Consider the following 230686-nt stretch of genomic DNA (forward strand, 5'->3'; position numbering starts at 1 on the left):
TACATGGCATTTGTAGTAGCGATGATAATTATTACCATTGGGGAAATGTTTGTTTGGCCAGCAGTACCTACTGTCGCGAACCAGCTTGCACCAAAAGGCCGGGAAGGTTTCTATCAAGGGATCGTCAACTCGACAGCAACGGGTGGAAGAATGCTTGGCCCACTGATGGGAGGAGTTTTGGTAGATTTATCGGGCATGGAAATGCTTTTTGGCGTATTAATGTCCTTCATGTTGGTGGCCATTTTTACGACATCCATCTACGATAAGAAATTAAAGGTAAGTACAACAAGTGTTCAAGAGCTTTCAAAAAGTGCTTCCTAGCTAAGAGTGAACTACGGATTACTCACTACGATAAACCGTGTTGATAAAAGACAGAAATTACTTCATTTTCTCAAAAGAGGATGTCCCAAAAGTATAGCTTTTGGGACATCCTCTTCTTTTTGATACGCTATTTTCGTGTGATAAAAGGATCTATCATAAAAGAGGGATTTAAAGGGTCTGTAAAGAATTTAAAGGACATGATGATTACATCTTTAATGTGACCAATCAAAATTTTACCGCTTAACTTCAAAATTTTTGTGGAGGTTTTTTTATGTTTACTATTGATAATTATATTGGTTCTATTAAAACCAACCTTGAAAAACAATCTGATATGTTAGTGAGTAATCTCAAAAATATCGTTGCATACAACTTCTCAAATGATATAGATTTATTGGATTTTTCAGCTTTCATTGAACCTACGAGGTTCGAGTTATCAATAACTATGTTCTCAATGGATAAAGAAGCTAACGAAGTCTTCAATGAAGGAGCTGACACAACAGTTTTTGCTGGTAGCGAAGAGATATTACCAGAAGTCGAATATCATCAGTTAAACGAAAGTCAGTTAGATGAATTTTTTGAGTTTTATGAGCAAAATGAAGAGACATTAGTTCCACAAGAGCAAAATGTTTTTACAGAATGGTTTAGCCAATGTTGGGCAAAAGCAGGTGGAGCTTCACTGCATTTACCATCGTATTTTGTTTTTCATGATGATTATAGGTCATTTGATCTAAAGAACAATCAATGGATGGATGATGAAGAAAAATGGTCTTAAACATGTAAGAAGGCCTATATTTTTGAAGTCACTGAAAAAGTCATTAATTTTTGAATTTTTTTAAACATCACTGTTGATTTCCGTTCCATGCGCTTCGCTTGCCTGCGGGCGGTCCGTGAGCCTCCTTCGGTTACGCCGAAGCCACTGAAAAAGTTTTGATTTTAGTATTTTTATAACAACCGCTGTTGATTTCCGCAAATGGCTTCGCTTTCCTAGGGAAGGTGCTTGAGCCTCCTCGCTTCGCTGCGGGGTCTCAAGCTACCTTTATCTCCCTCAGGAGTCTTCGCCTTTTGCTCCAATCAACAGCTAGGAATAAACTTTATTTTATCAGTTTTTCAGTGGCCTCATATTTATAAGCATTCTTTTTTCCCTAACTATTTTCTTTCCTGTGTTTCTTCCACAAGTAACAAGGGAATAAATGGAAGGCAAGGAGGAATAAAAATGATTTTACACCATGGTCATCTTTATTGGCCTGAAACCTATACAGATATTATCCAATATCCAAAACTGGAAGAAAATATTTCATGTGACGTATTGATTGTGGGCGGTGGTATATCTGGCGCTCTGTGTGCGCATGTATTGAGCAAAGAAACAGAATTGAATGTTGTAGTAATTGATAGGAGGCATCCCGGGTCAGGGAGTTCTTTAGCAAATACAGGTCTGTTGCAATTCTCGAGTGACCAAATGCTTCACGAAATGATGGAACAGAAAGGAGAACAGGACGCCGTTTATTTTTATCAGCTGTGTCAGGATGCTTTGAAAGATTTAAGCAAGGTCGCAGCCGAACTATCGGAAGATACAGACTTCCGGCCAAAAAAAAGCCTATACTTTGCAAGCTCAAAGGACGATGTTTCAAAGCTTGTCCTTGAATATGAAACTTTGAAGAACTATAACTTTCCTGTTGAATATCTAAAACCATCTGACATCTCTTCAAGATTTCCTTTTTCAAAACCCGCCGCTCTCGTAACAAGTGGAGATGCAGATGTGAATCCATTTAAATGTGTTCACATCCTGCTAAAGGACGCAGCGGCAGCAGGGGTTAGAATTTATGCAAAAACGCCGCTTCTTACTAAAGCCAAGACTGTAGAGGGGTTTACATGTGAAACAGAAAATGGCACCGTATCAGCGCGTTATATCATTTTAGCGACCGGTTATGAAAATGACTTTATTGTTCAAAAAATGGGTGCAGATCTGAACCGTACGTATGCTATCGTAACTGAACCGGTGCAAACCTTAAAGTCTTGGTATAAAGAGTGGATGATATGGGAAACGAAACGTCCCTATCTTTATATGAGGACGACAAAGGACGGAAGAATCATCGCTGGTGGATTGGATGAAGATAAAGCAGAAGCAACATTAAATGATGAAATAATCAAGGAACGGGGTGAGCGCATCCTTCGAAAAGTCAAAAAACACTTTCCCGATCTCTCGCTAAAATTTTCGCATGCCTGGTGCGCGACATTCGGTGAATCACACGATGGGTTGCCGTATATTGGGGAACATCCAAACCGTCTTGGAGAATATTATTGTCTCGGCTTTGGTGGAAACGGAACCGTCTATAGCATGATGGGTGCAACCATCATCAAGGACTTGATCACAAAAGGTACGCACCCCGCTTCTCATTTATTCAAAATCGCACGATAATGAGACAAGTCCTGATTCTCAGAAGATGCCCGAAAAGTAAGGCTAACAAATAGCTGACTCAAAAGATTGTACACCAACAATCTTTTGAGTCAGCCTCTTTTCTTTTGAAAATCTATTGACATAAAATATCCAAATGTGATAATTATTTTATTGAGTATTAGCACTCGTGATCTGAGAGTGCTAAAATATAATCATACATAACTGGAAGGAGAAATCAGAACATGACAAACATGACAAAGAAAGAATTCCAAGCTGAATCAAAAAGACTGCTAGAAATGATGATAAACTCCATCTATTCCCAACGTGAAGTGTTCTTGCGAGAGCTCATTTCCAATGCAAGTGATGCGATGGACAAAATCTATTACCGCGCATTAACGGATGAATCCCTTGTTTTTGACAAGGACAACTATTTTGTAAAAGTTATCCCAAATAAAGAAAATAGAACGTTAACTATTTTTGATACAGGTATTGGGATGACAAAAGAGGAACTAGAAGCAAACCTTGGTGTTATTGCAAAAAGTGGTTCCTTGGCATTTAAGAAAGAAAATGAAATCAAAGACGGCCATGACATCATTGGGCAATTTGGTGTTGGCTTCTATGCGGCTTTCATGGTAGCAGATGTAGTGACGGTGACTAGTAAAGCACTTGGCAGCGATGAGGCATACAGATGGGAATCGGAAGGTGCAGATGGATACACAATCGAGCTAGCTGAAAAAGACTCTGTGGGCACGGAAATCGTTCTGAAAATAAAAGAAAACACGGAAGATGAAAGCTATGATGAGTTCTTAGAAGAGTTCAGACTGAAGTCCATTATTAAGAAATATTCCGATTTTATTCGCTACCCAATTAAGATGGATGTAACGACTTCCAAACCGAAAGCGGACAATGAAGAAGAACTAGAAGAAGTGACAGAAGAGCAGACCATTAACAGCATGGTGCCAATCTGGCGTAAAAACAAGTCAGAATTGACTGACGAGGATTACGAGAAATTTTATCATGAAAAGCACTATGGTTTTGACAAGCCGTTAAAGCATCTTCATATAAGCGTTGATGGTACAATCCGCTATAACTCTATTCTGTATATTCCAGAGAGCATCCCGTTCGATTACTATTCTAAAGAATTCGAAAAAGGGTTGGAGCTATATTCAAGTGGTGTTCTAATTATGAACAAGTGCGCAGACTTACTGCCTGACCATTTCAGTTTTGTGAAAGGGTTGGTGGATTCTGAGGATCTGTCCCTTAACATCTCCCGTGAAATGCTGCAGCAAGATCGTCAGTTGAAATTCATCGCGAAGAACTTGGCAAAGAAAATCAAGAGTGCCTTGCTTGGCATGATGAAGGACGAGCGCGAGAAATACGAGAAATTCTTTGAGGCATTTGGCCGTCAATTAAAGTATGGCGTTTATGCCGAATATGGCGCTAACAAAGAGCAGTTACAAGACTTGCTAATGTTCTATTCTTCTACAGAGAAAAAGCTTGTGACGTTGGATGAGTATATTTCCCGCATGAAAGAGGATCAAAAGTATATCTATTATGCGACAGGGGAATCCAAAGAAAGAATGGAAAAATTGCCGCAAACAGAGCTTGTATCGGATAAAGGATACGAAATTCTCTATTTCACAGAGGACATTGATGAGTTCGCTATCAAAATGCTGATGAATTACAAAGAGAAAGAGTTCAAAAACGTATCAAGCGGAGATCTTGGCATTGACTCTGAAGAAGATGACAAGCAAACAGAAACCGAGCAAGAAGCAAACAAAGAAATGTTTGAAGCGATGAAGGAGATCCTTGCTGATAAAGTTTCAGCAGTTAAAGTATCTAAACGTTTAAAAACGCATCCGGTATGTTTGTCAACTGAAGGAGAAGTAACCATTGAGATGGAAAAAATCCTAAGTGCTATGCCGGATAACCAAAATATTAAGGCTAATAAGGTTCTGGAAATAAACACGAACCATGAAGTGTTTACTGCATTAAAAAGTGCACACGAGGGTGATCATGAAAAACTTGCTTTATACACAAACCTATTGTATAGCCAAGCATTGTTGATTGAAGGCTTACCGCTTGAAGATCCTGTTGAGTTTACGAATGACATCTGCAAAGTGATGGTGTAAAAAAATTTTGAGGCCAATCCTGCTCTTTGATGAGTGGGATTGGCTTTTTTGATTCCTGGTTTTTCAAAGGACTTTTCCTTAAAATACCGAATAGTAAACAAGTGAACATAAAAAGGAGGGAGAAAAAACATGCAAAAAACATTGCCAATAAAAAATCAAATGAATGGTGTTTTTATTCATGTATCTAATCTGAAACAATCCGCTAAGTGGTACTCTGATTTACTGGGGTTGGACCTCAACCCAGATTCTGTACAATCTCCTGTATACAATATCCCATTAGTAGGAAGCAGTTCGTTGACACTAGATAATCACACCTTTGATCCAGGATTTAAGCATGTGCCTAGCAATGCACCTCTGTTCAATTTTTATGCGCCAGACATCAATGAAGCTTATCAATATATTCAATCAAAAAGTATTGTAGTAACTCGCGAGATAGAGTGGGTGGGAGATACAGCATGGTTTAACATTAAAGATCCTGACGGAAATGTGGTCATGGTATGTAATTGCTGATCAGAACCAATATGAAGAAAGCCGATGATGTACTTTTGCCTCATCGGCTTTGTTGTATGTATGAAACCGCTCTCAATATTATCTGATTTTTATGATATATTTATATCAGATAAGCAGGAGGGGTATAGATGGGAGTAAAAGAAAGCTTACTTACAGATGAAATGATGGATACCATTATTGCGAACGCTTTTGAATGGATCGTGGTGGTCGATCATGAGGGTAATATTATTTACATGAATGATAGTTATTGCGATTTTATCGGGGTAGACAACAAAGGAGTAATAGGCAAACACGTAACAGAAATCATTGAAAACACCCGGATGCATGAAGTGGTCAAGACCGGAAAAGAAGAGATTGCCGACCTTCAATATATAAAAGGAAACTACATGATAGCCAATCGTGTGCCTATTTTTAATAAGGACGGAGAAGTAGTCGGTGCATATGGAACAGTAATCTTCCGTGACACTAGTGAATGGGACAAGATGAACAGTCATGTGAAAAGCATGTTGGGGAGAATTCGAAACTACCTACATGAGTACGAGCAACAAACAGGTGTTAAGTACACGCTGGAGGATATTATCGGAAACTCCAAGCTTATCAAACTGTTAAAAGAAAAGGTAAAGCAAATTGCCGCAAGTGACGTATCCATCCTCATTAGGGGAGAAAGCGGAACTGGAAAGGAATTGTTTGCGCATAGCATCCATCAGCTGAGCAACCGAAGTCAAATGCCCTTTATCAAACTGAATTGTGCGGCCATCCCAGAGCATCTTCTCGAATCTGAATTGTTTGGGTACGAAGAAGGAGCCTTTACAGGTGCAAAAAAAGGCGGGAAAAAGGGGAAATTCATGCTTGCAGATGGTGGTACACTGTTTCTAGATGAGATTGGGGATATGTCCCTTCCTATGCAAATTAAGCTTTTACGTGCCTTGCAAGAAGGAGAAGTAGAGCCGGTGGGTGCTGTAAAGCCAATACAAGTGAATGTACGTGTGATTGCTGCAACTAACCGGCCGCTAGAAAAGATGATGGAAGAAAAGCGGTTCCGTGAAGATCTTTATTATCGGATTCATGTGATACCTTTTCAGATCCCCTCACTTAGTGAGAGAACGGAAGATATTCCGTTGCTTGTTGAGCATTTTATACAGAAAATTTGTAAACGGACAGGTAGAAGAGTGACATCTGTTACATCGGAAGCACTTGATGCATTATTGCGTTATCGGTGGCCGGGGAATATAAGAGAACTTGAAAATGTCATTCAAGCTGCTGTACATTTATCCACAGGTGAAAAACTGACATCAGAAGCACTTCCAGATTACTTAAGAGACTCATATTCCATACCAATTGGCTCTAAACCGTTAAAAGAAACGTTAGAAGATGCAGAGAAACAGGCTATTCTTCAAACGTTAGAAAAATTTCAACAAGACAAGTTGATAACAGCGAAACAACTTGGTATTAGTAAATCAAGCCTCTATGAAAAATTAAAGAAATACGGGATAAAATAGCCATATAGAAATTAATGTAGGAGTCCAGATATTCGGAAAGTATTCCAGATATCTGGACTCCTTTGTTTTATGGCTGTTCATCTGTTTTTGTCCAGATTTCCGGAAAAAACTTTTGTTCAAAATATTGAAACAATTAAGTTGTTTAGTTGGCACGCTTCTTGCATTGTTAAATACGGAAAGAAAAATAATAGGTAAAAAGTTTACGCTATTTTGTAAGCGTTTACCAAAAAGGAAGAAAAGGGGGAAAGAAAAATGTGGAGCATGATCGGTCTTATCGGTGGTTTGGCATTATTAATTTTTTTAACGATGAGAGGGATGAACCTTCTTGTAGTAGGTCCTCTGTCAGCATTATTTGTCGCTCTTTTAAGTGGAATGCCGTTATTTCCACAATTGGTTGCTGAAGGGGAAGTAAACTTTGTCAGTAGTTATATGGGCGGCTTCTCGTCCTTTGTGACTTCCTGGTACCTAATGTTCTTGCTTGGTGCCATTTTCGGGAAAGTAATGGAGGATAGCGGGGCGGCAGATTCCGTTTCGAGATTGGTTGTGGATAAACTTGGCATGAAATTTGCTGTTCTAGCAATCGTTGCAGCTTGTGCCATTTTAACTTACGGAGGCGTCAGCTTGTTCGTTGTTGCTTTCTCCGTTTATCCAATGGCAATCAGCTTGTTCAAACAGGCTAACTTGCCACGTCGGTTCATTCCTGCAGCACTTGCGTTTGGATCTGTAACATTTACGATGACTTCTGCAGGTTCCCCCGAAATCCAGAACTGGATTCCAATTGAGTATTTAGGAACAAGTCCATATGCCGGAGCGGAAGTAAGTGCCATTGTTGCGGTGTTTATGATGATATTTGGTTATTGGTGGTTGAAGCGAATGATTTCAAAGGCAGTGGGACGCGGAGAAACATTTGTTTCACGAGATAGCGATCCGACAATGGATACAGAGAGGCCATTGCCGAACCCATTTTTGAGTTTTATTCCATTAGTTGTTGTCTTAGTGATATCGTTCATCTACCATGAAGATTTAAAACAATCTGCTTTAATCATCGCTTTACTAGGCGGTATCATCACGACTTATATACTTGGTCGAAAATACTTTAAGAATTTCTGGAATGCAATCTCAGAAGGGACAATGGGTGCTTTAATTGCTATTGGTAACACGGCTGCAGTAGTAGGTTTTGGTGGCGTCGCCAAAGCGGTACCTGCATTTGGCACAGTCGTTGAGGCAATGACCAACATCCCTGGCAGTCCGTTGATAGGTGCAGCCATTGCAGTCAGCGTGATTGCAGGTATGACGGGATCGGCTTCTGGTGGCCAGGTAATTGCCTTGCCATTAATTGCCCCACATTATATGGACATGGGCGTCAATCCAGAAGCACTTCATCGTACAGTTGCGATTTCTTCTGGTGCCCTCGATTCCTTGCCGCATAACGGTTATGTTGTAACAACCGTCCGAGCAATCTGCGGGGAGACGCATCAAGCAGCATATGGACCTGTCGCAGCTTTGACTGTCATCGTCCCATTGATTGGATTGGCTATTGCAATCGCCTTGTTCTCTATGGGCCTAGGAATATAATATTTTTTTTGAAGGGAGTTTGGATCAGTGGTTAAAGATAAAGTTGTTCTCATCACGGGAGCAGCCCAAGGTATAGGATATGAAATAGGAAAACAATTTGCAGAAGCTGGTGCAAAGGTCGTGCTGACGGATTTGCACGAAGAGAATGTTGTGGAAGCGGGAGAAGAATTAACCCGCCTTGGATTGACAGCTAAAGGATTACGTTGCGATGTAACGTCTGAAGAAGATCTAAAGTCCGCAATTGATGCAACGGTTTCTGAGTTTGGTCGATTGGATGTATTGATTAATAATGCGGGACTGCAATATGTTTCTATGCTGGAAGACTTCCCTACTGAAAAGTTTGAGCTTCTTACTCGGGTGATGCTAGTCGCACCATTTGTAGCGACGAAGCATGCTTTTCCAGTGATGAAAGCCCAAGGTTTTGGAAGGATATTGAATATGGCTTCCATTAATGGCTTGGTTGGATTTGCAGGGAAAGCAGCATATAACAGTGCGAAACACGGAGTAATTGGTCTGACAAAGGTTTCTGCCCTAGAGGGAGCAGCCGATGGAATCACTGTCAATGCACTGTGTCCTGGCTATGTCGATACACCGCTTGTCCGAGGCCAGTTGAAGGATCTTGCAGAAACCAGAAAGGTCCCTTTGGAAAAAGTGCTCGAAGAAGTCATTTACCCATTGGTTCCACAGCGGAGATTGTTAGATGTAAAAGAAATAGCAGATTATGCAATGTTCTTAAGCAGTGACGCTGCTAGGGGCGTTACCGGTCAGGCAGTCGTGATAGACGGCGGCTATACGGTGCAATAAAAGCAGGCTGCAGTATACAATTTAGAAAAACGTCCATAATGAATATTAGTAAAAATACCCCTTGCAGTTTTTTACTAAATTCATTACAATACAAACTAACAACAAAAACTTTTACGTTGAAAAGGATTAGTAGTGGACGAAACGAGCATAGAGAGTTGACGGTTGGTGGAAGTCAACAAACGATCGGACATGAACTCGCCTTGGAGTAGCAAGTGTGAACCCTTCTAGTTGAAGGCAGTAGTATTTCGCCGTATCATCCGCGTTAAGGATTCGAGTGATTATCATGTTTTCGTGATAATAATCTGGGTGGTACCGCGGTAGGTTATGTATATTCAAACCTCTCGTCCCTTTATTGGGATGAGGGGTTTTTTGTATTTATTTGAGTTAACAGGAGGAAGAAAAGATGTCATTTCAACATCAGTCCATGGAACAAAAATGGCAAAAGTATTGGGAAGAAAACAAAACATTTAAAACACAAGAAGAAAAAGGGAAAGAAAAATTCTACGCACTAGACATGTTCCCTTATCCATCTGGAGCAGGCCTACACGTAGGTCACCCAGAAGGTTACACAGCAACAGATATCCTGTCCCGCATGAAGCGAATGCAGGGACAAAACGTCCTTCATCCAATGGGGTGGGATGCATTCGGTTTACCTGCAGAGCAATATGCTTTAGATACAGGAAACGACCCGGCAGAATTTACAGAACAAAATATCAACACATTCCGCAGACAAATCAAGTCCCTAGGCTTTTCTTATGACTGGGATCGCGAAGTAAATACAACAGATCCCGAGTACTATAAATGGACACAATGGATTTTCTTGAAGCTTTACGAAAAAGGCTTGGCATATGTGGATGAAGTACCTGTAAACTGGTGCCCTGCACTAGGTACAGTGTTAGCTAACGAGGAAGTAATTGACGGGAAATCCGAGCGTGGCGGACACCCGGTAGAACGCCGCCCAATGAGGCAGTGGATCCTAAGAATTACAGAGTACGCGGATCGTCTATTGGAAGACTTAAACGAATTAGATTGGCCAGAAAGCTTAAAAGATATGCAACGCAACTGGATCGGTCGTTCAGAAGGTGCGAATGTACAGTTTAGCATCGATGGTACGGGTGAGAACTTCACCGTTTTCACAACACGTCCAGACACACTTTTCGGTGCAACTTACGCAGTGCTTGCTCCGGAGCATCCTTTAGTGAAAAAAATCACAACGGATGACCAACGTGACGCGGTAGAAGCATATATTGCAAAAGTCCAAAGCAAGAGTGACCTTGAACGTACGGAGCTCTCCAAAGAGAAATCTGGTGAGTTCACAGGTGCATTTGCAGTGAATCCAGCTAATGGTGAAAAATTACCAATCTGGATTGCCGACTACGTATTAATGAGTTACGGGACTGGAGCCATCATGGCAGTACCTGCTCATGACGAGCGAGACTGGGAATTCGCGACAAAGTTTGACCTTCCAATAGTAGAAGTAGTGGCAGGAGGCGATGTTACCAAAGAAGCTTACACAGGCGACGGGGAACATGTTAACTCCGATTTCTTAAACGGTCTTGGAAAAGAAGAAGCTATCTCCAACATGATCGAATGGTTAGCTACTAATGAAAAAGGCGAAAAGAAAGTCTCTTACCGCCTTCGTGACTGGTTGTTCAGCCGTCAGCGTTACTGGGGCGAACCGATTCCAATTATCCATTGGGAAGATGGAACAACCACTGCGGTACCGGAAGATCAGCTTCCACTTGTATTACCAAAAACATCAGAAATCCGTCCATCCGGTACAGGCGAATCTCCGTTAGCTGCCATTGAGGACTGGGTGAATGTTGTAGATCCTGAAACAGGCAAAAAAGGCCGTCGTGAAACAAACACCATGCCGCAATGGGGCGGAAGCTGCTGGTACTACCTGCGCTATATCGACCCGAAAAACAACGAGAAATTAGCTGACCCGGAAAAATTGAAAGAATGGTTGCCAGTTGATATCTACATTGGTGGAGCAGAGCACGCAGTACTTCACTTACTATACGCTCGCTTCTGGCATAAGTTCTTATACGATATCGGTGTAGTTCCAACAAAAGAGCCATTCCAAAAGCTTTTCAACCAGGGAATGATCCTTGGCGAAAATAACGAAAAGATGAGTAAATCTAAAGGGAATGTCGTAAATCCTGATCACATCGTAGAATCCCACGGTGCTGACACCCTTCGTCTATACGAAATGTTCATGGGACCACTTGAAGCATCCATCGCATGGTCCACCAACGGACTAGACGGATCCCGCCGCTTCCTTGACCGTGTGTGGAGATTGTTTGTTGAAGAAAACGGCAAATTAAGCGCCAAAGTTGTCGAAGTGACAGAAGAGGACACATTAGAGAAAACGTATCATGCTACTGTGAAAAAAGTAACAGAAGACTACGAAGGCCTACGATTCAACACGGCTATCTCGCAAATGATGGTCTTCATCAATGAAGCGTACAAAGCAGACACTATTGCGAAAGATTACGTCGAAGGCTTTGTAAAAATGCTTTCCCCAGTCTGCCCACATATTGCAGAAGAACTATGGGAAAAGCTTGGCAACGAAGGCACTATCACTTATGAGGCATGGCCGACATTTGATGAGTCCAAACTAGTAGAAGATGAAATCGAAATCGTCGTCCAAGTAAACGGGAAACTTAAAGCGAAACTTTACGTTCCATCCGACGCTACCCGCGAAAAAATGGAAGAAATAGCTATTGCCGATGAAACAGTAAAAGAAAGCATCGAAGGCAAGACAGTACGCAAAGTCATTGCAGTCCCAGGAAAACTTGTAAATATCGTTGCGAACTAAGTGTAGAACAAAAAATAGCATGCGAATGCAAGGCTGCCATCGTCCGAATTGGCAGTCTTGTTTTCTTTTTGTTAAAATAGAGGTAATCAAGCAATACACTACATAGAATCGAGGTTTTCACACATGTCTGAAATCCAAACAATTACCACTGATGAGCTAAAGAAGAAACTTGACGCAGGCGAGGAACTTCACCTAGTCGACGTCCGTGAAGACGAAGAGATTGAAACGGGAAAAATCAAACAAGCAGAACACATCCGTATGGGCGATATCCCAGAAAACTTGGACAAGCTCGACAAAAACAAAGAATACATCGTGATTTGCCGCTCCGGACGCCGCAGCGAAAACGTCTGTCACTACCTGCAAGACCAAGGCTACAAAGTTACCAACATGGTCGGCGGCATGCTAGAGTGGGAAGGCGAAACAGAATAAAATAAATCATGTGAGACCACTGACCAGTGGGCGAGATAGGGGCCGCTGGTTGGTGGTTTTTGTTTTTTCTTTGAAAGTAGTAGGTAACTGGGGTTTGGTTTGGATCTTGGAACTTTTCAGAAGTAGGTAACTAGGTCAAGTAATAGAGCCTAAAATACGAAATAGTCAAAAAACGAGCTGAAATAGTCAAAAAACTCCTCCAATTATACGAAAAATCCTTCCAATTAGTCAAAAAACTCTTCAAATTATTAAGAATCCATATTCTGTAAAAGGGAATTCCTCTTCATTTTATAAAAAGAGGAAATTTCCTAAAAGATTATTTCCAGAAAAGAAGGAAATATGTAGAAAGATGTCAAAATATACTCTTATCCTTTAAAAGAGGTGATTATTTGATAAAAAAACCAAGATGCGTCCCCATGAGAGTGCATATTTTAAGAGCAATGAAGAGGCGAGTTCGCCCCAATCATGAAAATTTTCAAGATATCCTCAACGAATTAGGAAGAAAAGAAGCAGGAATCTACGGTGAACAATCTTTAGACTACTACTTAAAACTTCTCCCAGAAACAGAGCATCCCTACTACATTTTCCACGGACTAAGACTTCCATTTAGAGATACGTTCTTTCAAATGGACACCCTCATTTTATTTTCAAATTCCTTTTTAGTATTAGAAGTGAAATATTTTAAAGGAACTCTCTACTTTGATCCGAAAAATTATCAACTTTTACAAGAAGTAGAGGGGAGTCTTAAAGTGTACCAAGACCCTATACTGCAAGCTTCAAATCAATGCTCCAAATTACAGTCTTGGCTAAGAACCAAACAGTTTCCTGAACTTCCCTGTGAAAAGCTTGTAGTACTAACTAATCCTAAAGTTATTACGAAAGTCCTTTCTTCTCCTAGCGAGGTGGATAAATATGTAATAAAAAGCCCTGCACTCGCTGCTAAAGTTAGTGCGCTATTAAAACGTTATTCCTCACAGCCTCTGGAAAAAAAATTAATAAAAAAGCTAATAAAACAATTACTTAAAGATCATACACCAGAAAATTCATCCCCCATTACTCAATATGGGATATTGCCTTCAGATATTATTAATGGTGTATTGTGTACCAGTTGTAATCCCAATAAAATTATGAAAAGAATCTACGGTACATGGGAGTGCCCCTATTGTCTAGAAAGATCAGATAGTGAATATATAGTAGCATTAAAGGATTATGCCCTTTTAATAAGTCCGTTCATCACTATGAAAGAGTTAAAGATTTATTTAGGATTAGAAAATAGATTGACCATTATCAGTTTGCTAAAAAACCTCAACATTGAATTTATTGGAGGAACAAAATCCCGCACCTACAACCTCACCCCACTCCTAACAAAAACTTGAAACCATTCCCAATCTCAGTCGTATAGTTATCTATAAGACTCTCATAGAGAAAAAACAGAAAGGAGGCCACATCAACCATGGACTTCATCGACCAAAATATTTTCCCACTTTTTCTTCTTATGATAGGTGCATTACTAATCATGAGCGCAATTACAATTTCCAACAAAAAGGAGTTTCAAAAATCTCCACTTTTAATAGAGTACAAGGAATTCTGATAACAGTAATCATAACACTTGGCCTCTTGGTGTACACGACTTCTAATAACTATTGGGATATTAACTCTCTTTATATCGCCCTGAGTCCCATCCTTGTGCCTTTTATCATGATGATCATGCAAAGAAAAAAAGACGAGATACATATAAAGAAATATGAACCCAAAACTGTTATGCATATCCTAGAGAGAAACCTGGATGACAAAAGATATCTTTATAAAAAAGATGTCAAAACAAATGAAGATTATATGAGCAGCAACTATATCACGATGTATTATTTAAATGATTCTAATCAAACCATTAAAATTAAGTGGAAGGATCTTGAAACAAGCGGTTTAGAGGTGGAGTTCCAAAACTTCGCTGATAAGGATTTCATTAAGGAAGTGGTGGGGGACCTTCGTTTGGAAAGACCACCTATCTCATTTTTTAAATTCAACAAAATTTCACTGATTATCGCAGCGATTGTCATATACATTGGAAGCATGCAGTTGCTTGGGTATTAAACACAAAAGGAGCCTCGCTCATTAACGGCGAAGCTCCTATTATTTTTCAATCACACGATCATTTATTTGGGTTACTGCATATCCTTTTGGAAGCATGGAAATCACTTGTTCTATTTTTTGAAGAGTGGACAGGTTCGAATAGAAGTAGAATCCTTGTCCATCATGGCTCACCTTCAACGCGGCAATATCTTTGTTTTTACTTAGCTTAGGAATAGAGTATCCATTTCGAGATATAAGTTGAACGCTATTTATAAAAGAGATGCCGTAATATTGATTTTGAGTGGCTAAATGGTAGGTTTTTGTCATGATTAATTGCAACTCATCAAGGGAAAAGACTTCGATTTGAAAAAATGGGGGATGGTAGGTAAAGGTGTTACCTCCTGTGGAATACATACGAGTATCAATAAAATATTCAACTGTATAGGAAAACCGTAAGTTGTCTAACATCTGCCTCATTTCTTCTTCCTCATCATACCCTTCAATCAATACTTTCAAAGGAAAAATATTAAGCTTCCCTAGAAAGTCTAATAGCAACTGTTTATTCTCTTCCTGATAATCCACTTCTTCAAACCTGTAAAGATAAAAATGATAAAACCCATCATCCTCTACCTCACTAAAATCTCCATCTTCTGAAATCCAAACCTCTTTCACGCACATTACCCCTTCAAACCAATAAAATTATGTAACTCTATTATATTCGACGTGAAAAGCAAAAACCCTTTGGGGGTCTGACCCCCAAAGGGTTTTTTTCTCAATTTTTCTCCATTTACCCCAAACAAAAGTATAAAACCCAAAATTACCTCCTATACATAATAATAGGTTACAAGCTGTATAAAACATACGTGAAGGAGGGTGTGAGGGGTTGGTGCAGATCAGGGTGTTTGATGAGGAGCATGAGCGGGATTTAGAGGATGCGGTTAATGATTTTCTTAAAGGGTTGTCTGACAGGGATGTGATTGACATCAAGTATCAAGTCGGATGTATCAACGACGAGGATGAACAGATCTATTGCTTTTCAGCAATGGTAATATTTAGAACCTGAAAACTTCCCGAAAGGTGTTTATCAGGTTCTTTTTTGTGGGTATTGATAAATATCTAAAATAATTTATAAAAATTGAAACATTTTTGTAACACTATTCGTCTAATTAGTAACAGGTCATATAATCAACAACTAAATCATAAAAAGAAAGGATGTACACATTATGAACCACCACACACAAAACGAGGTACTTCAAGAAGAAAGTAAGTCATTTATCAATGAATTTGGCATGTATGGAGTAGGACTAGCATTTGTTATGTCTTTTGTATTACTAGTAACGACGTAGGCTTGCCGCCTTTTTCCCGGCGTTCAGGCCTGCAAGTCTTCCTGTCACCAAGGCCGAGGTGATATTGTAACCACCAGTATATCCATGGATATCAAGCACTTCCCCACAAAAATATAATCCGTCTTTCATTTTGGAAGACATCTCTTTCGGGTGAACTTCTTTCACCGAAACTCCGCCACCGGTTACAAATGCCTTTTCGATAGAAAGGGTGCCGGAAACGTCAAAACGGAACTGTTTGCACATTTTCGCAAGTTCCCTTATTTTTTCGTGAGCCAAAGTCGCGCCAATCTCCTGTTCATCTATTCCACAAACTTCTAACAAAAACAATAAATACCGCTCAGGTACAAGTCCTTTAAGCACATTTTTAATGGCTTTTTTTGGTTCGTCCTTCAACGCGTTGTTAAGCTGTTGAAATACTTGTTCTTCATTCAGTGATGGCATAACATCCAAATTCATCGTTACTCGATCCACACCGAATTTCTTCATCGTCTTCACAACATATTGGCTGCAGCGCAATACAGCTGGCCCGGACACTCCAAAATGAGTGAAGATCATATCCATTTGATGTGTCTTAACCAATTTCCCTTTAGGATTTAATACACTCAAAGCAACATCACGCAAAGACAACCCTTGCAGTCTTTTCTCGCGGATAAATTTTTCTTGTGAATTCAACGGAACTTCCGTCGGGAATAAATCGGTAATGGTATGCCCGGCTTTGCGTGCCCAAGGGTACCCATCCCCTGTGGATCCTGTATGTGGGACGGATTTTCCACCCACTGCAATTACCACACAACTGCACTCCAAAAATTCACCGGTCTTTAACATCACGCCACGCGTACGGTCCTCATCATAATCTACTGTTTCCACAGAAGTATTGGTCCGAATGTCCACGCGTAGTTCCTTCATTCTGTTCAACAACGCGTCTACCACACTTTGCGCTTTATCAGAAACAGGGAACATCCGCCCGTGATCTTCTTCTTTCAGTTGTATGCCAAGCTTTTCAAAAAACTTGATGATGTCTTCATTATTAAACTCCGAGAATGCGCTATATAGGAATCTCCCGTTACCAGGGATATGTTTGATGATTTCATCCACAGGAAGCCTGTTCGTCACATTACAGCGACCGCCTCCTGATATGGCAAGCTTCCGCCCAAGTTTATTTCCTTTATCAATCAGTAATACTCTTGCTTTTTGTTCTGCTGCAGCGATGGAGGCCATAAGCCCTGATGGACCGCCGCCTATGATAATCACATCGTATTTCATTTTTTTCACCAACCAACCAACTATATTTTGCTTACATGTTGCCTATTATACCTTCTATTCTCCTGTTGGACAAAAAGAGCAACATTCCGTATGATTTTTAAATAGATTAAAAATCAAAGAAAAGGGGTATCCCATGACATATTCACCAAATCTTTCAGAAGCTCATATTCCATATGACGGTGGTTGGACAGAGGAAAATGAAATCCCGGTCCTGCTGCTTTCTGTCCCGACGCTTCCATTAAAATTGAACACAAAAATACATAAATTTTCCTATACATGGCTCTTTGAAAAAGAAATGAATGCCTATGTCCTTTGCATCCGACTAAATAATCAAGAAGAATTCGGGCTTATTTTTAGTCAAAAAGAAGCGGGAGTTCTCTTACTAGATAAGGATGGGTATGACGAATTCACTGTAGTTGTGACAAAAGAGGACCTTGAGAACTTGAAAGACGATACGCCATTTCTATCTTTTCCAAAGATTTCACTAACTAGAAGTTTACTGGCGGGATGGTAAAATAGTGATTCTGCAATATGAAGTGTGCTAAAATACAAAGGTTAGACAAAAAGTTACAAATAGTAGGTAGGGATTTTATGTCAACATCTAATATATTGAGAGGTACCTTAATTTTGACAGTGGGAACGATGCTGTCACGGGTGCTTGGTCTAGTTTATATTTTTCCATTCCATGCCATGGTTGGTAATGAGGGTGGAGCTCTATACTCATATGCTTATGTGTTATATTCTGTCTTCTTAAGTATTGCTACACTTGGGGTCCCATTGGCAGTCTCCAAGTTTGTTGCAAAGTATAATGCTTTGGGTGAATATAGTGTTGGGAGAAAGCTTTTCCGATCGGGTATTATGGTTATGAGTATTACAGGAGTGGTTTCATTTTTGGCATTGTTTCTATTGGCACCATATCTTTCTCCTATGATCATAAAAGAAGGTAAACATACTTATGAAGATATTACATTTGTCGTCAGAATGGTTAGTGTGGCTTTGTTGGTAGTTCCTATCATGAGTTTGATTCGTGGGTTTTTTCAAGGGTATGAATCCATGGGCCCAACGGCAATTTCTCAAGTCGTGGAACAGCTAGTAAGAATAGTCTTCCTATTGGGAAGTCTATATTTCATACTAGAAGTTTTAAATGGGGATATGACTGTTGCGATTGGCTTTGCAACATTTGCTGCCTTTATCGGAGCCATTGGCGGACTTGTCGTATTAGTTTGGTACTGGTTTAGTAGGAAGAAGAATTTGGATTCTATGCTTGAAAAAGACCCAGAGACAGTGGAACTTTCCTATCAAGATATGTATAAGGAATTAATTTCTTATGCTATGCCATTCGTTTTCGTCGGATTGGCCATGCCCCTGTATCAATTAATAGATACATTTTCTTTTAATGATGCAATGGCGTTAGCAGGATTCACCTCAATCTACGCTGATACCGCTTTTGGTATCATCAACAACTATGGTCAAAAATTAATTATGATTCCAATTACACTAGCGACTGCTTTTGCACTGAGTCTCCTTCCTGCCATAACAAAATCGTTTATTAATGGTCAGCATCAAAGTTTGCAAAAACAGCTTAGTGTAACATTGCAGATATTGCTTTTCTTGACTGTCCCTGCTTGTTTAGGACTTTCTCTTCTTGGAGGTCCAGCTTATGCTGCATTCTTCTCTTATGATCCATTAGGTGGGCAGCTTTTGACTTGGTATGCGCCGACAGCCATACCATTGGCAATTTTCACCGTTACTGCCTCGGTTTTGCAAGGCATCAACAGACAGAAGTATACCGTTGTTGGACTTGCGATTGGATTGCTATTGAAACTGGTTCTTAATTATCCGCTTATCCTATTAATCGGAGCTGAAGGTTCAATCGTTGCAACAGCAATTGGCTATACAGCCAGTGTTGTGATAAATCTATGGGCTATTAAGAAGTTTACTGAATTTGATTACTCCATGGTGCTCAGACGTGGGTTTCTCATGACCATCTTCAACATCATCATGATTGCTGCAGTCCTAGTTGTCCTGCAACTTTTAGAAGGCTTTGTCCCTTACAGTGAAGGCCGGCTTCAAGCCATCATCGTAGTGGCTGTCAGTGGATTAGTGGGAGCAGGAATCTACTTCTTACTCAGCTATCGAAGTAATCTATTAATGTATCTGTTCGGAAATCGTTTTTCATTTTTAAATAGACAAGAAAGAGGGTAGAGGTCTCGAGTCAAAGGGGCCTCTTTCCCTATGAAAGGAGCGCAAAAAAATGAGATTGGATAAAATGCTTGCTAACAGTGGTTTTGGAACGCGAAAAGAAGTGAAGAAGCTGTTGAAAACTGGTGTGGTAAAAGTGGATGGAAATGTGGTAAAGGATGCGAAGGTACATGTGGATCCGGAAGTGCAGGAGGTAACGGTCCATGATGATATCGTGGAATATCGTGAGTTCATTTACTTGATGATGCACAAGCCACCAGGACTGTTATCGGCAACGGAAGATTACCGTCAGGAAACGGTAGTGGATATCTTGCAGGAAGAGGATAAGATGTTTGAACCGTTTCCGGTTGGACGCCTTGATAAAGATACAGAAGGCCTGCTAATTCTGACAAATGACGGGCAGCTTGCACACCAGTTGTTGTCTCCGAAAAAACATGTACCGAAAACTTATTTTGCGAAAATTGATGGAGAGGTGACAGTAGAGGATATCGAAGCGTTTAAACAAGGTGTCACCTTAGATGATGGTTATGAAACTTTGCCTGCTGAATTGAAAATACTGGAGGCTGGATCGGAATCACAAATCGAGATCACCATCGTTGAAGGAAAATTCCATCAAGTGAAAAGGATGTTCCAAGCAGTTGGAAAAACGGTTATCTACCTGAAGCGTTTGAGCATGGGAGAATTGAAGCTAGATGAAGACCTTGAACTTGGTGAGTACCGTGAACTGACAGATGAAGAACTGGAACTATTGCAGCGAAGATAAATAACGAAGAGCCCCATTCCATATAAAAAAGGAATGGGGCTTTATTATGGTGTCATATATGGTATATGTAGTCTTATGAAGTCAACCTAACTTTTTTCTGCGTAGTAGTCCACTTACCTTTCGTAGGACTTTGAACCAGGTCATTAAATGCCAGCACATTTAAATCACGCTGGACGGTTCGGGGGGTAATCCCAAATTCATCGACCAACTGCTGTGTGGAGACAGTTCCCTTTTCATGAATAAACATGTAGACGGCTTTAATACGGGTTAGCATACGGTTAGTTGAAGGCTTCAAAAAACCACTCCTTATCCGGTATTTAACATGGTACTACTCGCTAAATTCTTGATGATAGGTGTTAGGTATTAAGTTAGTTTATATTGTACACGATTTACTGGAAAAAATTCTAGAATAATGATGCAATTTACACAATATTAACATTTAGTCTTGGTTGTGTTAAGCGTAAATGAAAAGATTATGAGTCTATATACATTATTTTACACCACTCGACATTATTCTGGCTAGTAATTATTTGAAAAATATGAAACTTTCGACCTAAAACAGCGTATTAGACAGAAGAGAGGAGGGACTATAAATTGAAATTACTAACCTTACAATTAGAAAAAGCAGGATATGATGATGAAATGTCTGTCGTTCAGAATATTGATTTTACCGTCTCAAAAGGGGAGATGGTGGGACTGATTGGTCCAAACGGTGCTGGTAAGAGTACGACTATCAAAACCTTGCTTGGCTTAAATCCTTTTTTTGAAGGAGAGATATCACTTCCTTCCGATAAATCATATGCCTATATTCCTGAGAAACCTGTATTTTATTATGATATGACATTATGGGAGCATATTGATTTGATGGCATCTTTGCTGGAGATGGAAGAAAAGGTTTGGAAAGAGCGAGTGGAAGAACTATTGAAGTTGTTTAGGTTGGAAAAAGTCATCCATGAGTCTCCGGCTACCTTCTCAAAAGGGATGCAGCAAAAAGCAATGTTGATCTTTGCCATCATGTCTAAGCCTTCTTTATATATTGTGGATGAACCGTTTATTGGGCTTGATCCAATTGCAACGAAGAAGCTTCTACAGCTTTTTCATCAGGAACAGGCTAGGGGTGTAGGCATCTTGTTGTGTACCCATGTTCTGGATACAGCGGAAAAGATTTGTGACAGGTTTATTCTTTTGGCTGACGGACGCAAGAAAGCGGAAGGAACCTTACAAGACATACAAACAAACTGCCAACTTCCCGGAGCTTCATTGCTAGATTGTTTCTACACCTTATCAGAAAGGGAACAGCAGAGATCACGGCTATCCGCTTATACAAGGAGCGCTTAAAACAAGAGCGTCTGTATCAATGGAAGAATACAAAAGCTATTATTGATTGGACAATCCTATTCTATATTGTCCTTACATTATTATTCATTGTAGCCATGATTTATGATATGTTTCCGAGTTTCATTGCTTTATTTCAGAAAATTCCATATCATTTAACCCTTTTTGCTATTTATTATCTCGCTTGGACGGGGACGATTCGTATTTATTATCAGCAAGCGGATACGTACTTTTTTGTTCACCGAAGAGATTTATTGCAAGGGTTGAAAAAATGGGGGGTGGTAGCGAGTACGGGATTAAATGTGATAAAAGCTCTGCTAATTGCTATTTTTACCTATTTGCTAATAAAGACAATCAGCCCCTCTACTCTCCCTTTGCTTGAGTGGATAACATTTTATCTTGCATTGTTCCTATTCGCTACCATTTTAGGTAAAGTGATAGATTTACATTGGTCTGGATGGAAGCGAAAACTGATTACATTTGCTGTTTTTCTATTTCTTGGACTTATTACTTATCTAACAGTGGATCAATCTATGTGGATTGTGTCAGCTGTTCTCCTTATGCTAAGTTTTATAATCTTTTTTATTATTTACTTGCGAACGGAGAGTTTCATAGTCGATATGGCTCATAACGAAAAGGTGCGTCAGAAATATATAGGTATGATTTTCTATGCTTCAGAATATGTGCATGTTCCTCGTTCTTCTGAGCGAAACAAGCCATTATTTTTCAGGCGGTCTCAAAGGATATTGGAAGACAGGACCCCCCATAGTGCCTTGACGGAATTGTTCTTTAAATACCTGTTGCGAAACTCCCGTCATATATTTTCTTACTTGCAAATAACCGGTATTACCATTGTTGTCATAGGATATCTCCCATTATGGATGACATTTGGCTTGTTTATGGCGTTTTTCTTTTTTCTAAAAGAGTGGTTAAATATAGTATATGATGAATTGGTGGGACATCCCTTTTTGCATATGCATAAGGGGAAGAAGCTGATTCAAGAACACTATCAAGATCTTGTTACAAGGTGGCTATACTATCCGGCTGTAGGGTTGGTCGGTTTTGTACTTTTGATGAATACGCTTTTTCATTTTCTAATGAGGTGATGATTAAATGGGAAATATTAATTGGTTGGAAGAAGTAGAGAAAAGAAAAGATTCCTTAATAAAAGATACACAGGAATTCTTACAAATTAACAGTGTGCTGAATGAAGAAGAAGCGAGCCCTGAGACCCCTTTTGGCAAAGGAATAGAAGAGGCGCTTCAATATTTATTACATAAAGGGGAAGCGGATGGCTTTCTTTCAAAAAATGTTGACCATTATGCCGGTCATATCGAACACGGCCAAGGAGAAGAGCTTGTAGGAATCCTATGTCATGTGGATGTAGTACCAGAGGGAGACGGCTGGACAGATGAACCATTTAGTGCCACCATCCGTGACGGAAAAATTTTCGCACGCGGTGCAATGGATGACAAAGGCCCGACAATGGCGGCTTATTATGCATTGAAAATAGTAAAAGAACTAGACCTCCCACTAACTAAACGTGTGCGCATCATAATTGGTACAGACGAGGAAAGCAACTGGCAGTGTGTAGAGCACTATTTCAAACAGGAAGAAATGCCTACAATGGGATTTGCTCCTGACGCGGACTTCCCAATCATCTATGCGGAAAAAGGAATAGGGGATATTCAGTTAGGGCTCAGTTTCAAAAATGAGACGCCATCTTCCACTGTCACCTTGTTAACGTTTGAGTCAGGTCGCCGATTGAATATGGTGCCAGATCATGCGAAAGCCTCACTTGAAGTGACAGAAGAGATGGATGAAATCACTCACGCCTTTAATGCATACATTTCAGAAAAAGGTATCGAGGGTGGCTATTCGAAAGAAGGCAATTCTTTGTTCCTTAACATCAAAGGAGTGTCTGCTCATGCAATGGAGCCTGATAATGGTACGAATGCAGGTTACCATTTGGCGTCCTTTCTTCATTCTGTAGGATTAGATGCAAGTGGCGCATCTTATGTCAGCTTCATAAGCGAAAAGCTTGCTTTTGATTCTCGTGGTAAGAATCTTACCATCAATTTCCACGACGAGATTACCGACGACCTAACCATCAACACAGGTGTTTTCCGATATGACCGCGAAGCATCTGTCGGCACTTTAGGGGTTAACATTCGTTTTCCTGTAACTTGCGATACAAAGAATGTAGAAGAACAGTTGCGTAAAGAGGCAGCCTCGTGTGGCTTTGAGTTGAATAAATTTAATGTTTCCCCTGCACACCATGTGCCTCAGGATCATGAGCTTATCCAGACTCTTCAAAAGGTTTATGAAGAACAGACTGGAGAGAAAGCAGAATTATTGTCCATTGGTGGTGGAACCTATGCAAGATCGCTTGAAGCAGGCGTGGCCTTTGGTCCGCTTTTCCCTGGCAGGGAAGACGTGGCGCATCAAAAAGATGAGCATATTTTCATTGAAGATCTCATCAAGGCGACTGCCATCTATGCACAAGCTATCTATGAATTAGCAAAATAACATATTTATCCTAAATATAATTGTGGTAGAATGTAAAGGTTACTTCCCTATGGGGCAGTAGCCTTTTACTTTTTCCTTTATTTGACGAGAAGAAAGAAGGATATATGATGAGTACTGCCTCAATGACAGACAAAACAACTCGCTATTTTTATAGTTTTTACTTTTTAACATTTTTCAGCTTTGGGGCTCTATTCCCATTGCTGACCGTATATTTGAAAGAAGATGTGGGGTTGAGTGGATCTCAGATTGGGATGATCATGTCAATTAGTCCTGTCGTGATGATATTTGTACAGCCATTGTGGGGAGTCTTTAGCGACTATACCCAAAAACCGAAACAAATCCTGCTCTGGACGCTTTTTTTTACAGCAGTAACAGGTATTGCCTTTTCATTTATGGAGAGCTATGGAGCCTTGCTCGCTGTGGCGTTTCTGCTGGCTGTTACGCAAAGCGCCCTTGTTCCCATTTCAGACAGCATCACCCTTAATTATGTTCAAAGGACAAAAGGCAATTATGGTTCCATCAGGTTGTGGGGGGCGATAGGTTTTGCTGTGGCAGTTCTTTTTGCAGGGTGGCTTTCTGATTTCTTCTCCTTAAAAGTGATATTCTTTACCTTTGCGATAGCTTTATTGCTTGGCACTTTCGTATCGAGTTTCTTACCGAAAGAAAGTCAAACAATCAGTGTCAATGTCCGGGATGGCATCGGAACGCTTATGAAGTTGCCTAAATTTGTGATGTTCCTTGTGACAACGTTTCTTGTATTCGGTCCTGTATTTGCCAACAACTTTTATTTTGGGTTGTTTATTACTGATATTGGAGGCACCGTTACGGGAGTAGGAATTGCCTTCTTGCTTGCTGCGGGTAGTGAGGCCCCTTTTATGAGAGTTGCAGGCAAGTGGATTGCACGCTTTGGCCTTCATACAATCATGATAAGTGCTGCATCTATTGCGATGATTCGTTGGGTGCTTTATTTTTTTGAGCCACCGCTGTATGTGGTGTATGCAACTACGATTGCCCAAGGTTTTTCTGTTGGACTTTTCATACCTGCAGCGTTGCAGTTTGTACGGGATATCGCCCCAACCTCTGCTCGTGCAACGGCGGTTTCTCTATACACTGCCATCGGTAATGGGTTAGGCAGTTGGTTCTGTACATTCTTTGGCGGCTTTATTGCAGAATACTATTCCGTTGCACATGTGTATTTGTTCTTCGGCCTTTTAACAATGTGCGGATTAGTCTTCATCCTGATGATTAACCAAGCCGATAAAAAACAACTCGCAAAAGCTTCATAAGTTCATAAAAATGAGTGGATTGGAGCGGAAGGCACTCGACTCCGCGGGAAATAGCAGCAGACTTGAGTCCCCATAGGCAAAGCGAAGCCACTGAAAAACTGATATGATATAGTACTTAGTAATTTTGAGCTGTGGATTGGAGCAAAAGGCGAAGACTCCTTAGGGAGATAGCGCTAGGTGGAGACCCCACAGGCGAAGCCGAGGAGGCTCCAGCAGCGCCCTTAGGAAAGCGAAGCCATTTGCGGAAATCCACAGCGGTGTCTAAAACAATATATAAATTCAAAGACTTTTTCAGTGGTTTTGGCAAAACCTAGAAGGCTCCAGCACCGCCCTGCAGCGCAAAGGAACGGTTAAAATGACAAAGACCCTTAGCTACTTCAGCAAAGGGTCTTTTCGGTTATTCATTCTCAAAATCAAAAAGGTCGGTAGACAAATACCTTTCTCCCGTATCGCATGCGATACAAACTACCACATCATCAGGAGTCAACCTTTTTGCCACCTCAATTGCTGAATAACAAGCAGCACCTGAAGACGGTCCAACCAATATCCCTTCATGACGAGCAAGCTTTCGAGTGATTTCATATGCATCCCGATCTTCAATTTTAAAAATCTCATCATATACTTCCTGGTTTAAAATATCTGGAATGAATCCTGGACTAGTTCCCACAAGCTTATGTTTGCCGGGCTTCCCGCCGGAAAGAACAGGTGATCCTGCAGGCTCCACGACATGGACAGTCAACCCTTCATAATGCTTTTTCAACTCTTCTCCTGTCCCAGTGATGGTGCCGCCAGTACCGGCAGTTGCTACGAAAGCGGATAGTGGCTTGCCGATTTGTTCCATGCCATCAATAATCTCGAGTGCCGTAGACTTTCTATGTGCATCGGAGTTGGCATGGTTTTCAAACTGCATTGGCATAAAGCTGTTAGGTATTTCTTTAACAAGCTCCTGGGCCTTTTTAATAGCACCTGGCATTTTTTCATCGCCTGGTGTTAATACTACTTCTGCACCATATGCTTTCAAAAGGTTAATCCGTTCTTTAGACATCGTATCCGGCATAATCAATATCGCTTTATATCCCCTTGCTGCTGCATTCATCGCCAAACCAATCCCGGTATTTCCGCTAGTTGGTTCAATGATGGTTGCACCAGGTATGATGTGGCCATCCTTTTCTGCCTGGATGATCATATTAAACGCAGCTCTATCTTTGACACTGCCGCTAGGGTTTTGAAATTCTAATTTTAAATAAACCGTCGCCGCTCCTTCAGGCACTATGCGGTTCAATTTAACAAGTGGAGTATCTCCAATTAAATCAGCCATATTTGAAACAACCTTCACTACTACGCACAACCTTTCTCTATCATGACTCAATAATCCGTATTGTATCATAAATTATAAATACAGACTAAGCACATGGCTTATAATGGGATTAAGATTAGACTAACTATATCGTCTGTTTGGTGCTAAGATAATATGCAAGACTATAAAAGATATCTGGTAAAATAAGAAGGGTGAGAATATGACGACTCAAACTCATTATTTTGTTGCTGTACCTCTTCCACAACCGTTAAAGGAAGCGTTTCATTTATATATGAAAGAATTAAAATACCATTTTCCATTTACAAGATGGGTGCATCCGGAAGACCTTCATATCACGCTAGCATTTTTAGGTGATTTGGAAGAAGGCCAAAAAGAAAAGTTAATAACCCTTCTTTCCGTAATTGCCTCAAATCATCAACATTTTCCGCTCACTTTAAATGATCTTGGCACATTTGGGAACCCTCAGTCACCACGAATTTTTTGGTACGGCATTGAAAAGTCAATGGAACTTAAACTGCTGAGAAAATCTGTATATGATGCTTGTGAGGTGGTTGGACTCCAGCTCGACTCACGGCCGTTTCATCCTCATATCACCATTGCAAGGAAGTGGAAGGGGCCAGGATCCATTAATCATGATCTCCTTCCAGTCCACAGTTCGCAAAAAGAGACGTTTCATGTAAACAGTATCATTTTATATGAAACACATCTAAACAGATTGCCCAAATATGAAGAAAAGGAAATTTTTTCTTTGGTATAGGAGTAGGATTAGAAAATGAGGGGAATGAAACTATTAACTCAAATAGCTGTATTATATTTGTTTTACAAAATTGGTGTGGTACTACAAAGTGCATTTGACATCCCGGTTCCAGGTAGTATTATAGGAATGGTTTTTCTGCTAATTCTGCTTTTGACAGGTGTAGCGAAGGAGAGATATCTACAAAACGGAGCGAATGTACTGCTTTTGTATCTCCCTTTGTTTTTTGTTCCCGCCACTGTAGGAGTTATGGACTACTTTAGCATTCTATCAGGAACAGAAGGAATGGTTATGTTGATTGCTCTTTTAGTAGGAACCATTATCGTCCTCGTATGTTCTGGATGGGTTGCTCAAAAAACGGCAGTTTCTGTCGATAAAAAGACAGACGCAACACGAGTGATGGATGATGAATAGTTGGATTAGCGTCTTGTTCATCCTTACTACCTACCTAGTTTTTTTGGTAATGAGACATACGTATAATCGATTTCGTCTGCCGATTTTCAACCCTGTCGCCACTACGACTCTAGTAATCATTATTGGCTTGCTGTTGACTAATATATCTTATCATACATATATGCTAGGGGGTTGGTGGATTCAGGAGTTGCTCGGCCCGGCAGTTGTCGCCCTTGCTTATCCCCTCTACCATCAACGTTCAAAAATTATACGTTATCGGATTCCTTTGCTTGCAGGGTTATTATCAGGAATAGTTGTAGGCATAGTTACTGGATTTTTGTATGTAAAGGTAGCTAACCTTCCCTCTATATACTCCGCGTCGTTCCTTCCTAAATCCGTGACTTCCCCTATCGCCATGGAAATTGCCGACCTTACAGGGGGGATACCAAGCTTAGCAGCAGCGCTCGTTATACTAAGTGGCATCTTTGGTGCATTGTTTGGGCCAGTCTTAATGAGATTACTCGGGATAACCCACTATTTAGGGGTTGGAGTGGGGCTTGGATGCGCTGCACACGGGATTGGGACTGCAAAAGCAATGGAATATGGGGAAGAGGAAGCGGCATTCAGTTCCATCAGCATGACACTTTCTGCATTACTATACGCCATAATATTACCTGTAGCCGTTCATTATTTATTATAGAAAAGAGTGACCACCATTGGCACAATTAATAAAATTACAAGATTATATTACCCGTTATGAAGCCGATATATATCGCTATCCAAACCAATTTATCAGGTTAAAAAAACAACAATGGAAGACCTATCAAGAGATGTTAAAAAACCCGGTTGATATCAAGAGTTCTTCTCCTATTGCTCAAACGGAGGAGATAACATCCTCAAAAGATGGCAGATTAATCAGCCTTATGAAGTCCTTCAGGAAAAAGCAACAAGAACAGGAGCTGTTCACTGTTAACAACCTAAATGTTAATGACGAACAGGAGGAAGAGTGGGAACTTCCTCGAGTCACAGGCAGTAAGTCGCCTGAGGAGAGAAAACAGCAATTTCTTGATTCCATCCTCCCTCTCCAGCTAAAATGGGCAAGTTCGACCATCAGAGAAATGTCTTATCTGCAGAAGAATTATAAACGTGAATGGTTACTGAAATATTTTTTGCAGAGGTTTCCAGATACATTTTTTGTGATGTATAAACCAATTTTCTTAGTTAAGCATGCACCTGTGGAACTTGAAGTTATTATTATTACCCCTAACGAAATTATGGCCCTGTATTACATGGAGGAGCAAGAAGAGAGCGTGATTTTAGGAAACAATGATCGCTTTTGGTCGATTCGGGAAAGAGAAAAGGAAAGAAAAATAGTAAACCCAACAATAGGCCTCAACAGGATGGGGTCCATCATAAAAAATATCCTTCAGATTTATGATGTGAGCTTGCCAGTTACCAAGCTGTTGTTGCATCCAAAAGGGTATATTGACATAACGGATGGACCAGCAGATGTACAAGTTGTAGATAAACGATCATATACTAAATGGTTTGAGAAGATGCGGGCTAACAAGCTTCCCTTAAAACATAGTCAGCTAAAGGCGGCTGGAGCTTTGCTTTCTCATTGCCAGTCCACTTATATAGATAGACCAGAATGGCAATAATGAAGAATTGTATGAATATATGTCAAGGTCGTGACTATGCTTGAATAATATAGAAAATGGTCCGTTCTAGAAGAATCGCACTTTAGGAGACAGGGAGGGAAATGCATGATTTTCATCAAAAGAGAATTCGAAGCCTATTTAGATGAAATGGATCAGATCACTATTCTTTTGCCTAACGGAAGTTTTAATGGAGAATCAGCTTCCTTTACCCTATCACATGAAAATTCTATTTATTCCCTTGAAATAATAGATAGAAAAACGTTACAGAGCTCGCTTAAATATATATGTAAAACAAATACGCCAATCTCCATCGGTTCTAGATATATGATTATAGATGAACATGGTAGGAAAACAGATTTACAAATTGGGGCAGTTATTCGCTCACAAGCATTTGATGAAGCATTCTATTATGAAAAGGATGACCTTGGGGCGCAATATCAAAAAGGAGAAACCACCTTTACCCTTTGGGCGCCGACGGCATCTGCAGTAAAAATTAAACTTGTCGCGCCAAAAAGTAAGGAAAACATTTTCTATAGCCTCATTCGTGAAGAAAAGGGAATATGGCGAATTACGGTACAAGGAGATTTAGAAGGTTTTCATTACACATATTTAGTATGCGTGAATCTTGTATGGAGGGAAGCGGTCGATCCGTATGCGATTGCATCTAGTATAAATAGTGAGTCTGCTGTAATTATTGATAAAGAAAGAGTAAACGTTCCAAAAGTGGCAATGCTTCCTTTTAACGATGCAACAGATGCCATTATTTACGAGCTGCACGTTCGAGACTTTTCCTCCCATGCAAAAAGCGGCATGGTTCATAAGGGGAAGTATGCGGCTTTTACAGAAGATCCTTTAGAGATGTCCGACATTGGAATTACAGGAGTTCCTTATCTCCAAAGTCTTGGAATAACTCATATTGAATTATTACCATTAAATGACTTTGGCGGAGTGGACGAAGCAGAACCTGGTAAGGACTACAACTGGGGGTATAACCCTCTCCTCTTTAATGTACCGGAAGGAAGCTATGCGCTAGATCCATATGACCCTTACTCTAGAATATTGGAACTGAAAAATCTAATAAATACGTTACACCATAAAGACTTAAGAATAATTATGGATGTTGTATATAATCACGTGTATATCCGCGAGGACTCCTCTTTTGAAAAAATAGTGCCTGGTTATTACTTTCGACACGATGAGCATGGCATGCCATCAAACGGAACGGGAGTAGGGAATGACATAGCATCTGAACGGAAAATGGTCCGTAAATTTATACTGGATTCCATTCGATACTGGTTGCAGGAATATGATGTGGATGGTTTCCGATTTGATTTAATGGGAATCTTAGATGTCCAGACAATTAATGAAGTAAAAGAGGCGGTATCTGTCATCAAACCAGGTGCCATCATTCTTGGAGAAGGATGGGAACTGAACACTCCGTTAGCAGCTGATCGTAAAGCAATGATTCTCAATGCCAAGAAGATGCCGGGAATCGCATTCTTTAATGACATGGTTCGCGATTCGGTAAAAGGTAGTACGTTCAACTTGTTTGACAGGGGATTTGCGCTTGGAAATACCCACAAAACTGCTCTGTTGAAACAATCCCTGGCAGGTAGTGTACAAATTGATCCAAACCATAAAGGGCTTTTCCTTGAGCCTGCGCAATCAATCAATTATATTGAATCCCATGATAATCATACAATGTGGGATAAAATAGCCGTCTGCAATAGTCATGAAGATGAAGAAACAAGACTAAAGCGTCATCGCCTTGCCGCTTCGGTCACACTCTTATCTCAAGGCATCCCATTTTTACATGCAGGGCAAGAGTTTTTCCGGACAAAAGGCGGAGAAGAGAACAGCTATAAATCTCCAGATACTATCAATAGCTTGGATTGGGAAAGGAAACACCGTTACTCTGAGAATGTGGCTTATATGAAGGGGCTAATTTTGCTTCGAAAAGCACATAAAGCTTTAAGGTTATCGACAGTTACGGAAATAAAAAGACATGTGCGCTTTCCTCTCGATAAAGGAAATATGCTCATGTATCACCTCAGTGAAGTGAAACAGTATGGAAAGTACAACCATTTACTCATTATTTTCCATAACGGGACGAATACGGAGAACGTTACTCTTCCATTCTCAGGAGAGTGGGAAGTTCTTGTAGAAGGCAGTACAGCAGGCGATGCACCAATCCGCAAGACAAATAATGAAGTACAAGTGCCACCTATCAGCACGGTAGTATTGGCACAATATTAATTGTTACACAAGGGCTTGATTTAATTGGGAAATAACGATAAAATTTAAAAGATAGCTATTGCGAAATTGTTCAATAGCTGTTTTTTTGCTTAAAAAAGTTGTTAATATGAAAATTCTTATCTAGCGCTTGCGCTTTTCTAATATTTAATAATGAAAAGTTGTGTTGAAATTGAAGGTGAAATGGTTGGAACATTTATTAGGTGATGAGTGGAAAATCAGTCCTGCGGGTGGTTTGACGGGAGATGCGTACTTCGCTCAAAATGAAGGGAAAAAGCTCTTTCTCAAAAGGAATTCATCGCCATTTTTGGCTGTTCTTTCAGCAGAGGGGATTGTCCCGAAATTAGTCTGGACGAAACGCCTGGAAAATGGAGATGTCATTACGGCTCAGCACTGGATAAGTGCAAGAGAACTTAAACCAAACGACATGAATATGGAAACAGTGGCTCAGCTTCTTCACAAGATTCACCACTCCAAAGAGTTGCTGGATATGCTTACTCGATTGGGAAAAGAACCTGTAGAGCCATCCACTATACTGGAAGATATTAAGAATGGGATGGCTTTAGATCTCTTCTCTTTGGACGTGATTCAGAAATCACTTGATTTTCTTACAAAGGAAATTAAAAATGTTCAATTCAGAGATAAGGTAGTTTGCCATTGTGATCTTAACCATAATAATTGGTTGCTTTCCGATAACCAAGAGCTCTTCTTAATTGATTGGGATGGGGCTGTTATTGCGGATCCAGCCATCGACTTATGCATGTTATTATATTGGTATATTCCGGAACAGGAGTGGAATGACTGGCTTTCCACTTATGGGATACCACTGACTGACGATTTGCGCCACCGTATGCACTGGTATGTGATAGCTCAAACTATATTATCCGTACAATGGTATCACCATAAAGATATTGAAAAAGAAAAACAGAACTGGTTGAACTATTTGGAAAGACTTTTACCGGTTGAACTATGAGTATTGATCGATGCTGTCGATCCAGTTGGTGAATTTTGACTGATGCATTTGATTGTGATCATGGTCATTGCTTGAATTGATGCCAGCTTGGCTATAGGTATAGATATCTTGCAAGATATTCTTTACATTATGATCAATTTCATTATTGACCATTAATGATTTGATCACGCGCTCCAACTGCTCATATTCAGCTACAGAACCGCAGCAATCAATTTGATGATCCGCCAAAATATCCTTTAGAAGATGTATTTGATCATGATAATTTAACGGCATGTGTCAGCACTCCTTTATTTTATATATGTACTAGCCTTTGTTTATTTATCATTCTTATACACGACAAAAGAATCGGTCCATCGCGATCGGTTTTTTTCTGTCATCGACTTTAAACGAATAAAAACACCGAGGTGACCAAACGACATGAGATTTAGAAACAAACCATGGGCAGCAGATTTTATTGCCGAAAATTCCTATTACTGCATTCCAAATCCTGAAAGCAACAGAGGGAAATGGAGTGAAATTTTCGGAAATAACAACCCTATCCACATTGAAGTGGGAACGGGAAAAGGAACATTTGTTACAGAAATGGCAAAAGCTAATCCGAACATAAATTATATTGGTATAGAATTATTTGAAAGTGTAATTGTAAAAGCATTGGAAAAAGCAGTAGCAGCTAATATCCCAAACGTCAAACTGTTAAATGTCCATGCGCAAAAGCTATCTGAATACTTTGAGGCCGGTGAAATCGACAGAGTTTATTTGAACTTCTCTGATCCATGGCCAAAAACCCGACACGAAAAGAGAAGGTTAACCTATAAAGAATTTTTGGATTTGTATAAAGAAGTGTTGGTGCCACAAGGTGAGATTCACTTTAAAACTGATAACCGTGGACTTTTTGAGTATTCATTGATGAGCTTTTCTGAATATGGGCTATTATTGAAATATGTAAGTCTAGACCTTCATAATAGTGAGTTTGAAGGCAACATCATGACGGAATATGAAGAGAAGTTTTCTAGCAAGGGATTCCCTATCTATCGTTGTGAGGTAAAATATCCAGAATAAATGTTGAAGCGTCCTTTTCCATTAATGGAAGGCGCTTTTTTGTTGTTAAGCGGTTTAGATTTCTTGATAAGAACCATCTCCTGTGAAGGCCTGTGTTACCCTGAAAACCAATCTGTATAGCTTTAGGAACTCAACAGTCTCATTAAACAAGGAAGAAGATTAATGAAGACAATCTCGGATTGATTTTCGGGACGGGATTGTCTTCATAAAGTGGATGAAGACAATCTCAGGCAGGACATTGATATAGAATTGTCTTCATAGAGTAGATGAAGACAATGTCAGCTTAGATTTGGTTCCGGAATGGTCTTCATAACGTGGATAAAGCTTATCTTAAACTTGATTTTCTTGAAATAGATCTGCCAGAAAATTCGCGAAAAGTTCACTTTTTTTGATACAATAAAGGCACACATACAATATGTACAAAGAGGGAGATGGCTGATATGGAAACGCTAACATTTGGTAATTGGAAGCTGACTTGGTTGAACGGTGGAGTAACGCATCTTGATGGTGGTGCAATGTTCGGAGTAGTCCCGAAGGCCTTGTGGTCAAAAAAATATCCTGTAAATGACAAAAACCAAATAGAGCTTAGAACGGATCCTATCCTTATTCAAACAGGGGAACGCAATATTCTAATTGAGGCAGGTCTAGGGAAAGGAAAGCTCTCCGATAAACAAAGACGGAACTATGGTGCAACGGAGGAGTCGTCTGTAGAGGAAGATTTACAAAAACTTGGGTTGACACCAGAAGACATAGACATCATCATCATGACTCATCTTCATTTTGACCACGTCTGCGGACTGACCAAATGGGATGCGGAGAAAAATAAGTACATATCTGTTTTTCCTAATGCGACTATATATGCATCAGAGGTTGAATGGAATGAAATGAGGAACCCTAATATACGTTCAAAAAATACGTATTGGGAGATGAATTGGCAAGGAATTGGAGAACAGGTAACTACATTCCAAGATGAAACAACCATCATTAATGGCATAAAGATGATACATACTGGTGGACATAGTGATGGACACGCCATAATTGAAATGACACAAGGGGAGGAAAGTCTTATTCATATGGCAGATTTGATGCCTACCCATGCTCATTCTCCTTCTTTATGGGTTCTTGCCTATGATGATTATCCGATGACATCAATTGAAGCAAAAGAGAAATGGATCAAAGAGGGAATAAGACGGAACGCATGGTTTACTTTTTATCATGACGCATTTTACCGGGGAGTAAAATGGAATGAATCTTATGAGATTCAAGAAAAAATAGAACGGAAAAGATAAAACCATGCCTGGCAGTTTTTATCTGCCAGGCATGGTTTTATTTTAATTGATTAACATCCAATATGACTCCTGTATTCTTGTCGACAATAAATTCATATTGCTCCAAGACATCCTCTATTCTACGTGAAATTCCGCCTCTGTAGATGGAGTAGGACATATCATTTCGAATAATCGTTTCAGGGACCATTTGTATCCAGGAGCCATCAACAGGGCCTCGCTTTTTAAAGGCTTCCTTGGCAATTTTTAACGCTTTTTCAGGTTTTATGGCTTGCTGCTTTGATGCTTCAGTAAAAAGATATGCGGCTGCTGCACCAATCCCAGCACCGATTAGAAGTGCTTTCCATTTCATTTCGTATCATCCTTCCATAAATCATACTCGTTTTCTAAGTAAGCCTTTTCAAATGGGAGTAACTGATGAGTTGAATTGATTCTGCCTATCTTACTAATAGTATAACTTGTAAAACAAATAAATGTCATGCTAAAGCTGGAAACAATAGAGAAAGTTCGATACAATATAGTTAAAATATTTCGATAATCTAACGAAGTATAGAGAGTTATTCTACATATAGGTTTTGAAAAAAGGAGCTGACTTAGTTGAATCAGGAGACATTAACTTTATTTAAAACATTAACAGAGCTGCAAGGGGCACCTGGTTTTGAACATGATGTTCGCCGCTTTATGCGAAGTGAATTGGAAAAGTACTCAGATGAAGTAGTACAAGATCGACTTGGTGGTATATTCGGAGTGAAGAAAGGCGACGAAACTGGCCCAACAGTAATGGTCGCTGGCCACATGGATGAAGTCGGCTTTATGGTTACTTCCATAACAGAAAACGGAATGTTAAGATTCCAAACGCTTGGCGGCTGGTGGAGTCAGGTCTTGCTTGCTCAACGTGTGCAAGTAATGACAGACAATGGTCCAGTTATTGGTGTTATTGGATCGATTCCTCCACATCTTTTGGATGAAGCGAAACGTGCCAAGCCAATGGACATAAAAAATATGCTAATTGATATTGGAGCAGACAATAAAGAGGACGCAATTAACATCGGCATTAAACAAGGTCAACAGATTGTTCCTATCTGTCCATTTACACCCATGGCTAATGAAAAGAAGATTCTGGCTAAAGCCTGGGATAATCGTTATGGCTGCGGACTTGCCGTGGAATTATTGAAAGATCTTCAAGGTGAAACATTACCAAATATCCTTTATTCAGGAGCTACGGTTCAGGAAGAAGTCGGTTTACGTGGAGCACAGACAGCTGCAAACATGATCAAGCCTGATATTTTCTTTGCGCTTGACGCTTCACCTGCAAACGATATGACTGGAGATAAGAAGGAATTTGGCCACTTAGGCAAAGGTGCATTATTGCGTATTTATGATCGTTCTATGGTAACGCACACAGGTATGAGAGATTTTGTACTAGATACGGCTGAATCTAACAGCATTCCTTATCAGTATTTCATTTCGCAAGGTGGAACTGATGCCGGGCGTGTCCACACATCCAATGAGGGAGTTCCTTCAGCGGTAGTGGGAATTTGTTCACGTTATATCCACACACATGCTTCCATGGTTCATGTGGATGATTATGCAGCGGCAAGAGAGCTCATTGTCAAACTTGTAAAGTCGGCGAATCATTCCACAGTAGAATCCATTAGAAGCAGATAATAATATAAAGTTGGGAAGCGATGGGGAATCCCCATCGTTTTTCTTTTAATGGGAAGGTGAGATAAAGATGAAAGTGGTAGTAGGTTCAAGAAACCCTGCAAAATACGAGGCGGTTCAGGGTGCAATAAGAGAGCTTGAGATGGAAGTTGAAACAATTTCACTTGAAGTAGAATCTGGTGTAAGTAAACAACCCATGACAGATCAAGAAACGATTGAAGGGGCATTGCACCGTGCAAGAGGGGCTCTAAAAGAAATAGAAGATGCAGACTTTGCTATCGGACTTGAAGGTGGCGTGGTTCTTGGTTCCACACCATCCTTAGAAGTAATGGTCTGTAATTGGGGAGCGCTAGTTGCTAAAGACGGCAAGGAATACATAGCTGGTGGTGCTAGAATACCTTTACCTGATACTTTTAAAGAGGAGATTTTAGCAGGAAAAGAGCTAGGGGACATAATGGATGAGTACTGTCAGCGGAAAGACATTAGGAAACATGAAGGAGCGTTGGGGATCTTTACCGATGGTGTAGTTTCAAGAAAGGAAATGTTTCAGCATGTTAGCAAGCTATTGATTGGACAGTGGAGATATAATGAGAAAAAGCAGGCTTAAATTGCCTGCTTCTAGTCCAATACGTAGGTAAGTACTTTTAGAGCTTGGTTGACTGTTTCTACGGTTACATTTGCTTTATTAGATAACTCTTTTAATGGATGATGAAGGTTTTCCGGACGAATTAAAATAAGCGGTTTTTGTAAACTAATGGCGGCACTTGCGTCCATCGCAGTGTTCCATTGTTTATATTTTTCTCCAAATAGGGCGATAACAAGGTCAGATTTTTTCATTAAGAGTTCCGTACGAAGATTATTGATTTGAGATGCTGCTTCGTCTTTTGCAATAGAGCTAGGTTGTGTACCCATAACTGCTTCTCCTATGTTGTCTGAGCGCTCGTGGTCTGTCATTGGTCCTACAAACTCTAATGGAAGATCCAGTGCTTGTGCTTTTTCTATTAATTCTTCTCTCCAATTAGTATGGATTTCACCAGCAAGGTAAACAGTAAATTTCATTACAATCCCTCCAAATAGTACCTCTTGTTATTTACCTATTTTCTAGTCTATCATAAAATAGGGGAATTAAGTGATAATTCCAACTTATCCTTGTCAAGGGTGAAGATTTATAGGTATGATAAGTTTGGTGTGTATTTTCTAGTCTTATTGTACTAAAAGGAGTGGAGAGTTTGACTTTTGGAAGAGCCATTATTTCTATTTTATTTTTATCATTACTATTTTTAACAGGTTGCTCTGTGTCTATTGAAGACGCAACACAAAAATCTGTTGATACTTTTGAAGAAACATTTAAAGCGCAATCACTAGATACTTCTGAGGATACAGATATATTTGCTTATCATTTACCCACTGGGTTTACCATTGATTCGGAATCGGAGAACAATATTGTTCTTACAGAGGACGAGCAAACTTACCTTTTGTTTGTAAACCCTTTTGAACCAAAAGATTCAGAGGTATTATATGATTCTACAAAAGTGAATTTCTCTGATCTATTGGTAGATCATACAATAACTGATGAAGGTCGTTTAGGTTACTTGCTGGTTTCTCCTGTTGATGGGGAAGAGGAAGAGCTTTACGAAGTGACAGTGGGGTTGGGCGGAGTAAAAATGACAACGGTAACAGAAACGGGCAATATGGAAGCTAGTACAAAGAGCATGATGGAGATTATTTCTTCTGTGAAAATTAAATAAGTGTGAGTAAAGAATGAAAAGGGGAATCCTGGAGTAATCTACTTTTAAAAGATAAGAAAGCAGTTAATCCAGTTGATTTCCGTTCCAGGCGCTTCGCTTGCCTGCGGGCGGTCCGTGACCCTCCTCACTCCGTTGCGGTGTCTCACCTGTCCCTTCCTCCCGCGGGTGTCTTCGCCCCTTCCACTTCAATCAAAGGTTTCTTCATTAAACATAAGGTTTATAATTAGGTATTTGAGTTAACTGAAAGAATCAACTCTATTGTTCTTGTTATTTCTAGCTGTGGATTGGAGCAAAAGGCGAAGACTCCTCGAAAATGCTACGCATTTTCTTCGTGCGATGTTTCGCTGCCGAAGCCTTCCTTGTCCTGAGGGAGATAGCGCTAGGTGGAGACCCCACAGGCGTAGCCGAGGAGGCTCCAGCAGGGCCCCTAGGAAAGCGAAGCCATTTGCGGAAAGGAACAGCGGGTTTTAACTGAGCCTCTAATAAATGAAAAAGGATTGCCTCCGTGAAGAAGGCAATCCTTTTTTTACATTTATTTATTTTCTTTTTCTTCAATTTGTTCAATAGAGGCAGCTGCTTCTTCGTGTATCCAGTTTTCTTTTTGTGTTTCTTCGTCATCGGAATGGTAAGAGACGGTGTCTTCTTCTAATTCCTCGTACTGTAGGTTTTCATCTGTATGGTCAAATTCTTCTACTGCAGGTTCTTTCTCATCTATCACAGTAAACTGACTGACTTCTTCTTGTAATTCATTGGCAATATCCGATAGGGAAATAGCTGCTTCGTTCACTTGTTCAATAGCGATTATTTGGTGTTCGCTTGAAGCACTTACCTGTTCTGAAGTTGCGGCTGCTTCTTCGGAAATATAATGGACTTCTGATAGTTTTTCTTCTAGCTGCTTGTTTGATTCTGTTACATGTACGATTGCTTCCTGTACATCATCTACCTTCCTGTTAATGTCCATAACATTTCCGGCAATTTTTTCAAAAGATGTTTTTGTTTGATTGACTGACTCCTGTTGAAGATCCCTGTACTCGTTGAATTGTAGGGCATCATCTGAAAGCTTGCCCATTTGCTTGCCCATTTCTGTTACGAGCTTTTTAATAGACAATGCTTCATGTTTGGAGCGTTCAGCCAATTTTCTAACTTCTTGTGCAACCACGGCAAAACCTCTACCAGCGTCCCCAGCACGGGCAGATTCAATAGCAGCATTAAGTGCAAGTAGGTCCGTATTTTCGGCGATTTCCTGAATGGTAGCGACAATAGAATTAATTTGTTGAGACTGTTTGGTAGCTTGTTGGACACGTTCCGTCAGGTGATTTGCCAGTTTAAGAAATTGTTCAGAAGAGTTATATAGATCCTTTACTACTGTTAGACCGTCTTCTCCCATGGATCTTGCATGATCAGCCTTGGTTTTAATGTCAATACTTAACTGATTCGCAAGTTGTACTGCGGCTTTTACTCGCTTCAGAATTTCTGTACTTTCATCAAGATGAAGTGCCTGTTCACTCGATCCTATGGCTACTTGTTTGATGGCTTCGTTTACTTCTGTAGATTGAGCGGTCGTCTCTTCAGATATGGCAGCAAGGTTTTGAGAAGAGGACTGAAGCTTATCGGTCGCTTCCATAACTTTTAGAAGAGAAACCTGTACTTTTTCTGCCATGCCATTAAATGTTCCAGCTAAGTCAGCCATTTCATCTTTGGTAGTGATAGGTACTCTGTAAGCAAAATTACCTTCTCCGATCTTGGATGCACCTTCTTTTAATGAACGAATAGAAGAAGCTATTTTTTTATTTAGGAAATAGCCTGTAGAACTTAAAAACACCAATAAAAGTCCGCTAATTATTAAGGTTAGCAACATAATGGTCTGAAGTTTGCGATTGGACTCCTCTTGAAGGCTTGATTGCACGTCCATCACCGCAGCTTCCACTTCATTCACGCTTTGTTCCACCCCATTACTGATTTCTTCAAAACTTCTTATAAAACCGTATGAAGAGTTGTAGTTAGTATATAGGTCGGTCATCGCCTGAACATAAGGATTGTAGAGTTCCAACAGACCATTTTTTTGTGTATCTGGCAAATCAGTTGTATCTAATTGCTCTCTGAATGTCTCAGCACTTTTCATGAAATCTCTATATCTTGCTTCTTGTTTTGTCGCCATATATTGTTGTTCAAAAAGGCGAAGGTTCATAAGTGTAGCATTCAATTCCTCACGATTGGCACCTCGAACATTAATAACCAAATTTCGGATAACTCCGTTCATTTCTCCTTGAAGCCCGGTAAACTCTGTATAACCTATCTCTTTATACAGTTCTTCTAAAGGGACAAATACGTTCATATAATCTGAAGCTGCTGTTTCAATTTGCGCAAACCGACTGGAGATTTCTTCATATTCTGCGAATTGCTTTTGCATTTCTGCTGCTTCCTGCTTAATGCTTTCAAGGTTTTCCTTCATTACGCCGGAAGTTTCGTCACTTGGTACCCGTAAGAACTCTTGTTCATTTTTCCTTGTGTCTGAAAAAGCGAATTTTATTTCTTTACTCCCATTCACCGCTTCAAACAGAGCGGCTTCTTGCTCTTTTGCGGTTGATTGCGTAAAGTAGAAAAAGAAATTGCATAACAATACGATGACGAGCCCTGTAATGGCAGTCAATAAAATAAATCTAACCCTACCTCTAATAGTTTTCATGTTACCCCCCTAAAACATAAAAGACTTTCGAATTTTATATGTTTTGTTAAAAGTCTGATATTTTAAAGTAATTATAGACATAATTCTACAAAATCCACAACAACCTTTTAACAAAAGCTAGAATATTCTACTAGTATATATCGACTATGTTTCGGTATTATTAATGTAATAGAGGTAGGAAAAATAAAAACGGAATGAGTGAAAATATGAAATCTTTCTTACATAAAAAAGGAGTGACCCTTTCTCTAAGGGTGTACTTGATAGATGGCCTGAGTTATATGGCTCTTGGACTCTTCTCCTCTCTGATAATCGGCTTGATTATTAAAACAATAGGAGATCAGGCAGGTTGGAGTTTCCTCACAGATATGGGTATATTGGCAATGAGTTTGATGGGTCCGGCAATCGGAGCAGCTGTAGCATATGGATTGAAAGCGCCTCCGTTGGTGTTGTTTTCTGCTCTTATTGCTGGTGCTGCCGGTGCCCAATTAGGAGGACCTGCGGGTAGTTTCGTTGCAGCATTATTGGCTACAGAAATTGGGAAGATGGTTTCAAAAGAAACGAAAGTGGATATTCTAGTGACGCCTTTTGTAACGATACTCACAGGATTTCTTGTTGCAACCTTTATCGGTCCTCCAATAAATGCCGGGATGAATTCATTAGGTTCTGTAATTATGTGGGCCACTGAACAACAGCCGATTGTAATGGGTATCTTAGTAGCCGTTTTGATGGGTTGGGCATTAACGGCCCCTATTTCAAGTGCGGCAATTGCTTTGATGTTGGGGCTGGAAGGAATTGCGGCCGGAGCGGCAACAATTGGTTGTGCGGCTCAAATGGTTGGATTTGCTGTTAGCAGTTACCGGGAAAATAAAATGTCAGGGCTATTAGCATTAGGTATTGGAACTTCCATGCTTCAAGTGCCGAATATTATTAAAAACCCGATGATTATAATACCGCCAACAATTGCTGGAATGATTTTTGCCCCACTAGGCACAACCATTTTTCAAATGACGAATGTAAAAGAAGGGGCCGGTATGGGGACAAGCGGTTTGGTCGGGCAGATTATGACCTTTGCTGCTATGGGTTTCTCTGTGTCAGTATTAGTAAAAGTCTTGTTACTTCACATTTTGGGTCCTGCTGTGGTAAGTTTAGCAGTATCCGAGTGGATGAGAAAGAAATCTCTCATTAAAGAAGGCGACATGAAAATAAATATTGGAGGGTGACATTTTTTATGGAAAAGTTACAATCGATAGAGCAATTCAACCAACTGAAAAGTGAAAAAAATGTTGTGTTTATGTTTTCAGCGGACTGGTGTCCAGACTGTCGTGTCATTGAACCGGTTTTACCTGAGATTATGGAGAAGTTCAATGAATACACGTTTATTTACGTGGACAGAGACGAGTTCATTGATCTCTGCGCAGAGTTGAGCGTATTTGGAATCCCAAGCTTTGTTGGATTTAAAAATGGGGAAGAAGCAGGGCGTTTTGTAAGCAAGGATCGTAAAACACAAGAAGAGATTGAAGCATTCGTTGCTTCTTTATAATTTAAAAAGGAGCAGGCAATCACGGTGTCCCGTGGGTTGCCTGCTCCTTTTCATCTACTTAGTTCTTTTTCTTTTTCTTTTTCTTTTTCTTTTTACCTTTTTTACTGCCATCATTTCCATCATTGATGAACAGCTTACCATCTGCAATGGCACGAGTCACATTACCGAAGTCATCAGATACTTTAACCTCGATTTCTGCCCCGCTAGCTACGACGTTGGAAGTAGCAGTCCAATATCCTACATAATAGCCAGGAGATTGTTCCATTAATGGAAGTTCCACTGCATTGTTTAGATTATTGTTAACATCGTTGCCTTGCATCATCATAGAAGCATTTGTTAATGGCATTCGGATAGAGAATGTTGCACGCAGGCCTTCTGCACTGTTAAATTCAATCTTCACAGATTCACCTGCACTTAAGTGCTTATCTTCTGTTGGCTTCAAGTTTGTAATTTCTGGCGCTTCATAGTTAGCATAAACCGTTACATCTTGTCTTTTACGGTTACCAGCTAAATCCTGAGCAACAACCCGAATGTTATTCTCACCATTTTCAAGCATTACTCTTAGAGAGTATGTGCCATCTTCAACAGAAGCTTTCTTCCCGTTGACTTTTACAAAATCAAGATTTTCATCTGCTACTGTACCTGTTACGGTAACCGTCTCACGGTTCGTTTTGGCACCATCTTCAGGGCTTGTAATGGCAAGCTCTGGTTTTGCCTGATCAAGAACAACTGTTACAGGGACAGATTCTTCTGTTTCGCCTGTTTCAGTGGAAGATTTAGCTGTTAACACGTTTTCACCGTTAGCAAGCTCGATATCCACTGCAAACGTTCCTTCTTCAGACGCTGTAGCGGTTGCAACTTCTTCGCCGTTGTTCATCACATGAACCGTTGTAGTTGGTGAAGCACTACCTTCCACCGTTACAGTCGATTCCTTTGTGAAGGTTCCATCAGCAGGAGAAGTAATGCTAGGCGCTGTTACTTCAAAGTTAACCAATGCACGAATCATGTAATTTCCTTCTTCTTCAGGAGCAGGAGACCATGCGCCGCCAACATACTGCCAGCTGCGACCAGCGTTTTCTCCATCTTCATCTGCTCCAAGTCCAGGAGCATTAGGATTCGGTTGAGACTGAATGTACACCATGTAGAAATCTTGTTCTACGATGATACCATGCTCAGCTAAGTCAACTGTTGTCCACTCGCCTGTACGAAGAGCTGTTCCATCAAATGGTCCAGCAAGTTTGGATCCTGGTGCTCCGTCTGTGCCAGATGCATCCCAGACCTCTACTTTAAAGTCTGTACCACCAGGAGTTGGCCAAGTAGTATCCCAGAATCGGAACAAGCCACCAGTTACAAGTGCACTGTTTTGTCCTTCGGGTAGGGACATTTTCACAGCCCATCCGTTTCCGGCATCATAGAATGCACGGGCATTTTCAGCCGTTCCATCGTCATAACTAAGTTCACCTGGGTATCCGATGAATGGGCGTAATTCGATGTCAAGCTCTGTGGTAGCGTCTCCTTCAATGGATATTTCCACATTTTCACTGTAATAAGAAGGAGCCATAACACGTAGTGTGTAGTCGCCTTCATAAGCAGTAATAGAGAAGTTTCCGTTTTCATCAGTTGTTACAGGTGCAACAGCTGCATCCTCAATAAGCATCAATGTTGCATTGGCAACAGGTTCACCTGTAGCGCTATTTGTTACAGTACCAGTTACGGTTCCTTGTGCAATTTCGTCTAAGACGAAGTTTGCAGTCGCCTCACCGTCTGGAGCGATCTCCACTGTTTGTTGAGCTGGGTGGAAGCCATAAGCTTCAGCTTGCACAGTGAAAGTGCCTGCTGCATGTAAAAGCTCGAAATAGCCGTTCGCAGGATTTGTGTTAACAGAACGGTTTGTTTCCAATACAGTTACTTGTGCATGTAATGGGAGTGCCGTAGGGTTAACATTTTCTTTCCGTTCTTCTTTTAGAGGAGTAGCTGCCGGATGGATTTTATCAGGATTTACTTTCTCCTCTTTTACTTGCACTTTCTCTTCTTTGGTTACTTCAAGCTGAGTGGAAGCAGATTCTGTTGCGTTAGATTCTGCCGATAATGCTACATCGTCAATGTACCAGCCAGGTCGTACAACACTTCCGTCAGTTGTTACATTGAAGCCGATGTAGATTCGTTGCCCTGCATATTCAGATAGGTCTACTTCGCGTGCTTGCCATGCTGTCGTTGTTCCATCGAAGCGTAGTAGCTGTGTCCAGCTCTCCTGGTCTGTCGATACAAATACATGACCAAAATCATAGCGAGTTTCAAGGTTATGCCAGTTCATGAACTGCAAGTAAGCCGTGCTGTTTGAAGGAAGGTCAACAGGAGGCATTACTAGTGTCATGTTTGCACTGTTACCGTAGTTATCTGTTAGATTTGTTGCAAATACTTTTTCGCCTGAGCTAGCGGATTGAGGGCCACTTGTCGGTACACCCCATTCCCAAACGTCATTAGCTCCGAAAGAATACCAGCCCACAGGATCTGATTCAAAATCAGTAGAATAACCAAGTGTGATACCTGGTTGAACGCTTACTTCGTACGTATCGGATGTTACTTCATTGCCGCCAAAATCGACAATGTGAAAGCGGTAAGATACAGAAGGTTCACCAATGTCATCACCAGGAATGGATGTTGTATAAGTAGCGTCATGGTAATACCCAGATGCACGATCTGCCTCAAGATCTACCCATTCTCCAGCAGCGTTTTGATAGTGCAATGTTACAGAAGAAATACTTACATTATCCTGAACATGAATGCTTAATGGAAGACTCATGCCAGAATAAGTTTCAGCAGGTGCTGTATGTTCAAAAGTTGGAGCTTCGCTATCTTCTCCATCCTTTGCAACTTGTCCTTTAATTTTTCCAAGACCGGAAATGATGGAAGATACCGCATCAAAAGCATTGACGATACCATGTCCATATCCGTTGTTTGGAGAGTCAGGGAAGTTAGAGTCGGTTCTTGCCGTTGCAGTAGTCATTAAGATTTCCTCAATGTCTGCTACGGTTAAGTTTGAGTTTACTTGTTTAAGTAACGCTACTACACCTGCCACGTGCGGGCTTGCCATGGAAGTTCCACTTGCCGCACCATATTCACTTCCAGGGAAAGAGGAACGAATTCCAACTCCAGGAGCGGATACTTCAGGCTTGATTTCTTCGTAAGGAGATGGTCCTTGTAAAGAGAAGCTAGCAAGATTCATGTTCACATCTGTCGCACCAGTAGCAAAAGATTCTGGATAGTTACCAGGAGTGGAAACGGATCCAGGACCACCAGGGTTTCCGATTCGTGTATTTCCTGCTGCGAATGCAGGGAAGATATCAGCTGCTACCCATGCTTGCACCATGGGACGATACCACTCATCTAAGCCTGGTCCGCCGCCCCATGAGTTGTTAACAACATCAGGAGCCATAGCAGGATTTGGTACACCGTTCGCATCTTTAGGAGCTAAAATCCACTCACCGGCTGCAAGGAGTGCAACGTCTGTACCACCAGAAGGAGTAAATGCTTTAACGCCAATCCATTTTGCTCCAGGAGCAACCCCGATTTGGTTAGATCCATTCGGCTCAGCACCGACCATTGTACCTGTTACGTGGGTACCGTGACCGTCATCATCGTATGGAGTGGACTGATTTGCAGGAGTAGCATCGAACCAGTTGTACTCATGATTCGAACTAACACCATTGTAACCGCGGTATTTCTCCATTAATGCCGGGTGATCCCACTGGACACCAGTATCAATGCTTGCCACAACAGTCCCTTGTCCGTCAACACCCATATCCCATGCTTGAGGTGCCCCGATTTGAGCAACACCCCACTCGATGTTTTCGAGATTTGCAGCAGGCTTTTCCTCTACTGCGATTTCAGTTGTAGCGGCTGCTTCAGCTGACGGGTCCAACTGACGAACTTCGTTTGGTAAAAGCTTTTCAATTTCTGGGAATCTAGCAAGCTCTTCCATAACTTCTTTTGTAGCAGTAACGGCCATACCGTTTACTACATAGAAGGATTGAATGTCCTTTGCTTTTCCTTCTGCTACCGCTTTTTCAAGATACTCTTTTACATTTGCTTGGGTCTCAATTGATGTTGCTCTTAACTCAGAGACAACAGCATTACGCTTCATCAGTTTTTCTTGTCCAGCAGAAGCCTTTTGAGCCTTGGCTGTTTTCAAAGCTTTAGCAGCAACTGACTGCGTATCTACCTGTTCTTTAAATTTGATAAGGAAGGTAACTTTTTCCTCATCCTTAGAAAACTGTGTAGATAAACGATCTGTTATTTTACTTGCCATCACTTCTTTAGAATCAACCAAAGAGACGGAAGCTTTTTTCCCTTGTGCAGAAGCTGTACCAGGAATAAAGCTTGGGGTGATCAGAAATAAACACATAATGATACTGAATACTCTAGCAAAATTACGCTTGTTCTTCCTACTCATTCAACATCCCCCTTTAAAATGAAATACAAAAAAACCGAAGAAATTCCCCCCTTTTCATTAAGAAATGTCCACCTGCCACTACGGAAGGTAGAGTCTTTCGTTATGTAGGAGTATCTCGGTGACAATTAAAGATTAATAAAGTGTGTAGAAGAATAGTGTCGAAAAAGAAAGAAAAGTATCAGAATATTCCAAAAATAGTCCGTTGGTTTGAGACGTGTTTTTCATAATAGTAAATTGGTAGAGGTTGGATAAAAAGTGACAAAACGAAGAAAAATTGTTAAATAATTCTATAATTTAAGGTTTTCTCTTGGTTATAGCCTTACATACCATCTTAATGGGTAATAGTGGAAATGTCCTAGTAGGTTCAATGAAATACCCTTCAGCAAAAAAACAAGCAAAATCTACTAGACCACCAATTCCTAAAAGAATAAAGGGAGCCAATATGAGTCCTAAGGTTCAGCTAATAATTACGTGATGAAGGTCTTTTGGATGATAAGCGTATGGTTTAAAGGGGTATGAAGTCTACGTATAGAGAAATTGAAGTTGAAACATGATATGTTGGACATTCTTTCTGTAAATCAGACTTCGACAATTACATTCTTCCTTTGATTTGTTGTACAATAAAGGGTAAGCAATAAAGAGAAAGGATTGTTTCTCATGGAAAAAATGACTGTACTAAAAATAAAACGATTAATGGAAGAGAAGTTAAACCATCCTAACTGGGTATTTACATATGATCGAGAAAAAGAATCCTTACGAGTAGAGGATAAAGAAACGCAAAAGGGAATTTCTATCGCACTCCAGGGTGTGCTTTCAAAATATGAACAAACAAATGATGTAAATGCAATTGAAGAATATGTGTACTATGTCAAAGAAGCCCTAACAAGCATGAAAATACCTGTTCAACTAAATGGTGCTGAACGCCATATATACCCTGTTATTCGCTCTACTTCATTCCCAACGACAAGTAATGATATTCCGTTGGTTTATGATGAACATACAGCGGAAACAAGAATTTATTATGCAGTAGATTTAGGGAAATCTTATAAATTAATTGATGAGCAACTTCTTCAAAGAGAAAACTTAACCAAAAATACTATTAAAGAAATGGCCATGTTTAATGTGAGATCGCTACCGACAAATATGAAAGAAGATGTAGTGGCAGGCAATACCTTTTATTTTGTACGTTCCAACGATGGTTACGATGCAAGTAGAATATTAAATGATTCTTTCTTGGATTCGTTTAAAAAGCAAGTGTCTGGAACGATGACAGTATCTGTCCCGCATCAAGATGTATTAATCCTTTCCGATATTCAAAATGAAGTAGGCTATGACATTCTAGCTGAATTGACCATGAGCTTCTTCGTAAATGGCAAAATCCCAATTACCGCCCTGTCCTTCCTATACGAAGAAGGAGAACTAGAGCCAATATTCATCCTGGGAAAAGATAATAAGAAAAGTAAATAAATCTCCCCAGTTGACTGTAGTGCAAGGGGTGAGACTCCAGCGGGGGAGAAACGGTAGCTTAAGATCCCGAAAGCAAAGCGAGGCCACTGAAAAACTGATAAAATAAAGTTTTTATTTATTCCTAGCTGTTGATTGGAGCAAAAGGCGAAGACTCCTGAGGGAGATAGCGCTAGGTGGAGACCCCACAGGCGTAGCCGAGGAGGCTCCAGCAGCGCCCCTAGGAAAGCGAAGCCATTTGCGGAAATCAACAGCGGTGTTTAAGAGAAAAATAAAGTCATGTACTTTTTCCGTGGCCTCGGCGTAGCCGAAGGAGGCTCACGTCAGCACCTAGGAAAGCGAAGCCATTTGCGGAAATCAACAGCGGTAGCTAAAAAAATTTTAAAATCAATAACTTTTTCAGTGGCCTCAGCAAAGCCGAGGAGGCTCAAGCACCGTCCTCTGGATAAGCGAACCCCTGAAACGTAAGGAAACTGGAAGTTAAACCTAACCCTAAAAAAAGAAAGGAAGAAAAACATGACCATAAACGTGTACTATAACCAAGAAGGCATAGGCGACACACTACTAATCTACATAAAAGAAATCAATTTAAACAATCGAATGGTAGAAAAAACCGGCGACATTGCGAAGATTATAGATAAAGAAACAAAAGAAATAGCAGGATACAACATCTTTAACGCATCCCAATACATAGCAGTAGACGACTTCAAAGGCCCAGTCAATCTTACACAAGATCTAATTGCTAAACTTAATCAAGCCTTCGAGCAAAATGGCGTGAGAGAAACCCTTAATCCTGACCTCAGTCCAAAATTCGTTGTTGGACATGTGATAGAAAAAGAAAAACATCCAAACGCAGATAAACTAAGTGTATGTAAAGTAGATGTTGGTACAGAAGAACTTCAGATTGTCTGTGGCGCCCCTAATGTAGATAAAGGACAATATGTTGTTGTGGCAAAGGTTGGAGCAGTCATGCCTAGCGGACTTGTAATTAGAGATGCAGAACTTCGAGGCGTTGCATCCTCTGGGATGATATGTTCTGCGAAAGAACTAGACCTTCCCAATGCACCGGCAGAAAAAGGAATCCTTGTTTTAGAAGCAGAGAAATATGAGGCGGGCCAACCGTTTTCAGGTTAATTTTGAGTTGACTTTTCTTTTTCACCACTAGATGTTCTCTAGTGGTTTTTTGCCTACTGAACCTGATAAGAGAACAGGTTACGAACAACAAAGAAAGAGTGTGATGAATGTGAACTGGTTTAAAAAGCTGTTTGCTCAGCTAAGTGATGAGGAAGAAAGAACCATTGAGCAAGATTACGCTAAGAAACCGGAAAATAAGCAAAAACAACCTACAGCAAAAGTGACTTATCAATATCCAACAGGTAAATTCCGCTTTCCTCTTATTCCGGATGAAGGGAAAGAAGAACAACAACCAAGACAGGAGAGAAGAAAACAAGCTAAGGCTGATCATGCTAAACATCCTAATAAATCTAAATCAGCAGAACAGAACAAGCCAGAATTAGTTAAAGTGAAACAAGAAAAAGCGACAGAAGAGCCAATAAAACCCAAAGAATCAACAGAGAAAAAAAGCACACAAAGAGCATTCGAAAAAGTAACAAACAAAAATAAACAACCATTCCATCCTACAGAAGTGGTTTCTCCTATTTATGGATATAAAACTCGTCCGCTGACGCAAAAGAAAGAGGAGTATATCCCTGAGATTGAGCTGTACAGCAGAGAACCAAAAACAGTATCTAATGAGGCAGCGGAATGGAACCCACTAGAAAGCTATCCTAGTGTAGACTTTGAAGGAATTACAGATAAAGACAAATCAAAGGTACAAGCTTTTAGTGAAGAGTTAATAGAAGAAAAGGGTACCTCAGAGAATAGATGGGAAAGGGAGAATCCAATAACTTCATTGATAGATAGAGCTATCAGCGAAGAACACTTGGAAGCTGATGCAGAGGAACGTATAGAAGTAATAGAAGTAATAGAAGAAATAGAAAAAATGGAAGAAGTAAATGAAGATGTTTCTATTTCTCAGCAGGAATCCGCTGCAACTTTGCAGTATACCGAGCCTAAAGATGAACAGGTAAACATTCCAAAACCAGAAGAAACTCGTAAAAAAGATACTTCTTCTAAACAGAATATCCCATTTAATGTCATTATGCTTAAGCAGGACAAACGTTCTTTAGAGAGAAAACAACAGACGATGGCTAAAGCAGAAATATCACAGCCTTTTTATAGAAAGCCGCCTATAACCATGCTCGCCATCCCGCCACAGCATTCTCAAGGTGACCAGGATTGGGTAGAAGCGCAGAAACAATTACTAGACGAAACCTTACATCATTTCAGAGTGGGTGCCAAAGTTGTAAAAGCAACACAAGGGCCATCTGTTACTCAGTTTGAAGTACAACCAGAACCTGGTGTGAAGGTAAATAAAATCACGAATTTAAGTGACGACATTAAACTAAGCCTGTCAGCGCGTGATATTCGGATGGAAGCGCCAATACCAGGAAAAAACACGATTGGAATTGAAGTGCCTAATCGTGTAAGTAAGCCCGTATTTATCAGAGAGATTATACGACACCCATCTTTTATTCAGAATCATTCTCCATTGACTGTAGCTTTAGGTTTGGATATTTCGGGTCAACCTGTGGTGCTCGATTTACAGAAAATGCCTCACGGATTAATTGCCGGTGCGACAGGATCAGGAAAAAGTGTTTGTGTCAACTCTATCATCATGAGTTTGTTATATAAAAGTACTCCAGACGAAGTGAAACTTTTATTGATAGATCCCAAAATGGTAGAACTTACACCTTACAACCACATTCCTCATCTTGTGAGCCCGGTTATCACAGATGTTAAAGCAGCAACAGCCGCATTGAAATGGGCAGTGGAAGAGATGGAACGCCGTTATGAGTTGTTTGTTCATGCAGGCGTTAGAGATATTGGAAAGTACAATGAAACTGCGAAAAAACATAACCAAGAAACCTTGCCATATATGGTCATCATCATTGATGAATTGGCTGACCTGATGATGGTTGCTCCGAGCGACGTAGAAGATTCAATCTGTAGAATTGCCCAAAAAGCACGTGCTTGCGGAATGCATTTATTGATTGCCACACAACGCCCGTCTGTAGATGTTATTACAGGTCTTATCAAGGCAAATATTCCTACCCGGATTGCCTTCTCTGTTTCATCCCAAGTCGATTCCAGAACCATCATTGATATCGGTGGGGCTGAGCGCCTTCTTGGGCGTGGTGATATGCTGTTACTTGAAAATGGTGCTCCCAAGCCAATCAGGGTTCAAGGAAACTTTGTATCAGATGAGGAGATTGAAAGAGCAGTTGACCATGTTCGTAAAGAACAAAAGCCAATTTATTTGTTTGAGCAAAGTGAATTGCTAAAAGAGAGCACCATACAAGAAGAAGATGAGCTCTTTTTAGAAGCATGTCAATACGTCATTGATCAAAATGGTGCATCCACTTCCAGTTTGCAAAGAAGATTTCGAATCGGCTATAACCGAGCTGCTCGCTTAATGGAAATGATGGAGGACCAAGGTGTGATATCGGGTCCAAAGGGTAGTAAACCAAGAGATGTACTTGTTTCAGAAGAGGAGCTTGTCAGTATGCAAGATTCTGACTTTTAATGCTCCTTAACTGAAGTTGTTGTAAATGGATACAATCTTCTATTATTATTAATACTAGTAAACAATAGGAGTCGGTAAATCCGACAAGACAGTAACCCAAAAACAGGGTCTTAAGGAGCTTTTAAGAGGATGAAAGAAATTGAGTTGAAGCTGCAAGGTAAAATAAAAAGGCTGACCAATCGCACGTTTAAATTTGATGAACGTGTAAAAGAAGGATGGTTTTCAGCTGTATACTTTTTGAAAACAAGAGAAATTGTTAAAGAGTTTAAACCAGATAATATAGTGACAATGCAATTTTTTCAAAAAGATCATGCAGTCTTATGTGGAACAGACGAAGTCATTGCATTGATTAAGACATTCGCTGATGACCCAGAATCACTGGAGATTTATTCCTTAAAAGATGGAGACAAAATTGCTCCGTTTGAAACAGTTCTAACTATTACGGGCCCTTATCAGAATTTTGGATTCTTAGAAGGTGTAATTGATGGTATTCTGGCCAGAAGAACGTCGGTGTCTACGAATGTTTATAATGTTGTAAAAGCTGCAGGACAAAAACCAGTCATCTTCATGGGAGATCGTGATGATCATTATACCCAACAAGCTGGGGACGGGTATGCAGCACATATTGGAGGCTCCACGGCCCAAGCAACCCATGCGATGAATGAATGGTGGGGTAAAAAAGGGATGGGCACGATGCCGCACGCTCTCATCCAACTATTCAATGGGGATGTTGTAGAGGCTTCTAAAGCATACCATGCAAAATTTCCCGAAGATGACCTGTTGGTTCTGGTAGATTACAACAATGATGTCATTACAGATGCATTGCGAGTGGCAAGAGAATTTGGTGACAAGCTTAAGGGAGTCCGGGTCGATACTTCCAGAACCATGATTGATCAGCATTTTATCCGTCACCAGGATGTTCTGGGAACCTTTGACCCACGAGGAGTAAATGCCCCGCTTGTTTTTGCATTGCGTGAAGCACTGGATAAAGAAGGCTTCGAACATGTGAAAATCGTGGTAAGCGGTGGTTTCAGTGAGCAACGCATCAAGGAATTCGAAGAGCAGAATGTGCCGGTCGATATTTATGGTGTGGGAGGAAGCTTGCTGAAAATTCATATTGGTTTTACTGGAGATAATGTTGTGTTAAATGGGGAGCCACAAGCAAAGGCGGGAAGAAAATACCGCTTCAATGAACGATTGGAAAAAGTGGATTAGAGTATACCAGTACGTGGTATATGGAGAAACTGGTAGGAAGAAGGTCTATCAGTTTTTTCCTATGATGTTACAATGGCTAAGGGTACGGTAGAGGATTTATTGAATTAGTGCTATAATAGATTGTTGTTAAGAAAAGTCTTTTCTACATAGTGTTTTAATACTTACTCTTAAGGGAATAAGGGAATTAGCATTTTTAGACGCTAATCATATAATGGATTATCTATGCGGAGAAAACTACGTTTGTACAAAAATAAAAACTATTATTCAGTTCGTTTGCACGAATAAGCGAATTATATATAGATAAATGTTGGAGGTTTTTTCATGACCATTTATCATTTTGTTGGTATTAAAGGATCAGGAATGAGTGCCCTTGCCGGTATATTGGACGATATGCACTTTCAAGTACAAGGGTCAGATATTGAGAAGAGGTTCTTTACGCAAAAAGGTCTCGAAGAAAAAGGGATTACCATCCTCCCTTTTGACAAGGAAAATATTACGGAAGATATGACGGTAATTGCTGGTAATGCATTTCCTGACACACATGAGGAGATAGAAGCTGCAAAAGAGCTAAATATACCAGTCATACGATATCCGCAATTCCTGGGCCAATTTATGGAGAAATACACCAGTATCGCCGTAACGGGAGCGCACGGAAAAACATCTACAACAGGTTTGCTTTCTCATGTCATTCAAGGGGCGAAACCTACATCTTACCTTATTGGAGATGGTACTGGTCGTGGAGTAGAGGGTAGTGAATATTTTGTATTTGAAGCATGTGAGTACAAAAGGCATTTCTTATCCTATTTTCCTGATTACACGATCATGACTAATATCGATTTTGACCATCCGGATTATTTTGGAAGTATTGATGATGTGTTTTCTGCATTCCAGGAGATGGCTATGCAAGTGAAGAAGGGAATCATTGCATGTGGAGATGACGAGCACCTGCAAAAAATCCAGGCAAAAGTTCCAGTAATCTACTATGGTTTTGGAGAAGAGAATGATTTCCAAGCACGTCATGTGGAAAAATCAACAGAAGGTACCACATTTGATGTATATGTTCGTAATAACCATTATGCTACATTCAAAATAAATGGGTATGGTGATCACAACATTATGAACTCCTTGGCTGTCATTGCGTTGTGTCACTACGAGGAAATTCCTGTAGACGTGATTCAAAGTCAGTTGCTAACTTTTGAGGGAGTTAAACGTAGATTTTCAGAAAAAGTAATAGGCTCTCAAGTTTTAATTGATGATTATGCCCATCATCCAACAGAGATCCGTGCGACTATTGACGCAGCCAACCAAAAGTATCCTGATCGCGACGTAATTGCCGTATTCCAACCGCATACTTTTACACGAACTCAAACATTCTTAAATGAATTTGCGGAAAGTCTAAGCGGAGCTGATCATGTGTATTTATGTGATATTTTCGGTTCTGCCCGCGAAAATCAAGGGAAGCTGACGATTAATGATTTGTTGGAGAAAATAGACCGTGCAGAAATTCTGACGGAAGAAGGAACAGAATTGTTGGCAAAGCATGAAAATAGCGTCATTATTTTCATGGGAGCCGGTGATGTAACCAAATTCCAAGAAGCATATGAGAAGTCCCTTCAGCATGAAGTAGAATGATAATATATATATAAACCGGGTTTCCTTCATGTTGAGGGGAAGTCGGTTTTTTTGATTTGCTGAATACCGCTGTTAATTTCCGCAAAAGCCTCCGCTTTCCGCGTTGAGCCTCCCTCACTTCTTTGGAAGCCACTGAAAAAGACCTTGATTTTGAAATTTTATCAAACGCCGCTGTTGATTTCCGCAAAAGGCCTCGCTTTCCTAGGGGCTGACGTGAGCCTCCTTCGGCTACGCCTGTGGGGTCTCCATCTAGCGCTATTTCCCTCAGGACAAGGAAGGCTCCGGCAGCGATTCATCGCACGAAGAAAATGCGTAGCATTTTCGAGGAGTCTTCGCCTTTTGCTCCAATCACCAGCTAATTACCAGTGTCAATTATTTGCATCTTTCAAACTAAAAAACCACCCACATATCTAATGTGAGTGGTTCCAAATTATTTTAAGTTCTCCGGATTTAATCCTTCAAGCTCTGAGATGACAAACTTCCCATCTTTTCTGATTAGAACTTCATCAAAATAGATTTCTCCTCCGCCATATTCAGGACGTTGAATCATGACCATATCCCAATGAATATCAGAGTTATTACCGTTCCAAGCATCTTCATATGCCTGACCAGGTGTGAAATGGAAGCTTCCGTCAATCTTTTCGTCAAATAAAATATCCTGCATCGGATGTTGGATATAAGGGTTTACACCAATAGCAAACTCCCCAATGAAACGAGCCCCTTCGTCCGTATCGAAAATTTTATTAATACGATCAGAATCATTAGCGGTTGCTTCCACGATTTTTCCGTCACGGAAAGTTAATTTCACATTTTCATATGTGAAGCCTTGGTATGGAGATGGTGTATTATAGGTAATTGTACCGTTAACAGAATCCTTAACAGGAGCTGTGTATACCTCACCGTCTGGAATATTCATTTCACCTGCGCATTTAATTGCAGGGATATCTTTAATAGAGAATGTTAGGTCTGTACCTTCTCCGGTAATTCGTACCTTGTCTGTTTTATTCATTAATTCAACAAGAGCATCCATTGCATTGCTCATTTTGCCGTAATCAAGGTTACAAACATCGAAATAGAAGTTTTCAAAACCTTCCGTACTCATTTTTGCAAGTTGCGCCATGCTGGCGTTTGGATAACGAAGAACGACCCATTTCGTTTTAGGAACACGGATATCACGGTGGACTTTCTTTCCTACCGTACTTCCTTGTATTTTTTGTTTGTCATCAGGAACATCGGACAATTCAGCGATGTTGTCGCCAGAACGAAGCCCGATATAAGCATCCATATTTTTCATGACATTTGCTTCGAAATCTGCTTTCATGCTATATTGTTCTTCCTGAGCTCCCATTAATAAGGCGCGGTCTACCTGGACGTCTTTTAATGATACAAATGGATATCCACCAGCTTTATAGGCTTCATCAACAAGTGCTACAACAAGTTCTCTTTGCAGTCCAAAGTTTTCGATTAATACCTTTTCGCCTTTTTGAAGACGAACAGAATAGTTAATTAAGTTTTTTGCAAGTGTTTGAATCCGAGGATCCTTCATTGTATTGCCCCCTAAGAAAATGGTTATGTAACATCACTATTGTAACCGATTACGCGTATTTTGTTGAATTTTTTGTCTAAAAATATTCGTGATTTTTTTAAAATTTTTGAAGGGATTTTCCTTTTGTCCTAGAATAAAACAGAGTATAGAATGTTTAAACTGTAGTAAGTGGGGTAATTAGAAGTATGTATGTCAGCAGCCAGGAGGTGTCACATTGAGTGAATTGCTTTACATTAGCGCAATTATTGTTGCTATTGCTTTTTTAATATTGGTTATCTTTGTATCAAAAACCCTTCTTTCTGTGCAAGGCACTTTAAATCAAGTTGCCGGTACATTGGGTGGAATTGAAAAACAGATGCAAGGGATTACATCCGAGACAGAACAGATATTACATAAAACCAATGTATTAATGGACGACATTCAAGACAAGTCGCAACAACTTAATACCGTTGTAACTGCTGTAAAGGATGTTGGAACTTCCATTCAAGGATTTAATCATTCCGTTTCACGTTTATCTAATAATGTTGCACAACAGCTAGATCAAAACCAGGATAAGGTGTCGCAAGTAGTTCAGTGGTCCAATGTAGCAATGGAGCTTGTTGACAAATGGAATGAGAGAAAACAGAAAAACAAAATTAACAAAATTTGAGGAGGAATCGGAAATGAGCGAAGAGAACAAGAAAGAGATGAACACGAACACTGAAGGTATTAATACGAAGGACCTTTTAATCGGTACACTTATTGGTGGAATTGTGGGAGCTACAACTGCATTGTTCCTGGCTCCTAAATCCGGTAGAGAGCTTCGTGAAGACATCACGGATCAGGCGACTCAATTAAAAGAAAGAACAGATAACTGGAAGGTTCAAGCTACTGAGTATACTGCTGAATTAGCTGAAACTGCGAAAGATAAGAAAAACCAGTTGACTAAGGCCATTACTGATCAAACACAACAAGTGATGGATAAGGTAAAACAATTAAGAGATAAAAATGGCGATGTATCTATGGAGCTGCAAGAGCAGGTACAAGATATCATCTCAGAAGCCGCTACTGCTATCGAAACAGAATCTGATGAAATGACGGATGAAGTAAAGAAGCGACTTGAAGATACAAAAGCTGCGTTAGAAGACGTAGAGAAAAAACTATCTGCAAGCGAAGAGGACAAAGAAGAAAAATAAGCAATCTCATAACTTGAGAATAAAACGGTGAAGTGGTATGATAACTTCGCCGTTTTTAATTTCCTGAGAGATTTATTGCTGTTGATTGGAGCAAATGGCGGACCCCGAATGCGAATCTGAATAGATTCTAGCAGCTGCCCCGGAAAGCGAAGCCATTTGGAGGAATTAACAGCGGTGTCAGCCGCCAATAATTAAAACAAGCAGAAAAGGGAGTAATAGTATGAGTAAAATCATCGTGCAATCGGTAGAAGATTTCAATCAAATCGTCCAAGAAAATGAGACTTTCTTGTTTTTTAAAAACAGTACAACTTGTCCAATTAGTCATGCTGCATTCGAAGAGTTCGAGAATTTTGTGGCAGACCAAGACCAGGTTCCATGTTTCTATTTGAATGTTCAAGAAGCTAGACCACTCTCGAATCACATCGCGGAGACATTTGATATTAAGCATGAATCCCCTCAAGCTTTGTTAATTAAAGATGGAAAAGTTGCTTGGAATGCATCTCATTGGAAGATAACTTATTCTTCTCTTCAAGACAATATAAAATAAAACGAACGTGCGACTATGCACGTTCGTTTTATTTTGGACTAATCTTTTATGTTGGCTTCGAGAACTTTGCTTTTCCACTCTATGTCTAATTCATCACCATGATCGATAAAGTCGTAGAAGGAGGCTTCCGTTCCATTTTTCTTTAAAACAAAGGATCCAGCCCCTTGTGGCTTGGCGATGTCTACGAAGCGGAACATATCTTGAAAAATGAAGGGCTCCTTGCGTCTGACCATAAGTTGTATATGGTCGCCTCTATTTAAGATATCCTCTTCTAAAAGCAACTGCCCATTCCGATAAAATTCAAGCAACACCTTACTCAAAAAAACTTTTTCCCCTTTGAAAGTTACTGCTATTTCTTGTTTTGTTTGATACTGCTGAACAATTGAAAGCATCTTAACGGTAGGTGTGCTTCCCTTTTCCCATACGATATTGTCATCATTAGTTAAATGGTCATTTAAAGACACTTGCTTTCCATTTTTCTTAACTTGAACAGAAAAGGGTGGTAGGTTTGTTTTTTCATCATTTATGAATAGGAAAAAAGGCTCTAGATCTTTCTCCACCGTATCACAGTTTTGCGCCAGTACCTCTCCTATGGTATCTGGAAAAGTGTAAGAAACCTTGTCACGGTCTGCAAGTGGTTGTTCTAAAGCAGCAGGTTGACCATTAAGAAGAATGCTAGGATGGATGGTTTTTGCATTTCCATTTACAGTTACGGATATGGAAGGTAACGAAGAACCAACAACCTCTTTAATAGTTAAAGTTGCTGATTTTCCATCCAAGCCTTTTTCTACCAAAATGACATCGCCGTTTTCAATTGGATCGAAGCTTTGAGCAGGTTGCCCGTTTCTTAATATTTTGGGTGCCTCTCCAAAACTTCCTGGACATGTTATATTTTTACCATTCACTTCTACCATTAATGCTAAGCCGGGTTTTCCGACCAATTTGTTGATGCTGATCCCGGCAGCTAAAAGGCTGTCTCCAATGGTCAATTTTTTTACATCAAATAAACGAACGGGGAGCTCATTAACTGTAACAGAAACATATTCTATTGTTTTCTCCTTTGCAGCAATGGCAATGCCTACAGGAGTGATAAATTCAGGTCCTTGTACAGGAATGTCTGTTTGATCCAATTGTTGAATCGCATCTACTCCACGTATTGCGACCCGATTTTCAGGTAAGCCCAGTTTTTCCGCGATGAGAGAAGGCAAGGAAGGGGTCAGGCTTCCTCCTCCCACAAGCATGACCGCCTTGGGTGCTATTTGGTTATTTTGTCTCATTATTTCCTTTGTGATAGAGGATGCGAGTTTTTCAATGGATGAAAATATCTGATCTACCATTTCCTGTTTGGATAAAGTTTGTTGAAAGCCTAGAATATCGGTAAAGGTAATTTCTTCATGATGGAGCAAGTCTCTTTTTGCCTGTTCCGCCTGTGGAAAGTCCAATAGAAATGCATCACTCAAACCTTCTGTAATTTCATCTCCTGCAACAGGAACCATTCCATATGCAGTGACGGTTCCATCCATTGAGATTGCCACGTCAGATGTACCTGCACCAATGTCTACTAAGGCTACATTCAATCTTCTCATAGAAGGAGGAATGAGAGCATTAATAGCTGCAATTGGTTCAAGTGTCAGGGCTTCAAGATGAAGATCAGAGCGCTGGAGGGCTGAAATCAATGATTCTACTACAATTTTAGGCAAGAAGGTCGAAATGATTTCAACTGATGCTTTTTCCCCTCTTTGATCAAGCAGGCTGCCTATTTCTTCTTCATCCAAGTAATAACGGAGGACCGAATAGCCTACACAGAAATATTGATTTGCCGAATCAATTTCACTTTCTTGGAGTAACTTCCTTTGTGCTTCTTGGACAGCAGAAAGTTCTAATAAGAAAATATCGTCTTCCGTAAACAAGGCCTTTCCTTTAATGTCTTGTATCGTGTAGGCTGTTTGAGTCTTTAATGCCCGTCCTGCTGCAGCGACGCAAACTTTTTTTAATGGTCCATGTTTTTCTTCTAACGTTTCTTTTACATATGTAATTACCTTAGAAACTGCCAAAATATCATGTATTTGACCATCTAACATGGCCCGTTCTTCGTGCTCTTTTACTACTATATCCTTGATGCGGAACTTACCCTGATCCTGATCTAACAGTAGGCCAACTACTGATCTTGTTCCAATATCTAGTGCGAAAATCAAATAAGATTCACCATCCCTATGTAGCATCATATAATACTTTACCGCTTAAAAGCGTTTAATTAATAAAGAAAAAATCCGTGACAATCACAAAATCATCGTTTATAATAACTAATTAATAGAAATGTACCACAATTCGGTACTGTTATAAATATAGAAAGGATGAAATTATATGAGTCATAACGAATTAGACGCCTTGCGAAAACAAGTCGAAGAACTAAACTTACAACTATTAGAGGTTATTAACAAGCGCGGGGAGCTTGTCCAAGAGATTGGAAAGCTTAAAGAGGCGCAAGGTGTGAATCGATATGACCCAGTCCGTGAAAGAAAAATGTTGGACTTGATTACGGAACATAACGATGGACCTTTCGAAACTTCCACTTTACAGCATATATTCAAAGAAATATTTAAAGCAGGACTTGAACTGCAAAAAGATGATCATAGAAAAGCACTACTTGTTTCTCGTAAGAAAAAACCGGAAGATACGGTTGTTGAAGTAAAAGGAGTAAAAATTGGTGATGGATCTCAAAACTTCATCATTGGCCCTTGCGCCGTTGAAAGTTATGAACAAGTTGCCCAAGTGGCTCAAGCGGCAAAAGCACAAGGAATAAAACTTCTTCGTGGTGGAGCATTTAAGCCAAGAACATCTCCATACGACTTCCAAGGTCTTGGATTGGAAGGCTTAAAAATTCTAAAACGTGTTGGTGATGAGTTTGATATGGCAATCATTAGTGAAATCATCAACCCAGCTGATATTGAAGTTGCGTGCGATTACGTAGACGTCATTCAAATCGGTGCGCGTAACATGCAAAACTTTGAGCTACTGAAAGCAGCTGGTGCTGTGAAAAAGCCGGTTCTACTAAAAAGAGGACTTGCAGCTACAATTGATGAATTCATTAATGCAGCTGAGTACATTATTTCTCAAGGTAATGATCAAATCATTTTATGTGAGCGTGGAATCAGAACGTATGAGAAAGCTACACGTAACACATTAGATATTTCTGCTGTACCAATCTTAAAGAAAGAAACTCACTTACCTGTATTCGTGGATGTAACACATTCCACTGGTAGAAAAGATCTTCTATTGCCTACTGCAAAGGCTGCACTTGCAATTGGTGCGGATGGAGTGATGGCGGAAGTTCATCCTGATCCGGCAGTAGCACTTTCCGATGCGGCACAGCAAATGGACATTGATCAATTCAATGAGTTCATCACGGAATTACGCAGCCACTACGCATACAAATCATAATACGATTTCACCAAAGACGAGCGGGGAGAACGCTCGTCTTTGTCTGTTTTCATAAGTTTTCATAAAAAATATACATTTAGCAAAAGATATAAGCAGGAGTATAGTAAATTCGTTGCTTGTCTGCCTAGAATAACGTATGATTATTAGATAAATGCGTTATTTTGTCAAATTTATCTTATTGGCTGTGTTATGGAATTTGTTGATGTATCCTAGCTGTTGATTGGAGCAAAGGGCGAAGACTCCTGAGGGAAAATAGCGGCAATGTTGAGACAAAGCCACATGAAAAACTGATAACATAGAGTTTTTTATTATTCCTAGCTGTTGATTGGAGCAAAAGGCGGAGACTCCTGAGGGAGATAGCGCTAGGTGGAGACCCCGCAGGCGAAGCCGAGGAGGCTCACGTCAGCCCTTAGGAAAGCGAAGCCATTTGCGGAAATCAACAGCGGTGTTTCTAAAAATACTAAAATTAAGACTTTTTCAGTGGCCACTGTGGAGACGAGACCCCGCAGGCGTAGCCGAAGGAGGCTCACGTCAGCCTCTAGGAAAGCAAAGCCATTGGAAAACAACAACGGTGTTTTACAAAACATATTATTAAATATTGCCTTACATAGATGCATGTATATAGAAGGAGAGTGTGTGTGAATGAACGTCACAATTTATGATGTTGCCAGAGAAGCGAACGTTTCCATGGCAACGGTTTCCCGAGTAGTAAACGGAAACCCGAATGTTAAACCTACCACAAGAAAAAAAGTATTGGAAGCAATTGAACGGCTTGGATATCGTCCAAATGCAGTAGCAAGAGGACTGGCAAGCAAAAAAACAACCACAGTAGGAGTTATCATCCCTGATATCTCCAATATCTTCTATGCAGAGTTAGCTCGCGGAATTGAAGATATTGCAACGATGTATAAATACAATATCATTCTAAGCAACTCGGATCAAAATGTGGACAAGGAATTACACCTGTTAAACACCATGCTAGGCAAACAGGTAGATGGAATTGTTTTCATGAGTGGGAATATAACAGAAGAGTTGGCAGCAGAATTTGAAAGATCACCAGTTCCAATTGTATTGGCTGCATCCATTGAAAAAGACAACAAGGTGCCATCCGTAACCATTGATTATGTACAAGCCTCTTTTGATGCTGTAACCGCATTAATTGAAAAAGGGCATAAACGAGTGGGCTACGTGTCAGGTCTTTTTGAAGAACCAATCAACGGGGAGAAAAAATTGACAGGGTATAAACGCGCACTAGAAGATGCTGGTCTTTCTTATGATGAAGAGATTGTTTTAGAAGGTGATTATTCCTACGATTCCGGTATTGAAGCGGTCGAAAAACTAATTGCATTAAAAGACCGCCCAACTGCCATTTTTGTTGGAACGGATGAAATGGCCTTAGGTGTTATTCATGGTGCTCAGGACAACGGATTGAATATCCCAGAAGACATAGAAGTAATTGGATTCGATAACACTAGACTCGCTACAATGGTCCGTCCACAACTCTCTACAGTTGTTCAACCAATGTATGACATTGGGGCAGTGGCCATGAGACTATTGACGAAATTCATGAATAAAGAGAAAGTGGAAGACCAAACTGTCGTACTACCTCATAGAATTGAATTTAGACGCTCAACAAAATAAATAAACTGTCGATATAGATAGTAAAAGAAGAGGACAACCAACCAAATGTTTGTCCTCTTTCTTTATTTGAAATTGAAAATGTCAATTAATTGATTTATCCACTTTCCCCAGTTGACTGTATGTAAGGTGAGAGACTTCAGTGGGAGAGAAGAGGTAGCTTGAGACCACGCAGGCGTAGCCGAGGAGGCTCAAGCACTGTTTCGCGGAAAGCGTTCACCTGGAACGAAAGGAAACTGGGAGTTACGGAGATAAATTAATAAAATTACAAACAAGAGCGTTTAAGGTCAGGGGAGAAAGTATGAAAAAGTTTGATATGTTTACACCAATAGGTCTCGTTCTCGGGTTGGCAATGATAATGTTTGGAATATTAAGCGGAAATGGCCTAGCAGGATTAGCAAGCTTCCTAGATCCTGCATCCTTGTTCATCGTATTAGGGGGAACGGTAGGAGCATTATTAATAAATTATAATATGAAAGAACTGAGACTTGTGCCTGTAGTCATAAAGGCTGCATTCTCTCATAAGGAAATGGAACTGCCGGTTCTGATTAATACATTTGTCCGCCTTGCTGATCGAGCAAGGAGAGAAGGCCTTCTTGCGTTAGAAGCAGAATTGGAGGATGTGGATGATGAGTTTATTAGGAAAGGGATCCTGCTCGCCGTTGACGGAGTAGAGCCAGAAATTATTCACGACATTATGAATGCAGAAATAAGTGCAATGGAAGAAAGACATCTAAAAGGAAAAAATATTTTAGACAAAGCTGGAGAATATGCACCTGCCTGGGGAATGATAGGTACTCTTATTGGGCTAGTGTTAATGCTAAACAATCTGAATGACCCCACAACATTAGGACCAAATATGGCAATTGCGATTCTGACCACATTATATGGATCTTTAATCGCAAATTTAATTTGTATTCCAATGGCAAATAAATTGGGAAATAAGACAGAAAAAGAAGTTTTTCTCAAACAAATTATTATCGAAGGTGTTATTGGAGTCCAGTCAGGGCAAAATCCTAAAATCCTGGAAGAGAAATTATCCGCATTCCTTACTTCTCGTGACCGTGTAAAAGAAGAGGTAATGGAAGTGGAGGCACTGGAGGAAAGTGTTCGATGATGCTAAGAAAGAAAAAGGAGAAAACATCTCCAGGAGCACCAATTTGGATGGTAACATTTTCAGATTTGTTCATGTTGGTATTGGTTTTCTTCATCTTGCTTTTCTCAATGTCTCAAATCGATTTGGTAAAATTCAAAGCAGTAGCGGAATCGTTCAAACAAGTGAACATCTTGGATTATAATCCTTCCGCTGTACCATTTGAACACCCGACAGATTTCTCTGTAAATACAGAATCCACAAATAACCAAGAAGATGTCTCGAAAAATCAGGAAGAAGCACAGCAGAATGATGAGAGTTTGCAAGAATTACTTACGGAAGTTCAAACATTTTTAGAGGAAAATGATCTTGAGGATGTTGTGGTTGCCAACAGGACGGAACGCGGAATAGTACTTGTGTTAGAGGAGAAAGTATTATATGAAACAGCAGAAGCAAGAATTCTTCCAATTGCTCACCCTTTTTTGGATAAAGTAGGTACGCTATTAACAAGAATTCCTAACCTTGTAAAAGTAGAAGGTCATACAGACAACAGGCCAATTTCAACCGAAAAGTTTCCTTCCAATTGGGAATTATCTGCTGCTAGAGCAAGTAGTGTGATTCGTTACCTATTGGAATCCCATGACTTGGACCCTGAGCGTTTCAGTGCTGTAGGCTATGGCGATACAAGGCCGATTGTAGGGAACACATCGGATGCTAACTATCAAAAAAATAGACGAGTAGAAATAGTCATTTCCGATCCTCAAAAAGAAGAAATTGTAAACTAAAAAAACCAGCTCTTCACGTTACTCGTGCAGTGCTGGTTTTCCTTTATCCAATTTGAGAATTTTTATCCGTCTGCAGATGGCTTATAGGATACAATGCTTTCGTAAGAAGCTGTTTATTTTTCTCTGTAATTTCTTGTTTTCTTGGAATCGGCTTATATAGATCAGGGCTGTCTTCCCATGTAGTAGGCAATTCAACAGGGGCCTTTTCCTTCCATTCGTTTATCCAATCTTCTGACAATGATCCTTGTACATGATTCTTCTCCGTCATTTCTAACCAAACATGAGACCATGCTCTAGGAACAACTCTCCATATATCATAGCCTCCCCCACCTACTCCAATCCATCGTCCTTTACAATAGCGATGTGCAATTTTATGTGCAAGCTTTGGAATCTCCCGATACACTTTTATTGAAGTGGATAGGTGGGTGAGCGGGTCGTAGTAATGGGCATCTGCACCATTCTGCGTCAAAATAACATCAGGTTTGAAGAAATCTGCCACTTGAGTAAGGGACTGTTCGTACACATCCAAGAAAGATTCGTCTTCTGTAAATGCGTCGATTGGAATATTGAAAGAATACCCGTATCCATCGCCCTGACCTCGCTCATTCACATTCCCGGTACCAGGAAATAAATATCTACCAGTTTCATGGATGGATAAGGTACATACATCGGGATCTTCGTAAAATGCCCACTGGACTCCGTCGCCATGATGAGCATCCGTATCAACGTAAAGAACGCGTGCACCGTACTTTTCTTGAAGATATTTTATAGCCACGGCAGTATCATTATAGATACAAAATCCAGATGCCTTTCCACGGAAACCGTGATGAAGGCCACCGCCAAGATTTAAGGCATGTTCGGCTTTTCCAGACATCACTTGATCCACAGCTGTTAACGTTCCGCCAACAAGCAGTGCACTAGCCTCATGCATATTTTGGAAAATGGGGGTATCTTCTGTCCCCAGTCCATAGTTACTTGCTTTCTCTTTAGGCAAGAGTCCCTTTCCAGCCAGTTTAACAGCCTCTATATAGCGTGGATCATGAATCAACGCTAACTCCTCATCAGTAGCCATTCTCGGTGGAACAATATCTTGACTTGAGAGCAGGTTGCTCTTTTGTAGTAAGTCAAAAGTGAGTTTAACTCTTAGTTGATTAAAGGGATGGTTTTCACTGAACTTATAGGTCTGAAAATCATCCGAATACACAAAAGCTGCTTTTTTCATGAGGTCACACCCGGTAAATTCGGCCACAACACTTCATAGCCTTCTTCCTGCAGGTCATGAATGACACCTGTAGGATTCATTGTTTGAACCCGGAAGACAAGAATTTTAAATTGCTCATCATGATGAGGGTAGACAAGCACACTGAGGATATTAAGCTTTCGTTTCTTTAACATGGAGGTTACTTCTGCAAGCTTCCCAGCAATATTTTCAACTTTTACTTCGAACTGGGATGCTGGCTGATTTGCTCCTGTTAATTGTACAAATGTATAGAGCAGGTCCGTTTCTGTAACAATTCCTACGAGTTTGGATTCTTGTATAATCGGAAGGCAACCAATTTTATATTCATAAAAAGTTGCGGCAACCTCCTCAACGAAATCCAGAGGGTGACCTGTTAATAGATTTGTTTTCATTACTTTGGAAAGTGGCTGCTGTAGGTCCTCTTGGGCACTATTTTCATATAGAGACGCCTGAAGCCCGTTACGAACATCCCTGTCAGATATTATCCCAACTAATTGCTGATTATTATTTACAATAGGAATATGACGAATATTTTTTTCTTCCATAAGATGAAGAGCTTGCTCCACCGTATCTGAGGGCAGTAATGTATGAACATCTTTCTTCATAATTCTTTCTACAATCATAGTCTTTCCTCCTTGTAAAACAAGTCACGTTTAAGACATTATATGCTAGTACATAAAACGGTTGTGAAAGCGAAGTTGATCAAATCTCTGTACAGATTCCTGATCAATGTTTTTGCCGATTCTAGCCATCAAACAGTTGGCTGGATGGGAACTGATCTCAGGGTCGTCAGTTGCAAAGTATTCCAAACCACCTGCGTTCATCATTTTTTCCATTATTTTTCTATATTCCCAGACATTAAGTCCCGTACCTTTTAAGTCCCAATGCCAATAATATTCAGTTGTTATCACAATATAGTTTTCCATCATGTCATCCATCATCGAAACTTGTAGCAGGGATTTTCCAACAGAACTACCGCGAACTTCGGGCACTACTTCAATGGCGCCAAGTTCAATAAGGTTTTCCATTTTCCCCTCTGACCATCTTTCCATCGGATCAGGATAGAGATAGGTTACATAACCAACAATGGTATCGTGTGTTCTTGCAATGATGATTCGTCCCTCTGGAAGGCCAGCAATTTCAATTAAGGCCTTACGCTGTTGTTCCGGAGGTCTAAATGCAACAAGATCTTTATGAAACTCATAGCTTGCCAGCTTCTCTGGTGTTACTGGTCCTTCAATGATCAAGCGGCTATTTTTGGTTCTAATTTCCTTCGCATTATACGTTTTTCTGTGTTCCATCTAACTCTCCACCTACTTTTACCTACAAGAATATTAGTAATCTTCTAATGATATTTTCTCATTTTACTAGAAAAATTCAAGTGAATTAAAACGCTTTCATCTCACTCTATCTCTAGTCTACTAGAAAACACGAAATTATTCATGCAATACTATTAATTTTTAAAAAATTGAGAAAAAATTTTATCTGTACTATAATAGTATTGAAGAAATATACATAAGGGGTGTTTGTGGATGAAAGTGGAAGCGTTACCAGTGACGAAGGGGAACTACAATCTAGAAGACTATGAACAAACCTACCGAAATTTTGACTGGTCAGAGGTAGAAAAAAACTTCAGTTTTTCTGAAACGGGAAGAGTGAATGTTGCACATGAAGCCATCGACCGTCATGCAGAATCAGCACGAAAAAATAAAGTAGCACTATATTACCGTGATCCAGAACGTGATGAAAAGTATACGTTCAAAGAAATGAAAGATATGTCCAACAAAGCAGGTAACATTTTAAGACAGACTTGCGATGTGGAAAAAGGAGATCGTGTCTTTATCTTCATGCCACGGTCCCCTGAATTATATTTCGCCGCACTCGGCGCGATCAAGCTTGGCGCGATTGTCGGTCCATTGTTTGAGGCATTTATGGAAGGCGCTGTTAAGGACCGTTTAGAGGACAGCCAAGCAAAAGTAATCATCACTACACCAGATCTGCTTAATCGTATTCCACTAGATGATCTGCCTGCACTGAAGCACGTTGTACTCGTAGGGGAAAATGTGAAAGAGGAAGGGCCTTTCATCGACTTTAACTCCCGTATGAAGGAAGCAAGCAGAAAGCTTCAAGTGGAATGGATGGAAAAGACAGACGGCTTGGTGCTTCATTATACAAGCGGATCCACTGGGAAGCCAAAAGGAGTGCTTCACGTTCATAATGCCATGATTCAGCACTATCAAACAGCTAAGTGGGTATTGGACCTGAAAGAAGATGATGTGTACTGGTGCACTGCTGACCCAGGTTGGGTAACAGGAACGGCATATGGTATCTTCGGACCTTGGCTTGCAGGAGCATCCAATGTCATTGTTGGCGGCCGTTTCAGACCGGAAGCATGGTATGAGACAATTGAGGATTATGGCGTATCTGTTTGGTACAGCGCACCAACGGCATTCCGTATGTTGATGGGAGCAGGAGACGAAGTAGTGAAAAAGTATGATCTATCTTCTCTTCGCCATATCTTAAGTGTCGGCGAACCATTAAACCCCGAAGTAATCCGTTGGGGTGTGAAGGTGTTTAATCTCCGCATCCACGATACATGGTGGATGACCGAAACAGGTGCACAATTGATCTGTAACTATCCAGCAATGGAAATCAAGCCTGGATCTATGGGCAAGCCGATTCCGGGAGTAGAAGCGGCAATTGTGGACGATCAAGGAAATGAACTTCCTCCATATCGCATGGGCAATCTTGCCATTAAAAAAGGCTGGCCGTCCATGATGCACACAATCTGGAATAACAAAGAGAAGTACGAATCCTATTTCATGCCAGGTGATTGGTATGTTTCAGGTGATTCAGCTTATATGGATGAAGAAGGCTACTTCTGGTTCCAGGGGCGTATCGATGATGTTATCATGACATCTGGTGAACGTGTTGGACCATTTGAAGTGGAAAGCAAGCTTGTTGAGCATCCTGCTGTTGCTGAAGCCGGAGTTATCGGGAAACCAGATCCGGTTCGCGGTGAAATCATTAAAGCGTTCGTTGCGCTTCGTGACGGTCATACAGCAAGTGACGAACTTAAAGAGGAGATTCGTCAATTTGTGAAACGTGGTCTTGCAGCTCATGCGGCACCACGTGAAATTGAATTCCGCGACAAGCTTCCAAAGACTCGTAGTGGTAAGATCATGCGTCGTGTATTGAAAGCATGGGAGCTGGATCTGCCAACTGGTGATTTGTCTACGATGGAAGATTAATTAGCTTTGCTTGGAGACAACAGCCTGCCGTTTTTGCGGTGGGCTGTTTTTTTTTGATTTGGGGGATTATTCATGGGAGGTTTGGTTGTGTCGAATCTTGTTGAAAGGTAAAAGGTTGGGGGAAGTGGTACAAGGTAATCCGGAAAAGGTAGAAGTTCGCGTGAAAGTGGTAGAAGGTTATCTCGAAAAGGGAGAAGGTCTCAGAAAAGTGGTAGAAGCTCTCTTCTAAAAAGACAGTTCAAAGAAAAATCACACTTTTCAAAATTTCGTATTGCGAAATAAACCCTAACAGGAGTACTATAGATACAGAACATATAGAGAATAGGGGAAACAGCAATGGGAAAACACAAGTTATTTTTATACACAAAGGCATTATCTGACTTCGGCTCATTTATGGATTTGATTGTATTAAATGTAGTCGTATATGCAGCAACTGGGAGTCCTGTGTGGTTGGCTGCAACGATGGCGGCTAGAACAATTGGGGGTGTTCTGGCCAGCTTAGTTAGTGGAGTAGCGGCAGATAAATGGAATAGAAAGACCATCATGCTTGCGACGGACATTTCGAGAGCGGGGCTGATCCTTTTATTAATTCCCTTCCCAGATCCTGTAATGATACTGGTGGTATCGGCTTTAATCGGCTTTATCAATAGCTTCTTTATGGTCAGTTTCAGTGCGGAGGTTCCGCAAATATTCGGTCAAGATAATATTCTAGAAACGAACTCGCTTATTGCCAGATTGACATCCATCAGCCTTGTTACTGGATTTATTGGTGCAGGGGTTATTACAGAAGTTTTAGGATATAAGTATACATTGATGATTGATGCTGGTACATATTTGTTATCTGGTTTTGTGCTTTGGAGAATGAAATGGGATGCTACTGCAACTAAGGAAAATAAGGAGATTGTTAGTGGATTTAGAAATAATCTTTTGTCTGTTTTGAGGAATACAAGGGAAGTGTATCGTTACCTGAAGTTAGCACCAATGCTTTTAATGATAAATGTGGTATTTCTGGTGGGTGCTTTTGCAGGCAGCTCCCATAATCTTGGGATTCCTTTATTGGCCGAACAGATTGATGGAGATCGTCAAAGCTTCTATTACGGCATGATTTGGGGTGTTTGGGGAATAGGTTCTGTTCTTGCAACGTATACCATACCAAAACTAAAAATTATCAGAAGTGAAAAAATCTATACAGTATTTTTCTTATCGGCTATGTTCATGTCACTCGGTTTTATTATTTTCTTATCGAATACAACGGTGAGCATTATATTAATTTTTGCGTTTTTAACAGGAATTTTTGATGCTTGTTTTACTACTTTACATGCAAGCATACTTCAGAAGTCAGATAATTACATAAGGGGAAGAGTTTTTGCCGTAGGGATGCTATTGAAATCGCTAGGCTTTGCACTTGGGTTTGTCGTTGCACCAATTCTGTTAAAAGGTCTTACAATGCCGCAGATGGCACTCATTTTGCACGGAACTCTCATTACGACGTCACTAGTTATTCTTTTTGTTGCTGGTAACTGGAGTAACAAGAAAAGACAAAACGCCGCTATGACATAATGAAAAAGGCACTTACCCATGTGGGTGAGTGCCTTTTAGGTTAATTGCAGAGAATTATTCTTCTCCTTCGTCTCCACTATCATCTGGTGGTGGATCAGTAGAGTTATCGTCGCCGTCACCGCCGTCTTCATTTCCTCCACCATCGTTTCCACCGCCACTTCCATTACCGCCACCACCATTGGAAGGTGGTTTAGGATCCGGCTTTGGCTTAGGTTTTGGTTCTTCTTTTTTATCCGGGTCTCCAAGCTTTGCCGAGCTGGATGGAGCAGATTCTTTACCACTGGCATTAACTGCAGTGACATAGAAAAATCCGGATTTTTGAGAGACCTTGGTGCTCATGTTGTTGTCAGCTTGCACGGAAGCAATTCTACGTGCAGAGCTTGCGCTGTTTTCTTTATAGTAAACATAATACCCAATAACGTCTTTTTGTGAGCTTGCTGCCCAAGTTAAAGTGGAACCGGATACGTTTACACCTCCAACTTGTTTCGGTGCCGAACCGTTAGCTGGTAGAGGGTCCTCAGAAAGTACTGTCAATCCATCAAAGAGAGTTTTATCTTTCATGTATTTAGCGAGTTCTTCCAAGCTATCCAGTTGAAGTTTCTTCAAGAAATCCGGTTTGATCATCGGACCTTCTTTAACAAATTCCGATGGCGTTGAACTTAATGGTGCATAAGCAACGTCCCCAATTTGAACATATTTACCTGTTGTTAAACTATCATCCGTTTTTGTAGGAGCATATTTTGCATTGAAAATATCTTCTCCAACAAGGCCTGCTTTTTGGCAAAGGGTGGATGGCAGCAACCCTGACAATTTACAATAGCTGCGGCGAACTATTCCGCCTGGCATTTGGAACTGTCCGGAAGGGCCGATTAGTTCAGGATTGATGTCGTAGGCACCGTTTAAAAGTTGTGCCCATAGTATTTGGCTTCTCTGGGTAGGGGTTCTACCACTGTTTGATCTTAATACATGTCGCTCGTCATACCCCATCCAAAGACCAAAGGTGATATTTGGATTTGAACCCATCATCCATATATCATGTGTATCCTGCGTGGTACCTGTCTTTCCGGCCCAATCAGAACGGAATTGAATATGGTCTCTTGCTACGTTTGCGGTACCTCTTCTAAAAGTATCACGCATAGTATCTATCATTAAATATGCAGTCTGAGGAGAATAAATTTCTACAGGCTCGACTTTATGCTCATAGATGACTTCCCCATCTTTGGTTTTGATACTTTCAATTAAGTATGGTTCAACGTAATTTCCGCCGTTTGCAAATGTTCCGTAGCCTGCTGTATTTTCTTCTACGCTAACCCCGACAGATGGTGATCCAAGAACTGCAGAAATATTTTCAGAGTCCGCTTGGGTTAGTTTTTTGAAGTTTTGTTTGTACAAGTATTCCATCGGTCTTTGTGGAAGTATTTCCATATATCCTCGTATTGCAGCCAAGTTATGGGATAATGCCACAGATTGACGCACAGTTTGAAGACCGTTGAATTGGTTATTCCAGTTGTTCGGAGACCATGCTTCTTGACCAGGGATTTTTACAGTCAACGGTGTATCTGCAAGTATACTACCAGGTTGCAATGTTCCCATTTCATACGCAGGTGCATATCCAAGTAAAGGTTTCATGGTTGAACCGTTATGACGCCAAGTATTGGTAGCGAAGTTTAAGTCCTTCAGTTTGAAGTCTCTTCCTCCAACAAAACTAATGATTGCGCCAGTTTTGTTGTTCATTAATAAAGCTCCAACTTGTTCTGCGTTTTTGGCAAGCAATTCTCCAGTATCAGGATGTGTTTCCTCTTCATAAGAATAAACTTTCGTTTCATTAAAATAAGGAAACTCCTGTGTTATCTGTCTCATTTTTGAATAGATATCCTTATCTATCGTTGTCTTAATAACATAGCCTTTTTGTCTAAGCGTTGTATCGGCTAACTGTAAATATTCTCTAAGCAATTCTTCGTTGTTATCCAATTCTTCTTGTTCATAGCCATCGTTTATTGCTAACTGCTCTGCAATGATTTCTTGCGCACGTTCTTCAATTTCAAATGCAACATATGGGTATTCTTCAATAGCACTGCTAGTAGGATTTGCTAAATCTTTTGTAATGTCATAAGCAAGTGCTTCTTCATACTGATTATCATCAATATGTCCCATTTGATGCATACGGTGAAGTACATATCGCATTCTATCAAGACCTGGTTCCAGTCCTTCTGGAGTTTTTACTTCCGCTGAACGTGTGAAAGGAGTGTAGGCAAATGGACTTTGTGGAAGTCCTGCAATAAAGGCAGCTTGTGGAATGGACAATTCACTAATGTCTACACCAAAAATCCCCTCTGCTGCTGTCTGAGCTCCGGCAATGTTTCTACCGTTTGAATCTCTACCAAAAGGGGAAACATTTAGGTAGGCTTCAAGTATCTCTTCTTTCGAGAAATAATTCTCCAGGCGAAGGGCGAGGAGTATCTCTTTCGCTTTTCGATCAAAAGAGACATCATTTGTTAAAATTTGATTCTTAATCAACTGTTGTGTTAACGTACTACCACCAGTTTGGTTAGCAGAATTTGTTACTTCCTGAACAAGGGCACGGACGATGGCTTTTGGTACGACCCCTTCATGTTCATAGAAATATTCATCTTCGGTTGAGACAAGTGCGTTAACTAAATGCTCTGATACGTTATCAAGGGACACTTCTTCTCGAAGTAGATCTGCACGATATTTTCCTAAATAAACGTCATTGGCAAAATACATTTCTGTAGATTCTTCGTAGTTGTAAATGTTTTTTCTCAAATCTTCATAAGAACGGATGGGCTCTTCTTTGACGAGTGCTGCAAAATAACCCGCACCTGCACCGCCAGCGAATGACACCCCAATTACTCCGATAACGAGAAAAACAAGAATGAGATTCCACACTACTAAATATGTAATGTTGGCGCCTTTTTTCGTCTTATTATTTATAAAAAATTGAAAAAAGGTCTGTGATTTTTCTTTGAACTTGTCGTAGTTTGACATATTTTATCTACCCCCCGGCAAATCATACTAATTATAGCATATTGCGGTTTTATAGCGACAAATTTTTTGTTTTCTTCCAAAAATTTCTTGATGTTTCTGTTGACATGATACTATTTTTTATGGTAAAAAGACTTTATATAAATTTTTGATTAGTTATAGAATGTGCTAAGACAGGAATAAGTAGTACAAATAGGCATGCTTAAAGAGAGCTGATGGTTGGTGAAAATCAGTACACCTGTTTGGATGAATTACCTCCTCGAGCATCTTTTGGGAACGGCCGCATTTTAGCTTAGTAGCAGGAGACGGTGAGAACCGTTACATTTTTGAGTGGGAAAGCGGCTTTGTCTGCTTTTCAATTAGGGTGGTACCGCGTATAAACTCGTCCCTTCTTTTACAGGAGGGATGGGTTTTTTTGTGTTTAGGCACTTCTTAACACCGCTGAATTATATTAACTAAAGCAACAAAAAAGGAGATATTACGATGAGTTTATTAGAGGATTTGCAGTTTAGAGGGTTAGTGAATCAGATAACGGATGAAGAGGGATTGACGAAACTTTTATCGGAAGAAAAGGTGAAGTTGTACTCTGGTTTTGATCCAACAGGAGACAGCTTGCATATTGGTCACTTGCTTCCAATACTTACGTTGAGAAGATTTCAGCAGGCAGGTCATCATCCAATAGCATTAGTTGGTGGCGGTACTGGATTAATAGGAGATCCAAGTGGAAAGAAAGCGGAACGTACATTGAATACGTCTGATATCGTTGTAGAGTGGTCTAATAGAATTAAAGGACAACTTTCTCAGTTCTTGGATTTTGAAGCAACAGAAAATCCTGCAGTAATTGCAAACAATCATGACTGGATTGGGGAAATGAATGTTATCACTTTTCTTCGTGATGTGGGGAAAAACTTTGGTCTTAATTACATGCTTGCAAAAGATTCCGTACAATCTCGTATTGAATCTGGTATCTCTTACACGGAATTCAGCTACATGATTCTTCAATCATTGGACTTCTTGCATTTATACAGAGGCCAAAATTGTAAACTTCAAATCGGCGGAAGTGACCAATGGGGAAATATCACAGCAGGGATGGAGTTAATCCGTAAATCAGAAGAAAATGCCAAAGCTTTTGGTCTGACGATTCCTCTTGTAACGAAAGCGGACGGGACGAAATTTGGTAAAACAGAAGGCGGCGCAATTTGGTTAGACCGAGAGAAGACGTCTCCATACGAGTTCTACCAATTCTGGATCAATACAGATGACCGTGATATTGTGAAATACTTGAAATTCTTTACGTTCTTGTCGCGCGTTGAGATTTTAGAGCTTGAAAAAGAATTGCAAGAGGCGCCGGAAAAACGTTCAGCACATAAACGTCTAGCAGAAGAAGTTACTAAGTTGGTGCATGGTGAAGCTGCTTTAGAACAAGCAATCCGTATTTCAAAAGCATTGTTCAGCGGATCCATTTCTGAACTTTCTGCTGATGAAATTAAACAAGGTTTTGCAGATGTTCCTTCTTTTAAAGTGGAAAACGAGGAGCAGCAGGCATTGGTGGAATTGTTGGTTGCAAGTAAGATAGCACCTTCTAAGCGTCAAGCGCGTGAAGATATTACAAATGGTGCTATTTCTATTAATGGCGAAAAGGTTCAGGATCTTGCTTATGTGTTAGGTGAAAGCGACCGCATTGAAGGGCAATTTACTGTTGTAAGAAGAGGAAAGAAGAAATACTTCCTTATTAAATACTAATCTTTTACGACGGCTGTCCTTTGGGCAGTCTTTTTTTGACTGGTAGGAAATTAGATCAAACTTTCTTGATGAAGACCTCAGTGAAGGTGGAATGGAGTGAGAGATGTCTTCAAGACCGGTATGAAGACGCCCGTGACGTGAAAATAGAGTGAGAGATGTCTTCATAGACGGTATCAGTAATCGTTACCGTGAAAAAGTAGCTATTTTTTCCACCCTCTACCTTAATAGGTGGTAGACTTAATTGTATGTGGATGAACTATTAGGAGTGATGTGTAGTGTACCGAAAAGAGGTTTATGTTTTTGATCAAGACAAGCCGGTTAAAGCTGTTATCCGAAATTATCGGGAAAAGGACTTTTCGCAATTGATTCGCGTTCAACAGGAATGCTTTCCACCTCCTTTTCCGTCAGAGCTATGGTGGAATGAGGCACAGCTAAAGAATCATGTTGATTTGTTTCCAAAAGGGGCACTGTGTGTAGAAATTGCCGGGAAAATTGCTGGCTCGATGACGGGATTACTTGTGAATTACACTCCCGATGATCCTGACCATAGCTGGGAACACATAACGGATAATGGCTATATACGTAACCACCAGCCTAAAGGGAACACTTTGTATGTGGTAGATATTAGCGTCAGTCCAACTTACAGGAAGCTTGGACTTGGAAAGTGGCTCATGCAATCCATGTACGAAGTGGTCATTCAGCTTGGGATAGAACGTTTACTGGGTGGAGCAAGGATGCCACACTATCATAAGTATAAAGATGAAATGTCAGCGGAAAGATACCTTGAAAGAGTAGTGAGAGGCGACATCAAAGACCCCGTCATTTCTTTCCTCTTACACTGTGGACGTACGCCTGTAAAAGTGGTCAAAAATTATCTCGAAGACGATGAATCACGAAATCATGCCACATTGATGGAGTGGAAAAATCCATTTAAACTTTTAGAATTGACCTGAACGGCCGGAGTTATAGACCTAGGCAAAATGTAGTATGGATCTTTTTAATAGAGCTACAATATCTTATTTTTGTAAATATGAATAAACATAGTAATTGGATAAATACAAAAGTTGGTGTTGGAAAAAGATGCTTGTAAGACCTTATTGCAGTAATGCAAGTAAAATAAAATAGAAGAGTTTAGAGCTTGTAGTTGATTGTCATTATGTTGACAATAACTACAAGCTTTTTATGTTTTGGCTCTGTTAAAGGATACTGTTGATTTTTGCATGAACGCAACTTTTTTGGCATATATATAAATACTTATTTTTTTATCAAGGAGTGGAATATTGGAACAAGCCAGAGTAAGAAATGTAAAAAAGGTTCGTTATATTGTTAAAAGAAGGGTTTTAAGATTTGGTATCACAGTAAGTCCCATAGTCATTGCCTTAATTATTCTCTGTTGGGTTAGATTTTTTGGATAGTAAATTAAATGAACAAAACCCCCCTTAAAAGTTGATTAAGGGGGGTTTTGCTTAGTAATCTAAAAAGATTAACGAGAGTAGAACTCAACGATTAGTGCTTCATTGATTTCAGCAGCTAATTCAGAGCGCTCAGGTAAACGAGTGAACGTACCTTCTAAAGCGTCAGCAGTGAAAGTTAGGTATTCTGGTACGAAGTTATTTACTTCTACAGATTCCTTAACAGAGCTTAGGTTGCGAGACTTTTCGCGAACTGCAATTACTTGACCAGGTTTCACGCGGAAAGATGGGATGTCTACGCGAGATCCATCAACCGTGATGTGACCGTGGTTAACTAATTGACGAGCTCCACGACGAGTGCGAGCAAGACCTAAACGGTAAACCACGTTGTCTAAACGAGATTCTAAAAGAATCATGAAGTTTTCACCGTGCTTACCTTGCATTTTACCAGCAGCATCAAAAATGCTACGGAATTGACGCTCATTTACGCCGTACATGTGACGTAATTTTTGTTTTTCTTGTAATTGTAAGCCGTACTCAGAAAGCTTTTTACGTTGGTTAGGACCGTGTTGTCCTGGTGCGTAAGGACGCTTTTCTAATTCTTTACCTGTACCGCTTAATGAAATGCCTAGACGGCGAGAGAGTTTCCAACTTGGACCTGTATAACGAGCCATGAATGACTCCTCCTTCGTGTTATTATTTGTTGTAAAATAATAACAGATGTGACTCATCTACTTGACCATTTTGTTTTCATGTATCCTCGCTCTGCAGCAAAGAGTTACACGATACACCTCCGAAATAAGTTACGGGGAACAAAATGAATCAACATAGCATACCACATAGGCTGCAATATTTTACACAAAGGCTATTATATCGGAAAAATGGATAAGAAGTCAAGGATAGTTTAGAAAAGGTTGGGGACATAAAAAAATGCGGACTATTAAATAGGATAAAGTAGCAGATGTTTATGATATAATTTTTTCAGAATTATATCAAGGTGGAATGAAGATGTATAAAGAAACAGGTAAGGAAAAATTGATCCGATTCAGCATTATTTCAGCAATTGCTGCGGTAACACTCTATTTATTTGTAAGTAAATATACCTCAACTAACGAAACGGCCGTTGTCCAACCAGCCCCAAAACAAGTGAAACAACTAGTTGTCGTTCTTCAAGAAATGAATCTACAACATGATTCTCCAGTGCTAGCCATGGTGAAAGAACATGAAAATCAACCAATGCTGATTATTTATACAGTGGACATTGGAAATAACTATCGCTTTGAAACTCAGTACGCCGTGAATTTAGAAGAGGCGCCGTCTGATATAAAACGGGATGAAGTCTCTGATGGGGTTTGGTTGAAAACAGACAACACCTGGAACTATTACAATTCACAACTGCAGCAAGTTAATAGGCAAGAACAACATATTAAAAAGGAAGAGTCGACATTTTCAATTGATATCAATGAAGTGGATTCTAAAAGGTATGAACTAAAGATTCATAACGAAGATGGAACAGTACTAAAAAAGGAACTAGATAACGAACCGATTTCAGTTGTTTCACTATCTGAACAGAAGGATCTTTGGTTTGTTTTATTTGAAAAAGACACGATTTTATTAGTTCCGTAAAATAATACTAGGAAATTGTTACCTGTTACCGTTATAATATAGGTAATAAGTAATATAAAAGGTGAAAAAAATGGAATCCAATAACAAATTGCTCGAAATTAAAAGCAGAATATTTGATTTTTTCCTTTCGTCTTCCAATTTTACACAAACTACTTTTCTCACACAGTTACAGCTGCTGTTGAAAGAAGAACTTCAAGCAGAACAGGCTATTGTAACGTTGAGAGGGGACTTCCTTTCACAAAATCAATCTTTTATTTGTGAGCAGGCAGTTTCCTATTCTGTTCATTCAGGTGAAGGTAGTAATGTGGAAAATGTCATTATCCCTCTTTTTAATGAGGATCATGCAATTGGAAAGATTGACCTGCATTTTCATTCTCCTGTACCTCTTCCACTAGATAGCTTCAATCAAATATCAAAAGAACTCTCAATTATTTTTCACCATTATAATCAATACATACATAAAAGAAATGAAGATAAACAATATCAAGAATTGTACACCATCACTTCCAAATTTCATTCAGCCATGAAGGTAGAAGGAATTCTATCTGAAGTGATTAAACTGTTGCAAAGAATGTATGAGGACTTTTCCTACCTTCTTTTACTTACGTCAGATAATGATGACCTCAAGCATCTACCCATTAAGAAATTGGATTTTGAAGATAACAATATTTGTGCCATGAATGCCTATGTGACAGGCGAGGTTCAATATGAAAATTGTATTAAAGATAGAAGAGCGAATATCTATGTCCCTATAAAAGGCGGACAAGGGGTATATGGTGTCCTGCAGATCATCTCTTTAGATGCTGCGACCCTTCCTGAATCAGAGATAAAGTTTATTAAACTTCTGGCAGATGAAACAGGAGCAGCACTGGAGAATACGCAACTTTATGAGCAATCCAAGCAGGTTATATCTGATTTGCAACTAATTAATGAAACTTCTCGTCAATTGAATACGAATTTAAGGCTGACCGAAGTGACCTCCTTCATGGTGAAGAAAATTCTTCAGTCCTTTCACGCAAAAGAAGTAGCATTTGTATTCTATCAAGAAAAAGGCACAGAGATTTTGCCAGGTTCAACAACTTTCTTTCAGCAACATGACATAGAAGAATATCTGCTACACATGAAGGAGTTTTTATATTCTGATGAAGAACCTCTTTTTATTGGAGATCTTCGTCTACATAAACGTTTATCGGATCTTCCCTTCTGTTCCTGCATGGTGATCCCCATGATCATACCAAATGGGGGAAGAGGGGCTTGTGTGGTGACACACCCATTGCCTTATTTTTTCAGCTTTGAACAATTCAAACTTTTGCAGTCACTTATTCATCATTCGACTTTGGCTTTTAATAACTCCATGCTGCGGGAAGAATTGGAGAAATATGTTATAACCGATTATTTGACAAAGCTTTATTCCAGAAAATACTTAGACGATAAAATAGAGAAGTCTATGAAAAAAGATACCTACGGGACATTCATTCTTTTAGATATAGATGACTTCAAAATTGTGAATGACACGTTTGGCCATCAGGTAGGAGATAAAATCCTGATCCAGGTCGCCGATATTATAAAGGGAAATATCAGAGAGACCGATATCGGAGCAAGATGGGGCGGAGAAGAACTAGCCATTTATTTACCGAAAGTAGATTTGAAATTAGGCGAAAGTATAGTCCTTAGGATTATAGAAAAGATTAGGGAACAGACGAATCCGGGAGTTACAGTTTCATGTGGAATTTCATTTTGGAACAAGAATACCCAGGATACACCAAGGGACCTCTTTCACAGAGCGGACTATGCACTTTATAAGGCGAAGGATCAAGGGAAAGACCAATTGGTTATAGAGGATTTTTCTTCTATAAATAAAAAGATTAATAGCTAGAGACAAACCCCTTCATCTGTTACAGATGAAGGGGTTTTACAATCTTGAATTAATTTTAGTGAACACTAAAGAAAACGCTTTCATTTTTCTGTTGTTTGCCATATGCTAGTAATGGATGGGAAATTGGAAGGGAGATATTTTTATGGATAAGCAGAAAAAACAGCAGTTTGAGACGGAAGTTATTCATCATGGATATGATAGTTCCATTTATCAAGGAAGCTTGGCACCGCCAATCTTTCAAACTTCTACTTTTTCCTTTCAAACGGCACAACAAGGGGAAAACAGGTTTGCAGGAGAAGAAGAGGGTTATATTTATTCAAGACTTGGAAATCCAACAGTAAAAATGCTAGAAGAGCGGATAGCAATCCTTGAAAACGGTGAAGCAGGTCTTGCATTCGGATCGGGTATGGCAGCAGTTTCCGCTGTATTGATCGCATTAACAAAAAGTAACGACCATATCCTTTGTTCACAAGGTATCTATGGATGCACGTTTGGTTTATTACAATTATTGAAAGATAAATATAATGTGTCACATAGCTTTTGTACGATGCAGACAGAATCGGAGATCAGAGAAGCCATCCAACCAGAGACGACATGCATCTATGTGGAAACACCAATCAATCCGACTATGGCTTTAATAGACTTGGAACTTATCGTTTCCTTAGCTAAAGAGAAAAATATTAAGGTAGTGGTTGATAACACCTTCTGCTCTCCTTATTTGCAGAAGCCGCTAGATCTAGGTTGTGATATTGTAATTCACAGTGCAACTAAGTATATTGGGGGACACGGGGATGTGATCGCCGGCTTGATTGTCGGTTCTAAAGAGATGATTACAGAAATATCCATGACTACATTAAAAGATATTGGTGGTGTCATGTCACCGTTTGATGCGTGGCTCCTGATTCGCGGACTGAAGACTTTGCATGTCCGTATGGACCGCCATTGTGATAATGCGGAATATATTTTTGAACATTTAGAAGCACATCCTAATGTGAAGAAGGTTTTTTATCCAGGTGATAAAAAGAGTGAATCATATCCAATTTTGCAAAAACAGATGAAAAAGGGCGGGGGACTTATTTCATTTACCATTAAAGGTGGAAAGGAAGAAGCGCAAAGACTGTTAAATGAACTGCAGCTGATTAAGATTGCAGTGAGTCTAGGGGATGCAGAAACCTTAATCCAACATCCGGCTACGATGACCCATGCGGTTGTACCAAAAGAAAACCGAGAGCTGATGGGGATAACAGACAGCCTGCTACGTCTATCTGTAGGTCTAGAAGGCAAAGAAGATATATGGCAAGACCTCAAACAAGCATTAGATAGTTTATAAGAAACATAGAAAAAGCGTCTACTCCTTTGTTTAAGGTTAGACGCTTTTTTTCATGAGATAAGAAATTATTTAATACGATTGATTTCCGTTCCAGGCGCTTCGCTTGCCTGCGGGCGGTCCGTGAGCCTCCTCAGGCTTCGCCTTCCGGGGTCTCACCAGTCCCTTCCTCCCGCGGGCGTCTACGCGCCTTCCACTCCAATCAACAAGGTGGCTTCATGTATTTGAAGGGTTTTTGAAAAGGTATTACATAGGATTACGTTATTTTTAGCTGTGGATTGGAGCAAATGGCGTAGACTCCAGCGGGGGAGTAACGGTAGCTTGAGACCCCGCAACGAAGTGAGGAGGCTCAAGCACCGTCCCGCGGAAAGCGAAGCCATTTGCGGAAAGGAACAGCGGCTATTAACTATTCACTTATCTTCTTTTACTGGATCTTTCTTATGCAGTAGCAAGCAAGATAGAAACAAATTTCTCCAAATAGTCTTTATCCAGCTCATCAAAACGATCCTTGATTGGGCTGTCAATATCAAGAACGCCAATAACTTTCCCATCTACAACCATCGGAACAACAATTTCAGACTGTGATGCTGCATCACAAGCGATATGACCCGGGAAAGCATGCACATCAGCCACAAGTTGTGTTTCCATGGAAGATGCAGCCGTTCCGCATACACCACGGCCAAATGGAATTCTTACACATGCAGGCAAGCCTTGGAACGGTCCCAACACCAACATGTTTTGTTTAGACTCATCTGTTAAGTAAAAGCCGACCCAATTCACTTCCGTTAAGAATACATTTAACAGAGCGGACGCATTGGAAAGGTTGGCAATGAAATTAGGCTCATCGGCAATAAGAGCCTGCAATTGTTTTAGCACAAGTTTGTAGTTTTCTTCTCTTGTACCTTTATAGTTTTCGACTTGAAACATCATAATCCCCTCGCATTTTCATAGCTAATTGTGGAAAAACAACAACATAAGTAGAATACCTACTGAAGTTGTCGACATTTAATAAAAGGATATACGTTCATCTTCACGAAATCAATAATTAAGAATCGAAATCACCAGAAAGGGTGAAGAAGATGGAAAAGACGAGGCAACGAATTATTGATGCAGCAATTATTCTTTTTAATACAAAAGGGTTTGATGGTACCTCTGTACGGGAGCTTGCTAAGAAAGCAAATGTAAACGTGGGGCATATCTCCTATTATTTTGATAATAAAGCAGGACTCCAAGAGCATTTATTATCTAGTTTCTTTGATCAGTATGTTTCTATATTGGAGAAAGTTTATAAAAAAAATTCCTCTCATACAGCAAAGGAATGCCTTTTGGAATGTGTGGAAAAAACCATGCTGTTTCACCGCGAAAATCGTCAATTGGCAAGGTACGTATATCGGGAGCTTACGTTTGATACAACTCTTGTCAGGGAAATCATGTCAACGTATTTAACGAAGGAGAAGTATTACTATAAGGCAATTTTAGAAAAAGGGCATAAAAAGAAAGAGTTTCATGTTCCATCTGTTCTGATGGCTGTGATGCAATTGAAAAGTATGATTAGTACGCCATTTTTGCAGTCTCAGTATTTGGCTGAGGTTTGGCATATTATGCCGTATGAAACGTCTGCAGTAGATCAGTATGAGAAAGTTATTGTTCAATGGTTGGAGCAGTTTATATTTGTGGAGCAAGAGCAGTTAGAGAAAATTGCATTATAATATTCCACTTACTGTTGATATTCGCTTTCAGCAGGCGGTCGGGGAGCATCCTCACTTCGTTGGAGGCCACTGAAAAACTATTTGAATTAAGGTTGCTAGTAATCTTAGCTGTAGATTGGAGCAAAAGGTGAAAATAGCGGTAGCTTGACCCCGCAGCAGAGGAGGCCACTGAATAACTGATAACGTAAAGTTTTTATTGATTCCTAGCTGGTGATTGGAGCAAAAGGCGAAGACTCCTGAGGGAGATAAAGGTAGCTTGAGACCCCTCAAGCGTTGCGAGGAGGCTCAAGCACCTTCCCTAGGAAAGCGAAGCCATTTGCGGAAATCAACAGCGGTGTTTAAAGAAATTCTAAAAACAATGACTTTTTCAGTGGCCTCCAGCAGAGCGAGGAGTCTTCGCGCCCTCCGCTCAGATCAACATGGACATTCTTATAATAACTCTTTATCCATAAATTCATATCCTTGGCCTAATCCCTTTGCTGTGTGTGCGTCAGATCCGTACACAAGAGGGATTTTTCTTTTTTTTGCTTCTTTCGCAATGGACATAGGAGGATAGGAATCTTTACATAGTGGTTTGACAAAACCTGCACCATTATAGTCCAGTTCATAGCGTTTTTGAGCAATTGCATCCAAAATAGGGTCGGTATACTCCTGGATGGCTCTAGTATGTGGAAAGCGCTTTTTGAATTTCTCTACCAGTGTAATGTGGCCGATTCTTTTAGGTTTGTATGGCCCTAAATCAGAGTTGATGGATTTTAAGAGAGTGGAAAAATAAGATTCATAAACTGCTGAAATACCTCCGAAAACCCCGATAATTCTTTCAAACTCATCCTCACTGAAGTCTAAGCAATAATACGAGTCCTCATTCTTTAAAAAATGAACTGATAATATGCTGTCATCTAACAGGGGTCCGAGCTCTCCTAATATGTCACGAGTTTCTTTTTCGTATCCATCAATATAATCCACTTCCAAACCTATGTTAATCTTTATGGCATCTTCATAAAAGGACTTCATTTTCTGCAACTCTTCCAAATAGGTAGGAATGCTGTCCCAATCCATCGCACTATCCTTGTCCGGGGCTGGATCAATAAAAGATTTGGGTAGTGGAGCGTGTTCTGTAAAGGAAATCTCTTTGTAGTTTAGTTGTAAAGCTTGTTTAATATACTTTTCTATCGTATCTGTGCTACCATGCGGACAATAGGGGCTATGGACATGTTTGTCGATAATCAAGAAAAACCCTCCGATACTAGAAGAAATATGTAAAAAAATTAAAAATATTGGTCAAAAAATGTCGTTTACATGGTATCATAAAAACATTGAAATATAAATAAAATGGGCGTGGAATATATATCAACCCATTTAACTCTTTTATACATATATGAATTATTGATTTAGATAAAAAATGAACATAGAAGACAGGAACCACCATCTAGGTAGAAGGGGACTAGGTATGGAGTATATAATTGGGATTTTAGCACTAGTAGTTATTTTTATTAGCATCAGTTTTGTTAGAAGGAAGAAGATTTATCAAGAAGTGGACCGCTTAGAAAACTGGAAAGTATCGATTATGAACAAACCGGTATCAGAGGAACTTTCCAAAGTGAAAGATTTAAACATGACCGGACAGACAGAACAGCTTTTTGAGAACTGGCGTTATCAATGGGATAATATTTTATCAACAGAACTTGTAAATATTGAAGAATACCTTTTTGATGCAGAGGATTTCGTTGATAAATATCGCTTTAAAAAAGCGAAAGATGTATTGTCGTTAGCTGATAATAAACTTCAGGAAATTGAATGGAAAATTAAAGCGATATACGAAGAATTAGATGAACTGATCGGCAGCCAAGCAAAAAGTGCTGAAGAAAATGAAAAATTGGAAGCAAAATACTCTAATTTTAAAAAGCAGTTGCTTAACCAACGTCATCAATATGGAAGCACAACCCCTTTATTGGAGAAAGAACTGGAACAAATTCAACAGCTTTTCTCAGAATTCCACCAATCTATATCCAATGGAGATTATCTAGTTGCAAGAGAGTTAATCGCCAAAATTGAGAAAGATTTAGAAGTTTTTGAGGCCAAACTAGAACACATTCCAGGGCTGTTAATTGAATGCCAGTCTGTCATTCCTAGTCAACTTGCTGAAGTGGAAACAGGCTATAAGGAAATGCTTTCAGAAGGGTATATCTTAGATCATGTAAACCTAGAAAAAAGCATTGCTAGCCTTCAAGATAAACTCAAGCAGTCTACGATGTTGCTTATGGAGACTAAGAGTTTGGAAGCTAAAGAAGGTGTTGAGGTTATTAAAAACGAAATGGATGATCTTTATGATCAGATTGAAAAAGAAGTCTTGGCAAAACACTATGTCGTAAAAGAACTTCCATCTGTTGAAGCTATTCTGATCGCATTGTCATCTGCAAGTGAAAAGACAAAGCAAGAAACATACGTGGTGCAGGAAAGCTATCAGTTGCAGCAGGAAGACATTCAAACACAGCAGAAAATAGAAGAATCCATGCGCACACTTAATGACCGTTATGAAAAACTCAGTGGACACCTTCTTGAACAGACCATTGCCTTCAGCATTTTAAAAGAGGAGTTGGAGGACATCTGTGAACAGATTAATTCTCTTCAGGACATCCATCAACAATACACGGAAAGCTTGATGGCATTGCGGAAAGATGAAATGGCTGCAAGAGAACAGTTAAACTCTTTAAGAAAAATGCTGTTTGAAGTAAAACGTTCTATAGAAAAAAGTAATATTCCTGGATTACCAAAAAGCGTATTTCAAGAGCTATCCCAAGCGAATGATCAGCTAAAGGCTGTAACGGAGAAATTGGAAGAAAAACCGTTAAATATCGTAGAAGTAAATGCTGTGTTATATGAAGCAGTAACAAGTGTTGAGAAATGCCATGAAGAAGCAATGGATATTCTTGATCATGCCTATTTAGCGGAAAGTATTATCCAATATGGCAATAGATACCGCAGCAAACATCCTACCGTACACCAAAGCTTGGTAGAAGCGGAGCAATTATTTAGAAATTATGAATATAAAAGTGCAATGGAAGAAGCGGCTACTTCGCTTGAAAAGGTAGAGCCAGGTGTATTGAAGAAAATAGAAAAAGTACTTGAAAAGGTAGACTAACAAGTGAAGTACGCGCAAACTTTACTTGCAGCCGTCCTACTTATCAGTGGGATCTTTATCTGGTACAGTTTTTATTCAACCTTTCAGGAAAAGAGAGAAGAGAGTGCTTCACCTGCAATTTCGCCTCCTTCACAAGAAGGAATAGAAGAAACAGAAGCGCCTCCTTCACAAGAAGAAGTAGAAGAAACAGAAGGGCCTTCTTCAGTAGATCAAGATAAGGATGAGAAAGTTACTATTTCATACATTCCTCAAAATGGTATTACTCAGCAAATGGTCAATGAGTGGAACATAGAGGATGAACGTATCAGCATCGACCGCCTACTATCTCTACTAGAAAAAAACAAACCATAAAAAAAGGCTTGGATTCTTAAATCCAAGCCTTTTTTTAAAGAGTAAGAAAGTATAAAATCCAGTGATGTCCGTGCCAGGCGCTTTGCTTGCCTGCGGGCGGTCCGTGAGCCTTCTCACAACTCTTCAGGGGTCTCTACCTGTCCCTTCCTCCCGCGGGCGTCTAAGCGCCTTCCAAATCAATCAACTGCTGAGAATAACCAAGCAACTAAAAAAGAACTGGACGATTTTGCCCAGTTCTTTTTATGGTATTACGCAATGCTTTCATTAGACTGCTTTGTAGTTAAAGCACCAACAACCATCCCAACTAACACACCAATCGCTGCTGGAACCAACCAACCTACCCCTTCATTGTAAAAAGGAAGTATGCTGAAAATGTCCTGTAAGAAAGTCACCTCAATCTCAGCCGTAGCCAATCCATCCACAAAACTAACAATACCAGTGAATAGCAGTGCAAATCCATACACAAACGACTCATTTTTCCAACGATAGAACGAAAGAATAATCAATACAATGGCTAATGGGTATACCATAATCAATACAGGCAACGATATCGTAATCAATTGCTCTAAGCCGACATTAGATACAACCAAACTAAAAATGGACAGGATTGCCACAAATACTTTATATGAAACGGAAGGCATAATTTTAGAGAAAAATTTGCTTGTCGCAGAAACAAGTCCGACAGATGTTGTTAAGCATGCAAACGTAATTGCAAGACCTAGAATAACCGCTCCGATAGAACCAAACAGATAATCGGCAGCACCAGATAATATCTGACCGCCATTTCCTGCGGCACCTACTGCATCAAGACTAGTTGCCCCAAGATAGGATAAACCTGCATAGACGACAGTCAAACCAATGGCAGCAATAAATCCTGCCTTTAAACAAAGTGAAGTAATCGTTTTTCTATCTGTTACACCTTTATCTTTTATTGCAGAAATTACAACAATTCCGAAAACTAAAGCTGCAATGGTGTCCATAGTTAGATAGCCTTCAAGGAAGCCCTTAAAGAAAGCTGAACTTTGATATGCTTCTGTTGGAGCACCGATAGCGCCCATAGGAGTGATAATGCTTTTGACAACAAGAATACCAATTACCAGCAACAATATCGGTGTTAAGACTTTCCCAATTCGATCTACAAGTTTTGCTGGATTTAATGCAAGATAATACGTAATAGCAAAGAATACTAAGGTAAATACAAAGAGTGCCAGGCCCTGTGAATTAACTGATTCAGGTAAGAAAGGAGTAGCAGCAATTTCAAAGGCTACAGTACCTGTTCGCGGGATACCAAAAAACGGGCCAATCGCTAAATACATAATGATAGTAAAAACAATTCCGAAAATTGGGTGTACACGATTAGCCAGTGTTTGAAGGTCGCCACCAGTGTAGGCAATAGCCATTACTCCAAGGAGTGGCAGTCCGACTCCTGTAATCAAGAAACCTATAACAGAGATTCCTACGTTATCACCGGCTGCTTGTCCAAGTAATGGTGGGAAAATCATATTCCCGGCACCTAAAAATAAGGCGAACAGCATTAGTCCCAATACCAATATATCTTTATTTGTATATACTTTTTTTTGCATGAAAATCCTCCTGCTGAGAAAATGAAATGAATACGTTTTCATCCTATCATAATCTTGATGAAATTTGTCGAATAACTTAAAAGTTTAACAATTCAATATTTTAGAAAAACAAATACTAGTTTAACATGTCTATACATGTTTAGAAAGGGAAAAGGAACTATTTCTAATAAATACCTCTCTACTGTGTCCTTATAAGGGAAGGCAATTCTTTTCCATAGATATAAAATGTGCTAACATTAATATTCGCTTAGAAGAAAATATTATCTATATTAAATTGATGACTAAAATTCTTCATCATGCTAATGGAGGATGACCATGATCTATTTAGACAATAGCGCTACTACTAAACCATATAAAGAAGTGTTAGATTCTTTTCTAAAGGTGTCCACAGAGTATTTTGGAAATCCATCCTCTCTTCATTCTCTTGGAGGCGATGCAGAAATGCTTCTTCACCGTTCAAGGGAGACAATTGCCTCCTTGCTACATGTTCATCATAAGGAAGTCATTTTCACCTCAGGTGGAACAGAAAGCAACAACTTGGCGATAAAGGGATGTGCCTTAAGCAAACGAAATATCGGGAAACATATCATCACAACTGCTATCGAGCATCCTTCCGTAACAAATGCGATTAAAGATTTAGAAAAGGAAGGCTTTGAAGTAACGATTCTTCCTGTTGATAAAGAAGGAAGAATTACTGTAAAGCAAGTGGAAGACGCGGTAAGGAAAGAAACGGTGTTGGTTTCTATCATACATGTGAATAATGAAACTGGTGTAATACAACCGGTAGAAGAAATTGGAGAATTACTTCAAACCTACTCCAATGTGAGCTTTCATGTTGACCATATACAAGGGATCGGGAAGGTTCCGTTAAGAATGGATGTAATAGATCTTTGCTCACTTTCGGCTCATAAGTTTCACGGGCTAAAAGGAAACGGTGTACTTATTGCCAAAAATGGAGTCAAGCTTCATCCGCTTCTTAGCGGAGGAGATCAGGAATGGACGTTACGTTCTGGAACAGAGAATGTGGCTGGGATAGTTGCAATGACCAAAGCTCTACGAATGACCTTAGAGAATAGGGAAAACTACTTGTCAGATTTACTTGCGTTGAAACAGTATCTTCTTGATGAATTAGTGCTGATAGATGGAGTGTTTATTCATACATCCAACATTCAAAGCGCCCCGCATATTGTCAATTTTTCCGTACCGGGTATAAAGTCGGAAGTACTGGTGCATGCATTAGGCAATAAAGATATTTTTGTATCCACCACTTCTGCCTGTTCTTCCAAGCGAAAAGCACCAAGCAAGACTTTAATGGCGATGGGTGTGACGAGACAGCAGGCGGAAAGTGCTATTAGGATAAGTATGACCTACAGTACAACACAAGAAGAACTACGCTTACTTTTAAAAGAACTTATCCAAGCCATAAAAACAATAAAAGAAGTAACGAGGTAAAAAACATGAACTATGATCACATATTAATACGATTTGGTGAACTGTCTACAAAAGGAAGAAATCGTAAACAGTTTGTGCAGCGACTGAGCTTTAATATACTAGAAAAGATTAAGGACTTTCCAAACGTCACTATTGAAAAAAACAGAGACAGAATGTACATCAAATTAAATGGGGAGCCGCATGATCAGATTCTAAATCGGCTTCAAAGCATCTTTGGAATTCACTCTTTTAGCTTAGCTGTTAAAACGAAAACAGAACTAGAAGAAATGAAAAAAGGAGCATTATTCGCTCTCGAGGCGTTACCTTACAAAGGAAAAACGTTTAAAGTGACTGCTAAGCGCGCTTACAAAAAATTCGAACTTGATACCAATGAATTGAACCATGCAATCGGATCACATTTATTGCGAAATACGGAAGACTTGACAGTGAATGTAAAGCAACCTGATATTAATTTAAGAGTGGAAGTCAGAGAAGAAGCCACCTATATTACGTGTAAGGATATTGCCGGCGCAGGAGGTCTACCAGTCGGAACAAGTGGGACCGGTGTGCTAATGCTGTCTGGAGGGATAGACAGTCCGGTAGCAGGTTATTTGGCAATGAAACGTGGCATTAGACTGGAGGTTGTCCACTTCTTCAGCCCTCCGTATACAAGTGAACGTGCGAAACAGAAAGTAGTGGAACTGACAGAAAGACTGACAGATTTCGGACACTCCATTAATTTGCATATTGTTCCGTTTACAGACATTCAAGTAGCCATACAAAAACAAGTGCCGGAAAACTATACGATGACGTCCACCAGAAGATTTATGTTAAAGATTGCAGACAAAATCTGTGAAAAAGAGCAAGGGCTAGCTATTATTACTGGAGAAAGTTTGGGGCAAGTGGCTAGTCAAACGTTGCAAAGCATGTCGACCATCAATGAGGTAACTTCCACTCCAATCATTCGTCCGCTTATTACAATGGATAAAATAGAGATCATGGATATTGCCAGACAAATTGATACATTGGAAATTTCCAACCGCCCTTATGAAGACTGTTGTACCATTTTCACCCCCTCTGCACCAAAAACGAAGCCCAAAAAAGAAAAAATCAATTTTTACGAAAGTTTCTTTGATATCGATAAAATGGTGAACGATGCAGTGGAACGAACAGAAAAGGTTCTTATCACAGGGAAAAAGGAAGAAGAAAACAGTATTATCCACGAACTATTTTAACAGACTGTTACTGTGAAGAATTACCATATTTAAAATATGAATGATGCCATGTGTTTTTACACATTCTATATTCACAAGGAGGTGAAAACACATGGCAAACAACAGTTCAAACCAACTAGTTGTACCTGGTGTACAACAAGCTCTTGACCAAATGAAATACGAAATCGCTTCTGAATTCGGAGTTCAACTTGGTCCTGATGCAACTGCTCGCGCTAACGGTTCCGTTGGTGGAGAAATCACTAAACGCTTAGTTCAAATGGCTGAACAAAGCTTCAGTGGCGGTTACCAAAAATAATATATAAAATGGCTACGAGGTGGGGGAAACCCCACCTTTCTTCTATTCTAATCTTGGAGGTGCTTTTTTATGAAGGAGCAAAATCAAGTAGAAAAACAGCAGAAGAAACAGGGGAGAAAACGCCGCAACGAACCAAAGCATGCGGTTAAATCGAATGAGCAATAAATAATGTCTGGGCACCTTCTTTTGGGAAGGTGTTTTTTATGTTTTATAAAGTATGTGCCGGGAGAATTTCTTGCGTGGTAGATCAGTTTGAACAGCGGGAGGAGTTGGACTAGATGCTTTTAGAAATACGGTATTTTAGGATATTTCATAGAAAAATGCTCCAATTCTAGGTGTGGAAATTTGGTTCGGTCAATTTTCTATTTGGTTTGGACAATTTTTAATGGAATATACAGGGAGTTCGGACAATTGGATGATAGGTTTGGTCAAATATCCTAGTAGGTTCGGTCATTTAAAAATTTGGTTCGGTCACTTTTCGAAAAACTTCGGTCAATTATGCGAAATCTTCGGTCAATTTCCAAAAATCTTCGGTCAACTTCCCCAAAACTTCGGACATTCTCAAAAGATTCCACATTCCCCTCCAAAAAAATAACGAAAATTTCCACAAAATAATTCAAATTATTTTAAAAATTTTGTAATATAGAGGTAGTACTATTACAAAGGGGATGACTTCATATGAAAAGAGAAGAACTTTTAGCACCGCAAAAGTACAATCTGGTTGAAGAAGTGGAAAAGTACACACAAGAGAGGGAAAGGCTCGCACTCATTTGGGAAAGTGAGCAAGGGGAGAAGGAACAAGTAACATATCAAGAATTAATGAAAGCTGCGAATAAAATTGGAAACGCTTTACTTTCAAAAGGACTGCAAAAAGGGGATGTAGTTCTTGTCATGATGCCACGGCTTATCGAGTCGTATCAAGTATACTTAGGTGCACTTAAAGCAGGTATTGTGGTTATTCCATGCTCTGAAATGTTAAGGGAAAAAGATCTGGCATACCGAATTGAGCACGGAGATGTTAAAGGGATTATTACATATCAACCATTTGTGGAACAGGCAGATAAATTAGAAGAAGTTAGCAACCTGGTAAGATTCAGTGTTGGTGGTTTAGCGGAAAAAGGCTGGACAAACCTGCAAGAAGCGATGGAAAAACAGTCAGATCAACTTGAATTTGCTTCCACATCAAAAGACGACATGGCTTTCCTATCCTATACATCTGGTACAACGGGCAACCCTAAAGGCGTAGTCCATACACATGGCTGGGCTTATGCGCACCTTCGTACCACTTCTAATAACTGGCTTGGTATCGAAGAAAATGATGTAGTATGGGCTACTGCTAGTCCTGGGTGGCAGAAGTGGATTTGGAGTCCATTCTTATCGACCCTTGGTTCAGGGGCAACAGGCTTTGTCTATCATGGAAAATTTGATCCTAACACCTATCTGAAGCTTTTGGAAAAGCATGAAGTGAATGTCCTTTGTTGTACACCGACAGAGTATCGTTTGATGGCGAAAGTGGATAACTTGAACGCTTATCAGCTGCCACATCTCCACAGTGCAGTATCAGCCGGAGAACCATTAAACCGTGAAGTGATTGACACTTTCCGAAAACATTTCCAAATCGATGTCCGAGATGGCTATGGCCAAACGGAAAACACGCTGTTACTTGGTGTTTTAAAAGGAATGGAAATTAAATCTGGTTCCATGGGAAAACCGACACCTGGCAACCGGGTAACCATTATTAATGAGGATGCTGAAGAGTGTGCGGTGGGGGAAGTCGGAGACATCGCAGTACACGTGGAAACACCTGCCCTATTCAAGCACTACTACAAAGATCCTGAACGTACTTCCAGACAATTTAGAGGGGACTATTATATAACTGGAGATAAAGCAAAGAAAGATGAAGAAGGATACTTCTGGTTCGAGGGGAGAAGTGATGATATTATCATCAGTTCTGGCTACACGATTGGACCTTTTGAAGTAGAAGATGCATTGGTAAAGCATCCGTTAGTGCGCGAATGTGCGGTAGTAGCTAGTCCGGATGAAATTAGAGGGAATATAGTCAAGGCGTTTGTAGTACTTCAGGATGGAGTGGACCAACAAGAAGACAAACTAACTAAACTACTTCAAGAGCATGTCAAGGAATTGACAGCCCCATATAAGTACCCAAGGAAAATTGAGTACGTTGGGGAGCTTCCTAAAACTACTTCTGGAAAAATAAGAAGAATAGAATTAAGGCAGCAAGAATTCGCTCAAGCCGCACAATCCTGATAAAGGGCAAACAGGCAGGTTGGTGGGGATCAGATTCCTTTGACCCCAGCAATACTGCCTTTTTTTATGCAATTTTTTTGTGCCAGCCCTTCATAAATGATAATCTAAATGTAATTTTACAAAAAAAAGGAGAAAGATCACCATGGGAGAAATTTGGTACGGCGGAACAATTTACACCATGAAAACAGAATTGGAAACGGTGGAAGCGGTGTACACAGAAGATGGACTTATCAAAGACATCGGTACGCAAGAAGAGCTTTTCTTAACATACCACCATGCACAAAAGCAAGATTTGAAAGGGGCAGTTATGTACCCTGGCTTTACAGACAGTCATATGCATCTGATTGGACACGGGGAGAAATTATTACGACTAGATTTGTCGAACTACACATCCCCCCAAGAGGTAAAAAAAGCATTACTGAAAAAAGTCCAAGAAACCCCTGAAGGAGAATGGATCTTTGGAGAAGGATGGAATGAGAATAATTTTGTTGACCGGAAAATTTTCCACAGAAACGAGCTTGACGAAATCACTTCCAATCACCCCATGATTTTATCAAGAGTTTGCCGTCATGCAGTTTTAGTCAACAGCAAAGCAATGGATATTGCTGGCATTACAAAAGAAACGGAAAATCCTCCGGGTGGAGTGATTGTAAAAGATATCGATGGCGAACCGACTGGGTACTTACTTGACCAAGCGCAGGAATTAGTGAAAAAGAAGATACCAAAAGCGAGTGAAAGTTATTTATACAATGCTCTAAAAACTTCTATTGAAGATTGCTTACGCCTCGGCTTGGTAGGCAGTCACAGTGAAGATTTAAGCTATTATGGCAGTTTTGCTAAAACATTTGGAGCGTTTGAACATGTAATTGAACGGGACAAGTTAAAGTATCGTGCCCATTTGTTGGTTCACCATGAGGTAGTGGATGATATGCATGAAGAAGGTCATACGTTTAAAGAGACAACAGGATTCATTACCCTTGGTGCCATGAAAATTTTTGCAGATGGTGCACTGGGAGGCAGGACTGCGTTGTTAAGCCGTCCTTATAATGATGCTCCGGAAACATCTGGGGTGGCTATCCATACACAAGAACAACTTATGAGTCTAGTAAAAAAAGCAAGAGAATATGGAATGACCGTTGCCGTTCATACCATCGGTGATCTTGCATTTGAGTATATGTTAGATGCGATTGAAAACTATCCTGCTCCAGAGGGGGAGAGAGATAGACTTATTCACGCTCAAATCTTAACGAAGGACCTGATAGATCGTGCAAAAAAACTACCACTCATTTTAGATATTCAACCACGTTTTGTGGCAACAGATTTTCCTTGGATTATCGAACGTTTAGGAGAGGAAAGACTTAATTATTCCTATGCATGGAAGACACTTATAGATGAAGGACTGATTTGTGCAGGTGGTTCTGATGCTCCAATTGAACCAGTTGATCCAATTCTGGGAATTCACGCTGCTGTTACAAGGCAAACACCCGGGGACATAGAAAGAACTGTCTATCAACCAGAACAACGTCTTTCCATGTATGAGGCAATCCGTCTCTTTACAAAAGGTAGCGCACAAGCTATTTCAGAAGAACATAAACAAGGAATCATCAATAGAGGCTATTACGCAGACTTCACAGTACTCGATACCGACCTATTCAAAGCAACAGAGGACGACATATTAAACACAACCGTGACCATGACAATCGTTGACGGCACGGTTGTGTATAAGAAATAGTAAAAAGGACATCGCGTTCATGCGGTGTCCTTTTTACATCAAAGTAAAAGGCTATAAAAATGTCCGTTTGACCTTCTCCCAAAACGAATTATCCTTTAACTTCACCGTCTTAATTTTTTTATCAGTAAGCTGAATATCCAACCTCTCCACATGCTTAATGCTAAGGGCCTCATTATCAATTCCAATCGTAGGATAGTCATTTCCATCCTGAATTACTTTTAGAGTCAATTTTCTGGCACCTGCCAAAATAAACGGCGATCCAAGGGTGCGATAGCTGTTATTGTTAATAGAAGCAAGCTCACTTACCTGAAAACAAGGGAGCATCGGATCTACTACAGCACCATGCACAGATTTATTGTAAGCAGTGCTGCCAGTAGGGGTGGATACAATCATCCCATCACCACGGAACGTTTCAAAGTGCAGCTCATCTATGTAGACATCAATGGCAAAAGTTTTTATGATGGCAGAGCGGATGGAGCATTCATTTAAACAAAGAAAAGAAGATGTACCATCAATTGTTACTTCAATAGTAGGATACTTTCTAACCTCAATTTGTTCAAATGCCATGGCCTCTACCATTTTTTCTGTATCATCGATATGGAAGTCACAATAAAAACTAGAAGTTTCCCCAGTATTGATACCAGCATAAAGGCAATCATCCTTGAAACCTGTTTTCTGAACGGCTTGAAGGAAGGTTCCGTCTCCTCCGACTGCTACGATAATGTTCGCTTTGTTGTAATCGCTTAGTATTTCAAAGTTATTTTGTACCGCTAATTGTTCAAGCTTTTCAACCTTTGCAACTAGCTCTTCTTCCCTTTTATAAAAGAAAAATATTTTACGGCGTTCTGTCATTGTTTTTCCTCCTCTTCATAATAAAAAATGGAACTTAAACAAAAAATATCCAAAAACATTATCCTTTTGGAAAAAATTTTAGTACAATTCTATATTGTGATAAGTTTACCATTTTGATGAAACTTTTTGAAACGATTTAACGTATAGGTACTGTACGAACAACTAGGAGGTTTAAATATGAGTGGAAAGCGCTGGGCCGCATTAGGCATTGCGGCATTATTATTTTTTGTGTCAATTGTCACAAGTTTGGCAACACAACCTATGGAAAGCCCCACATCGGATTCTTTTTCAGATCTTTTCGGAGGGGAAGAAGAGTTTATTGAGGAAGTTATGGAAGACGGTAGTCCTAACCGTAAGATTCTTGTTCTAGAAGTTAATGGTGTTATCCAAGATACAGGAAGCGACGTGACTTCTGTATTCCAATCTCCAGGGTATAACCACCGTCAATTTTTAAGAATGCTTGATCAAGCCAAAGAAGATAATTCTGTTAAAGGAATTATCGTGCGCGTCAATACACCAGGTGGTGGCGTTTCTGAAAGCGCTGAGATACATAAGAGACTGGTGGAGATTAAAGAAGAAACAGAGAAGCCGATTTATATTTCTATGGGAGCAATGGCAGCTTCAGGTGGATACTATATCGCTGCACCTGCCAACAAAATTTTCGCTTCGCCTGAGACCATCACCGGTTCAATTGGTGTTATCATGCAAGGCATAAATTACAAAGAGCTTGCTGAAAAATATGGTGTGAAATTTGATACCATTAAGAGTGGGCCATACAAAGATATTATGTCCCCGACAAAAGATATGTCTGAGGAAGAGCGTCAAATACTTCAATCAATGGTAGACAATATGTACGATCAATTTGTAGAGGTCATTGTCGAAGGAAGAGGAATGAGTGAATCGGAAGTAAGAAGAATTGCGGATGGAAGAATCTATGATGGCCAACAAGCGAAAGATATCAACATAGTCGATGAGCTTGGCTATTTTGAAGATGTTATTGAGGCAATGAAGAAAGACCATGATATGGGGAACGTCCAAGTTGTTCAATACACAGAAAACCTAGGCTTAGGTTCTTTATTCGCCATGAACGCTCAAGCTCTATTAAAACCAGAGTCTGAAATGCAGATGTTAGCAAAGCTTATTAATCAACCAAATTCTCCAAGACTAATGTACTTGTATGCAGAGTAGGAGGGAGAAGAAATGAGAGATGAGCAAAATAATGAGTATACAAATGAGAATGTAGTGCATGAAGACGTGAACATAGCCGGAAATAATGGAATGTTGCCTGCGCAGGAAATAACGGTTACCGAATATCGATATGCAGGGTTTTGGATGAGACTTTGGGCATTTCTGTTAGATCTATTAATCATTTGGAGCATCGGAGCGATTGTGATATTCCCGATTTTTAGACTGCTAGGAGTATCGACTAGTAAAAGCTTCATGTTCTCCCCTGCAACGATTGCCACTACTATCGTGCTATATGGATATTTTATTCTTATGACAAAGTATTTTAAACAGACGTTAGGCAAAATGGTGTTTGGTTTACGGGTGGTCGACCTAAAGGCCAATGACCTTTCTTGGAGAACCATCTTCTTTAGAGAAGGTGTAGGACGTTATATTGCTTTAGTCTATGCACCTATTACCTACATCGTATTTCTTGTGGCAGCTTTTACAAGCAAAAAGCAAGGTGTACACGACCTTATTGCAGACACGACAGTCGTTCATGAAAAATGACCAATAAACCTGAAGTCCATAGTGACTTTAGGTTTATTTTTTTTATGCTAGGAGATAATGGAAGGGGGAGGAAAGGGTGTGATAGTGTGATTTGGGCCATAATAATCTTTGCCGTCATTATTCTTCTTTTAATCATGGTTCTCGTCACTAAAATTACCATTCAATTTTACTACCATCATCAACAAGATAATGATCAGATGACAGTGAAACTAAGTGCATGGTACGGCTTGTTGCGTTACACCATTGATGTACCTTTAATAAGTGTGGATAAAGAAACAGCATCCATTCATGTCGAGGAAAAGACCAAAGTTGGAGGCGGAAATCCGTCTAAAGGAAAACAAAAAGAGAAAGATTTTTCTCCAAAAGAGATATGGCAGAGCTTTGAAGATACATATGAACTGGTGCGCCACGTTGTGGGCATGCATGAGATAGTAAGAAGAATGCTTTCAAGAGTTCAAGTGAATCACTTGGAATGGCATAGTAACGTTGGATTAGGAGATGCAGCCCATACTGGAATGATTGTTGGGGCAGGTTGGACGATTAAAGGTGGGATTGTTGGCTTTTTAAGTAGGTATACAGACTTCCGAGCTCGACCGGTACTCTCCATCACTCCATATTTCCAGTATGTTGTTTCTCAGACAATGTTTAAGTGTATGATTCGGTTTCGAATCGGGCATGCTATGTTGGCAGGAATAAGAATCGTTAAATATTGGAAGGGCGGTAGACCAAAGTTTAAAACCCGTCCTTTATCCGTGTTGTCCAAAGAGGATAATCACAAATCCATGTAATAGCATATAGGAGGATCAAAATGTCTGAACATCCAATTAAGAGTCTTATGACAACAGCGATGGAAAATTTAAAGGATATGATTGATGTTAATACCATCATTGGGGATCCAGTAGAAACGCCTGATGGAAGTGTCATTTTGACTGTTTCCAAAGTAGGATTTGGGTTCGCAGCAGGAGGAAGTGAGTTCCAAGGTGGGAGCTCTTCAGGACCTGAAAAACACGATGGCGGTGGGAATCAACAAAACCAAGGTCACAAACTTCCATTTGGAGGAGGTAGTGGGGGTGGCGTATCCATCACTCCAATCGCTTTCTTGATTGTAAATTCGCAAGGAGTGAAAATGCTTCACCTTGATGAGAGCACAAGTATCTATGAGAGATTACTGGATCTGGCTCCACAGGCAGTTGAGAAAGTTCAACAAATGTTGAATAACAATAAACATAACAATGGAAATCACGCTGACCATTCCTACAACAACCATAAGCAGGATTTAGACTTCTAAAAAGCCAACTGCACAGCAGTTGGCTTTTCGTTTGGTTGAACGGGGAGTCGGGGTATATCAAGAAACCTAGGGCAGTGGATATCAAGGAATTTCGGGATATATCAAGAAAACTAGGGTGGAAATCAAGAAACCTAAAGATATATCAATAAATTTACACATTCCGACAAATTTTGAGCCCTACTAAAAACCAACACTTCCCCCTCCACACAAACAAAGATTGATTAATTGCAAAACTTAAAAAACATAGCTATTATTACAAGTGTACATACAATTTGAGGAGGGAAATTATCATGGCAAACGTAACATTCAAAGGCAACCCAATGACACTAGTCGGAAGTGAAGTGAAAGTGGGCGATCAGGCTCCAAACTTCTCCGTTCTTGCAAACGACCTATCTCCAGTAACATTGGAAAACTACAAAGGATTCAAGAAACTAATCAGCGTAGTCCCTTCCATTGATACAGGAGTATGTGACCAACAAACCCGTAAATTTAACGAAGAGGCAGCAAAGCTTGATAACGTAAAAGTTATTACAGTTAGCATGGATTTGCCTTTCGCTCAAAAACGCTGGTGTGCAGCTAGTGGGCTTGACAATGTTGAGGTAGTATCCGACCACCGTGACGCTTCCTTCGGTGAAGCATACGGCGTACTAATGCAAGAGCTACGTCTACTTGCCCGCTCCACGTTTGTTGTGGACTCCAATGACAAAGTAACATACGTTGAATACGTAGGGGAAGGTACAGACCACCCTAACTATGAAGCGGCAATTGAAGCAGTAAAATCTGCAGAATAATACCTTACTCAAAACCATTGCAACAAGACGAGCAGACTGTGATAATAGCAGTCTGCTTTATTTTTGCCCAATCTCCATGTAAAATAGGAATACTGAAAATTTGATTGGGAGTAGCCCCCCTGTTGATTGGAGTGCAAGGTGTGAGACTCCTCGAAAATGCTAGCGCATTTTCTTCGTGCGATGAATCGCTGCCGAAGCCTTTCTTGTCCTGAGGAAGATAGAGGTAGGTTGAGAACCCGCAGACGAAGCCGAGGAGGCTCAAGCACCGTCCCTAGGAAAGCGAACACCTGGAACGCAAATCAACAGGAGTAAACCCAAGTTACCCATAAAAAGGAGTGGCACGATGTCCATTACAAAACTAGAAAATACATTTTCCTTATTTGATACAACCGCACAAATTCTGCAAGAAGAACTAGACTGTACATACCTAGAAGCACTAGCAGAAACTGCAGAAAACCTCTTTCACGGCGCAGTCATCCAAGAAGAAGTATCAGAAGTGACCAAACGAAGGCTGGAGAAAGAATACAGCAAACAAAATTTTGCGTCCCTTCAAAAAGAAGAAATTAGAAAAGGTTTCCAACTAGCCATCCTTAAAGGAATGAAAGATGCAGTTCAAGCTAACCACCAAATGACGCCAGATGCCATCGCCATGTTTATGGGCTACCTTGTCGGAAAATACACCTCACATCTGCAACAGATGACTATGTTGGACCCTGCCATCGGTACAGGAAACCTTCTTACAGCAGTCCTTAACCACCAGCCCAACAAAAAACTAGAAGCGTTTGGTGTGGATGTGGACGACTTGTTAGTAAAGCTTGCCTATAACAATGCCAACCTCCAAGAGCAGGCAATCAGCTTATTCAACCAAGATGGCTTAAGCAACCTATTTGTAGAGCCAGTTGATGTGGTAGTGAGTGATCTTCCTGTTGGCTACTACCCTGATGATAACAATGCTGCCAACTTCAAGCTTAAAGCAGAAGAAGGCCATTCCTATGCACATTATCTTTTCATCGAACAAGGTTTGCGCTACACCAAACCAGGAGGACATCTGTTATTCTTGGTTCCAAACTCCATGTTTGAAGAAGAGGAAGCCAAAAAAGTCAACACTCTAATCAAAGATGAAGCGTATATTCAAGGAATGCTTCAACTTCCGGAAACTATGTTCCAAAATAAGAATCATGCAAAAAGCATCCTGGTACTGCAGAAAAAAGGAATTGGGATTGAACCTCCTAAAGAAGCTCTATTAGTAAACCTGCCAAGCTTCTCCAATATGCAGGCAATGGAAAAAATAATGAACCAAATCAACCACTGGTTTTCTGAGCAAAAGAACAAAAAATAACTATGCTATTCTTCAGAAAATAACGAATATATAAGGTAAGCGTTACCAAACAGGGAAGCCTCTTGCAAATGCAGTATCACGGTGTTTAAATGAAAAAGGTATATATAATATCGGAACTTTGCACAAGATAGGTAGAGTGTAAATACATTTAATCATCCATCCCAGTGTGACCATATAAAAGGAGTTGTACGTATCGTCATGTCAAAAGTTATTGCAATTAATGCAGGAAGCTCTTCTCTTAAATTCCAATTGTTCGAAATGCCTAGTGAAAATGTTATTACAAAAGGATTAGTGGAACGTATCGGTTTAAACGATGCTGTTTTCACCATCTCTGTGAACGGCGAAAAAGTAACAGAAATTACAGACATTCCAGAACACGGGGTAGCAGTAAAAATCTTATTAAAAAAACTAATCGATCTTAACATCATCAAAAGCTTTGATGAAATCACAGGAATTGGCCATCGCGTTGTACATGGTGGGGAAAAATTCAATGATTCTGTACTCATCACGGATGAAGTGTTAAGTCAATTAGAAGGACTTTCAGAGCTTGCACCACTTCATAACCCGGCAAACATTGTAGGAATTAAAGCATTTAAGGAAATCCTTCCTAATGTACCGGCAGTGGCTGTATTTGATACAGCATTCCATCAATCCATGCCAGAAAAATCGTTCCTTTACAGCTTGCCTTATGAGTACTATGAAGACTATGGAATCCGTAAATATGGTTTCCATGGTACCTCCCATAAATATGTTTCCGAACGTGCTGCAGAATTACTTGGCAGACCGGTTGAGCAACTGCGCCTGATTTCTTGTCACCTTGGGAACGGAGCAAGTATTGCTGCAATCGAAGGCGGAAAATCCATTGATACTTCCATGGGCTTCACACCTCTTGCAGGTGTAGCAATGGGAACTCGCTCTGGTAATATTGATCCTGCTTTAATCCCATTCATTATGGAGAAAACAGGCAAAACAGCTGATGAAGTATTAGAAGTATTAAACAAACGCAGTGGTATCCTTGGGGTTTCTGGATTCTCCAGTGATCTTCGTGATATTGAATCCGCTGCAACAGAAGGTAACGAGCGCGCAGAACTTGCATTAGAAGTATTCGCAGGGCGTATCCATAAATATATTGGTTCTTATGCTGCAAGAATGTACGGAGTAGACGCGATCATCTTTACTGCAGGTATTGGTGAGAACAGTGATGTAATCCGTGCGAGAGTTCTTCAAGGACTAGAATTCATGGGCGTATACTGGGATCCAGCATTGAACAAAGTTCGTGGTAAAGAAGCTTTTATTAACTACCCGCACTCTCCAGTTAAAGTCATCGTTATTCCAACAAATGAAGAAGTAATGATTGCTAGAGATGTAATGAAAATAGCATTATAATTTTCAGTCCCCGATCTGTTTCATCCAATAGATCGGGGACTGTTTTTTGAACAGAATTACTATGGTATAATGGAGAAAACTAGCAGTTGGAAAAGTGAGGGGAAGAACTGTGTCCAATAAAAGCCAGGAAGAACAATGGAAACATAAACTTTCACAATGGGAAGAAAAACTATATACATACGAACCATCCCAATTTTCAGATACACTGGATCAATGGGTGGACAAGGCCTTTGATCTTCTGTCAGATGATAGTAAGCAGTTGTTTTTTGCCCAAATCGATACATGGTTATTTCATTTACACGGCATCATTCAGCAGTCCTCCTTCCAACAGCAAGCAGAAGAACGGATTGTCAATATGGCACGTAGCTATAGCGAAGACATAAAAAGGATTGAAGATATTCGAGAACTTCCCTTATCGCAAAAAGCATTCATTGCTGAGCAGCAGATTGCCAAACAAAAGCTTTATTCGGTGATTCAAGGTGGGATGACAGGAACAGCAAAACTGTCTACCCTTACCATTGACATTCCCGTTTTTGCCGCACTAAATATTCGCACCACTCAACTTGTTGCAATGTCTTACGGCTATAGGGCAAGTACGCCTGTTGAAATGGTAAAGTCATTACAATTATTCTATGGTGCGACCATCCCAAAAAAATATCAACATGAGCGTTGGGAAACATTGAAGAGTGAATTTGGACAAGATGTTGATCATTATTTTGACGTTTTAACCGATAAAGATCATCCGACTGTATGGCTCCAACAACCTTTAATGCACCTAATTAAGTTGTTATTTGTTGCAATACTTGGACGCAAAAAAGTAAACAATATTCCGCTTCTCGGTATGATTACTGCAGCAGGAACAAACTATTACTGGACTAAAGAAGTTTCTGAGTTCTCCCACTACTACTACATGATGAGACACCTTGTAGAAAACGGAGAATTAGACGAATCTGAATGTGAGATGTTTTAATGTAAGTTGGAAAATATAGCAGTTGCTTGGGGCAAAAAACGAAGTCTTTTGCCCCAAGCAACTGCGTCGTCCAACATAAAGACGAATATCCATAGTGGATATTCGTCTTTTATGAGTGTATTTTAGATGATGATACGTGCTGGTTCATTCGATACCACAGCCACAAATCATTGATAACACTGGCATGACCTGCAATTTCTGAATTTAATTCGCAAGACCGTTCAAAATCCGCTTCATCATTTAATTGAGCCTGCTTATCATTGATTTCTTCTTCTAATTCTTTAATCCGGTCCGGTATACTTCCCCGTATCTTTTCCCACTTTAATAAGATTTCCTGCTGTGTTTCTTTGTTATATTGAGTCCATTCTAAATCCAGCTGCGGCAAAGATATCCCAAGCCTTGGATCCTTTATAAAAGAAAACATCGCTACTTCCTTCCTTTTCTTCCCGTTTTTACTCATTGTATAATAACTAACGAGAACATTCTATCCATTCACCCTGTAATTTTTTCCACCTTTAATTGCCTGACACCTGACGCAAACTAGGATGGATACTTAGTTGAAAGGTGGAAACCACTATGAAGAAAAAAGATCCGAAAGAAGTTTTCTCTTATGACGATAATGCAGTAAATGAGGTTCACAATCAAATTACGGATGCCTATTCAAGCGGAGTGGTCGGAGAGCAGTACAGTTCAAACGCATACCAACCGGTAGAAGGAGAAAGTGAACATACTTCCCACGAATAAAACAAAACAGGTGCCGTCAATAAGGCACCTGTCAGACTGTCGACAAACTATAAACTAGTTAGGTTATCAGTTGGAAGAGTTGATCTCCGTTGCAGGAGCTTCGCTTTCCGCGGGCAGTCCGGAAGCCTCCTCGGGCTACGCCCTGCGGGGTCTTCCATGTCCTTTCCTCCCGCAGGAGTCTTCGCTCCTTCCACTGCGATCAACTAGAGAATTTCACTATTTTTAGCTTTGTCTACACACTGACAGGTGCCGTCAATAAGGCACCTGTTTTTGTGATTTTTTTAAAAAGTAGAAATATGTTACTCCTGTGAAAAGGAAAGCTAAGAATCCAGGAGACAAATTTTCAGGCAAAAGTAAATATACGCCTATTCCAATGCCGATACAAATAAAAGCAGTACTGTTATAGGAAGGTAATACTTCAGCAATGTCTATTTTCTTCCTTTTAATAAATAGAAAATCAGTAATAATGACAGCAGATAAAGGGATGACGAATGCCCCAATAAAAGATATATACTTTTCTGCTTCTTCCACCAAAGCCGGTGACAGGGATAAAAGTATTCCGGCTGTGCCAAAAAGCAAACTGCTTTTTACTCTTCCAAGTCGGGGGAAAGAATTTAATAAACTGAACCCACCTGTGTAAGCATTGCTTAAGTTGATGGAAACCATTGATAATATGGCCGCACCTAAAATGATTGCGGTTAATAGTCCGGAGTTGGTCATTTCGCTTGATGCAATAAACGGATTAAGATTTCCTGTGAGACTGGCTGTGTAAGCTCCGAAAAAAGCAGTAAGAATAAAGCCTAGAGCATTTCCAACAAATAACCCCCAAAATCCCTGTCTAGAAGTAACAGCGTACCTCGTCACATCTGATGAAGAAGACACACCAGATACATATTGAACAAAAGCTAGACTTGCAAAAAAGCCCATGATGGGAAGGTCCGACCCAACTTCTACTTTTACGGGAGGATCTACACTCATTCCATTCGTGATCAAAAGATATATCATAACAAGCTGTCCGAGTATCAGCCATGGCATAAAGTACTTGGTGGCCCTTTTTACAGCATCAAATCCCACTAGTGCAAGGCCGCTCATGATTATGGCTAAAAGCATGGCAATTATGTAGAATGGCAATGACAACTTAAAGGTTCTTTCAAGGATAAATTGTATCACCAATGTACCGCCTATAGTCTGAACAGAGAACCAGTAAAGGGACGTTAGGGTGCGAATGGGGGAAGAAATATATCTGGATCCCTTGATTCCAATGATGGACCTAATGGCAAATTGAGAAGGAATTCCCCGCTCGGCACCAGGCAATGATAAATAGGAAACAAATAAAAAGGCAAGTGTTGCACCAAATAAAGTGGAGATAAAGGCTGCAAAAAAGCTGAGGCCGCCTTGAATCACAGCGAGTGCCGGGACAAGAAAATTCCCTGCATTGACCGAAAATGCTACTTGTATAATGGAATATTCATACCAACGTGTTTGCCTTAATTCTTGAGGGACGGCTTCTAAACCGTACCGCTCAATCCGGCTTTGAGGAGGAAGTGCCACAGTTTGTGCTTTAGACATGAGAAGGTCATTCTCCTTTCTTTCGTGTACCTAACAATCATTTTATCGTATCTTAACGGGTTATATGTTGTAAATTTAATGATTTTACAAGAAAATATAGAAGTACGCAATTCTATTAAGGGGGAATCCAGTTTGAGACATGCCGTAATAACAGCTGGTTCCAAAGGACTTGGAAAAAAAGTGACGGAACAGCTATTGAAAAAAGGGTGTTCTGTATCGATAAACTATAGAAATGACACAGAAGCAATCGAAAAGCTTAAAAAGGAATGGAGCCACATTGGTGAAAACAGACTGCATTTTTTTCAAGGGGATGTAACGAAAAAAGAACAGATGCAGCAATTCATAGACGAAGTGTACGAACGTTTCGGTAGAATTGACTACTTAATCAATAACGCAGGACCTTATATTTTTGAACGCAAAAAATTGGCTGATTACTCGGATGATGAATGGTATGAAATGATAGAAGGCAATCTTAGCGCCGTTTTCCATCTTTTCCGTAAAACCATTCCCATCATGAGAGAACAGCGTTTTGGGCGTGTTATCACTTATGGTTTTCAAGGTGCCGAATCTTCTCCTGGTTGGATTTATCGATCTGCTTTTGCAGCAGCGAAGGCTGGGCTTGTATCGTTGACAAAATCCATTGCGATTGAAGAAGCAGAACATGGCATTACGGCCAATATGGTATGCCCAGGTAATATCGTGGGGGAGATGAAAGAAGCAACCATCGAACAGTCCAGAGAGTTAGAGGATTCAAAGGATACCCCTGTCGGCCGTTCTGGTACAGGGGAAGACATTGCCAGGGCAATTGAATTCTTGTGTGAAGAAAATTCTGATATGATTACAGGAGCCGTTTTGGAAGTAACTGGGGGAGTGGAAGTTATAAACCGATTCCGATAATCTAAGTAATTTTTGACATTAAATTTAGATAATATTGATAATTCCGCCTGTTTTAAAGCGCTTACAAAAATGCTTAAAAAACTATTTTACATTTTCTAGTTTAATGTTATATTAGTTACGTCTTAACGCTTTGTGATTATGATGAGGGAGGTATTTGATCCATGAGAATTGGAGTACCTAGAGAGATAAAGAACAACGAAAACCGTGTTGCGATGACACCTGCAGGGGTAGTGAACCTTGTTGGATTCGGACATGAAGTATACATAGAAAAAGAAGCTGGGATCGGTTCTGGCTTTACGGATGAGCAGTATGTACAAGCTGGTGCGAAAATGGTGGAGACAGCAGAAGAAGCATGGTCCATGGACATGGTCATGAAGGTAAAAGAGCCACTTCCTTCTGAGTACAGTTATTTCCGTGAGGGGTTAATCCTTTTCACGTATCTTCACCTTGCTCCGGAACCTGAGTTAACAAAAGCACTTATTGACAACAAAGTAGTGGGGATTGCTTATGAAACAGTTCAACTACCGAACGGCTCCCTGCCATTATTAACACCTATGAGTGAAGTAGCGGGTCGTATGGCTACACAAATTGGTGCTCAATTCCTTGAGAAAATCAAAGGTGGCAAAGGTATCCTATTAGGTGGTGTTCCTGGTGTTCGCCGTGGGAAGGTTACGATCATTGGTGGAGGTGTCGCTGGTACGAATGCTGCGAAAATGGCAATCGGACTTGGTGCGGATGTGACAATCCTTGACTTAAACCCAGATCGTCTTCGTCAGTTGGATGATATTTTCGGAAAAGACATCCAGACGCTTATGAGTAACCCGTTAAACCTTGAAATCGCAGTAAAAGAATCTGATCTTGTTATTGGTGCGGTACTTATCCCAGGTGCTAAAGCGCCGAAGCTTGTATCAGAGGAAATGATTCAATCCATGGGTGCAGGTTCTGTTGTGGTGGATATCGCTATCGACCAGGGTGGAATCTTTGAAACGACAGATCGCATCACCACGCATGATGACCCAACATATGTGAAGCATGAAGTCGTTCACTATGCAGTTGCAAACATGCCAGGTGCAGTACCGCGTACATCCACTATTGCATTAACGAATGTAACGGTACCATATGCGGTGCAAATTGCAAACAAAGGCTACAAACAAGCATGCTTAGATAATGAAGCGCTACTAAAAGGTATCAACACGCTTGACGGATTTGTAACTTATGCAGCAGTGGCAGAGTCTCACGGTTTGGCATATGAGAGTGCGGGTAATCTTTTAGTGAAAAGCTAATACACTTTTATGAAAAAAACAGGTATCCAGTAAAGACACGGATACCTGTTTTTTATTAGGATTTAATAAGTTGTAAATCTTTTGGAAAGCTCGTTAACAATTCGATTCCGCTGTCCGTTACTAAGATATCATCTTCGATCCGTACACCACCGACTCCTGGTTTATAGATTCCAGGCTCAATCGTAAACGCCATCCCTTTTTGCAGTTTCATTGTATTGGTTTCATTCATGGATGGATACTCGTGTACTTCAATTCCAAGTCCGTGACCAATGCGATGGGTAAAAAACTCTCCAAATCCACTTTCCGTTATGATAGAACGAGCTGTTGTATCAATCTGCCCGATCTCCACTCCTGGTTTACAAACATCAACGGCAGCAAGCTGTGCTTTCAATACGGTTTCATAGATTTCCTTCTGCTCTTCGTTCACACTGCCAAAGGCAACAGTTCTTGTAATATCTGAGCAATATCCATGTAAAACTACCCCAAGGTCGAATAGAACAAGGTCGCCTTCTTTCACTTGATCCAAGGCTGGCTTTCCATGAGGAGCAGCGGTCTTTAATCCTGTCAGCGCCATGGTTGAAAAGGACATTTGGCTGATGCCTTTTTTCTTTAATTCAAATTCAATGGTGGCAACAAGCTCCTGCTCGGTAACACCTTTTTTAAGATAATGAACCCCAACTTCCACACCGAAATCAGCAAGTTTAGCCGCTTCTCTCAAGATGGAAACCTCTTCTTCATCTTTTACTAGACGAAGTTGATACATCTTATCTTCTGCTGCGGCAAGGTTGACGCCTGGGAAGATCTCCTCTAGCTTATGTAGACGTGCTACAGTCATATGTTCTTGCTCAACTGCCAGTTTTTCAACTTGAATTCCTTGTAGTTTTACATACTCCTGAACCTTTTGCCACGGATCGTCCGTGTCATTGTAGCCGACAATCCCGTACGCCCAGCCGGTTTTCTTCACTTGCTCGACTTCCATATTCGGACAGACAATCGCAGGCTCGCTGTTTGGAAAAGCAAGTAATCCCAATAGCCTTTCGTGTGGATCTGTGTAAAATCCGCTTATGTAAAATACGTTCGGGGTAGACGTTAAAAAACAACCAGACAAGTCCTCCTGTTTCAACCATTCCACCAATTGTTGCAGACGATGTTCTTTCAAATCAGCCACTCCTTTATTGGGAAAATACTTCTAGTTACGAAGTTTAAAACGTTTATATTAAGAGTATCAGGGAATCATACTTGTGTAAATTTTATTAGAAGGATTTTTGTATAAAAAAGAGAAGATTAACTGGTGTGAAGATTATAAGTTGGAAAAGGAGAGGTTGTTAGAATGAAGGTTTCCTATCATGGACATTCTGTAGTAAAAGTAGAGGCTAACGGAAAGACCATTCTTTTTGATCCGTTTATTACAGGAAATGGCTTGACGGATTTAACAGCTGAAGACATAAAAGTGGATGTAATTCTCTTAACACACGGACACAATGACCATGTGGGGGATACGATTGACCTGGCCTTGAAGAATGATGCGCTGGTGATAGCGCCGTTTGAACTTGCCGAATATTTAGGTTGGCAAGGAGTGAAAGTTCATGAGATGCATATTGGCGGAGCGCATGAATTTGATTTTGGTAAAGTGAAACTAACGCAGTCTTTCCATGGAAGTAGTTATACAGATCATGAAACGAAAACAATTGTTTATACAGGTATGCCTAGTGGGATCCTGCTGACGATTGATGAAAAAACCATTTTCCATGCCGGAGATACAGCGCTATTTTCTGATATGAAACTAATCGGCGAGTTAAATGATATAGAAGTGGCATTCTTACCAATTGGGGATAACTTCACAATGGGACCAGATGATGCTGTTCTGGCTGCAAAGTGGTTGAATGCTTCTACTGTAGTACCAATCCATTTTAATACGTTCCCCGTCATTGAACAGAATCCACATGAGTTTATTTCTAAACTTCCTGAAGGTGTGGGCAGAGTGCTAGAAGTAGGGGAAGCTATAGAATTATAGAGGACATGAAAAAAGGAGCAGATTTGCTTCTTTTTTTTGTTGTGCCGAATATACATGATACAAGCTATTGAGTTTGAAAGGAGTGTCATGTGTTGAAGAATAGACTTTTATTATCGTTATTGTGTATCGGCGCAATGCTATATATTGCGGTTCCGCGTTTGCCGGTAGCGGAAGATGGTCTTGCAGGATGGTTTGGCGTTGTATGGCTGGTGTTTGCTTTAATGGCAGTTGGCGGTAATATTGCAGCAATCATGTACTTGCCTAAGCGAAACCGTGTAGTCCGAAAAGCAAAATTGGCAGAGTTCAAAAAGGTCCGATTACGTCAATATCAGTAAACACATTGAATACAAGCTCTAACATCCGTATAATGAAGGTACAAATAACTATGTGGACGGGTGAAGAGTGTGACAAAGCATGAACAAATTCTCCAATATATTGAAGAGCTGCCTATTGGAGAAAAAATATCAGTACGACAAATAGCCAAAGCGTTGACGGTGAGTGAAGGTACCGCATACAGAGCGATCAAGGATGCTGAAAATAAAGGATATGTTAGTACCATCGAACGAGTTGGTACTATTCGTATTGAGCGGAAAAAGAAAGAGAATATCGAAAAGCTGACATTTGCCGAAGTGGTCAATATTGTGGATGGACAAGTTCTTGGTGGCAGAGAAGGACTTCATAAGACCTTGAACAAATTTGTCATTGGTGCGATGAAACTAGAGGCGATGATGCGCTATACCGAAGCAGGCAACTTGTTGATTGTCGGTAACCGCTACAATGCCCATAAGCTTGCCATTGAAGCTGGTGCTGCCGTGTTGATTACCGGAGGATTTGATACAGATGATGAGGTAAAACGCTTAGCCGATGAAATGAAGCTTCCAATCATATCCAGTAGCTATGACACATTCACTGTTGCCACTTTGATTAACCGTGCCATCTACGATCAGTTGATCAAAAAGGAAATAGTATTGGTCGAGGATATCTTGACACCAATTGAGGCGACGACTTACTTAACCACAGAAGATACCATTGCGGAATGGTATAAGGTGAACGAAGAAATCAAACACAGCCGCTTTCCAATCATCGATAAAAACTTGAAGGTGCAGGGTGTGGTTACTTCAAAGGACGTGCTTGGGAAGGACTCTTCGACGCCTATTGAAAAAGTGATGACCAAAAATCCAATTACCGTTAATGGGAAGACTTCTGTCGCGTCCGCTGCCCATATCATGGTATGGGAAGGGATCGAGATGCTTCCTGTTGTGGACCCAAACCACCGCCTTCTTGGAATCATCAGCCGTCAGGACGTATTGAAGGCATTGCAAATGATCCAAAGGCAACCCCAGGTCGGCGAAACACTTGATGACATTGTGACCAATCAATTTATGGATGTCACAGAATCAAAAGGGGAAGAGACTTACCAAAGTGAAGTGACCCCACAGATGACCAATTCGGTCGGAACGATATCTTATGGAGTGTTTACAACGATCGTGACCGAAGCAGCGAAGCGTGTGATTCGTAATGTGAAAAAGAGCGATATGGTCGTGGAGAACATTACGATTTATTTTATAAAACCAGTCCAAATTGACAGTACAATCGAGATTCGACCGAAAGTACTCGAAGTTGGCCGTAAGTTCGGGAAAGTCGATGTAGAAGTGTACCATGAGGGTAATGTTGTGGGCAAGGCGATGATGATGGTACAGTTGATCCAATAGCGGTTTGTAAAGCAGCGTGGGGTTTTTGCTTGGAACGCTCTCACCTTTTGGGGTGGGGGCGTATTTTTGGGTTGGTGGAGAACTTAGGTAAAGGGCAAGGATTAAAGTGTTGAAGGGCTTTTGGTGGGGGAGGCTGTTGTGAGGGTGCGGATTGGTAATAATGGATAAATCAATTTTACAATGGATATATGAGTTTTAGGATGGATATATTCGATTTACAATGGATATATCTTTTTTACAATGGATAAATTGATTTTACAATGGATATATGAAATCCGAGGGTTCTTTTTGTAGTATTTGAAGGAATTTTAATGCGTGGAGTCGAAAGTATCCAGACAAAGTTAACAAAGGAGTGACTCAATGATAAAAAAACATAGAGAAAAGTCGAATAGGATGATGATACACGAAGCCGGCTTGAGGAGGCTGTTACCATCCCACCCGCAATACCAATTGATTGAACAGGAATATGGCAAAATGAAATACGGTTACAAAGGTGAAGAGGCGTTAGATTACTTTTTAACCTTTCTCCCTCATGATAACTATCACATCCTTCACGGCCTCCGTATTGAAGACCCAAAAGGTAGATATTTTCAAATGGATACTCTTCTTATCACTTCCACTCATTGCTTAATAATAGACTCCAAATACGTTTCTGGGAAATTAGAATTTGATGAGCTGGGGTGTCAACTCATTCGGCATAAGTCCGATGGGGACATTGAAAGAATGGCTGATCCTCTTACTCAAGTAGCTCGTCACCGTTACCAACTTTCATTCTGGTTAGAACACCATGGCTTCCCAAGCTTACCTATCGCAAGTTTAGTAGCTTTAACTCACAATAAGTCCCATTTGGTAAAAACTTCTCCCTCCCTTATGAAAAAGGTAACTTTTCTAACTAATCTCCCAAATAGAGTGAGTGAAATAAATGCACTCCATTCAACTGAGGTCCTGAATAAAAAAGATATTAACAAGCTTACGAAAACATTAATAAAGAAACACACTCCTGATAGCTTTAATTTTCTACAGACCTACAACATTAAACAGGAAGAACTGATAAAAGGTGTAATATGTATGAATTGTGGATCGAACTTGATGAAGAAAAAAAGAAAATACTGGACTTGTAAGAGATGCAATACCCAATCGCTCTCAGTGCACCTTTATGCGATAGATGATTATAAACTATTAATAGCTTCCACCATTCAGAATAAAGATTTGAAGGATTTTCTTCTACTTAGTTCTGCGTCAGAAGCTTATAATATATTGGTATCACTTGATTTGCCTTCTGTAGGCCACAAAAAAGGGAGGACTTATTCGTTAGTACATTTAAAAACTTCCTTAACACCATAAAACCAAACAAAAAAGCCGCCCCAAAAAAAGGAACGACTCTCCACTCTACCTCAATCCGTAACTGTCTTCTCTTTCATTTCTGCTTCCTTAACTGCTTCTGCTTCTTCAATGGCAAAAGGCAGGTAGAAACGGTAGGCTTTGTAGCCCGCCCAGATGCTTCCTAATCCTACAACCAACAAAATTATTCCGACAACGATGGCAACCGTGGATAGTGGATTAATGAGAGAATTAACGCCAAAAAAGAAAACAAAACTTCCCAGAGCGATGCTGGATTTTGCGCTTAGCCATTTTTTTTCGGCTGGCAAATGGGTGCGGAAGTATTTTACTTTATACATGAAGTAGAACATTAATGAAAAGATAATGAGAAAAACAAAAATAGCCAAAGGACACACTCCTTTATATTTCAACCATGATAGTTATCATTCTACCATACGCATACAAGCTATATTGTAACGTGTTCGTGAACAAAATTCTACTTTTCAAACGAAAATGATATTTCTTTGAGAACAAGGGAAACTGTGATTAAATAAAAGAAAAGAAACAGGCGAAAGAGGGTTACATAGGATGAGGCAGCAGATTATCGATGAAATTAAGGCGCATGATACGGTCATCATTCACCGTCATGTTAGGCCGGACCCAGATGCGTATGGGTCGCAATGTGGATTGGCTGAGTTGATCAAGGAAAGTTATCCGGAAAAAAAGGTGTATCGCGTTGGGGAAGCGGAGGAGTCGCTAAATTTCTTGAGCAAGCTTGATGAAATACCGGATTCCAGTTACGATGGAGCCCTTGTGATTGTCTGTGATACGGCCAATACGGATCGTATCTGTGATAAGCGCTACAAGCTGGCAGCTAAGTGGATAAAGATTGATCATCATCCAAATGAGGACCGATACGGGGATTTAATGTGGGTAGATACGGATTCTAGTTCGACGAGTGAAATGATATACGAATTATATCTTACCGGGAAAAACCAAGGATGGGTTATGACAAAGGAAGCTGCAAGACTTATCTTTGCGGGAATAATTGGAGATACGGGCAGATTCCTTTTCCAAAGCACCAATACGAAGACATTCCAATATGCAAGTGAACTATTGAGCTACGGATTCTCTATGACTGAGCTTTATGATGATCTGTACCGTACGAAGTTACACATAGCCAAACTTAGCGGATTTGTGCTTGAGAATTTCTCGATGCACGAGAATGGAATTGCTTCTATGAAAATTACGCCGGATATTTTGCAACGATATAATGCCCTTCCATCTGAGGCGTCGCAATTGGTTGGTATGCTTGGTAACATTGAAGGCGTTAAGGCGTGGGCTTTCTTTATTGAAGAAGCAGATCAAATTAGGGTGAGGCTTCGTTCGAAAGAGACCATCGTCAATGAAATTGCTAAGAAGTACAATGGTGGAGGTCATCCGCTCGCGTCAGGGGCATCTATCTATAAATGGGAAGAGGCGGACCATGTTCTTGCTGACCTGATTGAAGCTTCCCGGGCACAATTGCAAGGGGAGTAGGAATGGCGATGAGGAAGTGGCTACACAGGAAGTCGCTTCCTCCCCTCATTCCATTTTCACAATCAACAAGTCCATTTCAATTGTGGTGTCTATATAAAGAAAATCGACCTCGAAGTAGTATCGTTTGTCATCAAGAGTGTAGCTTTTGTTTTCAATGACTTTTATCAGCAATTGACGATTGTCTTTAATGCTCGCGACATCCTTTGAAACCTGGTCGTTGAGATCCTCTGTAATCCTTGCGATGATGGAGGAACGGCTGAACGAGTTCAGCATGTACTTTTCATGATTGATGATGGTTATTTTAAAATCTTCTATTTTTAATTGGTCTTTTTCCTCTTTTAATTTATCATTGTCCTCTGTCAGAATATGAATTCTGTTTTTGTAGCTTTTCACTTCTTCCTTATACTTAATGAGATCGCCAATATTCTTTTCCAAAGTCACACCGTACATGAGCATGAATATCAGCCAGCCTATGATTGCACCCAACACCACTCCCGAAAAAAAGCGTTGCCACCCGGGATCGCGGTTATACGGAGGAACCCTCATGTTATAAAGTCTCCTGTGTGAGCCAGCTGATAATGAGTGCGCCGGTTTGGGCGCCTCCGGTTGCTGAGATTATTAATAGTAATTGTTTTACTAAGAATTTCGTTTCGCCGTTGAACAGTCCTTTTTCCAGATTATAAAAAGTGTCAAAAGTACCTCCAATGGCCGCAACAATTGCCCATATCTTCAAACTTTTGGCCAAGCTCCACATTCTCGTCAACGGTGGGTCCCCAACTAGAAATGCGGCAATTCCACCGATGATTGCTCCTCCAAGTATTACCCCGACAGCAATGAAAAAACTGAAAATAAGGGTAGCGACGAATGGATCTTTTACGTCCATCTGCATCATCCTTTCTGTCCTTATTCATATATATGGACAGGGGGTTGTAAGTATGTGATGTTAATGGAGAAGTTTCTTCATTGTATTTGGAACAGAATAGACCCTATAATGAATATAAAAAATGGAAGCGTTAAATAAGGTGTGATGATTAATGAGTGTCGTTCATTTACATATAAAAAGCAGTTACAGTCTGTTGAACAGTTCTGTCCGGTTTTCTAAGCTTGTTGCACGTGCCAACGAGCTTGGTTTAAAGTCCCTTGCGCTTACAGACGAAGATGTGATGTATGGGGCTGTGGATTTTTATAAAGCTTGTAAAGCCGCAAACATTAAGCCGATAATCGGTCTGACGCTTTCTGTCTTGTCGGATGAGGGAGAGGAAGATTCCAAGTACCCTGTCATTCTATTAGCGAGAAATAAACTAGGGTTCACAAATCTTATGAAGTTATCAAGCGTAGTTCAGACCAAGTCCCCTCAAGGGGTTCCAAAACGATGGCTGAAGCATTATACAAAGGGGCTGATTGCGATATTGTCTGGCTCCGAATCCGAGCTTGCGCACAAAGAAGCGCAAACAGCGGATGCCTACAAGGAGATGTTCGAGCAAGATTGTGTGTATCTTGGGATTGATCGGAATTCTATAGTAGCACATGAATGTTCAGAAGCTACACGAAAAAGACATAGCGAGTTGCCAGTAGTAGCCTTAAGCAAGGTGCATTATCTTTTCAAAGAGGATGTCTTTGTATATGAGTGTTTACGCAGCATTAAACAAGGCACTAAGCTTGAATCCCTGCCTAAAGAGGCTCCAGATTATTTACGGGCAACTGAGGAAATGACAAAGTTATTTGAAGATATTCCGGATGCATTGGAGAATACATGGAAGATTAGTAATCAATGTCATGTGGAACTGGAGTTTGGCCAAGCAGCTCTCCCAAGTTATCCGGTTCCTGAAGGGGAAAATGCAGACAATTATTTAGAGAAGACGTGCTGGGAAGGACTTCGAAGTAGAATCGGGGAACCGTCTGAAGAGTATAAGAATCGCTTGACCTATGAGCTTCAGGTAATTAGAGGGATGAAGTTCAGTGATTACTTCTTAATTGTTTGGGACTTTATGTTTTTCGCCAGAAATGCAGGAATCTTAACTGGTCCTGGCCGTGGTTCTGCTGCTGGTTCATTGGTCGCTTATTCTCTTTTTATCACTGATGTGGATCCGATCAAACATGATCTTCTTTTTGAAAGGTTTCTTAACCCTGAGCGTATCAACATGCCGGATATTGATATCGATTTTCAGGATAATAAGCGTGATGAGGTCATCCGATATGTGGCGGAAAAGTACGGAGAGCTCCATGTTGCCCAAATCATCACATTTGGTACCTTGGCTGCAAAAGCAGCATGGCGAGATGTTGCCAAGGCATTAAACCTTTCAGGAAAAGAACTGGAGATGGTCTCTAAGATGATCCCATCGAGGCCTGGTATTACGCTTGATGTGGCCTATCAAGAGAATGAAAAATTGCAAAGAGCGATAAACGAGACAAAGGAAAGAAAGCGTGCCTTTCAAACAGCGCAGAAAATAGAAGGACTTCCCCGCCATTCTTCTACACATGCAGCAGGGGTGGTCATTACCCACAAGCCTTTAACAGAATTAATCCCAATACAAGCTGGTCAACAAGACATTTATCTTACGCAATACACGATGGAAACCCTTGAGGAGCTTGGGTTGCTTAAGATGGACTTTCTTGGACTGAGAAACTTAACAATGATTCAAAGCATCCACTATCAAATAAAAAAAGAAACCAATCATCCTATTAAAGAGATCCCGCTAAATGATGCTGCAACATTTCGCCTTTTAAGTGAAGGGGATACGTCCGGAATCTTTCAACTAGAGTCACCAGGGATGAAAAAGGTTCTTACAAAACTTAAGCCTTCAAACCTAGAAGATATCGTGGCGGTTAACGCCCTATACCGGCCAGGTCCAATGGAACAAATTCCTTTGTTTATTGAACGGAAGCACGGATTGAAAAAAGTGGAATATCCACACCCAGATCTGATTCCTATTTTGGAGAAGACATTTGGGGTTATTGTGTATCAAGAGCAAATCATGCAAATCGCAGCCGTAATGGCGGGGTTCTCATTAGGCGAAGCTGATTTATTAAGAAGAGCTGTAGGTAAGAAAAAGAAAGAAGTTCTAGCAAAAGAAAGAACGCATTTTGTGGAGGGATGCCTGAAGAAAGGATATGACGAGAAGGTTGCCAACTCTGTCTATGATCTGATTGTCCGTTTTGCTGATTACGGTTTTAACCGAAGTCACGCGGTTGCCTATAGTATGATCTCTTACGAGCTTGCCTATCTAAAGGCAAACTATCCGAAAATATTCATGGCGACACTTCTTTCTAGTGTGATGGGAAGTGAACAAAAACTCTCCCAATATATCACCGAAACAAAAAGGAAAGGCATAGCAGTCCTTCCACCCTCAATCAATAAAAGTGGAATTGCATTTCAGGTCGAAGAGGCAGGTATCCGCTTCAGTTTGTTGACGATCAAGGGAGTGGGAGTGCAGGCTATTAAAGCTTTAATAGAGGAGCGGAGAAAAAAACCATTTAGTGATTTATTTGACTTCTGTAACAGGGCTTCTTCCAAACTCAATCGTAAGACGATCGAAATGCTGATCTTTGGAGGAAGCATGGACGAATTTGGTGAGGACAGGGCCACGCTTCTTGCAACTTTGGATGTAGCCATGCAGCATGCAGAACTAGTCATGCCTTCAGAGGACGATCAAATTGACTTTTTCTTAGAAGAGGAATTCAATATTAAACCAAAGTATGTAAAGGTGGACCCGTTACAATTGACGGAACAATTGCAATTGGAGAAAGAGGCCTTGGGTTTTTATCTTTCCAAACATCCGACAGAACCGTTCGCAGCATACTTTCAGCTCGGTGGTTCGTCTCTTATTCTTGACCTTTCATCCACTGTATCTAAAAAAGTGAGAGTGGGAAGTTTCATATCCAATGAACGGGTAATTCGAACGAAAAAGGGAGATCTCATGGCATTCCTTACTCTCTCTGATCAATCGGGTGACTTAGAAGCTGTAGCGTTCCCAGAACTTTATAAACGATTTTCTCATCTTTTGAAAACTGGGGAAACGTTACTGGTAGAAGGAAACCTGGAAGAACGGGAAGGGAAAGTACAGCTGATCATAAAAAATATCATCGAAATTGATACATTGATAGAACAATATGCACATTTAATTGGTGATCTTTTTTTACAAATTGACGAAGAAAAACATGAGCAAGAAGTGTTTCAACATCTGCAAAAAGTTCTAAGAACGCATCATGGTCCATCCACAGTCTATGTCTATTATACGCAAGCGAAAAAGACGATAAAGCTGCAACCGGCCTTGAATGTAACACCAACTGAAGAATGTTTGCTCAAGCTGAAAACCATCCTTGGGGATGAGAATGTAGTGTTTAAAAAATCTTTACAATGATTAATATTATGATATAGTTAACAAGGAGGTGGTCAGACCACCTTTTCCTTGTTTTTTTTAGTATAATGAAATGGAAAATATATTAAATGGAAGTCATCACAAAATCCTAATGTAATAAAGGCAAAGAGGATGACAAAAATAGCAGGGGGGACATGTATCATGTCTTTAAAAGAAGAAGCATTACATATGCACAAGATTCACCAGGGGAAATTGGAGTCGAAATCAAAAGTTCCCGTAAGAAATGCTAAGGATTTAAGTCTGGCATATTCTCCTGGAGTGGCTGAGCCGTGTAAAGCAATTTATGATGATAAAAACAAAGTCTATGATTATACGATGAAGGGCAATATGGTAGCGGTTGTTTCAGACGGGACAGCAGTATTGGGACTTGGCAACATTGGTCCTGAAGCAGCTTTACCGGTAATGGAAGGAAAAGCGGTATTGTTCAAAAGCTTCGCTGGAGTGGATGCATTTCCAATTTGCTTGAACACGACGGATGTAGATAAAATTGTGGAAACTGTGAAGCTTCTTGAGCCTACTTTCGGAGGAGTCAATCTTGAGGATATCGCGGCTCCAAACTGTTTTGTTGTGGAAGAGCGCCTGAAGAAGGAAACAAATATCCCCATCTTCCATGATGATCAACACGGTACAGCAATTGTTACGGTTGCAGGACTTGTTAATGCCCTCAAGCTAGTGAAAAAGAATATTGGAGAAATAAAAGTAGTGGCCAATGGTGCAGGTGCTGCAGGCATTGCCATCATCAAGTTATTATATCGATATGGTGTAAGAGATATTACGATGTGTGATTCAAAAGGTGCCATCTATGAAGGCCGCCCTTATGGAATGAATAGTGTAAAAGCGGAAGTGGCTACCTATACAAACCGTAGCAGAGTGGAAGGGACATTAGCTGATGTGATGAAAAATGCTGATGTGTTTATCGGGGTGTCGGTTGAAGGTGCTTTGACACAGGCAATGATTGAAAGCATGAACAAGGATGCCATCATCTTTGCCATGGCTAACCCTAATCCGGAAATCATGCCTGCAGAAGCAAAGCTTGCAGGTGCCAGTGTGGTAGGGACTGGACGTTCCGATTTCCCTAACCAAGTAAATAATGTCTTGGCTTTTCCAGGAATATTCCGCGGTGCCCTTGATGTAAGGGCCACTCATATTAACGAACAAATGAAAATAGCTGCGGTTGAAGCAATTGCAAGCCTGGTTTCAGATGATGAGCTACGTGATGATTATGTCATTCCAGCTCCTTTTGACCCACGTGTAGCTCCTGCTGTGGCAGCAGCTGTCGCAAAAGCTGCAATGGAAACAGGAGTTGCCCGTATTAAAGTGGATCCAGAAGAGGTAGCAGAAAAAACCAGACGGACCGCCATTATTGGAAAAAGTGAATAGTCTATGACTACACCTACAAAAATGTATCTGGAAATCGTCAAAAAAATTCGGGCCATCATTGTAGCAGACGGCTTGAAAGCGGGCGACAAGATTCCTTCCGAGCGTGAACTGTCCGACAGATTAAATGTTGGACGGTCCTCTGTTCGAGAAGCACTACGGGCTTTGGAGCTTTTAGGGCTTATAGAAACAAGACGTGGTGAAGGAACATTCATCAAAGATTTTAAAGAGCACCATTTAGTAGAACTATTGGGAACGTTCATTTTGGAGCAGGACAAGACCAAAAATGATTTGTTAGAAACCAAACTGGAGATAGAAAAATCATGCATCCAGCTATTTATGCAAAAAGCTTCTGTGAAAGACTATGAGAAACTGAGAGAAATGCTTTCAGCTCCCACATCCAGAACAGATCTTTTCAAAGGGATTGTGACGATTGTAGACAACAGTTTGATGCTAAGAATTTGGACGCTTGTCAATAGTTATGCACGTATAATCTCTCAGGATAATATGATAGAGAGTGATGTATTAGAAGCGTTACTAGAGGCGATGAGAGAGAAGAAAACGGAACAAGTGAAAAAGCTATTTGAAAATCATTTTGCGGAAATTGTCGATAAAAAGTAGACAAGAATCTACAACATCCTTCGTAGAGTTTCCGTTACATTAACAGTATGAGTATAGAGGTAAGTAAAGGAATTTGTTTATTGAAATAATGTTAACAGCCTTACTTACCTATATTTTGACCTGTTATTAGTACCAAATACCAAAACTAAGTAATAAGTTTCTGGATTAAAGGGAGGTTCTGTTGTTTTGTTGAAGGATTTGTTCTCAAAGAAGAAAAAGTACGCATCCATTCCATCGGAACAAGCAAATCAAGATGTACCAGAAGGAATTATGACAAAATGTCCAAGCTGTAAAAAAATAATGTACACAAAAGAGTTAATGAAAAATTTGAAGGTCTGTCTACACTGCGGCCATCATCATCCCATGAATGCAAAAGAAAGAATTCAAAGCTTATTAGATAGTGGCAGCTTTACCGCATATGATGTGGACATGGTTTCTGAAAATCCTCTTAATTTCCCAAACTATTTGGAGAAACTAGAAGGAGACCGCAAGAAAACCGGAATCAATGAGGCAGTTGTAACTGGTGAGGGGACGATTAATAGTTTTCCGCTTGTTGTTGCAGTTATGGATTCTACTTTCCGAATGGGAAGCATGGGCTCGGTAGTTGGTGAAAAAATTACCCGTGCCATTGAAAAGGCAAAAGAGAAGAGAGTGCCATTCCTTATATTCACTGCTTCTGGTGGTGCAAGAATGCAGGAAGGTGTTTTAAGTTTGATGCAAATGGCGAAAACTAGTAGTGCCCTGAAACTTCATAGTGACAGTGGCGGGTTAATCATTTCAGTGATGACTCATCCAACTACAGGTGGTGTATCTGCAAGTTTCGCTTCATTAGGAGATTATAATTTTGCAGAACCGAAAGCCTTGATTGGATTTGCCGGTAGACGGATCATCGAGCAGACGATTCGGGAGGATCTTCCGGAAGACTTTCAAACGGCGGAATTTTTATTGAAATGTGGTCAACTGGATGCTGTTATTCCTCGTCTTGAGTTAAAAGAAACCTTAACAAATGTATTAGATATACACCAGGGAGGAGGGGAGACGAGATGGTAGGAGAAATGGAATTCGAAAAACCGGTTGTAGAACTTCGCAAGAAAATAGGTGAATTAAAAGAGTTCACGAAAAACAGCGACATGGATCTAACTAGTGAAATTGAGAAACTCGAAGTAAGATTAGAAAAGCTAGAATCAGATATCTATGGAAACTTGAGTCCGTGGGATCGTGTCCAAATAGCCAGACATCCCGAACGCCCCACCACGTTGGATTATATTGAACGTGTTTTCACAAATTTTTTAGAATTACATGGAGACCGATACTATGGCGACGATGAAGCAATTGTAGGTGGAATAGGAAAATTTGACGGCGTACCTATCACCATTATCGGGCATCAACGTGGGAAAGATACGAAAGAAAATATTCGCAGAAATTTCGGCATGCCGCATCCGGAAGGTTATCGCAAAGCATTAAGATTGATGTATCAGGCAGAGAAATTCAACCGTCCTATCGTGTGCTTCATTGATACGAAGGGTGCTTACCCTGGAAAAGCGGCCGAAGAGCGTGGACAAAGCGAAGCCATTGCCAAAAACCTGTTTGAAATGGCGGGTTTGAAAGTGCCGGTTATTTGTATTGTCATTGGTGAAGGAGGAAGCGGCGGAGCCCTTGCACTTGGTGTCGGGAATCATGTTCACATGCTGGAGAACTCTACTTACTCTGTTATTTCGCCAGAAGGAGCTGCGGCTATTCTTTGGAAAGATGCCGGTCTCGCCAAGAAAGCAGCTGAATCTATGAGAATTACTGCACCTGATCTGCACGATTTAGGAATTATTGATAAGATTATTCCAGAAGCTAAGGGCGGGGCCCACAAAAATGTAGATGTACAAGCAAAAGGAATAAAAGAGATCTTAAAAGAATCCCTTCAAGATCTTATGCCACTGACGGCAGAAGAATTAATCGAACACCGTTATGCAAAATATAAACGAATTGGTGCATTCACGTTTAAAGAGCAGCTTAAGCCGGAAAAGATCAACCAGTAGGTGGTCTCGAAGATATTCCAAAAACAACACAAAAGAAACTTCAGCAGGAGGGAATAGGTTATTTTCCTCCTGTTTTCTTTTGGATAGGAAGGAATAAGCTGGGTATCTTAATGGAAGAGCTAAATGTTTGAATTCCTATTGAATATACAGGTATACATAATAAAATTGACCAAAATGTCAACAATGGAAAATGATAGCGCATCCAAAACATTTCATCGACAATTTTCAGTTGTTTTCGACATACCTTCATGTTAATTTTGAATAAAGAGGCTTTACATGGTACTCATTTTTCTAATAAAATATATGTTTGGGTATACGTTTATAGGTAAATTAGCTCAAGAGGTGAAAATAGAATGAAACGAATAGGCGTTCTAACAAGTGGTGGAGATGCACCAGGTATGAATGCTGCGGTCCGTGCAGTAGTAAGAAAGGCTATTTTTCATGACATCGAGGTATTCGGAATCTATCGTGGTTATGCTGGATTGATTGATGGAGATATCAAAAAACTTGAAATAGGTTCTGTTGGTGATATCATCCATCGAGGTGGAACGATGTTATATTCTGCGAGATGCGAAGAATTTAAAACAATAGAAGGTCAACTTAAGGGAATCGAAAACCTGAAAAAGCATGGCATAGAAGCGTTAGTTGTAATTGGTGGGGACGGTTCTTATCAAGGTGCCAAAAAATTGACGGAACATGGCTACCCATGTATTGGTGTGCCGGGTACGATTGACAACGACATTCCAGGTACTGACTTTACAATTGGTTTTGATACGGCGCTAAATACAGTTATCGATTCCATAGATAAAATTCGTGACACTGCCACATCTCATGAGCGTACATACGTGATTGAAGTGATGGGACGCCATGCGGGAGATATCGCACTATGGGCAGGTCTTGCAGGCGGTGCGGAAACCATACTCATCCCTGAAGCCAAGGATGATATGCAAGAAGTGATTGCAAGACTGAAACGCGGAACAGAACGAGGTAAAAAGCATAGTATCATCGTCGTAGCTGAAGGAGTAGGCAGCGGAGTGGAATTCGGAAAGAAGATCGAAGACGAGACAAATTTCGAAACCCGAGTAAGTGTACTTGGACACATCCAACGCGGTGGATCACCAACGGCTTTTGATAGAGTTTTGGCAAGTCGTTTAGGTGCACGTGCAGTAGAATTACTTATGGATGGTAAAGGCGGCAGATGTGTGGGTATACAAAGTAATGTGTTAGTTGATCACGACATCATTGAAGCACTTTCTAGAACACACACAATTGATGAGAAGATGTACAACCTATCTAAAGAGCTTTCCATTTAGTATGTTAAGCACATTGGAATCGTTTTCATTACCAGGTTATCTGAGGCTATCGATGGTGTAATGCCACTCTATTGCTTTATAATATAAAAGGACGAAATGAAAAGAACGGTATATAACTAGGAGGAAATTTTACATGAAAAAAACCAAGATTGTTTGTACGATTGGACCAGCTAGTGAAAGTGTCGAAACGTTAATTCAGCTAATGGAAGCAGGGATGAATGTTACCCGTCTGAACTTTTCACATGGTGACTATGAAGAGCATGGAGCTCGTATCCGCAATATCCGTGAAGCGGTAGAACGCACAGGGAAAAATGTTGCGATTCTTTTGGATACGAAAGGTCCGGAAATCAGAACACATACAATGCAAGAAGGTGCAATTGAATTAGTACAAGGAAATGAAATTATTATCTCTATGGAAGAAGTAATTGGGACTACTGAAAAGTTCTCCATTACTTACCCAGGACTGATGGAAGACGTACATCCAGGTTCCCGTATACTTTTGGATGACGGTCTGATCGGGTTGGAAGTTCTTGAAGTAGGAAACAACGAAATCAGAACGAAAATTTTAAACTCTGGTACGTTGAAAAACAAAAAAGGCGTGAACGTTCCAGGAGTAAAAGTGAACCTTCCTGGAATTACCGAAAAAGATGCAAACGACATTCGTTTTGGAATTGAGCAAGGTGTTGATTTCATTGCAGCATCTTTCGTACGCCGTGCGTCTGATGTTCTTGAAATTCGTGAGTTACTGGAAGCACATGATGCTACAGATATTCAAATCATTCCTAAAATTGAAAACCAAGAGGGTGTTGACAACATCAACGAAATTCTGGAAGTTTCCGACGGCCTAATGGTGGCTCGTGGGGATCTTGGGGTAGAAATCCCTGCTGAAGAAGTTCCTCTTGTGCAAAAAGAACTAATTAAAAAATGTAATCTTGCTGGAAAGCCTGTCATTACAGCAACTCAAATGCTTGATTCCATGCAACGCAACCCACGTCCAACTCGCGCAGAAGCAAGTGACGTAGCGAACGCAATTTTTGATGGAACAGACGCTATCATGCTTTCTGGTGAAACAGCTGCTGGGTTATACCCGATTGAAGCCGTTCAAACCATGCACAACATCGCTTCTCGTGCAGAACAGGCGTTAGCATACGGAGAAATTCTTACAAAGCATAGCAAGCAAGCTGCACTGACTGTTACAGACTCCATTGGTCAATCTGTTGCTTACACGGCAATCAGCTTGGATGTTTCAGCAATCGTGACACCAACAGAAAGTGGACATACTGCACGCATGATCTCCAAGTATCGTCCAAAAGCACCGATTGTTGCTGTTACTTCTTGTGAGGCGGTTTCCCGTAAACTTGCACTAGTTTGGGGCGTGTATCCACGCATCGGTCGACAAGCAACTTCTACAGACGAAATGCTAGAAGTTGCTGTTGAAGAATCATTAAACACAGGTATCGTTTCCCACGGAGATCTGATTGTGATTACAGCAGGCGTTCCGGTTGGAGAAAAAGGTACAACGAACCTGATGAAAATCCATGTAGTTGGTGATGTTCTTGCAAGTGGACAAGGCATCGGCAGAAAATCTGCATACGGAAAAGTCGTTGTTGCAAAAACAGCAGAAGAAGCTGCTGAAAAAATGACACACGGAGCTATTTTCGTAACTACTGGTACTGATAAAGATATGATGCCATCATTAGAAAAAGCATCTGCACTTATCACAGAAGAAGGCGGTTTGACTAGTCACGCTGCTGTAGTCGGGTTAAGCCTTGGCATTCCTGTCATCGTTGGAGTAGAAGAAGCTACTTCTATTTTAAAAGACGGTCAAGAAATCACGGTTGATTCTTCTCGAGGTACCATTTATACAGGTCACGCAAACGTATTATAAGATAAGACATAAACCCCTCTTTCTGGCATATGCTTGGAGAGGGGTTTGTTTATATTAGAGTAATTTTTTCATATTTGCTATAATGGATTGGTAGGTTGTTTTTACTAGAAATGGGGTTGTCCTATTATGTTCAGAATTTTATTAGCGTTGATAATAGTTGTTCCAGCACTTGAAATATGGCTTCTTATTACGGCAGGAAGATTAATAGGTCCGATACCAACAATCATATTAATTATTCTTACTGGTGTCTTAGGCGCATGGTTAGCGAAATACCAGGGGGTTTCTGCTCTTAGAAGTGCCCAACAGAAAATGAACAGCGGACAGATGCCTGGTGATGTTATTATAGATGGTTTATGTATCTTAGTTGGTGGTGTGGTTCTTTTAACTCCCGGATTTATCACAGATGCGATCGGGTTTGCCTTACTCTTGCCACCAACAAGGAATTTGATTAAACCTTCGATTATACGTGCAATCAGAAACAGAATGGATCGCGGACAATTTATTGTCATTAACAGAAGATAAAAAGAAAGCAATGGATCCTATTAGTTTGGGGGAAATAAAATGAAGCATTGGTTGAAAATCTTGCTAGTATTGACATTGGTTTTGTCTGGCCTTACTTTATCGAATGTTGTACAAGCTGCCGGCGAAGAAGATGAAGAGGAAAGCATCAATGAAAAATTTGGCCTTCCCATTGTCGTTTACGGTGGAACCTTAAATGATGATCAAAAACAGGAAGTGCGCGAACATCTAGATGTGAAAAATCCTGAAATGGTTGAAGAAATTACGGTAACGGGAGAAGACCTTGTTACCTATATTGAAGGAGAAGACAGAAATGCTCGTATGTTTTCTTCTGCTAAAATTACCAGAAAAGAAAAAGGGGAAGGGCTTGTCATTAAAAGAGCCACTCCTGAAAACATCACACAAGTAACAGATGATATGTATGCTAATGCACTATTGACTGCAGGGATTGAGGATGCAGAGGTTATCGTTGCATCTCCAGTGAAAGTTAGTGGTCATTCCGCACTTGTAGGTATATACAAAGCTTATGAAGTAAGCGGAGAATCACTGAATAAAGACCGCATGGAAGTGGCAAACGAAGAATTGTCCATTGCAACTAAACTTGCAGAAGAAGAAGGCATGGATAGTGAAAAAGTCAGTGAATTGCTCACAGAGATCAAAAAGCAGATTGCAGAGCAAAACCCTGCAACGAGAGAAGATGTTGAGAAGATTGTAGAAGAACAATTAGCTAAGTTGAATATAGAATTAAGTGAAGAAGACCGACAGCTGTTAATTGATCTTTTTGAAAAAATGCGTGAGTTGAATATCAACTTTGATAGTGTGAAAACTCAGCTAGAGCAAATTTCTACAGACATTAAAAATAAGATTGATGAAGTGGTAGGAAATGAAGGTTTCTGGCAGGGAGTTCAGGATTTTTTCCGTAACTTGTTTCAGTCTATTGCTGATTTATTTAAATAATACTACATGAAAAAGGCTGCCCTTTGTGGGTGGCCTTTTTTGGGTGATTGGCTAAAACGTGTTGATTTCCGTTCCAGGCGCTTCGCTTTTTATTAGATACCCAGGTGAGGTTTAATTTGCGATCATATATTTAGGTCTATTTCTTTGTAAAAAGCGATAAAATCGAGAAGGGGGGATTTTCATGCTTGAAAAATTTGTAGATCCACTTCCGATTATGAAAACCATTCAACCCATATGTATCCTAAACCAAGTACCTTACTATGAGATAAATATGGTTCAATCGCTGAAAAAGCTTCACAGAGATTTACCTCCTACGAAAATATGGGGGTACAATGGAGAGTTTCCTGGACCAACCTTCAGGGTTTGGAAAAATCGACCGATCCATGTATTGTGGAAAAATGAACTGCCGCTTAAACACTTTCTCCCAATAGATACTACCATTCATGGAGCAGAAAAAAACAAACCGGAAGTCCGGACCGTAGTCCATCTTCACGGTGGTGTGACTCCTGATACAAGTGATGGCTATCCGGAGGCCTGGTTTACTCGAGGATTCAAACAAGTTGGATCGTACTTTACCAATCAGCTATATACCTATCCTAATATCCAGGATGCAACAGCCTTATGGTACCATGACCATGCAATGGGCATTACCCGCTTAAATATCTATGCTGGTCTTGTTGGTTTTTATTTAATTTATGATGAAGAAGAACAACGGCTGAATCTGCCAAAACAACCTTACGAGATTCCTTTGCTTATCCTAGATCGATCTTTTCAAGCAGATGGCGCACTATATTATCCTGCACAACCAGATCCGCCTAACCCTGAAATGAACCCGTCCGTGTTACCGGACTTCTTTGGTGATACCATTTTGGTAAACGGAAAGATATGGCCTTATCTCGACGTGGAGCCTCGTCTCTATCGGTTTCGTATTCTGAACGGCTCTAATTCCCGTTTTTATCGACTGTCTTTTTCAAACGGGATGCCATTCATTCAAATCGGTTCCGATCAGGGACTATTGGCGCATCCTGTAGAAGTTCCTTCATTACTTTTGGCCCCAGCGGAGAGAGGGGATGTCCTAGTGGATTTTTCGTCTTCCAGTGGAGAGTTAATTACAATAAGGAACGATGCCGAGTCGCCTTTTCCTCAAGGTGAAAGACCAAATCCAGAAACGACCGGATCTATCATGCAAATTCGTGTAATTAAAAAGTTGAAAGACCAAGATATTGGTAGCCTACCTTTTCGTTTGAAATATATTCCAAATTTAAAAGAAAGTCCTAATAAGAAAATCAGAAATTTATTACTTTCTACGAGACCGGATCAGTACGGGCGCTCCATTCACTTGTTAGACGATCGCCTTTGGATGGATCCTATTACGGAAACCCCTACTTTATGGAGTACTGAGATTTGGAGTTTCATTAATGTAACTAATGCTACGCACCCGATTCACTTACACTTGGTACGTTTTCAAATTCTCGATCGGCAGCCCTTTGATGGAGAATTGTATGAAAAAGAAAAGAAAATTGTTCCTACTGGTCCCAGACAACCCCCAGATACGAATGAACAAGGATGGAAAGATACAGTACGGGCAAATCCTAAAGAAATAACCCGCATCATTGTCCCGTTTGCTCCATTCAGCGGGTTGTACGTATGGCACTGTCATATTCTGGAGCACGAAGACTATGAAATGATGCGTCCTTATTATGTTCTGCCTAGATAGTAGAAGGTATAAATAAATTACGTAAGAACAGATCCCGTTCCGTATCGTATTATCTGAAGTGTTTTTTGAAATAAACAGGTGTATAAACCTTTGTGTCAAGTTCCTAATTCTCTAAACTCTAACCTCAAACAAAAGAGGATCCTTGATTTTTTCCATATTATCATTCACTATTAAAGTTCTTGAGTGAGTCCCAAGGTATATATAGACGGTTATGGAAGCAAAGATACTAGAATTGCTCAACAAAATATATGCAATAGATTTTAGTGAGATAGAATTAGTAACAAATGAAGTGTATCAGTGTACTACAATACAGGGTAACTTCTTCGCTAGAATAACGAACTATAAAACATATGATGAACAGTTAGAAGAAGTTACTTATACAAATTTTCTATAATTGGAGAATCGCCATCTACAGCAAATACTTTTAAAAAATTACGTTCAAATCTGAGCGTGATTTTTTATATTAAATGAAAATAAAAGATTGAGTTTATCACTTGTTTTTGAAATAATTGGTATAAAACAATCGGTCAGGATTGTGGAATAATTAGCCAACTTTGTACTAAAGAAAATGAAGCATTGGGGTGATTTAGATATATGGATACGAATGCTTTATTCTATAAAATTCAAAAGGAAAGTGTTACCACGGAAGATTATATTAAATGGTCCCATTTCTTATTAGCGAATCAAATTTCAACTCCAACTTTAAATATTATTTCTTCATTATCATTTAATGAAAACATCTTTGAAGTAGAGGACCTTTTTAAGAGGGCTTCAAAAGAAATCGGAATACAAGTACCCAACTTTGACACCAGTGCAAGAGCCTACATAGCTTATTTAGCAAAAAATATCATAAAGGTTACAAATAGCCCTAAGATTTTTGATTTAGCTGATAAGATCTATCGAATTGTTGTAGAATTGCAATATCCTGAAGCATTGATGGAGTGGTATAACATTAGCGAAATGATTGACCAGCTTAAATATGACGATGTAACTTTAGAATTTAATAATGACGATGTAATATTAAAGATTAAAAAAGAGGCTAAATTAATCTCAAAATAAATTTTATTAAGCTAACTAGGAGCTTTTCTGGATGACTTGGAGTTTTTACTTTAATCAAAGATCTTCAGCAATCTAGGAGCAATTATGGAAGTGGTGCACTAGTCTAAGTAGCTATGTTTATTGTTAGTGGGAGGGCTTATTATGATACTGTTTTTTGCTTTTATAGGTTGGATTTTTATTATGTTAATTGAAGTTATTTGGCTAATCAACGATATTTCAGGTGGTGGCAGAAACATAGAGGTGATTTATGTTACTATTATTATTTCTTTAGTTGTGGGGGCGACTGGACTTAATCTATATAGTAAACAAATAAGCAAATGACTAACTAGTACAGTGAAAGGACGCGATCCATCTAAAGGGATTAGCGTCTTTTTTATTTTTGTTGCATGATAATCTGATGCTGTATCGGATATTTATATTTTAACAAAGTTCTAATGAGCTGCTCCATCCTTAAGAAGATGTATAGTTAAAGGTTCAGTTGCACAAATCCAATATCGTGAGTTAGCATATAAGCATTTCTTTGATGAGCATAAACAAGCGGACTTTCATGATGTGTTTATAAGATTATTTACTCTAAGTGTAAGAATATTTCATGGAAATACACAATTATTGTTCTTTGTTATTAAAAAGAATATTAAAATAATTTTAAAATTTCTAATAAATTTGTTGTATAATATTTACTACAAGACAACTTTGTTATACATCAGGAATTAACTGGAGAGGAGGTAGCTTTGCAACCAACAACGATTGAGCGCTCGCTCACAATAAAAAAGCTAGGAGGAATTATATGGGGGCTTATCAAAAAGAAGTATGGTTTACGATCGGAATGACTGCGCTATTTTTACTAGCTGGTAACATGGGACTAATCTTTACTATTTTCCCTGTTGAAGGTAATCTGTTTGGTTTCCCAATAATGTATATTGTTCCTGTTGTTGTAGGATGGTTTGGAGTTGTGCTTTTAACAATTGTTGCAGGTAAAATCGGCAATAAAATTGATGCGGCTATTGAAACAGAGGATAAGCAAAACCTGCAGCATAAAGCTAGTTTGGACAAGGAGGTTGGGTAAATGGACCAAACCTGGCAAATGGAAAATCCAATTATTGGGCTTATAGTTGTAGCACTTACCTTTATATTATTTTATGTAATTAGCTGGATTTCAAACAGGAGAAGTAAATCTGTTGAAGATTTATATGTGGCTGGAGGTGGAGTGGGAGCAATCACGAACGGCCTTGCAATGGCTGCTACATATATGAGTTTGGCAACTTTTCTAGGAGTTACCGGGCTAATTCTAAATTTAAAAATACCATTCATATTTTTATGGATTCAATTGATATTGGCAATCCCATTAATAACAATTATCTATGGTACAAGCCTGAGAAGAATGGGCGCTTTTTCACCTGCACACTTTGTTAAAGAAAGATATGGGAAATCCGCAGCTGTCATAGTTGCTCTATGGATGATTTTAATTTCCATCATGTATGCATTGGGGCAAATGATTGGAATAGCAAAGACATTTGAAATGCTATTTGGCATTCCTTATATGACAGGATTATTTGTCGGCGGGCTATTGATTACAGGCTATGTAACTATCGGAGGAATGAGAGGGGCTACGAACAATGCCGCAGTCCAAATGGTCATTATTGCTCTCATGTTTGTCATACCGCTAGGTGCAATTATGAAGGCAATGGGCTCTTCTGGCTGGTTTTTCCCTCCGCTATTGTATGCAGATATGGTGCCTGCAATGTTGAAAGCGGTTCCAGACTTTTTTGATTATCAATTTGATGCGAAATGGTATTTTGCCCTCATTCCGGCAATGACTCTTGGTTCTTTAGGTTTACCTCATCTAGCCATGCGCATCTACACTGCTTCAAGCCTTAAAAGTGCTCGCCAGGCAATGGTTTGGTTTGCTTTAGTTCTTGGGTTTGTTTTCTCGGCAACTTATACAATGGGGTTTGCTGGTGTGTTCTATAATAGCTCCAACGGCAATTTGATTTCGGCTGCCGACGCTGACAAACTTACCATCATTCTTAATCTTGTTTATAATCCTGAATGGGTGACAGCTTTGGTGATTGCAGGTGCAATATCTGCCGGTGTTTCCACTTTAAGCGGTAACCTGTTAGCAATCGGCGCTCTTTTATCACAAGATATTTTTGCAACTTTATTACCAAATATTACTTCTAAAACGAAGGTGCGTTTGGGATACGCAGCCATTGCTTTAGGAGGAATAATAAGCGTTTTGCTTGCTGTAAAACCTCCTGCCTTTCTTGTAGTGAGTATTCTATGGGCTTTTGGCCTTGCAGCGGTTACGAATGCTCCGATAATTTTGATGGGAGTTTGGTGGAAGGGAGCCAATAAATATGGGGCCATTGCATCTGTAGTCATTTCAGGAGCCATTTATGTTATTGTTTCTCCTTTTGTATTTCCGAGTATTGTTGTGAGCGGCCATGGTCTGACAGACAGTTTAGGTGTATCGGGAGCTATGCTATGTGTGCCAATCGCTTTCATTATTTTAGTGGTAGTTTCCATGATTACAAACAAAATGCCTTCTCTGCAAAATAAATTAACCACACGAGAAGACCACAAATTGATTGAACGTATTCACGGATGGAGCGATGTGAATCCAGCCAGATATAATAGCCTGACTGGTGCTATTATTGTGGTAATCGCTAGTGCATTGACCTTAATTTGGGCCTTGACACCTTGGCAATTCTAACAAAAAGGAGAAGGGTTTTTCATTCCTTCTCCTTTTCTGTCAAAGGAGGGAGATAAATGAATAAGCTGTCATCTATTTTTCAAGCGATTTTTTTAGATAAGGAAGCGGCAGAAAAGCTTGCTTCCAGTGAGGCATATAACAAATGGGCATTTATTTTTACATTTGTCGTTGGCATCTGTTATGGATCGGTAATCTACTTGAGAGTGCCGGAAGAATATCTTACATTTGACTCTTCCATTTTGCAATCAGCTGTCTACCTATTCCTCCTCCTTTCAGGAACAGGGATGGTGTATCTCACCAGACTAGGCCTTACTCTTTTATTGTGGGCAGGAGGAAAAGCATTTGGCGGTCAGGGGTTTATGGGGATCATAAACCGACTTACCGCGTTTGCCCTTGTTCCTTCAATTGTAGGTTTACCATCGATTGTTGCATTAAGCACAGGTGAAGAGTTATCAATTATATTAACAATTCTTCTGGTAATCTCTTTATTATGGATGTACTTTGTTTCTGTGCGTTTTCTTCAAATATCCCAAAAACTGAATGCATGGAGAGCGTATGGCGCTGTTTTGATTGCTTTTTTATTCTTTTCAAGTGTTTATTATTTAATCCTGCCACCTGCTGTCTAATATGAGAATAATGTTTACATGGCCCTCACAAAATGTGGGGGTCTTTAGTATGTAAATAAAAATAACCTGCTTTTACTAAAGGTGCTTACAAATGCAATAGTGAAAGGCGTTTTCAAGTCTTGCCCGACACCTGGAATTAAACAATCTAGGAGTGAGTGCAGCATAGCTTATCGCTATTTACGGCAGAATAAATTGCATGTTACATAGAGGAATAAGGCAGGACTGGGGAATGAATTTTTACAGGGAGGTTAAATGAAGAAAATTTTTCACGAGTATTATTAATGCAATGATGATTAGCGTAAGGATGATTATAAAAAAGCGCTAATGTTCCAGATGATTCCTATGAAATTAGCTGGGAGCTATAATTTACAGTACCTTAACGTAATTTCTAGCTGTGGATTGGAACGCAAATGGCAAAGACACCAGCAGGGGAATAACGGTAGATTGAGACCCCGCAGCATAGCCAAGAGGCTCAAGCACCGTCCTGCGGAAAGAGCAGCTGAATTAACCTTACAACCAAAATCAGACCACCCTATTCTTCCCCATGATGAATAGATAAATATCTTTTATGACACCAGCATTCCAAAGTGTGTTGAAGATAACTACTGTTACTGGCCCGACAATCAGGCCAAGAAAACCTATCAACTGAAAACCGACAAATAAACTTACTAATGTCGCCAAAGGATCAAGGCCAATGCTAGATGATAATATCTTTGGTTCCATCAACTGACGCTGCACGATGACAATTAAATAAAGGACTCCAAGTCCAATAGCTAATGGTAAATTTCCACTAATGGCTAAAAAAATAATCCATGGAACAAAAATGAGCCCTGTTCCAAGATACGGAATCAAATCTACCAATCCAATGATTAAGGCAACGGTAATGGCGTATTCAACCCGTAATATTAATAGTCCAATTAATACAATGATGGTAGTGATAGAAATCAGCGTGGCCTGTGCCCGCATGAAACCAAAAAAGGCCTTTTTTAAGCTTACAAACACTTTTGTTAGACTGCCTTGTGCCTTAATTGGTGTAATTTTTTTTAGTCTTCCTTTAAGTTTGTACCAATCCTTGCTGATGAAAAAAGTTGCCAATAAGGAAAAAATTAAGACAGTCGCAACACTTGGAATCCATGTGATGAGTTTTGGTAGATTAGTTAAAAAGGATTGGATGAATTCACCGACTGTACTGGCAACCGTTGCACCAATATTCTCAATGTTTGTCAAGAGGGACTGTTGTTGATCCTCTTCCAAACTATGAAACATGGTACTGACCTGCTGGAACAAAGGAAGGATTTTAGTTACAACAAATTGTTCGACATACACCACCAAGGTTTCAAAATGTCCAGGCACTACCTTTGCCAAATATTCCGTACCGGAGACAATCTCAACAATTAACAAAGTGACCACGCCAACAACCGTTGCAAACAAGGCCATGATGGAGAGGAAAACGGCTAAACTTCTAGGAAGTCTTCCGTTCTTTTCTAGTAAATTTACGAGCGGGTTGATTAAGAAAGCTAAAACTAATGCGATGATGAAAGGATAGGCAATGGAGAAAAGATAGTAAAATGAAACAAGACCAATCGTGATGATGAGAAGCACAAGAAGGAGACGAAAAACGATATGTACATAATTCCAATTCAATCATAACACCCCTTATGAGTACCGGAATTCCCTTACTCCATATTTTACAACCAGACTTATTGTTTTCATAGTTTTATATTTAAAAATTAGGAAAATTCTGTACGGTCTCATTTCTTTTTCTTTCGTATTTTATTATGGTAGTATGGAAAAAGGGTCTGGTTTTGGAAGGATGAAACAGAATGATAAGTCAAGCTACCGTGTTTTTACTAATACTTCTATTAATCGGCTTTATTGCAAAGAATCCATCGTTGATGTTTGCTGTTGCAGTATTGCTTGTTATAAAAGTTATTGGACTGGATAATAAAGTATTCCCTTATTTGCAGTCTAAAGGAATTAACTGGGGAGTAACAATCATAACCATTGCTGTGTTAGTTCCGATTGCTACAGGAGATATAGGTTTTAAGCAATTACAAGAAGCGTTAAAGTCTTCCTATGCGTGGGTGGCTTTAGGGGCTGGTATAGCTGTTGCGCTGATTGCAAAGAGCGGGTTAACATTGCTTGCCAACGATCCGCATATTACAACGGCCTTGGTTTTTGGTACTATCCTCGCGGTTTCTTTATTTAATGGAGTGGCTGTAGGCCCATTGATTGGCGCAGGGATAGCTTATCTAGCAATGAAGGTAGTGGAGTATTTCACATAGGGGATGTTTCACAAATTATTTTTTCGTAATAATATTTTTTGCAGGACTTTCGTTCTTTTCATTCACAAAAGTCAGATAATTGTTTATAATAGGGACAAGGACACTTCCTTCCTACTTAGCAAGAGAAACATTGTTCGCCGAAAATGCGCGCACACCCATGAACATAGTGGATATGGCGCTTATTTTTTTGAATGGAAATGTAAGCATTTTCTTAGTTTGCTAGATTCTGAATTAATGAATTACTCTTAATTTTTATACAGATCATTAATTTTTTATCATTATGGTGAGCAAGCGTTCGGGTGGACAATGGTAGATAAGGATTTGAAGAAATTTTCACATAAAGGAGAGGTTTGAAATGACAACAACTAAAGGTCTTGAAGGAATTGTAGCAACAACTTCGGCTATCAGTTCCATTATTGACGACACACTAACGTATGTTGGCTACAACATTGATGACTTAGCAGATCATGCTAGCTTCGAAGAGGTAATCTATCTTTTATGGCATCAGAAATTGCCTAACAAGCAAGAATTGACTTTACTGAAGAAAGAATTAGCAGAAAATGCTGCACTTCCTGATGAAGTCATCAATCACTTTAAAACTTATCCAATTGATAAAGTTCACCCTATGGCTGCTTTACGTACGGCAGTATCATTACTAGGTCTTTACGATGCGGAAGCAGATAATATGGATCCGGAAGTAAATTACCATAAGGCTGTTCGTCTGCAAGCTAAAATGCCGACAATTGTGACAGCGTTCTCAAGAATCCGTAAAGGGTTAGACCCAATTGCTCCAAGGACTGATCTTGGCATGGCAGCTAATTTCTTATACATGTTAACTGGTGAAGAGCCGTCTGAAGTTGCGATTGAAGCATTCAATAAAGCATTAGTTCTTCATGCTGATCATGAGTTAAATGCATCAACTTTCACTGCACGTGTATGTGTTGCGACATTATCTGATGTCTATTCTGGTGTTACTGCTGCAATCGGAGCGTTAAAAGGTCCATTGCATGGTGGAGCAAACGAAGCGGTTATGAAGATGCTTTCTGAAATTGGAGAAGTGGAAAACGCGGAAAGCTATATCCGTGAAAAGCTTGCTAATAAAGAAAAAATCATGGGCTTCGGTCACCGTGTATATCGTCAGGGAGATCCTCGTGCAAAGCATTTGCGTGAAATGTCCGAGAAACTTACTCATTTGACAGGACAACCGAAATGGTATGATATGTCCGTAAAAGTGGAAGAAATCGTGACTTCTGAGAAACCGCTTCCACCTAATGTTGATTTCTACAGTGCATCTGTGTACCATTCATTAGGGATTGATCATGACTTATTCACACCAATCTTTGCTGTGAGCCGAGTATCCGGTTGGTTGGCTCATATCCTTGAGCAGTATTCCAACAACCGTCTGATTCGTCCTCGTGCAGACTATACAGGCCCTGGCAAACAGGACTATGTACCACTCGAAAAACGTAGCTAAGGGTACTTTACGCTACAACAAGATACATTGATTGAATTTTTGCTATAATACTAGGGGAGGGGTAATCCCTTTCCCAAACATCTAATGTCATTATATTTCTTAGGAGGTTTTTACTTTGACACAAGGAACAAAAATTACCGTTACAGATGGCGTATTAAACGTACCTAACAACCCGATTATTCCATTTATTGAGGGAGATGGAATTGGTCCTGACATTTGGGCATCTGCATCACGTGTTTTAGAAGCAGCTGTTGAAAAAGCATATAATGGTGAAAAGGAAATTGTTTGGAAAGAAGTATTGGCTGGAGAAAAAGCATTCAACCAAACTGGTGAATGGTTGCCAAGTCAAACACTTGATGATATCCGTGAGTACATAATTGCAATCAAAGGACCTCTGACTACACCGGTCGGTGGCGGAATCCGTTCTCTTAACGTTGCATTACGTCAAGAGCTGGACCTTTTCACGTGCTTACGTCCTGTTCGTTATTTCCAAGGAGTTCCTTCTCCTATTAAACGTCCAGAAGACACTGACATGGTTATTTTCCGTGAAAACACAGAAGATATCTATGCTGGAATTGAGTATGCAAAAGGCTCTGAGGAAGTAGAAAAGCTAATCAACTTCCTTCAAACGGAAATGGGAGTGAACAAAATCCGTTTCCCTGAAACTTCTGGTATCGGAATCAAGCCGGTATCTGAAGAAGGTACTTCCCGTCTTGTTCGTGGTGCAATTAATTATGCAATTGAGCATGGCCGCAAATCTGTAACACTAGTACACAAAGGAAACATCATGAAGTTCACTGAGGGTGCTTTTAAAAACTGGGGTTACGAGCTAGCTGAAAAAGAATTCGGCGATAAAGTATTCACTTGGGCACAATATGACCGTATCGCGGAAGCGGAAGGTAAAGATGCTGCGAATAAAGCTCAAGAAGCTGCAGAAGCAGAAGGCAAGATCCTAGTGAAGGATTCCATTGCTGATATTTTCTTACAACAAATTCTTACTCGTCCAAAAGAGTTCGATGTTGTTGCCACAATGAATCTTAATGGTGACTACATCTCTGATGCACTTGCTGCACAAGTAGGTGGAATCGGAATTGCTCCAGGAGCGAACATTAACTATGAAACTGGTCATGCAATTTTCGAAGCTACACACGGTACTGCTCCTAAATATGCTGGTCTTGATAAAGTAAACCCATCTTCTGTTATCCTTTCTGGTGTATTAATGCTTGAGCACCTTGGCTGGACAGAAGCTGCTAAACTTGTCGTAGATGCAATGGAAAAATCCATCGCTTCTAAAGTAGTAACTTACGACTTTGCACGTCTAATGGACGGCGCAACAGAAGTAAAATGCTCCGAGTTTGGTGACGAACTAATTAAAAACATGTAATTTTAAAAAAAGCAAAAACTCTCGATGGGTTTTTGCTTTTTGAAAATAAGTTACTGTTAAACCATATACTTCAGCTGTTGATTGAAGCACAGGACGAAGACTCCTGAGGGAGATAGCGCTAGGTGGAGACCCCGCAGGCGAAGCCGAAGGAGGCTCTCGTCAGCCCCTAGGAAAGCGGAGTCCAGTGCGTAAATCAACATGCGGAGTAAGAGTTGTCCATTAATAGGTTAGGGAGGAATGAACATGACAATGAGACGTAAAAAGGTATCGGTAATCGGTGGAGGTTTTACAGGAGCAACCACTGCATTCTTACTAGCGCAAAAAGAACTCGCAGACGTTGTACTTGTAGATATCCCGCAAATGGAGAACCCTACTAAAGGGAAAGCTTTAGATATGTTAGAAGCAGGTCCTGTTCAAGGATTTGATGCAAACATTACAGGAACATCCAACTATGAAGATACAGCCAATTCTGATATCGTTGTCATTACAGCTGGAATTGCCCGCAAACCAGGTATGAGCCGTGACGATCTGGTAACGACAAACCAAAACATCATGAAAAGTGTCACAAGAGAAGTGGTTAAACACTCTCCTGATTGCTATATCATCGTCTTGACAAACCCGGTAGATGCCATGACCTACACTGTGTTTAAAGAGTCCGGCTTCCCGAAAAACCGTGTTATCGGTCAATCAGGAGTGTTAGATACAGCTCGTTTCCGCACATTTGTGTCACAGGAATTAAATCTTTCAGTGAAAGATGTTACTGGCTTCGTTCTCGGAGGTCATGGTGATGACATGGTGCCGCTTGTTCGCTACTCGTATGCAGGTGGAATTCCGCTAGAAACATTGCTTCCGAAAGATCGCTTAGACGCAATTGTGGAAAGAACAAGAAAAGGCGGCGGGGAAATCGTTAACCTGCTTGGTAACGGTAGTGCCTATTATGCTCCTGCAGCATCGATGGTTGAAATGGTGGAAGCGATCCTGAAAGATCAACGCCGAATTCTACCTTCCATCGCCTATCTTGAAGGAGAATACGGACACGACGGAATCTACCTTGGTGTACCAACAATCCTTGGTGCTGGCGGTATCGAAAAAATCATCGAACTAGAGCTAACAGAAGATGAAAAAGCAGCACTCTCCAAATCCGTCGAATCCGTCAAAAACGTCATGAACGTCCTATCTTAAAACTTTAAAGAAGATGTAGAAAGTATTAAGGACATCTAGCTGGTGATTGGAGCTTAGGGCGAAGACTCCTAAGGGAGATAGCGCTAGCTGGAGACCCCGCAGACCCCGCAGACTTGCTGAGGAGGCTCCAGCAGCGCCCCTAGGAAAGCGAAGCCCTAGGTGGAAATCACCAGTGGTGTATCACAGAAAAATGTAACTAACTCGGGGAATTCTTTCCCCGAATTTTTATCACACTATTGTAAACGGTTACAATAAACAAGGGGTATTTTCCAACATCATCAGGGGGTGTATGTATGTTACTAGGCAAAAAGAGAAAACTCGGAAGAAAACTCGCAGAAATCCAAGTGGGAGAAAAGCTTGAGCTAACCGAAAAAATAGAAGACAAAGACCTATTATTATATCTTGGGTTAACGAATGATGCCAACCCACTCTATATTCAGCACGACTACGCGTCCCAAACACCATTTAAAAAGCCAATCGTACCTAGCATCATGTTAACAGGGATTATTACATCCGCTGTGTCCAAATATTTACCTGGTCCAGGAAGTCATGTCGTTCACCAAGATATTACTTTTCCAAAACCAGTCTACCATTATGGAAGTGTTCAATTTCTTTTTGAAGTGGTGGAGATCAACGACAAAGACCATTGCATTGTAATGAGTGTTCATGGTACCAATGAAGAAAATCATACTGTTGCGAAAGGCTCCATCACAGTTTGTCCTCCTCACCGTCTTGAACCGATGGAGAGCAGTGCGATGGAAAACTTCTAAAAAGAGCTTAGGCTCTTTTTTATTTTGTTAACAAAATCTTAGGTTGGCCACTTTAACTGAAAGCTTTTCTTTATTGTGATGAATAATGAATACGTGTAAAATGGAAAAGTAATGATAGAGAAAAAATAGAATTGGAAGTTGGATGAACAACAAAATGGGTTTTCCAAAACAGTTTGGTGGAGGAAAAGAATGAATAAAAAGATTCTTATTGTAGATGATGAACAATCAATCGTGACATTATTACAGTATAATTTACAGCAAGCAGGCTACGATGTTTCCGTTGCGATGGACGGAGAAGAAGGTCTGAATAAGGCAATGGAAGAACGATTTGATATGATTGTGCTAGATCTTATGCTTCCAAAAAAAGATGGAATAGAAGTGTGTAAAGAGTTAAGACAGCACAAAATACATACTCCAATTCTAATGCTTACTGCAAAGGATGATGAGTTTGATAAGGTGTTGGGACTAGAGTTAGGTGCGGATGATTATATGACTAAACCTTTCAGTCCAAGAGAAGTCGTAGCGAGGGTAAAGGCTATCCTCCGCAGAATGCAGCAGATGTCAGGTAACACAGAGACGCAGAAAGTAGAAGAGGACACTTCGGAAAAGATTGTTATTGGAGATGTAAAAATACTTCCTGAACACTATGAAGCCTATTTTCGCGATGAACGATTAGAACTTACGCCAAAGGAATTTGAGCTTTTGGTTTACTTATCGAAGAATAAGGGAAGAGTGTTGACTCGCGATCAACTGTTGAGTGCGGTGTGGAATTATGATTTTGCCGGAGACACTCGGATTGTGGATGTTCATATTAGTCACTTAAGGGAAAAAATAGAGACAGATACCAAAAAACCTACATATATAAAGACTATTAGAGGGCTGGGGTACAAGCTAGAGGAACAGAAATTACATGAATAGGTTCCGCTCAAGACTGCTCTTTGCACTCATCACCTTAATCATTGTGGTGCTTGTGTGCCTCGGGCTTTTGCTTGGTCAGCTCTTTAAAAGCTTTTATTTAAATACCTTTAATCAGAGGCTGATTAAAGAAACAGAACTGGTAACGATGCTGGTGGAAGAGGAGACCAGTGTGACACCTATACTGCAAAAACATCTGAATGATGTTAGTAACACTCTTGCGGCAAGGGTCAGCATTACTGATAAGGATGGCACGGTGTTATTTGAGACTACCGGGCCTACTGTTTCTGGGATTGATTCTCAGGAGGAAATTATTAAAGATGCCGTTCAAAAGAACAAGAATCGTGACAGGCTTTTTTATGAACAGAATGATGAAATGTATTATTACGGAAACACCATTACAAGAAATGGATCTAAAGATGGTTATGTAATGCTAAGTACTCCAATAGATTCTCTCCAAAGAGTCAATCAACAGATTTGGGGACTATTAATTGCAAGCCTTGGTGCAGCGTTTGTGGTTATTTTGCTTCTTGGCGTAAAGATTACATCTCAATACACTAGACCGATTGAAGCGGCAACCAAGGTGGCAACGGAACTTGCCAAAGGAAACTATAAAGCTAGGACATTCGAGGAACATGTTGATGAAACAGGAATGTTAAGTCAATCCATCAACATTTTGGCACGTAATCTTCAAGATATGACTAAAGCGCAAGAAATGCAGCAGGATCGTCTCCGTACTCTTATTGAGAGCATGGGGAGTGGGTTGATATTAATTGATGGTAGAGGCTATGTAAATCTCATCAACCGTGCCTTTAAAGACACATTTGATGCAGATCCTGCTGAATATCTATATAGGTTATATTATGAAGCCATAGAGCAGATAGAAATTGTGTCGTTGATTGAAGAGATCTTTATGACCGAAGTGAGTTTAAGAAAGCAAATCTTGCTTCCATTAAAGATCGAACGCAGACACTTTGAAGTGTATGGAGCGCCAATCATTGGCATCAATGATGAGTGGAAAGGAATTGTCCTTGTGTTCCATGACATTACAGAATTGAAGAAGCTTGAGCAAATGAGAAAAGATTTTGTTGCAAATGTATCTCATGAGTTAAAAACGCCAATTACATCTATCAAAGGGTTTTCAGAAACATTGTTGGATGGAGCGATGAATGATAAAGATACATTGCAGTATTTCTTATCCATCATTCTTAAAGAAAGCGATAGACTGCAATCACTTATTGAAGATTTGCTGGATTTATCAAAAATAGAGAAACAAGGTTTTAAACTAAACCCGGAGTATGTAGAAATCAACGACCTGTTGGAAGAAATCTTTGTAATTTTGGAAGGAAAGGCAAGAGAAAAAGAAATAAATCTTGTTTTATCTCAACCTAAAAAAGGGTTGTATTTATTTGCGGATACCTCCAGGATCAAACAGGTTTTCATTAATCTTATTAACAATGCCATCGCTTATACATCAGCAGGTGGAGAAGTTATGGTAAAGGTAGAAGAAGTAGAAAATGAGGTAATCATTGTTGTATCTGATACTGGTATTGGGATGGAGCAGGATGAGATACCAAGAATCTTTGAGCGGTTTTACCGTGTGGACAAGGCAAGAAGTAGGAATTCAGGAGGAACGGGGTTAGGTCTTGCGATTGTGAAGCATATCGTGGAGGCCCATCATGGCAGTATTTCTGTTACGAGTGAATTGAATAAGGGGACTGCCTTTACGGTGAAGTTGTCTAAAGAAAACGAAGATTTACAATAGCTTTACATGTCTTTCATAGGTCCTTTACAAACCTTTGTTAATATATTCTATGAAAACCCCTTCATCCAAGGAGCCAATTTTGGAAAAGGAGAGAGCCCACCCTGCTCTCTCCTTTTTTCTGTTTAAAATTAAGAAAGTATATAATTCGGTTGATTTCCGTTCCACGCGTTTCACTTGCCTGCGCGCGTCTAGGAAAGCTCAGCCATTTGAGGAAATCAGCAGCGGTGCATAACCAAACAACTAAAAAACCATTTAAATAATGAAACCTTCTCCACCTTCATACGTATAAGTTATGGAGAACATAAAAAGGGGAGAATACAACTTTGATGAGTTTAAAGCGAATTTACACGACCGTTTTTCTTGTAATCCTTGCTGCTGTCATAGGGTCAGTTGCTTTAACGTCATGGTATACAGTAGATCAATCAGAACAAGCTGTGATTATGACATTTGGAAAAGTAGAAGAAGGAATCAGTGAACCAGGACTGCACTTTAAGATGCCTTGGCCAATACAAACAGTAGAGACAATGTCCAAGGAGACCTTTAGTTTACAGTTCGGTTATCAAGAAAAAGATGGAGAGTTAGTGGAATACACAAATGATACAAAAATGATAACAGGTGATGAAAATATCGTTATGGCAGATATGGTTGTCATGTGGAAGATTACAGATCCAGGAAAATACTTATTCAATAGCGATAATCCTCAGTCTGTCCTCTACAATGCTACATCTGCTTCTTTAAGAAGTATTATCGGAAGTACAGAAATAGATGAAGCATTAACCTCAGGAAAATCACAAATAGAAGTAGAAGTCTTCGATTTACTTACATCCTTAATGGAGACATATGATATTGGAATTTCGATTTCATCTGTTAATCTTCAAGATGTGGAATTACCTAATAAAGAGGTTCGTAAAGCATTTACAGATGTAACAGATGCGCGTGAAATGGAAAACACAAAGAACAATGAAGCAAAAAGATATCAAAACCAACGTCTAAATGAAGCAGAAGGGGAGAAAGACGCCATCATTTCCAAAGCAGAAGGGGAAAAGGCTGCAAGAATTGAGCGTGCTCGTGGAGATGTAGCTAAATTCAATTCTTTGTATAACGAATATGTGAACGCTCCGGAATTAACGAAAAAGCGTCTTATTTTAGAGACGATGGAAGAAGTCTTACCGTATGCCGAGATTTACATTATGAACGATGATGGCAACACGATGAAATATTTCCCGCTCAGAACCGAAAATGCAGCTCCAAAACCACCAGCGAACCCGGAAGGAAGTGGGAACAATGAGTGATCAAAACATTATCAATTTAGAAAAGAAAAAACCTGACTTGCAATGGAGATCCATTGTCCGCGGTGGGTTATTTGGAGCGGTGATACTTATTGTTTTTGGTGTGTTCCTTGCAAATGTATTTGTCGTAAAAGAAGGCGAATATAAGGTTGTTAGACAGTTTGGAGAAGTAGTGAAGATTGTGGAAGAGCCTGGTTTGAATTTCAAGACTCCGTTCATTCAATCCGTAACGACTGTCCCAAAATATCAAATGCTATATGATGAAGCCGGTGCTGAAATAAATACTCGCGACAAAAAACGAATGCTTATTGATAATTATGTAGTATGGCGAGTGGAAGATCCTCAATTGATGATTAGTAACCTAGCGAGTCTTGAGAATGCAGAAACCAAGATGTCTGAATTTGTTTTCTCTGTTGTCAGAACAGAACTTGGACAACTGAATTATGATGACATAATCAACGATGAAAAGTCTTCAAGAGGAAGCTTGAATGACAGAGTAACGGGTAGAGTAAATGAACTTTTAGAAAGAGATAATTACGGGATTGTCGTGACGGATGTGCGAATGAGAAGAACAGACCTGCCACCTGAAAATGAAGCTGCCGTGTTCACACGAATGATATCAGAGCGTCAATCAACTGCTCAAGAATACCTTTCTCGTGGAGATGCCGATAAAAACAGAATCATGGCAGATACAGACCGCGCAGTGAAAGAAATACTGGCGAAAGCTGAAGCGGATGCAGATACGATCCGCGGTCAAGGAGAAGGAGAAGCGGCTAAAGTCTACAATGAAGCATTCTCTAAGGATGCAGAATTCTATGAGCTTTACCGCACACTCGAGTCCTATAAAAAGACGATTGATGGAGAAACCGTCATCGTCCTTCCTTCCGACTCCCCATACGCCAAACTCCTAATGGGCGGAATGGAATAAGATGAGTGGATTGAAGCGAAAGGCCCTCGACTCCAGCGGGGGAGTAACGGTAGGTTGAGACCCCGCAGGCGTAGCTGAAGGAGGCTCAAGCACCCTCCCGCGGAAAGAGAGTGCCTGCAGCGGAAAGAAACGACCTAACTCAAAAGCGAAATGCTCCACTCTTAAAACAAAGCCACAATTTTTGTTTCTGTTCTTATCCATGATAGAATAGAAGTAGAATTGTGGCTTTTTATAATTGAGATTATACATATGAAATATGAAAAGAAACAAAGGAGGAGTTATGAATATGGCAACAAACAAACTAGTATTGATTGATGGAAACTCCATCGCGTATCGTGCGTTCTTTGCACTTCCGCTACTAAGCAATGAAAAAGGGATACATACCAATGCTATCTATGGATTTACCATGATGCTGATGCGCATTTTAGAAGAAGAAAAACCTACCCATATGCTTGTGGCATTTGATGCAGGCAAAACAACATTCCGCCATAAAACGTTCGGAGAATACAAAGGGGGACGCCAAAAAACGCCACCTGAACTGTCCGAACAATTCTCCTTCCTTCGAGAGCTACTGGACGCATACAACATAAAAAGATACGAACTGCCTGAATATGAAGCAGATGATATTATAGGGACTTTGGCTCAACAAGCTGCCAAAGACGATTATGAAGTGAAAATTATATCAGGCGACAAAGATTTAACACAGCTCGCCACAGATAAAATTACGGTTGATATCACGAAAAAAGGAATTACAGATGTAGATTCCTACACACCAGCATTCATTGAAGAAAAGTACGGACTTAATGTGGACCAGATCATAGATATGAAAGGTCTTATGGGAGATTCTTCGGATAATATCCCTGGTGTACCTGGAGTTGGCGAAAAAACTGCCATCAAGCTGTTAAAGGAGTTTGGTACCATTGAAACACTTCTTGAATCCATTGACCAGGTAAGTGGGAAAAAACTGAAAGAAAAACTAGAAGATAATAAAGAGCAGGCAATTATGAGCAAGAAACTCGCGACTATCATGACCGAAGCACCAGTAGAAGTTACCGTAGAAGAGCTAATCTATGAAGGTTACGACACGAAGAAAGTGGTCGATATTTTTAAAGAACTTAGTTTCAACTCCCTGCTGGACAAGCTTGGAGAAGAAGGAGAAACGGTAACAGAGGATTTAGAGGATATTTCCTTTGAAATACTGGATGAAGTAAAAGAGGAACACTTTGCCAAAGAAAACTTCTTTATGGTAGAAGTGTTAGAAGAAAATTATCACCGTGCAGACATTCAAGGAATCGCACTTGTGAATAAGACCGGGAATTATTTTATCCCTACAGATGTGGCTTTACAGTCAGAAGAATTCGCATCATTTGCTTCAGACCATACAAGAAAAAAGACGGTTTTTGATGCAAAAAGAGCAATTGTAGCATTAAAGTGGAAGGGAATTGAACTAAACGGAATTGACTTTGACTTTATCATTGCATCTTATATCGTGAATCCGTCCGAGACATCCACTGACCTTGCCGAAATCGCCCGTAAAAAAGGTTATTATCAGATCGAAACAGATGAAGCTGTATACGGGAAAGGTGCTAAACGTGCCGTGCCAGATCAACAGAAGGTTGCAGACCACCTGGTTAGAAAGACCTTCGCTATGCAGGAAATGAAAGAGTCCTTCATTCACGAATTAAAGGACAATGAGCAGTTGGAACTATTCGAGGAATTGGAAATGCCATTGACATTGGTACTGGCTGAAATGGAAGCGCTCGGTATTACAGTGGATAAGACGCGATTAGAAGAAATGGGAACAGACCTTGGCGAAAAGCTAGAGAAAATTGAAGAGCAAATTTTTGACCTGGCTGGAGAAAAATTTAATATCAACTCTCCAAAGCAGCTTGGTGTCATTCTTTTTGAAAAGCTTGGACTACCGCCTGTAAAGAAAACAAAAACAGGATACTCGACCTCTGCTGACGTGTTGGAAAAATTAGCAGAAAAGCATGAGATTATTCAGCAAATCTTACACTATCGTCAATTAGGCAAACTCAAATCAACTTATATTGAAGGGTTATTAAAAGTGATCCATGAGGATTCCCATAAAATACACACACGCTTTAATCAAGCTTTAACACAGACTGGACGTCTAAGTTCGATTGATCCAAACCTCCAGAATATACCCGTTCGCTTAGAGGAAGGTAGAAAGATAAGAGAGGCATTTATTCCATCACATGAAGATTGGGTTATCTTTGCTGCTGACTATTCCCAAATCGAACTACGGGTTCTTGCTCATATAGCGAATGACGAAAAATTAATTGAAGCATTTAAAGAAGATGCGGACATTCATACAAAAACTGCAATGGATGTATTCCATGTATCAGAAAATGAAGTCACTTCGAATATGCGTCGTCAGGCTAAAGCCGTAAACTTCGGAATCGTTTATGGCATAAGCGACTACGGTCTTTCACAAAGCTTGGGTATCACAAGAAAAGATGCCAAAACCTTTATCGACCGTTACTTGGAAAGCTTCCCTGGAGTGAAAGAATACATGGAAGATAGCGTACTTGATGCTAAGGATAAGGGATACGTTACAACCCTTCTGCATCGCCGCCGTTATTTGCCAGAGATAACAAGCAGCAACTTTAACTTGAGAAGTTTTGCTGAAAGAACAGCGATGAACACCCCGATTCAAGGTAGTGCCGCTGATATCATAAAAAAAGCAATGATTGATATGGCAAACAGACTAGAAGAAGAAGAAATGGAGTCTAAAGTCCTGCTTCAAGTACATGATGAACTTGTATTTGAGGCACCAAAAGATGAAATTGAAAAGTTAAAGAAAATTGTACCAGAAGTGATGGAGCAAGCAGTGGAATTAAAGGTCCCGCTTAAAGTGGATTATTCATACGGCTCTTCATGGTACGACGCGAAATAATTGTTTTATGAGGATGTGTTACCATGCCAGAACTTCCCGAGGTTGAAACGGTCAGAAAAACACTGGTTCAGCTTGTACAAGGTAAAAAAATTAAACAGGTGAAAGTCCTATGGCCAAAAATGATTAAAGAACCGGACGATGCTGCTCTTTTTGAAGAGATGCTGATTGGACAAGAAATAGTGGAAATCGGCAGAAGGGGTAAATTTCTCCTCTTCTATCTTAACGATTATTGCATGGTCTCTCATTTGCGTATGGAAGGCAAATATGGACTCTATCAAAAAGAAGAACCAGCGAATAAGCATACACATGTGTTTTTCTATTTTGAAGATGGTACCGAACTTCGCTACCAGGACGTTCGCAAGTTCGGCACGCTTCATCTTTATAAAAAAGGGGAGGAACTTGGAGCGAAATCGCTGGCTAGTTTAGGGCCAGAGCCTTTTGAGGACGAGTTCAACCTTGAACTCCTTAAAGAGAGACTCGCTAAAACAAATCGAAACATTAAAGCGGTTCTATTGGATCAAACAGTTGTTGTCGGTCTTGGGAATATTTATGTGGACGAGGCTTTATTTAGAGCGGGAATACATCCAGAAAGAGTCGCAAGCAGCTTGAACGAGGACGAGCTAATTGAACTGCAACGAGAAATAGTCCTAACTCTTCAAGAAGCTGTCGACAAAGGAGGAAGTACAATCCGTTCCTATGTAAACTCACAAGGTCAAATTGGCATGTTTCAGCTCGAGCTTTTCGTCTACGGCCGAAAAGGAGAGCCTTGCAGAAAATGTGGCCAGGAAATCGAAAAAACAGTCGTAGCCGGCCGAGGTACCCACACCTGCCCAAATTGCCAGCCAAAGCCATAAGAATTGAGTGAACCGAAATCCCCCTTTTGCCTGAAGAGCAGGGTGTGCGACTCCGGCGGGAGGTAGCGGTAGGATGAGAACCCGCAACGAAGAAGGCCACTGAAAAACGGATATGATTTAGTATTTGGTAATTTCGAGCTGTGGATTGGAGCAAAAGGCGAAGACTCCTGAGGGAGATAGCGCTAGGTTGAGACCCCGCAGGCAAAGCCGAGGAGGCTCAACCAGCGCCCCTAGGAAAGCGAAGCAATTTGCGGAGATCCACAGCGGTGTCTAAACAATATCTAAACTCATAGACTTTTTAAGTGGCCTTGAATGAACCCCCGGTTCGTAAGGAAAAAGAAAGTAAGAGCAAAAAATAAATAGAACACATCGAATGGGCTCCTGCCATATACTATCGTAGTGATAGTTAGGGAGGAGCTCTTAATGATTCCATACATCTCACTTATCCTACTAGCCTTTGCCGTTAGTCTGGATAGCTTCAGTGTTGGCTTGACATATGGCCTAAGAAAAATGCATATGCCGCTTAAATCAATCACTATCATTGCGTGTTGTTCGGCCGTCTCGCTTTTGCTTGCCATGTTAGTAGGCACCATACTTATGAAATTTCTCTCCCCTGCTTTTGCAGAGACAGTTGGTGGAAGCATTCTCATTCTTTTAGGAATGTGGGTTCTCTACCAGTTTTTCCGTGCCAGTACAGCCGAAGATAGTACTTCTTTTGCAGACGAACGCATACTGTTCAACCTTGAAATCAAATCCCTAGGTGTAGTCATCAATATTTTGAGAAAGCCAACAGAAGCCGATTTTGACCGTTCCGGATCCATCACTGGATTAGAGGCTTTTTTTCTAGGTATAGCTCTTTCTCTTGATGCTTTTGGTGCCGGAATCGGTGCAGCTTTGCTTGGATACTCTCCCGGGGCAATGGCAGTTTCAGTAGCCGTGATGAGTTCGTTATTTGTAATCACCGGAATAAAATTAGGAAGAGTGTTTTCTACCGTTTCGTGGATTAACAAGTTCTCCTTTTTACCTGGCGTATTACTTATCGTTATCGGAATTATTAAAATGTAAAAGAAACACCAGAGGTTGTCTAGCGCAGCCTCTCTTTTAAAAAAGGAGGAGTGGACATGCCGTTGATTATAGGACTCACTGGAGGAATTGCGAGTGGTAAAAGCACAGTCGCCAATATGCTGAGGGAGAAAAACATTCCAATTGTGGATGCTGATGTGGTAGCTCGGGAAGTTGTTGAAATTGGTACGGATACATACATGAAGCTTGTAAATGAATTTGGAAAGGACATACTTAACAATGACAAAACGCTGAACAGACCAAAGCTCGGCAGCATTATTTTTCAAAATGAAACAAAACGGCAAAAGCTGAACAACATCATGCACCCGAGTATCAGGACAAGCATGAAAGAAAAGACAAAACACTACATAGAAGAAGGACATGATGTGGTAGTCATGGATATTCCCTTACTTTTTGAAAGCAATCTGACCCATCTTGTAGATAAAACATTACTCGTCTATGTTACAGAAAAAACACAACTGAAACGCTTGATGGAGAGAAACGACCTAACCGAAAAGGAAGCAACCGACAGGATACACTCCCAAATGCCCCTTACTGAAAAAGTAAAACTCTCCCATGCCGTCATAGACAACAACGGAACTATCGCCAAAACAAAATTACAACTAAACCAAATACTAGAACAGTGGCATATCCAGAAACCCGGTTGATCGAAGCGCCTAGAATGGAGATCTTCTGTACAGGCATGCAAAACTAATAGGTTAATAGTACTAAGGTCATATCTAAAAATAGGGATATGCCCTTTTTTTATTTTTCACATGACATATAGAATTTAATTATGTTATACTAATTGCAGGATAACAGATTAATAAGTATAACATATATATAGAAATGGGGAATTTTCATGAAGGCAAAGGTTGCAATAAACGGGTTTGGACGAATAGGGAGAATGGTATTCAGACGCGCCATCCAAGAAGAAGGCTTAAATATCGTTGCAATCAATGCGAGCTACCCAGCGGAAACGCTAGCTCACCTTATTAAATACGACACAAACCACGGACGTTTCGATGCGGATGTATACGCAGAAGACAATGCCTTAGTCGTAAATGGTAAGCGCATTCAATTAGTGAGTAACCGGAATCCAGAAGAGCTTCCTTGGAAAGAGATGAATATAGATATCGTTATTGAAGCAACAGGGAAATTTAATTCTCGCGATAAAGCCGCACTTCATCTTCAAGCAGGTGCTAAGCGTGTTGTACTGACAGCTCCTGGCAAAAATGAAGATGTAACGATTGTAATGGGCGTAAATGAAGAAGTACTAGATATGAATGAGCATTTTGTCATCTCTAACGCTTCTTGTACGACAAACTGCCTAGCTCCAGTTGTAAAAGTGTTAGATCAACAATTTGGAATTGAAAACGGCCTAATGACAACTGTTCATGCTTACACAAATGACCAAAAAAATATTGACAACCCGCATAAAGATCTTCGAAGAGCAAGAGCTTGCGGTCAGTCTATCATCCCAACTTCTACAGGTGCCGCAAAAGCATTATCTCTAGTTCTTCCACACTTAAAGGGGAAACTTCATGGAATGGCGCTACGTGTTCCAACACCTAACGTATCGCTTGTGGACTTAGTAGTAGACTTAAAGAAACCGGTTACGGTTGAAGACGTGAATGATGCGTTCCAAAGTGCTTCCATCGGTTCTATGGATGGGATACTAGGAGTTACAATGGAGCCGCTTGTATCTGTAGACTTTAACACTAATCCGCATTCTGCAATCGTTGACGGTTTATCAACGATGGTAATGGGCGATACAAAAGTAAAAGTATTGGCTTGGTACGATAATGAGTGGGGTTATTCCTGCCGAGTGGTAGATCTTGTTCAATTCGTGGCTGAAAAAATGGTAGAAGCTAAAGAAGTAATGGCTGGTTAATTTTTACCTGAAACAATATTATACTAAAATAAATGTAAGCGGTTAACGTTATGTGTTAACCGCTTTTTTGCATATGTCGGAAAATGGAATGATTTTTACTAGTAATTTCTAGCTGTTGATTGGAGCAAAAGGCGAAGACTCCTAAGGGAGATAGAGCTAGGTGGAGATCCCACAGGCGAAGCCGAGGAGGCTCACGTCAGCCCCTAGGAAAGCGAAGCCATTTGCGGAAATCAACAGCGGTACATAACCAAGCAACTAGGTTTTTCTAATAAATTCATAGATTTCAAGAAAAAAAGTCTCAAATGCCTGTTGCAAATCTAAAATAAAAGCATTATACTATTTTTCGTGAACTTCTTGAAACGATTATGTGGCTACTTAAAGGGTTAGGACCTCTCTGGACTAACTTTCCCCCGTGGTAGTTATACATCAATCACTCTTCACCTTTGAGGAATTCATGTATTTTAAAAAATGAAAAGGGGGAACGTGAGATGGAAACAGTAGGTCGTCACGTTATTTCAGAATTATGGGGTTGCGATTTTGACAAATTGAATGATATGGATTACATCGAAAAAACTTTTGTCGATGCTGCATTAAAATCTGGTGCAGAAGTAAGAGAGGTAGCTTTTCATAAATTTGCTCCTCAAGGGGTAAGCGGAGTAGTTATTATTTCCGAATCCCACTTAACCATTCATAGCTTCCCAGAGCACGGATATGCAAGTATCGATGTTTATACATGCGGAGAATTAGATCCTAATATTTCAGCTGACTATATTGCAACTGCTTTAAATGCTCAGACGCGTGAAACAATTGAACTTCCACGTGGAATGGGTCCTGTTCAAGTAAACAAAGCAAAAGCTCTTTAAAATTATAACTAAATGCATTAAAATAAAAAGAGGTGTATAGCATGCACCTCTTTTTATTATACTCAAAAATATATTATACATAAAAAACATAAGTTAAGGGGTTGTCAGGCTAAAGTGGGAGCGATACAAAAGCTGAAAGGAATCTTGACCAATCACTCGGAAACGCGGGAAAATCATACGGAAGAATCCCTGCGTAGCCGGTATTATAAAACTACTAATAAGAACGCAATGAAAGCTCTACAAGAATTGTTTAACAAGATGGAAGGGGTAACGGTAAAGTCAGTTTCTGAAGAACACGGGGAAATGGCATTACAGGTGAACAAAGGCAGAAAAGCATTTGTCATTGTAACGGTAATATCAGTCCGACCTTTTGAAACGGCAGTTGATTTTTCCGTTACAACAGAAACCAAGCTACCTTTCGATTTTGGATACAGTCGTCAGCTGATCAAACAGATGTATGAACGGATTGATAAATCGATGATCTATATTGGATCCGGGCTGAATTCGGGGAAAAAGTAGATTGGAAACGGAGTGGAAATCATCATGAAATGTCCTGCCTGTCACCATAATGGGACGAAGGTGTTAGATTCACGCCCTGTAGAAGAGGGGAAATCCATCAGAAGAAGAAGAGAATGCGAGTCATGTTCCTACCGTTTTACCACATTTGAAAAAGTGGAAGAAATGCCGCTTATCGTTGTGAAAAAAGAAGGAATACGAGAAGAGTTCAGCAGGGAAAAAGTGCTGAGAGGCTTAATACGAGCATGCGAAAAAAGACCAGTTGCCCTAAAACAACTCGAAGATATTGTGATGGAAGTAGAAAAAGAATTAAGAAATATAGGGATATCAGAAGTGAAAAGCGATATGGTCGGTGAAATGGTAATGGAACGATTGTCAAAAATAGATGAAGTTGCATACGTACGATTTGCCTCTGTTTATCGTCAATTTAAAGATATTAATGTCTTCTTGGATGAATTAAAGGAAATCATTGATAAAGAACGAAAATAAGCAACCCTAAGTGAGAGAGGAAACATATGCCTCTCTTTTTCGATTATTTTTTTAAAAGAAAGGTTTGGATGTATGATGTCTGATCGCCATTGGAAAGAGCTGGTCCCTGTAGACCGGTATATTGTCCGTTCAAATGGAGTACTTCAGCAGTTTGACCGAAAACTTCTTACCATGCTTTATCAGCCGTTGCTTGGTTTTAGGGGATTTAGTTTATACATGACCCTATGGAGTGAACTGGACCAAGATCGTTTATGGGGTGGAGAGACCACGCATCATGGCATTATGACAACGATGCAATGCAATTTAAAAGATATCCATCAGGAAAGAATAAAATTGGAAGGCATCGGACTTTTAAAGACGTGGGTCAAGGAAGACGATCAGCTTCGCACCTTCATTTATGAACTTCAACCTCCACTTTCCCCGGAAGCATTCTTTTCAGAACCAATGTTAACTATCTATTTATTTAATCGACTTGGAAAAAATAAATACGCAAGTGTTAAGAAATATTTTTCCGATAAGGTACTCCCTGCAGATGAATACCAGGAAGTAACACGAAGTTTCAGTGATGTCTTCCAATCCGTTCAGTCAGAAAATATGGCCTATGCAGCAAACGAGGAAATGATGGAAGAACTACCCTTACCTCAAGGCGAAGAGTGGATGGACCGTAAAAAAGGAAGCGAGCCAAAGGTAGTCCAAGAAACATTTGACTTTGATCTGTTTTTTGCAGGACTTTCTGAGGTGGTCATCCCTAAAAAATCAATTACCGCTAAAGTGAAGGAAGCGATTGTTAAACTATCGTTCATCTATACCATCGATCCAATATCCATGCGCGACCTCATGATGAATGTGATTGATGTAGAGGAAAAAGTAGATCTAGAGAAACTCCGCAAGGCGGCAAGGGATTGGTATCAGCTAGAATACCAAGATACATTGCCAGGACTTGTGGAGAAAACACAGCCGCTGAACTTAAGACAGTTTACAGACAAAAAGCCCGCCACAAAGGATGAACAACTCATTCAACAGTTGGAGAATGTCTCTCCAAAGCAAATGCTAACGGATCTATCCGGAGGATCCGAACCGTCTGCCTCTGACCTTCGTATTGTTGAAGACGTCCTGTTTAAACAACAACTGACACCAGGAGTCGTAAATGTGTTGCTCTATTATGTATTGTTGAAAACAGATATGAAGCTTAACCGGAAATACGTTGAAAAGATTGCAAGTCACTGGGCACGTAAACAGGTGAAAACCGTCAGTGAAGCGATGGAACTTGCGAAAGAAGAGCACCGTCAATACCAGAATTGGGCGGATACAAAGCCAGCTACTAAGGGGACTGGTGGAGGTAGCGTCTCCAAAGCCCAAGCAGGGAAAGTGGTGCGCAATCGTTTTGTTAGTTCGGACGGAGCGGCGACTGAGTCGGAAGCTACAAGTAGTCAGTCTGATAAGTTTAAGCAAGTAGAAGAAGATGAAAAACAGAAGCTGATGGAACGTTTGGCGAAAATGAAAGAGAAAAAAATAAGGTTGGATCCATGATTTAGAGGCTGCATATACCTTCTTGGGATGCAGCCTTCTTTTTTTGGTGCTATATATGAAAAAGATGTTAATACTACAAAAAAAGGGTATCGTCTACTATAAGTCTAAAGAAAAGGGGAAATAACCTTTGAAGAGAGTAGCGGTGATTGTTAATCCAAATGCCGGCAACAAGAAATTAATTAATTCCATCGAACAGATAGAAGAGATGTTATGGAGCACATTTGAGGAAGTCACCATTCATCCAACCGAAAAAGAAGGGGACGGTGCCAAACTCGTCGAGGAGTTGGCTGAGCACGTAGACCTTATTATTGGTGCCGGCGGGGACGGAACCATCTTTGAATTAATTAACGCATTGGCTCCTCTTGAAAAAAGACCGATTTTTGCAATTATACCAGGCGGAACGTGTAACGATTTTTCTCGAACGCTTGGAATCACACAACACCCGTTAAAAGCAGTAGAGCAAATTCTAGAAAAACGTACAGAAAAAGTGGATGTCGGCAAAAGTGACAGTCAGTATTTCTTGAATTTCTGGGGAATCGGTTTAGTCTCCAAGGTTTCAGGCAACATCGACAACGGAACCAAACAGCTGCTCGGAAAACTATCCTACTATATCAGTGCCGGACAAACGGTAATGGAAGAGAAGCCGTTCCAGCTTACAATAGAAAGTGAAACACAATCGTATGAAGGGGATGCTGTCATGCTGCTGATAGGTAACGGTTCTTTTCTAGGCGGTATTCAATCGTTTTTCCCTTCTTCAAGCGTACAGGACGGGGAGTTAGATGTGTTGATTATAAAACAAACCTCCATTGCCCAGCTTTGGACATGGATGCAGACCAGACTCCAAAAAGAATTCCCAGCAGAAGGAAACGACGATCTTGTCTACTTTCGTGCAAAAAAATTGAGAATAGAAGCAACTCCCAATCAAGAAATCGATACGGACGGTGAAAAAACCTACCATACACCTTCTACTGTTTCCATTCTTCCTAATCATTTGGAAGTCATCGTAGGTGATTTTCCATTTTTATAAGAGTTAGGGGATGCGCTAGTCCTTTCTAGAGAAGGATGGCGCATATTTTTTTATATTTATTCATTTTTCCACCCTCCCTCCCATATACATTGAATTAGGTGTACCAAAGGGGGGACAAACTTGTTTGAGATTTCCTTTCGAAATGAATCGGACGCAACTGCGATATATATGCATGTACTAGAGAAAAATCCTGAGAGTGATTCTATCCTTTCTTTACATAAAGAAAAAATCGTCGTGGAATCAAAGGATGTTCATTTTTACAGAAATACCATTGTCCCGGTGCTGAAGTATTACATTCACCGTACCAAAGAAAAAGAATGGATATTGTCGGTATTGGAAAATACGTTTTACTATAAAGAGGAAGAAGAGCAGGAACAGATTCTCTGTATTCTTCAATCCATTTTGCTCGGAGAACGGTCTGATATTCCGAATCTCCCGGCTGTAGAGCATCGTGATGCCCAGTTAGAATCTGTCATGCAGTCCTTTTTTCAAAAACCTATATCGTTTTCATTTGACTCCTTTATTACGTTCCGGTTAAAAGAGTACTTTGAAGGATTGCAAGTATTTGTGGAAGCGGCAATTGATGAGTATAAACTGGAACAGGAGTATCAATCGTTTGTCCATCAACTACGGGAATTACTAACGACCACAGATTCGAAGCTTGACGAATTGCATCTTGTCTATCAATATCAATTCGATTTTTATGATAAGTCTTTCTCGCATATCCCAAAAAATCAGCTCATCAAGTTTATAAACCGCACTCATTTTAACAATTATTCGTATTATATAGACTCGGTCGTACTTGCTCCACTGGTTTCCATTGCGCCTGAAAAACTGTTTCTCTACACAGATAACACCGAGCATCAGCTCGTGGAGACAATACGAAATATATTTGAAGAGCGTGCCGTTGTTTTACCTTTTCACTATTTTGGGCAAAATAAAAGTAAAATTGATTAAAGTGACCACTTGATTTTCCTGTAACAGGAGAATATAATAACCTACATAATCAATTTTAACTTCATAGCTCAAAAAGTATCGATGAGGACATGAGTGTTTTAATAACGGATGTTAGAGAGGGAAGTCACCGGCTGTAAGCTTCCTATCACGATTAAAACCCTAACCACCTCTGAACTTCAACGGTGAACATCTCAGTAGCTGTTGACGGGGAAAACCCTCGTTATCCAATAATGAAGCCGTCTTTTAGTAGTTTAAAAAGATGGGAACTTGGGTGGAAACACGGATATTAAACTCGTCCCTTATTTTATATAAGGGGCGGGTTTTTTTATTTTGGTTCAAATAACCATTAGCAATTGCTTGGAGCAATAGGCGGAGACTCCAGCGGGGGAGTAACGGTAGGTTGAGACCCCGCAACGAAGTGAGGAGGCTCAAGCACCGTCCCGCGGAAAGCGAAGCCGTTTGCGGAGAGCAATTGCGGCGTTATATGAACCAACAAAAATTCTAAAGTAGAGGTGACAGAGATGTCGGAATTAATGAAAATCACATTTCCAGACGGAGCGGTAAAGGAGTTTGAACGTGGTACGACAACAGAAGATATCGCTGCATCCATCAGTCCGGGTCTGAAAAAGAAAGCAATCGCTGGAAAGCTAAACGGAGAACTTATCGACCTGCGTTCCCCTATTCAAATAGACGGAGAAATCAGCATCATCATGCAAGACTCCGACGAAGCGCTTGGAATCATGCGACACAGTACTGCCCACCTGATGGCACAAGCGATCAAACGCCTATACGGTAACGTAAAACTAGGAATCGGTCCCGTAATCGAGAACGGATTCTACTATGATATTGATATGGAAGAATCTTTAACTCCAGAAGACCTTCAAAAAATCGAAAAAGAAATGAAGAAAATCATTAGTGAAAATCTGGATGTTGTTCGTGTAGAAGTAAGCAGAGAAGAAGCATTGCGACGCTACGAAGAACTGAATGATGAGCTGAAGCTGGAATTGATTCGCGAATTACCTGAGGGTGAAACTATTTCCATCTACGAACAAGGCGAATTTTTCGACCTTTGTCGTGGTATTCATGTTCCATCCACTGGGAAAATTAAAGAATTCAAATTATTAAGCATCGCCGGAGCATACTGGAGAGGCGACAGCAAAAATAAAATGCTTCAACGTATTTACGGAACTGCCTTTTTCAAAAAAGCAGAGCTTGACGAACATCTTCGCCTGTTGGAAGAGGCAAAAGAACGTGATCACCGTAAAATAGGAAAAGAGCTTGACCTTTTCTTCAACTCCCAAAAAGTTGGGCAAGGCTTGCCGCTATGGTTACCAAAGGGTGCAACAATTCGCCGCGTAATCGAACGCTATATCGTTGACAAAGAAGTGGAGCTTGGTTATGACCACGTGTACACTCCTGTAATGGGTAGCGTGGAACTATACAAGACTTCCGGTCACTGGGACCACTATCAAGACGGCATGTTCCCTCCAATGGAGATGGATAACGAGCAACTTGTTCTCCGTCCGATGAACTGCCCGCATCACATGATGGTGTACAAAAACAGCATCCACAGTTACCGCCAACTGCCGGTTCGTATTGCCGAGCTGGGCACTATGCACCGCTATGAAATGTCCGGAGCATTGGCAGGACTACAGCGTGTACGTGGAATGACGCTAAACGATGCACACATCTTCGTTCGCCCTGATCAAATCAAGGATGAGTTGAAGCGTGTTGTGAACCTAGTGCTTGAAGTATATAAAGATTTTGGTTTAGACGACTATTCTTTCCGTCTATCCTACCGTGATCCTGAAAATAAAGAAAAGTATTTTGATGACGATGCAATGTGGGAAAAAGCACAAGGCATGTTGAAGGAAGCGATGGATGAGCTTGGTCTTGATTACTTTGAAGCAATCGACGAAGCAGCATTCTACGGTCCTAAGTTAGATGTTCAAGTACGTACTGCCCTTGGGAAAGAAGAAACTCTATCCACTGTACAGCTTGACTTCTTATTGCCAGAAAAATTCGACCTTACTTATGTAGGGGAAGACGGCAAACAGCACCGCCCGGTTGTTATCCACCGTGGCGTAGTATCCACAATGGAACGCTTTGTTGCATTCCTGATTGAAGAATACAAAGGTGCATTCCCAACTTGGTTGGCGCCAGTACAAGTTCAAGTGATCCCAGTATCTCCTGACGCCCATTTCGATTATGCAAAAGAAGTGCAAGACCTTTTGAAATCTAAAGGTATCCGCGTGGAAATGGATGAAAGAAATGAAAAAATAGGCTACAAAATCCGTGAAGCACAAATGCAAAAGATCCCATACATGCTAGTAATAGGGGACAATGAAATTCAAGAACGCGCAGTAAATGTCCGCAAATACGGCGAACAAAAATCCGAAACAATTTCACTTGAGAAATTTGTGGATAACTTGGTGAAAGAAGCGAAGAGATAAGGATTTTGTGAGCTTTTCGTGATACGGGAGGGGAGTGGCTTGGCTGAAGATGCCAAGGCATTCCCTTTCTTTGTTCCAGTGTTTGTCGATAATTAGTGAAGTTTGTCGTTTAGCGTGTATTTCAGGTAGTTTGGACAGTAAATGCCTCACTTTCGCTCGTATTCTTAAATTTTGGACAGTATTTCCCTTCGAACGGACAGTAAATGGGTACTTTCCGACAGTAAGCTAAATTAAAATGTTTATACAAATTCCCCCTCTCAACTGAAGTGCAGGGTGGTCGACTCCTGCGGGGGATAACGGTAGCTTGAGACCCCGCAACGCAGTGAGGAGGCTCAAACACCGTCCCGCGGAAAGCGACCACCCGGAACGAAAGGAGACAGGGGGTTTAACGCAAACGCCGACCTCGAGAAAAAAACTATTGCACAAACGCAATATATCTGATATCATTTAAAACGTTGTTTCATTTGATACGAAATCTTGACAATCAATCATCATTAATGATATATTATACAAGGTCAAATTGAATACTTGTTTGAGGACAAGAAGAAGCACCCGCTTCTCACCTGATTGACGCATCTGATGCAGTTGGCAGGTTTTACGAGAAAGATTTTATCTTTTACTTATGTAATCGTAAAGTGTGGGTGTATGTGTACATCCACACTTTTTTGTTTGTACAAAAGAGTAAATTGTTCGTCAAACGGTGTTCGGAATAAACCTTGGAGGTGGCTAATTATTAGCAAGGACATGATGGTAAACGATGGCATTCGTGCCCGTGAAGTACGTCTAATCGGTCAAAATGGAGACCAGCTAGGAATCAAGTCAAAAGTCGAAGCGCTAGAAATAGCAGCACGTGCTAACCTTGACTTAGTAATGGTTGCGCCTAATGCGAAACCTCCTGTATGCCGAATCATGGACTACGGAAAGTTCCGTTTCGAGCAACAGAAGAAAGAAAAAGAAGCGCGTAAAAACCAAAAAGTAATCAGCTTAAAGGAAGTTCGTTTAAGCCCTACAATTGATGAGCATGACTTCAACACGAAGCTTCGCAATGCAATCAAATTCCTTGAAAAAGGAGACAAAGTAAAAGCATCGATCCGATTCAAAGGACGTGCAATTACACATAAAGAAATCGGTCAGCGTGTGCTAGATCGTTTCTCTGCTGCATGTGCAGAAGTATCAACAGTTGAGTCCCATCCTAAAATGGATGGACGTAGCATGTTCTTAATTTTGGCACCTAAAAACGAAAAGTAATTCATATGAGGAGGAACTCCAATGCCTAAAATGAAAACTCATCGCGGATCAGCGAAAAGATTCAAGAAAACTGGATCTGGTAGCTTAAAGCGTTCTCACGCATACACAAGTCACTTATTCGCTAACAAGTCTCAAAAGCAAAAGCGTAAATTGCGTAAATCAGCTATGGTCAGCAAAGGTGATTTCAAACGCATCCGTCACATGTTAGACAACTTAAGATAATATTTTTTATAGGAGGTATTCATAATGCCAAGAGTTAAAGGCGGTACAGTAACACGCCAACGTCGTAAAAAAGTCATTAAATTAGCCAAAGGTTATTACGGTTCTAAACACACTTTATATAAAGTAGCTAACCAACAAGTAATGAAATCCCTAATGTACGCTTATCGCGATCGTCGCCAGAAGAAGCGCGACTTCCGTAAGCTTTGGATCGCTCGTATCAACGCAGCGGCTCGCATGAACGGTCTTTCTTACAGCCGTCTAATGCACGGTTTGAAAGTAGCTGGAATCGAAGTAAACCGCAAAATGTTAGCTGAGCTAGCAGTTAGCGACGAAAAAGCATTTGCTGAATTGGCAACTGCTGCGAAAGACAGCTTAAATAAATAATTACCTAAACAAAAGAGGCTATCATTTGGTAGCCTCTTTTGTGTTTTGATAGAATATTGTTGAGACTGAGAGTGAAGTCAGTCTACAAAATGTGTGCACACATTCGAACGTCGGAGGATATGATGGAAGTACTAGTCGGTTATTATATCTTTATAAACATTGTAGGCTTCATTATTATGAAAGTAGATAAACAAAGGGCCATAGAGCATCGCTGGAGAGTGCCAGAATTACACCTGTGGGGAATTGCGCTGCTAGGTGGAGCGCTTGGTGCCTGGATGGGGATGCAAACCTACCGTCATAAAACAAAGCGCCTGTTATTTCGGATAGGTCTTCCATTCCTAACGTTTTTACATATCGGGTTTTGGGGGTATTTTCTCACAGGTTGATAAGTTAACATAATTTATTGATAGTTGAATAAGCTTTATTAAAAACTAGGAGGCAAGCCAAAATGGACGAAAAAATGAACGTACTCTTTGTCGTTATTGAAAGTCACTGGTGGCTGGCTTCTCTTGGTTTTATTCTTTTTCATATATTAAGACAAGTTTTATTTATTCCGGTGGTTATCATCTGCATTGCAGGAGGAGCCCTCTTTGGTGGAATAATCGGCAGCATTTATTCTGTCGCAGGCTTAACGTTATCCAGCTTATTTTTCTACTTTTTATATCAACAGCTTCCCGGCATATTTGGGAAGATCTTAAAAATGAAAGAAAGGCTGTTTGGCAACCATGCAAACTTTTCGGTTGGACAGATCACTGTCATGCGTCTTGTTCCCTTCATCCACTTCCACTTACTCTCTCTTTGCTTGATTGAAACGACAAAAACCTTCTCAAACTATGCAAAAGCTTCTCTCCTGACTAATATTCCTCTCGCAATTATCTATACCGTCTTTGGACAATTTATTACGGAATTTTCCCCAACTGCTATGGTTGCAGTGCTTGTGGGGCTCTTGATCCTGATGCTTGTAATGAGACAAAAAGTCGTCGTGATGAAATGGGAACAATTCTTTCATAAAGAAAAGCAATATAAAAGAGGATAACGCATAACAGCGTTATCCTCTTTCATCTTTTAAAAACTCTTTAATGGGACTTTTCCAATCAATCAAAGCATCTGGATATTGCTTTCGAACCTCTTTTTGAATAAATTCAAAGTCATGCTTTTTCAACCCTTGCAACTTTTCAGGATTCTTTGGCCAGATGAAAATGGAGATGACCTCAAACGCTCTGTCTGTAGTCCCCAAATATTTTTCCCCTTCAAACATGACTCCTTTGTAGGTCAGGAGAAAATTCTTCCTTACATTGCTCTTTTGATCAAGAAGATAGAAGTTCTTCTGTTCATGCGCAATCTCAAGCTTCCTTTTAGGATTCAAGAGGTACTTAAAAATGGAATAAATAATAAAAGCAAAAAGTGCAAGTAAAGCAAGACGAATGAGAATCATAAACATATTTGCTACTCCTTCGCAAAAATACAGTTTTATTATAAAATACCTTATATACGTGTTTAGGTATGAAAAGGTTTCATTTTTTATCAAACTTTTAAAAAGAAGGGGATTTTTTTGAATTTACAACGTCTATATGACATGCAACGTGAGTTGGATGCAAAAATTGAATTACAACATGAGTTAAAAAAAGAAGATTTGGTTGATGAGAAGATATTGGCTTTGCTTGTAGAGTTAGGTGAATTGGCCAATGAAACTCGTTGCTTTAAATTTTGGAGCGTGAAGCCTCCTGCTGAACGCGCAGTAATACTAGAAGAATATGTGGACGGAGTGCATTTTATCTTATCCCTTGGGCTTACGTTTGGATATGACGGTTCGGAAACTTCTAGAGGACTTGCGGAAGAAGCAGCCTCGCTAACTGAGCAATTTAACAGAGTTTATCAGCTGGTTTCTACTTTTAAAGACAATCTGTTCGAAGAAAATTACTTTTTATTACTGGATTCCTATACACAATTAGGTGAAATGCTTGGCTTTGAATGGGCCGAAGTGGAGCAGGCTTACTTGGAAAAAAATCAGATCAATCATGAAAGGCAACAGCAAGGCTACTAATCCTTTTTACATTAGTAAGAGTTTTCTGTATAATAATTGTTGGATTGATATTTATTAAGGGGGTCGAAATACATGACAAAGCTAGATGAAACATTAACAATGTTAAAAGATCTAACAGATGCCAAGGGTATTCCCGGCAATGAAAAAGAACCACGCGACGTAATGAAAAAATACATAACACCATTCGCTGATGAAGTATTCACAGACGGACTGGGAAGCTTAATTGCTAAAAAAGTAGGGAAAGCAGACGGACCAAAAGTAATGGTTGCTGGTCACTTGGACGAAGTGGGCTTCATGATTACACATATTGATGACCGCGGATTTCTTCGCTTCCAAACAGTCGGCGGCTGGTGGTCCCAAGTTATGCTGGCACAACGCGTAACTATCGTAACTTCTAAAGGTGACGTAACAGGGGTAATCGGTTCTAAACCACCGCATATACTGCCTCCTGAAGCACGCAAAAAGCCGGTAGACATTAAGGACATGTTCATCGACATCGGTGCATCCAGCCGTGAAGAAGCACAAGAATGGGGAGTACGCCCTGGCGACCAGGTTGTTCCTTACTTTGAATTCACGGTCATGAACAACGAAAAAATGCTTCTGGCAAAAGCTTGGGATAACCGTATCGGTTGTGCCATCGCCATTGACGTGATGAAGCAGTTAAAAGACGCCGATCATCCAAACGTAGTGTACGGAGTAGGTACAGTTCAAGAGGAAGTGGGATTGCGTGGTGCGAAAACTTCCGCAAACCTGATCCAACCCGACATCGGATTCGGTGTGGACGTAGGAATCGCTGGAGATACTCCTGGGGTTACCGAAAAAGAAGCTCTAAGCAAAATGGGGAAAGGCCCGCAAATCATTCTATATGATGCATCTATGGTCTCCCACAAGGGATTACGTGACTTTGTAACAGGTGTAGCTGACGAAATGGAAATTCCATATCAATTCGACTCTGTTGCAGGAGGCGGAACAGATTCCGGTGCCATCCACCTGACAGCTCGTGGTGTACCTGCTCTTTCCATCACAATCGCAACACGCTACATCCACTCTCACGCAGCAATGTTGCACCGAGACGACTATGAGAATGCGGTGAAGTTGATCGCGGAAGTTATTAAGAAGTTAGATGCTGATACAGTAAGCAGATTGACGTTTGATTGATCGTTTTTTTGTTTGATATGCCCTGCCGCTCACGTTTTGTGGGCGGCTTTTCTTGTTAAGGCACTGAGAAGGAGAATGAAGACCTCTGTTAGGTGGAAGAGAGGTCCTCAATGCCCGTTTGGAGAGAGAATGGAGCGGAATGGGTGTAGAGGAGGCGTCTCTTTGCCCGATTGAAGGGAAAATGGAGTTGAACGGTAGTAGAGAAGGTGTCTCTCCGCCCGTTTGAAGAAAAAATGAAGCGGAAAGGAAGTAGAGAAGGCGTCTCTCCGCTCGTTCGAAGAAAAATGGGTGCGGAAAGGAAGTAGAGAAGGCGTCTCTCCGACCGTTAGAAGGAAAAATGGAGCGGAACGGTAGTAGAGAAGGTGTCTCTCCGCCCGTTAGAAGAAAAATTGGAGCGGAACGGTAGTAGAGAAGGCGTCTCTCCGCCCGTTAGAAGGAAAAATGGAGCGGAACGGTAGTAGAGAAGGTGTCTCTCCGCCCGTTTGAAGAAAAAATGAAGCGGAAAGGAAGTAGAGAAGGTGTCTCTCTGCCCGTTTGAAGAAAAAATGAAGCGGAAAGGAAGCACAGAAGGCGTCTCTCCGCCCGTTAGAAGAAAAATTGGATCGGAACGGTAGCAGAGAAGACGTCTCTCCGCCCGTTAGAAGAAAAATTGGATCGGAACGGTAGTAGAGAAGGAGTCTCTCCGCCCATTTGAAGAGAAAATGAAGGGGAACGGTAGCAGAGAAGACGTCTCTCAAACCACTAGAAAAAATAGGAGCAAAACAGCTTACAAAATAAAAAACAGCTCCTCAAAGGAGCTGTCTTAATCCAATACTATTTCAATCCATCCTCTAAAGTTGAGAGCATTTCAGCTTTGTCCTGCTCAGAAGAATTCTCCCAAATCACTTCAAACAATACGCCTAAACCTGGAAGCATTTTTTCTTCGCCTTTATTGATGGCATCTAAGATTGTCTCTCTAAGCTGGTCTTGAGAATTTCCTTCCACATTCTGACGGATCGCATGACGTAAATTCAAATTCATCCTTATCACCTCGTAGGGAAAATAGTATCAACACCTAGCATGTCCAATAGGTGGTTTAATTATGTGCACAAAATGCGTATAATAGCAGTATTGAGTAGCGAAAAAGGAGAAACAGTATTGAAACATATAGAATCCATCAAGAATAATAAAGTGAAACAGTGGAAAAAGCTGCAGAAAAAGAAAGAACGTGAACAATCTGGAACTTTTATCATTGAAGGATTTCATCTGGTTGAAGAGGCCTTGAAAGTGGAGAACCTTGTGGAAGAAATCATCATTTCAGAAGATCGCACCGTTCCGAATGAGTGGAATCTTAATCATGTGGAACTAATATATGCGACTCCCAATGTGTTAAAAGAAATTAGTGAAACGGAAACACCACAAGGAGTCGCAGCGATTTGCAGAATTCCGGCACAACACACACACACTATCCAACCTAATCAAAAAATTCTTTTGCTCGATAATGTTCAAGACCCGGGAAATGTGGGCACTATGATAAGAACAGCGGACGCTGCCGGAATGGACATGGTGATTTTAGGAGAAGGATGCGCTGATCTATACAGCTCCAAAGTTATACGTTCTACGCAAGGGTCGATTTTTCACCTGCCGATAGCAAGAGGAGATCTCAAAAGCTATATACAACAATGTAAAGAGCTCAACACACCTGTTTACGGAACTTCCCTGCAAAATGGATTGCCGTTCCAACAAGTACAACCATCCCAATCTTTCGCGCTGATTCTTGGCAATGAAGGAAAAGGAATGGCCCAAGAACATCTCAATATGACAAACAAGAACCTTTTTATCCCTATCCATGGACAAAGTGAATCCTTGAATGTCGGGGTCGCAGCGGGAATTTTAATGTATTATTTACGTGGATAGAGTTGCATCTGCCACATGTTTTCAATATAATATAAAAATAGTTACATACTGAGCAAAGCAATGAGAGAGGCAAGTAACTCATTTCAGACCTTATCAGGGAAAAGGTGCCGCAGACTGAAAGCATCTTAAAGGAAGAAAGAGTGAATATTTCACCTCTTGAGTGACACTTAGACCAGCAGGCTTAAGCGATGCTGTAAAGGTGGACCGGTTAGATAGCCGTTATCTGGAACAGAGCGAACAAAGAGTAATTTTGTCTTTGTTAACTAGGGTGGTACCGCGAATATCTCGTCCCTTTTTGAGGGGCGAGTTTTTTTGTTTATTTTTAGGCACTGTTTAACCCCACTGTTGATTTCCGCACTGGGCTTCGCTTTCGCCCTGTGCTCCAATCAACAACTGGAAATTTACAACCTTACTCAAAATTGAACCAAGGAGGAATAGATGTGGAACAACGATTGAAGGAATTAGAAACACTTGCTATTGAGCAAGTAGAACAAGCACAAGACTTAAAAGCACTAAATGAAGTCCGTGTGGCGTACCTAGGAAAAAAAGGTCCTATCACGGAAATTTTAAAAGGAATGGGTAAGCTTTCAGCAGAAGAGCGTCCAAAAATGGGAGCGCTGGCTAACGTCGTTCGTGGAAATGTGTCTGAGAAAATTGAAGCAAAGCAGGCTGAACTTGAGAAGGCAGAAGTAGCGAAAAAGCTTTCATCTGAAACAATTGATGTAACGTTACCTGGCCGTCCGGCACCAACAGGAAATCCGCACCCATTAACAAAAGTTATCGAAGAGATCGAAGACCTGTTCCTTGGAATGGGCTATACAATTACAGAAGGACCGGAAGTCGAAACGGACTACTACAACTTTGAAGCATTAAACTTGCCGAAGGATCACCCTGCCCGAGATATGCAGGATTCTTTCTATATTACAGATGAAGTACTTTTAAGAACACAAACTTCCCCTGTTCAAGCAAGAACGATGGAAGCGAACAAGGAAAAGGGACCTATTAAAATTATCTGTCCTGGTAAAGTGTATCGCCGTGATGATGATGATGCGACTCACTCCCACCAATTCACCCAAATTGAAGGACTTGTGATTGACGAGAACATCAGCATGAGCGACCTTAAGGGAACGCTTGAAACGTTTGCGAAAAAGATGTTCGGCGAAGACCGAGAAATCCGTCTGCGTCCTAGCTTCTTCCCTTTCACAGAGCCGTCTGTTGAGATTGACGTAACATGTGCGAAATGTGGAGGCAAAGGCTGCAGCATGTGTAAAGGAACTGGATGGATTGAAATTCTTGGAGCTGGTATGGTTCATCCACGTGTCCTTGAAATGTCTGGTTATGATCCGAAAAAATATCAAGGATTTGCTTTTGGAATGGGACCTGAGCGTATTGCGATGCTTCGTTACGGCATTGACGATATCCGCCATTTCTACACAAACGATCAACGTTTCGTGAAGCAATTCAATCGAGTTTAAGAGGAGGGGAAACCATGTTAGTATCTTACAATTGGTTAAAAGATTACGTAAATATAGATGATATTTCTGCTGAGGACTTGGCGGAGAAAATTACAAGAAGCGGGATTGAAGTAGAAGGCGTGGAAATGCTGAACGACGGGATCAAAGGTGTCGTAGTTGGTCATGTCTTGGAAAAGGAACAGCATCCAGACGCGGATAAGTTGAATAAATGCCAAGTTGATCTTGGAAACGGTGAAACTGTACAAATTGTCTGTGGTGCCAAAAATGTAGACAAAGGCCAGAAAGTAGCAGTGGCAACCGTAGGGGCAGTGCTTCCTGGTAATTTTAAGATAAAGCGTGCCAAGCTTCGCGGCGAAGAGTCTAACGGAATGATCTGTTCCTTGCAAGAGTTGGGGATTGGTTCTAAGCTTGTGGCAAAAGAATTCTCGGAAGGGATCTTTGTATTCCCAAATGATGTGGAAGTTGGTACTGATGCATTAGAATATTTAAACCGAAATGACAAAGTGATGGAACTAGGGCTTACACCAAACCGCTCAGATGCATTAAGCATGCTGGGTGTGGCATATGAAGTCGGCGCCATCCTTGGACGTGAAGTAAAATGGCCATCTACTGAATATGAAGCAAACAGTGAAGAAGCTTCCGACTATATTTCAGTAAATGTGGACGCTTCAGAAGACAACCCGTTATATGTCGCTAAAGTAGTGAAAAATGTGAAAATCGGTCCTTCACCGCTTTGGATGCAAGGTCGCCTGATGGCAGCAGGAATCCGCCCACACAACAATGTGGTCGACATCACCAACTACATTTTATTAGAATATGGTCAGCCATTGCATGCGTTCGATTATGATCGTCTTGGCAGCAAGGAAATTCTTGTTCGCCGTGCTCGCAAGGATGAGAAAATCACAACCCTTGACGATGCAGAGCGTACGTTAACAGAAGATCACCTTGTTATCACAAACGGAACAGAGCCTGTCGCGCTTGCCGGTGTAATGGGTGGAGCGGATTCAGAGGTTCAATCAGATACAACGACTATCCTGCTTGAGTCCGCATACTTCAATGGAGTGACTGTACGTAAAGCATCAAAAGATCACGGTCTGCGCAGTGAAGCAAGTGCCCGCTATGAAAAAGGAATCGATCCGAACCGTACACGTGAAGCAGCAGAGAGAGCTGTTGCACTAATGGCAGAATACGCTGGCGGTGAAGTGGTCGGTGGTTCCGTGGAAGTAAACACTCTGAAAATAGAACCTGCTGTGGTCACCACTACTGTCGAAAAAATTAATAGCGTGCTTGGAACTTCCATCACTGCTGCGGAAGTGAAAGATATTTTCACGAAGCTGCAATTTGAGGTATCTGAAGACAACGGCAGCTTTACAGTTACTGTTCCAACTCGTCGTGGGGATATCACGATTGAAGAGGATCTCGTTGAGGAAGTGGCACGTCTTTACGGATATGACAATATTCCAACTACACTGCCTGTAAGTGCTGCAACACCTGGCGTATTGACTCCATATCAAGCGAAGCGTCGTAAAGTTCGCCGTTATCTGGAGGGTGCTGGTCTAATCCAAAACATCACGTACTCCCTGACAAGCGATGAGCGCGCGAAGCAATTCGCCCTTGAACATGGAAAAGCGATCCGCCTAGCGATGCCGATGAGTGAAGAGAGAAGCACATTGCGTCTGAGCCTTGTGCCGCATCTTCTAGAAGCGCTACAACATAATATCGCTCGTTCCTTGCAAGCGAATGCAGTATATGAAATTGGGTCTGTATTCATCGGAAAAGATGGAGATGTTTTACCTGAGGAAAAAGAACGCCTTGCTGGTGCACTAACAGGTCTATGGCAGCAACATCCATGGCAGGGGGAGAAAAAAGCAGTTGATTTCTTTGTAGCCAAGGGAATTTTGGAAGGCATGTTCTCTATGCTTGGAGTGAGTGAAACAATCACTTACGCACGTTCTGAGAAAGACGGTTTACACCCTGGACGTACAGCAGAAATCTTACTGAATGGAGAAAGCATTGGTTTCATCGGTCAGCTTCATCCAGAAAAATTAAATGAACTGGACCTCCCTGAAACATATGTGTTTGAGCTTTCCTTAACAGCACTACTGGGAGAAGGCATCGGAGAAATACAATACGAAGCAATCCCGCGTTTCCCATCCATCAGCCGTGATATCGCACTTGTGGTGGATCAGGAAACTCCAGCAGGTGAGTTGGAAGCAGTCATCAAAACAACAGGCGGCACCCTTCTGAAGGAAGTACAGGTATTCGACGTGTACGAAGGTGACAAAATCGACTCAACCAAAAAGTCAATCGCATTCGCATTACGTTACTACCACCCAGAACACACACTAACGGACGAAGAAGTAACAAAAGTTCACACAAAAGTGCTTCAAGCAGTCGAAGAAAAATTCAACGCAGTACTAAGAAGCTAATATAAAAGAAAAGGGATTCCATGTGGGATCCCTTTTTGTCCTTTTTTGGGTAATGAAACATTCAACACAGTGATTTCATTGACCTAGGAGGTTAACAAAAGCTTTCTTATCAAGTTACCTGAAAAACAGTAGGATTTGTGCATGGTGCTATCTAACTCCGGATCAAATGCCGAAGACTACTACGGGAAAGTTAACAGTCTCCGCCCGAAACTCTTACAGGAAAGCAAAAACGGTAACAGAGCAGGTGTCTCTCCACCCGAAACTCCTCCAGAAAAGCAAAAACGGTAATAGAGCCTGGTTCTCACCGCCCGAAACTCCTTCGGAAAAGCCAAAACGGTAACAGAGCAGGTGTCTCTCCACCCGAAACTCCACCGAAAAAACAAAAACGGTAATAGAGGAGGTGTCTCACCGCCCGAAACTCCACCGGAAAAACAAAAACGGTAACAGAGGAGGTGTCTCACCGCCCGAAACTCCTCCAGAAAAGCAAAAACGGTAATAGAGCCTGGTTCTCACCGCCCGAAACTCCTTCGGAAAAGCAAAAATCGGTAACAGAGCAGGTGTCTCACCGCCCGAAACTTCTTCTTAAAAACAAAAACGGTAATAGAGCCGTGTTCTCACCGCCCGAAACTCCTTCGGAAAAGCAAAAAAGGTAACAGAGGAGGTGTCTCTCCACCCGAAACTCCTCCAGAAAAACAAAAACGGTAGCATAGAAGGTGTCTCTCCACCCGAAACTCCTCCAGAAAAACAAAAACGGTAGCATAGAAGGTGTCTCTCCACCCGAAACTCCTCCAGAAAAACAAAAAAGGTAACAGAGGAGGTGTCTCACTGCCCGAAACTCCTTCAGAAAAACAAAAACGGTAACAGAACAAGTGTCTCTCCACCCGAAACTCCTCCAGAAAAACAAAAACGGTAATAGAGGAGGTGTCTCACAACCCGAAACTCCTGCAGAAAAGCAAAAACGGTAACAGAGCAGGTGCCTCTCCATCCAAAACGCCTTTAGAAAAACAAAAACGTAGAGCAAGGAAGCGACAATGTGGAGAACCCACAGGCGACAATAAATAGCCGAGGTGGTTTAAGGTCCCCATTTACGGACTAAAACAACGTAGATTAGCTATTATTGAAACTCAAAATCTTAGGTCAAGCTGTTTTTGCCCGTTTTTTTACTAAAAATAGGTATTTCGAATGATTTATAAGAACGCGTGTTCTGTTTTTTAGATAGAATGGTATAATAGAGTAGACAGTATAATAGGAACGGGTGGTGCGGTGAATCCCTGTGGAGAACGGGGGTGACCGTATGAGCGAGATGCAGCTTTTCCTCACATCAGGACTATTCCTCTTTGCGCTTGTAAATCTAGTAATCGTGTTAATAAAAGAAATGACAAAAAAATAACCCACCCGTGACTTCTAATTCGCTGTTAGGCAGTCGGGTGAGTTACTTATTACGTTCGACTCCACAGTAGCCGTGCTTCTGCGGAACTTATACTGTCAAGAGTCAAAGTGCGTCCAACACTTTGGCTTCTTCAATCATGTGTATACTCAAATTATAGCATAAGACAACCAACTGTATACGAAATATCGATTGGTAAAGTTATCTGACCAGTTTTTTTGCCTTCAGCGTATTGGCAAAATGGACTTTTGCCACTTTGTTCAAAAAGCCTTCTCCATGTTTTTCAATCACTCTTGCAGCTGCAGAATCCACTTTTGAACCTGCTCCTTTTGGTATTGTTATACCCGCAAGCTCGCTCAGCTTTTCCATCTCTTTTAAGAAAGAGTACCTTGCGATAATGGAAGCCGCGGCCACGGAAAGGTGCAGGCCTTCTGCTTTGGTATGAAAATAAACATTTTCACGAACAATTTTCTTCTGTTGCGCCACATGTCGATAGTAAATCCCAGATTCAGCAAACTGATCAATGAGTATTGCATCAGGTTTCTCTGGGGCAATTTTATCTAATACATGTTGTAATGCTTTATTATGTAATAACGCCTTAATTTTCCCCTGGGACATACCACTTTGTTGCAGTTCATTATACTTTTCATTATTTAAAACTAATAGGCTGTAAGGAACATGCGGCAAAATTGCTTTTGCTATCCTCACAATCTTTTCATCATTTAATGTCTTCGAATCCTGCACTCCCAGTTCTTTCAATTTATCCATGTGTTCCTTTTTTACATATGCGGCACAAACAGTAATCGGCCCAAAATAATCTCCTGTCCCTACTTCATCAGATCCGATGACAGAAAGGGAAGCAAACCCTGCAGGCAAGGAGGATTTCACTGATGAAACAGTAGTTGCTTTTTTGCTAGCTTTAGCTGGTGCATCCGTTGCCCCAAATCCCTTCCAAATGTTCGCTTCCTCTTCCGCCCCTTTTCCTTGGAACAACACTTTTCCAGACTTGTATGCTGTAATATTACAAGTAGGCGATTTGGCAACAAAAATAGCTCCAGTAGGAAGCTTATTTATCTTATGTTCCTTATAGAAACTTTCTATTTTGTTTAATATAGTTCCAGATACCTGGATGACTTGATATGACAATTAATTCACTCCTACTACAAAATTTTACATTTTTCCATGTTTCTTTTCCACTTTACTACGTTTCGTGGTATTATAAAGATTAGGATTTTAATGAATGGGGGCATACACGTTGTCAGAGCATAAAACTCGCACAACTGTCGACATATATGGACAACAATACTCGATTGTTGGTACGGAAAGTATAAGTCACATACGACTTGTTGCTTCCATTGTCGATGAAAAAATGAGAGAAATCAATAGCAAAAATTCAAACTTGGACATCAGTAAACTGGCAGTCCTTACTGCGGTGAATGTTGTACATGATTATATCAAATTAAAAGATGAATACGATATGCTTGAGAGAGAATTAAAGAAAAAGGGTTGAGTACGATGTTAGACTTGATTATTATCTTTCTATTTATTATGGGACTGATTGTTGGAATCCGCAGGGGATTCATTATGCAGATTGTCCATCTTTCCGGCTTTATAGCAGCCTTTGTGGTTGCATATATGTTTTATGGTGATTTAGCACCGAAATTAAAACTTTGGGTGCCTATGCCGAGTTTTGGCAATGCTGAGTTTTCTATGTTTTTTGAGACGATAAGTCTAGATACGGCTTATTATAGGGCTGTTGCTTTTGCGATTCTTTTCTTCGGAACAAGGATTGCTGCGCAGATAATCGGGTCTATGCTGGATTTCCTTTCTCACCTACCGATCTTGAAACAGGTGAACAGTTGGGCAGGGGCAGTGTTAGGCTTTGTGGAAGTTTACTTGATTGTGTTTATTTTCTTATACATAGGAGCATTGGTTCCTCTTGAGATGGTGCAGACTTCAATCAGTGATTCGTCCATGGCAAAGGGAATTGTAGAAAGTACACCGATATTCTCAGAAAAGCTACAAGAGCTATGGTCAGGTTATACGGCAAGCAAGCAATAATTCAAATGGTAAAACAGGCCTTCTTTGGGCCTGTTTTTTTCATGGAAACAGTTTGTTCGATTGTACATTTGCCTCATTTATTTGTATGATTTAATAAGATAAGTCTACATAAGGTCAGGTGAAGTAATGTGAATAAAAAACAAATCGTAAAATGGCTTGAAACGATTGCGACATATATGGAATTAAAGGGAGAGAATGGATTTAAAGTTTCGGCATTCAGAAAAGCTGCGCTGGCACTTGAAAATGATGAAAGAAGCTTAAGTCAAATAGAAGATTTTACAAAGATTAGTGGTATTGGAAAAGGGACTGCAGCTGTCATCCATGAAATTTTGGAAACAGGGAAATCCTCCGTTTTAGAAGAGTTGCAACAAGAAGTTCCAGAAGGATTAATTCCGTTATTGAAATTGCCTGGGCTTGGTGGCAAGAAAATAGCGAAACTTTATCAAGAACTAGACGTAGTAGATATGACAAGCTTAAAAGAAGCGTGTGAACAAGAAAAAGTGCAGGTGCTTGCCGGATTTGGGAAAAAAACAGAAGAGAAAATCCTTGCTGCAATAGAAGAAGTCGGAAAACGTCCAGATCGTTTGCCGATCTCCTTTATGACGCCGATTGCAGAACAAATCGAACAATTCCTTGCAACCGTGGATGGAATAGAGAAATACTCGCGTGCAGGAAGCCTGCGCAGATACAGGGAAACCATTAAAGATTTGGACTTTATCATTTCCACAACAGAACCTACAAAAGTACGGGAGCAGCTTGTGAAAATGGATAGGGTGATAGAAATTATTGCAAATGGTGATACAAAAGTGTCCATCATTTTAAAATATGATTATGATGTGTCCGTTGATTTCCGCATGGTGGAACCTTTAAGCTTCCCGACAACTTTGCATCATTTTACCGGATCAAAAGACCATAACGTCCGTATGCGCCAGCTTGCAAAAGACCGCGGAGAGAAAATCAGTGAGTATGGTGTGGAAAATGTTGAAACAGGAGAAATGAAGCACTTCAAAACGGAAGAAGCGTTTTTCCGTCATTTTAACCTGCCGTTCATCCCGCCTGAGATAAGAGAAGATGGGACAGAAGTGGATTATGCTTTAGAACATGGAGAGATACCATTGGTGTCATTGGATGACATAAGAGGAGATCTTCATATGCACTCTACGTATAGCGATGGTGCGTACACAATAGAAGAGATGATAGAAGCAAACCGTGCAAAAGGGTATAAGTATATGGCGATTACCGATCATTCTCAATATTTAAAAGTAGCGAACGGTTTAACTCCGGAACGTCTTAGACAGCAAAAGGAAGAAATCAAGAAATTGAATGAAAAGTATGAGGATATTACGATTTTATCCGGTGTGGAAATGGACATCCTGCCAGACGGCTCTCTTGATTATGATGATGAATTAATGGAAGAGATGGATATTGTCATCGCATCGATTCATTCAAGCTTTTCACAAAAAAGAGAAGTAATTATGGACCGCTTGAGAAAAGCGTTGGAAAATAATCATGTCGATATTATCGCACATCCTACAGGGCGTCTGATTGGACGCAGGGAAGGATATGATGTGGATGTGGAAATGTTGATTCAGTTGGCGAAAGAAACAGATACTGCGCTTGAGCTTAACGCCAATCCCAACCGTTTGGACCTTGCTAGCCACTATGTCCGACTCGCACAGGATGCTGGAGTGAAGATTGTCATCAATACAGATGCACATAGCATCGACATGTTGGATCATATGGAAGTGGGAGTGGCAGCGGCAAGAAAAGGGTGGATCAAAAAAGACAATGTAATCAATACATGGTCACTGGACGAGTTAAAGAAATTTTTAACACGACACCATACGTAAGGTAAAGACAGAAGGGAGTTATGGTACCGTGCAACCGAGGGTTTTAAAGGTATTGGAATTTAATAAAGTAAAAGATAAACTGGCAACTTTTTCGGCTTCCTCTTTAGGCAAAGAAAAAGTTGCGCAATTAACACCTGCCACCAATTACGAAGAAGTGGTAAGAAGACAGCTGCAAACAGATGAGGCAGCAACTGTCCTTCGTTTAAAAGGGGAAGTGCCACTTGGAGGAATCACTGATATCCGAGCACATGTAAAACGTGCCGAGATTGGCGGGACATTAAACACTCATGAACTATTGGATATCGCAGGTACCATTTATGCGGCGCGAAAGCTAGACCGTTTTGTGGAATCTGTATTAGAAGAAGATATATCCATTCCTATATTGAAAGAATATATGGATCAGCTAATCATTTATCCTGAACTTGAACGCAATATAAAAAATTGTATAGACGAATATGGAGAAGTACTGGACGGAGCCAGTGATAAGTTAAGAGGAATCCGTCAGCAATTAAGGTCCACAGAGTCCAGGGTGCGAGAAAAACTGGAGAGCATGATTCGTTCTTCTAACGCACAGAAGATGTTGTCAGATGCCATCATCACCATTCGTAATGAACGGTATGTCATACCGGTAAAACAAGAATATCGCGGTTCGTATGGTGGGATAGTACACGATCAATCCTCTTCAGGTGCAACATTGTTCATTGAACCTCAACAGGTTGTGGACCTAAACAACGTTCTTCAAGAAGCAAAGGTGAAAGAAAAGCTGGAAATAGATCGTATATTAGCTGAGCTTTCAGCAGAAGTGGCAGAAGTGGCACGTGATCTTCTAGAAAATGTTCACATACTCGCAGAAATAGATTTTATGTTTGCAAAAGCAAAGTATGGAAAGCATATCCGCGGAACGAAGCCTGAAATTAATAATGATAAATATATAAGGCTGGTTCAAGCAAGACATCCTCTTATCAATGAGGATGAGGTGGTCCCGAACACTATGGAGCTTGGAAAAGACTATACATCTATCGTTATTACGGGTCCTAATACAGGTGGTAAGACGGTAACGTTGAAAACACTTGGTTTGTTAACGATTATGGCGCAATCTGGATTGCATGTACCAGCTCAAGATGGGTCGGAAGTGGGAGTATTCTCTGCCGTTTATGCAGATATTGGGGATGAACAATCCATCGAGCAAAGCTTAAGTACATTCTCCTCGCATATGGTCAATATTGTAGATATTCTTAAAAAAGTAGACCATGAGAGTCTAGTTCTATTTGACGAACTTGGCGCAGGTACAGACCCACAAGAGGGAGCAGCACTTGCTATCTCGATTTTGGATGAAGTATATCAACGAGGTGCATGTGTCATTGCAACTACCCATTACCCAGAATTAAAAGCATACGGTTATAACCGTGATGGGGTAGTAAACGCAAGCGTTGAATTTGATGTGGATACGTTAAGTCCTACGTATCGTTTGCTTATCGGGGTACCTGGTAGAAGTAATGCGTTCGAGATTTCAAAACGTCTAGGTTTGAGCATGGAAGTCATCGACCGGGCGAAAGGTTTTGTCAGTGAGGATAGCAACAAAGTGGAGAATATGATTGCTTCTTTGGAAGCTTCTCAAAAAAGAGCAGAAGAAGAATGGAAAGAAGCAGAAAAAATAAGAAAAACATCGCAACAACTGCATGAAGATCTGGAACAGCAAATGCAGGAGCTGAACGAACAACGCGATAAATTATACGAAAAAGCAGCCGAAAAAGCCGAGAAGATGGTAGAGGATGCCAAGGAAGAAGCAGAAAAGGTAATTCGAGAATTACGCAAGATGCGCATGGAACAGCACGCCAATGTAAAAGAGCACGAGTTAATTGATGCCAAAAAACGACTGGAAGGCGCCGTGCCTACCGTTAAAAAATCTGCAACCACAAAAAAACAAGAAGCTACCAATCAAACACTGGAGCCTGGTGACGAAGTAAAGGTATTAAGTTTAAACCAAAAAGGACATCTTGTGGAAAAAACGGGAGCCAAAGAATGGCAAGTTCAGATTGGTATCATGAAAATGAAAGTGAAAACGAAAGACATTCAATATGTAAGCAGGCCAAAGCCTGTGGAAACCAAGCCACTGGCTACCATCAAAGGGAAAGACTATCATGTCAGCATAGAGCTTGACCTTCGAGGTGAACGTTTTGAGAATGCACTCATGAGAGTGGAAAAATATTTGGATGATGCTACATTAGCAGGTTATCATCGTGTTTCTATCATTCATGGTAAAGGAACCGGAGCGCTGCGTGTTGGGGTGCAGAATTATTTGAAGAACCACCGTTCCGTTAAAAATTATCGATTTGGTGAGGCGTCTGAAGGTGGCACTGGTGTTACCGTCGTCGAACTGAAATAAGAGGGGAGCCTGATATGTCTGCTTTTTGGGAAAATGAATTAGTCAGAACGGCTGCCAACTTTAGTGTGGTGGTACTATGTCTTGTTCTGTTTCTGGCTATTTTTGAACTAGTGACAAAGTATAAAAACATGGAAGAAATTAAAAAAGGCAATTTTGCTGTAGCGATGGCAACGGGCGGTAAAATACTCGGTATCGCCAACATTTTCAGGTACTCTATCAGCGATCATGATTCGTTGTTGACGATGATTGGTTGGGGAGCGGTAGGATTTGTGTTATTGTTATTTGCCTACTTTATCTTTGAATTTTTAACACCAAGCTTTAACATTGATAAGGAAATAGAAAAAGGGAATTGGGCTGTCGGGTTTATTTCCCTTGTCATTTCTATAGGGTTATCTTTCATTATTGGGGCAAGTATTGGATAAGGAGTAGGGAATTTTGGAAACTTTAGCAAAAGTGTTGATTGGATGTTGTATTGTGTTTGTTTTAATTGGTATTATTTATCTTTTTGTAGCATAAAGAGTTAATAACAGTGAGGAAGAAGAAGCAAGTTTCACATTGCTGATTCTTCCTTTTTTAAGTATAAAATACAGTTGATTTCCGTTCCAAGCGCTTCGCTTGCCTGCGGGCGGTCCGGAAGCCTCCTCGGGCATTCGCCCTGTGGGGTCTTCCCTGTCCCTTCCTCCCGCGGGCGTCTGCGCGCCTTCCACTCCAATCAACTAGGTGACTTCATTCCCATTAGTCAAAAAAGCTATCTAATCGAGGTTTCTGAAGTACCAATAAAGCTTCTTTAACATAGTTTCCAGCTGTGGATTGGAGCAAATGACGAAGACTCCAGCGGGGGGAGTAACGGTAGAGTGAGACCCCATAGCGCAGCGAGGAGGCTCAAGCACCGTCCCGCGGAAAGCGAAGTTATTTGCGGAAAGGAATAGCGGCGATTAACCACTCACTAATGTTACTAGGAGGTTTTTCTTACTCCAGATAAGTTGTAGAGCAGGGAGAATGGGTGGGTTTGGAGAATAGAGAATATAGGTTTTATGGGAGGGGGTTCTTGAGATGCAGTTTAAGACTACGGAACTACCGGGGATTGGGAAGAAGCTATCATTTGTTACGGCTGAAGGTAATATGGTGGTGTTGGTTGTTCACCATTCAGGAAAACGGGAAATGTATTTTTTTGAAGACCCAGATCATGATGAAGCAGATTTCTCCATCTCTTTGACCTCAGATGAAACAAGGGAACTTGGTGCTCAACTGCTAGGTGCTATTTATCAACCTGTAGATATGGATAAGATGAAAATATTTAAGAAACAAATCATTATTGAGTGGATCGAAGTGAAAAAAGCTTCCACATTAATTGGAAAATCGATAGGAGAATCAAAAATAAGAACCAAAACAGGTGCATCTATTATTGGAATTGTAAAAGGGGAAGATAACATCGCCGTACCAGATGTCGATGTAAAGCTCCATGAAAAGGATATATTGATGGTTTGTGGCAAACAAGCGCAAATAGAAAAACTGACCAAGCTTTGCGAGGGAGGGACTGCTACCTGATGCATGAAGGTACTCCAATTCTCGTAAGCATAGGAGTCATACTACTCGTTCTATTTGTTATCGGATATGTCGGAGGGAAAATGAAGATCCCTGGCGTCATACTTTATATATTTTTAGGACTTGGCATCGGAACATTTATAACAGAAAATGAATTATTGCATACTGCTAGTGAAATAGGCATTGTACTATTATTTTTTCTACTTGGTCTTGAATTCCCCTTAAAAAAATTAAAAAATATGGCACTCAAGGTTTGGAAACCTGGGTTATTGGATGTAGCCTTAAACTTTGGAATGTCTACTATTATCTGTCTCTTCTTTGGTCTAGATCTTTTAACTTCCTTCTTAATAGGCGGTGTCCTATATGCCACAAGTTCCTCGATTTCTGCCAAGCTACTCGAAAGTACGAAACGATTGGCAAATGCAGAGTCTGAATACATACTTGCGATTCTCATCTTTGAAGATGTTGTGGCACCAATCATTGTTGCAGTCCTAATTGGATTGGCTTCGGACAGCGGGATAACAGGGATGGACTTTGTCATTCTTTTGGGTAAGATCATGTTGTTAACCACAGGTGCGATGGTCATTGGTCGCTATGGCTTCACTCGTTTGGAGAAATTTTTTGAGCGATTGGTCGGAAGTGATATTTTCATTATGCTAACAGTTGGTATTGCACTTAGTTATGCAGGCATTGCCTTGTTACTTGGGCTGTCAGAAGTATTAGGGGCATTTTTAGCAGGTATCATGCTTGCCGAAACGAAGCGTTCTGAAGATATCGAGCAGGTTACTTTACCTGTGAGAGATTTACTTTTACCTATATTTTTTATGCATTTCGGCACGACGATAGACCTGGGAGAAGGAGTACCGTATGTAGGATTACTGTTTACATTGATTGGATGGGCTTTGCTGGGAAAAATTTTGGTAGGAATGCTTGGAGGTAGATGGTACGGGCTCACAAAGAGGGTTGCTTTACGAGCTGGTTTTTCACTCACACCAAGAGGAGAATTCTCCGTGGTTATTGCATCGATTGCCACTGGAGCAACCAAATTATTTAGTAGCGTGTTCATCCTGGTTTCTGCGATACTTGGAATCTTACTTTTTATTTTTGCGCCAAAACTAACGAATATATTTTATGAAAAGAAGAAGATAAAAAAGGACATAAATCTGAAGGTTCCTGGTTAAGTGTTGTCATAATTCATCATTTTTTGCAAAAATCAAAAAAATGTTATAATTTTTATAGAATTGCTGATATACTATAACAAACAGATATGGGCCTTTTGTAGTAGTACAGGCCGATAAAGAGGAGGGAATGGTATGGAGCAAATAGTGAATAAGCCATGGCTATCACATTATCCTGAAGAAATACCTCATGAGATCAACTTCGAAGAGCGAACACTGCAGTCTTATTTGAAACAAGCGGCGGAAGAATATCCAACAAAAACGGCTATCAGCTTCCTCGGTAAAAAATTAACATTTGAAGAAGTTTATGATCAATCTTTAAAACTGGCAAACTACTTAAAAGGACTTGGAATTGAAAAAGGCGACAGAGTGTCTATCATGCTCCCGAACTGCCCACAAGCTGTCATCAGCTATTATGGCGTTCTTTTTGCAGGCGGTATTGTTGTGCAAACAAATCCACTATACATGGAACGTGAACTGGAATACCAAATCAATGATTCCGGTTCCGAGATCATCATCACGTTAGATATTTTATATCCAAGAGTGTCAAAGGTGAAAGCGCTAACAAAACTGAAGCATGTGATCGTAACCGGAATAAAGGACTATCTGCCGTTCCCGAAAAATATGCTTTACCCTTTTGTTCAGAAAAAACAGTACGGAATTGTGGTGAAGGTGGAGCATAGTGGCCAAAATCACTTGTTTACCGAAATCATTAAACAATCGGAAGCTCAAACGATTGATGTACCGATCAATCCTAACGATGACCTCGCGTTACTGCAATATACAGGAGGCACTACAGGATTCCCCAAAGGTGTTATGTTAACACATATGAATCTTGTCTCCAATTCAATTATGAGTGTCAACTGGATGTACAGATGCCAAAAGGGCCAGGAAAAGGTTATTGGAATCCTACCGTTCTTCCATGTATACGGAATGACGGCAGTAATGAACCTTTCCATCATGCAGGCATATGAAATGATACTACTACCGAAGTTTGACCCGGAAACAACATTGAAAACCATTCAGAAGGAAAAGCCGACACTTTTCCCTGGAGCACCAACCATCTATATTTCTCTTTTGAATCATCCTGATATCAAAAAGTATGATTTATCTTCTATTGATTCTTGTATCAGCGGTTCAGCAGCCCTGCCTGTTGAAGTGCAAGAACAGTTTGAGCGTGTAACAGGAGGAAAGCTTGTAGAAGGCTATGGTCTGTCGGAAGCGTCGCCGGTTACACACGCTAATTTCCTTTGGGATGAGAGGGTATCAGGAAGCATAGGAATACCATGGCCAAATACAGAATCTGTCATTCTATCCATGGAAAATGGAGAATTGGCACCGACCGGTGAAATTGGAGAAATCGCCGTAAGAGGTCCGCAAATCATGAAAGGATATTGGAACCGAAAAGAAGAAACCGAAGCTGTCTTGAAAGATGGCTGGCTCTTAACGGGAGATTTAGGTTATATGGATGAGCGCGGTTATTTCTATGTGGTGGATCGTAAAAAGGATATGATCATTGCCGGCGGCTTTAATATCTACCCTAGAGAAATTGAGGAAATATTATATGAGCACGAAGAAATTCAAGAAGTGGTTGTCGCAGGAATCCCTGACCCATATCGCGGTGAAACCGTTAAAGCTTACATCGTGAAAAAGGCTGGTTCCAACCTCACAGAAGAAGAACTAGACCAATATACAAGAAAACACCTTGCTGCCTACAAGGTGCCAAGATACTATGAATTCAGAGACGAATTGCCAAAGACTGCCGTAGGAAAAATCCTCAGAAGAGCATTGGTGGAAGAAGAAAAACAGAAAATAGCGAAATGATAAATATAGAGAGGGAGATGTAAAAAACCTCTCTCTCTTTTTAATAGCAACTTGTACGAAAATTATGATAAGATAATGATTGACAGTTCATTCATGGTGCAGTATCATGAAAATATGAATGATTATTCATTCATTTTTAAAAGGGAGCGAAAAGGTTGAAACAACAAAAACCTAAATATAAACAAATAATAGATGCCGCAGTCATTGTCATTGCGGAAAATGGCTACCATCAAGCACAGGTTTCCAAAATTGCCAAACAAGCTGGAGTAGCAGACGGAACCATCTATCTTTATTTTAAAAATAAGGAAGACATCCTAATTTCATTGTTTCAAGAGAAAATGGGACTCTTCGTCGAAAAGATTCGTCAAGAAATTGCAGGAAAATCGACATCAACAGAGAAATTATTAACGTTGATAGAAAAACATTTTTCCATGCTTGCGGAAGATCACCATCTCGCCATTGTAACCCAGTTGGAATTAAGACAATCCAATTTAGAGCTTCGACTTAAGATTAACGAGGTGTTAAAAGGGTATTTGCATGTTGTGGATGAAATTCTACTGGCTGGTACCCAAAACGGTGAGCTTCGATCTGATTTAGATGTCCGTTTAGCAAGGCAAATGGTATTTGGTACAATAGATGAAACGATTACTACATGGGTCATGAACGATCAAAAGTACGATCTGACATCCATTGCACCAAGAGTACATGAACTATTAATCAAAGGGTTTGGAGCTACCCCTTAAGTAGCTCTCTGTCTTATACATAAGGAGGGGATTATTTTCATGGAATTTTTGCAAATGAAAGTAGAAGAACGAATTGCTCTCATCACCATCAACAAAGCCCCCGCGAATGCTTTGTCATCCTCAGTTTTGAAAGAGCTTTCATTATTGATGGATGATTTAGAAAAGCAAGAAGAGGTAAGGGTGATTCTGATTCATGGAGAAGGAAGATTCTTCTCTGCAGGTGCAGATATCAAAGAATTCACTACGGTGGAAACCGGTGAAGAATTTGCCAAACTTGCGAAATTCGGTCAAGATCTTTTTGAAAGGATGGAGAACTTTCCAAAGCCGATTATTGCAGCCATCCATGGTGCAGCTTTAGGTGGAGGCCTTGAACTAGCAATGGGTTGCCATATCCGCTTAGTGACGAAAACAGCTAAACTTGGTCTGCCGGAATTGCAGTTGGGGCTAATCCCTGGTTTTGCTGGGACTCAGCGTTTACCCAAATTAGTTGGTTCCGCTAAGGCTTTTGAAATGCTGTTTACGAGTGACACTTTAACAGGGGAAGAAGCTGTTCAATGGGGACTTGCAAACAAAGCCGTCGATGAAGAAGTTTTAATGGATGAAGCTTTTAAGATGGCGAAAAAGATTGCACAAAAAGGACCAATCTCGGTTGCTTCTGTAATAGAGTTGTCCCGGTTTGCAAAGCATGAAGAATATTATCAAGGCGTAGAAAGAGAAGCGCAATTATTTGGAAGAGTCTTCACATCAGAAGATGGCAAAGAGGGTATTACAGCGTTTATGGAAAAAAGAGCTCCTGAATTTAAAGGGAAGTAATTTTTTTTATAATATAAAATCTGAATATTACTAATAAAATTAATGTTTAAACAGGAGGTACTGTGATGAATATTTTTGTTTTATTAAAAAGAACATTTGATACTGAGGAAAGACTAACTGTTTCAAATGGCAGTATAAATGAAGATGGTGCAGAATTCATTATTAACCCATACGACGAGTACGCGGTAGAAGAAGCGATTCAAGTAAGAGACACACATGGCGGAGAAGTAACAGTTGTGACAGTCGGTTCTGAAGAGGCAGAAAAAGAGCTTCGTACGGCTCTTGCGATGGGTGCTGACAAAGCTGTGTTAATAAACACAGAAGATGACGTAGAAAACGGAGATCAATTTACAACAGCGAAAATTATGGCTGAATTCTTAAAAGATAAGGATGCAGACTTGATTATCGGGGGGAACGTTGCAATTGACGGTGGTTCCGGACAAGTTGGACCTCGTGTAGCGGAATTATTGGACATTCCTTATGTAACGACTATCACAAAGCTAGAAATCGAAGGCGGAAAAGCTACAATCGTGCGCGATGTGGAAGGAGATTCCGAAGTTATCGAAACAACCCTTCCATTGCTTGTAACAGCACAACAAGGATTAAACGATCCGCGCTATCCATCTCTACCTGGGATAATGAAGGCAAAGAAAAAGCCGCTTGAAGAATTAGAATTAGATGATTTAGACCTGGATGAAGATGATGTAGAAGCGAAGACAAAAACGCTTGAAATCTACCTACCTCCGAAAAAAGAAGCAGGTCGCGTGCTTCAAGGTGAGTTGGATGCACAAGTAAAAGAATTGGTTTCCGCATTAAGAAACGAAGCGAAAGTAATCTAAGACGTCATATAAACATTTAGCGTTTAATTGGAGCAGATGACTTAGACTCCGGCGGGAGGTAGCACTTAGGTGAGAACCCGCAGGTTTCAGAAGGACCAGCAAGTGCCCCGCGGAAATAAAAGTGTCGTTAAACAGTATTATAGATAGATACATGGACAGGAGGAGACAAACATGGCAAGAAAAGTATTAACACTAGCAGAAGTGCGTGATTCCGCATTACGTAATGTATCATTTGAAGCAATTGCAGCAGGGAAAACAGTAGCAGAAGGTGGGGAAGTAGTTTCTGTACTAGTTGGGGAAGGTGTAGGATCACTTGCTCAAGAACTAATTGCTTACGGTGCTGACCGTGTTGTGACAATTGAACACGCTAACTTGAAAGCGTACACATCTGACGGTTACTCTCAAGCTTTAAAAGCAGTCATTGATTCTGAAAACCCAGAAGGAATTATTTTCGGGCATACAGCTTTAGGAAAAGACTTGTCTCCTAAATTGGCTTCCAAATTAAATTCAGGCTTGATTTCTGATGCAACAGAAGTGGAAGAGGTTGGTGGAAACTTAGTTTTCACAAGGCCAATCTACTCTGGAAAAGCATTTGAAAAGAAAATCGTAACAGACGGCGTCATTTTTGCAACAGTACGTCCAAACAACATTGCATCTCTTGAAAAAGATGATTCACGTACAGGTGACGTTTCTTCTCTTGATGTTGATGTGAAGGATCTTCGCACAATCATTAAAGAAGTCGTTCGTAAAGCTACAGAGGGTGTAGATCTTTCCGAGGCGAAAGTAGTAGTAGCTGGTGGTCGTGGAGTAAAATCTGAAGAAGGCTTTGAGCCATTAAAAGAATTGGCAGACGTACTTGGAGCGGCAGTTGGTGCTTCCCGTGGAGCGTGTGACGCAGACTATTGTGATTACTCTCTGCAAATCGGTCAAACTGGTAAAGTCGTTACTCCTGACCTTTATATTGCTTGCGGTATCTCCGGAGCGATTCAGCATCTTGCTGGTATGTCCAACTCTAAAGTAATCGTAGCAATCAATAAAGACCCAGAAGCAAACATTTTCAAAGTAGCTGACTACGGCATCGTCGGTGACCTGTTTGAAGTGGTTCCGATGTTAACAGCTGAATTTAAAAAGCTATTGGTAACGAACTAAGAGTAAATGACAGTCAGGCACATTTAGTGCTTGGCTGTTTTAATGTGATGGATGGATTTGAGGAAAACCTAGCTGGTGATTGGAGCACAAGGGGAAAGACTCCTGAGGGAGATAGCGCTAGCCCGCAGTTGGCGAGGAGACTCCAGCACAGGCCCATGTGAAAGCATAGCCCAGTGCGGAAATTACCAGCGGTGGTACGGGGAATTTAAACACGAAATAAAATGGCTGAAAACAGGTAAACCTATAACGAAGCAAATAATTAGCAACACTATATCGTAGATGCTATACTTTAGCTATAGTAAAACTCTGAAAGATTTTCCATCTGTCAGAGAACACATTAACAGCATATATTGTTAACTGTGAGATAAAAGCTTAGGAGGAATTTATTATGGCAATTACAAATGCAACTGACCAAAACTTTACACAAGAAACTAGCGAAGGCCTAGTTCTTGCAGATTTCTGGGCGCCTTGGTGCGGACCTTGTAAAATGATCGCTCCAGTTCTTGAAGAATTAGATCAAGACATGGGTGACAAAGTGAAAATTGTTAAAGTTGATGTAGATGAGAACCAAGAAACTGCTGGAAAATTCGGCGTAATGAGCATCCCGACTTTACTTGTTATCAAAAACGGTGAAGTAGTAGACAAAGCAGTAGGTTTCCAACCGAAAGAAGCTTTGGCTGAACTATTAAACAAGCACGCTTAATGCGTTTTGGAAAAAGCCCGGTCCTGTGACCGGGCTTTTTGCGTGTTTGGGGGCTTAGTCATAAGGTGAGGTTGCGGTTATCAAGAAAACTTCGGGTATATCGAGAAAAGTCAGAGGGATATCAAGAAAACTTGGGATATATCGAGAAAAGTTAGAGGGATATCAAGAAAACTTCGGGTATATCAAGAAAAGTCAGAGGGATATCAAGAAAGCTTGGGATATAGCGAAAAGTCAGAGGGATATCAAGAAAACTTGGAATATATCAAGAAAAGTCAGAGGGATATCAAGAAAACTTAACATATATCAAGAAAACTCTCTCCCTATATGCTAAACCCCAGTCCCGTCCCCTCTCCCACAATCCTAAAACTTCCAAATGGAACATACGTACGAAACAAGGTATAATAGAGTACATACAAAAAAATCTTTGGTTGGGAGGAAAAAACATTGAATGAATCACTAAAAGAAAAACTAGCCATACTGCCTGACCAACCGGGATGTTACCTGATGAAGGATCGTCAAGGAACCATCATCTATGTCGGAAAGGCGAAGGTGCTCAGAAATCGTGTCCGCTCTTACTTTACAGGTAGCCATGATGGAAAAACGCTCAGGCTTGTAAATGAAATTGTGGATTTTGAATATATTGTGACATCCTCCAATATTGAAGCGTTGATACTGGAATTGAATCTTATCAAAAAACATAACCCTAAATACAATGTCATGCTGAAAGATGACAAACGGTATCCTTTTATCAAAATTACAGCGGAAAAGCATCCTCGTCTTTTAATTACCCGCAAAGTGCAAAAGGATAAAGGGAAATACTTTGGACCATACCCCAATGTTCAAGCAGCAAATGAAACGAAAAAGCTGTTGGACCGAATCTACCCGCTTCGAAAATGCATGACACTACCGGACAGGGTATGCCTTTACTATCACATGGGTCAATGCCTTGCACCATGTGTGGAACATGTATCTGAAGAAACGAACAAGCAAATGGTGGATGGAATTGTCCGGTTTCTTAACGGCGGCTATAAGGAAGTCAAAAACGAGCTTACGAATAAAATGATAAATGCTTCTGAGAAGCTGGAATTTGAAAGGGCACAAGAATTCCGGGATCAAATCATCAACATTGAAGCAACCATGGAAAAGCAGAAAATGGAAATGAATGACTTTGTCGACAGGGATGTTTTCGGATTTGCTTTTGACAAGGGCTGGATGTGTGTTCAGGTCTTTTTCATCCGTCAAGGTAAATTGATTGAACGAGATGTATCTTTATTCCCGATTTACAACGAACCGGAAGAGGATTTCCTAACATTCCTAGGGCAGTTCTATTCCAAGCAAAATCATTTTATCCCAAAAGAAGTCATGCTTCCTAGTCAAATTGATTTGCCGGTTGCACAAGAACTATTGCAAACTAATGTGCTGCAGCCGCAACGCGGTAAAAAGAAGCAGCTTGTGGATCTGGCAAACAAGAATGCAAAAGTGGCCCTTGGAGAAAAGTTTTCATTGATTGAACGCGATGAAAGCCGAACAATAAAAGCTGTCGAGAACCTGGGAGAAATCCTGGGAATTATAACCCCACACCGAATTGAAGCCTTCGATAACTCAAATATTCAAGGAACGGATCCCGTTTCAGCGATGGTGGTATTTATTGATGGAAAACCAGAGAAACGAGAATACCGGAAATATAAAACCAAAAGCGTACAAGGACCTGATGATTATGAATCCATGAGGGAAGTAGTCAGAAGAAGGTACACCCGTGTGCTAAAAGAATCTTTACCTCTTCCAGACTTGATTGTGATTGATGGAGCCAAGGGCCATATGAGTGCTGTAAGAGACGTCCTTGAAAATGAACTGGACTTATTTGTTCCAATTGTCGGCCTTGCCAAAGATGACAAACATAGAACGAGCAATCTTCTTGCAGGCGAAGACGCTATGATCGTTCCGCTTGAGAGGACAAGTCAGGAATTCTACCTCCTCCAACGAATACAAGATGAAGTCCACAGATTTGCGATTACCTTTCATCGTCAAATTAGAAGTAAGAGTGTCTTTCAATCAATTTTGGATGAAATCAGTGGAGTTGGTGCTACAAGAAAGAAAGCGTTGATGAAGCATTTTGGATCAGTTGCAAAAATGAAAGAGGCGACGGTAGAGGAACTTCAAGCTGCTAAAATTCCTAAGCCGATAGCTGAAGAAATTTTTAAAAAACTTCGCGAATAAGTGTTGTAAGGATTCTTATTGTCTGATATAATCACTATTAATTTCATAATGTGCCACTTCAAATCGATGAAGTGATGATAGAGGTGCGAACTTCAAAAGTATGTAATCGGAGAAGAAAGAGCTTCCGAGATGATTACGGAAAGGGGAGGATCGCCGAAGTAAAAAAAAGTCTCTTTTTCTTTTTTTTACTGGTTCTGCGTTTAAGAAATGTAGGACTGTCAGGTTGTCTTTGTGCTGCCTGGAGAGCTATCTCACCGCGTGAACGGATTCTTTATTTTCCCAATCACAGCAATGAGACCTTAGCTCATTGCTGTTTTTTTATATCCTCAAAAAAGCTGCTATGGCTAAATGCGTACTGAGAACTATCTAACATTATGATGAGACTACAGATTCTGTAAATTAAATTTTAGCTGTTGATTGTAGCACAGGGCGTAGACTCCAACACTAGGGAGAGATCACTCAGGCTTGCTGAGGAGGCTCTCGTCAGCCACTAGGAAAGCGAAGTCGGGTGCGAAAATCAACAACGGCGAACTAACTAATGAAAAGGGAATGGTGCACATGTCAACGATTGTTGTACAGAAATTCGGAGGAACATCAGTAGGATCGGTTGAACGAATTCAGCATGTAGCAAGTCGAGTCATTAAGGAAGTGGAAAACGGACACAAAGTGGTTGTCGTCGTATCGGCTATGGGCAAAACAACAGACGAACTGTTAACTCTAGCAAATGCAATTAACCCCCACCCAAGTAAACGCGATATGGATATGCTTTTAACAACAGGAGAACAAATTACCATTTCCCTATTGGCAATGGCCTTGCAAGTTAGAGGCCATGAAGCAATGTCTTTAACAGGCTGGCAAGCAGGAATTCGCACAGAGCCAGTACACGGAAACGCAAGAATTACGCATATTGAAACAGATTTGTTAAAAAGCTACCTGGATTCAGGGAAAATTGTCATTGTCGCAGGTTTCCAAGGAATTACTGCTAGTAACGAAATTACAACACTAGGCCGTGGCGGTTCGGATACAACTGCGGTTGCATTAGCTGCTGCTTTAAAGGCAGAAAAATGTGATATATATACAGATGTGACAGGGGTATTCACGACGGATCCTCGTTTTGTGAAAGGTGCAAGAAAGCTTGCAGCAATTGCATATGATGAAATGCTTGAACTGGCCAACTTAGGTGCAGGTGTGCTTCACCCGCGTGCGGTTGAATTTGCAAAAAACTATGGCGTACAGCTGGTTGTACGGTCCAGTATGGAAGAGGAAGAAGGAACGATCATTGAGGAGGAAGTATCCATGGAAAAAAATCTAGTTGTTAGAGGAATAGCATTTGAAGACCAAGTTACGCGCATTACAGTATGTGGCTTGCCAAATGAACTACATACATTATCCACCATTTTCACAACATTAGCTCAGCACAGTTTGAATGTGGACATCATCATTCAAACAAGCATGGATAAAGATACAACGAATATTTCTTTCTCTGTTAAAACAGTGGACGTAAAAGAAACTATTGAAGTGCTAGAGCAACACCAAGGGCGTCTCGGGTTCACTGGTATCGAGCAGGAAAGCGGGTTGGCGAAAGTTTCTATCGTTGGATCCGGTATGGTATCCAATCCCGGTGTTGCGGCGGAAATGTTCCAAGTCCTAGCTACAGAAGGAATCCATGTCAAAATGGTAAGCACTTCGGAAATCAAAGTTTCTACTGTGGTAGATGTTGCAGAGATGGTTCGTGCGGTTGAGGCACTTCATATGGCATTTAAACTCGGAGAAGAGTCTGTTGAGAGAGTATTAAGCTAAGAGAACGTAGTTTTTGTATGTGTAGTGCCCTTTTCTTGGTGAAAAGGGTACTTTTTTGTGGAGATAGACCGTGTGAAAAGTTATTTACTGTCCGTAAGGTGGAAATACGTGCCAAACTAGTTAAAATACTTTCCATAAAATGAAAATACGAGCGAAACGTACCTAAATACTGTCCGAAAATAAAAAAATACATGCCGTTCGACAACGAACGACATGTCCTATTAAATTGCCACCCTTAAGGAAGTAACAACCTCTTCAACAAAAGTTAAGGCCAACCACCCTGGAGGCAGCAACATTATCACTTATCCCACTGTACCGTAATTAAAATCTCTTTTTTCTTTTTTTGTTCTTCAATCGCTTCCGCAGTTTTGCCTTTTATACGTTGGATTTGCTCGGCAAGAAAACCAGCTTCAAGTTGGAAAGTGGCATCTTTATTCAAATCAAGACGGCGCGTCACCATTTCCCCGCGGATCACGTACTTAACTTCATGCTTGTTTTGCTCCATTAATTCAAGCTCTCCCCAGCCTGCTTCTTTAAAAAACTGGCCGATTCCCTCTTGAGTATCAATGGTAAACTTGCGTGCGAGCTGTTTTCCTGCCCAATAGATGACCTGGGTATGATCTTTACCTAGAAGGTCAGGTAGAAGCATATCGCGGATCAGTTCGTACCCAAAGATAGGGACTTGAATTTGTGTGTCCATCACTTGTTGTTGGTTGTTCGATTCAGTCATTTAGTTCCCCTCTTTCTCTACGTTCATTATATACCATCCACCCGTGTTAATAAATGAAACGTATGGAGTATTTTATTCTATTAATATATTTTTATATTTTTCTGATAATTAAAGATTTGTAGAAGTAGTTTTAAAAGTGCAATTTTTGGTCGCGTTTTCTTGACGCTATACATATAGGGGAGTAAAATAAATATGTCACATATTTGTCGATAAATCTGTAAAGGCTTTCATTTTATTGAAAGTTTAAAAAACAAGATGGAGAGTTCAATGATTTTTTACTATAATAGATAGTGAAAAACAGAACTTACAAAACATCTAATCTATTTTTTTACTTGAAAAAGGGGGTTAAGTGATGGCAACTGAACGTGAATTCTTACTTCGTAGGCTCCACTCGTTACTAGGAGTCATTCCTGTTGGTCTTTTCTTGGTTCAGCATTTGGTGATCAACCACTTTGCGACAAAAGGGCCAGAATCATTCAACAAAGCGGCACATTTTATGGAAAGCTTGCCGTTCCGTTATGCACTAGAAATTTTTGTAATCTTTCTTCCGATTCTATTCCACGCTATCTACGGCTTATATATTGCTTTTACAGCAAAAAACAATGTAAGCAAGTATGGATTTGTTCGTAACTGGATGTTTATGCTTCAGCGCTTTACAGGAATCGTTACATTAATTTTTATCGTATGGCATGTATGGGAAACGAGAATTGCAGCTGCACTTGGTGCGGACGTTAACTACAACATGATGGCAGATATCTTATCTAGTCCGTTCATGTTCTGGTTCTACCTTGTTGGGGTAATTGCAACAATCTTCCACTTCGCAAATGGACTTTGGTCTTTCTGTGTAAGTTGGGGAATTACAGTAACTCCTCGTTCTCAACTTATTGCAACCTACGTAACAATTGGTATTTTCTTTGCATTATCTTTCGTAGGGGTACGTGCAATTCTAGCATTCGTTTAATCAGCAACTATTAAGGAGTGAGTTACACATGAGTAAAAAAGTTATCGTGGTCGGCGGTGGACTTGCGGGATTGATGGCAACCATCAAAGTCGCTGAAGCCGGTGTACCAGTTGATCTATTTTCATTAGTACCTGTTAAACGTTCTCACTCAGTTTGTGCCCAAGGTGGAATTAATGGGGCAGTAAACACAAAAGGAGAAGGGGATTCTCCATGGGAACACTTTGACGATTCTGTATATGGTGGGGACTTCTTAGCAAACCAGCCTCCTGTAAAAGCTATGTGTGAAGCGGCACCTGGAATCATCCATTTACTAGACCGTATGGGAGTTATGTTTAACCGTACTCCTGAGGGATTACTAGACTTCCGCCGCTTTGGTGGTACACAGCATCACCGTACAGCATTCGCTGGTGCTACAACTGGACAGCAATTGTTATACGCATTAGACGAGCAAGTTCGTCGCCACGAAGTATCTGGTCTAGTAACGAAATATGAAGGCTGGGAGTTCTTAGGTTCTGTTATTGATGACGATGGGGTATGCCGCGGAGTTGTCGCCCAAAACCTTACAAGCATGGAGATTGTATCATTCCCTGCAGATGCTGTTATTATGGCAACCGGTGGACCTGGTATCATCTTCGGAAAATCAACAAACTCTGTTATCAACACAGGTTCTGCTGCATCCATCGTGTATCAGCAAGGTGCCTACTATGCAAATGGTGAGTTCATTCAAATTCACCCAACAGCCATCCCAGGAGATGACAAGCTTCGTCTGATGAGTGAGTCCGCTCGTGGTGAAGGTGGACGTGTATGGACATATAAAGACGGTAAGCCTTGGTACTTCCTTGAGGAAAAATACCCGGCATATGGTAACCTTGTTCCACGTGACATCGCAACACGTGAAATCTTCGACGTGTGTGTTAACCAAAAGCTTGGTGTTAACGGTGAAAACATGGTGTACTTGGATCTTTCTCATAAAGATCCAAAAGAATTGGATATCAAACTTGGTGGAATCATCGAAATCTATGAAAAATTCATGGGAGACGATCCACGTAAAGTACCAATGAAAATTTTCCCTGCTGTTCACTATTCCATGGGCGGAATCTGGGTCGATTATGATCAAATGACCAACATCCCTGGACTTTTTGCTGCAGGCGAGTGTGATTACTCTCAGCATGGTGCAAACCGTCTTGGAGCAAACTCCTTACTATCTGCCATCTATGGTGGTATGGTAGCTGGTCCAAAAGCTGTAGAATATATGAATGGTTTGGAAAAATCCACAGATTCCCTTTCTTCCTCTCTTTTCGATCGCTATGTAAAAGAAGAAGAAGCAAAGTGGAACAAGATCATGACAATGAACGGTACAGAGAATGCTTATGTACTTCATAAAGAACTTGGAGAGTGGATGACAGACAACGTAACCGTTGTACGCTACAACGACAAGCTGAAGCAAACGGACGAGAAAATCCAAGAGCTTCTTGAGCGTTATGATAATATCAACATCCACGATACAGCAAAATGGAGTAACCAAGGTGCTGCGTTCACACGTCAGCTGCAACATATGCTTCAGTTAGCTCGTGTTATCACAATCGGTGCGTACAACCGTAATGAAAGCCGTGGAGCACATTACAAACCGGACTTCCCAGAGCGTAATGACGAAGAATTCCTAAAAACGACAATGGCGAAGTTCACAGGTTCTAAAACTGCACCTGAATTCTTCTATGAAGATGTAGATGTAAGCTTGATTCCGCCGCGTAAACGTGACTACTCTAAGAAAAAAGGGGGTAAAGAATGATGGCTGAGCAAACTAAAACTGTAACGTTTAAAGTGAAGCGTCAAGAAGGTCCCGAGGGAACCCCTTATTATGAAACTTTTGAATTACCTTACCGTCCGAACATGAACGTAATCTCTGCACTTATGGAGGTACGTCGTAATCCTGTCAATAAAGATGGAAAAGACACAACTCCTGTAAACTGGGATATGAACTGTTTGGAGGAAGTATGTGGTGCGTGTTCGATGGTCATTAACGGCAAGCCGCGTCAATCCTGTACGGCACTTGTTGACCAATTAGAGCAACCTATCGTTCTTGAGCCGATGAGCACATTCCCTGTTGTTCGTGACCTTCAAGTAGATAGAAGCCGCATGTTCGACTCCTTGAAAAAGGTAAAAGCATGGATTCCAATCGATGGCACATATGACCTTGGACCTGGTCCTCGTATGCCGGAGAAAAAGCGTCAATGGGCTTATGAGCTTTCCAAATGTATGACATGTGGTGTTTGCTTGGAAGCATGCCCGAATGTTAACAGCAAGTCCGAGTTCATCGGTCCTGCACCACTTTCTCAAGTGCGTCTATTCAATGCGCATCCAACTGGGGAAATGAACAAGTCTGAACGCCTAGAAGCAATCATGGGAGACGGAGGCCTTGCGAACTGCGGTAACTCACAGAACTGTGTGCAGTCTTGCCCGAAAGGTATTCCTCTTACTACATCTATCGCTGCGCTTAACCGCGACACAACAGTTCAGATGTTCAGAAACTTCTTTGGTTCCGACCAAGGCTAAAAATCATCAGAACGCCTCTTACCAATAAGGGGCGTTTTTTTACAAAAATATATGTTAGAAAATTCAGAATGGTATAGTTGACAGTTGATTTCCGTTCCAGGCGCTTCGCTTTTCTGCGGGCGGTCCGGGAGCCTCCTCGGCAAGCCTGCGGGGTTTCCCCTGTACCTTCTTCCCGCGGAAGTCTGCGCGCCTTCCACTACAATTAACTAGGTGTTCCTTTCAATTTTTTTATCATTAAAGCAGTTCCCCCTGTTGACTGAAGTGCAAGGTGTGAGACTCCTGCGGGGGATAACGGTAGGTTGAGACCCCACATGCGAAGCTGAGGAGGCTCAAGCACCGTCCCGCGGAAAGCGAACACCTGGAACGAAAGGAAACAGGGGGTTATACCGTACAATACATTTTTAATAATGGGGAGGAACCGTTTATGAAAAAGCCAGCTTATATAGAAGATTTGCAACAATGGATGAATGAGTTCTCATTCAGTCATGGTGTGAAAGTAAGATTTTCCGAGACGGATATGTTTGGCCATTTGAACAACACAGTACCATTCGTTTATTTTGAGGAAGCTAGAATAGAGTTTTTCAAAAGCCTTGGCTTTATGCAAGACTGGACACAACAAGGAAGTAACACCATCCCAGTCGTAGCGGACCTGCAATGTGATTTCCTTCAGCAGGTTTATTTTGGAGAAGAACTGGAGGTTAGCGTGAAAGCACAGCAAGTAGGAACCTCTTCGGTTGATCTGCATTACCTAGGTAAAAAGGGGAACGGAGACCCATGTTTTGTTGGAAGAGGACGTATGGTACAACTTAATAAGCACACTGGAAAAGGGGAAGCTTGGAGTGATGAACAACGAAATCTCTTTCTTTCCCGAGAAACATTGAAAAAATAAAAAGAAATCCGACTAAATACATGTAACTCCCGCCCTCCTTCTAACATATTATACCATGACTAAATATACACCCATCCGCTAGTTCAGCTCTGGCTAAGGCAAGGAGGGTTACAATTATTGAAGGAGAAAGAGTTTCAACCAAAGCCATTGCTTACCAAAAGAGAAAGAGAAGTATTTGAGCTGTTAGTTCAGGATAAGACAACCAAAGAGATTGCTGGTGAGTTGTTTATCAGTGAAAAGACAGTTCGAAACCACATTTCAAATGCTATGCAAAAGCTGGGAGTGAAGGGGCGTTCCCAAGCAGTTGTCGAGCTTCTTCGCATGGGAGAATTAGAGCTTTAACTTAAACCGCCGACTATCTTCTAACCATACAGTTATGAGTGGTAGTCGGTTATTTACCTATTATTAAACCCAAGTATTTCTATGTGGGTAAATATGTTTATAAGCCTTTACATCTTGCATTTTATATGAAAACATAAGAAAATATACTTAACTGACAAAATGACTACATGACATCTATGTTCAGATAAATAAAAAGAAAAAAGGGAAGAAAGAGGGTCGAGAATGACAAATCAGAATGAAGCAGTATTGCAGGATCCGCAAATGGTTGCAGATATTGAGAAATCGTTGAGATACATAGCGACTTTAGTAAAACAAAAAGGTCGCGAAATATTAAGCAATTACACTATTACCCCTCCACAGTTCGTTGCATTGCAATGGCTTTTAGAGGGTGGAGATATGACAATTGGTGAATTGTCTACAAAGATGTATTTAGCTTGCAGTACGACCACTGATCTTGTGGATCGTATGGAAAAGAATGAACTTGTTCAACGTGTGAAAGATCCTAATGACCGCCGTGTGGTACGAATTCATCTGTTAGAAGAAGGAGAGCGCATTATCGCGGAAGTAGTAAAAAAACGTCAGGACTATTTGCAAAACATACTAAAGAACTATTCCAAAGATGAAATTTTCATGTTAGAAAAGTGTTTAGCACGATTACATCTAGAAATGAAAGAATGAGGGATTTAGTTGCAAAGACCAATTGGAGTTATTGATTCTGGTGTTGGAGGGCTGACCGTTGCGAAGGAAATTATGCGTCAGTTGCCCAAAGAGCGCATAATTTACTTAGGAGATACAGCGCGTTGCCCATATGGACCAAGACCTGTTGATGAAGTTCGTCTTTATACATGGGAGATGACAAGGTATTTGTTGACACATGATATAAAAATGCTTGTTATCGCTTGTAATACAGCTACTGCAGTCGTGTTGGATGAGATACGGGAACAATTAAATATTCCGGTCATTGGAGTGGTGGACCCTGGAGCCAGAACAGCGTTAAAGGTGACATCTAACTATCAGGTGGGTGTGATAGGAACTGTGGGGACGATTAATAGCGGTGCCTATGCCAATGCCTTGAAATCCATTAACAATGAAGTGAAGGTAGAAAGCTTGGCGTGTCCAAACTTTGTACCGTTAGTTGAGAGTGGTGAATTTGAAGGGGAACGTGCAAAGGAAATTGTAGAAGATACCCTTCACCTTTTTAAAGGATCGAAAATAGATACGCTGATTCTTGGCTGCACGCACTATCCGCTATTGACTCCTACCATACAGGCGGTAATGGGGGAAGGCATTCAATTGATTAGTTCTGGTGATGAAACAGCACGAGAAGTGAGTACCATCCTCAATTTTAAAAAGCTGTTGAATAAAAAACAGCGTACAGAGAACCATCAGTTTTACACAACCGGATCGAAAGAACTTTTTGAAAAGATAGCAAGTAAGCTTTTCGAACAGCCCATTGAGAATGTAAAGACGATCGTGTTGGACCCGATAGGAATATAATGAATGTTGAAAACAGGACGGAAGCTTTTCGTCCTGTTTTTTGCTTTTATTTTTAGTAGGACAAAAGTTTTTCTAAAGCTCGGTCTATTTTGTTGAATAGCTCGTATACATAATAGTACAAACCGTCTTAGGAGGGAAACCTATGTCTCATAAAAAAGTGAAATTGACTGCTGCTGCCGTGCTTGCTTCTTCTGTATTGTTATCTGGATGCGGATTATTTGGAGGTGACGAGCAGGCAGGAAAAGAAGAGGATATTCCGCAAGATGTTTCATATGTAGATGATGCTGCAAGTGAAACTGGTGCAGAGAATGAAACAACTGGTGAAGAAACGGAAGGGGAAGAGGCAGCTGTTTCGGAAAATGTGCAAAGAGAACTATACTTAATTGATAGTAATGGATACGTTGTTTCGCAGACATTGGAGCTCCCAAAAACCAATGAAGTGGCGAAGCAGGCATTAGAATACTTAGTTGCCGGAGGTCCGGTGGATGAATTGCTTCCAAATGGCTTTAGAGCAGTATTACCTGCTGGAACAGAAGTCGACGTAAATCTTAAAGAAGACGGAACCATCGTTGCCGACTTCTCAAAGGAATTCACTAATTATGATGGAGCAGACGAAGAAAGAATTTTACAGGCTATCACTTGGACGTTGACACAGTTTGAAAATGTGGAAAAAGTCCAAATCATGGTGAATGGACATGAGCAAACAGTGATGCCAGTGAATCAAACGCCGATTGGTGATGGCGTGAGCAGAGCCAATGGTATCAATTTTAATACTGCTGAAGCAGTAGATCTGATGAATTCACGTGCTGTAACATTGTACTTTATGGCGGAAAGCAGTAACGGAGAGCCCTATTATGTACCTGTCACTTCACGTTTAAGCTTGGATAATAAAGACAAGTTTTCTGCGATTGTAGACGCGCTGATCAATGGCCCTTCTCATACTTCAGGTTTAACCAATGACTTGTCGAATGAAGTGGCTCTTCTGGATGAGCCAGTCTTGGTTGATGGGAATCTGGTGTTGAACTTCAATGAGGCTATCCTTGGCCTTGAAGGAAGAATTGTATCCAAATCCATTGTTGATTCGCTGGTACTAACATTAACAGAACAAACTGGTGTTGAAAGCATCGCGATTACGGTGGATGGGGAAGGCGATTTGATGGCGACTGATGGTACAAATATCTCAGAGCCTGTCGCACGCCCTGAAAAAGTGAACACAGGCAGGTTTTAACGTGTGAAATTTGCTATACTAAGGAAGAATGATTAGAAGAGGTGCTTTGTTGCCTCTTCTTTATTTTATTGGGATACAAAAGGAGCTTGTAAGAATGTCTAGATCAGAAGGTAGAGAGCAAAATCAAATAAGAGCAGTTGAAATAATGACGAACTACATCACTCATCCTGAAGGATCGGTATTAATTTGTGTTGGTAACACGAAAGTTATTTGTTCGGCTACGATAGAAGACAGAGTACCCCCTTTTATGCGCGGCGGGGGAAAAGGCTGGATAACAGCGGAGTATTCCATGCTACCGCGTGCAACTGAAAAAAGAACGATGCGTGAATCCACTAAGGGCAAGGTAACCGGTAGGACAATGGAAATTCAGCGGCTGATTAGCAGGGCTCTACGTTCTGTTGTAGAGCTGGACAAAATAGGCGAAAAAACGATCTGGATAGATTGTGATGTTATTCAGGCGGACGGAGGCACAAGAACCGCGTCTATCACAGGGGCTTTTGTGGCAATGGTACTTGCTTTTCAAAAGCTAGTCGAAGCAAAGAAGATAGCAAGTCTCCCTATTACAGATTTTTTAGCTGCAACTTCCGTTGGCGTTATGGAAAATGGACAAGCTTTATTAGATTTAAACTACATAGAAGATTCCACTGCCCAGGTGGACATGAACGTCATTATGACCGGCTCATTGGATCTGGTTGAACTGCAAGGAACGGGAGAAGAAGCAACTTTTACAAGAAAACAGCTAAATGAACTGTTGGACTTGGCTGAAGAAGGTGTATTACATCTTGTAGAAGAGCAAAAGAAAGCGTTGGGAAATTTGGCACATAGTATCATTGGTAATGGAAAAGGAGAAAATTAAGATGACTGACATAATTATCGCAACCAATAACCCCGGGAAGGTAAAAGATTTTGAAGTGATTTTAGAACCAAAAGGATTCAAGGTGAAATCACTTGCCGATTTTCCAGAAATACCTGATGTGGAAGAAACAGGTACAACTTTTGAAGAAAATGCTTTATTAAAGGCGGAGGCAGTGTCAGCACACCTTGGGAAGATCGTCCTTGCAGATGATTCCGGCCTGGAGGTAGATGCATTAAATGGTGAACCCGGTGTGTACTCAGCACGTTATGCGGGTATGGAAAAAGATGATAAGAAAAATATTCAAAAGGTACTCCATGGGATGGAAGGGGTTCCGAATGAAAAACGTACTGCCAGATTTGTTTGCGTCCTTGCAGTTGTAGATCCTTCTGGTGAAAAATTTACAGTCCGTGGAACGTGTGAAGGGAACATTGCTACGGAACCGATTGGAGAAAATGGATTCGGCTATGATCCTATTTTTTATGTGAATGAGAAACAAAAGACGATGGCCCAACTCTCTAAGGAAGAAAAAAGTGAAATTAGTCACAGGGGAAATGCAATGAAAGAGTTAACCAATCAGTGGGAGTTGTTTTCCCGCAAAAATTAGGAGTGGAAGCATGAAAGTTCTAATTGTTAGTGACAATCATGGACAAGCAGAGGTGCTAAGGCAAATAAAAGCCCGTCATCACGGGGAAGTGGATTTTTTCATCCACTGTGGGGATTCTGAACTTCCTTCTACAAGCGATGAAATGAAAGGCTTTTATGGGGTAAGGGGAAACTGCGATTTTGACGATGATTATCCTCAACAATTAACAAAGGTAATCGGCAACCAACGACTTTTTGCTACACACGGCCATTTGTATCAGGTGAAGTCTTCTTTATTACCATTAAAATATGCTGCTGAAGAAGAAAGGGCGAATATTGTATGTTTCGGTCACTCTCACATTGCAGGGGCAGAATATTTTGATGGAATTCTCTTTATTAATCCAGGCAGCATCGAACTTCCGCGTATGACACGGAATAAAACCTATGCTATACTAGATGCAAAAGAATCATGTTATTTTGTACACTACTATAATGAAAAGGGAGAAAAACTTTCTTCCCATACATTCGAAAAGTGATAAGAGAGAGGGGATTCCTCTCTCTCTATTAAAGAAGAACAGACGCATAAAATTATTTAAGAAAAGTTTTTTAAAAACTGTTGACTTTAATGTATGTATCTCATATAATAAATCTTGTCGCTGCTGATAATTAGTGAATATTTCTTATCGGTAAGTACATAATTTAATTTTGTCCCAGTAGCTCAGCAGGATAGAGCACGATCGAATACGCTGCCTGAAAAAACTTCAGCGTACCGATTTTGAACACTTCCTGAGTTATCATCCCAGCAAAATTGGGACGACGGTATGAAAAAAACTATTGTTATCCTATTTTTAATTTTGTCCCAGTAGCTCAGCAGGATAGAGCAACGGCCTTCTAAGCCGTGTGTCGGGGGTTCGAATCCCTCCTGGGACGCCACTTATTTAAAAACACTATGTACATTTTTATGAACACTTTCTATGAAGAGTGTTGATGAAAATGAGGCATGGTGTTTTTGCTTTTTACCCAAAGTCGAATAGAGCACTTTCATTTAACAATTTGGTAGTTTTGGTAGCTGTACAGTAGGATAACGTGCTTCTATTAGACAAAAGAGCAGTGTATTATACCCGTACGGTTGAATAGAGAACTCCTATTAGACAAAGAAGTATCCCCGATCCCCAAACTGCCAATAGACTGCAATACGTATTATCCCACTCTTTCACTTGTGCTCCCCTCCAAACATTGATAAACTTGTTTCAAATATTTTTACAATAAAAACAGGACGGCTATTACATATGAAAAAACCAAAAAAGATAGTGGAGTTCCCTAATCTAAAGCAGAGACTGCTGGAAAAAGCGATGCAAATGATGAAAGAAAAAAAGTTTTCTGATGCGTTGGAGCTCTTTGAACAGGCCCGGGAAAATGACTATGCCTATGCGGAAGTGGAGCTTGGCATGGTAGTTTGCTATATGGAACTTGGTCAGTTAACAGAGGCAAAAAACCGTTGTAAAAAAATGCTTAGGGAAGATGTTGGAGAGTATTTTCATGTGCTTCAGATATACATAACGATTCTCATCCAGTTAAAAGAGTATGCAGAGGTCAAAACCACGATTGAAGCAATCCTTGAAGAAGACAAATTGCCTGCACAATATGCGCAGAATTTTTATCAGCTCTTGGAGTTTGCCAGAAAGATGCTGCCTTCAGAAGAAAATGAATCAATAGAACCAGATTATCATGACCAAGAGGATGAATTGTTTTTACTTCATGAAGGGACTGTCCAAAAGCAATATGAACTCATCCAATCGTTGAAGCACCGCAACATTCGGCCGCTCATCCCTGACATTCAACAATACTTAGAGGATGAACTAAAGCACCCTGTTCTCAAAACCTTTTTGATTCATATTCTAGTTGAACAAGGCTGGGACAAGGAGACAGAAGTTATAAAAATGGGTCAACGAACGATCATTGTTCCTTCCAATTTAAAAAGTGGTGAAGAAGATCCTTTCTTAAACAAAATTATCTCTATACTGGAAGATAAAGTGGAAAGTGACAATCCCACTTTATACGAAGGTTTAAAAGAAATGCTTGTCCGCATACATACGGTTCAATTTCCCATTCCATTCACACCAGACAAACCGGAAGTATGGGCCGCTGGCTTGCATAGAGCTGGGGTGGAACTATTTGGTTTGGAAGCAAGCGACGAAGAGTTGGCAGCGCAATACCACGTTTCTGCTCTAGAAGTGAAGTCTGTCACACGGGAGATCAATAAGCTTGAAGATTTTTCATATTTACGATTATGAGGCTATGTGTTGAACTCATCTGGGATTATGTTATAATGTAAGGGTTGTAAACTGTATATACGATATAGGTTCTTAAACTAACCTCTTGTAACAAGGGGTGTTTAAGACTGTGTACTTGCAGCAAAAATGTAGAAAACAACAACCACCATGTTGTGGTTCATCAGATTAGATAGTGTGTCATCATTATCTTTTTTGAAAATAGATGTTGGAGGGAAAATTATGTCTGCTAAATGGGAAAAGTTAGAAGGTAATCAAGGTGTATTAACAGTTGAAGTAGATGCTGACACTGTTAACAAAGGTCTTGACGCAGCATTCAAAAAAGTAGTTACAAAAGTTAACGTACCAGGATTCCGTAAAGGGAAAATTCCTCGTGGAATGTTCGAACAACGTTTTGGTGTAGAATCTTTATATCAAGATGCTCTTGATATCATTCTTCCAACTGCTTACTCTAACGCAGTTGTGGAAACTGGAATCGAGCCTGTTGATCAACCAGAAATCGACATCGATACAATCGCTAAAAACGAAAAGCTAGTTTTCACTGCTAAAGTAATCGTAAAGCCTGAAGTTAAACTTGGCGAATACAAAGGATTAGAAGTGGAGCGTCTAGACGCTAACGTTACGGACGAAGATGTAGAAGCTGACTTAAAAGGCCTTCAAGAGCGTCAAGCTGAGCTTGTTGTAAAAGAAGAAGGAACTGTTGAGAACGGCGATACAGTTGTAATGGACTTTGAAGGATTCGTAAACGGCGAAGCATTCGAAGGCGGAAAAGCGGAGAACTATTCTTTAGAGATCGGTTCTAACACGTTCATCCCAGGTTTCGAAGAGCAATTGGTAGGTCTTGCAGCTGGAGCGGAGAAAGAAGTTGAAGTATCTTTCCCTGAAGAGTACCACGCTGAAGAGCTTGCTGGTAAGCCTGCAGTATTCAAAGTAACGGTACACGAAATCAAAACAAAAGAACTTCCTGCACTTGACGATGAGTTCGCGAAAGATGTAGACGAAGAAGTTGAAACGCTTGAAGAGCTTAAAGCAAAAACAAAAGCTCGTCTTGAAGAATCTAAGAAAACAGAAGCTGACAACCACCTTCGCGACACGCTAGTGGACAAAGCTGCTGCTAATGCAGAAGTGGAAATCCCTGATGCAATGGTGAAAACTGAAACAGACCGCATGGTTCGTGAATTCGAACAACGCCTTCAAATGCAAGGTATGAACATGGAGCTTTACTTCCAGTTCTCCGGTCAAGATGAAGAAGCTCTTCGCACTCAAATGAAAGAGGATGCAGAAAAGCGTGTGAAAATGAACCTTACGCTTGAAGCGATCTCTAAGCTTGAAAACATCGAAGTAACAGACGAAGAAGCAAACGAAGAAATCGAAAAAATGGCTGGCATGTATAACATGTCTGTTGACCAAATCAAGCAAGCATTAGGTAGCTTGGAAGGTCTTAAAGAAGATTTGAAAATCAGAAAAGCAATTGATTTCCTTGTAGAAAACAGCAAAGATGTTGCATAATAGAGAATAAGAGACAAGGCGCGACTTGATCGTGCCTTGTTTTGTACCATCTAGACCTTTTTTAAAAGCTCTGTTGACGAATATAGTTAACTTCAAAAAGTTTTATAGCTGTTGATTGGAGCATCGGGCGTAGACTCCTTCGGGAGGCAGCGCTTAGAGGAGACCCCGCAGGCGTAGCCGAAGGAGGCTCACGTCAGCCCCGAGGAGAGCGAAGCCCGGTGCGGAAATCACCAGCGGTGTTTAACAGACCTTTTTAAAAGTAAAGTTTTCCGCTTTTTCCATTCATCACTGTGTTAGTAAAATGAATTCATGGATACAATAGTACGGACCCATCTTCTAAAATATCCATACATAACCAAAGTGTAATTATTAGAAATGTTAGGCTTAAATGTGGTAAAATGCAGTACATAACTATTTTTTAAGAGTGATGAGTTTTTCTCATTTTTTAGGAAACCAGCCGATGGATGGGAAAAGAGAGAAATGATAAGGGGTGAAACAATTTGTTTAAATTTAATGACGAAAAAGGACAATTGAAGTGTTCTTTCTGCGGAAAAACACAAGATCAAGTTCGTAAACTTGTAGCAGGTCCAGGCGTATACATATGTGATGAATGTATTGAACTTTGTACGGAAATCGTAGAAGAAGAGTTGGGTACAGAGGAAGAAGTAGAATTTAAAGACGTTCCAAAGCCAAAAGAAATTCGCGATATCTTAGATGAATATGTTATTGGTCAGGAGTCTGCGAAGAAATCTTTATCTGTAGCGGTTTATAACCACTATAAGCGTATTAACTCTAACAGTAAGATTGATGATGTAGAGCTAGCAAAGAGTAATATTGCCATGATCGGACCAACTGGTAGCGGTAAAACTCTTCTTGCTCAAACACTTGCAAGAATCTTGAATGTACCATTTGCGATTGCAGATGCGACTTCCTTAACAGAAGCTGGTTATGTTGGGGAAGATGTAGAAAACATTCTTTTAAAACTGATCCAAGCTGCCGATTATGATGTGGAGAAAGCTGAAAAAGGAATCATCTACATCGATGAAATTGACAAAGTAGCGCGTAAATCTGAAAATCCATCCATCACACGTGATGTATCTGGTGAAGGTGTACAGCAAGCGCTATTGAAAATTCTTGAAGGTACTGTTGCAAGCGTTCCTCCACAAGGTGGACGTAAGCACCCACATCAAGAATTCATCCAAATCGATACCACAAATATCCTATTTATTTGCGGTGGTGCATTTGACGGAATCGAACAAATCATCAAACGCCGTCTAGGTAAAAAGGTTATTGGCTTCGGTACTGCGGAAACAAAAGCAGATGATTTAGAGCAAAAAGAATTGCTTGGAAAAGTATTGCCGGAAGATTTACTTCGTTTCGGTTTAATTCCGGAATTCATCGGCCGTCTTCCTGTTACAGCAAGCTTAATGCCGCTTGATGAGGATGCTCTAATTGAAATCCTTACTAAGCCTAAGAATGCACTTGTAAAGCAATATCAAAAAATGCTTGATCTTGATAATGTGGAACTTGAGTTTGAAGATGGTGCATTGTCTGAGATTGCAAAGAAAGCGATCGAAAGAAAAACTGGGGCGCGTGGATTGCGCTCTATCATTGAAGGGCTTATGCTTGATGTAATGTATGAGTTGCCTTCACGTGAAGATATCAAAAAGTGTGTAATTACAGCTGAAACAGTTGCGGATAATGTTGCACCTAAATTAATTTTAGATGATGGTTCTGAGTTGAAAGAAGACGAAAAGACTTCTGCTTAACCACCACAAAAGCACTTTCCTACGGGAGAGTGCTTTTTTTGAATGAAGAAACACATAAACACCGTCGATTTCCCCTCCAGGCGCTTCGCTTGCCTGCGGGCGGTCCGTGAGCCTCCTAACAATACTTCATTGCCATTTAAAACTTAAATCAGATAATACTTGGAAATTTGAGCTGTTGATTGGAGCAAAAGACGAAGACTCCTCGAAAATGCTACGCATTTTCTTCGTGCGATGAATCGCTGCCGAAGCCTTCCTTGTCCTGAGGGAGATAGCGCTAGGTGGAGACCCCGCAGGTGTAGCCGAGGAGGCTCACATCAGCCCCTAGGAAAGCGAAGCCATTTGCGGAAATCAACAGCGATGTTTAAACAATTTCAAAATCAAAGACTTTTTCAATGGCTTCCTTCGTAGCAGTGTCTCTCCGCGCCTTCCACACCAATCAATAAACCATCTACATTCACTTCAGTTATACCCTCCAATCTTTTCGCAAAAAGCCTATTTTAACCAAATATTTTTTATTGGATTATTACCCAATCCCACGGAGATACTACCATATAATCACATCAAGAATGCAGGAGGGTTTCTATGTCTTTTACAGGTATAGCACTGTTCATACAGCTTTTCTTCGGGGTCATTATTGGCCTTTATTTCTGGAACCTGCTCAAAAACCAACGGACGCAAAAAGTAACGATTGATAAAGAATCGAAAAAGGAAATGGAACAACTAAGAAAAATGAGAAGTATTTCACTCTCAGAGCCACTTGCAGAGAAAGTAAGGCCAACAAGCTTCAAAGAAATAGTGGGGCAAGAAGATGGAATCAAGGCATTGAAAGCGGCTATTTGTGGGCCAAACCCTCAGCATGTCATCATTTATGGACCTCCAGGAGTAGGAAAAACTGCTGCTGCAAGGCTTGTTCTTGAAGAAGCCAAAAAGAATCCAAAGTCTCCATTTAGAGGGTCTGCTGTTTTTATTGAATTGGATGCAACAACTGCTCGTTTTGATGAAAGAGGGATTGCAGATCCGTTAATTGGTTCTGTGCATGATCCAATCTACCAAGGTGCTGGCGCAATGGGACAAGCTGGTATTCCCCAACCAAAACAAGGAGCTGTAACACATGCGCATGGAGGAATGCTTTTCATCGATGAAATCGGGGAACTTCATTCCATTCAAATGAACAAATTACTTAAAGTCTTGGAAGACAGGAAAGTATACTTAGACAGCGCGTATTACAGTGAAGAGAATAACCAAATACCAACGCATATTCATGACATTTTCCAAAATGGTCTGCCTGCTGATTTTCGCCTTGTAGGTGCAACCACCAGAACGCCTAATGAAATTCCACCTGCCATTCGATCTAGATGTATGGAAGTTTTCTTCCGTGAGTTGGATCAAGAAGAATTGGAAGCCGTCGCTAGGAATGCTGCATCAAAAATCAATATGATGGTCGAAGAAGAAGGAATCAGCCTGCTTGCTTCCTATACAAGGAACGGTCGTGAAGTGGTAAACATGATGCAAATTGCTTGTGGACTCGCAATTACTGAAGACCGCGACACAGTTAAGATTGAAGATATTGAATGGGTGATTCACTCTAGTCAGTTGGCACCTAAATACGAAAATAAAATAAAAGAAGCGGCACAGCCTGGACTAGTGAACGGGCTGGCAGTTTTCGGACCTAACTCAGGAGCGCTTCTTGAAATTGAAGTGACCGCCATTCCTACCGAAGAGAAAAAGGGTACGGTGAACATCACAGGAATTGTGGAAGAAGAAAGCATGGGTAATCAAGGGGGCAAATCCATACGGAGAAAGAGTATGGCAAAAGGCTCTATTGAAAACGTTATTACTGTCTTAAGAAAGCTCGGCGTACCTGCTGCTGATTATGACATCCATGTCAACTTTCCTGGGGGAATCCCAATTGATGGGCCTTCTGCAGGAATTGCAATGGCAACGGGAATCTATTCGGCCATCTTCAAAATTCCTGTCAGTAATCTTGTCGCAATGACAGGAGAAATCAGTATTCACGGAACAGTTAAACCAATTGGGGGAGTCATACCTAAAATAAAAGCAGCAAAACAGGCTGGGGCAAAGAAAGTCATCATTCCCGCTGATAACATGCAATCCATAATTAAGGAAATCGATGGCATTGAAGTAATCCCGGTAAAAGAATTTCAAGAAGTCTTGGATCTTACCTTATTAAGAGAAAAGATTATGGAAACGAGCGTAGAAAGCATTTTGCATGCTCCAATGAGCATTCCGAAAACCGAATCCATGTAAATGGTAGGCAGGCCTTGCGATGGTCTGCCTGTTTTTCTTCCCTAAGCTTTACTTATTGCACTAATGTCTTGAAAAAGGTAAAATTTTTACTACCATTTCTATATTAAGTTAGGCAAAATTGTAAAAGATAATAAAACAATCTCTTTTATAAAGTTAAACGGTCTCTTTAATTAGACAGGGCTATTTAATTAGGATAGAATTGAACAAAGATACATAAAGGAAGAGCGTACGGGGGTGTTACCATGGCAACAAATAAGGAATATCATGTTCCATTATTGCCTTTAAGAGGACTGATGGTCTATCCGACAATGGTGTTACATTTGGATGTCGGAAGAGAGAAATCGATAGAAGCGTTAGAGCAAGCGATGTTAGGAGACGACATTGTCGTACTTTCTACACAAAAAGAAGTAGGAACGGACAATCCTACAAAAGAGGACCTATACTCTTGGGGTACTTTGACAAAAGTGAAACAAATGTTAAAGCTTCCTAATGGTACGGTTCGTGTCCTGGTTGAAGGGCTCGAACGTGCAAAAATAGAAGAATTTATCGAAAAAGATACACATTGGGAAGCCAAGCTTTTGACTTATCCCGATACAGAAGAGAAAGATCCGGAAGACGAAGCCTTAATGAGAACTTTGCTGGATTATTTCCATACATACACAAAGCTCTCCAAAAAGACAACGGTCGAAACCTATCATACCGTTTCAGATATAACAGAGCCTGGAAGAATGGCCGATATCATTACGTCACACTTACCTATTAACATGAAAGAAAAACAGGACATTCTTGAAACGCGAGATGTGAAAGAGCGACTGAACAAAGTAATCAAGCATGTAAATAATGAAAAAGAAGTACTGCAATTAGAGAAGAAAATCGGTTTACGAGTGAAGCGTTCCATGGAACGTACACAAAAGGAATATTACCTTCGTGAGCAGATGAAAGCAATTCAAAAAGAGCTTGGCGACAAGGAAGGTAAAGGCGGAGAAATTGAGGATCTAAAAGAGAAACTTGAAAAGATCGGCATGCCGGAAAATGTGAAAAAGACTGCATTGAAAGAAATTGACCGCTATGAAAAAATTCCATCGAGTTCCGCTGAAAGTTCTGTTATCCGCAACTATATTGACTGGTTGTTAAACCTGCCTTGGGAAGAAGCAACAGAAGATCAATTAAATATTATCAGAGCAGAAGAAATCCTTAATGAAGACCACTTCGGTCTGGAAAAAGTGAAAGAACGTGTGTTGGAATATTTAGCGGTTCAACAGCTGACCAAATCACTGAAAGGTCCGATTTTGTGCTTGGCGGGACCTCCGGGTGTCGGTAAAACTTCCTTGGCACGATCCATTGCTAAATCCTTGGACCGCAAATTTGTCCGTGTTTCTCTTGGTGGAGTTCGGGACGAATCTGAAATACGCGGTCACCGTAGAACGTATGTTGGTGCCATGCCGGGACGAATTATCCAAGGTATGAAAAAAGCGGGAACCATTAACCCTGTTTTCCTTTTAGATGAAATAGACAAAATGTCCAATGATTTCAGAGGTGATCCATCCTCTGCATTACTGGAAGTATTAGATCCTGAACAGAACTTTAATTTCAGTGATCACTATATCGAAGAACCTTATGACTTATCCAATGTCATGTTTATTGCCACGGCAAACAATTTGTCGACAATTCCTGGACCTCTGCGTGATAGAATGGAAATCATTACGATCGCAGGTTATACAGAAATAGAAAAGTTAAATATAGGGAAAGACCATCTGCTACCTCGTCAGGCAAAGGAGCATGGTTTACAGAAGAATCTTCTGCAAATAAGAGATGAGGCATTAATGTCCATCATCCGCCACCATACTCGTGAAGCAGGCGTGCGTAGTTTGGAAAGACAACTTGCTTCTATCTGCAGGAAAGCTGCCAAACTCATCGTTTCCGGTGAGAAGAAAAGAGTAGTCATTACGGAAAAAAACCTTGCTGATTTCCTTGGTAAGCCGAAATTTCGTTACGGACAGGCGGAAGAGGAAGACCAGGTTGGGGTGGCAACAGGCCTTGCCTATACAACTGTAGGTGGCGATACGCTATCCATAGAAGTATCCTTATCACCAGGTAAAGGGAAACTTATGTTAACCGGTAAGCTTGGGGATGTGATGAAAGAGTCTGCCCACGCAGCATTTAGCTTTATTCGCTCGCGAGCAGACGAATTGAATATTGATCCTGATTTTAACAATAAAAATGATATCCATATTCACGTTCCAGAAGGTGCTGTTCCAAAAGACGGTCCATCCGCCGGTATAACGATGGCGACTGCCCTAATTTCTGCATTAACAGGCAGACCGGTCAAAAGAGATGTTGGAATGACGGGGGAAATCACGTTAAGAGGGCGTGTGCTACCAATCGGCGGATTAAAAGAAAAATCCCTGAGTGCACACCGCGCAGGCCTAAAAAAGGTTATACTACCTAAAGAGAATGAAAAAGATTTGGATGATATTCCAGAAAGTGTGCGAAAGGATTTAACGTTTGTTTTAGTATCACATTTAGATCAAGTGTTAGAACACGCATTAGCAGGAGAGAAAAAATGAAAGTAACACAAGCAGAAATAGTCATAAGTGCCGTAAAACCAGAACAATATCCAAGTGAGCTTTTGCCGGAATTCGCCTTGGCGGGCCGGTCCAATGTAGGAAAGTCATCTTTTATCAATAAGATGATCAACCGAAAGAACCTTGCAAGAACTTCCTCCAAACCGGGAAAAACACAAACATTAAACTTTTACCTGATTAATGAAATGTTGCATTTCGTCGATGTACCTGGTTATGGTTTTGCAAAAGTCCCGAAATCCGAGCGTGATGCATGGGGCAGAATGATGGAAACCTACTTAACAAGCAGAGAGCAGCTTCGAGCTGTCCTTCAAATAGTAGACCTTCGCCACCCACCATCTAAGGATGATGTTACGATGTATGAGTACCTGAAGCATTATGAGCTTCCTGTAGTCGTCATCGCAACGAAAGCAGACAAAATTCCTAAAGGCAAATGGCAAAAACACTTAAAAGTAATAAGAGAAACCCTCGGAATGGATAAAGAAGACGAACTAATTCTCTTCTCTTCCGAAACAGGACAAGGCAAAGATGAAGTCTGGGGCATGTTGCAAAAAAGAATGAAGTAAAACCGAAACTGCGAATCAGAGAATGAATGCTCTGAACGCAGTTTTTTGGTTTAAAGTGAGGAGTAAATCAAAGTGCAAAAGTTATTTTACAAAGACCCATACATACAGACATTTACGTCAACGCTGGTAAGTCAATCACAAGACGAATCAGGAAAATGGTATGCCATATTAGACCAAACCGCCTTTTATCCTGAAGGCGGCGGACAACCTTATGACACAGGTGCCCTAAATGACCAGAATGTTCTAGAAGTACAAGAAATCAACGGAGAAATCAGGCATTACCTAGATAAGCCACTTCCTGAGACATCACAGCAAGTCAAAGGTAATGTTGATTGGGATCGACGATATGATCATATGCAGCAACACGCGGGACAGCACCTTTTATCTGCTGCATTTGAAGAGCTATTTCATTATAAAACCAGAAGTTTTCATCTGGGCAAGGAAGTGTGCACCATTGATCTGGATACTACCAAGTTGACAGATCAAGAGGTGATCGAGACGGAAACACTTGTAAATAAAATAATCCTAGAAAATCGTAAAATAGAGACCAAATGGGTCACAAAAGAAGAACTTTTAGACTACCCACTAAGAAAAGAGCTGTCAGTATCGGAAAATATCCGCCTAGTCATCATCCCAGATATTGACTATAGCGGCTGTGGAGGAACACACCCTCATTCAACGGGAGGAGTAGCTTCTCTTAAGATACTTGCTCTAGAAAAACAAAAGAACATGATTCGAGTGACCTTTGTTGCAGGAAATCGCGTCTTAAGACATCTTCATCAAAAACAACAGGTCGTTTCCGAATTATCTGCGCTATTAAATGCTCCACCACATGGAATGGAAGAAGCGGTCAAAAGAATCTTGGAGCAAAGTAAAGAACAGGCAAAAGAACTAAAAGATATGAAAGAAAAGCTACTAGATTACGAAGCATCTGCTCTTTCTTCTAAAACGGAAGTAGTTTCAGGTCTCACAATATTAAAGTCTGTGCTTCTAAACAAGGAAATGGCCGAACTTCAAAGTATGGCACGTAAATTAGTTTCAGCTAAAGAGGAGATTAACGTGTTTCTTTTAGCTGAAAATAAAGGGAAGTTGCAATTTGTCGGGGCCAGAGGAAGCAGTTCTAATCTCGATATGAGATCTGTTGGCAAAAAAGTCTTTGGTTTCATCAATGGAAGAGGAGGAGGTAGAGAAGACTTCGTCCAAGGTGGTGGAGAAACGACACTGACAGGCGAAGAAGTGTTAGAAAAAATAACACATCTGTTATCAAACGATTAAAAAGTAGAATAGATTTCATAGCTTAAATATGCAAGAGGCTATGGAATCTATTTTTTTGTTTTTTAAAATAATGAAAGTTTTCAAAAAAATGTTTATTAATTCGGAAAATCAGGGAATAGGATGTACAAGGAGTAATTCAAAGCATACATACGATACATAGGTAGTGAGGGCTTCTGAAGTTGGAATTTACTGAATTGTTAACAAATATGATTTTAAAGCTTATTTGTGGTAGTTTTCCGTAATTGTTAACATAAAAGGGAGACGAAAAAATGGACACTAAGGGGGATTTTGGAAATTGAAAAAAAGGGTATTGTTAGTCACGCTATTTGTGCTGTCTACGATTCTAGCTGCTTGCGGCGGAAAAGTGACAACAAGTGAAGGGTATGAGTTAGTAAAAGAAGGGATATTCATTTTTGCTGCTTCAGGAGAATTTGCGCCATTCAGTGTTACGGATGGAAATGGAGAAATGACCGGTTTTGATATCGAAGTCGGAGAAGCCATCGCTGCTGAGCTGGGTCTTAAACCAGATCAGGAAAAGTACACATTTGCGAGTATTGTTGAAGGAGTAAAAAGCGGACGTTTTGATGCCGCAGTAGCAAGTCATACCATTACAGAGGAAAGATTGAAGGAAGTAGATTTTTCTACGCCTTACTATTATTCAGGTGCTCAGATTTTTGTAAGACCTGACAGCGACATCCAAACTTTAGCGGACCTGGAAGGTAAAGAAATCGCAGTTTCCAGAGGGTCTACTTATGCAGACCTTGTAAGCGATATCTCAGACAACATTCAAAATTATGATAGCGATGTAGTTGCCTTAGAGGCATTGAACAATGGCCGTCATGATGCGGTGGTAACAGACTTTGTAACTGGCCGTGAAGCGATTGGATCCGGCATGGAGTTAGAAGGCCGTGAACTATTAGAGCGCAGTGAACAGGCAGTGGGAGTTGCAAAGGGTAATGAAGCACTTCTTGAAGCCATCAATGATGCATTAGAAACATTACGAGAAAACGGAAAGCTAAAGGAAATAAGTGAAAAGTATTTTGGAGAAGACATCACTACAGACCCGGATGCGCAAGAATAACGAGCTGACCTTCAGCTGACCATAAAATCCAGTTAAAAATGTGTGGTGTTCATTCACCACACATTTTTTATCAGCGGCGCTCAATAGTAACAAAAAGGAATAATAAAAAGTTTTATAGCTGTTGATTGGAGCAAAAGGCGTAGACTCCTGCGGGGGAGAAGCGACAATGTTGAGACCCCGCAACGAAGTGAGGAGGCTCAAGGTCGCCCTGCGGAAAGCGAAGCCGTTTGCGGAAATCAACAGAGGAGTTACACGAATTATAAAAATAAGGAGAGTGAAACCGGCATGCCCAGTTTTTTGCACTTTTTTGAAGTATTTATGAATACATACGATATGTTTTTCAAAGGGATGATAAGAACCCTTCAAATCACCGCGGTTTCCATTGCTATCGCGCTAATCATCGGGTTGTTTTTCGCTTTCTTAAAAATTTCAAAGATAAAAGTGTTAGAATGGATTGCTAATACTTATATATTCCTAATACGAGGGACACCGCTAATTGTGCAGATCTTTGTTTTTTACTTCGGGCTCGTCACGTTAGGAATATCTCAATTCTGGTCTGTCACACTCGCTCTCGCCTTCCATAACGGTGCGTATATCGCAGAAATATTCCGTGGAAGCATCCAGTCCATAGACAAAGGACAGATGGAAGCAGGTAGATCACTCGGCATGACAGGAAATCTTACGATGAGAAGAATCATCTTGCCACAAGCATTCAGAAGAGCTTTACCGCCTCTTGGCAACCAGTTCATTATCTGTCTAAAAGATTCCTCCCTTGCTGCATTTATCGGCTACTATGAGCTATTTAATGTTGCACAGACGCAAGGTGCGAACTCATATGACGTTATGACATATTTATTAGTCGTTTCTGTGTACTACTTGTTCCTTGTGGGATTGATTGGGATTGTTGTAAATCTATTAGAACGTAAATTCTCAGCAAGTGAAAGATAGGAGGTAGGACATGAGCAATAAAATAGAAGTAAAAGACTTAAATAAATCTTTTGGGGACCTACATGTCCTTAAAGACATATCTTTGACAGTGAAAAACAAAGAAGTTGTGTGCCTAATTGGCGCTAGTGGGTCAGGAAAAAGTACTATTTTACGTTGTTTAAACTTTCTTGAATTAAAAGATAGCGGTTCTATTGTTATTGATGGAAATGAAGTAGATGTGAAAAAAGATAATCTGAACAAAGTTCGTCAAAAAGTCGGGATGGTATTTCAGCATTTTCACCTTTTCCCGCATAAAACAGTACTTCAAAATGTCATGGAAGCCCCTATCCAAGTGGATGGCCTAAAAAAGTCCGAAGCGAAAAAGAGAGCTTCCGACCTTCTTGCAAAAGTAGGACTCTCTGATAAGGAAGATGTTTACCCAGAAAAACTCTCAGGAGGGCAAAAGCAACGTGTGGCGATTGCCCGTGCCCTTGCCATGAAACCGGATGTCATGCTCTTTGATGAACCAACATCCGCCCTTGATCCTGAGTTGGTAGGGGAAGTACTGAAAACTATGAAAGAACTCGCCGAAGAAGGAATGACCATGGTCGTCGTTACCCACGAAATGGGATTCGCCCAAGAAGTCGCTGACCGTGTCATCTACATGCACGACGGCAAAATCGTCGAAGAAGGTCCCCCACAGGACCTCTTCAACAATCCCAAAAACCAACGAACAAGAGATTTCCTAGAAGCCGTTTTATAATGAGAAATCAATTGAGAGATACAGATTCCCCCTGTTTTCTGGAGTGCAAGTGTGAGACTCCTGAGGGAGATAGCGGTAGGTTGAGACCCCGCAACGAAGTGAGGAGGCTCAAGCACCGCCCCTAGGAAAGCGAACACCTGGAACGCAAGAAAACAGGGAGTACAGGGATGATTTTTAGCTGTTGATTGGAGCAAAAGGCGAAGACTCCTGAGGGAGATAGCGCTAGGTGGAGACCCCGCAGGCATAGCCGAGGAGGCTTCAACAGCGGCGTCTAAACAACAACCCGAAAAAGACCTACAACAACGGACTAACACTCCATTGCTTGTAGGTCATCCTTTATTTCTTCTTAAACACAAAAAACGCACCAATCAAAATCAACAAAACCGGCCAAAAAGTATGTAAACTAGCAACTCCCGTCTCTACCACACCTAGCATCTCCATAAACGTATCATAAAAAAGAAAGAAACTAGCAAGAATACACAACAAGACTCCCTCAAACATCCCGCCCTTCGTCTTCTGTGAGCGAAGAATAAAACCAATGCCAATAATCAAAATGATAACAGCAAAGTGATCGGGCCAAACATCTACCTTATCCTTAAGCTGAAAATGCAATCCGCTTCCAAGCAAAACAAATCCAGGAAGGATGTTTGGATAATCACTCTGTTTATAGGCTTGTAATAAAAGTGCAATTCCTGTAATAACGAGGATGGTGGACCAGTGCAGCATCCCTTCCCACAACACTATGTTTAATTGTTGTAACAGGAAATATGAACCAAATAATAATAAAAGCAAACCAGGCAGAAAGCTATTTTTCTTCATATTTTCCTCCTTGAGATTGAGGCTGAAACCTTGATTCTACAATGAAATTCTGTTAATGTACAAGTTGGTGAATAAAAGAATTGTAATGTCTGTAATATATAACTAAGAGAAATCATGAAAACGGTGTATTTTCATGATTCTAATTACTGAATTGGAAACTATTTGTTCACATTTTAACAAATGTATCTAGCATTAGTCATGTTATAATTTTAGTAGATGATATTATTTTTTTGTGGGGGTGTACGAACAAGTGCATATCATAGTAGTCGGTGTTAATTATAAAACGGCCCCTGTTGAAATACGTGAAAAACTAACATTTAATCCAGCTGATCTGAATAAGGCAATGATGGCTCTAAAGGACCAGAAGTCCATTTTAGAAAATATCATTGTTTCTACCTGCAACAGAACGGAAGTCTATGCAGTAGTTGATCAGTTGCATACTGGACGTTATTATATTAAAGCTTTCCTTGCAGACTGGTTCGGTTTAGACAAGGAAGAGTTTTCTCCTTACTTGAACATTTATGAAAATGACGGGGCGATGGAGCATTTGTACCGGGTTTCCTGTGGATTAGATTCCATGGTGCTTGGGGAAACACAAATCCTTGGTCAGATCCGCACAAGTTTTCTTGCCGCACAAGAATATAAAACGGTCGGAACCATTTTTAATCAATTATTTAAACAAGCTATCACTTTAGCGAAACGTGCGCATTCCGAAACAGATATCGGTTCCAATGCCGTTTCAGTAAGCTATGCAGCGGTGGAGCTTGCCAAAAAGATTTTCGGGGATTTAAAGAACAAGCATGTACTAATTTTAGGCGCAGGGAAAATGGGAGAACTCGCCGTCCAGAATCTTCACAGCAACGGGGTAGAAAAAGTTACGGTCATCAACCGTACCTTGGAAAAAGCAACAAACCTGGCGAATCGTTTCGCAGGCCAGGCAAAGTCCATGCAGGAGCTTTCCTGTGCGTTGGTAGAAGCGGATATTCTTATCTCTTCTACCGGTGCCAAAGACTATGTTTTAACTAAAGACGATATGACCTATGTCGAGCGAATGAGAAAAGGCCGTCCACTCTTTATGGTGGATATTGCGGTTCCACGGGATTTAGACCCGGAATTGGATAAGTTAGAGAGCGTCTTCTTATACGATATTGACGATCTTGAAGGAATAGTCAATGCCAATTTAGCAGAACGCAAGAAAGCGGCAGAAGAGATTGAACTGTTCATTGAAGAGGAGATTGTGGAGTTTAAACACTGGTTGAACACACTTGGTGTGGTTCCGGTCATTTCCGCATTACGTCAAAAGGCGCTGGATATTCAATCCGAAACGATGCAAAGTATCCAACGAAAACTTCCTCATCTTTCCGAGCGTGAGATTAAGGTCTTAAATAAACATACGAAAAGCATCATCAATCAGATGTTACGCGACCCGATTTTACGTGCTAAAGAACTTTCAGCCGAATCTGACGCTAAAGAATCTCTAGAACTGTTCACTAAAATCTTTAATATCGAAGAGGCGGTTCAGCAAGAAGTTCAAACACAGTATTATACTGTGAAAAAGGAGAAGAATTCTGCGGCTCCTGTAGGAATTCCGCTTCCTCAAGCTGCGACATACAGGTCGTAAGAGAGGCTGTTAACTATGCTAGAGATGACAATCGCAAGGCTATACGAATTAACGATTCTTCTTTATGCCTTAAGCGTGCTCTTATATTTTATTGATTTTCTTCAACATAACCAGAAGGCAAATAAAACAGCCTTCTGGTTACTTGCAATTGTATGGGTATTGCAAACGGTTTTCTTATTTTTACGAATGCTTGATACCGGCAGATTCCCAATTTTAACGCTTTATGAGGGGATGTATTTCTATACGTGGGTATTAATTACCTTTTCTCTCATCATTAACAGAATCTTACGGGTTGATTTTATTGTGTTCTTTACAAATGTCATAGGATTCTTGGTATTGGCATTGCACACGTTCACACCAGTTCAGCATGAATCCCAAGTGGTAGCGCAAGCTCTAGTTTCCGAGTTGCTCATTATTCACATTACAATGGCAATCCTGTCTTATGGTGCCTTTTCCATTTCTTTCGTATTTTCCTTGTTATATGTCATTCAATATCGATTGTTAAAGGAGAAAAAGTGGGGCAAACGGTTATTGCGTATTCAGGATTTGGCGAAACTTGATCATATGTCCTATGTTTTGAATGTAATTGGAGTGCCGATGCTCTTGCTTTCGTTAATATTAGGTAGCATTTGGGCGTCTGTAAAATTGACCGAATTTCAATGGTATGACATGAAAGTGATAGGCTCTTTCATTGTCATCACTGCATACAGTTATTATTTTTATCAAAGACTTGCCAAAGGAATAAGTGGGAAGGGTATAGCAAACTGGAATATTGCTGCGTTTTTAGTCGTTCTCATTAACTTTTTCCTGTTTGGCAGATTATCAAATTTTCATTTTTGGATCTTATAGGAATCCCATCGGCTTTGGGTAAGGAGGAAATATGAGAAAAATAATTGTAGGTTCTAGAAGAAGTAAGCTTGCTTTAACCCAAACGAACTGGGTCATCGACCAACTGAAGGCATTAGGTGCGCCTTTTAGTTTTGAAGTAAAAGAAATTGTCACAAAGGGAGATCAAATCCTGGATGTTACTTTATCTAAAGTTGGTGGGAAAGGCCTTTTTGTAAAAGAGATTGAACAAGCGATGCTTGATAAAGAAATAGATATGGCCGTTCACAGCATGAAAGATATGCCGGCAGTACTACCAGAAGGCTTGATGATTGGGTGCATTCCTTTCCGTGAAGATCACAGAGATGCATTCATTTCTAAGGATCATGTAAAATTTGCTGATCTGCCAAGTGGCTCTATTGTGGGGACTAGTAGCCTGCGACGTGGAGCACAGTTGCTAGCTAAACGTCCGGATCTTGAAATTAAATGGATTCGTGGAAATATTGACACAAGACTCGCTAAGCTTCAAAACGAAAACTATGATGCCATTATTTTAGCTGCAGCAGGCCTTTCGAGAATGGGTTGGTCAAAAGATGTTGTAACGGAATTCCTGGATGAAGATCTATGCTTGCCAGCAGTTGGCCAAGGAGCTCTTTCCATTGAATGCCGTGAAGATGATGCAGAATTGCTTGAAGTTTTAGCGTTATTCACGGATTCTGTGACACAAAAAGCAGTCACGGCAGAACGTGCTTTCCTTCACAAAATGGAAGGCGGATGCCAGGTGCCTATCGCTGGATATGCAACTGTGGGTCAGGATGAAACCATTACACTGACGGTATTAGTAGGTGCCCCGGATGGTTCTCTGCTATATAAAGAAAGAATTACAGGGACAGATGCAATGAAGGTCGGATTGGAAGCTGCCGAGAGTCTGACGGCACAGGGTGGAAAGAAATTAATCGATGATGTGAAAAAGGAGCTGGATCAGTAATGGATCGTACTTTGCCTTTAGCCGATAAACGCATTCTTATTACAAGAAGCAAAGAGCAGGCAAGGTACTTTTCCAAGCAGATTCAGTCACTCGGAGGGACCTCGCTTGAAGTCCCTCTTATTCAATTTCAACAGGTTTCGAATTACGAAAGTGTCGCTGCCGATATTAAGGCAAACATAGCAGACTATGAGTGGATTGTATTTACGAGTGTAAACGGTGTGAACTATTTCTTTGAACTCTATCAAGGTCATTTGCCAAACAAGATTGCAGTGGTCGGAGCGAAAACAAAACAAGCAATGGAAGCGCTTGGATATAAAGTGGACCTTGTACCAAATAGGTTTTCTGCAGAAGATTTGGTAGATAGTTTTGCAAAAGAGACAATCAGTTCGATTTTACTTGTTCAAGGCAATCTCGCTCGGCCCCTTTTACGTGAAGAACTTAGTAGAATAGGGTACAATGTTAAGCAGATAGTTGTCTATGAAAACATGATTCGAGTGCCAGAGGAAAAGGAATGGAAATGGCTGAAAGAGGGAAGAGTTGACCTATACACATTTACTAGCCCTTCAACTGTGCATAACTATATGGAACTTTTCGGGCTGCCAAAAGGTCCGGTGGCAACCATTGGCCCAATAACGAGAAATGCTGCAGAAAAAGCTGGAATTAATGTGGCAATCAGTCCATCTGAGTATACAATGGACGGTCTCTTAGAAGAGATCGTGCAATATTTTAAAAGGGAGGATACATAATATGAAAGACTTGCAATTTACTCGTCATCGCAGATTACGAAATTCAGATAACATGCGCTCATTGGTGCGTGAAACATATCTACATAAGGAAGACTTTATCTACCCAATTTTTGTAGTGGAAGGGGAAAATATCAAGAAGGAAGTTCCTTCCATGCCTGGCGTGTACCACCTGTCCTTGGATCTGTTAAATGCGGAAATGGCGGAAGTTATGGATCTAGGAATCAAATCAGTTATTGTGTTCGGTGTGCCGAAAGAAAAAGATGAAGTGGGAACGCAAGCCTACCATGACCATGGCATTGTGCAGCAGGCAATCTCCCAAATTAAAGAAAGCTTCCCAGCGCTTGTAGTTATTGCAGATACATGTCTGTGCCAATATACGTCCCACGGTCACTGCGGGATTGTGGAAGAGGGTCGGATTTTAAATGATCCAACACTTGACCTGTTGGCGCGCACAGCTGTCAGCCAAGCACGTGCCGGCGCGGACATCATTGCTCCTTCAAACATGATGGACGGATTTGTTGCGGCAATCCGTGCAGGGTTGGATGAGAACGGCTTTGAAGATGTACCGATCATGTCCTATGCTGTAAAATACTCGTCCGCTTTCTATGGTCCATTCCGTGATGCAGCACACAGCTCCCCTCAATTCGGAGACAGAAAAACGTATCAAATGGACCCTGCAAATCGCCAAGAAGCACTTCGTGAAGCAGAGTCTGACATGCTAGAAGGAGCGGACTTCCTAATTGTGAAACCTGCCATGGCATACTTAGACATCATCCGTGATGTGAAAAATAACTTCAATGTTCCTGTCGTAGCCTATAATGTGAGTGGCGAATACTCCATGATCAAAGCGGCAGCCATGAACGGATGGATCAACGAACGAGAAGTAGTGATGGAAAAACTAATAGGCATGAAGCGTGCCGGTGTAGACCTCATCATCACCTACTACGCAAAAGACGTGGCGCGTTGGTTGGATGAGAAGTAATAACCTGATTTACTAGGATGAGTGGATTGGAGCGGAAGGCACTTGACTCCTCGAAAATGCCTACGCATTTTCTTCGTGCGATGTCTTGCTGTCGAAGCATTCCTTGTCCTGCGGAAAGAAGGGACAGGGATGACCCCGCAGGCGCAGCCGAGGAGGCTTCTGGACCGCCCGCGTAAAGCAAGTGCCTGCAGCGAAAAGGAACGGTTAAGTTTAAGTTGTAATCCATTTCAGTTAAAAGAAAGGATGATAGAAGAATGAGAAGTTATGAAAAGTCTAAAGAAGCTTTTATAGAAGCATCCAAACTGATGCCAGGCGGCGTGAACAGCCCAGTACGTGCCTTTAAATCAGTAGACATGGACCCAATCTTCATGGAGCGAGGAAAAGGCTCTAAAATATACGACGTGGACGGTAACGAATACATAGATTATGTCCTTTCTTGGGGACCACTAATCCACGGCCACTCCAATGACCGCGTTGTGGAAGCTATTAAAAAGGTAACAGAATCAGGAACAAGCTTTGGTGCTCCAACACTAATCGAGAACGATCTTGCTAAGCTTGTCATTGAAAGAGTACCATCCATCGAAGTAGTCCGTATGGTTAGCTCCGGAACTGAAGCTACGATGAGCGCACTTCGTTTAGCACGTGGATATACAGGACGCAACAAGATCATCAAGTTTGAAGGCTGCTATCATGGCCATGGCGATTCCTTGTTGATTAAAGCAGGTTCTGGTGTCGCTACGCTTGGATTGCCAGACAGCCCGGGTGTACCAGAAGGTGTCGCGCAAAACACGATTACCGTGCCTTACAATGACTTGGAAAGCATCCGTTATGCATTCAAGGAATTCGGAGAAGATATCGCAGGTGTCATTGTAGAACCTGTAGCTGGAAACATGGGAGTGGTTCCGCCGCAACCAGGTTTCTTGGAAGGCTTGCGTGAGGTAACAACGGAATATGGCGCAGTATTAATCTTTGATGAAGTAATGACTGGTTTCCGAGTGGATTATCATTGCGCGCAAGGATATTACGGCGTAACACCTGACTTAACATGTCTTGGTAAAGTTATCGGCGGAGGGCTTCCTGTTGGCGCATACGGCGGTAAAAAAGAAATCATGGCACAGATTGCACCAAGCGGCCCGATCTATCAGGCTGGAACTTTGTCTGGTAACCCGCTTGCTATGACAGCTGGATATGAAACCTTGGCACAACTGACTCCTGAAACGTATAAAGCATTTGCCAAAAAAGCTGATCGTCTGGAAGAGGGAATTGTCGCTTTAGGTAAGAAATACGATGTGCCAGTATCGGTAAACCGTGCAGGTTCTATGATTGGTTTCTTCTTCAATAGTGAGGAAGTTGTGAACTATGATGTGGCGAAGTCTTCAGATTTAGGATATTTCGCAAAGTTTTTCCGTGAGATGGCAAACAATGGAGTATTCCTGCCACCATCCCAATTTGAAGGATTATTCTTATCCACAGCTCATAGTGATGAGGATATTGAAAAAACATTAGAAGCGATTGAAAAATCGTTTGCTGCGATAAAAGGATAATGAGATTTATTCTCTCTGCCCGTTCTTATGCATTGCTAAAATGCGTAAGGACGGGTTTTTGTGTTTTGTTTTTTTTGGGGGGAGGGTTGGTTGTGCATTTCCCAAGTGAGCTTCTACATTTCCCAGCATTACTTCTACCGTTCAAAAGAAACCTTCTACACTTAACCCAAAAACCACAAACAAAATCAAACCAACATACCACCAAGATCAAACAACCTAACATCAAATCACATGCAAAAACATACAATCTACTAACCACCCCAAATTTCAAAGCCCCCTTCGCCAAACACCGTAAATCTCCTGCAAGGGTCTGACCCCCTTTTCAAATTTTTCTTTCAACTATTCATATTCTCCCAAATTCCATCATACATCTTTATTGATATAGTAAATTTTTGATAGGTGTGAAAGGAGGAACCCCTTTGTCTTCAGAACAGCAATCGTGCTTGCGGTTTTCAGTAGAGGAGTCTATATGGTTTCAAAAGGGACAGGAAGTATCTGAGCTCATCTCCATTGCGTTAGATCCTGATATACAAATTTATGAGCAGGACCAATATGTTTCCATACGTGGAGCTTTATTATTAGCGGGGGAATATCATGTGAATGCGGAGGCGGACGATGAGGAGGAGTATCAACCTCAAGCCCGTGTTGTACAGGAAGTAGAGCAGCGAGAAGATGGTGTCTGCGTATTGAACCATCGCTTTCCGGTCGATATTACGATTCCAAAGAACAGAATTCAAAGTTTAGACGATATTTATGTGGCGATAGAGTCATTCGACTACAGCGTGCCAACTAGAGGCTGCTTGCAATTGGATGCAGAGTTGTCCATCTCTGGTATTTATGGCCATCAACAAAGTGCCCCGGCCTGGGAAGAGGATCAGGAAGAATCATTTGAATATGAAGTGGAACCAAATCGGGACCATGAAGAATCATATGCTTCACAAAACCAATCACATCTATACGATCAAGAAACAGAGGAAGAAACAGATCAAGATACTGAACAAGAAACAGCTGATACACAAGAAGAACAAGAAGAAGCGTTTGAATACGAGCCAATGTATCGAAGTGCAAACTCCGATAATGAATTTGAAGAAGATACCTACCAGTACTATACCGAGGATGATGAAGACGAAGAAGAAGAAATCCTCAATCAAGATGAGATAGATAGAAATATGCAATACAACTACAATGAAGAAGGCGAATATGCCCCATTTGAAGTAGAGGCAAGAAAAACGCCTGCGGTAGAGGAAGAAGCGCCATATAATCCTGCTGACTTTATTTATCAAAATAAAGAAGAGGACGCGTATGCCCCGCTACATTCCTTACATGGAGGGAAACACTATCAGAACGAGGACGAAGCATCAAACGTTGTCTCCCTATTTGATAAAAGGAAGGGCCAACAGGCGGTTGCAGATCCGCATCAATATGAGGATTATTCCGAGGAACCAAGAGATGAGAACGATTTATCTCTGACCAAAATTTTTGCAGATGAAGGTGGAGAGGATTTCACCAAATTGAAAATATGCATCGTTCAGCAAGGAGAGTCAATGGACCATATTGCTGAACGATATGATGTCTCCATCCAGCAGTTGATCAGGGTCAATAGGCTTTCCACAGATGACCACATCAACGAAGGGCAGTTGTTATATATTCCGGTAAAGGCTTCCTCTAAGAGTCAATAACCGGCTTTAGAGGAAAGTGAGGAGGGGGTGACCTTTCTCACTTCTTTTTTACCTGTAAAATATCAGAGGAAGTGAGTTTTCGCGATGCAGACAAATGAGCGAAGCGTAGAAGAGTTAGTGTATCAATATGGCATCGTACCTGAATATATCGAACAACACAGTGGGGTTTGGCGAGTTGCAACGAATAAAGGAGCATTTGCTCTTAAAAAGATAAGGAAAGAACAGGCATATCCATTATTCCGCAATATTCATTCCCTTTTTCAGCGTGGAATTAAGACGGTTGTACCTATCTATCAAACAAGGCAAGGCTATTATTTTATTGAAAGTTATTCAGATGCATACTACTTGATGCCGTGGATTGAGGACAATGAGGAGCGAGAGCTGGATTTCAAGGACAGCTTGATGTTCAAAGAGCTAGCCAAACTTCATAGCATGACGGTTCAAGAAAAAGAGTATCCAGAAGAGGAGTTCACCGCATTTTACGACCGGCTTTCGGAGGAATGGACGAAAGAGCAAGAGGACTTAGAGAAATTTGTGGATGTATGTGAGAAAAAGCTGTATATGTCCCCTTTCGAGCTTCAAGTATGCACTTACGCCCATGAAGTATCACTTGCACAGAAGTTTTCCCTACAAAAACTGGAAAACTGGCAGGAGGCGGTAAAGGAAACAAAAAAACACCGTGTAGCCATCACACATGGAAGGGTATCATTTCACCACTTTGTAAAAGATACAGAGGGCAGGGGCTATTTTATTAGCTGGGAACGAGCAAAGCAAGCCGCACCTGCAAACGACCTTATCTCTTTTTATCAACGATATTTGAGAACATATCCACTTTTTTGTGATGACTGTATTGACTGGTTCTATGAATATCAAAAGGGATTCAGCTTGCAAGAATATGAAAAAGATCTTACGCTAAGTTACCTTTCGCATCCTGCGTCATTTATGCAGGCAATAACGCAGTTTCAACAGCCCCCGAACCCAAACCAAAGAAGAGCACACTCTGAGCGAGAGTTAGTGAAAAAAATTCAGGGAAGCTATTGGCTGACCAAAAACATTGAGTATGTAGCAGGCAGAATCAATCAGATTGAAGAGCAAAACAAAAACAAAGAGGCCCAAACCAGTTAAGCTGGATGGGCCTTTTTATTGAAAAATAGTTTTATTAAAAATGCAGTAACCATGTTGATTGTAGTGGAAGGCGCGTAGACTCCTACGGGAGGAAGGGAGATGGGAGACCCCGCAACGAAGTGAGGCCAATGAAAAACTGATAAAATAAAGTTTTTTATTTATTCCTAGCTGTTGATTGGAGCAAAAGGCGAAGACTCCTGAGGGAGATAGCGCTAGGTGGAGACCCCGCAGGCGTAGCCGAGGAGGCTCCAGCAGCGCCCCTAGGAAAGCGAAGCCATTTGCAGAAATCAACAGCGCTGTTTATAAAAATACTAAAATCAAGACTTTTTCAGTGGCCTCAACAAAGTGAGGAGGCTCCCGGACCGCCCGTGGAAAGCGGAGCGCCTGGAACGAAAATCAACAGGTAAGTGTAAAAAATATATAATACTAGGGTACTAATAAATTACCTGTTCACAGCCTTTTGCAGTAGCGCATCAGTCAACACCGACAAGTTGATTGTCGATTGATTGATTTCTTTAAAAGAATTAACAATGATGTCTAGGTCAGCTTTATTTTTGTTGAAACGGTCCAGATAGTTATCCATCTCCATTTTGACGGTTACAATACCGCCCTTCACTTGGACGATATTCTGCTGAGATTGCTCGGTCACTTTGTGCATAGAGGTCATCATGCTCGTCACATTGGTGATTTGCTGATCACTTTTATCAATAAGTACTTTGATCTTGCTGCTAAGTTCCTTCGAGTTTTCGGCAAGTTTGCGTACCTCACTGGCAACTACCGCGAATCCACGGCCTTCATCACCGGCACGTGCTGCTTCAATGGAAGCGTTTAGGGCCAATAAATTGGTTTGATCTGCGATATTATCGATTCCTTGTGTCATCGTGATAATTTCTTCTGATACAGATTTCAATGTGTGCATCTCTTCAAGTGATTGACTGACTTCCTTCATGACTTCTTCAAAATTCCCTACCATTTTCTCCATCTGCATCTCATTGTCATTCGTTAAATGCAACAAGTTTTGGCTGCTTTTTTGTGTGAGGTCGGTGTCCTTCAAGACTTCTTCTGCTTTTAAGGTGACAGTTTGAATCGTCTCTTCCGTTTCTGTCACGGTACCGGCAACTTCTTCACTAATTTTCGTAAGCTCAGCCTGCAATGTGCGGTTTGCTTCATTAGCTTGTTCAAGCAAGTCAATACGCACATGGATATACTCTTCCACGACAAGCTGTGAGTCCAAGTTTATTATATGTGTCAACCCAGTTAACGTAGTGACCAGGTCCTTTGGATTGTCCTGAAGTAACTCCACCACTTTCGGAAGAAGAAGGGTCTGCATGGCGGAATAGGTAGCCAAAAACCATGTGACAGGCAGATGAACCCCGTTGTGTGTTTGTCCGATTCTTTTTCGCATTTTATAGAATTCTTCATCAAGTTTTCCGCTTAACAAACTTTGAAAATAGAGAACAAATACTGCCTTCAGTCTTTCCTTACTTGAGTTGGTTGTGGCAACCTGGTTCATCGGAGGTTGTTTATATAAATGTTCAAGTACTTTTTCGAGTACTTCATCTAGCAGTTCAAATAGGATTGGTTTCGCATTTTGTAAAGCTTGCAGATGTTCCTTTGTAAATCCCATATAATAAAGACGGCTTGCTAAATCCTCGTCCTTTGAATGGCCGACAACATCTTGTCTTTGAGGAAACTGCATCTCAGCAGTGTAAAGAACTTTTTTAGGTTTTTGCATAAATGAAATCATGGACGTCTCCTTTTAATGTCGAAATTGGTAGAAAATTCTTGGGTTTATGTAGTATTATGGATGATTTTTAGGAAATAAGCTATAGGCAATGTGTCGAAAAAACAAATAAAAACTGCCTCAAACGGTATTGAGGCAGTTTTACATGTGGCCTAGATCCATTCCAAATGAAAGCAAATGGCAACCACGATGCAGATCGCAAGTATGAGAACGTCAAAGGTTGTGGGAAGAAAGATGGTACGTATACCTTGAAAGACACAGATAGGTATTATGAATTGTGCGCATACCCCTCGAACCTGTCTCAACCATGGCGGCAAGGAATAAGGGTTATATTTTCGCATATGGTACCTCCTTAAGCACACTTTTCTCAATGTATATATACCTAAGATATGATTTGGTGCGAAAAATAGTGCCCAGTTCGGAACAAATATTTCTTTTTGTGCATAACTTAATAAAAAATTGGAGAAGCTTATTGACTATTAGCATATCCTTTATGTAACATAGTAAGGTAATAAGATAACGATTAAATACAGTGACAGGGAAGAGTACAATTGCAGACCCCTTTAGAGAGGGAAACCATCAGCTGAAAGGTTTCTCAGGAACGTCGGATTGGAAGGTCGCCCTTGAGTAGTTTCAGCGAACGCACTGCGTCTAGTAGTTGAAACCGGTGGAGAGCCGTTAACAGGTTTGAGTGTACAGGGGATAGTCTATCTATTTATACCCTGTAAAAAAAGGTGGTACCGCGAAACTTAACTCCTTTCGTCCTTTTATATGGATGAAGGGAGTTTTTTATTTGGTTCTGTTTACACCGCTGTTGATTTCCGCACCAGGCTTCGCTTTCCGCGGGGCGGTGCTTGAGCCTCCTCACTTCGTTGCGGGGTCTCAAGTCTACCGCTACCTCCCGCCGGAGTCTTCGCCTTGTGCTCCAATCACCAGCTAGGAATTAGCTTTTACATGATTTATACAGAACCATTTTCTAAAAGAGAACAGGAGGAGAAAAAAGGATGGAAATGAATGAAGTAAACCTTCCGACAAAATACGATCCACAAACAATCGAAAAAAACCGTTATCAATACTGGTTGGACGGCCGCTTTTTTGAAGCGACAAACGACCAAGACAAAACACCATACACAATCGTTATCCCACCACCAAACGTAACGGGCCGCCTTCACCTAGGTCACGCATGGGACACCACCCTGCAAGACATCATCACACGCATGAAACGCATGCAAGGCTTTGACGTTCTATGGTTACCGGGAATGGACCACGCAGGAATTGCGACGCAAGCGAAAGTAGACGAGAAGCTGCGTAACCAAGGAATCAACCGTTATGACCTTGGTCGTGAAAAATTCATGGAAGAAGCA

203 protein-coding genes, 1 tRNA gene, 3 pseudogenes, 1 riboswitch and 5 other annotated features (1 of these 213 cut by a window edge) are annotated in these 230686 nt (G+C 40.6%); of the genes and pseudogenes, 171 read left to right on the forward strand and 36 right to left on the reverse strand.

Annotated features, from left to right (window positions below; all coding sequences use genetic code 11):
* The 12 genes from AAV98_RS06165 to AAV98_RS06220 form a co-directional block, all read left to right on the forward strand.
* Nucleotides 1-321 (forward strand): MFS transporter (locus AAV98_RS06165; protein WP_156317665.1); only part of this gene is annotated, 321 nt, incomplete at its 5' end.
* 271 nt (nt 322-592) lie between these two features.
* A complete protein-coding gene (locus AAV98_RS06170) occupies nt 593-1093 on the forward strand; it encodes a hypothetical protein (protein ID WP_060664694.1) in 501 nt (166 codons plus the stop codon).
* Nucleotides 1094-1534: 441 nt separating this feature from the next.
* Nucleotides 1535-2737, forward strand: coding sequence for an NAD(P)/FAD-dependent oxidoreductase (locus AAV98_RS06175; RefSeq protein ID WP_060664695.1), 1203 nt, complete (start codon nt 1535-1537; stop codon nt 2735-2737).
* Between the two features lie 230 nt (nt 2738-2967).
* Nucleotides 2968-4848: a molecular chaperone HtpG gene (gene htpG / locus AAV98_RS06180; protein WP_060664915.1), complete on the forward strand. Its 1881-nt coding sequence runs from the start codon at nt 2968-2970 to the stop codon at nt 4846-4848.
* 129 nt (nt 4849-4977) lie between these two features.
* Nucleotides 4978-5358: a VOC family protein gene (locus AAV98_RS06185; protein ID WP_060664696.1), complete on the forward strand. Its 381-nt coding sequence runs from the start codon at nt 4978-4980 to the stop codon at nt 5356-5358.
* Nucleotides 5359-5486: 128 nt separating this feature from the next.
* A complete protein-coding gene (locus tag AAV98_RS06190) occupies nt 5487-6857 on the forward strand; it encodes a sigma-54 interaction domain-containing protein (RefSeq protein WP_060664697.1) in 1371 nt (456 codons plus the stop codon).
* A 252-nt stretch (nt 6858-7109) separates the two neighbouring features.
* Complete coding sequence (locus tag AAV98_RS06195) at nt 7110-8432, forward strand: GntP family permease (RefSeq protein ID WP_060664698.1); 1323 nt, start codon at nt 7110-7112, stop codon at nt 8430-8432.
* 27 nt (nt 8433-8459) lie between these two features.
* Entirely contained in the window at nt 8460-9236 is a 777-nt protein-coding gene (locus AAV98_RS06200; RefSeq protein ID WP_060664699.1) for a 3-hydroxybutyrate dehydrogenase, read from the forward strand.
* Nucleotides 9237-9343: 107 nt separating this feature from the next.
* Nucleotides 9344-9588 (forward strand) — a binding site (T-box leader).
* A 51-nt stretch (nt 9589-9639) separates the two neighbouring features.
* Complete coding sequence (gene leuS / locus AAV98_RS06205) at nt 9640-12057, forward strand: leucine--tRNA ligase (protein WP_060664700.1); 2418 nt, start codon at nt 9640-9642, stop codon at nt 12055-12057.
* A 123-nt stretch (nt 12058-12180) separates the two neighbouring features.
* Entirely contained in the window at nt 12181-12486 is a 306-nt protein-coding gene (locus AAV98_RS06210; RefSeq protein WP_060664701.1) for a rhodanese-like domain-containing protein, read from the forward strand.
* Nucleotides 12487-12902: 416 nt separating this feature from the next.
* Entirely contained in the window at nt 12903-13862 is a 960-nt protein-coding gene (locus AAV98_RS06215; RefSeq protein ID WP_156317667.1) for a nuclease-related domain-containing protein, read from the forward strand.
* A gap of 322 nt (nt 13863-14184) precedes the next feature.
* Nucleotides 14185-14577, forward strand: a complete 393-nt coding sequence (locus AAV98_RS06220; protein WP_156317669.1) for a hypothetical protein — start codon at nt 14185-14187, stop codon at nt 14575-14577.
* Between the two features lie 39 nt (nt 14578-14616).
* On the opposite strand, the gene AAV98_RS06225 is transcribed toward AAV98_RS06220, so the two are convergent.
* Nucleotides 14617-15228, reverse strand: a complete 612-nt coding sequence (locus AAV98_RS06225) for a hypothetical protein (RefSeq protein ID WP_060664704.1) — start codon at nt 15226-15228, stop codon at nt 14617-14619.
* A gap of 211 nt (nt 15229-15439) precedes the next feature.
* Here AAV98_RS06225 and AAV98_RS06230 point away from each other — a divergent pair, with 211 nt between their 5' ends.
* Nucleotides 15440-15619: a sporulation protein Cse60 gene (locus tag AAV98_RS06230; RefSeq protein ID WP_060664705.1), complete on the forward strand. Its 180-nt coding sequence runs from the start codon at nt 15440-15442 to the stop codon at nt 15617-15619.
* Between the two features lie 160 nt (nt 15620-15779).
* Nucleotides 15780-15902: a hypothetical protein gene (locus AAV98_RS20810; RefSeq protein WP_262372513.1), complete on the forward strand. Its 123-nt coding sequence runs from the start codon at nt 15780-15782 to the stop codon at nt 15900-15902.
* Here the strand turns inward: AAV98_RS20810 and AAV98_RS06235 are convergent.
* Complete coding sequence (locus AAV98_RS06235; RefSeq protein ID WP_060664706.1) at nt 15888-17165, reverse strand: NAD(P)/FAD-dependent oxidoreductase; 1278 nt, start codon at nt 17163-17165, stop codon at nt 15888-15890. The two genes, AAV98_RS20810 and AAV98_RS06235, sit on opposite strands and share 15 nt — an antisense overlap.
* A gap of 133 nt (nt 17166-17298) precedes the next feature.
* Here AAV98_RS06235 and AAV98_RS06240 point away from each other — a divergent pair, with 133 nt between their 5' ends.
* The 3 genes from AAV98_RS06240 (at nt 17299) to AAV98_RS06250 (ending at nt 20130) form a co-directional block, all read left to right on the forward strand.
* Nucleotides 17299-17679, forward strand: a complete 381-nt coding sequence (locus AAV98_RS06240) for a hypothetical protein (protein WP_060664707.1) — start codon at nt 17299-17301, stop codon at nt 17677-17679.
* 77 nt (nt 17680-17756) lie between these two features.
* On the forward strand, nt 17757-19370 hold the full coding sequence (locus AAV98_RS06245; protein WP_060664708.1) for a putative polysaccharide biosynthesis protein: 1614 nt from the start codon (nt 17757-17759) through the stop codon (nt 19368-19370).
* 49 nt (nt 19371-19419) lie between these two features.
* Nucleotides 19420-20130: a pseudouridine synthase gene (locus AAV98_RS06250; protein WP_060664709.1), complete on the forward strand. Its 711-nt coding sequence runs from the start codon at nt 19420-19422 to the stop codon at nt 20128-20130.
* Between the two features lie 73 nt (nt 20131-20203).
* Here AAV98_RS06250 and AAV98_RS06255 read toward each other — a convergent pair whose 3' ends face one another.
* The gene (locus AAV98_RS06255) at nt 20204-20425 is read right to left on the reverse strand and encodes a DeoR family transcriptional regulator (RefSeq protein ID WP_010195377.1); all 222 of its coding nucleotides are present in this window, start codon (nt 20423-20425) and stop codon (nt 20204-20206) included.
* 299 nt (nt 20426-20724) lie between these two features.
* Between AAV98_RS06255 and AAV98_RS06260 the strand changes: the two genes are divergently transcribed.
* The 4 genes from AAV98_RS06260 (at nt 20725) to AAV98_RS06275 (ending at nt 25280) form a co-directional block, all read left to right on the forward strand.
* Nucleotides 20725-21468 (forward strand): ABC transporter ATP-binding protein, encoded by a 744-nt coding sequence (locus AAV98_RS06260; RefSeq protein WP_060664710.1) that lies wholly within the window; start codon nt 20725-20727, stop codon nt 21466-21468.
* Nucleotides 21399-22571: an ABC transporter permease gene (locus tag AAV98_RS06265; RefSeq protein WP_060664711.1), complete on the forward strand. Its 1173-nt coding sequence runs from the start codon at nt 21399-21401 to the stop codon at nt 22569-22571. The genes AAV98_RS06260 and AAV98_RS06265 overlap by 70 nt, the downstream gene beginning before the upstream one ends.
* A 7-nt stretch (nt 22572-22578) precedes the next feature.
* A complete protein-coding gene (gene pepV / locus AAV98_RS06270; RefSeq protein ID WP_060664712.1) occupies nt 22579-23994 on the forward strand; it encodes a dipeptidase PepV in 1416 nt (471 codons plus the stop codon).
* Between the two features lie 122 nt (nt 23995-24116).
* Nucleotides 24117-25280 carry an MFS transporter gene (locus AAV98_RS06275; protein WP_231687704.1) on the forward strand — a complete coding sequence of 388 codons (1164 nt, stop codon included), beginning with the start codon at nt 24117-24119 and terminating at the stop codon, nt 25278-25280.
* A 397-nt stretch (nt 25281-25677) separates the two neighbouring features.
* Here the strand turns inward: AAV98_RS06275 and cysK are convergent, their stop codons facing one another.
* Nucleotides 25678-26667, reverse strand: a complete 990-nt coding sequence (gene cysK, locus AAV98_RS06280) for a cysteine synthase A (protein WP_197284236.1) — start codon at nt 26665-26667, stop codon at nt 25678-25680.
* Between the two features lie 130 nt (nt 26668-26797).
* On the opposite strand from cysK, the gene thpR reads away from it, so the two are divergent.
* The 6 genes from thpR (at nt 26798) to AAV98_RS06310 (ending at nt 32632) form a co-directional block, all read left to right on the forward strand.
* Nucleotides 26798-27355 (forward strand): RNA 2',3'-cyclic phosphodiesterase, encoded by a 558-nt coding sequence (gene thpR / locus AAV98_RS06285; protein WP_060664715.1) that lies wholly within the window; start codon nt 26798-26800, stop codon nt 27353-27355.
* A gap of 24 nt (nt 27356-27379) precedes the next feature.
* Nucleotides 27380-27766, forward strand: coding sequence for a CidA/LrgA family protein (locus AAV98_RS06290; RefSeq protein ID WP_197284237.1), 387 nt, complete (start codon nt 27380-27382; stop codon nt 27764-27766).
* Nucleotides 27756-28445 carry an LrgB family protein gene (locus tag AAV98_RS06295; RefSeq protein ID WP_231687705.1) on the forward strand — a complete coding sequence of 230 codons (690 nt, stop codon included), beginning with the start codon at nt 27756-27758 and terminating at the stop codon, nt 28443-28445. Before AAV98_RS06290 ends, AAV98_RS06295 begins: the two co-directional genes overlap by 11 nt.
* 16 nt (nt 28446-28461) lie before the next feature.
* The gene (locus tag AAV98_RS06300; protein ID WP_060664718.1) at nt 28462-29406 is read left to right on the forward strand and encodes a hypothetical protein; all 945 of its coding nucleotides are present in this window, start codon (nt 28462-28464) and stop codon (nt 29404-29406) included.
* Between the two features lie 105 nt (nt 29407-29511).
* Nucleotides 29512-31662, forward strand: a complete 2151-nt coding sequence (gene pulA / locus AAV98_RS06305) for a type I pullulanase (RefSeq protein WP_060664719.1) — start codon at nt 29512-29514, stop codon at nt 31660-31662.
* A gap of 169 nt (nt 31663-31831) precedes the next feature.
* Nucleotides 31832-32632 carry a phosphotransferase family protein gene (locus tag AAV98_RS06310; protein WP_187442009.1) on the forward strand — a complete coding sequence of 267 codons (801 nt, stop codon included), beginning with the start codon at nt 31832-31834 and terminating at the stop codon, nt 32630-32632.
* Here the strand turns inward: AAV98_RS06310 and AAV98_RS06315 are convergent.
* On the reverse strand, nt 32627-32905 hold the full coding sequence (locus AAV98_RS06315) for a YtzH-like family protein (protein ID WP_060664721.1): 279 nt from the start codon (nt 32903-32905) through the stop codon (nt 32627-32629). The genes AAV98_RS06310 and AAV98_RS06315 overlap by 6 nt on opposite strands.
* A 144-nt stretch (nt 32906-33049) precedes the next feature.
* Between AAV98_RS06315 and trmB the strand changes: the two genes are divergently transcribed.
* Nucleotides 33050-33691, forward strand: coding sequence for a tRNA (guanosine(46)-N7)-methyltransferase TrmB (gene trmB / locus AAV98_RS06320; RefSeq protein ID WP_060664722.1), 642 nt, complete (start codon nt 33050-33052; stop codon nt 33689-33691).
* Between the two features lie 440 nt (nt 33692-34131).
* The gene (locus AAV98_RS06325) at nt 34132-34980 is read left to right on the forward strand and encodes a YtnP family quorum-quenching lactonase (RefSeq protein ID WP_060664723.1); all 849 of its coding nucleotides are present in this window, start codon (nt 34132-34134) and stop codon (nt 34978-34980) included.
* Nucleotides 34981-35017: 37 nt separating this feature from the next.
* Here the strand turns inward: AAV98_RS06325 and AAV98_RS06330 are convergent, their stop codons facing one another.
* On the reverse strand, nt 35018-35329 hold the full coding sequence (locus AAV98_RS06330) for a PepSY domain-containing protein (RefSeq protein WP_060664724.1): 312 nt from the start codon (nt 35327-35329) through the stop codon (nt 35018-35020).
* A gap of 245 nt (nt 35330-35574) precedes the next feature.
* On the opposite strand from AAV98_RS06330, the gene AAV98_RS06335 reads away from it, so the two are divergent.
* Nucleotides 35575-36645, forward strand: coding sequence for a M42 family metallopeptidase (locus tag AAV98_RS06335; protein WP_060664725.1), 1071 nt, complete (start codon nt 35575-35577; stop codon nt 36643-36645).
* A 67-nt stretch (nt 36646-36712) separates the two neighbouring features.
* Nucleotides 36713-37249 (forward strand): DUF84 family protein, encoded by a 537-nt coding sequence (locus AAV98_RS06340; RefSeq protein ID WP_060664726.1) that lies wholly within the window; start codon nt 36713-36715, stop codon nt 37247-37249.
* Nucleotides 37250-37260: 11 nt separating this feature from the next.
* Here the strand turns inward: AAV98_RS06340 and AAV98_RS06345 are convergent, their stop codons facing one another.
* Nucleotides 37261-37701 (reverse strand): YtoQ family protein, encoded by a 441-nt coding sequence (locus AAV98_RS06345; protein ID WP_060664727.1) that lies wholly within the window; start codon nt 37699-37701, stop codon nt 37261-37263.
* A 170-nt stretch (nt 37702-37871) separates the two neighbouring features.
* On the opposite strand from AAV98_RS06345, the gene AAV98_RS06350 reads away from it, so the two are divergent.
* Complete coding sequence (locus tag AAV98_RS06350) at nt 37872-38390, forward strand: hypothetical protein (RefSeq protein ID WP_060664728.1); 519 nt, start codon at nt 37872-37874, stop codon at nt 38388-38390.
* A gap of 532 nt (nt 38391-38922) precedes the next feature.
* Here AAV98_RS06350 and AAV98_RS20900 read toward each other — a convergent pair.
* Together AAV98_RS20900 and AAV98_RS20905 are read right to left on the reverse strand one after the other, a co-directional pair.
* Nucleotides 38923-40050, reverse strand: coding sequence for a methyl-accepting chemotaxis protein (locus AAV98_RS20900; protein ID WP_442853674.1), 1128 nt, complete (start codon nt 40048-40050; stop codon nt 38923-38925).
* A pseudogene (locus tag AAV98_RS20905) lies at nt 40048-41076 on the reverse strand (HAMP domain-containing protein); the annotation flags it as partial. The gene AAV98_RS20900 and the pseudogene AAV98_RS20905, both read right to left, overlap by 3 nt.
* A gap of 206 nt (nt 41077-41282) precedes the next feature.
* Here AAV98_RS20905 and AAV98_RS06365 point away from each other — a divergent pair.
* Both AAV98_RS06365 and AAV98_RS06370 read left to right on the forward strand, forming a co-directional pair.
* Nucleotides 41283-42296, forward strand: a complete 1014-nt coding sequence (locus tag AAV98_RS06365; RefSeq protein ID WP_060664731.1) for a PTS transporter subunit IIC — start codon at nt 41283-41285, stop codon at nt 42294-42296.
* Between the two features lie 8 nt (nt 42297-42304).
* The gene (locus tag AAV98_RS06370; RefSeq protein WP_060664732.1) at nt 42305-42616 is read left to right on the forward strand and encodes a thioredoxin family protein; all 312 of its coding nucleotides are present in this window, start codon (nt 42305-42307) and stop codon (nt 42614-42616) included.
* 58 nt (nt 42617-42674) lie between these two features.
* Here AAV98_RS06370 and AAV98_RS06375 read toward each other — a convergent pair whose 3' ends face one another.
* Nucleotides 42675-47069 carry a S8 family peptidase gene (locus AAV98_RS06375; RefSeq protein WP_060664733.1) on the reverse strand — a complete coding sequence of 1465 codons (4395 nt, stop codon included), beginning with the start codon at nt 47067-47069 and terminating at the stop codon, nt 42675-42677.
* Nucleotides 47070-47726: 657 nt separating this feature from the next.
* Between AAV98_RS06375 and AAV98_RS06380 the strand changes: the two genes are divergently transcribed.
* From AAV98_RS06380 to murC, 5 genes are all read left to right on the forward strand, one after another.
* Nucleotides 47727-48536, forward strand: coding sequence for a DUF1444 domain-containing protein (locus AAV98_RS06380; protein WP_082380798.1), 810 nt, complete (start codon nt 47727-47729; stop codon nt 48534-48536).
* A 519-nt stretch (nt 48537-49055) separates the two neighbouring features.
* The gene (gene ytpR, locus AAV98_RS06385) at nt 49056-49667 is read left to right on the forward strand and encodes a YtpR family tRNA-binding protein (RefSeq protein ID WP_060664917.1); all 612 of its coding nucleotides are present in this window, start codon (nt 49056-49058) and stop codon (nt 49665-49667) included.
* Between the two features lie 103 nt (nt 49668-49770).
* Nucleotides 49771-52179 (forward strand): DNA translocase FtsK, encoded by a 2409-nt coding sequence (locus tag AAV98_RS06390; protein WP_082380808.1) that lies wholly within the window; start codon nt 49771-49773, stop codon nt 52177-52179.
* Between the two features lie 129 nt (nt 52180-52308).
* Nucleotides 52309-53394 carry a nicotinate phosphoribosyltransferase gene (locus tag AAV98_RS06395; protein ID WP_060664734.1) on the forward strand — a complete coding sequence of 362 codons (1086 nt, stop codon included), beginning with the start codon at nt 52309-52311 and terminating at the stop codon, nt 53392-53394.
* A gap of 321 nt (nt 53395-53715) precedes the next feature.
* Nucleotides 53716-55026 (forward strand): UDP-N-acetylmuramate--L-alanine ligase, encoded by a 1311-nt coding sequence (gene murC / locus AAV98_RS06400; RefSeq protein ID WP_060664735.1) that lies wholly within the window; start codon nt 53716-53718, stop codon nt 55024-55026.
* 430 nt (nt 55027-55456) lie between these two features.
* Here murC and AAV98_RS06405 read toward each other — a convergent pair whose 3' ends face one another.
* Entirely contained in the window at nt 55457-56572 is a 1116-nt protein-coding gene (locus AAV98_RS06405; protein ID WP_060664736.1) for an aminopeptidase, read from the reverse strand.
* Nucleotides 56573-56786: 214 nt separating this feature from the next.
* Here AAV98_RS06405 and AAV98_RS06410 point away from each other — a divergent pair, with 214 nt between their 5' ends.
* From AAV98_RS06410 to ytxJ, 3 genes are all read left to right on the forward strand, one after another.
* Nucleotides 56787-57221: a DUF948 domain-containing protein gene (locus AAV98_RS06410; RefSeq protein ID WP_060664737.1), complete on the forward strand. Its 435-nt coding sequence runs from the start codon at nt 56787-56789 to the stop codon at nt 57219-57221.
* Between the two features lie 13 nt (nt 57222-57234).
* A complete protein-coding gene (locus AAV98_RS06415; RefSeq protein WP_060664738.1) occupies nt 57235-57747 on the forward strand; it encodes a YtxH domain-containing protein in 513 nt (170 codons plus the stop codon).
* A 220-nt stretch (nt 57748-57967) separates the two neighbouring features.
* On the forward strand, nt 57968-58294 hold the full coding sequence (gene ytxJ, locus AAV98_RS06420; protein ID WP_060664739.1) for a bacillithiol system redox-active protein YtxJ: 327 nt from the start codon (nt 57968-57970) through the stop codon (nt 58292-58294).
* A gap of 38 nt (nt 58295-58332) precedes the next feature.
* Here ytxJ and AAV98_RS06425 read toward each other — a convergent pair whose 3' ends face one another.
* Entirely contained in the window at nt 58333-60519 is a 2187-nt protein-coding gene (locus AAV98_RS06425; RefSeq protein ID WP_060664740.1) for a cell division protein FtsA, read from the reverse strand.
* A 139-nt stretch (nt 60520-60658) separates the two neighbouring features.
* On the opposite strand from AAV98_RS06425, the gene AAV98_RS06430 reads away from it, so the two are divergent.
* The 4 genes from AAV98_RS06430 (at nt 60659) to motS (ending at nt 65251) form a co-directional block, all read left to right on the forward strand.
* A complete protein-coding gene (locus AAV98_RS06430) occupies nt 60659-61735 on the forward strand; it encodes a bifunctional 3-deoxy-7-phosphoheptulonate synthase/chorismate mutase (protein WP_060664741.1) in 1077 nt (358 codons plus the stop codon).
* Between the two features lie 642 nt (nt 61736-62377).
* On the forward strand, nt 62378-63376 hold the full coding sequence (ccpA, locus tag AAV98_RS06440; RefSeq protein WP_060664743.1) for a catabolite control protein A: 999 nt from the start codon (nt 62378-62380) through the stop codon (nt 63374-63376).
* Nucleotides 63377-63674: 298 nt separating this feature from the next.
* Nucleotides 63675-64490: a flagellar motor protein MotP gene (gene motP, locus AAV98_RS06445; RefSeq protein WP_060664744.1), complete on the forward strand. Its 816-nt coding sequence runs from the start codon at nt 63675-63677 to the stop codon at nt 64488-64490.
* A complete protein-coding gene (gene motS / locus AAV98_RS06450; protein ID WP_060664745.1) occupies nt 64487-65251 on the forward strand; it encodes a flagellar motor protein MotS in 765 nt (254 codons plus the stop codon). The genes motP and motS overlap by 4 nt, the downstream gene beginning before the upstream one ends.
* A gap of 43 nt (nt 65252-65294) precedes the next feature.
* Here motS and AAV98_RS06455 read toward each other — a convergent pair whose 3' ends face one another.
* The 3 genes from AAV98_RS06455 to AAV98_RS06465 are packed head-to-tail and all read right to left on the reverse strand — an operon-like array spanning nt 65295 to nt 67792.
* Nucleotides 65295-66473: an acetoin utilization protein AcuC gene (locus AAV98_RS06455; protein ID WP_060664746.1), complete on the reverse strand. Its 1179-nt coding sequence runs from the start codon at nt 66471-66473 to the stop codon at nt 65295-65297.
* Nucleotides 66470-67114, reverse strand: coding sequence for an acetoin utilization AcuB family protein (locus AAV98_RS06460; protein WP_060664747.1), 645 nt, complete (start codon nt 67112-67114; stop codon nt 66470-66472). The genes AAV98_RS06455 and AAV98_RS06460 overlap by 4 nt, the downstream gene beginning before the upstream one ends.
* 45 nt (nt 67115-67159) lie before the next feature.
* Nucleotides 67160-67792, reverse strand: a complete 633-nt coding sequence (locus AAV98_RS06465; protein WP_060664748.1) for a GNAT family N-acetyltransferase — start codon at nt 67790-67792, stop codon at nt 67160-67162.
* 231 nt (nt 67793-68023) lie between these two features.
* Between AAV98_RS06465 and acsA the strand changes: the two genes are divergently transcribed.
* From acsA to AAV98_RS06475, 3 genes are all read left to right on the forward strand, one after another.
* Nucleotides 68024-69742 (forward strand): acetate--CoA ligase, encoded by a 1719-nt coding sequence (gene acsA / locus AAV98_RS06470; protein ID WP_060664749.1) that lies wholly within the window; start codon nt 68024-68026, stop codon nt 69740-69742.
* Nucleotides 69743-69827: 85 nt separating this feature from the next.
* On the forward strand, nt 69828-69971 hold the full coding sequence (locus AAV98_RS20210; RefSeq protein WP_156317676.1) for a hypothetical protein: 144 nt from the start codon (nt 69828-69830) through the stop codon (nt 69969-69971).
* A 107-nt stretch (nt 69972-70078) separates the two neighbouring features.
* On the forward strand, nt 70079-71302 hold the full coding sequence (locus AAV98_RS06475; RefSeq protein ID WP_060664750.1) for an MFS transporter: 1224 nt from the start codon (nt 70079-70081) through the stop codon (nt 71300-71302).
* A 54-nt stretch (nt 71303-71356) separates the two neighbouring features.
* On the opposite strand, the gene AAV98_RS06480 is transcribed toward AAV98_RS06475, so the two are convergent.
* Nucleotides 71357-74308: a transglycosylase domain-containing protein gene (locus AAV98_RS06480; RefSeq protein WP_060664751.1), complete on the reverse strand. Its 2952-nt coding sequence runs from the start codon at nt 74306-74308 to the stop codon at nt 71357-71359.
* A gap of 158 nt (nt 74309-74466) precedes the next feature.
* Nucleotides 74467-74698: a binding site (T-box leader), on the forward strand.
* 90 nt (nt 74699-74788) lie between these two features.
* On the opposite strand from AAV98_RS06480, the gene tyrS reads away from it, so the two are divergent.
* On the forward strand, nt 74789-76048 hold the full coding sequence (gene tyrS, locus AAV98_RS06485; protein WP_060664752.1) for a tyrosine--tRNA ligase: 1260 nt from the start codon (nt 74789-74791) through the stop codon (nt 76046-76048).
* 275 nt (nt 76049-76323) lie between these two features.
* Nucleotides 76324-77001 (forward strand): GNAT family N-acetyltransferase, encoded by a 678-nt coding sequence (locus tag AAV98_RS06490; RefSeq protein ID WP_060664753.1) that lies wholly within the window; start codon nt 76324-76326, stop codon nt 76999-77001.
* 530 nt (nt 77002-77531) lie between these two features.
* Here AAV98_RS06490 and rpsD read toward each other — a convergent pair.
* A complete protein-coding gene (gene rpsD, locus AAV98_RS06495) occupies nt 77532-78134 on the reverse strand; it encodes a 30S ribosomal protein S4 (RefSeq protein WP_060664754.1) in 603 nt (200 codons plus the stop codon).
* A 334-nt stretch (nt 78135-78468) separates the two neighbouring features.
* Between rpsD and AAV98_RS06500 the strand changes: the two genes are divergently transcribed.
* From AAV98_RS06500 to megL, 3 genes are all read left to right on the forward strand, one after another.
* The gene (locus AAV98_RS06500) at nt 78469-79086 is read left to right on the forward strand and encodes a hypothetical protein (RefSeq protein WP_060664755.1); all 618 of its coding nucleotides are present in this window, start codon (nt 78469-78471) and stop codon (nt 79084-79086) included.
* A gap of 70 nt (nt 79087-79156) precedes the next feature.
* Nucleotides 79157-80962, forward strand: coding sequence for a sensor domain-containing diguanylate cyclase (locus AAV98_RS06505; protein WP_231687706.1), 1806 nt, complete (start codon nt 79157-79159; stop codon nt 80960-80962).
* Nucleotides 80963-81104: 142 nt separating this feature from the next.
* Nucleotides 81105-82292 carry a methionine gamma-lyase gene (gene megL / locus AAV98_RS06510; protein WP_060664756.1) on the forward strand — a complete coding sequence of 396 codons (1188 nt, stop codon included), beginning with the start codon at nt 81105-81107 and terminating at the stop codon, nt 82290-82292.
* 435 nt (nt 82293-82727) lie between these two features.
* Here the strand turns inward: megL and AAV98_RS06515 are convergent, their stop codons facing one another.
* Nucleotides 82728-83216: a GAF domain-containing protein gene (locus AAV98_RS06515; RefSeq protein WP_060664757.1), complete on the reverse strand. Its 489-nt coding sequence runs from the start codon at nt 83214-83216 to the stop codon at nt 82728-82730.
* A gap of 152 nt (nt 83217-83368) precedes the next feature.
* Here AAV98_RS06515 and refZ point away from each other — a divergent pair, with 152 nt between their 5' ends.
* The gene (gene refZ, locus AAV98_RS06520; protein ID WP_082380799.1) at nt 83369-83998 is read left to right on the forward strand and encodes a forespore capture DNA-binding protein RefZ; all 630 of its coding nucleotides are present in this window, start codon (nt 83369-83371) and stop codon (nt 83996-83998) included.
* Nucleotides 83999-84427: 429 nt separating this feature from the next.
* Here refZ and hisJ read toward each other — a convergent pair whose 3' ends face one another.
* Nucleotides 84428-85228, reverse strand: coding sequence for a histidinol-phosphatase HisJ (gene hisJ, locus AAV98_RS06525; protein WP_060664759.1), 801 nt, complete (start codon nt 85226-85228; stop codon nt 84428-84430).
* A 220-nt stretch (nt 85229-85448) separates the two neighbouring features.
* Between hisJ and ezrA the strand changes: the two genes are divergently transcribed.
* Nucleotides 85449-87140, forward strand: coding sequence for a septation ring formation regulator EzrA (gene ezrA, locus AAV98_RS06530; protein ID WP_060664760.1), 1692 nt, complete (start codon nt 85449-85451; stop codon nt 87138-87140).
* Between the two features lie 3 nt (nt 87141-87143).
* Nucleotides 87144-87491, forward strand: coding sequence for a hypothetical protein (locus tag AAV98_RS06535; RefSeq protein WP_060664761.1), 348 nt, complete (start codon nt 87144-87146; stop codon nt 87489-87491).
* 248 nt (nt 87492-87739) lie between these two features.
* Here AAV98_RS06535 and brnQ read toward each other — a convergent pair whose 3' ends face one another.
* Nucleotides 87740-89074, reverse strand: coding sequence for a branched-chain amino acid transport system II carrier protein (gene brnQ, locus AAV98_RS06540; protein ID WP_060664762.1), 1335 nt, complete (start codon nt 89072-89074; stop codon nt 87740-87742).
* A gap of 315 nt (nt 89075-89389) precedes the next feature.
* Between brnQ and AAV98_RS06545 the strand changes: the two genes are divergently transcribed.
* From AAV98_RS06545 to AAV98_RS06565, 5 genes are all read left to right on the forward strand, one after another.
* Nucleotides 89390-90526, forward strand: coding sequence for a cysteine desulfurase family protein (locus tag AAV98_RS06545; protein WP_060664763.1), 1137 nt, complete (start codon nt 89390-89392; stop codon nt 90524-90526).
* 5 nt (nt 90527-90531) lie between these two features.
* Nucleotides 90532-91740 carry a tRNA uracil 4-sulfurtransferase ThiI gene (gene thiI, locus AAV98_RS06550; RefSeq protein WP_060664764.1) on the forward strand — a complete coding sequence of 403 codons (1209 nt, stop codon included), beginning with the start codon at nt 90532-90534 and terminating at the stop codon, nt 91738-91740.
* 91 nt (nt 91741-91831) lie between these two features.
* A complete protein-coding gene (locus AAV98_RS06555) occupies nt 91832-92035 on the forward strand; it encodes an alpha/beta-type small acid-soluble spore protein (RefSeq protein ID WP_010195477.1) in 204 nt (67 codons plus the stop codon).
* 678 nt (nt 92036-92713) lie between these two features.
* On the forward strand, nt 92714-94303 hold the full coding sequence (gene mbcS / locus AAV98_RS06560) for an acyl-CoA synthetase MbcS (protein WP_060664765.1): 1590 nt from the start codon (nt 92714-92716) through the stop codon (nt 94301-94303).
* Between the two features lie 142 nt (nt 94304-94445).
* Nucleotides 94446-96035, forward strand: a complete 1590-nt coding sequence (locus AAV98_RS06565; protein WP_060664766.1) for an amidohydrolase — start codon at nt 94446-94448, stop codon at nt 96033-96035.
* A 51-nt stretch (nt 96036-96086) separates the two neighbouring features.
* On the opposite strand, the gene AAV98_RS06570 is transcribed toward AAV98_RS06565, so the two are convergent.
* A complete protein-coding gene (locus AAV98_RS06570) occupies nt 96087-96887 on the reverse strand; it encodes an NAD kinase (protein ID WP_060664767.1) in 801 nt (266 codons plus the stop codon).
* A gap of 177 nt (nt 96888-97064) precedes the next feature.
* Here AAV98_RS06570 and sppA point away from each other — a divergent pair, with 177 nt between their 5' ends.
* From sppA to AAV98_RS06610, 8 genes are all read left to right on the forward strand, one after another.
* Complete coding sequence (gene sppA, locus AAV98_RS06575) at nt 97065-98075, forward strand: signal peptide peptidase SppA (protein WP_060664768.1); 1011 nt, start codon at nt 97065-97067, stop codon at nt 98073-98075.
* A gap of 12 nt (nt 98076-98087) precedes the next feature.
* Complete coding sequence (locus AAV98_RS06580) at nt 98088-98621, forward strand: RDD family protein (protein ID WP_060664769.1); 534 nt, start codon at nt 98088-98090, stop codon at nt 98619-98621.
* An 86-nt stretch (nt 98622-98707) separates the two neighbouring features.
* The gene (locus AAV98_RS06585; protein WP_231687707.1) at nt 98708-99409 is read left to right on the forward strand and encodes a DUF2953 domain-containing protein; all 702 of its coding nucleotides are present in this window, start codon (nt 98708-98710) and stop codon (nt 99407-99409) included.
* Nucleotides 99410-99429: 20 nt separating this feature from the next.
* The gene (gene ytfJ / locus AAV98_RS06590) at nt 99430-99909 is read left to right on the forward strand and encodes a GerW family sporulation protein (RefSeq protein WP_060664771.1); all 480 of its coding nucleotides are present in this window, start codon (nt 99430-99432) and stop codon (nt 99907-99909) included.
* 290 nt (nt 99910-100199) lie between these two features.
* Complete coding sequence (gene tpx, locus AAV98_RS06595; protein WP_060664772.1) at nt 100200-100700, forward strand: thiol peroxidase; 501 nt, start codon at nt 100200-100202, stop codon at nt 100698-100700.
* A 343-nt stretch (nt 100701-101043) separates the two neighbouring features.
* The gene (locus tag AAV98_RS06600) at nt 101044-102039 is read left to right on the forward strand and encodes a class I SAM-dependent methyltransferase (RefSeq protein ID WP_060664773.1); all 996 of its coding nucleotides are present in this window, start codon (nt 101044-101046) and stop codon (nt 102037-102039) included.
* Between the two features lie 198 nt (nt 102040-102237).
* Complete coding sequence (locus AAV98_RS06605; RefSeq protein WP_060664774.1) at nt 102238-103425, forward strand: acetate kinase; 1188 nt, start codon at nt 102238-102240, stop codon at nt 103423-103425.
* A gap of 109 nt (nt 103426-103534) precedes the next feature.
* Complete coding sequence (locus AAV98_RS06610) at nt 103535-104395, forward strand: EcsC family protein (protein ID WP_060664775.1); 861 nt, start codon at nt 103535-103537, stop codon at nt 104393-104395.
* 109 nt (nt 104396-104504) lie between these two features.
* On the opposite strand, the gene AAV98_RS06615 is transcribed toward AAV98_RS06610, so the two are convergent.
* On the reverse strand, nt 104505-104855 hold the full coding sequence (locus AAV98_RS06615) for a hypothetical protein (protein WP_231687708.1): 351 nt from the start codon (nt 104853-104855) through the stop codon (nt 104505-104507).
* Nucleotides 104856-104971: 116 nt separating this feature from the next.
* On the opposite strand from AAV98_RS06615, the gene AAV98_RS20550 reads away from it, so the two are divergent.
* Nucleotides 104972-105139, forward strand: coding sequence for a hypothetical protein (locus AAV98_RS20550; RefSeq protein WP_169289623.1), 168 nt, complete (start codon nt 104972-104974; stop codon nt 105137-105139).
* Nucleotides 105140-105391: 252 nt separating this feature from the next.
* Here AAV98_RS20550 and AAV98_RS06620 read toward each other — a convergent pair whose 3' ends face one another.
* Nucleotides 105392-106708, reverse strand: coding sequence for a purine-cytosine permease family protein (locus AAV98_RS06620; protein ID WP_060664777.1), 1317 nt, complete (start codon nt 106706-106708; stop codon nt 105392-105394).
* A gap of 78 nt (nt 106709-106786) precedes the next feature.
* Here AAV98_RS06620 and AAV98_RS06625 point away from each other — a divergent pair, with 78 nt between their 5' ends.
* Together AAV98_RS06625 and ald are read left to right on the forward strand one after the other, a co-directional pair.
* Nucleotides 106787-107605, forward strand: coding sequence for an SDR family oxidoreductase (locus AAV98_RS06625; RefSeq protein ID WP_197284241.1), 819 nt, complete (start codon nt 106787-106789; stop codon nt 107603-107605).
* Between the two features lie 161 nt (nt 107606-107766).
* A complete protein-coding gene (gene ald / locus AAV98_RS06630; protein WP_060664779.1) occupies nt 107767-108888 on the forward strand; it encodes an alanine dehydrogenase in 1122 nt (373 codons plus the stop codon).
* Nucleotides 108889-108943: 55 nt separating this feature from the next.
* Here ald and AAV98_RS06635 read toward each other — a convergent pair whose 3' ends face one another.
* Complete coding sequence (locus AAV98_RS06635; RefSeq protein WP_060664780.1) at nt 108944-110047, reverse strand: M24 family metallopeptidase; 1104 nt, start codon at nt 110045-110047, stop codon at nt 108944-108946.
* Between the two features lie 171 nt (nt 110048-110218).
* Between AAV98_RS06635 and AAV98_RS06640 the strand changes: the two genes are divergently transcribed.
* The 4 genes from AAV98_RS06640 (at nt 110219) to AAV98_RS06655 (ending at nt 113958) form a co-directional block, all read left to right on the forward strand.
* The gene (locus tag AAV98_RS06640; RefSeq protein ID WP_060664781.1) at nt 110219-110902 is read left to right on the forward strand and encodes a metal-dependent hydrolase; all 684 of its coding nucleotides are present in this window, start codon (nt 110219-110221) and stop codon (nt 110900-110902) included.
* 92 nt (nt 110903-110994) lie between these two features.
* Nucleotides 110995-111237 (forward strand): hypothetical protein, encoded by a 243-nt coding sequence (locus AAV98_RS06645; RefSeq protein ID WP_060664782.1) that lies wholly within the window; start codon nt 110995-110997, stop codon nt 111235-111237.
* A 69-nt stretch (nt 111238-111306) separates the two neighbouring features.
* Entirely contained in the window at nt 111307-112614 is a 1308-nt protein-coding gene (locus tag AAV98_RS06650) for a CBS domain-containing protein (RefSeq protein ID WP_060664783.1), read from the forward strand.
* A 360-nt stretch (nt 112615-112974) separates the two neighbouring features.
* A complete protein-coding gene (locus AAV98_RS06655; protein ID WP_060664784.1) occupies nt 112975-113958 on the forward strand; it encodes a nuclease-related domain-containing protein in 984 nt (327 codons plus the stop codon).
* A gap of 50 nt (nt 113959-114008) precedes the next feature.
* Here AAV98_RS06655 and AAV98_RS06660 read toward each other — a convergent pair whose 3' ends face one another.
* Nucleotides 114009-114341 carry a YtpI family protein gene (locus tag AAV98_RS06660; RefSeq protein WP_060664785.1) on the reverse strand — a complete coding sequence of 111 codons (333 nt, stop codon included), beginning with the start codon at nt 114339-114341 and terminating at the stop codon, nt 114009-114011.
* A gap of 181 nt (nt 114342-114522) precedes the next feature.
* Between AAV98_RS06660 and AAV98_RS06665 the strand changes: the two genes are divergently transcribed.
* Entirely contained in the window at nt 114523-115473 is a 951-nt protein-coding gene (locus AAV98_RS06665; RefSeq protein WP_060664786.1) for a DHH family phosphoesterase, read from the forward strand.
* A gap of 45 nt (nt 115474-115518) precedes the next feature.
* Here AAV98_RS06665 and ytrI read toward each other — a convergent pair whose 3' ends face one another.
* Nucleotides 115519-116019 carry a sporulation membrane protein YtrI gene (ytrI, locus tag AAV98_RS06670; protein WP_060664787.1) on the reverse strand — a complete coding sequence of 167 codons (501 nt, stop codon included), beginning with the start codon at nt 116017-116019 and terminating at the stop codon, nt 115519-115521.
* A 1-nt stretch (nt 116020) separates the two neighbouring features.
* Complete coding sequence (locus AAV98_RS06675) at nt 116021-116356, reverse strand: YtrH family sporulation protein (RefSeq protein WP_010195627.1); 336 nt, start codon at nt 116354-116356, stop codon at nt 116021-116023.
* Between the two features lie 151 nt (nt 116357-116507).
* On the opposite strand from AAV98_RS06675, the gene dnaE reads away from it, so the two are divergent.
* The 16 genes and pseudogenes from dnaE (at nt 116508) to AAV98_RS06750 (ending at nt 134672) form a co-directional block, all read left to right on the forward strand.
* The gene (dnaE, locus tag AAV98_RS06680; protein ID WP_060664788.1) at nt 116508-119834 is read left to right on the forward strand and encodes a DNA polymerase III subunit alpha; all 3327 of its coding nucleotides are present in this window, start codon (nt 116508-116510) and stop codon (nt 119832-119834) included.
* A 159-nt stretch (nt 119835-119993) separates the two neighbouring features.
* Nucleotides 119994-121232: an NAD(P)-dependent malic enzyme gene (locus tag AAV98_RS06685; RefSeq protein WP_060664789.1), complete on the forward strand. Its 1239-nt coding sequence runs from the start codon at nt 119994-119996 to the stop codon at nt 121230-121232.
* 3 nt (nt 121233-121235) lie between these two features.
* On the forward strand, nt 121236-121850 hold the full coding sequence (locus AAV98_RS06690; RefSeq protein ID WP_060664790.1) for a FadR/GntR family transcriptional regulator: 615 nt from the start codon (nt 121236-121238) through the stop codon (nt 121848-121850).
* A gap of 186 nt (nt 121851-122036) precedes the next feature.
* Complete coding sequence (gene accD / locus AAV98_RS06695) at nt 122037-122900, forward strand: acetyl-CoA carboxylase, carboxyltransferase subunit beta (RefSeq protein WP_060664791.1); 864 nt, start codon at nt 122037-122039, stop codon at nt 122898-122900.
* Nucleotides 122894-123880, forward strand: coding sequence for an acetyl-CoA carboxylase carboxyl transferase subunit alpha (gene accA / locus AAV98_RS06700; protein ID WP_060664792.1), 987 nt, complete (start codon nt 122894-122896; stop codon nt 123878-123880). Before accD ends, accA begins: the two co-directional genes overlap by 7 nt.
* A 353-nt stretch (nt 123881-124233) precedes the next feature.
* Nucleotides 124234-125193, forward strand: a complete 960-nt coding sequence (gene pfkA / locus AAV98_RS06705) for a 6-phosphofructokinase (protein ID WP_060664793.1) — start codon at nt 124234-124236, stop codon at nt 125191-125193.
* A gap of 133 nt (nt 125194-125326) precedes the next feature.
* Nucleotides 125327-127081 (forward strand): pyruvate kinase, encoded by a 1755-nt coding sequence (gene pyk / locus AAV98_RS06710; RefSeq protein WP_060664794.1) that lies wholly within the window; start codon nt 125327-125329, stop codon nt 127079-127081.
* 126 nt (nt 127082-127207) lie between these two features.
* Nucleotides 127208-127603, forward strand: coding sequence for an FxsA family protein (locus tag AAV98_RS06715; RefSeq protein WP_060664795.1), 396 nt, complete (start codon nt 127208-127210; stop codon nt 127601-127603).
* Between the two features lie 39 nt (nt 127604-127642).
* Nucleotides 127643-128557: a DUF1002 domain-containing protein gene (locus AAV98_RS06720; protein ID WP_060664796.1), complete on the forward strand. Its 915-nt coding sequence runs from the start codon at nt 127643-127645 to the stop codon at nt 128555-128557.
* Nucleotides 128558-128738: 181 nt separating this feature from the next.
* Nucleotides 128739-130274: a multicopper oxidase family protein gene (locus AAV98_RS06725; RefSeq protein WP_060664797.1), complete on the forward strand. Its 1536-nt coding sequence runs from the start codon at nt 128739-128741 to the stop codon at nt 130272-130274.
* A 211-nt stretch (nt 130275-130485) separates the two neighbouring features.
* Nucleotides 130486-130665: pseudogene (locus AAV98_RS20710) on the forward strand (protein kinase); the annotation flags it as partial.
* A 203-nt stretch (nt 130666-130868) separates the two neighbouring features.
* The gene (locus tag AAV98_RS06730) at nt 130869-131333 is read left to right on the forward strand and encodes a hypothetical protein (RefSeq protein ID WP_060664798.1); all 465 of its coding nucleotides are present in this window, start codon (nt 130869-130871) and stop codon (nt 131331-131333) included.
* Nucleotides 131334-131474: 141 nt separating this feature from the next.
* Nucleotides 131475-131654, forward strand: a complete 180-nt coding sequence (locus AAV98_RS06735) for a hypothetical protein (RefSeq protein ID WP_060664799.1) — start codon at nt 131475-131477, stop codon at nt 131652-131654.
* A 466-nt stretch (nt 131655-132120) separates the two neighbouring features.
* Nucleotides 132121-132399, forward strand: coding sequence for a hypothetical protein (locus tag AAV98_RS06740; RefSeq protein WP_060664800.1), 279 nt, complete (start codon nt 132121-132123; stop codon nt 132397-132399).
* Nucleotides 132400-134046: a sodium:solute symporter family transporter gene (locus tag AAV98_RS06745; protein ID WP_060664801.1), complete on the forward strand. Its 1647-nt coding sequence runs from the start codon at nt 132400-132402 to the stop codon at nt 134044-134046.
* A gap of 56 nt (nt 134047-134102) precedes the next feature.
* Nucleotides 134103-134672, forward strand: coding sequence for a YIP1 family protein (locus AAV98_RS06750; protein WP_060664802.1), 570 nt, complete (start codon nt 134103-134105; stop codon nt 134670-134672).
* A 522-nt stretch (nt 134673-135194) separates the two neighbouring features.
* On the opposite strand, the gene ytvI is transcribed toward AAV98_RS06750, so the two are convergent.
* Nucleotides 135195-136316: a sporulation integral membrane protein YtvI gene (gene ytvI / locus AAV98_RS06755; RefSeq protein ID WP_060664803.1), complete on the reverse strand. Its 1122-nt coding sequence runs from the start codon at nt 136314-136316 to the stop codon at nt 135195-135197.
* Between the two features lie 179 nt (nt 136317-136495).
* Here ytvI and AAV98_RS06760 point away from each other — a divergent pair, with 179 nt between their 5' ends.
* From AAV98_RS06760 to AAV98_RS06885, 26 genes are all read left to right on the forward strand, one after another.
* Nucleotides 136496-136957, forward strand: coding sequence for a DUF441 domain-containing protein (locus AAV98_RS06760; protein ID WP_060664804.1), 462 nt, complete (start codon nt 136496-136498; stop codon nt 136955-136957).
* A 355-nt stretch (nt 136958-137312) separates the two neighbouring features.
* Nucleotides 137313-138431, forward strand: coding sequence for a citrate synthase (citZ, locus tag AAV98_RS06765; RefSeq protein WP_060664805.1), 1119 nt, complete (start codon nt 137313-137315; stop codon nt 138429-138431).
* 115 nt (nt 138432-138546) lie between these two features.
* The gene (icd, locus tag AAV98_RS06770) at nt 138547-139815 is read left to right on the forward strand and encodes an NADP-dependent isocitrate dehydrogenase (RefSeq protein ID WP_060664806.1); all 1269 of its coding nucleotides are present in this window, start codon (nt 138547-138549) and stop codon (nt 139813-139815) included.
* Nucleotides 139816-140058: 243 nt separating this feature from the next.
* Complete coding sequence (mdh, locus tag AAV98_RS06775; RefSeq protein WP_060664807.1) at nt 140059-140997, forward strand: malate dehydrogenase; 939 nt, start codon at nt 140059-140061, stop codon at nt 140995-140997.
* Between the two features lie 293 nt (nt 140998-141290).
* Entirely contained in the window at nt 141291-141767 is a 477-nt protein-coding gene (locus AAV98_RS06780) for a MaoC/PaaZ C-terminal domain-containing protein (protein ID WP_060664808.1), read from the forward strand.
* Nucleotides 141768-141956: 189 nt separating this feature from the next.
* Nucleotides 141957-142685 carry a response regulator transcription factor gene (locus AAV98_RS06785; protein ID WP_060664809.1) on the forward strand — a complete coding sequence of 243 codons (729 nt, stop codon included), beginning with the start codon at nt 141957-141959 and terminating at the stop codon, nt 142683-142685.
* Complete coding sequence (gene pnpS, locus AAV98_RS06790) at nt 142678-144447, forward strand: two-component system histidine kinase PnpS (RefSeq protein WP_060664810.1); 1770 nt, start codon at nt 142678-142680, stop codon at nt 144445-144447. Before AAV98_RS06785 ends, pnpS begins: the two co-directional genes overlap by 8 nt.
* Before the next feature lie 326 nt (nt 144448-144773).
* Nucleotides 144774-145739: an FtsH protease activity modulator HflK gene (gene hflK, locus AAV98_RS06795; protein ID WP_442853675.1), complete on the forward strand. Its 966-nt coding sequence runs from the start codon at nt 144774-144776 to the stop codon at nt 145737-145739.
* Nucleotides 145732-146664: a protease modulator HflC gene (hflC, locus tag AAV98_RS06800; protein ID WP_060664812.1), complete on the forward strand. Its 933-nt coding sequence runs from the start codon at nt 145732-145734 to the stop codon at nt 146662-146664. The genes hflK and hflC overlap by 8 nt, the downstream gene beginning before the upstream one ends.
* Before the next feature lie 286 nt (nt 146665-146950).
* The gene (gene polA, locus AAV98_RS06805; RefSeq protein ID WP_060664813.1) at nt 146951-149584 is read left to right on the forward strand and encodes a DNA polymerase I; all 2634 of its coding nucleotides are present in this window, start codon (nt 146951-146953) and stop codon (nt 149582-149584) included.
* Nucleotides 149585-149607: 23 nt separating this feature from the next.
* Nucleotides 149608-150438, forward strand: a complete 831-nt coding sequence (mutM, locus tag AAV98_RS06810; RefSeq protein WP_060664814.1) for a DNA-formamidopyrimidine glycosylase — start codon at nt 149608-149610, stop codon at nt 150436-150438.
* Between the two features lie 423 nt (nt 150439-150861).
* Complete coding sequence (gene ytaF, locus AAV98_RS06815) at nt 150862-151503, forward strand: sporulation membrane protein YtaF (RefSeq protein WP_060664815.1); 642 nt, start codon at nt 150862-150864, stop codon at nt 151501-151503.
* 56 nt (nt 151504-151559) lie between these two features.
* The gene (coaE, locus tag AAV98_RS06820; RefSeq protein ID WP_060664816.1) at nt 151560-152168 is read left to right on the forward strand and encodes a dephospho-CoA kinase; all 609 of its coding nucleotides are present in this window, start codon (nt 151560-151562) and stop codon (nt 152166-152168) included.
* 194 nt (nt 152169-152362) lie between these two features.
* Nucleotides 152363-153394, forward strand: coding sequence for a glyceraldehyde-3-phosphate dehydrogenase (locus AAV98_RS06825; protein ID WP_060664817.1), 1032 nt, complete (start codon nt 152363-152365; stop codon nt 153392-153394).
* A gap of 488 nt (nt 153395-153882) precedes the next feature.
* Nucleotides 153883-154257, forward strand: a complete 375-nt coding sequence (gene speD / locus AAV98_RS06830) for an adenosylmethionine decarboxylase (protein WP_010195679.1) — start codon at nt 153883-153885, stop codon at nt 154255-154257.
* A gap of 114 nt (nt 154258-154371) precedes the next feature.
* Complete coding sequence (locus AAV98_RS06835; RefSeq protein ID WP_060664818.1) at nt 154372-154776, forward strand: hypothetical protein; 405 nt, start codon at nt 154372-154374, stop codon at nt 154774-154776.
* A gap of 24 nt (nt 154777-154800) precedes the next feature.
* Complete coding sequence (gene nrdR / locus AAV98_RS06840) at nt 154801-155262, forward strand: transcriptional regulator NrdR (protein ID WP_060664819.1); 462 nt, start codon at nt 154801-154803, stop codon at nt 155260-155262.
* Between the two features lie 72 nt (nt 155263-155334).
* Nucleotides 155335-156792: a replication initiation and membrane attachment family protein gene (locus AAV98_RS06845; protein WP_231687709.1), complete on the forward strand. Its 1458-nt coding sequence runs from the start codon at nt 155335-155337 to the stop codon at nt 156790-156792.
* A 127-nt stretch (nt 156793-156919) separates the two neighbouring features.
* Nucleotides 156920-157819 (forward strand): diacylglycerol/lipid kinase family protein, encoded by a 900-nt coding sequence (locus AAV98_RS06850; protein WP_060664820.1) that lies wholly within the window; start codon nt 156920-156922, stop codon nt 157817-157819.
* Between the two features lie 120 nt (nt 157820-157939).
* On the forward strand, nt 157940-158776 hold the full coding sequence (ytxC, locus tag AAV98_RS06855; RefSeq protein WP_060664821.1) for a sporulation protein YtxC: 837 nt from the start codon (nt 157940-157942) through the stop codon (nt 158774-158776).
* A 521-nt stretch (nt 158777-159297) separates the two neighbouring features.
* Nucleotides 159298-161229 (forward strand): threonine--tRNA ligase, encoded by a 1932-nt coding sequence (gene thrS / locus AAV98_RS06860; protein WP_060664822.1) that lies wholly within the window; start codon nt 159298-159300, stop codon nt 161227-161229.
* A 534-nt stretch (nt 161230-161763) separates the two neighbouring features.
* Nucleotides 161764-161902 (forward strand) — a sequence feature (ribosomal protein L20 leader region).
* Between the two features lie 56 nt (nt 161903-161958).
* Nucleotides 161959-162477 (forward strand): translation initiation factor IF-3, encoded by a 519-nt coding sequence (gene infC, locus AAV98_RS06865; RefSeq protein ID WP_082380810.1) that lies wholly within the window; start codon nt 161959-161961, stop codon nt 162475-162477.
* Nucleotides 162478-162498: 21 nt separating this feature from the next.
* Complete coding sequence (gene rpmI / locus AAV98_RS06870) at nt 162499-162699, forward strand: 50S ribosomal protein L35 (RefSeq protein WP_010195692.1); 201 nt, start codon at nt 162499-162501, stop codon at nt 162697-162699.
* 24 nt (nt 162700-162723) lie between these two features.
* Complete coding sequence (gene rplT / locus AAV98_RS06875; RefSeq protein WP_060664824.1) at nt 162724-163083, forward strand: 50S ribosomal protein L20; 360 nt, start codon at nt 162724-162726, stop codon at nt 163081-163083.
* Nucleotides 163084-163202: 119 nt separating this feature from the next.
* Nucleotides 163203-163469: a DUF1294 domain-containing protein gene (locus AAV98_RS06880; RefSeq protein WP_231687710.1), complete on the forward strand. Its 267-nt coding sequence runs from the start codon at nt 163203-163205 to the stop codon at nt 163467-163469.
* Nucleotides 163470-163531: 62 nt separating this feature from the next.
* Nucleotides 163532-164119 (forward strand): TVP38/TMEM64 family protein, encoded by a 588-nt coding sequence (locus AAV98_RS06885; protein ID WP_060664826.1) that lies wholly within the window; start codon nt 163532-163534, stop codon nt 164117-164119.
* A gap of 12 nt (nt 164120-164131) precedes the next feature.
* Here the strand turns inward: AAV98_RS06885 and AAV98_RS06890 are convergent, their stop codons facing one another.
* The gene (locus tag AAV98_RS06890) at nt 164132-164524 is read right to left on the reverse strand and encodes a hypothetical protein (RefSeq protein ID WP_060664827.1); all 393 of its coding nucleotides are present in this window, start codon (nt 164522-164524) and stop codon (nt 164132-164134) included.
* Between the two features lie 111 nt (nt 164525-164635).
* Between AAV98_RS06890 and AAV98_RS06895 the strand changes: the two genes are divergently transcribed.
* Together AAV98_RS06895 and AAV98_RS06900 are read left to right on the forward strand one after the other, a co-directional pair.
* Entirely contained in the window at nt 164636-165127 is a 492-nt protein-coding gene (locus AAV98_RS06895) for a dUTP diphosphatase (RefSeq protein ID WP_060664828.1), read from the forward strand.
* A 72-nt stretch (nt 165128-165199) separates the two neighbouring features.
* Complete coding sequence (locus tag AAV98_RS06900) at nt 165200-166285, forward strand: M42 family metallopeptidase (protein WP_060664829.1); 1086 nt, start codon at nt 165200-165202, stop codon at nt 166283-166285.
* 813 nt (nt 166286-167098) lie between these two features.
* Here AAV98_RS06900 and sspI read toward each other — a convergent pair.
* Nucleotides 167099-167305: a small acid-soluble spore protein SspI gene (sspI, locus tag AAV98_RS06905; RefSeq protein WP_010195705.1), complete on the reverse strand. Its 207-nt coding sequence runs from the start codon at nt 167303-167305 to the stop codon at nt 167099-167101.
* Nucleotides 167306-167377: 72 nt separating this feature from the next.
* Between sspI and AAV98_RS06910 the strand changes: the two genes are divergently transcribed.
* The 3 genes from AAV98_RS06910 (at nt 167378) to pheT (ending at nt 172085) form a co-directional block, all read left to right on the forward strand.
* On the forward strand, nt 167378-168181 hold the full coding sequence (locus AAV98_RS06910; protein ID WP_197284243.1) for a TrmH family RNA methyltransferase: 804 nt from the start codon (nt 167378-167380) through the stop codon (nt 168179-168181).
* Between the two features lie 51 nt (nt 168182-168232).
* Nucleotides 168233-168477: a binding site (T-box leader), on the forward strand.
* A 144-nt stretch (nt 168478-168621) separates the two neighbouring features.
* Nucleotides 168622-169656: a phenylalanine--tRNA ligase subunit alpha gene (pheS, locus tag AAV98_RS06915; protein WP_060664830.1), complete on the forward strand. Its 1035-nt coding sequence runs from the start codon at nt 168622-168624 to the stop codon at nt 169654-169656.
* A 14-nt stretch (nt 169657-169670) separates the two neighbouring features.
* Complete coding sequence (pheT, locus tag AAV98_RS06920) at nt 169671-172085, forward strand: phenylalanine--tRNA ligase subunit beta (RefSeq protein WP_060664831.1); 2415 nt, start codon at nt 169671-169673, stop codon at nt 172083-172085.
* A gap of 1588 nt (nt 172086-173673) precedes the next feature.
* On the opposite strand, the gene rnhC is transcribed toward pheT, so the two are convergent.
* Nucleotides 173674-174618 carry a ribonuclease HIII gene (rnhC, locus tag AAV98_RS06925; RefSeq protein WP_060664832.1) on the reverse strand — a complete coding sequence of 315 codons (945 nt, stop codon included), beginning with the start codon at nt 174616-174618 and terminating at the stop codon, nt 173674-173676.
* Between the two features lie 94 nt (nt 174619-174712).
* Here rnhC and zapA point away from each other — a divergent pair, with 94 nt between their 5' ends.
* The 15 genes from zapA (at nt 174713) to AAV98_RS07005 (ending at nt 192580) form a co-directional block, all read left to right on the forward strand.
* On the forward strand, nt 174713-174982 hold the full coding sequence (gene zapA / locus AAV98_RS06930; RefSeq protein ID WP_060664833.1) for a cell division protein ZapA: 270 nt from the start codon (nt 174713-174715) through the stop codon (nt 174980-174982).
* 5 nt (nt 174983-174987) lie between these two features.
* Entirely contained in the window at nt 174988-175533 is a 546-nt protein-coding gene (locus AAV98_RS06935; RefSeq protein ID WP_060664834.1) for a CvpA family protein, read from the forward strand.
* Between the two features lie 128 nt (nt 175534-175661).
* The gene (polX, locus tag AAV98_RS06940) at nt 175662-177383 is read left to right on the forward strand and encodes a DNA polymerase/3'-5' exonuclease PolX (protein ID WP_082380803.1); all 1722 of its coding nucleotides are present in this window, start codon (nt 175662-175664) and stop codon (nt 177381-177383) included.
* Nucleotides 177384-177411: 28 nt separating this feature from the next.
* Entirely contained in the window at nt 177412-179769 is a 2358-nt protein-coding gene (locus tag AAV98_RS06945; protein ID WP_060664835.1) for an endonuclease MutS2, read from the forward strand.
* Between the two features lie 14 nt (nt 179770-179783).
* Nucleotides 179784-180191 (forward strand): DUF350 domain-containing protein, encoded by a 408-nt coding sequence (locus tag AAV98_RS06950; RefSeq protein ID WP_060664836.1) that lies wholly within the window; start codon nt 179784-179786, stop codon nt 180189-180191.
* 631 nt (nt 180192-180822) lie between these two features.
* Complete coding sequence (locus AAV98_RS06960; protein ID WP_060664838.1) at nt 180823-181317, forward strand: cation:proton antiporter regulatory subunit; 495 nt, start codon at nt 180823-180825, stop codon at nt 181315-181317.
* Nucleotides 181317-182495: a cation:proton antiporter gene (locus tag AAV98_RS06965; protein WP_060664839.1), complete on the forward strand. Its 1179-nt coding sequence runs from the start codon at nt 181317-181319 to the stop codon at nt 182493-182495. The genes AAV98_RS06960 and AAV98_RS06965 overlap by 1 nt, the downstream gene beginning before the upstream one ends.
* Before the next feature lie 132 nt (nt 182496-182627).
* Complete coding sequence (locus AAV98_RS06970) at nt 182628-184316, forward strand: long-chain-fatty-acid--CoA ligase (RefSeq protein WP_060664840.1); 1689 nt, start codon at nt 182628-182630, stop codon at nt 184314-184316.
* Nucleotides 184317-184471: 155 nt separating this feature from the next.
* On the forward strand, nt 184472-185059 hold the full coding sequence (locus AAV98_RS06975) for a TetR/AcrR family transcriptional regulator (RefSeq protein WP_060664841.1): 588 nt from the start codon (nt 184472-184474) through the stop codon (nt 185057-185059).
* A gap of 39 nt (nt 185060-185098) precedes the next feature.
* Nucleotides 185099-185872 carry an enoyl-CoA hydratase gene (locus tag AAV98_RS06980; RefSeq protein ID WP_060664842.1) on the forward strand — a complete coding sequence of 258 codons (774 nt, stop codon included), beginning with the start codon at nt 185099-185101 and terminating at the stop codon, nt 185870-185872.
* Between the two features lie 65 nt (nt 185873-185937).
* Nucleotides 185938-186711 (forward strand): electron transfer flavoprotein subunit beta/FixA family protein, encoded by a 774-nt coding sequence (locus tag AAV98_RS06985; RefSeq protein ID WP_060664843.1) that lies wholly within the window; start codon nt 185938-185940, stop codon nt 186709-186711.
* A 171-nt stretch (nt 186712-186882) separates the two neighbouring features.
* Nucleotides 186883-187860, forward strand: a complete 978-nt coding sequence (locus AAV98_RS06990; RefSeq protein ID WP_060664844.1) for an electron transfer flavoprotein subunit alpha/FixB family protein — start codon at nt 186883-186885, stop codon at nt 187858-187860.
* A gap of 388 nt (nt 187861-188248) precedes the next feature.
* Nucleotides 188249-188563 carry a thioredoxin gene (gene trxA / locus AAV98_RS06995; RefSeq protein WP_060664845.1) on the forward strand — a complete coding sequence of 105 codons (315 nt, stop codon included), beginning with the start codon at nt 188249-188251 and terminating at the stop codon, nt 188561-188563.
* A 444-nt stretch (nt 188564-189007) separates the two neighbouring features.
* Nucleotides 189008-190780: an excinuclease ABC subunit UvrC gene (gene uvrC / locus AAV98_RS07000; protein ID WP_060664846.1), complete on the forward strand. Its 1773-nt coding sequence runs from the start codon at nt 189008-189010 to the stop codon at nt 190778-190780.
* A gap of 70 nt (nt 190781-190850) precedes the next feature.
* A riboswitch (Lysine riboswitch) is annotated at nt 190851-191037 on the forward strand.
* 301 nt (nt 191038-191338) lie between these two features.
* Complete coding sequence (locus AAV98_RS07005; protein ID WP_060664847.1) at nt 191339-192580, forward strand: aspartate kinase; 1242 nt, start codon at nt 191339-191341, stop codon at nt 192578-192580.
* A gap of 298 nt (nt 192581-192878) precedes the next feature.
* Here the strand turns inward: AAV98_RS07005 and AAV98_RS07010 are convergent, their stop codons facing one another.
* On the reverse strand, nt 192879-193310 hold the full coding sequence (locus AAV98_RS07010; RefSeq protein ID WP_060664848.1) for a YslB family protein: 432 nt from the start codon (nt 193308-193310) through the stop codon (nt 192879-192881).
* A gap of 352 nt (nt 193311-193662) precedes the next feature.
* Here AAV98_RS07010 and AAV98_RS07015 point away from each other — a divergent pair, with 352 nt between their 5' ends.
* The 22 genes from AAV98_RS07015 to AAV98_RS07120 all read left to right on the forward strand — a co-directional run bounded on the left by AAV98_RS07015 (nt 193663) and on the right by AAV98_RS07120 (nt 217249).
* Nucleotides 193663-194271 carry a succinate dehydrogenase cytochrome b558 subunit gene (locus AAV98_RS07015; RefSeq protein WP_060664849.1) on the forward strand — a complete coding sequence of 203 codons (609 nt, stop codon included), beginning with the start codon at nt 193663-193665 and terminating at the stop codon, nt 194269-194271.
* 28 nt (nt 194272-194299) lie between these two features.
* Nucleotides 194300-196060 (forward strand): succinate dehydrogenase flavoprotein subunit, encoded by a 1761-nt coding sequence (sdhA, locus tag AAV98_RS07020; protein WP_060664850.1) that lies wholly within the window; start codon nt 194300-194302, stop codon nt 196058-196060.
* Entirely contained in the window at nt 196060-196824 is a 765-nt protein-coding gene (gene sdhB, locus AAV98_RS07025) for a succinate dehydrogenase iron-sulfur subunit (RefSeq protein WP_197284245.1), read from the forward strand. The genes sdhA and sdhB overlap by 1 nt, the downstream gene beginning before the upstream one ends.
* A 424-nt stretch (nt 196825-197248) precedes the next feature.
* Nucleotides 197249-197713 carry an acyl-CoA thioesterase gene (locus AAV98_RS07030; RefSeq protein ID WP_060664852.1) on the forward strand — a complete coding sequence of 155 codons (465 nt, stop codon included), beginning with the start codon at nt 197249-197251 and terminating at the stop codon, nt 197711-197713.
* A gap of 117 nt (nt 197714-197830) precedes the next feature.
* Nucleotides 197831-198055 (forward strand): spore germination transcription factor GerE, encoded by a 225-nt coding sequence (gene gerE, locus AAV98_RS07035; RefSeq protein WP_047972062.1) that lies wholly within the window; start codon nt 197831-197833, stop codon nt 198053-198055.
* 222 nt (nt 198056-198277) lie between these two features.
* Nucleotides 198278-198733, forward strand: a complete 456-nt coding sequence (locus AAV98_RS07040; protein ID WP_060664853.1) for a MarR family winged helix-turn-helix transcriptional regulator — start codon at nt 198278-198280, stop codon at nt 198731-198733.
* 9 nt (nt 198734-198742) lie between these two features.
* Complete coding sequence (racE, locus tag AAV98_RS07045) at nt 198743-199552, forward strand: glutamate racemase (RefSeq protein WP_060664854.1); 810 nt, start codon at nt 198743-198745, stop codon at nt 199550-199552.
* Nucleotides 199553-199694: 142 nt separating this feature from the next.
* Nucleotides 199695-200780, forward strand: a complete 1086-nt coding sequence (locus tag AAV98_RS07050; RefSeq protein WP_060664855.1) for a GerMN domain-containing protein — start codon at nt 199695-199697, stop codon at nt 200778-200780.
* 94 nt (nt 200781-200874) lie between these two features.
* Nucleotides 200875-201636, forward strand: a complete 762-nt coding sequence (gene rph / locus AAV98_RS07055) for a ribonuclease PH (RefSeq protein ID WP_060664923.1) — start codon at nt 200875-200877, stop codon at nt 201634-201636.
* A gap of 1 nt (nt 201637) precedes the next feature.
* Nucleotides 201638-202240: an XTP/dITP diphosphatase gene (locus AAV98_RS07060; RefSeq protein ID WP_060664856.1), complete on the forward strand. Its 603-nt coding sequence runs from the start codon at nt 201638-201640 to the stop codon at nt 202238-202240.
* A 10-nt stretch (nt 202241-202250) separates the two neighbouring features.
* Nucleotides 202251-202754, forward strand: a complete 504-nt coding sequence (locus AAV98_RS07065; protein ID WP_060664857.1) for a metallophosphoesterase — start codon at nt 202251-202253, stop codon at nt 202752-202754.
* Between the two features lie 320 nt (nt 202755-203074).
* Nucleotides 203075-203151, forward strand: a tRNA-Arg gene (locus AAV98_RS07070).
* Between the two features lie 356 nt (nt 203152-203507).
* Nucleotides 203508-204512 carry a tetratricopeptide repeat protein gene (locus tag AAV98_RS07075; protein WP_060664858.1) on the forward strand — a complete coding sequence of 335 codons (1005 nt, stop codon included), beginning with the start codon at nt 203508-203510 and terminating at the stop codon, nt 204510-204512.
* A gap of 219 nt (nt 204513-204731) precedes the next feature.
* Nucleotides 204732-206018 carry a trigger factor gene (gene tig, locus AAV98_RS07080; protein ID WP_060664859.1) on the forward strand — a complete coding sequence of 429 codons (1287 nt, stop codon included), beginning with the start codon at nt 204732-204734 and terminating at the stop codon, nt 206016-206018.
* A gap of 500 nt (nt 206019-206518) precedes the next feature.
* Entirely contained in the window at nt 206519-207787 is a 1269-nt protein-coding gene (gene clpX, locus AAV98_RS07085) for an ATP-dependent protease ATP-binding subunit ClpX (protein ID WP_060664860.1), read from the forward strand.
* Nucleotides 207788-208369: 582 nt separating this feature from the next.
* Nucleotides 208370-210055, forward strand: coding sequence for an ATP-dependent protease LonB (lonB, locus tag AAV98_RS07090; RefSeq protein WP_060664861.1), 1686 nt, complete (start codon nt 208370-208372; stop codon nt 210053-210055).
* A 242-nt stretch (nt 210056-210297) separates the two neighbouring features.
* Nucleotides 210298-212622: an endopeptidase La gene (gene lon, locus AAV98_RS07095; RefSeq protein ID WP_060664862.1), complete on the forward strand. Its 2325-nt coding sequence runs from the start codon at nt 210298-210300 to the stop codon at nt 212620-212622.
* The gene (gene yihA / locus AAV98_RS07100; RefSeq protein ID WP_060664863.1) at nt 212619-213203 is read left to right on the forward strand and encodes a ribosome biogenesis GTP-binding protein YihA/YsxC; all 585 of its coding nucleotides are present in this window, start codon (nt 212619-212621) and stop codon (nt 213201-213203) included. Before lon ends, yihA begins: the two co-directional genes overlap by 4 nt.
* A gap of 72 nt (nt 213204-213275) precedes the next feature.
* On the forward strand, nt 213276-214478 hold the full coding sequence (locus AAV98_RS07105; RefSeq protein WP_060664864.1) for an alanyl-tRNA editing protein: 1203 nt from the start codon (nt 213276-213278) through the stop codon (nt 214476-214478).
* 295 nt (nt 214479-214773) lie between these two features.
* On the forward strand, nt 214774-215559 hold the full coding sequence (locus AAV98_RS07110) for a transporter substrate-binding domain-containing protein (RefSeq protein WP_060664865.1): 786 nt from the start codon (nt 214774-214776) through the stop codon (nt 215557-215559).
* A gap of 285 nt (nt 215560-215844) precedes the next feature.
* The gene (locus AAV98_RS07115) at nt 215845-216507 is read left to right on the forward strand and encodes an amino acid ABC transporter permease (protein WP_060664866.1); all 663 of its coding nucleotides are present in this window, start codon (nt 215845-215847) and stop codon (nt 216505-216507) included.
* 10 nt (nt 216508-216517) lie between these two features.
* Nucleotides 216518-217249, forward strand: a complete 732-nt coding sequence (locus AAV98_RS07120) for an amino acid ABC transporter ATP-binding protein (RefSeq protein ID WP_060664867.1) — start codon at nt 216518-216520, stop codon at nt 217247-217249.
* Nucleotides 217250-217585: 336 nt separating this feature from the next.
* Here the strand turns inward: AAV98_RS07120 and AAV98_RS07125 are convergent, their stop codons facing one another.
* Nucleotides 217586-218068: a LiaF transmembrane domain-containing protein gene (locus AAV98_RS07125; protein ID WP_060664868.1), complete on the reverse strand. Its 483-nt coding sequence runs from the start codon at nt 218066-218068 to the stop codon at nt 217586-217588.
* 250 nt (nt 218069-218318) lie between these two features.
* Here AAV98_RS07125 and hemA point away from each other — a divergent pair, with 250 nt between their 5' ends.
* The 8 genes from hemA (at nt 218319) to ysxE (ending at nt 227578) form a co-directional block, all read left to right on the forward strand.
* Nucleotides 218319-219689 (forward strand): glutamyl-tRNA reductase, encoded by a 1371-nt coding sequence (gene hemA / locus AAV98_RS07130; protein WP_060664869.1) that lies wholly within the window; start codon nt 218319-218321, stop codon nt 219687-219689.
* Nucleotides 219690-219704: 15 nt separating this feature from the next.
* Nucleotides 219705-220538 (forward strand): cytochrome C assembly family protein, encoded by an 834-nt coding sequence (locus AAV98_RS07135; RefSeq protein ID WP_060664870.1) that lies wholly within the window; start codon nt 219705-219707, stop codon nt 220536-220538.
* A gap of 31 nt (nt 220539-220569) precedes the next feature.
* On the forward strand, nt 220570-221502 hold the full coding sequence (gene hemC, locus AAV98_RS07140) for a hydroxymethylbilane synthase (protein ID WP_060664871.1): 933 nt from the start codon (nt 220570-220572) through the stop codon (nt 221500-221502).
* Nucleotides 221502-222248, forward strand: a complete 747-nt coding sequence (locus AAV98_RS07145; protein ID WP_060664872.1) for a uroporphyrinogen-III synthase — start codon at nt 221502-221504, stop codon at nt 222246-222248. Before hemC ends, AAV98_RS07145 begins: the two co-directional genes overlap by 1 nt.
* Nucleotide 222249: 1 nt before the next feature.
* Nucleotides 222250-223230 carry a porphobilinogen synthase gene (gene hemB / locus AAV98_RS07150; RefSeq protein ID WP_060664873.1) on the forward strand — a complete coding sequence of 327 codons (981 nt, stop codon included), beginning with the start codon at nt 222250-222252 and terminating at the stop codon, nt 223228-223230.
* 254 nt (nt 223231-223484) lie between these two features.
* On the forward strand, nt 223485-224774 hold the full coding sequence (hemL, locus tag AAV98_RS07155) for a glutamate-1-semialdehyde 2,1-aminomutase (protein ID WP_060664874.1): 1290 nt from the start codon (nt 223485-223487) through the stop codon (nt 224772-224774).
* A gap of 419 nt (nt 224775-225193) precedes the next feature.
* Nucleotides 225194-226453, forward strand: coding sequence for a stage VI sporulation protein D (gene spoVID / locus AAV98_RS07165; protein ID WP_060664876.1), 1260 nt, complete (start codon nt 225194-225196; stop codon nt 226451-226453).
* A gap of 84 nt (nt 226454-226537) precedes the next feature.
* Nucleotides 226538-227578, forward strand: a complete 1041-nt coding sequence (gene ysxE / locus AAV98_RS07170) for a spore coat protein YsxE (RefSeq protein ID WP_060664877.1) — start codon at nt 226538-226540, stop codon at nt 227576-227578.
* Nucleotides 227579-228020: 442 nt separating this feature from the next.
* Here the strand turns inward: ysxE and AAV98_RS20910 are convergent, their stop codons facing one another.
* The 3 genes and pseudogenes from AAV98_RS20910 to AAV98_RS20715 all read right to left on the reverse strand — a co-directional run bounded on the left by AAV98_RS20910 (nt 228021) and on the right by AAV98_RS20715 (nt 229663).
* Entirely contained in the window at nt 228021-228566 is a 546-nt protein-coding gene (locus AAV98_RS20910; protein ID WP_442853676.1) for a methyl-accepting chemotaxis protein, read from the reverse strand.
* 222 nt (nt 228567-228788) lie between these two features.
* A pseudogene (locus AAV98_RS20915) lies at nt 228789-229325 on the reverse strand (protoglobin family protein); the annotation flags it as partial.
* A 149-nt stretch (nt 229326-229474) separates the two neighbouring features.
* Nucleotides 229475-229663 (reverse strand): hypothetical protein, encoded by a 189-nt coding sequence (locus AAV98_RS20715; RefSeq protein WP_010195840.1) that lies wholly within the window; start codon nt 229661-229663, stop codon nt 229475-229477.
* A gap of 182 nt (nt 229664-229845) precedes the next feature.
* Nucleotides 229846-230092, forward strand: a binding site (T-box leader).
* A 234-nt stretch (nt 230093-230326) separates the two neighbouring features.
* Between AAV98_RS20715 and AAV98_RS07180 the strand changes: the two genes are divergently transcribed.
* Nucleotides 230327-230686: the 5' portion of a valine--tRNA ligase gene (locus AAV98_RS07180; protein ID WP_060664879.1), read on the forward strand. 2289 nt of this gene lie beyond the right edge of the window; 360 of the gene's 2649 nt are visible here — the first part of the coding sequence; its start codon is at nt 230327-230329; its stop codon lies off the right edge, out of view.

The sequence above is a fragment of the Bacillus sp. CHD6a genome, assembly GCF_001293645.1.
Lineage (GTDB): Bacteria > Bacillota > Bacilli > Bacillales > Bacillaceae_I > Sutcliffiella_A.

Excerpts from the sequence above, each read along its gene's own strand:
- AAV98_RS06170 (WP_060664694.1), top strand. The coding sequence starts at position 593 with ATGTTTACTATTGATAATTATATTGGTTCTATTAAAACCAACCTTGAA.
- AAV98_RS06175 (WP_060664695.1), top strand. The coding sequence starts at position 1,535 with ATGATTTTACACCATGGTCATCTTTATTGGCCTGAAACCTATACAGAT.
- htpG (WP_060664915.1), top strand. The coding sequence starts at position 2,968 with ATGACAAAGAAAGAATTCCAAGCTGAATCAAAAAGACTGCTAGAAATG.
- AAV98_RS06185 (WP_060664696.1), top strand. The coding sequence starts at position 4,978 with ATGCAAAAAACATTGCCAATAAAAAATCAAATGAATGGTGTTTTTATT.
- AAV98_RS06190 (WP_060664697.1), top strand. The coding sequence starts at position 5,487 with ATGGGAGTAAAAGAAAGCTTACTTACAGATGAAATGATGGATACCATT.
- AAV98_RS06195 (WP_060664698.1), top strand. The coding sequence starts at position 7,110 with ATGTGGAGCATGATCGGTCTTATCGGTGGTTTGGCATTATTAATTTTT.
- leuS (WP_060664700.1), top strand. The coding sequence starts at position 9,640 with ATGTCATTTCAACATCAGTCCATGGAACAAAAATGGCAAAAGTATTGG.
- AAV98_RS06210 (WP_060664701.1), top strand. The coding sequence starts at position 12,181 with ATGTCTGAAATCCAAACAATTACCACTGATGAGCTAAAGAAGAAACTT.
- AAV98_RS06215 (WP_156317667.1), top strand. The coding sequence starts at position 12,903 with ATGAGAGTGCATATTTTAAGAGCAATGAAGAGGCGAGTTCGCCCCAAT.
- AAV98_RS06220 (WP_156317669.1), top strand. The coding sequence starts at position 14,185 with ATGATGATCATGCAAAGAAAAAAAGACGAGATACATATAAAGAAATAT.
- AAV98_RS20810 (WP_262372513.1), top strand. The coding sequence starts at position 15,780 with ATGAACCACCACACACAAAACGAGGTACTTCAAGAAGAAAGTAAGTCA.
- AAV98_RS06235 (WP_060664706.1), bottom strand. The coding sequence starts at position 17,165 with ATGAAATACGATGTGATTATCATAGGCGGCGGTCCATCAGGGCTTATG.
- AAV98_RS06240 (WP_060664707.1), top strand. The coding sequence starts at position 17,299 with ATGACATATTCACCAAATCTTTCAGAAGCTCATATTCCATATGACGGT.
- AAV98_RS06245 (WP_060664708.1), top strand. The coding sequence starts at position 17,757 with ATGTCAACATCTAATATATTGAGAGGTACCTTAATTTTGACAGTGGGA.
- AAV98_RS06250 (WP_060664709.1), top strand. The coding sequence starts at position 19,420 with ATGAGATTGGATAAAATGCTTGCTAACAGTGGTTTTGGAACGCGAAAA.
- pepV (WP_060664712.1), top strand. The coding sequence starts at position 22,579 with ATGGGAAATATTAATTGGTTGGAAGAAGTAGAGAAAAGAAAAGATTCC.
- AAV98_RS06275 (WP_231687704.1), top strand. The coding sequence starts at position 24,117 with ATGACAGACAAAACAACTCGCTATTTTTATAGTTTTTACTTTTTAACA.
- cysK (WP_197284236.1), bottom strand. The coding sequence starts at position 26,667 with ATGATACAATACGGATTATTGAGTCATGATAGAGAAAGGTTGTGCGTA.
- thpR (WP_060664715.1), top strand. The coding sequence starts at position 26,798 with ATGACGACTCAAACTCATTATTTTGTTGCTGTACCTCTTCCACAACCG.
- AAV98_RS06290 (WP_197284237.1), top strand. The coding sequence starts at position 27,380 with ATGAAACTATTAACTCAAATAGCTGTATTATATTTGTTTTACAAAATT.
- AAV98_RS06295 (WP_231687705.1), top strand. The coding sequence starts at position 27,756 with ATGATGAATAGTTGGATTAGCGTCTTGTTCATCCTTACTACCTACCTA.
- pulA (WP_060664719.1), top strand. The coding sequence starts at position 29,512 with ATGATTTTCATCAAAAGAGAATTCGAAGCCTATTTAGATGAAATGGAT.
- AAV98_RS06315 (WP_060664721.1), bottom strand. The coding sequence starts at position 32,905 with ATGCCGTTAAATTATCATGATCAAATACATCTTCTAAAGGATATTTTG.
- trmB (WP_060664722.1), top strand. The coding sequence starts at position 33,050 with ATGAGATTTAGAAACAAACCATGGGCAGCAGATTTTATTGCCGAAAAT.
- AAV98_RS06325 (WP_060664723.1), top strand. The coding sequence starts at position 34,132 with ATGGAAACGCTAACATTTGGTAATTGGAAGCTGACTTGGTTGAACGGT.
- AAV98_RS06330 (WP_060664724.1), bottom strand. The coding sequence starts at position 35,329 with ATGAAATGGAAAGCACTTCTAATCGGTGCTGGGATTGGTGCAGCAGCC.
- AAV98_RS06340 (WP_060664726.1), top strand. The coding sequence starts at position 36,713 with ATGAAAGTGGTAGTAGGTTCAAGAAACCCTGCAAAATACGAGGCGGTT.
- AAV98_RS06345 (WP_060664727.1), bottom strand. The coding sequence starts at position 37,701 with ATGAAATTTACTGTTTACCTTGCTGGTGAAATCCATACTAATTGGAGA.
- AAV98_RS20900 (WP_442853674.1), bottom strand. The coding sequence starts at position 40,050 with ATGGCAGAAAAAGTACAGGTTTCTCTTCTAAAAGTTATGGAAGCGACC.
- AAV98_RS06365 (WP_060664731.1), top strand. The coding sequence starts at position 41,283 with ATGAAATCTTTCTTACATAAAAAAGGAGTGACCCTTTCTCTAAGGGTG.
- AAV98_RS06370 (WP_060664732.1), top strand. The coding sequence starts at position 42,305 with ATGGAAAAGTTACAATCGATAGAGCAATTCAACCAACTGAAAAGTGAA.
- AAV98_RS06375 (WP_060664733.1), bottom strand. The coding sequence starts at position 47,069 with ATGAGTAGGAAGAACAAGCGTAATTTTGCTAGAGTATTCAGTATCATT.
- AAV98_RS06380 (WP_082380798.1), top strand. The coding sequence starts at position 47,727 with ATGGAAAAAATGACTGTACTAAAAATAAAACGATTAATGGAAGAGAAG.
- AAV98_RS06390 (WP_082380808.1), top strand. The coding sequence starts at position 49,771 with ATGAATGTGAACTGGTTTAAAAAGCTGTTTGCTCAGCTAAGTGATGAG.
- AAV98_RS06395 (WP_060664734.1), top strand. The coding sequence starts at position 52,309 with ATGAAAGAAATTGAGTTGAAGCTGCAAGGTAAAATAAAAAGGCTGACC.
- murC (WP_060664735.1), top strand. The coding sequence starts at position 53,716 with ATGACCATTTATCATTTTGTTGGTATTAAAGGATCAGGAATGAGTGCC.
- AAV98_RS06405 (WP_060664736.1), bottom strand. The coding sequence starts at position 56,572 with ATGAAGGATCCTCGGATTCAAACACTTGCAAAAAACTTAATTAACTAT.
- AAV98_RS06415 (WP_060664738.1), top strand. The coding sequence starts at position 57,235 with ATGAGCGAAGAGAACAAGAAAGAGATGAACACGAACACTGAAGGTATT.
- ytxJ (WP_060664739.1), top strand. The coding sequence starts at position 57,968 with ATGAGTAAAATCATCGTGCAATCGGTAGAAGATTTCAATCAAATCGTC.
- AAV98_RS06425 (WP_060664740.1), bottom strand. The coding sequence starts at position 60,519 with ATGATGCTACATAGGGATGGTGAATCTTATTTGATTTTCGCACTAGAT.
- AAV98_RS06430 (WP_060664741.1), top strand. The coding sequence starts at position 60,659 with ATGAGTCATAACGAATTAGACGCCTTGCGAAAACAAGTCGAAGAACTA.
- ccpA (WP_060664743.1), top strand. The coding sequence starts at position 62,378 with ATGAACGTCACAATTTATGATGTTGCCAGAGAAGCGAACGTTTCCATG.
- motP (WP_060664744.1), top strand. The coding sequence starts at position 63,675 with ATGAAAAAGTTTGATATGTTTACACCAATAGGTCTCGTTCTCGGGTTG.
- motS (WP_060664745.1), top strand. The coding sequence starts at position 64,487 with ATGATGCTAAGAAAGAAAAAGGAGAAAACATCTCCAGGAGCACCAATT.
- AAV98_RS06455 (WP_060664746.1), bottom strand. The coding sequence starts at position 66,473 with ATGAAAAAAGCAGCTTTTGTGTATTCGGATGATTTTCAGACCTATAAG.
- AAV98_RS06460 (WP_060664747.1), bottom strand. The coding sequence starts at position 67,114 with ATGATTGTAGAAAGAATTATGAAGAAAGATGTTCATACATTACTGCCC.
- AAV98_RS06465 (WP_060664748.1), bottom strand. The coding sequence starts at position 67,792 with ATGGAACACAGAAAAACGTATAATGCGAAGGAAATTAGAACCAAAAAT.
- acsA (WP_060664749.1), top strand. The coding sequence starts at position 68,024 with ATGAAAGTGGAAGCGTTACCAGTGACGAAGGGGAACTACAATCTAGAA.
- AAV98_RS06475 (WP_060664750.1), top strand. The coding sequence starts at position 70,079 with ATGGGAAAACACAAGTTATTTTTATACACAAAGGCATTATCTGACTTC.
- AAV98_RS06480 (WP_060664751.1), bottom strand. The coding sequence starts at position 74,308 with ATGTCAAACTACGACAAGTTCAAAGAAAAATCACAGACCTTTTTTCAA.
- tyrS (WP_060664752.1), top strand. The coding sequence starts at position 74,789 with ATGAGTTTATTAGAGGATTTGCAGTTTAGAGGGTTAGTGAATCAGATA.
- rpsD (WP_060664754.1), bottom strand. The coding sequence starts at position 78,134 with ATGGCTCGTTATACAGGTCCAAGTTGGAAACTCTCTCGCCGTCTAGGC.
- AAV98_RS06500 (WP_060664755.1), top strand. The coding sequence starts at position 78,469 with ATGTATAAAGAAACAGGTAAGGAAAAATTGATCCGATTCAGCATTATT.
- AAV98_RS06505 (WP_231687706.1), top strand. The coding sequence starts at position 79,157 with ATGGAATCCAATAACAAATTGCTCGAAATTAAAAGCAGAATATTTGAT.
- megL (WP_060664756.1), top strand. The coding sequence starts at position 81,105 with ATGGATAAGCAGAAAAAACAGCAGTTTGAGACGGAAGTTATTCATCAT.
- AAV98_RS06515 (WP_060664757.1), bottom strand. The coding sequence starts at position 83,216 with ATGTTTCAAGTCGAAAACTATAAAGGTACAAGAGAAGAAAACTACAAA.
- refZ (WP_082380799.1), top strand. The coding sequence starts at position 83,369 with ATGGAAAAGACGAGGCAACGAATTATTGATGCAGCAATTATTCTTTTT.
- ezrA (WP_060664760.1), top strand. The coding sequence starts at position 85,449 with ATGGAGTATATAATTGGGATTTTAGCACTAGTAGTTATTTTTATTAGC.
- brnQ (WP_060664762.1), bottom strand. The coding sequence starts at position 89,074 with ATGCAAAAAAAAGTATATACAAATAAAGATATATTGGTATTGGGACTA.
- AAV98_RS06545 (WP_060664763.1), top strand. The coding sequence starts at position 89,390 with ATGATCTATTTAGACAATAGCGCTACTACTAAACCATATAAAGAAGTG.
- thiI (WP_060664764.1), top strand. The coding sequence starts at position 90,532 with ATGAACTATGATCACATATTAATACGATTTGGTGAACTGTCTACAAAA.
- AAV98_RS06555 (WP_010195477.1), top strand. The coding sequence starts at position 91,832 with ATGGCAAACAACAGTTCAAACCAACTAGTTGTACCTGGTGTACAACAA.
- mbcS (WP_060664765.1), top strand. The coding sequence starts at position 92,714 with ATGAAAAGAGAAGAACTTTTAGCACCGCAAAAGTACAATCTGGTTGAA.
- AAV98_RS06565 (WP_060664766.1), top strand. The coding sequence starts at position 94,446 with ATGGGAGAAATTTGGTACGGCGGAACAATTTACACCATGAAAACAGAA.
- AAV98_RS06570 (WP_060664767.1), bottom strand. The coding sequence starts at position 96,887 with ATGACAGAACGCCGTAAAATATTTTTCTTTTATAAAAGGGAAGAAGAG.
- sppA (WP_060664768.1), top strand. The coding sequence starts at position 97,065 with ATGAGTGGAAAGCGCTGGGCCGCATTAGGCATTGCGGCATTATTATTT.
- AAV98_RS06580 (WP_060664769.1), top strand. The coding sequence starts at position 98,088 with ATGAGAGATGAGCAAAATAATGAGTATACAAATGAGAATGTAGTGCAT.
- ytfJ (WP_060664771.1), top strand. The coding sequence starts at position 99,430 with ATGTCTGAACATCCAATTAAGAGTCTTATGACAACAGCGATGGAAAAT.
- tpx (WP_060664772.1), top strand. The coding sequence starts at position 100,200 with ATGGCAAACGTAACATTCAAAGGCAACCCAATGACACTAGTCGGAAGT.
- AAV98_RS06600 (WP_060664773.1), top strand. The coding sequence starts at position 101,044 with ATGTCCATTACAAAACTAGAAAATACATTTTCCTTATTTGATACAACC.
- AAV98_RS06605 (WP_060664774.1), top strand. The coding sequence starts at position 102,238 with ATGTCAAAAGTTATTGCAATTAATGCAGGAAGCTCTTCTCTTAAATTC.
- AAV98_RS06615 (WP_231687708.1), bottom strand. The coding sequence starts at position 104,855 with ATGAGTAAAAACGGGAAGAAAAGGAAGGAAGTAGCGATGTTTTCTTTT.
- AAV98_RS20550 (WP_169289623.1), top strand. The coding sequence starts at position 104,972 with ATGAAGAAAAAAGATCCGAAAGAAGTTTTCTCTTATGACGATAATGCA.
- AAV98_RS06620 (WP_060664777.1), bottom strand. The coding sequence starts at position 106,708 with ATGTCTAAAGCACAAACTGTGGCACTTCCTCCTCAAAGCCGGATTGAG.
- AAV98_RS06625 (WP_197284241.1), top strand. The coding sequence starts at position 106,787 with ATGATTTTACAAGAAAATATAGAAGTACGCAATTCTATTAAGGGGGAA.
- ald (WP_060664779.1), top strand. The coding sequence starts at position 107,767 with ATGAGAATTGGAGTACCTAGAGAGATAAAGAACAACGAAAACCGTGTT.
- AAV98_RS06640 (WP_060664781.1), top strand. The coding sequence starts at position 110,219 with ATGAAGGTTTCCTATCATGGACATTCTGTAGTAAAAGTAGAGGCTAAC.
- AAV98_RS06655 (WP_060664784.1), top strand. The coding sequence starts at position 112,975 with ATGATAAAAAAACATAGAGAAAAGTCGAATAGGATGATGATACACGAA.
- AAV98_RS06665 (WP_060664786.1), top strand. The coding sequence starts at position 114,523 with ATGAGGCAGCAGATTATCGATGAAATTAAGGCGCATGATACGGTCATC.
- ytrI (WP_060664787.1), bottom strand. The coding sequence starts at position 116,019 with ATGAGGGTTCCTCCGTATAACCGCGATCCCGGGTGGCAACGCTTTTTT.
- AAV98_RS06675 (WP_010195627.1), bottom strand. The coding sequence starts at position 116,356 with ATGGACGTAAAAGATCCATTCGTCGCTACCCTTATTTTCAGTTTTTTC.
- dnaE (WP_060664788.1), top strand. The coding sequence starts at position 116,508 with ATGAGTGTCGTTCATTTACATATAAAAAGCAGTTACAGTCTGTTGAAC.
- AAV98_RS06685 (WP_060664789.1), top strand. The coding sequence starts at position 119,994 with ATGTCTTTAAAAGAAGAAGCATTACATATGCACAAGATTCACCAGGGG.
- AAV98_RS06690 (WP_060664790.1), top strand. The coding sequence starts at position 121,236 with ATGACTACACCTACAAAAATGTATCTGGAAATCGTCAAAAAAATTCGG.
- accA (WP_060664792.1), top strand. The coding sequence starts at position 122,894 with ATGGTAGGAGAAATGGAATTCGAAAAACCGGTTGTAGAACTTCGCAAG.
- pfkA (WP_060664793.1), top strand. The coding sequence starts at position 124,234 with ATGAAACGAATAGGCGTTCTAACAAGTGGTGGAGATGCACCAGGTATG.
- pyk (WP_060664794.1), top strand. The coding sequence starts at position 125,327 with ATGAAAAAAACCAAGATTGTTTGTACGATTGGACCAGCTAGTGAAAGT.
- AAV98_RS06715 (WP_060664795.1), top strand. The coding sequence starts at position 127,208 with ATGTTCAGAATTTTATTAGCGTTGATAATAGTTGTTCCAGCACTTGAA.
- AAV98_RS06720 (WP_060664796.1), top strand. The coding sequence starts at position 127,643 with ATGAAGCATTGGTTGAAAATCTTGCTAGTATTGACATTGGTTTTGTCT.
- AAV98_RS06725 (WP_060664797.1), top strand. The coding sequence starts at position 128,739 with ATGCTTGAAAAATTTGTAGATCCACTTCCGATTATGAAAACCATTCAA.
- AAV98_RS06730 (WP_060664798.1), top strand. The coding sequence starts at position 130,869 with ATGGATACGAATGCTTTATTCTATAAAATTCAAAAGGAAAGTGTTACC.
- AAV98_RS06735 (WP_060664799.1), top strand. The coding sequence starts at position 131,475 with ATGATACTGTTTTTTGCTTTTATAGGTTGGATTTTTATTATGTTAATT.
- AAV98_RS06740 (WP_060664800.1), top strand. The coding sequence starts at position 132,121 with ATGGGGGCTTATCAAAAAGAAGTATGGTTTACGATCGGAATGACTGCG.
- AAV98_RS06745 (WP_060664801.1), top strand. The coding sequence starts at position 132,400 with ATGGACCAAACCTGGCAAATGGAAAATCCAATTATTGGGCTTATAGTT.
- AAV98_RS06750 (WP_060664802.1), top strand. The coding sequence starts at position 134,103 with ATGAATAAGCTGTCATCTATTTTTCAAGCGATTTTTTTAGATAAGGAA.
- AAV98_RS06760 (WP_060664804.1), top strand. The coding sequence starts at position 136,496 with ATGATAAGTCAAGCTACCGTGTTTTTACTAATACTTCTATTAATCGGC.
- citZ (WP_060664805.1), top strand. The coding sequence starts at position 137,313 with ATGACAACAACTAAAGGTCTTGAAGGAATTGTAGCAACAACTTCGGCT.
- mdh (WP_060664807.1), top strand. The coding sequence starts at position 140,059 with ATGACAATGAGACGTAAAAAGGTATCGGTAATCGGTGGAGGTTTTACA.
- AAV98_RS06780 (WP_060664808.1), top strand. The coding sequence starts at position 141,291 with ATGTTACTAGGCAAAAAGAGAAAACTCGGAAGAAAACTCGCAGAAATC.
- AAV98_RS06785 (WP_060664809.1), top strand. The coding sequence starts at position 141,957 with ATGAATAAAAAGATTCTTATTGTAGATGATGAACAATCAATCGTGACA.
- pnpS (WP_060664810.1), top strand. The coding sequence starts at position 142,678 with ATGAATAGGTTCCGCTCAAGACTGCTCTTTGCACTCATCACCTTAATC.
- hflK (WP_442853675.1), top strand. The coding sequence starts at position 144,774 with ATGAGTTTAAAGCGAATTTACACGACCGTTTTTCTTGTAATCCTTGCT.
- hflC (WP_060664812.1), top strand. The coding sequence starts at position 145,732 with ATGAGTGATCAAAACATTATCAATTTAGAAAAGAAAAAACCTGACTTG.
- polA (WP_060664813.1), top strand. The coding sequence starts at position 146,951 with ATGGCAACAAACAAACTAGTATTGATTGATGGAAACTCCATCGCGTAT.
- mutM (WP_060664814.1), top strand. The coding sequence starts at position 149,608 with ATGCCAGAACTTCCCGAGGTTGAAACGGTCAGAAAAACACTGGTTCAG.
- ytaF (WP_060664815.1), top strand. The coding sequence starts at position 150,862 with ATGATTCCATACATCTCACTTATCCTACTAGCCTTTGCCGTTAGTCTG.
- coaE (WP_060664816.1), top strand. The coding sequence starts at position 151,560 with ATGCCGTTGATTATAGGACTCACTGGAGGAATTGCGAGTGGTAAAAGC.
- AAV98_RS06825 (WP_060664817.1), top strand. The coding sequence starts at position 152,363 with ATGAAGGCAAAGGTTGCAATAAACGGGTTTGGACGAATAGGGAGAATG.
- speD (WP_010195679.1), top strand. The coding sequence starts at position 153,883 with ATGGAAACAGTAGGTCGTCACGTTATTTCAGAATTATGGGGTTGCGAT.
- nrdR (WP_060664819.1), top strand. The coding sequence starts at position 154,801 with ATGAAATGTCCTGCCTGTCACCATAATGGGACGAAGGTGTTAGATTCA.
- AAV98_RS06845 (WP_231687709.1), top strand. The coding sequence starts at position 155,335 with ATGATGTCTGATCGCCATTGGAAAGAGCTGGTCCCTGTAGACCGGTAT.
- thrS (WP_060664822.1), top strand. The coding sequence starts at position 159,298 with ATGTCGGAATTAATGAAAATCACATTTCCAGACGGAGCGGTAAAGGAG.
- rpmI (WP_010195692.1), top strand. The coding sequence starts at position 162,499 with ATGCCTAAAATGAAAACTCATCGCGGATCAGCGAAAAGATTCAAGAAA.
- rplT (WP_060664824.1), top strand. The coding sequence starts at position 162,724 with ATGCCAAGAGTTAAAGGCGGTACAGTAACACGCCAACGTCGTAAAAAA.
- AAV98_RS06880 (WP_231687710.1), top strand. The coding sequence starts at position 163,203 with ATGATGGAAGTACTAGTCGGTTATTATATCTTTATAAACATTGTAGGC.
- AAV98_RS06885 (WP_060664826.1), top strand. The coding sequence starts at position 163,532 with ATGGACGAAAAAATGAACGTACTCTTTGTCGTTATTGAAAGTCACTGG.
- AAV98_RS06890 (WP_060664827.1), bottom strand. The coding sequence starts at position 164,524 with ATGTTTATGATTCTCATTCGTCTTGCTTTACTTGCACTTTTTGCTTTT.
- AAV98_RS06900 (WP_060664829.1), top strand. The coding sequence starts at position 165,200 with ATGACAAAGCTAGATGAAACATTAACAATGTTAAAAGATCTAACAGAT.
- sspI (WP_010195705.1), bottom strand. The coding sequence starts at position 167,305 with ATGAATTTGAATTTACGTCATGCGATCCGTCAGAATGTGGAAGGAAAT.
- AAV98_RS06910 (WP_197284243.1), top strand. The coding sequence starts at position 167,378 with ATGCGTATAATAGCAGTATTGAGTAGCGAAAAAGGAGAAACAGTATTG.
- pheT (WP_060664831.1), top strand. The coding sequence starts at position 169,671 with ATGTTAGTATCTTACAATTGGTTAAAAGATTACGTAAATATAGATGAT.
- zapA (WP_060664833.1), top strand. The coding sequence starts at position 174,713 with ATGGGGGCATACACGTTGTCAGAGCATAAAACTCGCACAACTGTCGAC.
- AAV98_RS06935 (WP_060664834.1), top strand. The coding sequence starts at position 174,988 with ATGTTAGACTTGATTATTATCTTTCTATTTATTATGGGACTGATTGTT.
- AAV98_RS06950 (WP_060664836.1), top strand. The coding sequence starts at position 179,784 with ATGTCTGCTTTTTGGGAAAATGAATTAGTCAGAACGGCTGCCAACTTT.
- AAV98_RS06960 (WP_060664838.1), top strand. The coding sequence starts at position 180,823 with ATGCAGTTTAAGACTACGGAACTACCGGGGATTGGGAAGAAGCTATCA.
- AAV98_RS06965 (WP_060664839.1), top strand. The coding sequence starts at position 181,317 with ATGCATGAAGGTACTCCAATTCTCGTAAGCATAGGAGTCATACTACTC.
- AAV98_RS06970 (WP_060664840.1), top strand. The coding sequence starts at position 182,628 with ATGGAGCAAATAGTGAATAAGCCATGGCTATCACATTATCCTGAAGAA.
- AAV98_RS06980 (WP_060664842.1), top strand. The coding sequence starts at position 185,099 with ATGGAATTTTTGCAAATGAAAGTAGAAGAACGAATTGCTCTCATCACC.
- AAV98_RS06985 (WP_060664843.1), top strand. The coding sequence starts at position 185,938 with ATGAATATTTTTGTTTTATTAAAAAGAACATTTGATACTGAGGAAAGA.
- AAV98_RS06990 (WP_060664844.1), top strand. The coding sequence starts at position 186,883 with ATGGCAAGAAAAGTATTAACACTAGCAGAAGTGCGTGATTCCGCATTA.
- trxA (WP_060664845.1), top strand. The coding sequence starts at position 188,249 with ATGGCAATTACAAATGCAACTGACCAAAACTTTACACAAGAAACTAGC.
- AAV98_RS07005 (WP_060664847.1), top strand. The coding sequence starts at position 191,339 with ATGTCAACGATTGTTGTACAGAAATTCGGAGGAACATCAGTAGGATCG.
- AAV98_RS07010 (WP_060664848.1), bottom strand. The coding sequence starts at position 193,310 with ATGACTGAATCGAACAACCAACAACAAGTGATGGACACACAAATTCAA.
- AAV98_RS07015 (WP_060664849.1), top strand. The coding sequence starts at position 193,663 with ATGGCAACTGAACGTGAATTCTTACTTCGTAGGCTCCACTCGTTACTA.
- sdhA (WP_060664850.1), top strand. The coding sequence starts at position 194,300 with ATGAGTAAAAAAGTTATCGTGGTCGGCGGTGGACTTGCGGGATTGATG.
- sdhB (WP_197284245.1), top strand. The coding sequence starts at position 196,060 with ATGGCTGAGCAAACTAAAACTGTAACGTTTAAAGTGAAGCGTCAAGAA.
- AAV98_RS07030 (WP_060664852.1), top strand. The coding sequence starts at position 197,249 with ATGAAAAAGCCAGCTTATATAGAAGATTTGCAACAATGGATGAATGAG.
- AAV98_RS07040 (WP_060664853.1), top strand. The coding sequence starts at position 198,278 with ATGACAAATCAGAATGAAGCAGTATTGCAGGATCCGCAAATGGTTGCA.
- AAV98_RS07050 (WP_060664855.1), top strand. The coding sequence starts at position 199,695 with ATGTCTCATAAAAAAGTGAAATTGACTGCTGCTGCCGTGCTTGCTTCT.
- rph (WP_060664923.1), top strand. The coding sequence starts at position 200,875 with ATGTCTAGATCAGAAGGTAGAGAGCAAAATCAAATAAGAGCAGTTGAA.
- AAV98_RS07060 (WP_060664856.1), top strand. The coding sequence starts at position 201,638 with ATGACTGACATAATTATCGCAACCAATAACCCCGGGAAGGTAAAAGAT.
- AAV98_RS07065 (WP_060664857.1), top strand. The coding sequence starts at position 202,251 with ATGAAAGTTCTAATTGTTAGTGACAATCATGGACAAGCAGAGGTGCTA.
- AAV98_RS07075 (WP_060664858.1), top strand. The coding sequence starts at position 203,508 with ATGAAAAAACCAAAAAAGATAGTGGAGTTCCCTAATCTAAAGCAGAGA.
- tig (WP_060664859.1), top strand. The coding sequence starts at position 204,732 with ATGTCTGCTAAATGGGAAAAGTTAGAAGGTAATCAAGGTGTATTAACA.
- lonB (WP_060664861.1), top strand. The coding sequence starts at position 208,370 with ATGTCTTTTACAGGTATAGCACTGTTCATACAGCTTTTCTTCGGGGTC.
- lon (WP_060664862.1), top strand. The coding sequence starts at position 210,298 with ATGGCAACAAATAAGGAATATCATGTTCCATTATTGCCTTTAAGAGGA.
- yihA (WP_060664863.1), top strand. The coding sequence starts at position 212,619 with ATGAAAGTAACACAAGCAGAAATAGTCATAAGTGCCGTAAAACCAGAA.
- AAV98_RS07115 (WP_060664866.1), top strand. The coding sequence starts at position 215,845 with ATGCCCAGTTTTTTGCACTTTTTTGAAGTATTTATGAATACATACGAT.
- AAV98_RS07120 (WP_060664867.1), top strand. The coding sequence starts at position 216,518 with ATGAGCAATAAAATAGAAGTAAAAGACTTAAATAAATCTTTTGGGGAC.
- AAV98_RS07125 (WP_060664868.1), bottom strand. The coding sequence starts at position 218,068 with ATGAAGAAAAATAGCTTTCTGCCTGGTTTGCTTTTATTATTATTTGGT.
- AAV98_RS07135 (WP_060664870.1), top strand. The coding sequence starts at position 219,705 with ATGCTAGAGATGACAATCGCAAGGCTATACGAATTAACGATTCTTCTT.
- hemC (WP_060664871.1), top strand. The coding sequence starts at position 220,570 with ATGAGAAAAATAATTGTAGGTTCTAGAAGAAGTAAGCTTGCTTTAACC.
- AAV98_RS07145 (WP_060664872.1), top strand. The coding sequence starts at position 221,502 with ATGGATCGTACTTTGCCTTTAGCCGATAAACGCATTCTTATTACAAGA.
- hemB (WP_060664873.1), top strand. The coding sequence starts at position 222,250 with ATGAAAGACTTGCAATTTACTCGTCATCGCAGATTACGAAATTCAGAT.
- hemL (WP_060664874.1), top strand. The coding sequence starts at position 223,485 with ATGAGAAGTTATGAAAAGTCTAAAGAAGCTTTTATAGAAGCATCCAAA.
- ysxE (WP_060664877.1), top strand. The coding sequence starts at position 226,538 with ATGCAGACAAATGAGCGAAGCGTAGAAGAGTTAGTGTATCAATATGGC.
- AAV98_RS20910 (WP_442853676.1), bottom strand. The coding sequence starts at position 228,566 with ATGCAGATGGAGAAAATGGTAGGGAATTTTGAAGAAGTCATGAAGGAA.
- AAV98_RS20715 (WP_010195840.1), bottom strand. The coding sequence starts at position 229,663 with ATGCGAAAATATAACCCTTATTCCTTGCCGCCATGGTTGAGACAGGTT.